The 230,686-nt window shown below is 62.3% G+C and carries 197 protein-coding genes and 1 pseudogene (1 of these 198 cut by a window edge); 95 read left to right on the top strand and 103 right to left on the bottom strand.

What is annotated here, in order from left to right; genetic code table 11:
* Nucleotides 1-1,358, bottom strand: the 5' portion of a protein-coding gene (locus AC1DON_RS07350; RefSeq protein WP_476934124.1) for a caspase family protein. 394 nt of this gene lie to the left of the window's left edge; 1,358 of the gene's 1,752 nt are visible here — the first part of the coding sequence; the start codon lies at nt 1,356-1,358; its stop codon lies beyond the left edge, outside the window.
* A gap of 85 nt (nt 1,359-1,443) precedes the next feature.
* Entirely contained in the window at nt 1,444-1,941 is a 498-nt protein-coding gene (locus AC1DON_RS07345) for a hypothetical protein (RefSeq protein ID WP_476934123.1), read from the bottom strand.
* A gap of 412 nt (nt 1,942-2,353) precedes the next feature.
* On the opposite strand from AC1DON_RS07345, the gene AC1DON_RS07340 reads away from it, so the two are divergent.
* Nucleotides 2,354-2,986 (top strand): hypothetical protein, encoded by a 633-nt coding sequence (locus AC1DON_RS07340; protein ID WP_476934122.1) that lies wholly within the window; start codon nt 2,354-2,356, stop codon nt 2,984-2,986.
* A 51-nt stretch (nt 2,987-3,037) separates the two neighbouring features.
* Here the strand turns inward: AC1DON_RS07340 and AC1DON_RS07335 are convergent, their stop codons facing one another.
* Nucleotides 3,038-3,520, bottom strand: coding sequence for a hypothetical protein (locus AC1DON_RS07335; protein WP_476934121.1), 483 nt, complete (start codon nt 3,518-3,520; stop codon nt 3,038-3,040).
* Between the two features lie 198 nt (nt 3,521-3,718).
* Here AC1DON_RS07335 and AC1DON_RS07330 point away from each other — a divergent pair, with 198 nt between their 5' ends.
* Together AC1DON_RS07330 and AC1DON_RS07325 are read left to right on the top strand one after the other, a co-directional pair.
* Nucleotides 3,719-4,171 (top strand): hypothetical protein, encoded by a 453-nt coding sequence (locus AC1DON_RS07330; RefSeq protein WP_476934120.1) that lies wholly within the window; start codon nt 3,719-3,721, stop codon nt 4,169-4,171.
* Between the two features lie 233 nt (nt 4,172-4,404).
* Nucleotides 4,405-5,055 (top strand): glutathione S-transferase family protein, encoded by a 651-nt coding sequence (locus tag AC1DON_RS07325; protein ID WP_476934119.1) that lies wholly within the window; start codon nt 4,405-4,407, stop codon nt 5,053-5,055.
* 9 nt (nt 5,056-5,064) lie between these two features.
* Here AC1DON_RS07325 and AC1DON_RS07320 read toward each other — a convergent pair whose 3' ends face one another.
* Nucleotides 5,065-5,403, bottom strand: coding sequence for a copper-binding protein (locus tag AC1DON_RS07320; protein WP_476934118.1), 339 nt, complete (start codon nt 5,401-5,403; stop codon nt 5,065-5,067).
* Between the two features lie 11 nt (nt 5,404-5,414).
* Nucleotides 5,415-6,998 carry an MFS transporter gene (locus tag AC1DON_RS07315; protein ID WP_476934117.1) on the bottom strand — a complete coding sequence of 528 codons (1,584 nt, stop codon included), beginning with the start codon at nt 6,996-6,998 and terminating at the stop codon, nt 5,415-5,417.
* A 250-nt stretch (nt 6,999-7,248) separates the two neighbouring features.
* On the opposite strand from AC1DON_RS07315, the gene AC1DON_RS07310 reads away from it, so the two are divergent.
* From AC1DON_RS07310 to AC1DON_RS07300, 3 genes are read left to right on the top strand one after another with little or no spacing between them, the layout of a single operon-like run.
* Entirely contained in the window at nt 7,249-7,449 is a 201-nt protein-coding gene (locus AC1DON_RS07310) for a hypothetical protein (RefSeq protein WP_476934116.1), read from the top strand.
* 46 nt (nt 7,450-7,495) lie between these two features.
* Nucleotides 7,496-7,681, top strand: a complete 186-nt coding sequence (locus AC1DON_RS07305; protein ID WP_476934115.1) for a hypothetical protein — start codon at nt 7,496-7,498, stop codon at nt 7,679-7,681.
* A gap of 32 nt (nt 7,682-7,713) precedes the next feature.
* Nucleotides 7,714-8,136: a hypothetical protein gene (locus tag AC1DON_RS07300; RefSeq protein WP_476934114.1), complete on the top strand. Its 423-nt coding sequence runs from the start codon at nt 7,714-7,716 to the stop codon at nt 8,134-8,136.
* Nucleotides 8,137-8,221: 85 nt separating this feature from the next.
* Here AC1DON_RS07300 and AC1DON_RS07295 read toward each other — a convergent pair whose 3' ends face one another.
* Entirely contained in the window at nt 8,222-8,710 is a 489-nt protein-coding gene (locus AC1DON_RS07295; RefSeq protein ID WP_476934113.1) for a hypothetical protein, read from the bottom strand.
* A gap of 133 nt (nt 8,711-8,843) precedes the next feature.
* The gene (locus tag AC1DON_RS07290) at nt 8,844-9,155 is read right to left on the bottom strand and encodes a putative quinol monooxygenase (protein WP_476934112.1); all 312 of its coding nucleotides are present in this window, start codon (nt 9,153-9,155) and stop codon (nt 8,844-8,846) included.
* A 338-nt stretch (nt 9,156-9,493) separates the two neighbouring features.
* On the opposite strand from AC1DON_RS07290, the gene AC1DON_RS07285 reads away from it, so the two are divergent.
* From AC1DON_RS07285 to AC1DON_RS07275, 3 genes are all read left to right on the top strand, one after another.
* On the top strand, nt 9,494-10,639 hold the full coding sequence (locus tag AC1DON_RS07285; protein WP_476934111.1) for a 2OG-Fe(II) oxygenase: 1,146 nt from the start codon (nt 9,494-9,496) through the stop codon (nt 10,637-10,639).
* 69 nt (nt 10,640-10,708) lie between these two features.
* On the top strand, nt 10,709-11,602 hold the full coding sequence (locus tag AC1DON_RS07280; RefSeq protein ID WP_476934110.1) for a hypothetical protein: 894 nt from the start codon (nt 10,709-10,711) through the stop codon (nt 11,600-11,602).
* A gap of 119 nt (nt 11,603-11,721) precedes the next feature.
* Complete coding sequence (locus AC1DON_RS07275; protein WP_476934109.1) at nt 11,722-12,942, top strand: TadE/TadG family type IV pilus assembly protein; 1,221 nt, start codon at nt 11,722-11,724, stop codon at nt 12,940-12,942.
* A gap of 106 nt (nt 12,943-13,048) precedes the next feature.
* Here AC1DON_RS07275 and AC1DON_RS07270 read toward each other — a convergent pair whose 3' ends face one another.
* The 5 genes from AC1DON_RS07270 to AC1DON_RS07250 form a co-directional block, all read right to left on the bottom strand.
* Nucleotides 13,049-14,176, bottom strand: a complete 1,128-nt coding sequence (locus AC1DON_RS07270) for an RNA ligase (protein WP_476934108.1) — start codon at nt 14,174-14,176, stop codon at nt 13,049-13,051.
* Between the two features lie 87 nt (nt 14,177-14,263).
* Nucleotides 14,264-14,884 carry a hypothetical protein gene (locus AC1DON_RS07265; protein WP_476934107.1) on the bottom strand — a complete coding sequence of 207 codons (621 nt, stop codon included), beginning with the start codon at nt 14,882-14,884 and terminating at the stop codon, nt 14,264-14,266.
* On the bottom strand, nt 14,881-15,501 hold the full coding sequence (locus AC1DON_RS07260; RefSeq protein ID WP_476934106.1) for a hypothetical protein: 621 nt from the start codon (nt 15,499-15,501) through the stop codon (nt 14,881-14,883). Before AC1DON_RS07260 ends, AC1DON_RS07265 begins: the two co-directional genes overlap by 4 nt.
* Before the next feature lie 151 nt (nt 15,502-15,652).
* On the bottom strand, nt 15,653-16,021 hold the full coding sequence (locus AC1DON_RS07255; protein WP_476934105.1) for a response regulator: 369 nt from the start codon (nt 16,019-16,021) through the stop codon (nt 15,653-15,655).
* A gap of 191 nt (nt 16,022-16,212) precedes the next feature.
* Complete coding sequence (locus tag AC1DON_RS07250; RefSeq protein ID WP_476934104.1) at nt 16,213-16,767, bottom strand: hypothetical protein; 555 nt, start codon at nt 16,765-16,767, stop codon at nt 16,213-16,215.
* 389 nt (nt 16,768-17,156) lie between these two features.
* Here AC1DON_RS07250 and AC1DON_RS07245 point away from each other — a divergent pair, with 389 nt between their 5' ends.
* Nucleotides 17,157-17,369 carry a hypothetical protein gene (locus tag AC1DON_RS07245; protein ID WP_476934103.1) on the top strand — a complete coding sequence of 71 codons (213 nt, stop codon included), beginning with the start codon at nt 17,157-17,159 and terminating at the stop codon, nt 17,367-17,369.
* Nucleotides 17,370-17,411: 42 nt separating this feature from the next.
* Here the strand turns inward: AC1DON_RS07245 and AC1DON_RS07240 are convergent, their stop codons facing one another.
* Nucleotides 17,412-18,329, bottom strand: coding sequence for a DMT family transporter (locus AC1DON_RS07240; RefSeq protein ID WP_476934102.1), 918 nt, complete (start codon nt 18,327-18,329; stop codon nt 17,412-17,414).
* A gap of 252 nt (nt 18,330-18,581) precedes the next feature.
* Between AC1DON_RS07240 and AC1DON_RS07235 the strand changes: the two genes are divergently transcribed.
* A complete protein-coding gene (locus tag AC1DON_RS07235) occupies nt 18,582-19,586 on the top strand; it encodes an aspartate-semialdehyde dehydrogenase (protein ID WP_476934101.1) in 1,005 nt (334 codons plus the stop codon).
* Nucleotides 19,587-19,829: 243 nt separating this feature from the next.
* The gene (locus AC1DON_RS07230) at nt 19,830-21,176 is read left to right on the top strand and encodes a S41 family peptidase (RefSeq protein ID WP_476934100.1); all 1,347 of its coding nucleotides are present in this window, start codon (nt 19,830-19,832) and stop codon (nt 21,174-21,176) included.
* Nucleotides 21,177-21,378: 202 nt separating this feature from the next.
* Here the strand turns inward: AC1DON_RS07230 and AC1DON_RS07225 are convergent, their stop codons facing one another.
* Nucleotides 21,379-21,588, bottom strand: a complete 210-nt coding sequence (locus AC1DON_RS07225; RefSeq protein ID WP_476934099.1) for a cold-shock protein — start codon at nt 21,586-21,588, stop codon at nt 21,379-21,381.
* 521 nt (nt 21,589-22,109) lie between these two features.
* Between AC1DON_RS07225 and AC1DON_RS07220 the strand changes: the two genes are divergently transcribed.
* The 4 genes from AC1DON_RS07220 to AC1DON_RS07205 all read left to right on the top strand — a co-directional run bounded on the left by AC1DON_RS07220 (nt 22,110) and on the right by AC1DON_RS07205 (nt 24,102).
* Nucleotides 22,110-22,430 (top strand): hypothetical protein, encoded by a 321-nt coding sequence (locus AC1DON_RS07220; RefSeq protein WP_476934098.1) that lies wholly within the window; start codon nt 22,110-22,112, stop codon nt 22,428-22,430.
* 32 nt (nt 22,431-22,462) lie between these two features.
* Entirely contained in the window at nt 22,463-22,963 is a 501-nt protein-coding gene (locus AC1DON_RS07215; RefSeq protein WP_476934097.1) for a hypothetical protein, read from the top strand.
* A 276-nt stretch (nt 22,964-23,239) separates the two neighbouring features.
* Nucleotides 23,240-23,707: a hypothetical protein gene (locus AC1DON_RS07210; protein ID WP_476934096.1), complete on the top strand. Its 468-nt coding sequence runs from the start codon at nt 23,240-23,242 to the stop codon at nt 23,705-23,707.
* Between the two features lie 80 nt (nt 23,708-23,787).
* A complete protein-coding gene (locus AC1DON_RS07205) occupies nt 23,788-24,102 on the top strand; it encodes a hypothetical protein (RefSeq protein WP_476934095.1) in 315 nt (104 codons plus the stop codon).
* Nucleotides 24,103-24,210: 108 nt separating this feature from the next.
* On the opposite strand, the gene AC1DON_RS07200 is transcribed toward AC1DON_RS07205, so the two are convergent.
* The 6 genes from AC1DON_RS07200 to AC1DON_RS07175 form a co-directional block, all read right to left on the bottom strand.
* Nucleotides 24,211-25,497, bottom strand: coding sequence for an outer membrane protein assembly factor BamB family protein (locus AC1DON_RS07200; RefSeq protein ID WP_476934094.1), 1,287 nt, complete (start codon nt 25,495-25,497; stop codon nt 24,211-24,213).
* Between the two features lie 91 nt (nt 25,498-25,588).
* The gene (locus AC1DON_RS07195) at nt 25,589-27,004 is read right to left on the bottom strand and encodes a winged helix-turn-helix domain-containing protein (protein ID WP_476934093.1); all 1,416 of its coding nucleotides are present in this window, start codon (nt 27,002-27,004) and stop codon (nt 25,589-25,591) included.
* Nucleotides 27,005-27,088: 84 nt separating this feature from the next.
* Nucleotides 27,089-27,733 carry a hypothetical protein gene (locus AC1DON_RS07190; protein ID WP_476934092.1) on the bottom strand — a complete coding sequence of 215 codons (645 nt, stop codon included), beginning with the start codon at nt 27,731-27,733 and terminating at the stop codon, nt 27,089-27,091.
* A 118-nt stretch (nt 27,734-27,851) separates the two neighbouring features.
* The gene (gene katG / locus AC1DON_RS07185) at nt 27,852-30,050 is read right to left on the bottom strand and encodes a catalase/peroxidase HPI (RefSeq protein ID WP_476934091.1); all 2,199 of its coding nucleotides are present in this window, start codon (nt 30,048-30,050) and stop codon (nt 27,852-27,854) included.
* Nucleotides 30,051-30,157: 107 nt separating this feature from the next.
* Nucleotides 30,158-30,466: a DUF2218 domain-containing protein gene (locus AC1DON_RS07180; protein ID WP_476934090.1), complete on the bottom strand. Its 309-nt coding sequence runs from the start codon at nt 30,464-30,466 to the stop codon at nt 30,158-30,160.
* 394 nt (nt 30,467-30,860) lie between these two features.
* Entirely contained in the window at nt 30,861-33,260 is a 2,400-nt protein-coding gene (locus AC1DON_RS07175; protein WP_476934089.1) for a TonB-dependent receptor, read from the bottom strand.
* A gap of 355 nt (nt 33,261-33,615) precedes the next feature.
* Between AC1DON_RS07175 and AC1DON_RS07170 the strand changes: the two genes are divergently transcribed.
* Genes AC1DON_RS07170 through AC1DON_RS07155 form a run of 4 tightly spaced genes read left to right on the top strand, consistent with a single transcriptional unit; the run spans nt 33,616 to nt 40,355 of the window.
* Nucleotides 33,616-34,989, top strand: a complete 1,374-nt coding sequence (locus AC1DON_RS07170; RefSeq protein ID WP_476934088.1) for a hypothetical protein — start codon at nt 33,616-33,618, stop codon at nt 34,987-34,989.
* Nucleotides 34,986-37,166, top strand: a complete 2,181-nt coding sequence (locus AC1DON_RS07165; RefSeq protein WP_476934087.1) for an nSTAND1 domain-containing NTPase — start codon at nt 34,986-34,988, stop codon at nt 37,164-37,166. Before AC1DON_RS07170 ends, AC1DON_RS07165 begins: the two co-directional genes overlap by 4 nt.
* Nucleotides 37,156-39,408, top strand: coding sequence for a hypothetical protein (locus AC1DON_RS07160; RefSeq protein WP_476934086.1), 2,253 nt, complete (start codon nt 37,156-37,158; stop codon nt 39,406-39,408). Before AC1DON_RS07165 ends, AC1DON_RS07160 begins: the two co-directional genes overlap by 11 nt.
* Nucleotides 39,405-40,355: a CBASS cGAMP-activated phospholipase gene (locus tag AC1DON_RS07155; RefSeq protein ID WP_476934085.1), complete on the top strand. Its 951-nt coding sequence runs from the start codon at nt 39,405-39,407 to the stop codon at nt 40,353-40,355. Before AC1DON_RS07160 ends, AC1DON_RS07155 begins: the two co-directional genes overlap by 4 nt.
* A gap of 46 nt (nt 40,356-40,401) precedes the next feature.
* On the opposite strand, the gene AC1DON_RS07150 is transcribed toward AC1DON_RS07155, so the two are convergent.
* On the bottom strand, nt 40,402-40,668 hold the full coding sequence (locus tag AC1DON_RS07150) for a hypothetical protein (protein WP_476934084.1): 267 nt from the start codon (nt 40,666-40,668) through the stop codon (nt 40,402-40,404).
* A 112-nt stretch (nt 40,669-40,780) separates the two neighbouring features.
* On the opposite strand from AC1DON_RS07150, the gene AC1DON_RS07145 reads away from it, so the two are divergent.
* The 3 genes from AC1DON_RS07145 (at nt 40,781) to AC1DON_RS07135 (ending at nt 45,180) form a co-directional block, all read left to right on the top strand.
* A complete protein-coding gene (locus AC1DON_RS07145) occupies nt 40,781-41,467 on the top strand; it encodes an alpha/beta hydrolase (protein WP_476934083.1) in 687 nt (228 codons plus the stop codon).
* A 158-nt stretch (nt 41,468-41,625) separates the two neighbouring features.
* Nucleotides 41,626-44,541 carry a TIM-barrel domain-containing protein gene (locus tag AC1DON_RS07140; RefSeq protein ID WP_476934082.1) on the top strand — a complete coding sequence of 972 codons (2,916 nt, stop codon included), beginning with the start codon at nt 41,626-41,628 and terminating at the stop codon, nt 44,539-44,541.
* A gap of 117 nt (nt 44,542-44,658) precedes the next feature.
* Nucleotides 44,659-45,180 carry a hypothetical protein gene (locus AC1DON_RS07135; RefSeq protein WP_476934081.1) on the top strand — a complete coding sequence of 174 codons (522 nt, stop codon included), beginning with the start codon at nt 44,659-44,661 and terminating at the stop codon, nt 45,178-45,180.
* A 25-nt stretch (nt 45,181-45,205) separates the two neighbouring features.
* On the opposite strand, the gene AC1DON_RS07130 is transcribed toward AC1DON_RS07135, so the two are convergent.
* Both AC1DON_RS07130 and AC1DON_RS07125 read right to left on the bottom strand, forming a co-directional pair.
* On the bottom strand, nt 45,206-45,910 hold the full coding sequence (locus AC1DON_RS07130; RefSeq protein ID WP_476934080.1) for a hypothetical protein: 705 nt from the start codon (nt 45,908-45,910) through the stop codon (nt 45,206-45,208).
* A gap of 68 nt (nt 45,911-45,978) precedes the next feature.
* Nucleotides 45,979-46,614: a class I SAM-dependent methyltransferase gene (locus tag AC1DON_RS07125; RefSeq protein ID WP_476934079.1), complete on the bottom strand. Its 636-nt coding sequence runs from the start codon at nt 46,612-46,614 to the stop codon at nt 45,979-45,981.
* Between the two features lie 84 nt (nt 46,615-46,698).
* On the opposite strand from AC1DON_RS07125, the gene AC1DON_RS07120 reads away from it, so the two are divergent.
* The 3 genes from AC1DON_RS07120 to AC1DON_RS07110 all read left to right on the top strand — a co-directional run bounded on the left by AC1DON_RS07120 (nt 46,699) and on the right by AC1DON_RS07110 (nt 51,429).
* On the top strand, nt 46,699-47,574 hold the full coding sequence (locus tag AC1DON_RS07120) for a LysR family transcriptional regulator (protein ID WP_476934078.1): 876 nt from the start codon (nt 46,699-46,701) through the stop codon (nt 47,572-47,574).
* 65 nt (nt 47,575-47,639) lie between these two features.
* Nucleotides 47,640-48,107 carry a hypothetical protein gene (locus tag AC1DON_RS07115; RefSeq protein WP_476934077.1) on the top strand — a complete coding sequence of 156 codons (468 nt, stop codon included), beginning with the start codon at nt 47,640-47,642 and terminating at the stop codon, nt 48,105-48,107.
* A gap of 115 nt (nt 48,108-48,222) precedes the next feature.
* Nucleotides 48,223-51,429 (top strand): PAS domain S-box protein, encoded by a 3,207-nt coding sequence (locus tag AC1DON_RS07110; RefSeq protein ID WP_476934076.1) that lies wholly within the window; start codon nt 48,223-48,225, stop codon nt 51,427-51,429.
* Here AC1DON_RS07110 and AC1DON_RS07105 read toward each other — a convergent pair.
* Complete coding sequence (locus tag AC1DON_RS07105; RefSeq protein ID WP_476934075.1) at nt 51,424-56,673, bottom strand: beta strand repeat-containing protein; 5,250 nt, start codon at nt 56,671-56,673, stop codon at nt 51,424-51,426. The genes AC1DON_RS07110 and AC1DON_RS07105 overlap by 6 nt on opposite strands.
* Nucleotides 56,674-56,892: 219 nt before the next feature.
* Here AC1DON_RS07105 and AC1DON_RS07100 point away from each other — a divergent pair, with 219 nt between their 5' ends.
* Complete coding sequence (locus AC1DON_RS07100; protein ID WP_476934074.1) at nt 56,893-57,096, top strand: hypothetical protein; 204 nt, start codon at nt 56,893-56,895, stop codon at nt 57,094-57,096.
* 34 nt (nt 57,097-57,130) lie between these two features.
* On the opposite strand, the gene AC1DON_RS07095 is transcribed toward AC1DON_RS07100, so the two are convergent.
* Together AC1DON_RS07095 and AC1DON_RS07090 are read right to left on the bottom strand one after the other, a co-directional pair.
* The gene (locus tag AC1DON_RS07095) at nt 57,131-58,633 is read right to left on the bottom strand and encodes a calcium-binding protein (protein ID WP_476934073.1); all 1,503 of its coding nucleotides are present in this window, start codon (nt 58,631-58,633) and stop codon (nt 57,131-57,133) included.
* A gap of 147 nt (nt 58,634-58,780) precedes the next feature.
* Nucleotides 58,781-61,099: a S9 family peptidase gene (locus AC1DON_RS07090; protein ID WP_476934072.1), complete on the bottom strand. Its 2,319-nt coding sequence runs from the start codon at nt 61,097-61,099 to the stop codon at nt 58,781-58,783.
* Between the two features lie 116 nt (nt 61,100-61,215).
* Between AC1DON_RS07090 and AC1DON_RS07085 the strand changes: the two genes are divergently transcribed.
* The 3 genes from AC1DON_RS07085 (at nt 61,216) to AC1DON_RS07075 (ending at nt 65,031) form a co-directional block, all read left to right on the top strand.
* Nucleotides 61,216-62,922 (top strand): DUF885 domain-containing protein, encoded by a 1,707-nt coding sequence (locus AC1DON_RS07085; protein ID WP_476934071.1) that lies wholly within the window; start codon nt 61,216-61,218, stop codon nt 62,920-62,922.
* Nucleotides 62,923-63,124: 202 nt separating this feature from the next.
* Nucleotides 63,125-63,889: an arylamine N-acetyltransferase family protein gene (locus AC1DON_RS07080; RefSeq protein WP_476934070.1), complete on the top strand. Its 765-nt coding sequence runs from the start codon at nt 63,125-63,127 to the stop codon at nt 63,887-63,889.
* A gap of 206 nt (nt 63,890-64,095) precedes the next feature.
* Nucleotides 64,096-65,031, top strand: a complete 936-nt coding sequence (locus AC1DON_RS07075; protein WP_476934069.1) for a LysR substrate-binding domain-containing protein — start codon at nt 64,096-64,098, stop codon at nt 65,029-65,031.
* A 15-nt stretch (nt 65,032-65,046) separates the two neighbouring features.
* Here AC1DON_RS07075 and AC1DON_RS07070 read toward each other — a convergent pair whose 3' ends face one another.
* Entirely contained in the window at nt 65,047-65,514 is a 468-nt protein-coding gene (locus tag AC1DON_RS07070; protein ID WP_476934068.1) for a hypothetical protein, read from the bottom strand.
* A 10-nt stretch (nt 65,515-65,524) separates the two neighbouring features.
* Nucleotides 65,525-66,100: a hypothetical protein gene (locus tag AC1DON_RS07065; RefSeq protein WP_476934067.1), complete on the bottom strand. Its 576-nt coding sequence runs from the start codon at nt 66,098-66,100 to the stop codon at nt 65,525-65,527.
* Nucleotides 66,101-66,472: 372 nt separating this feature from the next.
* Between AC1DON_RS07065 and greA the strand changes: the two genes are divergently transcribed.
* Nucleotides 66,473-66,952 carry a transcription elongation factor GreA gene (gene greA, locus AC1DON_RS07060; protein ID WP_476934066.1) on the top strand — a complete coding sequence of 160 codons (480 nt, stop codon included), beginning with the start codon at nt 66,473-66,475 and terminating at the stop codon, nt 66,950-66,952.
* 3 nt (nt 66,953-66,955) lie between these two features.
* Here greA and AC1DON_RS07055 read toward each other — a convergent pair whose 3' ends face one another.
* From AC1DON_RS07055 to AC1DON_RS07045, 3 genes are all read right to left on the bottom strand, one after another.
* On the bottom strand, nt 66,956-70,462 hold the full coding sequence (locus AC1DON_RS07055; RefSeq protein ID WP_476934065.1) for a beta strand repeat-containing protein: 3,507 nt from the start codon (nt 70,460-70,462) through the stop codon (nt 66,956-66,958).
* Nucleotides 70,463-70,644: 182 nt separating this feature from the next.
* Entirely contained in the window at nt 70,645-74,787 is a 4,143-nt protein-coding gene (locus tag AC1DON_RS07050) for a hypothetical protein (protein ID WP_476934064.1), read from the bottom strand.
* Between the two features lie 123 nt (nt 74,788-74,910).
* On the bottom strand, nt 74,911-76,299 hold the full coding sequence (locus AC1DON_RS07045) for a calcium-binding protein (RefSeq protein ID WP_476934063.1): 1,389 nt from the start codon (nt 76,297-76,299) through the stop codon (nt 74,911-74,913).
* A 259-nt stretch (nt 76,300-76,558) separates the two neighbouring features.
* Here AC1DON_RS07045 and AC1DON_RS07040 point away from each other — a divergent pair, with 259 nt between their 5' ends.
* The 6 genes from AC1DON_RS07040 to AC1DON_RS07015 all read left to right on the top strand — a co-directional run bounded on the left by AC1DON_RS07040 (nt 76,559) and on the right by AC1DON_RS07015 (nt 79,835).
* The gene (locus AC1DON_RS07040; RefSeq protein ID WP_476934062.1) at nt 76,559-76,840 is read left to right on the top strand and encodes a hypothetical protein; all 282 of its coding nucleotides are present in this window, start codon (nt 76,559-76,561) and stop codon (nt 76,838-76,840) included.
* Entirely contained in the window at nt 76,840-77,082 is a 243-nt protein-coding gene (locus AC1DON_RS07035) for a hypothetical protein (protein ID WP_476934061.1), read from the top strand. Before AC1DON_RS07040 ends, AC1DON_RS07035 begins: the two co-directional genes overlap by 1 nt.
* Nucleotides 77,083-77,351: 269 nt before the next feature.
* Nucleotides 77,352-78,392: a methyl-accepting chemotaxis protein gene (locus AC1DON_RS07030; protein ID WP_476934060.1), complete on the top strand. Its 1,041-nt coding sequence runs from the start codon at nt 77,352-77,354 to the stop codon at nt 78,390-78,392.
* 176 nt (nt 78,393-78,568) lie between these two features.
* Nucleotides 78,569-79,030: a hypothetical protein gene (locus tag AC1DON_RS07025; protein WP_476934059.1), complete on the top strand. Its 462-nt coding sequence runs from the start codon at nt 78,569-78,571 to the stop codon at nt 79,028-79,030.
* Nucleotides 79,031-79,110: 80 nt separating this feature from the next.
* Nucleotides 79,111-79,374 (top strand): hypothetical protein, encoded by a 264-nt coding sequence (locus AC1DON_RS07020; protein WP_476934058.1) that lies wholly within the window; start codon nt 79,111-79,113, stop codon nt 79,372-79,374.
* 89 nt (nt 79,375-79,463) lie between these two features.
* Nucleotides 79,464-79,835, top strand: coding sequence for a hypothetical protein (locus tag AC1DON_RS07015; RefSeq protein ID WP_476934057.1), 372 nt, complete (start codon nt 79,464-79,466; stop codon nt 79,833-79,835).
* A 42-nt stretch (nt 79,836-79,877) separates the two neighbouring features.
* Here AC1DON_RS07015 and AC1DON_RS07010 read toward each other — a convergent pair whose 3' ends face one another.
* Entirely contained in the window at nt 79,878-80,135 is a 258-nt protein-coding gene (locus tag AC1DON_RS07010; protein WP_476934056.1) for a DUF3149 domain-containing protein, read from the bottom strand.
* Nucleotides 80,136-80,430: 295 nt separating this feature from the next.
* Here AC1DON_RS07010 and AC1DON_RS07005 point away from each other — a divergent pair, with 295 nt between their 5' ends.
* Nucleotides 80,431-80,712 carry a hypothetical protein gene (locus AC1DON_RS07005; RefSeq protein WP_476934055.1) on the top strand — a complete coding sequence of 94 codons (282 nt, stop codon included), beginning with the start codon at nt 80,431-80,433 and terminating at the stop codon, nt 80,710-80,712.
* A gap of 73 nt (nt 80,713-80,785) precedes the next feature.
* Here AC1DON_RS07005 and AC1DON_RS07000 read toward each other — a convergent pair whose 3' ends face one another.
* From AC1DON_RS07000 to AC1DON_RS06985, 4 genes are all read right to left on the bottom strand, one after another.
* On the bottom strand, nt 80,786-82,927 hold the full coding sequence (locus tag AC1DON_RS07000; protein WP_476934054.1) for a TonB-dependent receptor: 2,142 nt from the start codon (nt 82,925-82,927) through the stop codon (nt 80,786-80,788).
* Between the two features lie 90 nt (nt 82,928-83,017).
* On the bottom strand, nt 83,018-83,482 hold the full coding sequence (locus tag AC1DON_RS06995; protein ID WP_476934053.1) for a nuclear transport factor 2 family protein: 465 nt from the start codon (nt 83,480-83,482) through the stop codon (nt 83,018-83,020).
* Between the two features lie 5 nt (nt 83,483-83,487).
* Nucleotides 83,488-84,414, bottom strand: coding sequence for a pyridoxamine 5'-phosphate oxidase family protein (locus AC1DON_RS06990; RefSeq protein ID WP_476934052.1), 927 nt, complete (start codon nt 84,412-84,414; stop codon nt 83,488-83,490).
* Nucleotides 84,411-85,022 carry a glutathione S-transferase family protein gene (locus AC1DON_RS06985; RefSeq protein ID WP_476934051.1) on the bottom strand — a complete coding sequence of 204 codons (612 nt, stop codon included), beginning with the start codon at nt 85,020-85,022 and terminating at the stop codon, nt 84,411-84,413. Before AC1DON_RS06985 ends, AC1DON_RS06990 begins: the two co-directional genes overlap by 4 nt.
* A 252-nt stretch (nt 85,023-85,274) precedes the next feature.
* On the opposite strand from AC1DON_RS06985, the gene AC1DON_RS06980 reads away from it, so the two are divergent.
* Nucleotides 85,275-86,168: a LysR family transcriptional regulator gene (locus AC1DON_RS06980; protein WP_476934050.1), complete on the top strand. Its 894-nt coding sequence runs from the start codon at nt 85,275-85,277 to the stop codon at nt 86,166-86,168.
* Between the two features lie 5 nt (nt 86,169-86,173).
* On the opposite strand, the gene AC1DON_RS06975 is transcribed toward AC1DON_RS06980, so the two are convergent.
* The 4 genes from AC1DON_RS06975 to AC1DON_RS06960 all read right to left on the bottom strand — a co-directional run bounded on the left by AC1DON_RS06975 (nt 86,174) and on the right by AC1DON_RS06960 (nt 89,925).
* A complete protein-coding gene (locus AC1DON_RS06975; RefSeq protein ID WP_476934049.1) occupies nt 86,174-86,878 on the bottom strand; it encodes a hypothetical protein in 705 nt (234 codons plus the stop codon).
* 10 nt (nt 86,879-86,888) lie between these two features.
* Nucleotides 86,889-87,284, bottom strand: a complete 396-nt coding sequence (locus tag AC1DON_RS06970) for a hypothetical protein (RefSeq protein ID WP_476934048.1) — start codon at nt 87,282-87,284, stop codon at nt 86,889-86,891.
* A 438-nt stretch (nt 87,285-87,722) separates the two neighbouring features.
* Complete coding sequence (locus AC1DON_RS06965) at nt 87,723-89,546, bottom strand: vWA domain-containing protein (protein WP_476934047.1); 1,824 nt, start codon at nt 89,544-89,546, stop codon at nt 87,723-87,725.
* A gap of 91 nt (nt 89,547-89,637) precedes the next feature.
* Complete coding sequence (locus AC1DON_RS06960) at nt 89,638-89,925, bottom strand: hypothetical protein (RefSeq protein WP_476934046.1); 288 nt, start codon at nt 89,923-89,925, stop codon at nt 89,638-89,640.
* A gap of 155 nt (nt 89,926-90,080) precedes the next feature.
* On the opposite strand from AC1DON_RS06960, the gene AC1DON_RS06955 reads away from it, so the two are divergent.
* The gene (locus AC1DON_RS06955) at nt 90,081-90,422 is read left to right on the top strand and encodes a PadR family transcriptional regulator (RefSeq protein WP_476934045.1); all 342 of its coding nucleotides are present in this window, start codon (nt 90,081-90,083) and stop codon (nt 90,420-90,422) included.
* 2 nt (nt 90,423-90,424) lie between these two features.
* The gene (locus AC1DON_RS06950) at nt 90,425-91,567 is read left to right on the top strand and encodes an HAAS signaling domain-containing protein (RefSeq protein ID WP_476934044.1); all 1,143 of its coding nucleotides are present in this window, start codon (nt 90,425-90,427) and stop codon (nt 91,565-91,567) included.
* A 135-nt stretch (nt 91,568-91,702) separates the two neighbouring features.
* Here AC1DON_RS06950 and AC1DON_RS06945 read toward each other — a convergent pair whose 3' ends face one another.
* Nucleotides 91,703-92,188, bottom strand: a complete 486-nt coding sequence (locus tag AC1DON_RS06945) for a hypothetical protein (RefSeq protein ID WP_476934043.1) — start codon at nt 92,186-92,188, stop codon at nt 91,703-91,705.
* A 133-nt stretch (nt 92,189-92,321) separates the two neighbouring features.
* Between AC1DON_RS06945 and def the strand changes: the two genes are divergently transcribed.
* Both def and AC1DON_RS06935 read left to right on the top strand, forming a co-directional pair.
* Entirely contained in the window at nt 92,322-92,858 is a 537-nt protein-coding gene (gene def, locus AC1DON_RS06940) for a peptide deformylase (RefSeq protein WP_476934042.1), read from the top strand.
* A 2-nt stretch (nt 92,859-92,860) separates the two neighbouring features.
* A complete protein-coding gene (locus AC1DON_RS06935; RefSeq protein WP_476934041.1) occupies nt 92,861-93,511 on the top strand; it encodes a hypothetical protein in 651 nt (216 codons plus the stop codon).
* Between the two features lies 1 nt (nt 93,512).
* Here AC1DON_RS06935 and AC1DON_RS06930 read toward each other — a convergent pair whose 3' ends face one another.
* Together AC1DON_RS06930 and AC1DON_RS06925 are read right to left on the bottom strand one after the other, a co-directional pair.
* Nucleotides 93,513-94,067: an HPP family protein gene (locus AC1DON_RS06930; protein WP_476934040.1), complete on the bottom strand. Its 555-nt coding sequence runs from the start codon at nt 94,065-94,067 to the stop codon at nt 93,513-93,515.
* A 52-nt stretch (nt 94,068-94,119) separates the two neighbouring features.
* Nucleotides 94,120-94,935, bottom strand: a complete 816-nt coding sequence (locus tag AC1DON_RS06925) for a hypothetical protein (protein WP_476934039.1) — start codon at nt 94,933-94,935, stop codon at nt 94,120-94,122.
* Nucleotides 94,936-95,076: 141 nt separating this feature from the next.
* Here AC1DON_RS06925 and AC1DON_RS06920 point away from each other — a divergent pair, with 141 nt between their 5' ends.
* A complete protein-coding gene (locus tag AC1DON_RS06920) occupies nt 95,077-95,436 on the top strand; it encodes a VOC family protein (protein WP_476934038.1) in 360 nt (119 codons plus the stop codon).
* A gap of 54 nt (nt 95,437-95,490) precedes the next feature.
* Here the strand turns inward: AC1DON_RS06920 and AC1DON_RS06915 are convergent, their stop codons facing one another.
* Together AC1DON_RS06915 and AC1DON_RS06910 are read right to left on the bottom strand one after the other, a co-directional pair.
* The gene (locus AC1DON_RS06915; RefSeq protein WP_476934037.1) at nt 95,491-97,128 is read right to left on the bottom strand and encodes an alpha-L-fucosidase; all 1,638 of its coding nucleotides are present in this window, start codon (nt 97,126-97,128) and stop codon (nt 95,491-95,493) included.
* A 71-nt stretch (nt 97,129-97,199) separates the two neighbouring features.
* Nucleotides 97,200-97,877 carry a class I SAM-dependent methyltransferase gene (locus tag AC1DON_RS06910; protein WP_476934036.1) on the bottom strand — a complete coding sequence of 226 codons (678 nt, stop codon included), beginning with the start codon at nt 97,875-97,877 and terminating at the stop codon, nt 97,200-97,202.
* 249 nt (nt 97,878-98,126) lie between these two features.
* On the opposite strand from AC1DON_RS06910, the gene AC1DON_RS06905 reads away from it, so the two are divergent.
* Nucleotides 98,127-99,626, top strand: coding sequence for a serine hydrolase (locus tag AC1DON_RS06905; RefSeq protein WP_476934035.1), 1,500 nt, complete (start codon nt 98,127-98,129; stop codon nt 99,624-99,626).
* Nucleotides 99,627-99,691: 65 nt separating this feature from the next.
* The gene (locus tag AC1DON_RS06900) at nt 99,692-100,600 is read left to right on the top strand and encodes a DMT family transporter (protein ID WP_476934034.1); all 909 of its coding nucleotides are present in this window, start codon (nt 99,692-99,694) and stop codon (nt 100,598-100,600) included.
* Here the strand turns inward: AC1DON_RS06900 and AC1DON_RS06895 are convergent.
* The 6 genes from AC1DON_RS06895 to AC1DON_RS06870 all read right to left on the bottom strand — a co-directional run bounded on the left by AC1DON_RS06895 (nt 100,597) and on the right by AC1DON_RS06870 (nt 110,346).
* On the bottom strand, nt 100,597-100,992 hold the full coding sequence (locus AC1DON_RS06895) for a rhodanese-like domain-containing protein (protein ID WP_476934033.1): 396 nt from the start codon (nt 100,990-100,992) through the stop codon (nt 100,597-100,599). The genes AC1DON_RS06900 and AC1DON_RS06895 overlap by 4 nt on opposite strands.
* Nucleotides 100,993-101,090: 98 nt before the next feature.
* Nucleotides 101,091-104,216 carry an efflux RND transporter permease subunit gene (locus tag AC1DON_RS06890; RefSeq protein ID WP_476934032.1) on the bottom strand — a complete coding sequence of 1,042 codons (3,126 nt, stop codon included), beginning with the start codon at nt 104,214-104,216 and terminating at the stop codon, nt 101,091-101,093.
* An 11-nt stretch (nt 104,217-104,227) separates the two neighbouring features.
* The gene (locus AC1DON_RS06885) at nt 104,228-105,466 is read right to left on the bottom strand and encodes an efflux RND transporter periplasmic adaptor subunit (protein WP_476934031.1); all 1,239 of its coding nucleotides are present in this window, start codon (nt 105,464-105,466) and stop codon (nt 104,228-104,230) included.
* Entirely contained in the window at nt 105,463-106,734 is a 1,272-nt protein-coding gene (locus tag AC1DON_RS06880; protein WP_476934030.1) for a TolC family protein, read from the bottom strand. The genes AC1DON_RS06885 and AC1DON_RS06880 overlap by 4 nt, the downstream gene beginning before the upstream one ends.
* A 60-nt stretch (nt 106,735-106,794) precedes the next feature.
* Entirely contained in the window at nt 106,795-107,199 is a 405-nt protein-coding gene (locus AC1DON_RS06875; RefSeq protein WP_476934029.1) for a hypothetical protein, read from the bottom strand.
* 222 nt (nt 107,200-107,421) lie between these two features.
* Nucleotides 107,422-110,346, bottom strand: coding sequence for a TonB-dependent receptor (locus tag AC1DON_RS06870; RefSeq protein WP_476934028.1), 2,925 nt, complete (start codon nt 110,344-110,346; stop codon nt 107,422-107,424).
* Nucleotides 110,347-111,025: 679 nt separating this feature from the next.
* Between AC1DON_RS06870 and AC1DON_RS06865 the strand changes: the two genes are divergently transcribed.
* From AC1DON_RS06865 to AC1DON_RS06855, 3 genes are all read left to right on the top strand, one after another.
* Entirely contained in the window at nt 111,026-111,421 is a 396-nt protein-coding gene (locus tag AC1DON_RS06865; RefSeq protein ID WP_476934027.1) for a hypothetical protein, read from the top strand.
* Nucleotides 111,422-111,432: 11 nt separating this feature from the next.
* Nucleotides 111,433-112,311, top strand: a complete 879-nt coding sequence (locus AC1DON_RS06860; RefSeq protein ID WP_476934026.1) for an OmpA family protein — start codon at nt 111,433-111,435, stop codon at nt 112,309-112,311.
* A gap of 263 nt (nt 112,312-112,574) precedes the next feature.
* Nucleotides 112,575-113,744: a sensor histidine kinase gene (locus AC1DON_RS06855; protein WP_476934025.1), complete on the top strand. Its 1,170-nt coding sequence runs from the start codon at nt 112,575-112,577 to the stop codon at nt 113,742-113,744.
* A gap of 133 nt (nt 113,745-113,877) precedes the next feature.
* On the opposite strand, the gene AC1DON_RS06850 is transcribed toward AC1DON_RS06855, so the two are convergent.
* Nucleotides 113,878-115,101: a pyridoxal phosphate-dependent aminotransferase gene (locus AC1DON_RS06850; protein WP_476934024.1), complete on the bottom strand. Its 1,224-nt coding sequence runs from the start codon at nt 115,099-115,101 to the stop codon at nt 113,878-113,880.
* Between the two features lie 120 nt (nt 115,102-115,221).
* Between AC1DON_RS06850 and AC1DON_RS06845 the strand changes: the two genes are divergently transcribed.
* Nucleotides 115,222-115,989: a helix-turn-helix domain-containing protein gene (locus tag AC1DON_RS06845; protein ID WP_476934023.1), complete on the top strand. Its 768-nt coding sequence runs from the start codon at nt 115,222-115,224 to the stop codon at nt 115,987-115,989.
* A 464-nt stretch (nt 115,990-116,453) separates the two neighbouring features.
* On the opposite strand, the gene AC1DON_RS06840 is transcribed toward AC1DON_RS06845, so the two are convergent.
* Nucleotides 116,454-120,227, bottom strand: a complete 3,774-nt coding sequence (locus tag AC1DON_RS06840) for an Ig-like domain-containing protein (protein ID WP_476934022.1) — start codon at nt 120,225-120,227, stop codon at nt 116,454-116,456.
* Nucleotides 120,228-120,934: 707 nt separating this feature from the next.
* Nucleotides 120,935-122,911, bottom strand: a complete 1,977-nt coding sequence (locus tag AC1DON_RS06835; protein WP_476934021.1) for an AAA family ATPase — start codon at nt 122,909-122,911, stop codon at nt 120,935-120,937.
* A gap of 438 nt (nt 122,912-123,349) precedes the next feature.
* Between AC1DON_RS06835 and AC1DON_RS06830 the strand changes: the two genes are divergently transcribed.
* The 6 genes from AC1DON_RS06830 (at nt 123,350) to trhA (ending at nt 126,691) form a co-directional block, all read left to right on the top strand.
* The gene (locus AC1DON_RS06830) at nt 123,350-123,676 is read left to right on the top strand and encodes a hypothetical protein (protein ID WP_476934020.1); all 327 of its coding nucleotides are present in this window, start codon (nt 123,350-123,352) and stop codon (nt 123,674-123,676) included.
* A 6-nt stretch (nt 123,677-123,682) separates the two neighbouring features.
* Complete coding sequence (locus AC1DON_RS06825) at nt 123,683-124,024, top strand: ArsR/SmtB family transcription factor (protein WP_476934019.1); 342 nt, start codon at nt 123,683-123,685, stop codon at nt 124,022-124,024.
* A gap of 9 nt (nt 124,025-124,033) precedes the next feature.
* A complete protein-coding gene (locus AC1DON_RS06820) occupies nt 124,034-124,291 on the top strand; it encodes a hypothetical protein (RefSeq protein ID WP_476934018.1) in 258 nt (85 codons plus the stop codon).
* Nucleotides 124,292-124,293: 2 nt separating this feature from the next.
* Nucleotides 124,294-124,707 (top strand): hypothetical protein, encoded by a 414-nt coding sequence (locus AC1DON_RS06815; protein WP_476934017.1) that lies wholly within the window; start codon nt 124,294-124,296, stop codon nt 124,705-124,707.
* A 267-nt stretch (nt 124,708-124,974) separates the two neighbouring features.
* Nucleotides 124,975-125,769: a hypothetical protein gene (locus tag AC1DON_RS06810; RefSeq protein ID WP_476934016.1), complete on the top strand. Its 795-nt coding sequence runs from the start codon at nt 124,975-124,977 to the stop codon at nt 125,767-125,769.
* Nucleotides 125,770-125,950: 181 nt separating this feature from the next.
* Entirely contained in the window at nt 125,951-126,691 is a 741-nt protein-coding gene (trhA, locus tag AC1DON_RS06805) for a PAQR family membrane homeostasis protein TrhA (protein ID WP_476934015.1), read from the top strand.
* A gap of 74 nt (nt 126,692-126,765) precedes the next feature.
* Here the strand turns inward: trhA and AC1DON_RS06800 are convergent, their stop codons facing one another.
* From AC1DON_RS06800 to AC1DON_RS06790, 3 genes are all read right to left on the bottom strand, one after another.
* Entirely contained in the window at nt 126,766-128,367 is a 1,602-nt protein-coding gene (locus tag AC1DON_RS06800; RefSeq protein WP_476934014.1) for a carboxylesterase/lipase family protein, read from the bottom strand.
* A gap of 89 nt (nt 128,368-128,456) precedes the next feature.
* Nucleotides 128,457-130,505 carry a M13 family metallopeptidase gene (locus tag AC1DON_RS06795; protein ID WP_476934013.1) on the bottom strand — a complete coding sequence of 683 codons (2,049 nt, stop codon included), beginning with the start codon at nt 130,503-130,505 and terminating at the stop codon, nt 128,457-128,459.
* Nucleotides 130,506-130,589: 84 nt separating this feature from the next.
* Complete coding sequence (locus AC1DON_RS06790) at nt 130,590-131,768, bottom strand: MFS transporter (protein ID WP_476934012.1); 1,179 nt, start codon at nt 131,766-131,768, stop codon at nt 130,590-130,592.
* A gap of 175 nt (nt 131,769-131,943) precedes the next feature.
* Between AC1DON_RS06790 and AC1DON_RS06785 the strand changes: the two genes are divergently transcribed.
* The gene (locus tag AC1DON_RS06785) at nt 131,944-132,321 is read left to right on the top strand and encodes a hypothetical protein (RefSeq protein ID WP_476934011.1); all 378 of its coding nucleotides are present in this window, start codon (nt 131,944-131,946) and stop codon (nt 132,319-132,321) included.
* On the opposite strand, the gene AC1DON_RS06780 is transcribed toward AC1DON_RS06785, so the two are convergent.
* Together AC1DON_RS06780 and AC1DON_RS06775 are read right to left on the bottom strand one after the other, a co-directional pair.
* Nucleotides 132,318-132,734, bottom strand: a complete 417-nt coding sequence (locus AC1DON_RS06780) for an NUDIX hydrolase (protein WP_476934010.1) — start codon at nt 132,732-132,734, stop codon at nt 132,318-132,320. The genes AC1DON_RS06785 and AC1DON_RS06780 overlap by 4 nt on opposite strands.
* Nucleotides 132,735-132,757: 23 nt before the next feature.
* Entirely contained in the window at nt 132,758-134,377 is a 1,620-nt protein-coding gene (locus tag AC1DON_RS06775) for an inorganic phosphate transporter (RefSeq protein WP_476934009.1), read from the bottom strand.
* Between the two features lie 530 nt (nt 134,378-134,907).
* Between AC1DON_RS06775 and AC1DON_RS06770 the strand changes: the two genes are divergently transcribed.
* A complete protein-coding gene (locus tag AC1DON_RS06770; RefSeq protein WP_476934008.1) occupies nt 134,908-135,300 on the top strand; it encodes an Ig-like domain-containing protein in 393 nt (130 codons plus the stop codon).
* Between the two features lie 213 nt (nt 135,301-135,513).
* Nucleotides 135,514-136,281, top strand: coding sequence for an AIM24 family protein (locus AC1DON_RS06765; RefSeq protein ID WP_476934007.1), 768 nt, complete (start codon nt 135,514-135,516; stop codon nt 136,279-136,281).
* A 16-nt stretch (nt 136,282-136,297) separates the two neighbouring features.
* Here the strand turns inward: AC1DON_RS06765 and AC1DON_RS06760 are convergent, their stop codons facing one another.
* Nucleotides 136,298-138,484 (bottom strand): TonB-dependent receptor, encoded by a 2,187-nt coding sequence (locus tag AC1DON_RS06760; RefSeq protein ID WP_476934006.1) that lies wholly within the window; start codon nt 138,482-138,484, stop codon nt 136,298-136,300.
* A gap of 461 nt (nt 138,485-138,945) precedes the next feature.
* On the opposite strand from AC1DON_RS06760, the gene AC1DON_RS06755 reads away from it, so the two are divergent.
* Both AC1DON_RS06755 and AC1DON_RS06750 read left to right on the top strand, forming a co-directional pair.
* A complete protein-coding gene (locus AC1DON_RS06755) occupies nt 138,946-140,700 on the top strand; it encodes an ABC transporter permease (RefSeq protein WP_476934005.1) in 1,755 nt (584 codons plus the stop codon).
* Nucleotides 140,701-140,714: 14 nt separating this feature from the next.
* On the top strand, nt 140,715-142,025 hold the full coding sequence (locus AC1DON_RS06750) for an ABC transporter ATP-binding protein (protein ID WP_476934004.1): 1,311 nt from the start codon (nt 140,715-140,717) through the stop codon (nt 142,023-142,025).
* Nucleotides 142,026-142,361: 336 nt separating this feature from the next.
* Here AC1DON_RS06750 and AC1DON_RS06745 read toward each other — a convergent pair whose 3' ends face one another.
* A complete protein-coding gene (locus AC1DON_RS06745; RefSeq protein ID WP_476934003.1) occupies nt 142,362-143,159 on the bottom strand; it encodes a helix-turn-helix domain-containing protein in 798 nt (265 codons plus the stop codon).
* 91 nt (nt 143,160-143,250) lie between these two features.
* Between AC1DON_RS06745 and AC1DON_RS06740 the strand changes: the two genes are divergently transcribed.
* The 3 genes from AC1DON_RS06740 to galA all read left to right on the top strand — a co-directional run bounded on the left by AC1DON_RS06740 (nt 143,251) and on the right by galA (nt 148,194).
* Complete coding sequence (locus AC1DON_RS06740) at nt 143,251-143,775, top strand: DUF1579 family protein (RefSeq protein ID WP_476934002.1); 525 nt, start codon at nt 143,251-143,253, stop codon at nt 143,773-143,775.
* A 131-nt stretch (nt 143,776-143,906) separates the two neighbouring features.
* A complete protein-coding gene (locus AC1DON_RS06735; RefSeq protein ID WP_476934001.1) occupies nt 143,907-145,142 on the top strand; it encodes a glycoside hydrolase family 18 protein in 1,236 nt (411 codons plus the stop codon).
* A gap of 160 nt (nt 145,143-145,302) precedes the next feature.
* Nucleotides 145,303-148,194, top strand: coding sequence for a beta-galactosidase GalA (gene galA, locus AC1DON_RS06730; RefSeq protein WP_476934000.1), 2,892 nt, complete (start codon nt 145,303-145,305; stop codon nt 148,192-148,194).
* Nucleotides 148,195-148,225: 31 nt separating this feature from the next.
* Here galA and AC1DON_RS06725 read toward each other — a convergent pair whose 3' ends face one another.
* A complete protein-coding gene (locus AC1DON_RS06725) occupies nt 148,226-150,538 on the bottom strand; it encodes a calcium-binding protein (RefSeq protein ID WP_476933999.1) in 2,313 nt (770 codons plus the stop codon).
* Nucleotides 150,539-150,836: 298 nt separating this feature from the next.
* On the opposite strand from AC1DON_RS06725, the gene AC1DON_RS06720 reads away from it, so the two are divergent.
* A complete protein-coding gene (locus AC1DON_RS06720) occupies nt 150,837-151,517 on the top strand; it encodes a hypothetical protein (protein ID WP_476933998.1) in 681 nt (226 codons plus the stop codon).
* Nucleotides 151,518-151,519: 2 nt separating this feature from the next.
* Complete coding sequence (locus tag AC1DON_RS06715) at nt 151,520-151,873, top strand: nuclear transport factor 2 family protein (protein ID WP_476933997.1); 354 nt, start codon at nt 151,520-151,522, stop codon at nt 151,871-151,873.
* Nucleotides 151,874-151,938: 65 nt separating this feature from the next.
* Here AC1DON_RS06715 and AC1DON_RS06710 read toward each other — a convergent pair whose 3' ends face one another.
* Entirely contained in the window at nt 151,939-152,400 is a 462-nt protein-coding gene (locus AC1DON_RS06710; protein WP_476933996.1) for a response regulator, read from the bottom strand.
* Between the two features lie 190 nt (nt 152,401-152,590).
* Here AC1DON_RS06710 and AC1DON_RS06705 point away from each other — a divergent pair, with 190 nt between their 5' ends.
* The 3 genes from AC1DON_RS06705 to AC1DON_RS06695 all read left to right on the top strand — a co-directional run bounded on the left by AC1DON_RS06705 (nt 152,591) and on the right by AC1DON_RS06695 (nt 155,813).
* Nucleotides 152,591-153,208: a glutathione S-transferase family protein gene (locus AC1DON_RS06705; protein WP_476933995.1), complete on the top strand. Its 618-nt coding sequence runs from the start codon at nt 152,591-152,593 to the stop codon at nt 153,206-153,208.
* A 237-nt stretch (nt 153,209-153,445) separates the two neighbouring features.
* On the top strand, nt 153,446-154,423 hold the full coding sequence (gene galE / locus AC1DON_RS06700; RefSeq protein ID WP_476933994.1) for a UDP-glucose 4-epimerase GalE: 978 nt from the start codon (nt 153,446-153,448) through the stop codon (nt 154,421-154,423).
* Nucleotides 154,424-154,658: 235 nt separating this feature from the next.
* The gene (locus AC1DON_RS06695) at nt 154,659-155,813 is read left to right on the top strand and encodes a glycosyltransferase family 4 protein (protein WP_476933993.1); all 1,155 of its coding nucleotides are present in this window, start codon (nt 154,659-154,661) and stop codon (nt 155,811-155,813) included.
* A 34-nt stretch (nt 155,814-155,847) separates the two neighbouring features.
* Here AC1DON_RS06695 and AC1DON_RS06690 read toward each other — a convergent pair whose 3' ends face one another.
* Nucleotides 155,848-156,381, bottom strand: a complete 534-nt coding sequence (locus tag AC1DON_RS06690) for a hypothetical protein (protein WP_476933992.1) — start codon at nt 156,379-156,381, stop codon at nt 155,848-155,850.
* A gap of 86 nt (nt 156,382-156,467) precedes the next feature.
* Nucleotides 156,468-156,638, bottom strand: a complete 171-nt coding sequence (locus AC1DON_RS06685; RefSeq protein ID WP_476933991.1) for a hypothetical protein — start codon at nt 156,636-156,638, stop codon at nt 156,468-156,470.
* A 136-nt stretch (nt 156,639-156,774) separates the two neighbouring features.
* Between AC1DON_RS06685 and AC1DON_RS06680 the strand changes: the two genes are divergently transcribed.
* Nucleotides 156,775-159,615 (top strand): M16 family metallopeptidase, encoded by a 2,841-nt coding sequence (locus tag AC1DON_RS06680; RefSeq protein ID WP_476933990.1) that lies wholly within the window; start codon nt 156,775-156,777, stop codon nt 159,613-159,615.
* 97 nt (nt 159,616-159,712) lie between these two features.
* Here AC1DON_RS06680 and AC1DON_RS06675 read toward each other — a convergent pair whose 3' ends face one another.
* From AC1DON_RS06675 to AC1DON_RS06655, 5 genes are all read right to left on the bottom strand, one after another.
* A complete protein-coding gene (locus tag AC1DON_RS06675; RefSeq protein WP_476933989.1) occupies nt 159,713-160,540 on the bottom strand; it encodes an alpha/beta hydrolase family protein in 828 nt (275 codons plus the stop codon).
* Between the two features lie 157 nt (nt 160,541-160,697).
* A complete protein-coding gene (locus tag AC1DON_RS06670; RefSeq protein WP_476933988.1) occupies nt 160,698-167,516 on the bottom strand; it encodes a hypothetical protein in 6,819 nt (2,272 codons plus the stop codon).
* Between the two features lie 169 nt (nt 167,517-167,685).
* Nucleotides 167,686-169,005, bottom strand: a complete 1,320-nt coding sequence (locus tag AC1DON_RS06665) for a PQQ-dependent sugar dehydrogenase (protein WP_476933987.1) — start codon at nt 169,003-169,005, stop codon at nt 167,686-167,688.
* Nucleotides 169,006-169,016: 11 nt separating this feature from the next.
* Nucleotides 169,017-169,376 (bottom strand): four-helix bundle copper-binding protein, encoded by a 360-nt coding sequence (locus AC1DON_RS06660; RefSeq protein ID WP_476933986.1) that lies wholly within the window; start codon nt 169,374-169,376, stop codon nt 169,017-169,019.
* A 144-nt stretch (nt 169,377-169,520) separates the two neighbouring features.
* Nucleotides 169,521-171,269 (bottom strand): ATP-binding protein, encoded by a 1,749-nt coding sequence (locus tag AC1DON_RS06655; RefSeq protein WP_476933985.1) that lies wholly within the window; start codon nt 171,267-171,269, stop codon nt 169,521-169,523.
* Between the two features lie 157 nt (nt 171,270-171,426).
* Here AC1DON_RS06655 and AC1DON_RS06650 point away from each other — a divergent pair, with 157 nt between their 5' ends.
* A complete protein-coding gene (locus AC1DON_RS06650) occupies nt 171,427-172,422 on the top strand; it encodes a magnesium transporter CorA family protein (RefSeq protein WP_476933984.1) in 996 nt (331 codons plus the stop codon).
* A 68-nt stretch (nt 172,423-172,490) separates the two neighbouring features.
* Here the strand turns inward: AC1DON_RS06650 and AC1DON_RS06645 are convergent, their stop codons facing one another.
* The 9 genes from AC1DON_RS06645 to AC1DON_RS06605 form a co-directional block, all read right to left on the bottom strand.
* Complete coding sequence (locus AC1DON_RS06645; protein WP_476933983.1) at nt 172,491-172,733, bottom strand: hypothetical protein; 243 nt, start codon at nt 172,731-172,733, stop codon at nt 172,491-172,493.
* A gap of 101 nt (nt 172,734-172,834) precedes the next feature.
* A complete protein-coding gene (locus AC1DON_RS06640; protein ID WP_476933982.1) occupies nt 172,835-173,032 on the bottom strand; it encodes an HIG1 domain-containing protein in 198 nt (65 codons plus the stop codon).
* Nucleotides 173,033-173,301: 269 nt separating this feature from the next.
* On the bottom strand, nt 173,302-173,673 hold the full coding sequence (locus AC1DON_RS06635; protein ID WP_476933981.1) for a DUF4180 domain-containing protein: 372 nt from the start codon (nt 173,671-173,673) through the stop codon (nt 173,302-173,304).
* Nucleotides 173,674-173,717: 44 nt separating this feature from the next.
* Complete coding sequence (locus tag AC1DON_RS06630) at nt 173,718-175,262, bottom strand: cryptochrome/photolyase family protein (protein ID WP_476933980.1); 1,545 nt, start codon at nt 175,260-175,262, stop codon at nt 173,718-173,720.
* A gap of 56 nt (nt 175,263-175,318) precedes the next feature.
* On the bottom strand, nt 175,319-176,269 hold the full coding sequence (locus AC1DON_RS06625) for a glucokinase (protein WP_476933979.1): 951 nt from the start codon (nt 176,267-176,269) through the stop codon (nt 175,319-175,321).
* Nucleotides 176,270-176,434: 165 nt separating this feature from the next.
* Nucleotides 176,435-177,298: an EamA family transporter gene (locus AC1DON_RS06620; protein WP_476933978.1), complete on the bottom strand. Its 864-nt coding sequence runs from the start codon at nt 177,296-177,298 to the stop codon at nt 176,435-176,437.
* A 270-nt stretch (nt 177,299-177,568) separates the two neighbouring features.
* Nucleotides 177,569-179,581 (bottom strand): TonB-dependent receptor plug domain-containing protein, encoded by a 2,013-nt coding sequence (locus AC1DON_RS06615; protein ID WP_476933977.1) that lies wholly within the window; start codon nt 179,579-179,581, stop codon nt 177,569-177,571.
* A 2-nt stretch (nt 179,582-179,583) separates the two neighbouring features.
* A complete protein-coding gene (locus AC1DON_RS06610) occupies nt 179,584-180,114 on the bottom strand; it encodes a hypothetical protein (protein ID WP_476933976.1) in 531 nt (176 codons plus the stop codon).
* A 212-nt stretch (nt 180,115-180,326) separates the two neighbouring features.
* Entirely contained in the window at nt 180,327-181,076 is a 750-nt protein-coding gene (locus AC1DON_RS06605) for a glutaredoxin family protein (RefSeq protein WP_476933975.1), read from the bottom strand.
* A gap of 72 nt (nt 181,077-181,148) precedes the next feature.
* Here AC1DON_RS06605 and AC1DON_RS06600 point away from each other — a divergent pair, with 72 nt between their 5' ends.
* On the top strand, nt 181,149-181,541 hold the full coding sequence (locus tag AC1DON_RS06600; RefSeq protein WP_476933974.1) for a MerR family transcriptional regulator: 393 nt from the start codon (nt 181,149-181,151) through the stop codon (nt 181,539-181,541).
* Between the two features lie 29 nt (nt 181,542-181,570).
* Here AC1DON_RS06600 and AC1DON_RS06595 read toward each other — a convergent pair whose 3' ends face one another.
* Nucleotides 181,571-182,017: an SMI1/KNR4 family protein gene (locus AC1DON_RS06595; RefSeq protein ID WP_476933973.1), complete on the bottom strand. Its 447-nt coding sequence runs from the start codon at nt 182,015-182,017 to the stop codon at nt 181,571-181,573.
* 77 nt (nt 182,018-182,094) lie between these two features.
* Between AC1DON_RS06595 and AC1DON_RS06590 the strand changes: the two genes are divergently transcribed.
* Together AC1DON_RS06590 and AC1DON_RS06585 are read left to right on the top strand one after the other, a co-directional pair.
* The gene (locus AC1DON_RS06590) at nt 182,095-182,595 is read left to right on the top strand and encodes a methylated-DNA--[protein]-cysteine S-methyltransferase (RefSeq protein WP_476933972.1); all 501 of its coding nucleotides are present in this window, start codon (nt 182,095-182,097) and stop codon (nt 182,593-182,595) included.
* A 72-nt stretch (nt 182,596-182,667) separates the two neighbouring features.
* Complete coding sequence (locus tag AC1DON_RS06585) at nt 182,668-183,198, top strand: c-type cytochrome (RefSeq protein ID WP_476933971.1); 531 nt, start codon at nt 182,668-182,670, stop codon at nt 183,196-183,198.
* A 4-nt stretch (nt 183,199-183,202) separates the two neighbouring features.
* Here AC1DON_RS06585 and AC1DON_RS06580 read toward each other — a convergent pair whose 3' ends face one another.
* The 4 genes from AC1DON_RS06580 to AC1DON_RS06565 form a co-directional block, all read right to left on the bottom strand.
* On the bottom strand, nt 183,203-183,481 hold the full coding sequence (locus tag AC1DON_RS06580; RefSeq protein WP_476933970.1) for a hypothetical protein: 279 nt from the start codon (nt 183,479-183,481) through the stop codon (nt 183,203-183,205).
* Nucleotides 183,482-183,545: 64 nt separating this feature from the next.
* Nucleotides 183,546-184,352: a class II aldolase/adducin family protein gene (locus tag AC1DON_RS06575; protein WP_476933969.1), complete on the bottom strand. Its 807-nt coding sequence runs from the start codon at nt 184,350-184,352 to the stop codon at nt 183,546-183,548.
* A gap of 330 nt (nt 184,353-184,682) precedes the next feature.
* Nucleotides 184,683-185,177, bottom strand: coding sequence for an NfeD family protein (locus AC1DON_RS06570; RefSeq protein ID WP_476933968.1), 495 nt, complete (start codon nt 185,175-185,177; stop codon nt 184,683-184,685).
* A 14-nt stretch (nt 185,178-185,191) separates the two neighbouring features.
* Nucleotides 185,192-186,160, bottom strand: a complete 969-nt coding sequence (locus tag AC1DON_RS06565; protein ID WP_476933967.1) for an SPFH domain-containing protein — start codon at nt 186,158-186,160, stop codon at nt 185,192-185,194.
* A gap of 246 nt (nt 186,161-186,406) precedes the next feature.
* Between AC1DON_RS06565 and AC1DON_RS06560 the strand changes: the two genes are divergently transcribed.
* Nucleotides 186,407-186,802: a hypothetical protein gene (locus tag AC1DON_RS06560; RefSeq protein WP_476933966.1), complete on the top strand. Its 396-nt coding sequence runs from the start codon at nt 186,407-186,409 to the stop codon at nt 186,800-186,802.
* 17 nt (nt 186,803-186,819) lie between these two features.
* On the opposite strand, the gene AC1DON_RS06555 is transcribed toward AC1DON_RS06560, so the two are convergent.
* Nucleotides 186,820-189,429, bottom strand: a complete 2,610-nt coding sequence (locus tag AC1DON_RS06555; protein WP_476933965.1) for an ATP-binding protein — start codon at nt 189,427-189,429, stop codon at nt 186,820-186,822.
* A 555-nt stretch (nt 189,430-189,984) separates the two neighbouring features.
* The gene (locus AC1DON_RS06550) at nt 189,985-190,431 is read right to left on the bottom strand and encodes an NUDIX hydrolase (RefSeq protein ID WP_476933964.1); all 447 of its coding nucleotides are present in this window, start codon (nt 190,429-190,431) and stop codon (nt 189,985-189,987) included.
* Between the two features lie 51 nt (nt 190,432-190,482).
* Between AC1DON_RS06550 and AC1DON_RS06545 the strand changes: the two genes are divergently transcribed.
* From AC1DON_RS06545 to AC1DON_RS06535, 3 genes are all read left to right on the top strand, one after another.
* Complete coding sequence (locus AC1DON_RS06545; RefSeq protein WP_476933963.1) at nt 190,483-191,916, top strand: FAD-binding oxidoreductase; 1,434 nt, start codon at nt 190,483-190,485, stop codon at nt 191,914-191,916.
* Nucleotides 191,917-191,921: 5 nt separating this feature from the next.
* Nucleotides 191,922-192,281 (top strand): hypothetical protein, encoded by a 360-nt coding sequence (locus AC1DON_RS06540; RefSeq protein ID WP_476933962.1) that lies wholly within the window; start codon nt 191,922-191,924, stop codon nt 192,279-192,281.
* A gap of 175 nt (nt 192,282-192,456) precedes the next feature.
* Entirely contained in the window at nt 192,457-192,675 is a 219-nt protein-coding gene (locus AC1DON_RS06535; RefSeq protein ID WP_476933961.1) for a flagellar hook protein FlgE, read from the top strand.
* 45 nt (nt 192,676-192,720) lie between these two features.
* Here AC1DON_RS06535 and AC1DON_RS06530 read toward each other — a convergent pair whose 3' ends face one another.
* The 3 genes from AC1DON_RS06530 to AC1DON_RS06520 all read right to left on the bottom strand — a co-directional run bounded on the left by AC1DON_RS06530 (nt 192,721) and on the right by AC1DON_RS06520 (nt 196,306).
* On the bottom strand, nt 192,721-193,812 hold the full coding sequence (locus AC1DON_RS06530) for a glycoside hydrolase family 43 protein (RefSeq protein WP_476933960.1): 1,092 nt from the start codon (nt 193,810-193,812) through the stop codon (nt 192,721-192,723).
* A gap of 221 nt (nt 193,813-194,033) precedes the next feature.
* Nucleotides 194,034-195,485 (bottom strand): family 43 glycosylhydrolase, encoded by a 1,452-nt coding sequence (locus AC1DON_RS06525; RefSeq protein WP_476933959.1) that lies wholly within the window; start codon nt 195,483-195,485, stop codon nt 194,034-194,036.
* A gap of 107 nt (nt 195,486-195,592) precedes the next feature.
* Entirely contained in the window at nt 195,593-196,306 is a 714-nt protein-coding gene (locus AC1DON_RS06520; RefSeq protein WP_476933958.1) for an acetylxylan esterase, read from the bottom strand.
* A 468-nt stretch (nt 196,307-196,774) separates the two neighbouring features.
* Between AC1DON_RS06520 and AC1DON_RS06515 the strand changes: the two genes are divergently transcribed.
* Nucleotides 196,775-199,186, top strand: a complete 2,412-nt coding sequence (locus AC1DON_RS06515; RefSeq protein ID WP_476933957.1) for a beta-galactosidase — start codon at nt 196,775-196,777, stop codon at nt 199,184-199,186.
* Between the two features lies 1 nt (nt 199,187).
* Here AC1DON_RS06515 and AC1DON_RS06510 read toward each other — a convergent pair whose 3' ends face one another.
* Nucleotides 199,188-199,670 (bottom strand): VOC family protein, encoded by a 483-nt coding sequence (locus tag AC1DON_RS06510; RefSeq protein WP_476933956.1) that lies wholly within the window; start codon nt 199,668-199,670, stop codon nt 199,188-199,190.
* A 178-nt stretch (nt 199,671-199,848) separates the two neighbouring features.
* Here AC1DON_RS06510 and AC1DON_RS06505 point away from each other — a divergent pair, with 178 nt between their 5' ends.
* Nucleotides 199,849-200,721, top strand: a complete 873-nt coding sequence (locus AC1DON_RS06505; protein ID WP_476933955.1) for a dihydrodipicolinate synthase family protein — start codon at nt 199,849-199,851, stop codon at nt 200,719-200,721.
* Nucleotides 200,722-200,826: 105 nt separating this feature from the next.
* Here the strand turns inward: AC1DON_RS06505 and AC1DON_RS06500 are convergent, their stop codons facing one another.
* Together AC1DON_RS06500 and AC1DON_RS06495 are read right to left on the bottom strand one after the other, a co-directional pair.
* Complete coding sequence (locus AC1DON_RS06500) at nt 200,827-201,618, bottom strand: hypothetical protein (protein WP_476933954.1); 792 nt, start codon at nt 201,616-201,618, stop codon at nt 200,827-200,829.
* 109 nt (nt 201,619-201,727) lie between these two features.
* Nucleotides 201,728-203,014 (bottom strand): S8 family serine peptidase, encoded by a 1,287-nt coding sequence (locus AC1DON_RS06495; RefSeq protein ID WP_476933953.1) that lies wholly within the window; start codon nt 203,012-203,014, stop codon nt 201,728-201,730.
* A 78-nt stretch (nt 203,015-203,092) separates the two neighbouring features.
* Here AC1DON_RS06495 and AC1DON_RS06490 point away from each other — a divergent pair, with 78 nt between their 5' ends.
* Together AC1DON_RS06490 and AC1DON_RS06485 are read left to right on the top strand one after the other, a co-directional pair.
* A complete protein-coding gene (locus AC1DON_RS06490; RefSeq protein WP_476934293.1) occupies nt 203,093-203,629 on the top strand; it encodes an RNA polymerase sigma factor in 537 nt (178 codons plus the stop codon).
* Entirely contained in the window at nt 203,626-204,351 is a 726-nt protein-coding gene (locus tag AC1DON_RS06485; protein WP_476933952.1) for an anti-sigma factor family protein, read from the top strand. The genes AC1DON_RS06490 and AC1DON_RS06485 overlap by 4 nt, the downstream gene beginning before the upstream one ends.
* Nucleotides 204,352-204,507: 156 nt before the next feature.
* On the opposite strand, the gene AC1DON_RS06480 is transcribed toward AC1DON_RS06485, so the two are convergent.
* The 5 genes from AC1DON_RS06480 to AC1DON_RS06460 all read right to left on the bottom strand — a co-directional run bounded on the left by AC1DON_RS06480 (nt 204,508) and on the right by AC1DON_RS06460 (nt 211,353).
* Nucleotides 204,508-205,599 carry a pectinesterase family protein gene (locus AC1DON_RS06480; protein WP_476933951.1) on the bottom strand — a complete coding sequence of 364 codons (1,092 nt, stop codon included), beginning with the start codon at nt 205,597-205,599 and terminating at the stop codon, nt 204,508-204,510.
* On the bottom strand, nt 205,596-206,534 hold the full coding sequence (locus AC1DON_RS06475) for an alpha/beta hydrolase (RefSeq protein WP_476933950.1): 939 nt from the start codon (nt 206,532-206,534) through the stop codon (nt 205,596-205,598). The genes AC1DON_RS06480 and AC1DON_RS06475 overlap by 4 nt, the downstream gene beginning before the upstream one ends.
* A 212-nt stretch (nt 206,535-206,746) precedes the next feature.
* Nucleotides 206,747-209,740 carry a TonB-dependent receptor gene (locus AC1DON_RS06470; protein ID WP_476933949.1) on the bottom strand — a complete coding sequence of 998 codons (2,994 nt, stop codon included), beginning with the start codon at nt 209,738-209,740 and terminating at the stop codon, nt 206,747-206,749.
* 67 nt (nt 209,741-209,807) lie between these two features.
* Nucleotides 209,808-210,803 (bottom strand): FecR family protein, encoded by a 996-nt coding sequence (locus tag AC1DON_RS06465; RefSeq protein ID WP_476933948.1) that lies wholly within the window; start codon nt 210,801-210,803, stop codon nt 209,808-209,810.
* Nucleotides 210,781-211,353, bottom strand: coding sequence for an RNA polymerase sigma factor (locus tag AC1DON_RS06460; protein ID WP_476933947.1), 573 nt, complete (start codon nt 211,351-211,353; stop codon nt 210,781-210,783). The genes AC1DON_RS06465 and AC1DON_RS06460 overlap by 23 nt, the downstream gene beginning before the upstream one ends.
* 197 nt (nt 211,354-211,550) lie before the next feature.
* On the opposite strand from AC1DON_RS06460, the gene AC1DON_RS06455 reads away from it, so the two are divergent.
* On the top strand, nt 211,551-212,114 hold the full coding sequence (locus AC1DON_RS06455; RefSeq protein ID WP_476933946.1) for an OmpA family protein: 564 nt from the start codon (nt 211,551-211,553) through the stop codon (nt 212,112-212,114).
* Nucleotides 212,115-212,183: 69 nt separating this feature from the next.
* Here the strand turns inward: AC1DON_RS06455 and AC1DON_RS06450 are convergent, their stop codons facing one another.
* Both AC1DON_RS06450 and AC1DON_RS06445 read right to left on the bottom strand, forming a co-directional pair.
* The gene (locus AC1DON_RS06450) at nt 212,184-212,999 is read right to left on the bottom strand and encodes a response regulator (protein ID WP_476933945.1); all 816 of its coding nucleotides are present in this window, start codon (nt 212,997-212,999) and stop codon (nt 212,184-212,186) included.
* A gap of 98 nt (nt 213,000-213,097) precedes the next feature.
* Nucleotides 213,098-213,883 carry a response regulator gene (locus AC1DON_RS06445; RefSeq protein WP_476933944.1) on the bottom strand — a complete coding sequence of 262 codons (786 nt, stop codon included), beginning with the start codon at nt 213,881-213,883 and terminating at the stop codon, nt 213,098-213,100.
* 196 nt (nt 213,884-214,079) lie between these two features.
* Between AC1DON_RS06445 and yaaA the strand changes: the two genes are divergently transcribed.
* The 4 genes from yaaA (at nt 214,080) to AC1DON_RS06425 (ending at nt 217,993) form a co-directional block, all read left to right on the top strand.
* Entirely contained in the window at nt 214,080-214,865 is a 786-nt protein-coding gene (yaaA, locus tag AC1DON_RS06440; protein WP_476933943.1) for a peroxide stress protein YaaA, read from the top strand.
* A 161-nt stretch (nt 214,866-215,026) separates the two neighbouring features.
* Nucleotides 215,027-215,881, top strand: a complete 855-nt coding sequence (locus AC1DON_RS06435; RefSeq protein WP_476934292.1) for an IclR family transcriptional regulator — start codon at nt 215,027-215,029, stop codon at nt 215,879-215,881.
* Between the two features lie 147 nt (nt 215,882-216,028).
* The gene (locus AC1DON_RS06430) at nt 216,029-217,294 is read left to right on the top strand and encodes a right-handed parallel beta-helix repeat-containing protein (protein ID WP_476933942.1); all 1,266 of its coding nucleotides are present in this window, start codon (nt 216,029-216,031) and stop codon (nt 217,292-217,294) included.
* A gap of 72 nt (nt 217,295-217,366) precedes the next feature.
* A complete protein-coding gene (locus AC1DON_RS06425; protein ID WP_476933941.1) occupies nt 217,367-217,993 on the top strand; it encodes a LuxR C-terminal-related transcriptional regulator in 627 nt (208 codons plus the stop codon).
* On the opposite strand, the gene AC1DON_RS06420 is transcribed toward AC1DON_RS06425, so the two are convergent.
* On the bottom strand, nt 217,990-218,775 hold the full coding sequence (locus AC1DON_RS06420) for an IclR family transcriptional regulator (protein WP_476933940.1): 786 nt from the start codon (nt 218,773-218,775) through the stop codon (nt 217,990-217,992). The two genes, AC1DON_RS06425 and AC1DON_RS06420, sit on opposite strands and share 4 nt — an antisense overlap.
* 104 nt (nt 218,776-218,879) lie before the next feature.
* Between AC1DON_RS06420 and AC1DON_RS06415 the strand changes: the two genes are divergently transcribed.
* The 6 genes from AC1DON_RS06415 (at nt 218,880) to AC1DON_RS06390 (ending at nt 225,536) form a co-directional block, all read left to right on the top strand.
* On the top strand, nt 218,880-219,887 hold the full coding sequence (locus tag AC1DON_RS06415) for a zinc-binding alcohol dehydrogenase family protein (protein WP_476933939.1): 1,008 nt from the start codon (nt 218,880-218,882) through the stop codon (nt 219,885-219,887).
* A gap of 77 nt (nt 219,888-219,964) precedes the next feature.
* Nucleotides 219,965-222,370, top strand: a complete 2,406-nt coding sequence (locus AC1DON_RS06410; RefSeq protein WP_476933938.1) for a glycoside hydrolase family 95 protein — start codon at nt 219,965-219,967, stop codon at nt 222,368-222,370.
* A gap of 109 nt (nt 222,371-222,479) precedes the next feature.
* Nucleotides 222,480-223,028 (top strand): peroxiredoxin, encoded by a 549-nt coding sequence (locus tag AC1DON_RS06405; RefSeq protein WP_476933937.1) that lies wholly within the window; start codon nt 222,480-222,482, stop codon nt 223,026-223,028.
* Between the two features lie 17 nt (nt 223,029-223,045).
* The gene (locus AC1DON_RS06400; protein ID WP_476933936.1) at nt 223,046-224,260 is read left to right on the top strand and encodes a protein-disulfide reductase DsbD family protein; all 1,215 of its coding nucleotides are present in this window, start codon (nt 223,046-223,048) and stop codon (nt 224,258-224,260) included.
* Complete coding sequence (locus AC1DON_RS06395) at nt 224,257-224,799, top strand: sigma-70 family RNA polymerase sigma factor (protein WP_476933935.1); 543 nt, start codon at nt 224,257-224,259, stop codon at nt 224,797-224,799. Before AC1DON_RS06400 ends, AC1DON_RS06395 begins: the two co-directional genes overlap by 4 nt.
* A gap of 107 nt (nt 224,800-224,906) precedes the next feature.
* Nucleotides 224,907-225,536 carry a hypothetical protein gene (locus AC1DON_RS06390; protein WP_476933934.1) on the top strand — a complete coding sequence of 210 codons (630 nt, stop codon included), beginning with the start codon at nt 224,907-224,909 and terminating at the stop codon, nt 225,534-225,536.
* Here the strand turns inward: AC1DON_RS06390 and AC1DON_RS06385 are convergent.
* The 3 genes from AC1DON_RS06385 to AC1DON_RS06375 form a co-directional block, all read right to left on the bottom strand.
* Nucleotides 225,533-225,946, bottom strand: coding sequence for a response regulator (locus AC1DON_RS06385; RefSeq protein ID WP_476933933.1), 414 nt, complete (start codon nt 225,944-225,946; stop codon nt 225,533-225,535). The two genes, AC1DON_RS06390 and AC1DON_RS06385, sit on opposite strands and share 4 nt — an antisense overlap.
* A 93-nt stretch (nt 225,947-226,039) precedes the next feature.
* The gene (locus AC1DON_RS06380; protein WP_476933932.1) at nt 226,040-227,020 is read right to left on the bottom strand and encodes an L-threonylcarbamoyladenylate synthase; all 981 of its coding nucleotides are present in this window, start codon (nt 227,018-227,020) and stop codon (nt 226,040-226,042) included.
* On the bottom strand, nt 226,951-228,201 hold the full coding sequence (locus AC1DON_RS06375; protein WP_476933931.1) for a cytochrome b/b6 domain-containing protein: 1,251 nt from the start codon (nt 228,199-228,201) through the stop codon (nt 226,951-226,953). Before AC1DON_RS06375 ends, AC1DON_RS06380 begins: the two co-directional genes overlap by 70 nt.
* A gap of 205 nt (nt 228,202-228,406) precedes the next feature.
* Here AC1DON_RS06375 and AC1DON_RS06370 point away from each other — a divergent pair, with 205 nt between their 5' ends.
* Both AC1DON_RS06370 and AC1DON_RS06365 read left to right on the top strand, forming a co-directional pair.
* Nucleotides 228,407-230,161 (top strand): acyl-CoA dehydrogenase, encoded by a 1,755-nt coding sequence (locus tag AC1DON_RS06370; RefSeq protein WP_476933930.1) that lies wholly within the window; start codon nt 228,407-228,409, stop codon nt 230,159-230,161.
* Nucleotides 230,162-230,526: 365 nt separating this feature from the next.
* Nucleotides 230,527-230,686, top strand: a pseudogene (locus AC1DON_RS06365) (IS481 family transposase); the annotation flags it as partial.

Raw genomic sequence — 230,686 nt, 5'->3', positions numbered from 1 at the left:
CCGGCTTTAACATATTGGCCTCTGGCGCCTTTCCGGTTTGGGCGTATCTGCGTTCCGGTCCTGTATATGTGACCCAGCATCATGGCCGCACAGCAGTTGGCAGGCTTGTCGATCTTCTTCAGCAGGCTGATGGCCTTCTGTTCGTCGTGCATGCCGTACGTAACGCCCGCATGCAGGTTCGCCAGATAGAGGATGCTGTCAGGGTCGTTCAAAGCCTCGCCCCGTTCGTAGTATTTTTTTGCCTTTTCAAAATTGCGGGGCACCCCCGCGCCCGTCTGGAACATCCATCCCAGTTGCGAGTAAGCCTGCCCCTTTCCTGCCACCCCCGCCCTATCGAGCCAGTAAACGGCCAGGGTCGGCTGGCGGCTTATGCCCCGTTCGTAGGCGTAGTCGAGCCCCAGATTCAGCATTCCCTCCGGGTCGTCGCCGTTGGCAAGCTTCTGGTCGGTTGCAAAAGCCTCCTTGAAATCTCCTGCCTCACGTTGCAGCTTCGCCTTGCAGACAAGGCAGTCCTGCGCCTGTGCCGGGGCATCCAGAGCGATCTTCGCATCAAACGCTGCATCGGCCACAATAAGCGGAGACTGTTCGAGCGTTCCGCTTTTGAACGGCCTTCCCACCTCATTGAAAAAAGCCAAAGCCGACCGGTCACTCCGGCCGTATTCAAGCTCCTTAAGGACGCTGGCGGCGAAGGGGCTGTGGCTCCCGGCCGGTCCATCCACCGTAGGAACACCAAGCTGAGACGCGAACACGATCATCTGATTTTTTAGGGTCTTGTGGTACACAAAGCCACTTTGAATATAGGGGTTCAGCCCCTCCGCCAGCGATTTCCGGCAGGCATCCACCATAACAATCGACTTGGCCTGACTATCCTTGCCCGCCGCATCGATGAGCTCCTGCAGGGCCATGACACCAACCAGACTGCCATCCGGACGAAGGTCGGCGTCGACAGCTGAAACATAGTTCTGCGAATTGTGCGAAAAGCCATGACCGGTATAGTAGATCAGCGCAAGATCGCCCGCGTGCAGCGCTTTGACGCTCTGATGAAAAATGCCAATCTTTGACCGCACGTCCTTAAGAGGACGGTTACTTACCAAAATGACTTTGTAGCCCTTTTTTTCCAGCGCCGCCTTGATATCCCGCCCGTCGGAGACCGCATTGGGCAGTGTGGTCCACTGCCTGTAGCCGCCGTTGGCGATTACCAGGGCGACGCCCCTGGGCCGCGCCTCCCGGCTCTTGAAGGGCGTGGCATTGGCCGCCGGCTTCGCCTTTTGCGTGGCAAAAGCCGCCACCTCGTCGCTGTACGCCGTGCCCAAGGCACAGGTCGTCATCAGCCAAAAACAAGCCGCAAGTTTGCGCATGTGTCCCCCGATGTGGTCACAAAACCAATGTGTGAATAATATAAGACGCTGGGCCGGAAGCGGTCGCCCCCCCTTCAGACCCGCCCTATTCGCGGTTGAAGGGCCAGGCTGGTATCCGCTCAAGCTCGCGCTTGGCATGGTGCGCCAGCAGGCGGATCTCGACCCCGAACTTGAGGATATTGCTCACGATCAGGGCACGTTCGTTATCGACGGCCACCGTGTAGTAGTAGCCACCGGGAAACGGCCCGAACTCGACCTTTCCTTCCGGAAATTCCTGATAGAACCGGTTGTCGCGCATCTCGTTGATCAGGTCGGCAACGGTCAGGACGCTGGCCTCGGCAGCGGTTCCGTACCAAAGCAGTTCCTTGACAGCAGTGATAACCCGGGGGTCATCGGTAAAACCGTGATTGCGGATGACATAGGCCGCCAGCGCATACCGGCTTATTACAGCAAGATCAGGCAGCTCTTCGCGGTGCTGAAAATTCTGGACCTTCCAGGTCTCGAGGCCAAGGCTTGTCCGGACGATTTCAACGCCACGGGCATCTCTCAGAGTGGAGTAGATTTGGTTATCAAGGACAGACATAACATAATCCCCGGGTTTGCACGCCGATTACGCAGGATGCGCAATTTACGCACCAAACGTTTTCATACCGAACGCCGTTACGGTCAAGGCCAACATGGTAAACAACTGGTGACCAGCGTGAAACATTTGCGTGAAGATGTCGATTAACACACTGATTAAACAGCGAAATATCCTACGCCCGGCGCGCACGAGGCTGGCGCCGGCGGAAAAGTATGTTATATAACCGACAGATACCAACTTCGGCACTCCGGTGCACTACTCTTGCATTAATCACAAAATGTGCGTAAACCGATTCATTCTAACGTTTCGACGTTTTATTTCTAATCAATGTCAACAGGGTGAGCAGGGCTCGCCCATATGGAGCCTTAAAGTCATGGCTAAGCGTGGAAAGACCGGTCCGGCCAGATCGCATGTGAAATCTACACACACGACCTCCTCCAAGGCTTTCAACACCTCCGCCTGTCTGGCCGTCCTGTCGGCGCCCCCTGGACAACACATGTCTGCCGCCCCTACGGTCCGCGACCTGAGCGGGTTGCGCCGTGTGTCCAGGACACAAGTATCGACGACCCATGCCGTCCGGCAGACAAAACGCGGCTATATGGAGTTGCAACCTTCCGACATACAGGCCATCGAAGTCCCGCACCTGTCGCAACAACTGGTTATCCGCCCCATGGGCGGAAGCCAGTCAGCAGGTTTCAGCATAGGGATGGCCAGCCAGATGCTGGCCCTTCTGGAACTGATGTGGGACAATACCTTCGTGATAGACGACAGACGGTTTCATGAAGTTCTCAGGCTTTTCGCCTCGATACACTACTTCATCGGCGGAGATGGTTACTCCAGATCGCTTTCGGACTCCCTGGGCCTGTCAATCTCGACCGTCAACCGCTGGCTGAACGGCCACTCGTCGCCCATTCCAACAGTGCGACTGCTGGCCTACCAGGAGAGCGACCGACTGGTGCGACGCATCATCGAAGAGCGAAAACTTGGCGCGGAGATAGCGGACTACCAAAGAAACGAAAACACCCATAACAAAAGAGGCGGATAATATCCGCCTCGCCTTCATCGCCTCCTGGCTGAAACCAGGAGGCGGATTACGCTACTGAAGCGCGGTAACCTCTCCAAGCCCCTCATCGCTCAATCGCCGCGATAAAACGCCCTCGACAAGATAGGTCGCGTTTTCAAGGGCAAGCTGTTTGATATCGCTATTTGGGCTTGTATGTCCGTTCAGCCAGCGATTGATGCTCGACTCCGACGATCCGATACGCTCGGACAACGGTCGCGCAAAAACATTTCCACCCAGCAGGAAGTGCACAGATGCATATATCCTCAAGGCATTCTGGAACAGTCGGTCATTCCCGCACAATTCCAGCACCGATCGCGATTGAATGGGCATCAGCAACGCTTTCGCTGACGAGACAGCCAGCGCGTTATCGATGCGCAGGGACGATACAAAGGCCTCATCGCTTTCAATAAGCCGCGCGAGTAGGTTGCCTTTTTCGCCTATTTTAAGGAAGTCCCTGAAAGCGTCCGTGACGCTTCCCTTGTCACCGACCGTGGTGGAACCATTCTGGTTTGCCAATCTCATCTCCTAAGCATTGGCTTTAATGAGACGGCGTACATACCTCAAAGGCGGCGAATGCGCAAGTTTTCGGCGTAAAAATATAATTTCACGCACCATATGCGAAAATCTTGCACCGCGATCCAATAACCATTATTATCCGAACCCAGAGTTTCCAACAAATTTTTCACCGAGCCTGACCACAGCAGGGGGAGAGAGATGACGAACCTGTGCCCTGATTTCGAAGTCGAAATCACCACTTGTCCGTGGACCGTATTGCATCCGCATTCGGTCGAAGTACGTTCGCAGATCGACCAGCCGATCACGCTTGTACGCGCCTACGCCAACTTCCGGTATGGACGCGGCTGGGTCTCCACCATCTCACATATGGATACTCCCTTCCCGTCCGTCCGGCAATCGGCGGAAAACAGCGCCTTCACCCTCCTGGCGGCGGTGATCGCCGCCTATGACTGGCCTTCGGACGAAGGCCTTTCGGCTTCGAATAAGGAGTGGTTTAGCCTGAAGCGGCTGAAAGCCGCGCTCGTGCTTCTGCAGTCCCACGAACTGCAGGTTGTTATCCGCTGCGGCGGCATCGTGCGCCCGATCTCGGTCGTGGCCTCAGATATTGCCTGCCGGATCGCCAACCTGCAGTCGGGAGCCGGTGACAACTAGAGCGATATGGCGAAAATTGCCGAGAAGCGTTTCTGGGGTTTTCGCCTAAAATATCGCGACAAAGCAAAAACTTAGATCGGTATGATTGCTTCTATCTAAAATCATACCGATCTAGACACGCATTCCGGCATTTGAAGACGTCATAGCTTCCCAAAAAAAACTTCCGCCGCCTTATCGATCGCGACAGGCGGCGTTCGTTGTGTTGATATCGCCATAACGGAGAAGACACACCAATGACCGCCACCCTTACGGCTTTTGAAAGCTCGCCCGATCGCGGCCGGGGCCTGGCGCGCGACATGCGTGTGCGCTGGGCCTTCGAAGAGGTCGGCCAGGCCTACGATGTCCGCCTCGTTTCGTTCAAGGCAATGAAGGAACCGGCGCACATGGCGCTGCACCCTTTCGGCCAGATACCGACGCTTGAGGACGGCGGCGTCACCCTGTTCGAAACCGGCGCCATCATCCTGCATATCGCCGAGGCGCACCCTGGCCTGCTGCCGGAAAACGCCACCGCGCGGGCGCGCGCCATCGCCTGGCTGTTCTGCGCGCTCAACACCATCGAGCCGCCGATCGTCGAGCGCACCCAGGCCTTCCTCACCGAAGCCGACAAGCCGTGGTACGGTGAACGGCTGCCGCTGATGGACGACCGCATCCGCACCCGGTTCCGGCAGCTTTCGGCGTGGCTGGGCGACCGTGAATGGCTGGATGGCACCTTCAGCGCCGGTGACCTGATGATGGTCACCGTCCTGCGCCGCGCTGAAAGCTCGGGGCTGGTGGCTGAGTTCCCGAACCTGGCGGCCTACGTGGCGCGCGGCGAGGCGCGGCCGGCCTACCAGCGTGCGTTCGAAGCGCAGAAGGCGGTGTTTCTGGCGGCGTCGGGCGGATAAGGCGACTGCCTACTTCCGGATGGCCGTAATTACCGGCTTGTTGTCCGTCACGGTCACATCGAATGTAACGGTCTGCCCAACCGCGACGCCGTCCAGTGCGGACGCAGGCTTGACCGGAAAGGTCATGGTCATGGCCGGCCAGCCGACGGCCGCGATCGGCCCGTGATCGAGCGTGACCGTGCCCACCTTGAGATCGACCGCCTTGACGACGCCGGTGCCGGTGCCAGACCTGACCGCCGCCGAAGACGCGGACATCTCCATGCCGTCGTGGGATGGGCCGTCAGGTGATGGCGCCGGATTGCACGCGCTTAAACCCACCGCCACAACGGCGAAAAGAACATACCTCATGAAGATTCCCCTCAGTGATCGCGCGGCTTTTCGAGATCGCGCAGGTCCAGCCCGCGCGTCTCCTTGCCGTAGCGGATGATCAGCACCAGAGCCAGGACGATGGGCGCCATGATCATCATCGCCGCCATGCCCAGGACCGGGACCAGCGCCGTGATGCTCAAACTCTGCGCCAGCACGCCGCCGCCCTTGGTGCAGGCGGCCACCCAGCCCGTTGCCCGCCCCCGCACCTTGAGCGGATAGGCTTCGGACGTATAGGGCAGCAGGATGGCCAGAAGCCCGTTGGAACCCACGATCAGCAGCGCCACCGGAAAGACCGGACTGCCGCCGAACATCTCCAGGCCCAGCACCCAGGCCAGACCCGCAAATGTCACCGCGATCGCCGCCGTCAGCGCCCACTTGGTGCTCCAGCGGCTATAGAGGAAGGCACACAGGAAGACGGTCGGAAAGGCAATCAGCGCGGAGCTGGCCAGCAGTTTCGACGACGTGCCCATGTCATAGCCGCGCTCGACCAGATCCGCCGGCAGCCACAGCAGCAGGCCGAAATTGATCAGCCCCCAGGCGATGGCCGCGATTGAGAGCGCCGCTGTCTCCCCAATCAGGCCGGGCGTCCACAGCTTGGGTTGCGGGCCATCGTGGTGGCCGTGAGCGAATGTGTCGGCCTCGTCCTCTTCACCGGCTTCCAGCGTATGGCTCTTGGTGCCGAACCGCGCCATGACCTTCATGGCCTCGTCGCGGCGGCCGCGCGACAGCAGGAATTTGGCCGATTCCGGGATCAGCCCGCCCATCAGGACCAGGACCAGCCCGGTCGGCAGGTTGAGCAGCCACAGGATGCGCCAGCTCCAGTCGGGCACCAGCAGGGCCGAAAACCCGGACGCCGCGAAATAGCCGCCAACGCCGCCCAGACCGCCGACCAGCACCAGCGCCCAGCCACGATGCTTGGACGGCATGGTCTCGGCCAGCAGTGCATAGGTGACAGGCAACATGCCGCCGGCCCCTGCCCCCATCAGGAAGCACATGCCGATGTTCCACGGCAGGGACGGCATGGCGCCGCAGATCGACGTGCCGACGAAGACGACGGCCGACAAGAGGATCGACGCCTTGCGGCCATAGATGTCGGCGATAACGCCCCACAGGATGGAACCCGTCACCGTACCGACCAGGGCAAAGAACGGCACCAGAGACGCCTGCGATTTCGGCACGCCGTATTCGTGCGTCATGCCGGGCATGACGAAGCCGAGGCTGGCCGGCTTCATGACGTCGATGACCAGGGCGACCGTCAGCACCGCCATCAGCCCCCAGTGTGCGGGCCCCAGAGGCGCGTCCTCGGGCGCGTGGACCGAGATGCGTGAGGCGGCCTCGATCTGGTTGCCGACAGCTTTCGGCAGCAGGCCGTAAGCAGCGACGCCAATGCCAGCCACGATCAGGAACATCCCCAGGATCATGTCCCAGCCCATAGCCATGCCGGCCAGGTGGAAGCCCATATCCTTGCCCATCCAGAACATGGGGATGTGCATCAGGACGCCGATAGTGACGAAGGTGCAGCCCAGCGCGAAGGCCCATACGCCCCGGCGGTCCATAAATACTTTTGCGTCCATAAGCTCCCGGCCCTTTATGTTTTCGCGGAGGCTAACGGCTTATGCGCAAAAATAAAGCTTAAATTTCACAGACTTAGAGCATCAAAGTTCGGAAATAATAATTACTACGTAGCAACATATCATGAATTCAACACCTTGATGCGTCCAATGACACTCCAGAGGTCCCCCTATGTCCACTGTTAACACTGTCGATTTACCGGATATTGGCGGCCGTCCGGGTAGACAGGCACGAAATAAACAAGGCAGGCTGATGACCACCTCCCCTCCACAGACCCTGGCGCGTCCCCTGCTCACCGCCGGAGCCGTGTTGGCCGCATGCCTGTTCGTGCCATTGCTCTTCAATGCCGGCGGCGGACTGCTGTGGTACAGGTTCAACGCGATCTCGGCACTCCCGCCACTGCTGGGCCTTGCCGTCTTCTCAGGCGGGATGGCAGCGCTCATGGCTGCCTGAACACTATGGCGTAGTCGCCCGGCTTCTGCGCGGGGCGCTTCTTGGCTTGGCCGTGCTCCTCCTTGCGGTTTCGGCAATCGCGACCCTGCTGACGCTGGAACCCGACCTCAGCGGGTCGTGGGGCCTGTTCGGCGCGATCCTGAGCCTTATGATCGTTGCAATTCACGTACTTCACTTAGTGGCCATAGCCGGGGTACTGCTGTTCCCATCGCGCAAAGAATTGAAGCAATAGACGCAATCAGCCGAACGGACAGGAGAACCATCGTGCGCTGGAAAGCCATCATACTCGCCTGCAGCCTCACCGCCGGATTGGCAACATCCGTGGCGGCCGGTCCTTTGGTACCGCAGCTCGAAGGCCTGAGCGTCATCGAAGCGATCGAAGTCATCGACTCCCTGAAGGCAGCGCAGGCAAAACTCCGCGCCGGCGAAAAGCCGTACTTCATCCTGCTGTCCGGTGCCGCAGCGGCGAATCCAATGGCGGAGGTGTCGCCGCACGATGCCTTTCTCGGCCTGTCTCTCGACCATGTCTTCCGCATCAGGCGGCTGCAGGCCGGCGCCCGCCTGTGGGAGGTCACGGTTACGCCGAACGGCCTGGGTAAGGCAATGTGGGACATCGAAGTCACCACCGGCACGGACGGCAAGATCGAGCGCGTCGAAATGGAATACGGCCCGCCTCCGCCGTTCTAGAACAGGATCCTCTCGTCGAACAACCTTGCCTTCGGATCAGGTTGCCGAACGGCTTTTGTGAATAGCGGACAAGCGTTTGGCGCACCTAATCGCCTACGCAGACACTCACGCCCTTGACGCGAATGGTTTCGTGCATCCCGTCCGCCTTGACCTCCAGCGTGCCTTTGTAATGATCGGTGCCGCCGTCGCTGCCGGCTTTCACGAAGTCCAGCCCAACCCATAGCTTCGGAGCCGACGCAAAATAGGCGGCAACGCCATGCCCCGCCTTTTCGTCGTATTCCATCGCCGTCCGCGTCAACTGGACATAGCGATTATCGAAGCGGATATCGGCCGTTTCATCGCCCGGATCGACGAATATCCATGCCACCTGCCGCTCGGCGGTATGTTCCTGCTCCGGCCGGAAGAAGCCCGAGAAACAGTCGCCGGAATAGCCTTCGCCGGGAACAAGTACGCTGACATGAGATGGCCCCGCCGTTTTCGGCACAACCGTCTGCGATTCGGGCTTCTGAGGAAGCGTCGCGCACGCCGGCAGGAGCACGAGCGGCAGCAGCACCGCCAGGTGTTCTAGTTTCATCATCCCCTCCTCGTCCCGCCGGATTGTGCTTCAGCAGAAAACCAACCGATCCACTGCGACAGGTGGAACGCCCCAGCTCAGTCCTGCCGGAGAGCCTAGGTGACATTACCCCGTTCGGCAAGCGCGGGGACAGCTAGGCCTGCCCCTTGACCCACATTGGCGTCACCGTGCGGAACTCCGACGGCCGGGCGATCAGGCCGGCGGTCTCGGCGGAATAGTCGGCGAACCACGGCTGCTTCGTGAAATCATTGAGCCCGGCCTTGTCGCGGCACAGCTGAAAGGCGACGATGGTGTCGGGGTCGGCGTCGTCATAGCAATAGAAATAGGCAAGCTGGACGTCGGCGCCGGCGATATAGGCCCGCACGTATTTTTCCCACACCTGCCTGAGCGCATCGCGTTGTCCGGGCAGGGCTGTGTGGCGGGCGTAGAATGCGGTCTGGGTCATGATGGTCCTCAAATTTTCAGAATTGAATGTCTCCTGTCCATATGACGACCCGGCCCTGGCCATCGTGACATATCTCGCGCTTTTTTTACAAACGCTCCGCAATAAGGGCGATCAATGTCGCGAATGGCACCAACAGCACCTGGGCCAGCGCCAAACCGACTAGCCTCGCTACGGCCTGGTGGAAAGTGAAAAGTTCCCGACATTGCAGGGCAAACAGGGCACAGCACAGCTTCCGGCCTCAGAGTAAAATAACACCACACAAAGCCGGTAAACATATGGAAACATTGCCATGTTACCCTCTCCTGTCCGGGTAACATTTTTCCAAAGTTTGTCGCGTCATGGATCACGTATCGTCATCGGCCCTTTTGCCGCGTTACCGCAAGCTCGAAGCCGGTGATCCCGCCCCGTGGTTCCGCCAGGTGGCGACCTGCCATGCCAACTTCGATTTCTCGTCGCTGGGCGGCCGTTACATCCTGCTAGGCTTCTTCGGCAGCGCCAGCGATGCGACCGCGCGCAAGCAGCTCGAAATCCTGGAAAACCGCGCCGACGTTTTCGATGACCTCAATGTCTGCTTCTTCGGCGTGTCGGCCGACCCCGCCGACCTGAGCGAGAACCGCCTGGTCGAAGCCGTCCCCGGCCGCCGGCATTTCTGGGACTTCGACCGGACGATCTCCCAGGCCTATGGCGCCTCGGCCGTCAGCGGCCGGGACAATACCTATCGCCGCTTCTGGGTTTTGATCGACCCGACGCTGCGCGTCATGAAGACCTGGCCGATGGTGCCGGACGCCGGCAATCTTGCGGCTATACTCGACATGATCAGCGCCCTGCCCGCCCCCGCCCGCTTCGCCGGTCCCGAGGTGATGGCGCCCGTCCTCTACCTGCCGAACGTCTTCGAACCCGAACTGTGCCAGGAACTCATCAGCGCCTATGAAACCGGCGCGCCTGAGGACAGCGGCTTCATGCGCGAGGAAAACGGCCTGACCAAGGTTGTCCTCGACCACGGCTTCAAACGCCGCAGCGACTTCACTATCGAAGACATGGCAATGACGAACAGGCTCCAGAAGCACGTCCACCGGCGCATCCGGCCGGAAGTTCTGAAGGCCTTCCAGTTCGACGTCACGCGCATGGAGCGCTACATCGTCGCTTGCTACACGGCCGAGGACGGCGGCCACTTCCGGCCGCACCGCGACAACACCACCAAGGGCACGGCCCACCGCAAGTTCGCCGTGTCGATCAATCTCAATGCCGATTTCGACGGCGGCGAACTGACCTTCCCGGAATACGGCCCGCGCAGCTTCAAGCCGCCGGTGGGCGGGGCGGTCGTCTTTTCGTGCAGCCTGCTGCATACGGTCTCCAAGGTGACGCACGGCCGCCGCTACGCCTTCCTGCCCTTCCTGTATGACGATGCCGCGGCAAAGCTGCGCGAGGCCAACAACCAGTTCCTCGACAGTTCGGTCACGCCGTACGAACGCGAACAGGACTAAATTTCCGGTCAAAACCGCTTGTCTTCGTTCTGCGAGTCTTGTCAGATACGCACCAGACAAGGGGGCGTCATGAATTCCGGACAAGCGATCGCTGCCATTTCCAAAGGGCAATGGCAGGCATTGAAGACCTTCGTGGCCCAGGCGTCGCCCGAATCTGCCTACGAACTGATCCGGATGACCTATGAAGCCTGCCCGATGGGGCTGGACGTGAGCGGCGTGGTTGCCGGCCCCGACGATCTGATCGGCCTGACGATCGCGGGGGCTTTTCTTTTCGGCATTGGCAAACGCCATCGTGGCACGGGCGCGGCCTCCGCCGTCGGCGAAAAACAGGCCGGGCGCTACGTGCAGTACCTGTTCGAAGCCAAGAACGCGCTTGACGCGGCCTTAGGCCTGGACCGCCGGTTCGGGCTTGCCGCCGCCTTCAACATGGCCGTGGCCATCGACGAATGGGAAGACGACCAGAAGGACCAGGCCGAAGCCATCCTGCTCGATGCGCGCGACGTGCCACTGTCGGGCTACGTCAATCTCCTCCAGGCGCGGCTGGAAAAATGGGGCGGATCGCACGCCGACATGTTCCGCATCGCCCGGTCGCGGATGCTGGGTGACGCACCGGCGCAAAACATGCTGATCGCCCGCGCCCACTGGGAGCGCTGGCTATTTTACGCAGCCTTTGACGATAGCGGCCAGGGTCCGGAAATGGCGTCAGTCTATTACACCGGCGAGGTGATGGATGATCTCAGAGCCGCGTCCGAAGCCATACTGACCGCGCAGTCAGACCCGGCCGAACTGCGCCTGGCGAACGGCTGGCTGGCCTTTGTGCTGTCCGAAGCCGGGCAGCACAAGCAGGCGGTCCGGCATCTTGACCGCATCAAGGGGCACAATGATCCGTCCGTGTGGTTCTTCAAAAGCACGCCTCCGACCGTGACCAAGGGCCTGATCCGCCTTAAGGCCATGCTGTCCTGAAGCCACCGCGCCATCACCGCGTCGCCCCTGAATGTTCCATGGCCTGACGGCTGCGGACCGAAATTTTCTAAATCTTCACTGTTTCGCGCTTTCCTGTTGGCAACGACAAGAGAGTACAAATGCGTATTTTACAGGGACTTGGAAAAGACAGGACAGGTAACGTCGCCACGGTTGTGGCGCTGTGCGCCGTGCCGCTGTTCTTCGCGGTCTTTGGTGCGCTTGAAGTCGTCAACACCCACGCCGAACACGCCCGGCTCCAGGACGCCGTCGATGCCGGGGCTCTGGCCGGCGCCGGCCGGCTTTCGGTCGCCAGCACCACCGACCAGGGTCCCGTTTCGACCGCCGTCACCGTCACTCAGCGCGGCATTGCCGACGCGCGGATCAAATCCGCCGTCAACGTCGTCGCGACGGTCGCGGCCGACCGCCAGTCGATTACCGTCGATGCCGTGGCCGATCACAAGGCCCTCATCGGCTTCATGGGTTTCGGCAACGCCGATATCAAGGTCACCGCGACCGCCGAGAACCTGGGGTCGATCCCGCTGTGCGTCCTGCAGACCGCCAGCAAGGGCAAGGGCGGGATCAATGTCAACGACCAGGCGCGCGTCCGCGCCACCGGCTGCGCCATCCACGCCAATACCAACGTCGCCGTCAAGGGCGGCGCCATGATCCAGGCCACCCGCACCCAGGCCGTCGGCGAAGTGACCGGACCGGTATCGCCCCAGGGCAATGCCGGCGCCATGACCATCCCCGACCCGTTCGCGTCGATGAACCTCAATCCTTCGACAGAATGCGAGGGCAAGGTGGAAAAGATCAAGCAGGAGAAGGGCACGACCACCTTCCTCCCGCCCGGCGTCCACTGCGAACACTATATCATCGACCAGGACGCGACCCTGGTCCTGCAACCGGGTGACCACTGGTTCATGGACCACCTTGAAGCCAAGAACAACGCCATCATCCGCGGCGACGACGTGACGCTTATCTTCGGCTCGACCAAGAAGATCAACTTCGCCGACCGCGCCGTCGTGCAACTGGCGGCGCGCAAGTCCGGGCCGTTCGCCGGCTTCCTGCTGATGACGACGCGTGACAATACCGAACAGTTCATCATCGCCTCGGACCACGTCTCCAAGCTGCTCGGCACCATCTATATTCCGGGGGCAGAACTGAAGGTCTCGACCTCCGGCAATGTCGCCCAGGACTCGGCATGGAGCATCATCGTCGCCGATACGATCACGGTCGAAAAGAACCCGGTACTGGTGATCAACAGCGGCTATGGCGGCTCAGGCGTACCCGTGCCCGAAGGCGTCGGTCCCAAACGCAACAACGCTACCCTGTCCAGGTAAGCTCTTGCTTGGTCGCGATATTACTGGCGAAAACCGTCGCCCCTTGTCGCCATAACTCTCCAGGAAATACGGACCGCGCCTTGTTTCCTTGGAAACGTAGCACGGCCTAGCCCTCCAGAGCCTCGGCCAGAGCCCCATTGACCAGCGAACGCAGGTCGAAATCGTCTTTCAACCGGGAACGGCGGTAGAATTCCACCAGGTCCATCGGACGGCCCGTGTGCCTCAGCATGAGCAGTTTGAACAAGGGGTGGCCCTGAAACGCGGCGGCAAAGCCCTTCTGATCCAGGCCGGCATGGGGCTCGCGCGCGGCGTCGACCTCGGCCTCCAGCGCCAGCAGGTTTTCCTTCACCCGGCTTTCGATGGCATTGACCTCGCCGAGATCGATACCCAACTCGGTCAACGCGCCCTTCAGATCATCCAGTGTCTGATCGAGCGCCATACTGGCGATATCGCGTTCACGCATCTGGCTGGCGGCGGTGTGCAGGCGCAGGTACCAGGGCGACTTCACTTTGGCCATGTCTCCGTTGGCGAACTGGATAACGTAGCCTTCGCTGCCCGTCAGCCCGGGAAGCGAGGCCAGCATGGTATCGACGGTCAGGTCGGCGCGCGGCATCAGGCGCGGTACGTCATAGCGCGCAATCAGACCGTGGATATCATGGCCCGGATCAAGCAGCACATATGCGCCGGTAAGATTGTCGCGAACGTGCAGCAGCCGCAGTTGCGGCTCAGGATGCTCGACCACGATCCGCGCCTCGGGGTGGGTCAGTTCGAAGATGGCGGTCAGCCCCCTGCCCGCCACCTCGTGCGCAAAGGCGGCAATGCCTACATTTTCCGGCAAAGCGAGGAAGGTCTCCGTCAGCTTCACCACCTGGGAATCGAAAGCCTGGCGCGATCGCCAGATCAGTTTGCCATCCCCCCAGGCGGTCGCCAGCATGCTGCCGTCAATCTTGTCGTAAATGGCGGCGATGTCGGTTCGGGCGCGGATCTGGTCGAGAAGCAAGCCTTCGCGCTCGCCGGCATTGAAGAATTTATGCAACGGCCGCGACACAACCTTGCCCGTCGCGTCGAAGACGATGCCCCGGCACTCCAAAGCCTCGACTGTATCGAACGTCTGCGCGTCCATGAAGACGTAACAGCCGAGCGTCAGACCATTCGGCTGCGCGAAGAAGCGGATTTCCTTGCGGTGGGCGACGGCGTCCCTGATATCATTCAGCGAATGGATGGTCTTGAACATGGCATATCCGGTGTCATGGAACCGCGTCCTGCGGAACGCGGAAAGAACAGCAGATAGAGATCAAAAGCAACCTGCAATCGCAACGCGTCAATTCGCGCCAGGGCGACACGCATATTTCCACAGAAGCGCCAGTGCGGCGACGATGGTCAGGCCCCATGACACCAGGCTGACCTGGTTCAGCACGGCAGCAATGGCTTCTGGCTTCGCGTCCCAGCCGTATTGGGCCTCAGACGGATCCGCCAGGGACAAGGCTTCGGCAACCCGCGCCGCGATGTGGCTGTGAAAGGCCAGGCCGATGACGCCCCACAATCTGAGGCTTATGGCAGCGGCAGCGCTGCACCAGACAAGGCCCATGCCAGACCTCTGCACGTAAACCAGCACGAAGGCCGAGGCCGGATATCCCTGGTAGTCCCACAGAAACATGACGTAGCTCTCCAGCCCCACCAGCACCATCCAGCCCCGCGGCAGGACAGCCGGTGCAAACAGCAGCCAGCCCGGCTTTTCCGCCCGCTGCCGGGACTGCCACCCAAGCCAGACGCTGCCCGCGACGGCGACAAGCACAATCAGGGCGCCAATGAGGATCGATTGAAGGGTCTGCATCGGCAAAGGCGTGTGCAGATCGAGGTCTTCCAGATTGAGGAACTTCCACGCCACGGCCTGGATCGCGAACTGAAAGACGATCAGCGCGGCGATGATCAACCGGATCATGGGCGCACCGCCTTGCGGAACAACTGGCCGTGGCCGACATCCACCGTCTGTTTGCCGGTCGCCATATGCACAGTGACGACTGCCTGGCCGGGTGCGTAGTCACGGGCCGCGACGCCGCTGACCGCAAACCTTTGCCACCCCCTGTCGATAGTGACATAGCGCGCGGCGACGACCTCATAGGGCGCCTTCACGCCCTGGACCAGCAGCCTGACGCGCGCCGTGGCGGGATTGGATTTGCCGGGTGACAACCGCAGCCACACGGCCGTCTGGACGGTCTCGCGTTCGCGCACCGGCCGCAGGTTGGGACTATAGACGCTGACGTCCCAGATATCGTCGCGCTTTTCCGGGACCATCATTCGGAGCGCTTCGCCGCCGGGAATCCCGGCCGCGGGTTTGCGCCCACCGTCTACGCGCGCCACAGGGCCAATGAAGTTGGTGACGCGCCAGGGCTCGAGCTGAGTATCGCCCAGGATATCCGGCGCAAAACTGGCAGGCATATTCGCCACCGCCGGTGACGCGCCGGCGCCCCCGTGCAAACCGCCACCGATCGCCACGATGATGGCAATGACGACAGCCGTTGCCGTACCGTTTTTGACCGCGTCGCTTTCCCAGGCCATGGCTTTCCCCCGCCGCCAAATGCACACATCCAAACTGTACACCTCAGCCGTGCGGCATCAAGATGGCACTGGCAAAATTACTGAGCCGTCGCGGCCAGCGCTTCCGCCAGCACGGCCACCGCCGCCTTCACGAAACGGTTCGATCTGGGGTTCAGGACAGCCGGGCGTGCATGGTCGTGAGCAATGTCATCAGGCTGCGAAAATCGACGCCCTTGACGAAGAAGGCATGGCAGCCAGCCGCCTGGGCTTTCTGGCGCACCGCTGTGTCGGAATAGGCGGTGTGCGCGACGACCGTCGCCTGCGCTGTCTCGGCGCTGTTGCGTACGCTCCGGCAAACATCGGTCCCTTCCATGTCGGGCAGTTCCATGTCCACGACCACCAGGTCGGGCCTGAGGATGTGTGCGGTGGCGATGGCGTCGCGGCCGGTGTAGCAAACACGGGCGTCGTCGCCCTGCTCTTCCGCGACCCACAGCAGGGTCCGTGCCAGGACAGGGTCGTCTTCGACAATCAGTACGCGCACGGCAAAATCCCCTAGGTGACTCGCCCCCGCTGTTTAAATTATCGGCATACCCGTAAGTTTGCACCGCCACTCCGGGTCCGCAATATAGCCAAGGCCTAAGGGCGAAACGCTGCACATTCAGAAATTTTATGAATTGTCTTGCCGAGCATTATTCCAGATAAGAGGAACTATAGACCGGCTATCTTTAGAAGTTACACAATGGCGGCGACAGCACGCACAGCCGTCTGCGGGTCCTTGCCGTCCCATATCAGGTCGATCGTACGCTGCCCTTCCTCACTCCAGAAATAGAGCTGCATAATTCCGGGCATGATCCTGGCACTGGCCCAATGAAAAGGAATACCATCGACCTTCATAGCCCGAACCATAGGCGTGACGAGCCGCTCGGCCGTACGGTTCGCATCCTCCCAACTCAGGTCGGCCTGAGCCGCCGCGATCCATTGGTGATAGCGGCCTGCAGGAAACACATAGTGTCGCCCCATGCCAGTCCATTCGATGGTGTCAGCAGTGACGGCGACCTCGACGGGATAGTCCGCACACCCGGTCACGCCACAGTTGCAACGACCAAGCGTAAGCCATCCACCCTGCAAGAGCTGCGGCTGTTCGAACAGCTCAAGCGGGTCAAGTCCCATATAATCATTGAGACCGTCCAGGACGTCACTGCCATCCACGACGATCCGTGTTTCATGGTCGCACGTTTCCGGCGACGGCCGGGTCAGGAATTGCAGCGAGCGAACTGGATTTGTCATGGCCGATACTTACCAAAATTATGCTTAAGGCGCCATCGCCGCATCGCGTCTTTACGCCGGGACGTCCGATGATGGTGGTGCGTCCATAGCGGCGCTACCTCACTGGCGGTCCGGGTCCTCGTGCCCCCCTCAGCGCCCGGGCCGCCAGGCGAGATGATCTCTTCAAGGAGCTTGACGTGGTCGAGACGCTGACGCCGCAATTGTCCGGATGGCTGGATTGCCTGTACCTCGCCAGCGCAGCGATGCTGGCCGCAGCGAGCAATTTTTCCGAACCGCGAGACTAGAGCATGCTCCGAAAAAGTGGAAACCGGTTTTTCGGGCCAAGCATGCGACCATTAGGAAATCGAGACCGTGCGGCGTTTCCTTCGAAGCGGAGCACGGTCCAGGTCATGGACGACTTCGCCGATACGCCCGAAGCGATTGCCCGGGGCCAGCGTTACCTGGCCTGGTCGGCGGGCGCGATGCTGAGCTTCGTGCTGGCCGCCACGGTTGGCGTTCATGTTGCCCAGGAAAAACACGAACGCGCTGTCTACGCGTCAAACCAGAACGCCCTCACCCTGGCCGTCGGCAGCAATATGTCGCGTCAGCTTCCGATGCCGTGAACGGAAGGCGCACATCGGTTCGAGTTGTGGAAATCGGCGCTATCAGCGCGGCTTTTCCGCCCCGTGCAGAGAGATAAAGGCCGCCGTCAGCATGACCGCCATGCCGATCCAGCTCAACAACGCGATCCGCTCGTTCAGAGCCACGGCGCCGGCAATAACGGCAATGGCGGGCGACACAAAGGCGAAATTGCCCGACTTCGACGCGCCGAGGTCGCGCAGCAGCTGCATGTACAGCGCAAAGGCGATCAGCGAGCCGAACAGCATCAGGTAGAGCCAGCCGATCCAGGCGCGCCCGCCCCAGTCGAGACCGAGCGCCCCGACTGCGCCGGGCTCGAATCCCAGCGACAAGCCAAGCAGGATCGCCCCGCCGATCAGAGTCGTCAGTCCGGACAAAAGCGTGGTCGAATAGGTTTTCAGCAGAGGCTTGGCGACGACCGAGCCGAAAGCGTAGGTAAAGGCCGCCGAGGCCGTAACGATACCGCCGATTACGCGCATCCCTCCGCCGCCCGCCGCCATCAGGCGGGTGAGATCAGGCAGGAACATGATGATGACGCCCGCCACGCCCAGGATAAGGGCGAAAATCTTGCGCGGTGTCGCCTTTTCCTGGCGCATGGCGACCGCGCAGACCAGCAGCGCTACCGGCGTCAGCGACATGTCAATCACCGCCGCCAGGCCCGACTCGATGAACTGCATGGCCCAGAACAACGGGCCATAGCACAGGACGATCATGAACAGGGTCGCCACCAGCAGCCGGCCTACGTCGGCCCGGCGAACCGGAAATCCGCCGCCGCGTGGCCAACTGACGGCGGTCATGATCAGCCCCGCCGCGACAAAGCGCGTCCCGGCCATGAAGAGCGGCGGCATGGTCTCGAGCGCGACCTTGGTCGCCAGCCAGGTCGTCCCCCAGATAAAGCACAGGACAGCGAAAGCTGTCAGGGGGCGATTGTCGAAGAGTTTCATGGGCGGCGGTATAGCGGGGTTGTCGATGCAGCGCCACCTTTGCGGCAAAGCCCCCACCTTGACATCCTCCCCCGCCTCCGCGTAAAGGCCCGCCCCATGACCTTCGTCACGCGCACAACAACACCGATTACAACCAAGGCCCAGGGGCCGGGGATAATCGCGCGCGCGTAAAACAGTCACGCACAGCTCAGTCTCCGTCGTTGCCCCGTCCACCCGGCCGGGGCTTTTTTATTGCCTGAAAGGGACCATACAATGCACAACAAGACCGTCGCCATCGTCGGCGCCACCGGAGCCGTCGGCCGCGAATTCATCGGCTGCTTAGAGCGCCGCGGCATTCCGCTGAAAAGCCTGAAACTCCTAGCCTCGGCGCGTTCGGCCGGCCAGACCGTCGCCCTTCGCGGGCAAGAGCTGACGATCGAGGAAACGACCGAAGCGGCCTTTGACGGCGTCGATATCGCGCTGTTTTCCGCCGGCAGCGGCATTTCCCGGCAGTTCGCGCCCGTCGCCATCAAGGCCGGCGCGGTCGTGGTCGATAACTCGTCGGCCTTCCGCGCCGATCCGCAGGTGCCGCTGGTCGTCCCGGAAATCAACGCCGGCGAAATCAAAAATCATAAGGGCATTATCGCCAATCCGAACTGCTCGGCGATCACCACCCTGGTGCCGCTGTGGCCGATCCATTCCGTCAATCCGGTCAAACGCCTGATCATCTCGACCTATCAGGCGGCATCGGGCGGTGGCGCGGCGCTGATGGAGGAGCTTGAGGAATCAACCCGCGCCTATCTTGACGGCCGCGACTTTTCGCCCAGCGTCATCAAATATCCCTACGCCTTCAACCTGTTCAGCCACAACACAGCGATCGACCCCGAGACCGGCTATAACGACGAAGAAACCAAGGTCATGAAGGAGACGAAGAAGATCTTCAATGACGACACCATCCGCGTCAACGCCACCTGCATCCGCGTGCCGGTCCTGCGCGCCCACTCGATCTCGATCACCTTCGAATGCGAACGCCCGATCTCGCCCGAAGAGGTCCGCGACCTGCTGTCGAAGGCGCCCGGCGTCAGGCTCGTCGACGACTGGGGTAACAACTATTTCCCGATGCCCAAGGACGCCTCGGGCCAGGACGACGTGCTGGCCGGCCGTATCCGCCGCGACCTGTCGGACCCGTCGGGCCGCTCGATCTCGATGTTTGTCGCCGCCGACCAGTTGCTGAAAGGCGCGGCGCTCAACGCGGTGCAGATCGCGGAGTTGCTGTAAGGCCCCTCGCCTCCCTGCACTCCTGTGCAGGGAGGCGAGAGATACGCCCTCTGTTGGTGTCAGCCTGGATTGCGAATTCGACGTACATTAATTCCGCGTAACGCTGTCATTCCGAGTTGCAGGGTAACCTGGATATCCGCTACTGCTGTATCCTCATGATTGCGCTACCATCGCTGAAACGCACTCATAAAGCGCTGAAATCGAAATAGAATCGTAATCATGGCTCGAAACAGGTTACAACGAATGGGTAACATCGGGATCACGGTCGAAACCCTCGATCAGCCGGAGGGCTTTGCCGCTGACGCACCTCCTGGTGAAAAAGGGGTGCCCTGGACAGGCATCGCGCGTGCGGTTGCGGCGGCGCTGATTCTTTTCGTTTTTGGCGGCGCAGCCGCATCGGCGGAAGAGCCGGTGCGCATCGATCTCACGCCGGCACAGTGGCAGGAGGATATTCGCGTCTTCGGGCAAGAGATGGCCCGCCGCCACCGTTCCGCCTTTCATCTCACGACGCAGCCCAGGTTCGAACGCGAAGTCGCAGACCTCATCGCGCGCGCGCCGAAACTGGAAGATTATGAAGTCGTCCAGGGCCTCAATGCGCTCACGGCCAGCGTCGGCGATGGGCACACTTTTCTCGCTGTATCCTCGACCTACCACCGTTACCCTATCGGTTTGTTTTGGTTCGGCGACGAACTCCGGGTGATCCGCGCCAGCGAGCAGTATCGCAACCTGCTGGGCGCCCGCATAATCTCGGTGGAGGGCCGCCCGATCGCCGACGTGCAGCGCGCCTTGCAGCGCTATATCCCGCAGGGTGAGAACCAATGGTACGTGCTTGAGCACAGCGGCGAAGTCTTGGTCACACCGGAATCGATGGCTGCGCTTGGCATCACGCCGCGACTTGGGCCGGCGCGCATCGCCTTCGAAAGCGCCGAGGGATGGCGCTTCACGACGCAGCTCCCTGCGCTTGCGCCCGGAGCACAGATCACGTGGGCGCAGGCTGACCAGATCTCGCCATATCTGCGCCGTCGCGACGACGGCCTCTGGTTCACGTATCTTCCGGAGACCAGGACGGTCTATGCCGACTTTCGCTCCTACCGGCAGCTCGAACAGAATGCCAAGACGCTATGGGCCTTCATTGACGCCAATGACGTGGATCGCCTGATTATCGATCTGCGGCACAACCCTGGGGGCAACTACAGTGAAGGGCGTCGTCTCTTATTGTATCCCGCGATATTCAAGCCGAGGCTCAATCGCTGGGGGCATCTCTATGTGCTGACGGGGCGCGCCACCTTTTCCGCCGCGATGACCAACGCTACCGATTTCCACCGCGAAACAGAGGCGATCCTTGTCGGCGCGCCCACAAGCGGCCGGCCCAACGGGTTCCAGGAAAATGGCTGGTTCTATTTGCCCAATTCGCACATCGGCGTTTCCGCGGCGCAATTGCACTATCGTTTCGGCGATGAAGGCGCGGATGCGGTTTATCCCGATCAGCGCATCGATCCGGATTTTGCATCCTATTGGGCCGGACGCGATCCGGTGATGGAATGGGTATTGCAGCAGCCGCTAACCCAAACGTCCGTTTCCCGCGAATAATGGCCGGCGTCCGTCTGCTTTTGGCGCAGGCGGGCCTATGACTATTCAGAGTACCCTGTTTGGTGAACGGAGCCAGGCGTACCGCCTTTAAAATCAGGGATGGCTTGTCCGAAATCCGGCAGTAACCCAGGCAATATAACAACAAAAAAGGCCGGCCCGGAGGCTCGACCTTTAATCCAGTCTTCTCTGTGAAGAGAAGGGCTTACGCGGCCTGGAGTTGTTCAGCGGACATCTTGCCCGACTTTGCATCACGTTGCAGTTCGTACGTGATTTGCTGGCCTTCGTGGAGGCTGTTCATGCCAGAGCGTTCAACCGCGCTGATATGGACGAAAACGTCCTGGCCGCCGTTTGTCGGCTCGATGAAACCAAAACCTTTTGTGGAATTGAACCACTTAACTGTACCTGCGCTCATAACGAACCCTTTCAATGGTAATGTTATACGTGCCCATGCAAATGCATCGGCACCTCTCGAATAAATTTGAATGGGAGTTTCGTCTGGGCGGCTTAGGCGCAAAAACAAATCATCAGACAATCATAAGTCGATAAAATCTGTATTAGGTTATCTCAGAAATAAAGTCAACTTAATTCTTGCGCCATATATTTATCGCTATCCATTCAAGATCTATTTTTATCAGGCCGTGCGAATTATTATTTTAAATATGATATCCTTATATTTTATGAGCTATACTAGATATTCTTACAAATTGCTTTTTTGATGAGCGATTCGTTTGCCGAATTCGCGGCCCTGGATAGGCTGACCCCGCTGTTAGCCAGTCTGGGCGCGTCCAGGAAATCCCAAACTTGCCATACTCTGTCGGTGCGACATCGTTCGTTAGGTGAGCGCGCTTCTCCGGCCCATCAGACATTGGCCCACGCCACTTAATAACCTCCGAAATCGCTCGGATATTTCACTCGTCTACAATGGAACACCACATGACGGTTCAGACGCCGCATCAGTTTGCCACGCCCGGGGGGGAAGGCCGCGCCATGAAGCACCATGACGCCACCACTTCAAACAATGCCTTCGGCCGCGGCACCGGCCTTGCCATCAGGACCACCGACCTGGCGCCCGGTGACGTTCTGGACATCCGGATGGTGTCCGGTGCGATAGCCCACGCCATGATCCAAAGCTTCGGGGTGGCAGGACTGGAGATCAACATCGACGGCGATCGGTATCAATGCCGCCCATGGCGAGCCGGAGACAGCGCATTGCACACCGACAGAGGCTTCACATCGAACTGGAGCATTATCTAGGTGACCAACTGCCGTTACAATCTGGAGAAGCCATGAGCGACGATAATACTGATCTTGAACGGCGCGTGCTGGCGCATGAGCAAGTCCTTCAGGCATTGATTGCTTATATGGTGGAAACCGATCCAAAAATTCTGGAACGGATGAAGGTGGCGTTCAGCCGCCCGGTCCGCGTCGTGCCCCCCTTTGGACAAACGGACACTGCCGCCTATGCGGCCGCCTTCGTCCGCGAAGTCATACGCCTTGGAACCGAGGACACCGCATCGTCAAGCCCATCTCCCATATCACTATGGGACGACCTTTGGCCCACTGCGGGAGAGGCCAACCTGGCAAACGAAAACCTGGCTGTCCTCTTCGTCGTCCAGCAGCGCGATGACATGTGGGAAGTTCTGCGCGACGGGCGCCTCATTGGCGGGTTCGTATCTCAGAAAGGCGCGCTTGAGGCTGCACATCAAGCGATACAAGAGGTCTTCAGCACCGGCGGCTCGGCAGAACTGGTCGCGCGTCAGCCAAACGGCCCGACGCGCGCAAATTGATGTTCCTTCGCCGGATAGCCACTAGATATAAGAAAGAAAACCAATGGACCACGCAATAATCCACGATCTTGCAATTGCAAGGCCTCAACCGGCGACGACGAAGGCGGCATTCGCGCAGCGGGACTGGCGTTCCCGCCCGATAGCTCCGGTGAGGCCCAGCGGGCTTGAGAGCGTCCTGGCGACTGTCGAACCGAGATATCGACGTGGCGAGTTCTATCTGAAAATCGATGGCCTGACCGGCCCGCGAACAGGCATGTCCGTCAAGATTGAAAACCGATGAATCGTGCGCAGTTAAGCATCGAGGACCGCGTGCACAGGCGCGTGCTTCAGGTCGTGCTCGCAGCGCTTCTGGAGGACAATCCGAGACTGCTGCGCAAGATCGAGGAGGGCTTCGCGAGTGAGGCCGCACTGGCACCCGCGGATGACCATGACGCGGTTCTGGCCTATGGTTCCCAGTTCGTCCACGCAACCTTGTTCGTCGGCGCTTCGGATGCGCAGAGCACATTGTTGTCTTCCGCCCCGGAATGGGTCCGCCTGTGGCTTGAGCCGGAGCTCGGTGGCGGACCGGAGAGCCGGAACTGGATACGCTTCGAAATTCGCGCCGAGGGCGGCATCTGGCATTTGACGCGAGACGGGCGCATGGTCAGCGAATTTCCGACGCATGAGGAAGCGGTGAAGGCCGCTCAGAGGGCGGTTGCTATCATATCCGCAGCCGGTGGCCAGGCGGATTGGGGCGACGCCTAGCCTGGCATGCGTTGTCGCTTTGTTAGCCCCGCACCAAACACAAACCATACATTGGCTTTATTCTTAAGAAGGCAGATTTGATGATTACCGTGGATGAGAACGAACGGGCCAGTATCAGGGCTATAATCGACGACATCATGGTGCGCCACCGTGCCGGAGCGCTGACGGATCCGCGTGGACGCGGTGCCGTTTCGGCGTTTGTCACGTCCTATGCGCCCCTTGGTTATCTGAATGAAAGTGACGCAACGGCCCTGAACATCTATGTCGACGTGACCCTGCAGATGAATAAGCTGTCGCAGGTGGAAGACCCGCGCGTACTCGGCCGCGTTACGACCATCATTCAGGTTGCGCTGGGCGACGAAGATGTGCTCCCGGCCATCCGGCGTCTGCATTAAGCCCTGGCCCTATCTTTAAAAGGCCGTATTCCGAGGTTGGACGTCGGTGCGGTCCGGATCGTTCGACGGTCTGCGCGAGGAAATTTGGCTTGATTATGTTTGCCGCCCTCACCGCCCTTCAAACACCAGCACCTCACCTGTCGCCGTCACTGCGATCAGCCGGCCGTCCGCCCAAATCGGCGAAGCCACGAAGGCGCCCAGGGCCTTGACCTCCTCGACGCCGGCCTGGAGCTGGCGGCCGGGGCCGAACAGGCGCGCCTCACGAAGCCTGCCTGCCTCATCGAGAATATCGTCGGCGTCAGCCACGCTCTCAGGCGTCCGCCACGTCCAGGTCCGCGCGCCGGTCGCCGCGTCGAAGGCATAGAGCGCGCCGTTCATGGTACCGGTGATGACCGATCCCCCTACAAGCACCGGCGAAGCATAGGTCCACGTGCCCGTATCGGCGCGGAAGCGTTCCTTGCCGGTCTGCTTGTCGAGCGCGACCAACAGCCGTGTGTCCGACGTGCCGAACCAGAGGTTGCGATCGTCGATGGCGGCGGTCGCCAGCACCCAGCTTCCGGCCGCATCGTACTTCCATTTCAGCGCGCCGGTAGCGACATCCAGCGCATAGACAAAGCCGTCGCGTGCCCCGGCATAGACGGTGTCGCCGTCAACCGAAGGCGCGGCGGTGATCCCCAGCATGATGCTCAGCTTGCGCTCAGCCCCGCCCTGGAAGGCCCAGTCGAGCGCCCCTGTCTTGGCATCGAGCGCCAGCAGCTTCGTCCCCCACGTGCCGACAACGATCTTCCCGTCTGCCCAGGCCGGAGACGAATGGACCGGATCACCGGCATCGTATGCCCACAAAAGCCTGCCCGTTTCGGCATCGAGCGCCCGGACATGACCGTCGCTGCTGCCGAAATAGACGACGCCGTCCCGTACCAGGGGCGACGACTGATAAAGGTCCCACGGATCAGGCACTGGGCCAAGGCTGGCATCCAGCCCGTAACCGCCGACCGCCGCGAAACGGGGCTCGCCGCCCGTGCGAAACCGCCACAGCAACTGGCCGTCCAGCGACAGCGTATAAAGATAACCGTCGCGGCTGAGGAAATGGATACGCTCCCCGGCCACGGCAGGTGTCGAGGCAATGGCGCCTTCGGTGTGATAATGCCACGCTGTCTTGTGTGTCGTCATGTCGATCGCATGGAGGTTGCCGCTTTCGGTCGCCACGAACAGCCGCCCGCCCGCCACCACCGGCGAGGCGCTGACGCCGGCGTGCAGGGCGCGCGACCACGACAGTTTCAGGCCCTCGGCCCGCCCCGCTCCGGCATGGCCGGTGCGCCCGGGATCATGCATGAACACCGGCCAGTCTTCGGCGTGGGCGCCCAGGGCGATCAAGGACAGGACAAGAACGGTCATAAGGGATTTCATCGGCTTCCACCCGGTTTAAGGAGGATGGGACGATGATGGCGCCGACTTGGAAAGGCCAGTAAAGGCGCCTGAAGAAAGCTTAATTCTGGAGTGTTTTCATCTTCGTCATCCACGTCCTGAACCTTGGATGATCGCGCACAGGCGCATAGGCCGGATCGACCTCAGCCCACAGCAGCGGTATCTGGTTGTGCGCAAACGCCTGTTCCAGATGGATCATCGCCTCGTCGGTCCGTCCGCTCTCAAGGGCATAGCGCGCCCACGACAGGGGTGGTGTGTATTGGCCAAGGTCCTTCGTCTCTTTCCGCGCCAGCAGCCAGCCAAAGACCGCCTTCATCCCGCCGGCTTTCAGCGCCCCCCGTGCCGCCGCGACCTCGGCGTCGCCATAGCCTTGGGCGCGCATCAGCCATTCCAGGTGGGCAAACGCCTCGGCATTGCGCCCGGCTCGGGTGTAGAGCCGCAGCGCCGAAACATGGAACGCCTTGTCGCCTGCCCCGCCGCTTTCGATACGCCGCAACTCATGCCAGGCCAGGTCGTCGCGGCCGTGCATCTGATAGAGCCAGACCGCCATGGTGCCCGAATAGTGGAGCGGATTAAGGCGCCGGGCCTCCTTTAGTTGCGCCAACGACTCGTCGAAGCGTCCCTGCGCCAGCAGAAAGCTGGAATAGCCCAGCGCCGTGTAATCATCGCGCGGACTGACGCGCCGCGCCGTGCGGTAATCCGCCTCGGCGCCCGCCATGTCATGGCGGCACAGGAAGCGTCCGTCGGCGCGCCGCTTGTAGGCCCAATAATGGCGCGGCTCCATACTTATCGCCTTATCGAGCAGGCCAATGACCTCCCGGCAATTGTCGGGCTCGACCAAGGCGTCGCCCAGCAGCCGTATCTTGGCGTCGGCCAGCCTGGCAAAGGCCTCGGCTGAGGGCTCCTGTGCAGCCAGGGCGCGCAAATCGCGTACGACCTCTCTCTGCCGGACAGGGTCGCCAGTGTCCAGCCTTGCCTCGATATCGACGTAGAAGGCGTCCTTGGATTTCGGCATCGTACCCCGGACAGCGAAGCCCACGCACACCAGAGCCACCGCCGCGATGGGCAGGGCGATTTCCCAGCGGACCGGCCAACGGGCCCGCGGCTCTTGCCTATGCTGGGCAGGCGCCGCGATGCGCTCGGCATCGGCAACCAGTTGATAGCCCTTGCCGGGCACCGTCTTGATGTAGGATGGCACACGCGCGTCGTCGCCCAAAGCCTTGCGCAACTGGCTGATGGCCACCATCAGGCTCTCGCTTGTCACAGTCCGTCCGGCCCAGACGGTTTTGAGCAGCCAGTCCTTGTCGAGGGCCTGGCCGGGATGGTCGATCAGCGTCACAAGCAGATGGACCAGCCGGCTTTCCAGCTCGGTCTGCCCGCCCTCGCGCGTCAGGCGGTTGGTCCGGGTGCACAGCGTCCAGTCACCGATCCGGTAGGACGCGCCGGAGGCTTCGGGACTGTAGGACGATTCCACCATAGGCCGTGAATATGGCCGGATATCCCGTGGCGTCAATGGGGCGGAGTGGCGCAGTCAGGTCATAGCATCTCAACGACCATTAACTCATTTACCCGATTTGAAATCGTAGCGCTGCATCTGGCCTAATGTGGTGATATTACCGATGCCGGGTTGTCCACGTTTAATGTAATCATGCCCCTTACCATGCGATACCCAGGGCATGTGCGCAGCCAGCGTCTCAGTAATCGGATCGACCGTCTTTTCGGCAGTTAGGCCAGCAAGACGCGCGCTGTCGCCGAACCTGCCCTGCAGGTTGGCAGGATCGACGAGCTCAACCGTTCGCGGGTCCGACGGGTCGGTAAAGGTCACCATCAAGGGGATCGCGTCACCATAAAGCGCCCATGCCTCGCCAGGTGGGCCGGACTGCGGGAGTATCAAATAAACGTAAGACGTCTGGTCTTCCTTCTTGCCAAGAAAGGGAATGACCAGATTGCCGTGCTGCCTCAGATCGACGTAGACAGCTTCGCCTTTCACGCGGCAGCCGCCGACATCCATGCCGCCGCCGAGCGTGCCGCCTGCCTTGCACTGGAACTCCTGAACCGCCGAGCCAGTATAGAGGGTCTCTCCGATGGCGACCGTGGCAGTTAGCCGGACGCGGGTCTTTTCGGTCGGGCTACAGGCGGAAAGCGCGGCCAACCCCAGTAACAGCCACCCGGCGGTTACACCGAGCTTCAGAGACAACCCAGCCATATTTCCCCCACATCTGCGTACACCGATATATGGCGGGCAATGATTTACATGTTGCAAAGACCGATGGCCGGCCCCCTCCTCCCCATGCCTTTGGCACAGGGAGGAGAAACGCGGCCGTTTACCGGTGCAAGTCGTAGCGGTCGAGCTCCATGACCTTGACCCAGGCGGCGGCAAAGTCCCTGGCGAACTTTTCACCGGCATCGGCCTGGGCATAGACCTCGGCGATCGCCCGTAGTTGTGCATGCGAGCCGAAGATCAGATCGACGCGTGTCGCCGTCCATTTCGGCGCTTTCGTCCGGCGATCGACGCCGGCATAGGCATTATCGCCCGTCGCCTGCCATTCCGTATCCATGGTTAGCAGGTTGACGAAGAAGTCGTTGCTGAGCACGCCCGGGCGGTTGGTGAAGACGCCATTCTTGCTGTCGTCGTAATTCGCGCCCAGCACCCGCAAGCCACCCAGCAGCACCGTCAATTCCGGCGCGTTCAGCCTGAGCAACTGCGCCTTGTCGATCAGCGCCTCTTCCGGCTTCATGAAAGCGCGGCGGCTGTGATAATTGCGGAAAGCATCGGCGCGCGGTTGCAGCGGCGCGAACGACTCGACATCGGTCTGGTCCTGCGAGGCGTCCATGCGGCCAGGCGTAAACGGCACGCTGAGCATCACCCCTGCCTCCTTCGCCGCCCTTTCGACCGCCGCACCGCCCGCCAGCACGATCAGGTCGGCCAGCGACACCGGTTTGCCGAAGCCCGCACGGATTTCTTCGAGCCTGGCCAAAACCGTCTGGAGCTGGGCCGGCTGGTTGACCTCCCAGTCCCTCTGCGGCGCCAGGCGGATGCGCGCACCATTGGCGCCGCCGCGCTTGTCCGAACCGCGGAAGGTCGACGCCGACGCCCAGGCGGTTGAGACCAGTTGCGCCACGCTCAGCCCCGAGGCCCGAACGCGCTCTTTCAACACTGCGATGTCGGCGTCACCAATCAAGGCGTGATCGACGGCCGGGATCGGGTCCTGCCAGATCAGCGTCTCCTTCGGCACCAGCGGCCCGAGATAACGGGCGACAGGCCCCATGTCGCGGTGGGTCAGCTTGAACCACGCCCGCGCGAAGGCGTCGGCGAACTGGTCCGGGTTCTCATGGAACCGGCGCGAGACCTTTTCGTATTCGGGGTCGAAGCGCAACGCCAGGTCCGAGGTCAGCATGGTCGGCAGGTGCTTCCTGGCCGGATTGTGCGCGTCTGGGATGGTGGCTTCGGCGTCCTTCGCCTGCCACTGGTGGACGCCCGCCGGGCTCTTGGTCAATTCCCATTCGAAGCCGAACAGGTTGTTGAAGAAGTGGTTGCTCCAGCGTGTTGGCGTCTGGCTCCAGGTCACTTCCGGGCCGCCGGTGATGGCGTCGGCGCCGAAGCCGGTGCCGAATGTGCTCTTCCAGCCCAGGCCCTGGTCCTCGATGGCGCCGCCTTCGGGGTCCGCGCCGACGAGAGACGGATCGCCCGCGCCGTGCGTCTTGCCGAAGGTGTGGCCGCCGGCGATCAGCGCCACGGTTTCCTCATCGTTCATCGCCATGCGCGCGAAGGTATCTCGGATATCGCGCGCCGAAGCGACAGGATCGGGATTGCCGTTCGGGCCTTCCGGGTTGACGTAGATCAGGCCCATCTGTACGGCGCCCAAGGTCTCATCCAGTTGGCGTTCGCCGCTGTAGCGCTCGTCGCCCAGCCACGTGCCCTCAGGACCCCAGTAAAGTTCTTCCGGCTCCCAGGTGTCGGCGCGGCCGCCGGCAAAGCCGAAGGTTTTGAAGCCCATCGATTCGAGCGCGACATTGCCGGCCAGGACGTAGAGGTCGGCCCACGACAACGCATTGCCGTATTTCTGCTTGATCGGCCACAGCAGGCGGCGCGCCTTGTCGAGATTGGCGTTGTCGGGCCACGAATTGAGCGGGGCAAAGCGCTGCTGGCCGCCCCCTGCCCCACCCCGCCCGTCCGAAGTGCGGTATGTGCCGGCGCTGTGCCACGCCAGGCGGATGAACAGGCCGCCATAGTGGCCGAAATCGGCCGGCCACCAGTCCTGGCTGTCGGTCATCAATGCGGTGAGATCGGTGATCACCGCGTCGAGATCCAGGCCCTGGAAGGACTTGGCGTAGTCGAATCCGTCGCCCAACGGGTCGGACAGTTTCGAATTGGCGTGCAGCACGGAGATGTCGAGCTGTTCGGGCCACCAGTCGCGATTGCGGTGCCCGTGCGTGCCTGTGCTGCGCTGGCGCTCTCTCTGGCCTTGGCCGTGGTCTACCGGGCACTTGCCGGCCGATGCAGTGTCGCGTGGGGTATCCATGGTGTCGCTCCTGTGGCTGATGCCCCAGGTCTACGCCCGTCGCGGCTATAAGTGTAATTGATTTTCTCTGAGATTTTCTCAAGAAAAATTGATAGGCGACGTAAGGCCTATGTGGCCAGGGTCGACCACACCGGCGACACCAGGGCGTTACCGTGGGCAAGTTCGGCCAGGACGTCGAACACCGTGGCCTGGATCGGCGCGACACAGGTAGGGTCCGAGGTGTCGATGCGGACGATAATGCCCTCAGGCGCGGTCTTCAGCGTAATTATGGTCGCGTCGGAAAGGGTTATGATCGTGCCGTTGGCTGTGACCCGCACGTCGAACCTGTCCGCCCAGTGTTCGGCCAGCTGCAGCACGTATACCGCCGATTGCGCCGTCGCGATCAGCGCTTCGCTGGTGATGACGGTATGGGGCATGAACGCACTCCGCAGGCTACAGGTAATCAGGTGCGGATAGCGAGTCAGTTCGTTAAAGCCACCCTGGATTTGCCTGCGTACACGGGTGCACATGGATAACAAGCGGGTGCGGAAAATATCAAGATTTGTGCGCGCAAAACGGCCCGATGTAATTTTCTGCAAATGTCTGCAAGACGCCCGATACGCATTGAAAAACGCCATATCCAACGGCCATGGCGTCGAAGCTTAAGCCTCCCTCCTCTCTATCGATTGCCTGCCGGCGAGGCTGGGGAGGAGGGAGCGTATAAAACAATTCGGCGGCGTGCCCCCGCACGCCGCCGATCCCCCGCCCCCAAAAGGGTTTTATTGCCGTGAAATCATACCGAAAGCCGCAGTGCAGCTTTCGGTATATTCCTTAAAACCGTGTCGTCAGGTTCAGGAACACCATGCGTGGCGATATCGGATAGGTGTTGTATGTGCCCGACGCGGCGCCGACCACCAGTGTGGAGGTCGCCTCGATGTCCGTCAGGTTGGTGACGTTCAGGCTCAAGCGCGCCGACTTGAGCGGCGACGCGGCCGGAAGCACGAACCGATAGCCCGCCTGCAGACCGGCCACGAAGTAGCCGTCAACGCTGAGGTCGTTGGTGTAGGTGGCAAAACGATCGCCAACATAATCGCCCGACAGCTGGAAGTCGAACTGGCCGAACTTGCCCGACAGGACCGACTTGTTCATCCATTCCGGCGAAGCGGGTACATTCTTGCCGGCCGTCTTCACGGTCGTCGCACCCGTCGAATAGTCGTTCTGATAGACAGACTTGTTGTACGACAGGGCATTGTAGAACGACCAGTTCTTGCCGAAGTGGACCGTGCCGGCCAGGTCGATACCGTCCGTCTTCACGTCGCCAACGTTAACGAGCACGGCAGCACCGGCGACCAGCGACAGGATGACCGGGGTCGGGCTGATCGACAGCAGGCGGTTCTCGAAGTCGACGTGATAGGCGCTGACCTGGCCGTCAAAGCCGGTGATCGGGCCATCGAACGTGTGGTGGAAGCGCCAGCCGGCTTCGAGCGTGGTCGACATTTCCGGCCTGGTGTTGGCCTTGAAATAGTCGAACGATGCCTGGTTTGCTTGGCTCCATGCCGAACCACCCGCACCGTAGACGATGAAGTGGCGCAGGTTCTTCTGGGCGTCGGCGAACAGCTGGTCGCTGGCCGTCACGTCCCAGACGACACCGATCTGCGGCAGGAAGCTCTCGGTCGTCTTGATCGTGCCGGTCGGATAGGCGATCGGGTTGGTGTTGGTGGTTAAGTTCTGCTGGTTGACCGGGAACCAGCCCTTGCCGGTCTGCGAGGTCGACTTGAAGCCGTACTGGACCAAAAGGTTCGGTGTCAGGCGCCACTGGTCCTGGACGTACAGGTTCAGGACCGAGATGTTGAAGCGGCCATAGTACTGGTTGAACAGCTTGCCTTCGGGGATATCGTACGGCGACAGGTCGTTATTGGCCTTGGCAAACGGATACCAGGCGCGGTGCTGGGTCGAGAACAGCTTCTCGTACCACAGGCCGGCGTCGATATCGTGGTCGCCGGTGTGCCACTTGACGGTCGACAGCAGGCCCGAACGGTTCTGCAGGTATTCGGTTGTGCGCACCGCCCAGCCCGTGCCGCCGAAGATCTGCTTCAGGCGCGCGACCTGCTGGGCCGAGGTTTCACCCGTCGGGCCCGGATAGTAGACCGAGAACAGCGCCGGCAGGCCGGCCTGGTTGATCGGACCCGCCACGATGCCGCGGCCGTAGTTGTAGTGGTAATAGACCTGGTTCGACCAACTGAGGTTCTCGCTGAAGCGATAGTCGTACCTGGCGTAGGCCAGGGCGTCTTCGCGCTGGGCAGCCGAGTGGTAGTTGGAGAAGTTGCTGCCAGCCGAGGCCGGCGGCGCGCCGGTCACCGGGTTCAGATAGGCGATGGCGGCGTCATAGTCCGGATAGAGGAAGGGACGGATGTACGGCGCCGAGGTTTCACCCGCGACGTGGACGATCGAATCTTCGTTGGGCTCGACCTTGCTCTGATAGTCGAAATAGCCGGTGAAGGTGCCTTTTTCACCGGTGCGGACGTATTTGGCATTCAACTGGTCGCCCTTCTGGTGGCCTTCGAAATCCCACGCCTTGGCGTCGTGGTGGACCAGAGAGACGTAGAGCGCATTGCCGTTGCCGAACTCGCCGGAGTCAAAACGCACAAAGGTGCGCGTCGTGTCGTAGCTGCCAAGGGTCTGGGCCAGGGTCCAGCCCCGCTCAGCCGTCGGATCGTTCGAGAAGGTCTCGATCGCGCCGCCCAGGTTCGAGGTCGAGGCGACGCCGAGGCCAGCGGCGCCCGAGGAGAACAGGACGCGGCCGACATTCTCGGACGTCACGGCGCGCGATACCGACAGGCCGTTCCAGTTGCCGTACTGCTGGTCGCCCAGCGGCACGTTGTCGAAGGTGTAGCCGAGTTGCTGCAGGCTGAAGCCGTGGACGAACAGGGTTTCGTTCTGTTCGTTATTGCCCCACGGGTCGGCGGTTTCGAACAAGACGCCCGGCAGGGTCTGGATGGCCTTCAGCGGGCTGATGCCCGGCAGCAGCTTCTGCATTTCTGAACCGGCCAGCTCGACCGACGAGCGCGTCGTCTTGTTGAGACGAACCACGACCTCTTCCGAAGCGGGCTGCGGCGCGGCATCGGCCTCAGCAGAGGTGTCAGCGGCGACGGCATGGGTGCCGCAAAAAAGGCCGAGGACGGTCGTAGTGAACAGCGCGGCCTTGAACGCGGCGCCCTTTTGGATAGGCATGGTAAACTCCCGGGGAAGACAGGAGCGTCCGCTTAAGGGTACTTCACGACACAAAGTTTGCAGTGCAGGGACAGAAATATGATGTGTTCGCAGCGCAACATAAGCCAGCAGAAGGCGGCCCCTTTACGCACGCACAACCCTGCCGCGTAAATCTCTTGCCAATTTGTAAATATGGTGAATAGATAACAACGCTATGGGGAATCCTGTGCGCCGGGCGGATCGGGTTTACGGTCCACACCGACACAACAGGCTTGGGTAGCTATGTCCGGACATAGACTATTGGGGCAAAATTCTGAAACACGTCATATATTTATACAATTCCCGCAGTGCATTAAGCGTCGAGCTTCTCAATCGTTTGCGCGCGGCGTCGCGAAAACGGGACATTATCGTCTGGTGCGATCTCGAAACACTCGATCCCGGCTTCGACGCCGAACTGGTGCGGGAGCTGCATCAGTCGGACGCCATTGTCCTGGCGGTCGGCAATGAAGGTCTCGGCCGCTACCAGGAAAAGAACGAGCTCGACCGTATCCACGACGCAATGATGGTCAACCCCAGGCGTCGCCTGGTCATTGCCTGCGTCGGCGGCGCGCCGCGACCGCCCGCATTGGAACAGTTCAATGCGTTCAGCGACCGGATGGACACGATCGCTGTCTCCGCCGACGACGCGGCGGAGGATGCGGTCTTCCTGGCCTGCGACCCCGACCTTACGCCGGCAACGCCTGACAGCCCAGAAGACGAACTGGCGCTTGACCTCATGAAGCGGTTCCGGCGGCAGAAATCCCTTGTGATCGTAATCGGTCCCTATGCCTTCGCCGAAGGCGATCGCGACCAGATGACACCGGCTACGGCCGTCAAACGGTTCGTCGATAAAAACCGGCTGGAGGGCGCGCCGCCTTGGATCGACGTCATGGGCTCGGTCGCCCATTCCATGGGTGGCGCCATCGAAGAACGGGTCGACAAGATTCTGGACGCCCTGCGCGGCGACGCGCGGCAGGACAAAAGCGGGCTCGGCGTCTATCTGCGGCTGATCGCCGCCAACTGGCAACGCACGCCCGGACTGGGCAGGCTGTTCATCATCAATACCATGCCAGACGAATGGATCGACCTGGCGCTGAGCAGCCGGAGCCTGCCGGTCGAGCATGTCAAGCTTATCCACAATAGCCAGCGCGAAAAAGGCCGGCGCGACCAGCAGGACAGCGAACGGCTGCAGATACGGCATGTCTATGTCTCACATGGCCTGCCTGCCGAAAGGGAATGCCAGGCCGACGATCCCATCCTGGAAGCGTGCCGTGTGATGCTCATCAAGCCCTTTGGCAGCGTCGCCGACGATGAAGCTGCGAAAAGGGCTGTGCTGTCCGGCGAGGACTGGCGCGGTGGCGTACAGGCCATGCCCATGCCGGCTGCGGCTACCAAGGGCATCACCTCAGCCGTCCTGTTCGTACTCGGCGCCGGCATCTTCACGCCCAACATGCAGATGCTGTTCAACATTCTCCTGCCGGCCCAGCTCGAGCAAAAGGACGAAAATCCCTACCGCTACCTGATCCACAACCCGAAGGCCGATGTCGACGACCCTCTGCATCGGATGGAAGCCTTCCAGATCCGCGACACGTCGAGCGCCAACAACTTCAGCCGGTGGGCCTGGAACACCTACCGGCTGGAAACCCGAATGCTGGACCCGCTGAAGCTGCTGGTATCGGTCGAACACTTTCTCAACAGAGCTGAGCCATGAGCGAACTGAACCCGTTCCTGGGCGCACGTCCTTACGGTCTGGCTCAGTCCGCCATGTTCTTCGGCCGCGACGCAGCGCAGCGCGAGCTGGCGCAGCTCATCCAGCTCCATCCCGTCGTCGCGGTCGTCGCGCCCTCGGGCATAGGCAAGACCTCATTGCTGCGCGCCGCCGTCATCCCGGAACTGGAAATGGATGGCCTGCTGCCGGTCTATCTGAGGCCCGACCCGCGTCCGGAAACCGAAAACGATGGCGCCCTCGCCCTCCTTGATGGCGGGTTGGAACGCGCCATAATCCGGGCGCTGACGCTTGATCCAGCCCTGGAAGCCACCTGCCTGGACCATATAGCCCGCCACTGGGGGACCCGGATATCACTTCAGGAGGCCGCGGGGATATTCAGGGGGGGCCGCCAGGGCGACGAGGGTGGCCGGGCAGAGCTGCGCGAACAGCATGTCCTGCGTGAGGCCCTGCTCGATCCCGGCAACGAGATCGTCGAACGCCTGCCCATCCTGTCGCGCTACCTTAACGGCACGATCGCCGAAGAGGCCCTGTTCGAAATCTGGAACCAGGCGGACCCTGAACTCGGCGCGGCCTTCGCGAAGAAGGCCGGCGTGGGACGATTGTCAAAGCTGCTTCGCAAACGCACGCTCGCTGCACGGCTGAAGGAAGCGCGCGCCCGGCTGGAAACGGCGGGAGGATTGCTTCCGCCTCCGCACCTCGTGAGATCCGGTAACGCCGTCGAAACCCGAGCGGTGCGGTCCGACGACGCTCCGAACCTTAAGCCTCGCGTCGCAGCGGTGCACAGCCGGGTGGAAGGGCCTGAAACACCGGGAATATCGTTTCCCCTGCTGCACGCCCTTATCCATGACAATACCGGGCCAATCCGCCTGGTCCGGCCCGATGGCGACCTGGACCTGAAGCCCCGCATCGTCATGGTAATCGACCAGTTCGAACAGATCTTCACCCTGGCCCGCCAGGAAAACCGCGAACGGCTGCTGGTGGCACTGGCTGAACTGGCGGACGCCGAACTGCCCGTCCACCTGGTTCTGGCCTTGCGCAAGGAATGGTACGCGGAACTGAACCGGCATTTCGTAACCCATCAAAGCCGCATGCCCGGGCGTTCGTTCGAAACCTTCCACCTCGATTCGGTGACGCGCAGCGAGGCCCGGCAGATTATGAAGCGGGCGCCGGAAAGCGTCGGCGCGCCGCCGATTCCCGCCGCCTCCCAGGAACGCGTCTGGGAAAATCTGCAGAATGACGGTTTCCTCGATGCCGTAACTTTGTCGGTCGCCTGCCACGAACTGTTCGAAATGGCCAGGGACCAGACCGCGCACCCCTCTGATACCGACGTCCTGACCGCCTTCGACGTCCAGACGCTCCTTACCAACTATCTCAACCGTTCGCTGCGCAAGATCGATGACGCCGGCGACGTGCTAGAGGCCATCGACATACTGGGGGAGATCGCCGGCAGCGGCATCACGCGCGATTTTGTCACGGAAAGCCGCATCGTGAACGCGCCCCTGCGCAATCCAGCGAAACGACGGCAACTTCTGGAGCGGTTGCAGCAGCTTTTCCTGATCCGGGGGGACAACCCGCGCCCCGGATCAGAGAAATTATTCGACATCATGCACGAACGGCTGATCGGCCCCGTGCGCGCCATCGTCGAGCTCAATCCCGAAGTCACCCAGTTACGCAATGCCGCAGTCCGGATCGAGCAACCCGACGCCACCAAAGCTGGCATGGATTTCGAAGACCTGCGCATCATTCTTCTTTCGTATCATCGCCTTAACCTCAGTGCCCGCGCTGCCTCCGTCGTTCTTGCCGGCCTGCTGCGCCTGGACTGGACAGACCGCGACGAGGGGCGTGTGAAAAAGCTGGCGGAGGAGTGCGGCCGCGACGATGCCGAGACATGGTACCGCGACATGCTCGAGCGCTTCGCCACCGGTGCCGGTGCGCCAGGGGCGGCCGAGATCCGCGCCGACTGGCGCCTCGAGCGCGAATGGTGGCTGACGGACGATGAGTTCCGCGCAGAAATGTTGCGGGTCGAAATGCAGCCGTTCGACGAAAGCCGCTACCTGTTGCTTATCAATACATTGCTGCGCCGAACGCCGGGCGATTTCACACGAGCCCTGGTTCACAAAGTGATTTCAACCCTCAGGAACAGCCAACATGACAGATAATCGTGCGACGGCCGGCAAATTTACGTGGTCAGCTATCAAACCGAAGCTGTCCCGGCTGTTCGACGCCCAGTCTCCGCACGTCCGGGCCAATCTTGCTGTCCTGGCCGCTGCCATGGCCCCTGATCCGGGAGCGATCGAGGAACTGGCCAAGATCGGCGTCGACGCCGTCAACGGGCTGGTCAACAAGCGTGACGGCGCGTCCGAAGTCATCGCCACCGTGCTCAGGGAACGCGAAGCCCTGAGCGTCGAGGATCGGACGGAGTTCGACAGGCTTTTTATCCGCTACCTCAGGCCGGAAGCCGACAAATGGCAAGCGAATGCGCTTGTCACACTTTTCCGGGACGAAGTGCCCATCGAGCTTGTTCCCGTCAAATATGTCGTCCGGGAGATCTTCGAAGTTTGCGGCAACATTCCAATCAATGCCCGCACACCTCAGGAAATTGCCAGCCTGCATCAACAGCGAGAACGTGTACGAGAGGTAGCGGTTGCATTAAGCCTGCCTGAACTGGAGGGGTACAAGCACCAATTGGTATCTATTGCTGCAGACAGGTTACGCGGCGAAGAAAAAGACAGGCGTAATGCCCTGACGTTCGGTCTGCTGGAGCTGTGGCCAGAGATGGCGCGCGACATACACCGCAAATCCACAAAAGACGGTAAAGCCAGCCTCGTGCAAGCCGCGCGCATGGGTCGCACCAACATCTTTCAACACATACTACCAGCCATCGGCATAACGGTTTTAACCGTTATGCTTCTTTTCGTTCTGCCTGGCTTTTGCACAGCGTTTTTACATCCCGAGGCAGAAGGATCCGGCCCGGGCAATCAGGTCGGGGCGGCAATATTCTACGGCTTAATGGTGGCCGGCATCGCCCTGGCGGCAGCTTTACCCGCAATGGTTTTCTATATTCCCACCTCTGCCCTCAGGCTGAAACCATGGATACAGGCCCAGGTCAATATCTGGTCTGTATGCCTCATGGCCATGTTACTTGCAGTGGGATGTTCGCTGGTACTACTCACCATCGATTCCAACGTACTGGCAGTTGAGGCTCTGGTCGTTTCCTTCGGACTGGCGCTGCTCGGCGGTTTTGCAACTGTGATCCTACTTCCCCTTGTTGTCCGCTTCGAGCACAGGTTCAGCCGAAACTGGTATCTCGTGAACCCTTTTACCCTGGCCGCGCCGCAACTGTTTGTATCCCTGGGTCTGCTGGTCAAGTTTCCGCTTGAAGACGGACGTGCGGTGGGAACCATATGGGTGCTGACCGTCGTCAGCGCCGTGGCGTTCTCTTCGGTTGTCTGGCGATCGGAAAAGCGCAGGGCCGGTGGCGAAGACAAAGCCCACAACGTGCCTCCTCACTATCGATATTACGGCGGCGCTATGCTGATCTGTTCGGCACTGGTTGCCGGCATCATGATCGCCCCCGCCGGCCGCCTGCTGTTTTCGGCAATATCGCCCGCCAAGGTAACGCTCGACCAGACGCATCCGGAAGCCCGGATTTCCTCAGGCGTCATTTTTAAAGTCAATTCCGACCGCCCCTTCAGTGTGAATATCGAGCAAGGCCCAGATTATCGTTTCGATCATGTCGTTTCATCCAAAAGCCCAAGTTCGGCAAAATGGGATGACAGCGATTACGTAACATCGCTCCTTCCCTCGAATGAGCATTTCAAGACACATCCAAAATTTGTATCGGCAGTGACCGTTGCCGATGGGAAGGCTGAGGTCTGTTACGACTGCTTCCAGGGAAACGGCAGTATGGGCCAGTTCATGGAAATCGTTTGGCCATTCCGAAACGCCGACCGAACGCTCGTCAAGGTCGTCCGTGGCATCCACGGTGGCGATGTCGTTCAATTCGGCAAATACTTCAGCATGAAATTAAACGCACAAGCCTGCTTGCGTGTCGGCGCCCAGACGCAGGTAAAGTTGTGGAATGTGAGCGAGGAAACTTACAACGATTTCTACGAAGAGTATTCTGTCGAATACAGCTCAGTTTCGAGTGAAACGCCCACCTGCGAAGACAATGAAATCGCCTTGGGGACTGGAAAATATCAGATTTGCTTACACGCGCTCAACGCCGCGCCGGACTGTGCCCGCGGAACCGCCTTCCCCAAGGGGGCAAACGTCAAGGGCAGCGACCGTATCGCGTTGAGAGTCATCGAGACGCCGAAGACGGATGACAATAGCGCATCGTCCAGCAAAACAACGATTGAAGACGCAAAACCCCTCTCAGAAGCGGACCTAAATCCATGACCGAAGTCCAGACTCCCGCCCCCGCGCGGCCATTCCGTATCCTCAGCCTCGACGGCGGTGGCATCAAGGGCGTATTCACCGCGGCTGTCCTGGCCGAGTTCGAAAAACAGACCGGGAAGCGCACCGCCGACTGTTTCGAGCTGATCGCCGGCACTTCCACCGGCGGCATACTGGCCATCGGCCTCGGCCTCGGCTTCAGCGCCCAGACGCTGCTCGATTTCTATCTCAAGCGCGGAGAGGTCATCTTCCCCAGCACCGCCCGCAAGCAGAGACTGGGCCGTCTGCGGCAGATCTTTGCGCCCAAGCACTCGCACACAATCCTCCGCCAGGAGCTGGAAACCATCCTGGAGGACCGGAAGTTCCACGACGCGCTCTGCCCGCTCGTCATTCCGACCTATGACGCCATTAACGGCCGCATCTACATTATGAAGACGGAACACCAGCCGCGCCTTGTCGACGAAAGGGGCGCGTTGGCTGTGGACGTGGCCCTGGCGACATCGGCGGCGCCGACCTATTTCCAGGCCGCCGCCTTTCCCGCGCACAAAAACGCCAGCTATGTCGACGGCGGCGTCTGGGCCAACTGTCCCGCCATGGTCGGACTGACCGAAGCCCTGGCCTTCTTCAACCGCTCACGCGAAGAGGTGGACATACTCAGCATCGGTACGACCGGTAGCCCATTCAATATCGCCGACCAGAGAAATGCTGGTGTCGCTGGCTGGAATGTCGGGATTATCGACCTGATGATGGCGGCGCAGGTGGAACTGGCCATGGCCCAGGCCAAACTGCTGGCCGGCGGCTTTCACCGCATCGACGTGTTGGTTGAGAAAGGCGACTTCAGCCTCGACAAGGCCGACATGGAGACCCTGTCCCGGCTTGAGGTCATGGGCAACGGGGAAGCCAGGAAGAAGGCCAATATGAGCGTGGCAAAGGATAGGTTTTTCAAGTGACGTCAAAATGCCTGCCGGTTATCAGGGCGGTGTGGACGGGGAAAGGCTACACCCGGACATCCACCGTCCGTCCGGGCGCCGTGGCCTGAACCGACGTTGTCGCGGCGGCAGATTGCGCCGCCAGGTCACCCAGCCGGCCACCGAGCGTTACCGCCTGATCGCGCGTCGGATCGCTTTCAGCCGTCACGCCGTAAGGGCCCGACTTCGGATGCGCCGGATCGATATGCTTTTTCGCATAGTCGACATCCGTACAGTTCCGGCAGGTAAAGCCGTTGACCGTCACGGGTTGAGGGTAGTCACCGCTGATCGACATTTTGTCCGCCTGTGATGTGCTTCACGATAATACGTAAGCGTGTACGGATCGGTTACAGCCGTATTGAAAAAAACTGCCAATGCGCCATGTTGGCCCGCCGCAGGAGACGCACATGACTGTTGACACCCGCACGCTTAGCGAAGGCGATGACGCCTTCCGCGTTGATGTGTACCTGCCCCCTCACCCCGCCCGGACCGTCGTCTTCGCGGCCGGGCGCGGCGGCAGTCCCCATCGTCACAGCACCTTGCTCAACCATCTCGCCGCCGGAGGGCTTGGTGTCATTGCGCCGCACTTCGAGATGATCACCTCGCCCATGGCCGGCGAGGACGACCTGAGAACGCGCATAGGCCGCCTCGAACGCGCGATCGCCGCCTTCGCGCCAGTAGGCGTGCCGCTGGTTGGCGCCGGGCATTCGATCGGCGCGAGCCTGCTTCTGGTGCTGGCGGGCGCGACGGCGTGGACGTTTTCACGGCAGGCCGTGTCGGCGCCGGCAAGGACGGAGTTCCGGCATCTTGCCCTGTTTGCGCCGCCGACGCAGTTCTTTCAAAGCCCCAGCGCGCTGGATGGCGTCGACGTGCCCGTCACGGTCTGGGCAGGGATGCGCGACGACATCACCCCGCCCGAACAGGCTCTATTTCTAAAAGACGCCATCGACGCCGAGGTCCGCTTGGTCGAGAATGCCGGCCATTTCACCTTCATGGACGACCTGCCGCCACGCGTCAGTGATTCGCATCCGGACCGTCCGGGATTCCTGGCAGCACTGGCGGAAGATGTCCTGCAACTTGCTACCGACGCTTGATTCCGTCGGCTCTGGGACATCCAAGCGCAATGATAAAGTCAGACAATTGCGCGCCTGCGGCAGACATGTTACCGGTACCTATCAAGCCGAAATAACGGCACAATGATAAGGCGCCTGGCCCCGCCGGGCAGGCGCCACAGGATGCGGAGGAAGCATATATGAAACTGTCCGTCGGTATATCGGCCCTGGCCCTTCTGGCCGCTCTCGCCACGACTGCCGAGGCCAAGACCCCGAGCGGTCTCGACGCCCGCGGTCACCTGGCCGCCGTGGCTTCCGCTTCGACAACGGGCTTTACCTTCGCCAGGATCGAAGGCGGCGTCCAGGTCCATGTCGGCGCGGTTACCAAGAATGTCATCTTCTACGGACCGAAAATTGTCCGGGTTAATACCAATCTGGGCGAGAACTACTGGCGCTACCCCAGCATCGTCATCACGGACAAACCGGACGCCATCGCGTTCGAAACACGCGAAACGGCGGCCACGCTGACGCTGGAAAGCGCATCGCTGCACGTCATCATCGACAAGGCCAGCGGCGCCATCACCTTCAAGGACGCCAAGGGCAAGGTCTATACGCAGGAAAAGCAGGCCGCACCGCAGACCCTTGAGAAGAAAGAAATCTCGAACGCGCCGACCTACGAAGCCAGCAACACCTTTACGCTGAAGCCCGACGAAGCCATCTACGGCTTTGGCTTCGTCGGCCAGGGCGAGGTCAACCGCCGCAACAAGGAGTTGCTGCTGGTCCAGACCAATATCGGCATCGTCATCCCGGTCATGGTATCGTCCGAACGCTACGGCATCCTGTGGGACACCTATTCCAAGATGCGCTTCAAGGATTCGGCCGACGGCGCGACCCTCTGGGCCGAAAGCGCGCCCGGCGGCGTCGACTATTATTTCATGGCCGGCGGTACGGTCGATGAGGTCATCCACGGCTATCGCGAGTTGACCGGCGATGCGCCCATGGTGCCGAAACAGGCGTTCGGCCTGTTCATGAGCAAGGAGCGCTACCAGACGCAGGCGCGGCTGCTGGAGGTGGCCGAGACCTTCCGCAAGGAACAGTTCCCGCTCGATTACATCGTCCAGGACTGGCAGTACTGGGGCGGCGACAAGGACGGCACCTGGAGCGGCATGACCTGGAACCCCGAGCGCTTCCCGGATCCGAAAGGCGCCGTCGACAAGCTGCACGACATGCACCTCAAGCTGATGGTATCGATCTGGCCGTCGATCGGCAACGATACCGAACTGGGTCATGAACTGGACCAGCACAAGCTGCGCTTCGAACCGCTGCACTGGATCTCAAAGAAGGCGCGCATCTACGACGCCTTTAGCCCGCTTGGCCGGCAGATCTATTTCAAGCACGTGAAAAAGGGCCTGCTCGACGTCGGTGTCGACGCCCTGTGGATGGACGGCACCGAGGTCGAGGTCGGCACCGCCGTCCACGACGCCGGGGAAACCGAGCGCGACATCAAGGGCCTCGGCGACAATGCCATGGGTGACTTCACGCGCTATCTCAACCCGTACTCCCTGATTACGACGCAGGGCACCTATGACGGCCAGCGTGCGACCAGCAACAAGCGTGCGCTGACCCTGACGCGGTCGGCCTGGGCCGGCGCACAACGGACGGCGGCGGCGTCCTGGTCGGGCGACACCTCCTCCAGTTGGAAGACCTTTGCCGAGCAGATCAATGGCGGCGTCAACGTCACCATCGCCGGGACACCCTACTGGACGCAGGACACCGGCGGCTTCTTCGTCAGGGGACAGTTTCCCGAGGGCGAGAAGAGCCCGGCCTACCGCGAGCTTTTCGCGCGCTGGACGCAGTACGCCGCCTTCAACCCCTTGATGCGCATCCACGGCACTGACATCGAACGCGAGCCCTATATCTTCAAGGACCTGGACCCGGAGGTTTACAAGTCGCTGCGGACCTCGGTCGACCTGCGCTACCGCCTGATGCCCTACATCTACAGCCAGAGCTGGCAGGTCACGCATAACAGCTACACGATGATGCGCGCCCTTCCGATGGACTTCCCGGACGACCGGGACGTTCACAATATCAACGACGCCTTCATGTTCGGACCGTCCTTCCTGGTCCATCCGGTGACGCGGCCGATGTACCGCTTCCTGCCGCCACCGGCGCAGACCATTCCGGCTTCGGCGCTGCGGACACCCGACGGCAAGCCCGGCCTGGCGGGGCAGTATTACGACGGGATGAACTTCGAAACCGCCAAGGGCAAGACCGTCGACACCACAATCGATATGCTCTGGCCTGGGCCACCGCTGACCGAAATCCCGGCGGGGCTCACCGCGCTCAACGACTTCTCTGCACGTTGGGAAGGCACGGTGATCGCGCCTGAGGACGGTGAGTACGAACTGGGCCTTGAAGGCGATGACGGCTTGCGCCTGTTCGTCGATGGCAAGCTGCTGGTCGAGGACTGGAGCATGGGCGCCGCCCGCTACCGGGGCGGCAAGGTGACGCTCAAAAAGGGCCAGAGCGTGCCGATCAAGCTGGAATACTTCCAGGGCGGCGGCAATCGCAGCCTGAGACTGGCCTGGCGCACGCCCAGCCAGATTGCCGAACTCGCCAACAACAAGGTCGAGATCGATCCCAAGATCGGCACCTACCTGCCCAAGGGCGCGACCTGGTACGATTTCTGGACGCACGAACGTTTTGACGGCGGCGAGACCGTCACAAAGACCGTACCGATGGACATCCTGCCGCTGTATGTCCGCGCCGGTTCGATCGTTCCCATGGGGCCTTTCGTCCAATACGCCACAGAGCAGCCGGGCGCCGATTATGAGGTCCGCGTCTATCCCGGCGCTGACGGCAAGTTCACCGTCTACGAGGACGACAACGAGACCTACAACTACGAAAAGGGGCAGTACGCCACCTACGACATGGTCTGGAACGACAAGTCCCGGACCCTGACCATCGGTGCGCGCAAGGGCAGCTATCCCGGACTGACAAAGACCCGCAAGCTGAACTTCGTCCTCGTGGCGCCAGCCAATGCCACGGCCGTCGCACAGGCGTCCGCGACGCGGTCAGTCGTCTATGACGGCAAGGCGGTCTCGCTGAAATTCTGACCCGCAACCAACAGGCGCGCCTTGCGAAAGGCGCGCCTGTCATATCCGGCATGAATTTTATTTAATTTCCGCTTGCGGACAATCGGGGTTAGCCATGGAGGGCACAGGAGAACACCGATGAAATCGCTATGGCTGGCATCCCTGCTCATGTTTCCCTGCGCCGCCCTGGCCCAGACGCCGCCGCCCGCACCGCCCTCGGGCTGCACCTCGGCCGAAAGCCGCCAGTTCGACTTCTGGGTCGGCCGGTGGGAGGTTTACCCCGTCGCAAAGCCCGACACAAAGATTGCCGACAGCCTGATCGAAAAGCTCTACGACGGCTGCGCCGTGCGTGAAAACTGGATGCCGCTGAAAGGCTCGGGCGGCGGCAGCCTGAACGCCTATGTCGCCGACAAGGGCCAGTGGCGCCAGACCTGGCTCGACGGCTCAGGCGTCTTCGCCGACTTCTCCGGCGGATGGACCGGAACGGCCATGGTCATCGAAGGCACATGGCCCCAGCCCGGCAAGCCGGAGCAGACCACGCGCATGACCTACACGCCGCAACCTGACGGCAGCGTGCGCCAGACCGGCGAGACTTCGGACGACCACGGCAAGACCTGGCAAGCCAGTTTCGATCTGCTGTACCGCAAGGCGAAGACCTAAAGCATTTGCCGCGTCGCCAATAAAACTACAGCGTTTCGGCCAGGTCCCTGAGCCGGCCCGGCGCGTCGTCTTCGATCGGTTCGCCGTGCGACATGATGATCCGCCTGAGGCCGGGCTCACGGGCCCAGGTCAGGAGCTGGCCGCGCAGGACCTCCTTTTCCTTCAGGCTCATCTTGATCGGCACCGGTATGTGGGGTTCGTGTCCGGCAAAGCCTGTGATCCTCAGGACAAAGCCGGAATCGTGCGGCATGTTGCCGATAATGTCATTGACGATCAGCGTTGTCCCCGCTGGCCGGCGTACGATCAGTGCCGCCTCGTGGCCCGACATGCCCTGGACGGTAACGAAACGCACGCTGTCGTCGCCGAAGTCGGGATCCGTGGCATCGACATGGACGACCTTGTCGGCGGCCTTCTGCGCGCCCGACGGCGCCACGACCTTGATGTCGGGATAGCGGTCCTTCCAGATACCGGCATCCATGCGGTGCAGGTCGCCGGGGATGATCAGCCAGGCCGGACGGCCCTCAGCCTCCAGCAGCTTCATCTGTGGTTCGTCGAGCGCGATGGCGCTGTAGATGACCAGGTCGCCGCTGTTCAGCCGCACAACCGTCATACGGCGTTCGAGCGGCGTCAGCGGCATGTGCAGTTCGCCGGTGACGGTCCAGATTCCATCGTCTGCGCGGGTCAGGCGGCCGTGCGGCAGGACGGTCCAGTCTTCGAGTATCTTGGGCATGATAGACCTCCAGGGAGGCTGCCAAGTCTAGCGACGCGCGTGCAAGTTTTCGATGCGGCGGCGCAGCTCTACGCCTTTCGCGCCACGATAAAGGGCCGCGTGTCCTTGCCCTTGGTGCCGTGACGGGCCACCTCGACGATCTCGAAACCTTCCGCTGCTATCGCCGCCTCAAGCTGCCGCGCCGTAAAGAACGACACTTCGGGCGCCTTGCCAAACAGCTTCATGACCGGGATGGCGGCGCGGATCATCGGGCTCATATCGCTCAGGCACGGCGTCTTGGAGATGAACAACCCGCCCGGCCTGAGCAGGCGCCGGGTGCGCCACAGGCTGTCCTTCAGGTTCCGCATGAGATGCAGCGCGTTGAAGGCCAGCACGACATCGAAGGCGTCGTCGGGATAGTCGAGCTGCTCCAGCGCCGCGCGGACGAATTCCAGCCTGCCGTCCGGGGCGCCGCCCTGCTTCTCGCGCGCTATGGCGATCATCTCCGCCGAAATATCGCTGGCGATCATCGATCCCGTGGACGGCGCAAGCCTGAGGGCCGTTGAGCCTGTACCGCAGCCGAATTCCAGCACGGCGTCGGTCGCCTTCAGGTAGTCCTTCGTCCGCGTAAGCGTGCGCTCATAGCCGGCTTGATCTGAGATCGTTTCGGCGGCGTATTTGCGCGCCATGCGGTCCCAGAATCGGGCGTTTTTTTGGATGCTCATCGATATCCCCTCGTCCCGGCACGAATAGCATATGCGCAGAACAAGGAAATTGCGGAAAATCGTACATGCTTTATGCATGTACGCATGAGCGATCTCGACTGGAACCAGCTGCGTGCCTTTTACACCACCGCCGTTGCGGGGTCTCTGTCAGCGGCGGCGCGCGAAATCGGCCTGACGCAGCCGACCCTGTCGCGCCAGATCGCGGCGCTGGAAGACAGCCTCAAGGTGACGCTGTTCGAACGGATCGGCAAGCGGCTGATCCTGACCGAGACGGGTCACAAGCTGATGGAGCATGCACGGGTCATGGGCGACGCAGCGGCGACGACGCGATTGTCGGCCTCGGCCCAGGCCACGACGGTCGAAGGCCCTGTCAGCATTTCGGCGACCGACGGCTATGCGGCGTGGCTGCTGCCCGACATGATCGCGCGCATCCGCGAAACCGCGCCGCAGATTACCGTGACGATCATCTCGTCCAACAAGCTCAGCGACCTCAGGCGGCGCGAAGCCGACATTGCCCTGCGTCACCTCAGGCCGGTAGAGCCGGAACTGATCGGCCGACTGGCGCGGTCGTCGGCGACCGGCCTTTACGCCAGCCGGGGATGGGTAGAGCGCCACGGGATGCCGCGCACCCCCGCAGACGTCGTCCCGCACCTGATCGGCTTTGACGATACCGAAGCCTTCACGGCCCACCTGCGCAGCCTGGGCGTGCCGGTGGAAACCTCTGACATCCGCCTGATCTCGGGCAATTCGGTCGTCGTCTGGGAGATGGTCCGGCGGAACCTGGGTGTCTGCATGATGCTGGAGGAAATCGCCAGCCGGTCACCGGACATGGTCCGCGTCCTGCCCGACCTGCCGCCGTTCGAAGTACCGTTGTGGCTCGTCACCCACCGCGAACTGCGTACCAGCCCGCGTATCCGGCTGGTCTTCGACATCCTGATCGATGAACTGGCGAAGCTGTAAGGCGTCACCACATTAGCGGTTTCGCAAGGAAAACGCGGTTATAAAGCCAGTTGGGGAGTGTGTGTATGCGTCCAGAGTATAACGCCAGACTGACCTTCATGGCCAATGCCGAGCGCAGGATCATCATCCTGCGGCCGATCGGCGACCTGTCGGCACGCGAATTTATCGACCAGGCATTCGAACATTATGCCCGGATCGATGCACCGTGGACCTATAACCGCCTGACCGATGTCCGGCGCTTCACCGGCTATCTCAGCGATAAGGACCTGACCGAAATGGCCGCGCGCTGGCGCGACCTGACGGAAGGCCACGACTACCACGCCCACGTCGCCGTCGTGTCTCTCGATATTGTCGACCGCGTGCGTATCCCGGCCGTCTCGCCAATGTTCCCCAATGAGACCATCTGCATGTTTTCGGACTATCACGAAGCCATGGGCTGGCTCTCCGCCGCCAACCGCACGCAATACCTGTCCGGGCTTGGCCCGCTGGCCGCCAGCCGTCACGGCGACGACGATACCCTGCGCATCGACTAAGGCGGCGCCCGCCTCGATCCTTATTGGAAACTTATGGGCGGCTCACATAATACTACGCTTTTGATGAGTGATTCCAGCGGGTAACCGGTCGCTCATGTGGCCGGGGCGTGAGTTTATGCAGTCAGCAGTATCGGAGGCGGATGCCTATGTCGCCCTGCTTCGCACCAGGGGCGGTGAAACCGGCGCCCTGATCGCCGGGCGCGACTGGACAGGCACCTCGATCGGCCCCATCGATACCTGGCCCCAATCACTGCGCACGGCGCTCAGCCTGCTCCTCATGTCGCCCGTGCCCATGGTCCTGCTGTGGAACGAAGACGGCGTGATGCTCTATAACGACGCCTATTCGGTGTTTGCCGGCGGCCGCCATCCGCAACTGCTGGGCTCAAAGGTGCGCGAGGGCTGGCCCGAAGCCTCGGACTTCAACGACAATGTCATGACCGTCGGGCTGTCGGGCGGGACGCTTCAGTACAAGGACCAGGAGCTGACCCTCTACCGGTCGGGCGCGCCCGAACAGGTGTGGATGAATCTCGACTATTCGCCGGTCTTCGCCGAGGATGGCCAGCCCGCCGGGGTCATCGCCATGGTCGTCGAGACCAGCGATCGCGTCCGCGCCGAACGCCGCGCCGCTGAACAGCACGGGCGTCTTGAAACCATGCTGCAGCAGATGCCGGGCTTCGCAGCCATCATCAACGGCCCGGAGCACGTCTTTTCCTACGTCAACAATGCCTATCGCGAGATCGTCGGTCCGCGCGATTTCGTCGGACGGCCTCTGCGCGATGTCTTGCCGGACCTCGCGGGCCAGGGCTTTTTTGAATTGCTGGATGAGGTCTATGCCACCGGCACCCCCTATGTCGCCCGCGCCGTACCGGTCCAGCTTGATCGTGAAAACGGCGACCGCTACGTCGATCTGCTTTACGAACCCATTCGCGATGCCGATGGCAAGGTCAACGGGATCTTCATCGGCGGCTATGACGTCACCGAAGCCCAGCGTGCGGCCGAGCGCATCGCCCTGGCGCTCGATTCCGGCACCATTGTCGGTACCTGGGTGTGGGATATCACGGACGACCTGTTCACCGCCGACGAACGCTTCGCGCGCACCTTCCGCATCGACGCGGCGAGTCTGCGCAAAGGCATGGCCATCAACGAAGTCAAGCAGGCGATCCACCCGGACGACATACCGAAGGTCGAGTTCCGCCTTGGCGAAGCCATGGCGCGCGGCGGACCCTATGTGGCCCAGTACCGCGTCGGCAATGGCGACAACTGGCTATGGATCGAGGCCAATGGCCGGGTCGAGATGAATGCGCAAGGCATGCCTGTCCGCTTCCCCGGCGTGCTGATCGACATCGACGCGCGCAAACGGACCGAGGTCCTGCTCGAAAACGCTCGCGAACAGCTTGAGCTGGCCCAGATCGCCGGCGGCATCGGCGTCTTCGCCGTCGCCACCGGATCGGACGTCCTGGTCGCCTCGCCCGAATTCTGCAAGATCTTCGGCCACGAGGTCCGCGCCACCATTCCCACAGCCGAACTGGAGGCGCAGGTTTTCGAGGAGGAACGCAGCGTCCATTCAAACGTCGACACCCGCATCGACGGCACCGCGCCGCTCGACGTCACCTATCGCATCGTGCGCAAGGGCGACGGCGTCGTGCGCTGGATCGGCCGCCGCGCCCAGTTCGTCCGCGACGCCGACGGCCACGTTACCCAGATGATCGGGATCGTCCAGGACATCACCGACCGCCGTCGCGCCGAAATCGACCTCATGGAAAGCCAGGCGCACCTGGCGCTGATGGTCGAAAGCGCCCAGGAATACGCCATCATCTCGATCTCGCCCGACGGCGTCATCACCAGCTGGAATTCCGGCGCAGAGCGCGTCTTCGGCGGGACCGCGGCCGAGATGACCGACCAGCCATTCGCGATCCTGTTCACACCCGAGGACCGCGCCGACGGTACGCCCGAACGCGAACTGAAGGCCGCGCGCACCACCGGCCGATCAATCGACCAGCGCTGGCATGTGCGCAGAGACAACGATCGCTTCTACGCCAACGGCATCACCTCGGCCATGTTCGACCATGACGGCCGGCTGACCGGCTTCACCAAGATCGCACGCGACATGACGGCCGAACGGCTGGCGCACGACAACCTGGTCGCCGCCCGTGACGCCGCCGAGGTCGCCAACATCGCCAAGAGCGAGTTCCTGGCCAATATGAGCCACGAGATCCGCACGCCGATGAACGCCATTATCGGCCTGTCGAACCTTCTGGCCATGAGCCAGCCCCTCAGCCCCAAACAGCGCCAGTTTGTCTCAACGCTGCAATCGAGCGCAGATTCGATGTTGGACCTGGTCAATGACCTGCTCGATATCTCCAAGATCGAAGCGCGCAGCGTCGAACTGGAGACCATCCCGTTCAGCCTCACGCGTCTCGTCCAGGAGGTCGTATCGATGATGGCCGTGCGCGTGCGTGAAAAGGGGCTGCAGTTCACCGGCGATGGCGAATGCGTCGAAAACCGCACCTTCATCGGCGACCCGACGCGCATCCGCCAGATCATCGTCAACCTGTGTTCCAATGCCGTCAAGTTCACCGACAAGGGCGGGGTCCACGTCGCCATCACCTGCGCGGCGACCGACGATCCGTCGGTCGAAACCGTCTGCATCCAGGTCAAGGACACCGGCATCGGCATCCCCGCCGACAAGCTGGACAGCATCTTCCAAAAGTTCACCCAGGCCGACTCAAGCGTCACGCGGCGGTTCGGCGGCACGGGCCTGGGGCTGGCCATCACCCGCACCCTGACCGAAATCATGGGCGGCACGATCACGGTCGAAAGCGTCGAGCACTGGGGCTCGGTCTTCACGGTCTGCCTGCCTCTGCGGCTGGCGGAGGACGTGGTGAGCGACGAAGCGCCGCGCCTGCCCATGAGCGTGGCGGACAAGCCGGACACCAAGCCGACCCAACGCGTCCTGCTGGTCGAGGACTATGAGCCCAACGTCCTGGTGGCGCAGACCTTCCTGGAACAAATGGGCTATGGCGTCGATATCGCCGCGACCGGCCTTGAGGCTTTGACCCTGGCCCGCCAGGGCGGATATGCCGCCATCGTCATGGACGTTCAGATGCCGGGTATGAACGGCTTTGAGGCGACGCGCCTGATCCGCGCCTTCGAGACAGAGACAAACACGCCGCGCGTGCCGGTCGTCGGCATGACGGCGCATGCCCTGGCCGGCGACCGCGAACGCTGCCTGGCGGCAGGCATGGACGACTATATCGCCAAGCCGTTCAACCCGACCCAGTTGGAAGACGTCATCCGCACCGCGACGCGCGAGCGGTTATAGGAAGCTTCCGTCGTCGAAGCTCAGCCTGTTTTCATATGCGCCATAGACCAGGTAGTGGGTCAGTGGGTTGATGCCAGCCGCCGCGACATCGGCATAGGCCTTCAGGTAGTCGCTGGTGTCGAAAGCACCTGACGGATCACGCCCCTCTTTCCAGCCAAACCGGTTATAGTGCTCGAACGGATTGACGCCGGCGGCCGCGACGTCGGCATAGGCTTCCAGGTAGCCCCAGGTGTCGAAGAAGGCGTTCGGATCGCGCCCTTCCTTCCAGCCGAACCGGTTGTAGTGCGTCAGCGGATCGACGCCGGCAGCGGCGACATCAGGATTGGCCAGCAGGTAGTATTCACTGTCAAAACCGTTCCGCGCAATATCTTCCCCGATCGCAGCATAGGCTTCGCGGCCTTCGAAGCGGCCGGTTTCCAGATAATGAGCAAACGGGTTGACGCCCGAGGCGGCGACATCGGGGTTGTGCTGCAGGTACAGCCGGGTATCGAAGTCGACAGAGGGATCGCGGCCTTCGCGCCAGCCCACCTTGTCGTAGTGCGTCAGCGGATCGATCCCCGCCTTCCTGGCGTCGGGATTGGCCATCAGGTAGGCCTTGGTCGAGAAGAAGGCATTGGGATCGCGACCTTCGAACCAGCCCAATCCCGTATAGTCGGCGTCCGGATCGCTACCGGTCTTGAACACCTCAGGATACTTTTCCAGGTAAAAGAGGTCATCGACCAGCGCGTTGCTGTCGACGATATCCACCACGCCGTCGGAAAAGACCAGCCGTTCGACACCGCTAAGCGTATCGACACCATCGGGGCCGCTGACCGTCAGCGACGTCGTTGTCCGGTCCAGCAGACTGGCCTGCGCCAGCGTGTAGTTGAAAACGGCCGTATCAATACCAGCGCCGCCGGCAAGAACATCATCACCGTCACCACCGCTCAGGGTATCGGCGCCCGCCATGCCGTCGAGGATGTCGTTTCCGGCATCCCCGGTCAGGCTGTTGTTGAGGCTATTCCCGGTCAGTGTTCCGGGGTTGCCGTAAGCGTTCAGTTCGGCATTCTCGATATTGTCGCCCAGGGTATAGTTGCCGAAGGCCAGGACCTTGTCCGTCCCCTCATTGGCCAGTTCGACAAAGGCCGGTGCCGGGACAAATGACTGCCCGAAGTAATAATAGGTGTCGTTGCCTGTGCCGCCGACAAGACTGTCATAGCCACTCAGCGTATCGTCGCCCGCGCCGCCGTTCAGCGTGCCGTAGCCGGAAATATAGTCATTCCCTGCGCCGCCCGACGCGTCCATACGCGCTGCATAGTAATACGTCGAGATGACATCGTCGCCGTCACCGCCGGAAACGGTCGTGACCACACCGGCCATGTTGCCCAGGGCCGTCAGTTCATCATCGCCGCTTCCGCCATCGATCACCTTGCCGGCGGCCACAACAAAGTCATCGCCCGCGCCACCGTCGATGTGGGTGCTCATGCCGTTGGAATAGATCTCGTCGTCCCCGGCCCCGCCATTCACTGTGTCCGCCTGGTCGGTCAGCCAGCCATAGAGCGTGCCATCGTCTCCGGACAGGGTGTCGTTGCCCGCCCCACCGTCCACATTGTCATTGCCCGCGCCGCCATAAAGCACATCGGCGCCGTCGTCACCGGAGACCGTGTCGTTGCCGCCGTCGCCGTTGATCAGGTCGCCCCCCGCGCTCCCGGCCAGGGCATCATTGCCATTGCCGCCCAGCAGGCTGTCCACGCCGTCACCGCCGTCGAGGCTGTCGTCGCCTGCGTCACCCAAAAGGGTATCGTCCCCGCCACCACCGGACACCGTGTCATTGCCGTCCTGACCGTAGATTAGGTCGCCGTCCGTCTCGCCATACAGTTGGTCGCCACCGCCGCCGCCCTTGACGGTGTCACTGCCGCTGCCGGCCAGGATCGTGTCGTTGCCACCCTTGCCGTCCATGGAGTCGCCATCGGCCGTGCCGGTCAGGCTGTCAGGACCGTCGCCGCCCGTCAGCGCAGACATGATTTTGAGGTCCGACAAGGCGATCGTCTGGTCGTTGAAGCGGACATATTCGATGCCGCTGACCGCAACATTATATGTGCCGCCTGTCACCCACAACGCGCTGTCACCCAATACGCTGACAAAGCCGGCGCGATTTGCCGCGACGACCAGCGTGTCGCTGCCATTCCCGCCGATGGCCGTGCCGCTGGAGCCAGCCGTCAGGACATCATCGCCATCACCACCGTCCAAGGTATCGCTGCTGTTATCGCCGTAGCTTGAGCCGCTGTAGAGGTTGTCATTACCCTCCCTGCCCTGGATATGGTTGTCCGCCCCATTTCCCGTGATGGTGTCGGCCATGGCCGAGCCGACGATGTTCTCGATGCTGTTAACGGAAAGGCCGAGATTAAGTGAGGCGCCATAGCCTGCATCGTGCAGGTCCAGCGTGTCATTGCCGGCGCCGCCATCTATCATGTAGTAGGAAGACGCCCCGTAATAGATCAGGTCGTCGCCATCGCCCCCGATGAGGGTGTCGTCGGACAGTGCGCCCTGGATGGTGTCGTTGCCCGCGCCGCCGTCGAGACGTTCGCGGCCACTGCCGGCTTCGATCAGGTCGTCGCCGTCGCCGCCACTGAGCGAATCGTCACCGTCGCCGCCAAGCAGCGTGTCTCGGCCCGTACCACCGTCGATTTCATCGCCGCCCGCGCCGCCCGTCAGACTGTCATTGCCGGCGCCGCCCAGCAGGATGTCATTGCCGTCGCCGCCCGACACCGTGTCCGCACCGTCACCGGCCACGATGGAATCGTCCCACGCGCCGCCGGACAGGACATCGCCAGCCGCCGTTCCGGTATACACGCTGCCGGTCTGTGCCAGGTCGATGAGGCCGTGGCCCTGCAGAAAGACCTGCTCGACATTCCGGATGATTTCGGTCGTCCGCGCGGCATTGTAGGACCACGGATACCCGCGCGTCACGAAGGCGTAGCCATCCGATCCGCCCAAATTCACGATCGAGGTGCTGCTGCGGTTGTAGGAGGCGTTGGCTGCATTGGCATAGTCATTGCCGTCGCCGCCATCGAGCGTATTATTGCCTTCGCCGCCATAGAGCGTGTCATCGCCCGCGCCCCCCTGCAGCAGGTCGGCCACGGAGTTGCCGCCCAGAGTATCGTTGCCATCACCCCCTCTGAGCGTCCCGGAACCGCCCACCACGTCATTACCGTCGCTGCCATCCAGCGTCACCTGCCAGCTGCCATAGCCACCCGTAACGCTGTCGTCGCCCGCGCCTCCATCGGCGCTGGACGCCGGTGAAGGCTGGGAACTACTGTTCAGCAAGATCGTGTCGTTGCCCAGTCCACCGGAGAGCGACGACCCGGAGCCGTCGATACTGTCATTGCCGTCGCCGCCGTCGATCGTGTTGCGGCCATTGCCGTCCGACAGGCGATCGTTACCCCCGCCGCCGTTGATGCTGTCTGCCCCCATGCCGCCATAGACGACGTCGTCGCCGTTGCCGGCACTAATGGTGTCATTGCCGGCTGCGCCGTCGATATAATCGCTGTAGGCCGTGCCGGTCAGGCTGTCGGCCGCCGCCGTGCCGGTAATGATCTCACCAAACCCCGCCGTCGCCACATCGATGACGGTATCGCTGAACTGGATAGTCTCCACGCCACCGATCGTCACGGCCAGGCTCATATCATAGCCATAGCGAAGGGCCAGGATGTCGCCGCCGCTGCGAACCAGGGTGACGTTGCTGAGCACTTGCTGGAAGATGGCTATATCGTTGCCCAATCCGCCCAGGATCAGCGAAGAGGATTCTGCTGTGATCCTGTCGTCGCCATCGCCGCCATCCAGTGTGCCATGCGCCGACAGGACGTCATTGCCTTCTCCGCCGCTCAGGCTGGAGACATCGTAGTAACCCCAGGTTCCGTCGGCGGAGGTCATCAGCGTGTCATCGCCCGCGCCACCGATGATCGTATCGAAAACTCCACCGGAGTGGACGTAGTCGTTGCCATCGCCGCCGACTATGTAATCACTGTCGCCATTACTGCCGTAAATTCGGTCGTCGCCGTTGCCACCATCAAGCGTATTTGGGCCCAGGTCGACGGGCCAGACGAACCCGCCCGTCAGCGTGTCGTTGCCGTCTTCACCGTAAATGGCGTCCGGTGTCGTCGGGCGGCCGGAAGAATAGCTGTAGGTTTGGCCGCTCAGGACATCGGCGCCATCTCCACCATAAATCGTCCCGGAGCCATAGATGGTATCATTGCCGATGCCGCCGTGGAGGGTGTTGGTCCCCAGGTCGTCATCTATGAAGTCCGCGCCTTCACCGCCTGTAAGCGAATCGTCACCCAGTCCGGCCCGGATCGAGTCATTGCCATCGCCGCCATCGATCGTGTCATTGCCGGCCTTGCCATCGAACCAGTCGGCATAGATCGTGCCGGTCAGGCTGTCACTGCCGGCTGTACCTTCGCTCAGATTACCGACGGTGCTATGGCTAAGGATGATGTCGCCACCGTCGAAACGCACGGCTTCGACGCCGCTGATCGCCGTACGATTGCCGCCGTACGTCATAGCCACATAATCGCTTCCGGCATTGAGCAGCGCGTAGGTGTCCTGCGCGCCGTAGAAGTCGATCGTATCATTGCCGGCGCCACCGATGAGCGTCGCCTCGCCCCACTGCTGGCTGTGGATCAAATCGTTGTCCGCACCCCCATCGACCGTATTGCTGCCGTAGTAGTTCGACGTCAGGACGTCGGCGCCGTCACCCCCGCTCAACAAGCTGCTCGATCCGTAGCCGACGATCGTGTCATTGCCCGCGCCGCCAGACACGTCGCCATAACCGCGCAGGGAGTCGTCACCGTCGCCACCGGTCAGCGTATTCTCGTAGCCATAACTGTTGAGCGTGTCGTTGCCGGCCCCGCCGTCCATCAGCCCCTGGCTGCCGCCCCACGCCTGCAGGTCGTCATTACCGTCGCCGCCCAGCACCGTGGTATAGTTGCCCGAGCTGTAGAGCGTGTCGTTGCCGGTGCCGCCATCGACATAGCCCTTGGCGCGGAGATAGTCGTTGCCATCCTCGCCGTAAACGGCATTGGTTTCGGTGTAGCTGTAAAAGTCGCCGTAGTCGGCCAACGTGTCGTTGCCGTCCCCGCCCCACAGTGTGTCATTGCCCTGCCACGCCGTTACGCTGTCATTGCCGCCCAGCGCGCTGACGCTGTCGTCGCCGGTCGTGTCCGACAGGGTGTCGTTGCCCGGCGTGCCGGTGATGATATTGGCCATGATAGTCCCCCCCAGAAGTCGTAAGCTGTACTCAGCAGTCTGAAACGCGCGGTGTCCGCACTCCTAACCTGACAAGCGTTTCAGCGCAATCTCAAGTCGAGGAGGCAAAGCAAATTTTACCGGGGAAAAGGCCGCGGGAGGCGGCATATCCGCCCCTTGGAACGCGGGCCGGACAGGCGTAGTATCCAAAGCCTTGCCGGGGCCAATGGAGGGCTTGAGATGAAGCAGATGTTCGTCCGCAAACGGATCGGCTGGGGCATCTCGCCGGGAGACTGGCGCGGCTGGAGTCTGACGGGTGTCTATGTCGTGGCCATGGCAGGTATCGGAACGCTTGGGCACGGCGCGGCGACTGCCATAGCCATGGGCGTGCAGGCAGTGACCTTTGTCGCCTTCGCGATCTGGGCCTTCGTGAACAGGATATAGCGGCGGCGCGCCCCCACGCGCCGCCAGGCTTGTCTCAGGCCGTAAAGTACAGGTTGTCCTTCGTCACCGCCGTCCCCGTGACAATGGCCAGCTCGAACGCAGCGCCGGCCCCCGTGCCATCGGCGTCCCACCACAGCTTGTCAGTGGTGCTATCCCAGATGAACTGCGCGCCCGTTCCCACAGCCGACGCGCCGATGGTGAACTCCGCCGCCGTCAGCACATGCCCGGCCGCGAAGCCATAGTCGCTGGCCGTGAACACCAGCCGGTCAAGACCACTCTGGAAGTCGGCGATATGGTCGTGGCCGTTGGTCGCCGTGTCCGCGAAGACGAAGGTATCCGCCCCTGCCCCACCGCCGACCTGGTCGTTGCCACTGCCACCGATCAGCGTGTCATTGCCATTCCCGCCCGACAGCCGGTCGTGATCCGCCCCGCCGTCCAGCCTGTCATTGCCGTCCCAGCCATACAGGCTGTCATTGCCCACTCCGCCCAGGAACCTGTTATCGCTGGAATTGCCGCTCATGGTGTTGGACAGGCTGTTGCCGGTGCTTACGGCCTTGACCGAGCCGGTGAAGACCACGTTTTCGATATTAGCCGTCATGTTCCAGTTGATGGACGAATAGACCAGGTCGTTACCTTCGTTGATCGTGGTCTTTTCATAGACGCGGTCGCCGGAATTATCGACGTAATAGACGTCGTCGCCCAGGCCACCGAACATCTGGTCGTTTTCGCTGCCGCCATCCATCGTGTCATTGCCGTCGCCCCCATATAGCGTGTCGCTGAAGGCGCCGCCCACCAGGCTGTCATTGCCCGCCCCGCCTTCGAGACGGTCGGTTTGCGCGCCGCCCGTCAGCCGGTCGTTGAGCTTCGACCCCAGCAGCGTATTGCCGGCATCGGAGGCGTAGGCGATGACGCCCTGCAGGGCGCGGAAATCCGCCGTGCCGGCATCGGCCACCCGGAACCAGCTGCCGCCCGAGGCGCCGCCGTATTCACCCGTATAGGAGATGCCGGTAAAGCTCTGGAGCTGCGCCGTCGTGGCCTTCAGCTCATAGCCGCCGGCCGTGACGACCAGATATTCGATGGCCCTGACGGCCGCAGCCGACATATCGCCCGAACCTATGATGGTGTCGGCGCCTGTTCCCCCGTCCATGATTTCGCCGGCCTGGAAATCGTTGAAGAAGCGGTCGTTGTTCTCGCCGCCATAGACCGTGTCACGGCCCGTCAGGCTGTAGATGACGTCGTTGCCATCGTCGCCGGTAATGTAGTCCTTGCCCTTTTCGGCGTAGATGGTGTCGTTGCCGGCGCCGCCCAGGACAGTGTTGTCGCCGCTGCCGGCATTAAGAGAGTCGTTGCCCGCGCCGCCGCTGATGCCGTCGCCGCCCAGGCCGGAAGAGACGGTGTCATTACCCTCTTCGCCGAAAATCGTATCGTTGCCCAGATCGTCGACAATGAAGTCATCGCCACCCAGGGCATAGATGCTGTCACTGCCGATACCGCCAATGAGCGTATCGTTTCCCGTAGTCCCGGTAAATTTCGCCATCGCTTCAACTCCCTGTCTTTACGCAAGCTTTATAATCCACACATGTGGATTCGGCACCCCAAAAGGCGAAATAGCGGCTGAAAATAGCCACGATCTCAATCTTCTGGCGTGTTGCAGGGCAGCCTTTATGCGAAGCTTGTGGCAGGGTTATGGCAGCTTTACGATGCCTTTATTCCACTCCGGCGTCGCTTCTCCCCTCAGGTGACGGACGAAAAAGTCGTACTGACGGCGCAAACCGTAGTTCACATCACCTGTTGTCCGCAGCGCGCCGTGCCCCTCATTGGGCGCGACGATCAGGTCGAAATCCTTGCGCGCCTTGATCAGCGCATTGACGACCTGAAGCGTCGAGGCCGGATCGACATTCATATCCAGCTCCCCGACCACCAGCAGGACATGGCCGGTCATCTTGTGGGCATTGTCGACGCCCGACGACCGCGAATAGCTCTCATCGATCGGCCAGCCCATCCAGGCTTCGTTCCAGCCGATCTTGTCCATGCGGTTGTCGAAGCAGCCGGCGTAGGCGACACCCGCCTTGTAGAAGTCCGGATATTCCTCAAGCGCGCTCAGCGTGTTCTGGCCGCCCGCCGAGCCGCCATAGATGCCGACGCGGCTGATGTCGTAGGACGGATATTTCGCCGCAGCCGCCTTGTGCCAGGCAATGCGGTCGGGGAAGCCGGCGTCCTGCAGGTTCTTCCACGCCACGTCGTGGAAGGCCTTGGAGCGGTTGAGCGTCCCCATGCCATCGATCTGGACAACGATAAACCCCATGTCGGCCAGGGACTGCATGCCGATGACCTTGTCGCCGCTGGAATGCGGGCCGAACGGCCAGAAGGTCTTGGGGACAAAAGACGAATGCGGCCCGGCATAGATGTTCTCGATCACCGGGTACTTTTTGTTCGGATCGAAGTTCTGCGGGCGGACGATAACGCCCCAGATATCGGTCTTGCCGTCGCGGCCCTTGGCGGTGAAGACTTCCGGCGGTTTGAACCCGGCCGCCGTCAGGCGACTGATATCGCTTTGCTCAAGCTGTGTGACGAGACCGAGCCCCCTCGTCTTCCGCAGTTCCGCAACGTTCGGCATATCGACGCGCGAGAAGGTATCGACATAGAACTGCATGTCGGTCGAAAACGCCACATCGTGAAACGCCGGCGCTGTCGTGATGGGCGTCAGATTGCGGCCGTCGAAATCGACGCGGTAGACGTGCTGGAAGTACGGATCCTCGCCCTTGCGCTTACCGTTGGCGGCAAACCAGATCTGGCGAGCTTTCTCATCGACCTTGAGCACGCTGCGGACCACGAATTCGCCTTTGGTGATCTGGGTCTTCACCTTCCCGGTCGTGGCATCATAGAGGTAAAGGTGGTTCCAGCCGTCGCGCTCGGACATCCAGATGACCTCCTTGCCCTCACCCGACACATCGTTGGCGAAGCGGCGGCTATAGGCATTGACGAAGGTCTTGCTGCTGTCTTCGGCGACGACGCGCGGCTTGCCCGTGGCGGCATCGACCTCGATCAGGCGATAGAGCTGATGGCCGCGCTGATCGTACTCGAAGCGCACGCCCTTACTGTCCTTGCGCCATTGCAGATCGGTGACGCGCATCGGATTGGGGAAGAGATCGTAAGGGACATTGATCTGCTTTTTCGTCGCGACCTCGAAAAGCACCGGCCGGTCGATATCGACTGCGTCGCCGGGTTTGACATAGAGTTGGGTGTCGACCTTCGGCTGGACCTGATCGGCCGGCGAGGAAATGACGCGCACGACCTGACGCGCATAGCCCGGCTGGACACGATAGGCAGCGATCTTCCTGGAGTCCGGCGACCAGACAATCGACTCAGGATCGTAGAACAGGCCTTCGGAACCGTCGGCCGACAGGCGGACACTGGCACCGCCGCCAGCGGGCCTGACCGCGACATTGTGGTTTTCGACAAAGGCCAGCCACTTGCCGTCCGGCGACGGATGCAGCGTGTTGTCGGCGGGTGATTTCAGGTCACGCACTACACCGCTGAAGCCGCGGTCCTGTTTCGGCGTGATGCTCGGTTTGGCGCAGGTGTACGCGACCAGCGAACAGAGCCATTCGGTCTCATTGGCGCGGATGGTGACCGCATTGCCGCCATCGCCAAACGTCGCCGTCGTAAAGGATGCAGTGAACGGCAGGGCCAGGCCGGTCGTCTTTGCGCCCGTCGCCAGATTATAGGCCGCCGCCAGCCGGTCATGATCGAAGGCCGGGCGTTTCGCCTGCGTGTCGGCATCCAGCAGGATGAAGGCAAAGCCGCCCTCGACCGTCTTGCGATAGATGTAGAGGTGCGTGTCCGGTATCCACTGGCCGGGCTCGGCGATATCGCGCGTCAGCCCCGACCACGCCGCGCGCAGCCCGATGGCGCGGTCGTAATCCTGGGCCGTCGGCGCCGCGATGGCTGTCGCTGTCCACGCCATCATGCCCAGTGCAGCCGCGATCATGATCTGTTTCATAGCGGTCTCTCCCCAACTCTCCGGTTGCCTTTTGAAGCATAATTGTATCAAGTATACAATATACCAAAGTGAACCGGAGGGCTGATATGTCGATGAGATGGATGAGAAGTGCGGCCATGGCTGCGGTAATCCTTGCCTGCGCAGGCCCTGCGTTCACGGACACGCCCGATGCGGCGTTCAAAACCATCCATGAGGCCGAATGGACGTGGCGCCAGTCGCTCAATCCCGGCGGCGAAGACGACAATGCCGTCCCGGACCGCCTGCCCGACGTCTCGCAGGCTGCTCATGATGCACGGCTGAAACGCTGGCAGGCGGTGATGGCGCAACTGGACGGCATTGACGCCAAGACATTGTCTGCGGCGGAGCAGATCAACTACACCGTCTACCGCAACCAGATCGCCACCCAGATCAACGACGAGACCTTCCGCAGCCACGAGATGAACTGGGGCTTCTGGAACCGGCTGGGCTGGGCATCGCAAAAGACCCTGCGTACAGAGCAGGACTATCGCAACCGGATTGCGTGGTTGAACGACGTGCCGCGCTTTTTCGACCAGAACCTGGCCAATATGCAGGCAGGCCTGAAGCGCGGCTTCACCTCATCGCGGGTGTCGATACAGGGGCGCGACTCGTCGATCTCGATCCTCTATGACGGCAAAGCCACCGAGGACACGACCTTCTACGCGCCGTTCAAAACCATGCCGGCCAACATTCCAGCGGCGACGCAAACCGAACTGCGCAAACTGGCGAAGGAAGCCATCGAGACGCGCGTCATCCCGGCGCATAAACGCGTGCTGGCCTTCGTGCAGACGGAATATATGCCTAAGGCGCGCACCTCCATTGCCGCCGAAAGCCTGCCCGATGGCAAGGCCTATTACCGCAACCTGATCCGCGAATATGTGACGCTCGATCTCACGCCCGACCAGATCCACCAGATCGGCCTCGATGAGGTCGCGAAGATCGAAGCCGAGATGCACGCGGTCATGAAAGAGGTCGGCTTCACCGGCACGCTTCAGTCGTTCAACGACAGCCTGCGCACCGATCCGCAATTCTATGTCGATACGCCGCAAAAGTTCCTGGATCGCGGCGCGTGGATATCGAAGGAATTCGACGGCAAGGCTGCGCAGTTCTTCGGCAGGATGCCGCGCCAGCCCTTTGCCGTCATCCCGACGCCCGAAGCCATCGCGCCTTATAATACCGGCGGCAATGGCGGGCCGGGCGTGCTGATCCTCAACACCTATAGTCTGAAGGCGCGCCCGCTCTATACCCTGCCGGCGCTGGTGCTGCACGAAGGGGCGCCGGGTCACGCCTTCCAGATGCCGTTCGCGCTTGAGAACAAGGCCCTGCCCGCGTTCCGGCAATCGACCTATATCTCGGCCTATGGCGAAGGCTGGGCGCTGTACACGGAGCGGCTGGGCGTCGAAATGGGCATGTATCACACGCCCTATGAGCATTTCGGCATGCTGACCTATCAGATGTGGCGCGCCTGCCGCTTGGTGGTCGATACGGGCATGCATGCCAAGGGCTGGTCACGCGAGAAGGCCCTGGCTTACCTGCGCGACCACACGGCGTTGAGCGAGCACGAAGTCACCACCGAGACCGACCGCTACATCAACACACCGGGCCAGGCGCTGAGCTATTATCTCGGCGAGATGGCGATCTGGAAAGCGCGCCATAAGGCCGAGGCGGCGTTAGGCGACAGGTTCGATATCCGCAACTTCCACGATGCGATCCTCGATCTCGGTTCGGTGCCTTTGTCGGTTGTCGAATTGCGCACGGACCAGTTCATCGCTGACGGCGGGAAAAGTCCCTATCAAGGCGACTAGTCTCCCTCCTCCCTATCGAAGATGGGGAGGTGGCATTTGCGCCAGCAAATGACGGAGGGGTACGCCGCCTGCGCAATACCCCTCCGTCACCTTCGCTTCGCTCGCTGACACCTCCCCACTTCGTAGGGAGGAGGGAGTCCGATCTTGCAAAGCCGGGATTTACTACGATATCAGGGCGCCAATACCTGCCCCGGGACGCCCCATGCACGCCGACACCTTCCGCCTCGACGCCTATCTCAAACGTATCGGCTTCATCGGCACGCCCTCCCCCGACTTCGCGACGCTGAAACAGCTGATGCAGCGGCAACTGCGCACCGTGCCGTTCGAAAACCTCGACGTCCGTTCCGGCAAGATCGTGTCGATCGCGCTCGATGATATCGTCGCCAAGATCATCCCCACCCGGCGCGGCGGCTATTGCTACGAGGTCAACAGCCTGTTTGCCATGGCGCTGACTGCCGTCGGCATCCCCTACACGCTGGCAGGCGCCCGGCCGATGACCTTCCCCGAACGTCGGGCACGCACTCACATGGTCGTCATCGCCACAGTCGAAGGCAAACGCTATCTGTGCGACACCGGCTATGGCCGGCTGGCCATCCGCGAGCCCATGGACCTCAGCCTGATCGACACCCCCGTCCCGCAGGACTACGACACCTATCGGCTGATCCTCAAAGACGGCGAATATACCGCCCAGGCGCAGATGCCCGACGGCTGGGACAATCTCTACAGCTTCAACCTCGACCGTTTCGAGCTCTGCGACTTCGTGCCGGCCAACTGGTTCAACTCGACCTCACCGGACTCGATCTTCACACAGAAGACGCTGCTGATGCGCCACACCGACGACGGTCGCATCCTGCTGGTGGACGGCCACCTGCGCGCCTACGCAGGTGGCCAGATAACCGAACGCACCGTGGCACCCGAAGAAATGCCCGCAGTGGTCAAGGACCTGTTCGGCATCACCCTGGCTTAAGAGCGCCAGAACAGCAGGACACGCAGCGCCTTGCGAAAAAACGCCGCCATTCCATCAGTCAGGGTATGGTGATGTGCCGCCCATCCGGCTGAAAGATAATCGTCGCGCATCTTGTGTTCCCATGCATTTGCGGCGATTATTCCCAAATACCGGTGTTCGCGTCCAATCAGGATGGCGCCGCCATTCATAAGCTGGACTGACAGATCATGGACCGCAAGCTTCCGCCGCTTATGGCCGTCCGTGCCTTTGAAGCCGCCGCCCGCCTGCAAAGTTTCACGCGCGCCGCCGAAGAGCTGGCCATGACCCAGTCGGGCATCAGCTATCAGGTCCGCCAACTCGAAGACCTGGTCCAGGGCCCGTTGTTCACCAAGCGCGGCCGGGGCGTCGAACTGACCGCCCTTGGCGAAAAGCTGGCCCCGTCCCTTACCCTGGCGCTCGACGGCATCGCCAAGGCATTTTCGGACTTGAAGACCGAGGATACCCAGGTCCTGACGGTCGCCTGTTCGCAGGTCTTCGGCGCCAACTGGCTGGCCCCGCGTATTGGCCGCTTTCAGCTGAGCCACCCTGGCCTGGCGGTGCGGGTCATGGCGTCCGACGCCCTGGCCGATCTCGAACAGGGCGACGCCGACATCGCCCTCCGCAGCGCGGCGAACGCCTGGCCGGGACTTAGCGCGACGCGGCTGACGCAGGCGTTGATCGTGCCGATGGCAAGCCCTGAGTTTCTCAAGCGCCACGGCCGTCCCGACAGCCCAGACGGCGTGCTGGCCCTGCCCCGCACCAGCGTCAACGACGTATGGTGGTCGGTGTGGCACGAACAGGTGACCGGCGCACCCTATAGTGGCGTAGCAAGGCCTTCCGTGCATTTCGACAGCCAGTTGCTCGACGGCAATGCCACAGTTGCCGGACATGGCGCCGCCATGCTCAACCCGTTCATGTGGCAGACGCAGGTCGAACAGGGCCTGCTTGTGCCCGTTTCCGAACGCCTGGCCGTGTCACCGAACAGCGCCTGGTTCTGCTGCCTGCCGCGCCGCAAGGACGAACGCAAGATTCGCGCCTTCAAGGCGTGGATCGAGCGCGAGGTCGCCGAGACGGTCACCTGGCTGCACCAGCGTTTTGGCGCCCAGGCGGACGGGCTGAAGTAGCAGTGCCCCCTGGCATCAACACTTCTGGATCTTGCTCGGTGATTCCACGAGATAGCTGTAGCCTTCGAGCTTCGTAAGCCCAGGAATGTTCATGTCCAGCGGCGCCTCGCCGTGCGGACTTGCCGCCTGATATGCCCGGATGGCCTCCTTTGTCATGCCGACCAGATTGAACTTCAGCTCGTAGGCCGAGTTATCTCCCACACCGATAACCACCTTGGTGTTCTTGGCATTGCTGCGGATCAGCCGGTCGCTGCGAAATTGCGGCCAGGCGAAACCGAGATTGTCGGTCGCCACCAGGTCGATCCGCTCATAGACCGGCGGCCCCGACTTACCCCAGTCGATTTTGAACTGATAGACAGCCTGTCCGGCATCCGGATCATAGCTCACCAGACAGACGTCGAACGGCTTGGCGACAGCTTCCGAACAAACGGCAGCTCCGCCAAGGACGGCGAGTACAGCCACAATCCCGTAAAATGTTCTCATCTCAGGCTCCCTAGTTCTTTATCGGTGCAATGTGAATATCCAGGTAGTTTCCACCCGAAGGCGCCACGTGCACGACCCTGTACCGCCCCGCGAGGATACAGGTTCCGTTACCCAATTTGTCGTCCGTTTGCCCGTTAAGCTCCACGGTCTGTCCCGGGGTCAATTCCTGTGTCGTGTCGTATTCAAGCGTGTGCCCGATCGAATAGCTGACGAGTTCCATGGCACCGCGCTTGCTTTGATCGACATGACTGACCGCCTGGAAGGCCGAGCACGGGCCGACAGCCAGACGCTCGATTTCCCTCATGGAGTTCCCGACACGTTTGTCGTTTGCAGCATCCCTTTGCGTCTTTCGTTTTTCCCCGGTGAAGACTTTTTCTACGATCGTTTTTTCGGGGGGGCTTGCCGGCTTTGGGGCACGTTTGGGCGGGCATCCCTGCCGCTGGAGACTCCATCCCTTGTTGACGGGATGTGGATCATCGCACGGCGGAACCGACGCGCCCAGTGCGGTCTGCGCGCACAAAGCCGCGATTGCACCTGCCAGGTAGACAAAAACTTTTTTTTTGCCCCAGGCCTTTTTTACCATCATGACAACCCCCTTCTCGGCGTCGCAGACATCTGCGAAGCTTTAAATCTGATTGCCCCCTGCATTCTAAAATGCAGTCCTTTAGCCCCTAACCTAAGCGCCCGCAGAGTATCATGAGAAGCCTATTGCAAACCGGCCTTTTCGCCGGGAATAAGGTTTTGACGCCCGGTGCGACCGGAAGGCCACAGCTATCGACGCCGACATCACCGTCACCCAACTGATGGAAGCAGCTCATTTTTTGAAGTCAGGATTCCAACCGGTTCAATAGATCCGAAACTACCACGAGGTGTGGGGAATTATTCCTGACAACATGGAAATGATTTTCCCCATACGGACATATTCCGGCCCGGCGACGAACCGTGTAAACATATTGCGATGAGCGTAGCCTTTACCAAAGACGAAGACCATGAATCCGCCGCCGCCAACCTGCCGGATCGCCCCCTCTCCCCGCATCCCAACCTGGTGACGCCGCAGGGCCTGGCCCTGCTTGAGGCCGCCTTTGCCGAAGCCAAGGCCGCGTGGACGGCTGCGCAGGCGGCGGGCACGGTCAACGAAGACCGCACCGCCATGGCGCGCGCGACGCGCGACCTGCGCTATTACACGGCACGACTGGCCTCGGCCCAGCGCATCGATCCGGTGGCCTCGCCCGACCGCGTCGTCTTCGGTTGTACCGTGACGATCGAGCGCGCCGATGGCCGCGTCCAGACCTTCCGCATCGTCGGCGAGGACGAGGCCGATCCCGCCGCCGGCAGCGTGTCCTATGTCTCGCCCCTGGCCCGCGCAGTGATGGGCAAGGCTGCGGACGACGACGTCACGCTGGATGGTGCGGACATCGCCGTCGTCTCGGTCGCGTAGCGATCAGGCGAAGACAATATCTTCCTTCGTCAGCGTCGCCCCGTCCTGGAGGATTGCGACCAGGAAGGCGTTGCTGGCCCCGGCTCCGTCGGTATCCCACCACAGTTGGCCGGTGGCGGCATCCCATACGAACTGTTCGTTATAGCCGACAGCCGCCGTACCGTTGGTGAATTCGGCGTTCGACAGCTTATGGCCCTTGGGGATGGTGTAGATGTCGCCATAGACATTGGCGTCGAACACCAGCCGGTCAACGCCATGGACGAAGTCGGTGACGACGTCGGCTGGGTCGTAATAGTGATCCAGCATGAAGTCGTCGCGTCCGGTACCACCCGTGACCGTATCGCTCCAGCCGCCGCCTTGCAGGGTATCGTTGCCATTGCCGCCGAAAAGGATATCGGCGCCCGACGAATTGCCGGTGATGCGGTTGTTAAGGCCGTTGCCCGTGCCCGTCAGGCCGATACCCGTCAGGGTCAGGTTCTCGACATTGTCCCACAGGGCAAAGCTGACCGACGCGTAGACGATGTCTGTGCCTTCATTGACATTTTCGAGCGCGCGGTCACCAGCATGATCGACATGGTAGCTGTCGTTGCCCGCGCCGCCCGACATGCGGTCGTTCTCACCGCCGCCGTCCAGGACGTCGTCGCCATCGCCGCCGGTCAGGGTATCCCAGCGCTGGCCGCCGCGGATCGTGTCATTGCCCGTACCGCCGTCCAGGACATCGCTGTCGATACCGCCGTCGAGGCTGTCATTGCCGCCGCCGCCATTGATCGTATCGTGGCCCAGTCCGCCGACGAGCGTATTGTTGCCGTCATTGCCCGTCATCGTATTGTGGAGGCTGTTGCCCGTGCTGGCGGTATTGGCCGTCCCCGTAAACACGACCGCCTCGACATTGGCCGTCATGTTCCAGTTGATCGACGCATAGACCGTGTCGGAGCCCTCATTGGTGGACGTGCTCTCATTGACCCGGTCGCCGACGTGATCGACATAATAGACGTCGTTGCCCTGACCGCCGGTCATCTGGTCGTTGCCCTCGCCACCGATCAGCGTATCGTTGCCGTCGCCCCCCAGCAAGGTATCCCAGCGTGAACCGCCTTCCAGCCTGTCATCGCCTTCGCCGCCGGTGAGCGAATCCGAACCGTCGCCGCCGATCAGGGTGTCGTTCGCATACGCGCCATACAAGGTGTCGTGGCCCGCGCCGCCCGACAGGGTATGGGCGCCTGACCACGTCCGGATTTCGTCATTGCCGTCGCCGCCCTCGGCGATAGTGGACTGCGTGGCCGAAACATAGATGACGTCATTGCCGGCGTCGCCATAGGCACTGCCCGCCTCTGTCGCCCCCCAGCCCTCGTCCTCGAGGCTGATCGTGTCATTGCCTGCCCCGCCCCACAGGGCGCTGCCGCGGCCGGTGATATAGTCATCGCCGTCGCCGCCCGTCACGACCAGCGCGCCCGGCTCATTCCCCATGACGACCAGGTAGCCGATGGTGTCGTTGCCCGCGCCGCCGTCAACGATAAACGCCGCGCCGATCGAGGACAAATTGTCATCGCCGTCGCCGCCACGCGCTATGCCGCCGGTAACCGCCAGCAGGGTGTCATTGCCCGCACCGCCGTCGCTGAAACCCGCGCCTTCGATATAGTCGTCACCGTCGCCACCCAGCACGCTGTTGTTGCCTGAGCCGTCTATCAGGGTGTCATTGCCATCGCCGCCCAGAATAGTGTCATCGCCGCCCGCACCATCGATATAGTCATCGCCGCCCCTGCCATCGATATGTTCGGCATCATCACCGCCGGTCAGGGTGTCGTCGCCTTCCGTGCCCACTATCATGCCGAAGGTGGCGAGATCGACGGTCTGGTCGCTGAAGACCAGCGTTTCCACGCCCGACACCGTCACGTCGTGATCGTAATAGCTGACGACAAAGTCGCCGCCTGCGCGCGCAATGACGTAATCGGACCCGTAGCCCTCCAGGCGCGCTTCGTCGCTACCTTCGCCGCCGACGATGGTGGCGCTATCGGCACCGTAATAGAATGCGTAGCCGATCGTATCGTTGCCATCGCCGCCATCCGTATAGGAGGCGCCCTGCAAGGCGACCGAGATGTCGTCATTGCCCGCGCCGCCATCGATGTATGCGCTGCCGTTGATGACGTCGCTGCCGAGGCTGGTATCACTGGCGGTGCTGATGCTGTCATCGCCGTCACCGCCCAGAAGCGTCGCGTCATCGCCGCCGACAAGCGTATCATTGCCCACACCGCCGTCGAGCAGGTGAACACCTGGCGCTTCGCCATAGAGACCCATGGGATCGCCAAGGCTGTCATTGCCCGCCCCGCCCAGCAGGGTGTCGCTGCCCCAACCACCATAGAGACTGTCATCGCCGTCGCCGCCCTCAAGGCTGTCGTCGCCGTCTCCGCCGTCAAGATTGTCATTGCCACCCAGGCCCAGGATCATCTCGTCAATGCCTGTGCCTGCCAGGACGTCGCCGTCCTCCGTGCCGGTGATGACGGCGCCGCTGAAGGTCAGGGTCTGATCGTCAAACACCAGATTTTCGACATTGGTGAAGCTGACCGTGCCGCCCATATACTGGAAGGTAAAGCGATTGTCGCCCGCGTCCACGATATCGTAGTCGGTACTCTCGCCCGACAGCCGGACCGTGTCATTGCCCCAGCCGCCGTTGAAGTCGAGCGTGCTGACCATCAGGCCCGGCGCCATCCGGCTGAACGTCATCAGGTCATCGCCCAGACCGCCGGTCACCACGTCTTCGGAGCCGGTGGCTGTGAGGCTGTCGTCACCGGTGCCGCCGTTAAGCCACCCGCCGCCGGTCACCGTGTCCTGGCCGGCCCCACCGTCATAGCGGCCGTATTTTCCGTAAAGGCTGTCGTCACCATTGCCGCCTGAGAGCGTATTCGTCCCGCCGTCGTCGGCCAGGATGTCATCGCCCTCCCCGCCATAAAGCGCGTCATTGCCGACGCCACCGTCGATATCGTCGTCACCACCCAGGCCCATCAGGGTTTCGTCGTCGCGCCCGCCGCGAAGAGTGTCGCTCCCTTCCGTCGCTTCGGTCGCGACCGGAACGATATCGGCCAGGTCGATCACGTCGTCGTCAAAGACGATATATTCGACGCCCGACAGGGTCGCCTGATTGCCAAAACGACTGATGACGAATGTATCGCTGCCCGTCCGTTCGATATCGTAGAAGTTGGCAAGACCGCTGACAAGCATGACATCAAAGCCTTCGCCGCCGGTAACCGTCGAATTGTCCGCATTATAGCCCTGCGCAAAGTCGAGGAAGTCGTCGCCCGCGCCACCGTCCACCGCGATCCCGGAGCCGTAGGCATGGATGCCGTCATCACCGCTTCCGCCAAACGCCATGCCGCCGGAAATGGAGATATTGTCGTCGCCGTCGCCGCCATCGAGTTCACTCGTGCCGGACAGCGCGTCATCGCCATCAAGGCCGAAGACCGTGTCGCCGTCGCCCACAAGTGTGTCATTGCCGGATGTGCCATTGATGATAGCCATGAAAAATACCCCCTGATCCATGTCGGGAAACTGGAATGAAGCTGTGCGGAAAAGCGTACGCGCAGCCGGAATCGGCGCTACCGCCAAGATTGCAAATCAGGGTTAACAGTATGTGACCGATACGGTAAAAAAAGGCCGCTGAAAATCCAGCGGCCCTTTGTTTCATCAGTATCAGCACGATCTTAACCGAAGTACAGATCGTCCTTCGTCACGGTTGCGCCATTGTCGATCAGCGCCAGTTCGATGATCACCCCCGCACCGTCGCCATCGGCGTCAAACCAGAGGTGATGGCCGGCGGCGTCCCAGACGAACTGCGCCGCTGCGCCCACGGCCGCCACCCCCACGGTGAACTCGGCGTTCGTCAGGCTATGACCCGCCGCGAAACCATAGTCCGCGCCCTTGAAGACCAGCCGGTCGACGCCGTGGACGAAGTCAACAAGGTGGTCGTGTCCGTTGAGCGTCAGCGACGAAAAGACGAAGCTGTCCGCGCCCGCTCCGCCGCCCAACTGGTCGTTGCCGTGGCCGCCCGTGAGGGTATCGGAACCGTTGCCGCCTGACAGGCGGTCGTGGTCGTTGCCGCCCGACAGGCTGTCGTCGCCGTCCCAGCCATAAAGACTGTCATTGCCAAGCCCGCCGCTAAGCGCGTTATTGCCGCTGTTGCCGTTGAGGCTGTTGATCAGGCCGTTACCCGTCCCGCTGATGTCGCCGGTGCCGGTCAGGTTCAGTATCTCGACATCGGCAGTCAGGCTGTAGGAAATCGACGCCTTCACCGTGTCGGTGCCTTCGCCGAAGTTTTCATAGACCCGGTCGCCGGCGTGATCGACGACATAGGTGTCATTGCCGGTGCCGCCATACATCTGGTCATTGTCGGCGCCACCGTCCAGAATGTCGTCGCCCTCGCCGCCCCGCAGCGTATCCCAGCGCGATCCGCCGTTCAGATTGTCATTGCCCGTCCCGCCATCCAGGCCGTCCGAACCGTCACCGCCCAGCAGGTTGTCGTTGCCCGCGCCGCCCGACAGGCTGTCGTGGTCGGCCCCGCCGTCCAGCTTGTCATTGCCGTCGCCGCCCGACAGGGTGTCATTGCCCTCGGCCCCCGTCAGGGTGTTGTTGCCGCTGTTGCCGGTCAGCGCATTGGCCAGCGTGCCGCCGTAGGCCGCAATATTGGCCGCGCCGGTCAGGATAACCGTCTCGACGTGATCCGGCGCCTTCCAGCTGGCGGCAGCATAGACCGTGTCATTGCCCTGCCCGGCCAGTTCGATGACCTTGTCCCCGATCTCTCCGATATAATAGGTGTCGTTACCGTCGCCGCCGTACAGGCTATCATTGCCTGTGCCGCCGTCGAGCGTGTCGTTGCCGGCATTGCCCTTCAGGACGTCGTCGCCGTCTCGGCCATAGATGCCGTCCTGGCCGGCGCCACCGTCAAAGCTGTCCCGGCCCGCGCCGCCGATCAGCGTGTCGTCGCCGCCCCCGCCGGAAACGATCCCGTAGGTGGCATTGCCCGAGAACTGCAACGCCTCGATGCCGTCGAAATACAGGGTAATATTGTTGGCGTGATCCACCAGCCCGCTTGCGGCGTTGCCCGAAAAGGCCGCCGTCGTCAGGGCGTAGGCATCGATATAGGCAAGGTCGCTGCCGTCGCCGCCGTCGAACCAGCTGACCGTATTGGCCTGTAAGTCCTCGGCGTGCAGCGTGTCATTGCCGGCCTCGCCAGCCAGCGTGTCATTGCCCGGTCCAGCGCTGAGATAGTCCGCGCCACCACCGCCGGCCAGGCTGTCGTCGCCGTGATAGCCGAAGAGGAAGTTGCCGTCGTCATTGCCGGTGAGCGTGTCATTGCCGTCGCTGCCGCGCACGTGCTCGACGCCGTACAGGCTATCCTGGCCCGAGGCGGCGCCCGTCGCAGTGCCTGCCGCCAGGCTGACATTGACCGCGCCGGTGGCCGTAAAGTCGGCGATATCCAGGCCAATGCCACCTGTCAGCGTATCGTTGCCCGCGCCGCCCGCCAGCACGTCATCGCCCTCGCCGCCGTCCAGCAGGTCGTTACCCGCCGCGCCGCTCAGCTCGTCATTGCCGGCCAGGCCATTGACCGTATCGTGCCCGGCGCCGCCGGCCAGTGTGTCGTCACCGGCCGTGCCGCTGAAGACCGCAGCCGTCTCGGCGACCCTGGGCTTGTACCCGTAGAAGGTGTCCGCCGTCAGCGCCGTGGCCTGTACGTTCTGCAGGATCAGCAGCGTCCGGAAGGCGGCGTCCGTTCCCGTGCCGTCGGTGTCGATCTGGAACAGCGTATCGGCGCCATCCTGCAGCAGACGCAGATAGCCGGTATCGAAAGGATTGGTGCCGGTCACATAATTTTTCAGGCTGCTGAACAGGGTGGGCAGCGAAATATGGTCGTTGATCGCGCCTGTCGTGAAGTCGGTGAACACGTAACGGCCGGTCGCACGGTCGGCATGGACGAACCTGACAAGGTCACCATGCGCGCCACCGGTCATGGTGACATTCGAAGGGTCGGTTTCGGCGATGTCGATTTCAAAGATGTCGGCCCCGACGCCGCCATCGGCAAACTGTTCTCCACCCGAAATCAGCGCCATCCGGATGGTGTCATTGCCCGCGCCGCCATAGAACAGGTTCGACCCGTAATCGTCATACAGGTCGTCGCTGTCGTCCTCGCCATACAGGGTGTCATTGCCAAAGCCGCCGACCAGGTAGTCATAGCCTTCGCCGGCTTCGATCAAGTCAGATCCGTTGCCGCCGTCCAGCTTGTCGCTGCCGCCGAACCCTTTCAGCGTATCGTTCCCCCAGTCACCCGTCATGGCATCGCCGCCCGAGAAATCGTTCCTCAGCCATGTCTGTACGGGCGCGCCATCGGACGACAGTCCCATCAGGTTCGCCATGTTGAGCGCGCTGGCCTGGACATTCTGCAGCACCAACACGGTCTTGAAAGCCGCCGCACTGCCCGTACCGTCGCGGTCGATCTGCAGGAGTGCATTCGCACCACTCTGCACCAGTCGGACGTGGCCGGTGGCAAAGGGGTTGCCATCGACAAAGCCGATGAAGCTTTTCACCGCATTATGCAAATCGATGGTGTCGCCATCGATGCCGGCCAGGAAGTCCGTAACCAGGAACTGTCCGTCTGCCGCGCCGGCATTGCTCAGGTCGATGGTGTCGCTGCCCAGGCCGCCGCTAATGGTGACATTGGCGCCATCTGCCATGCCCATGTCGATCAACAGTAGGTCGTGCCCCGCTCCACCGTCGATGACCTGGTTACCGGCGGCCGGGCCGGCGGTGATCCTGTCATTGCCGGTACCGGCGTAGAAGGAATTCGCGCCGTCCGGGTCATAGAGGAAGTCGTCGCCATCGCCGCCATAGAGGGTATCGTTGCCCAGGCCGCCGGCGATGTAGTCGAGGCCCGCGCCACCATCGACGAGGTCATCGCCGAGATCGGCTTCAATCTCGTCCGCGCCGCCAAAACCACTGATCGTGTCATTGCCCCACGTGCCGATATGGGTTTCTTCCGACGCCGACGTGCCGGTAATCAGCTTGCCGGCTATCGACGAGCCGTCCGGCGCCGCGCCGGCGAAGTTGTCGCCGGTCAACGCTGTCGCCTCGACATTCTGCAGCACCACCAGGGTCCGGAAGGCAGCGCCGGTCGCCGCGCCGTCGAAATCGACCTGGAAAAGCGTGTCAGCGCCGTTTTGCAGCAGACGCCAGTGCCCGGTGCCGAAGGGATTGGCGCCGTTGTAATTCCTGAGCAACCCGGTTACGCCGGTCATGTTGAGCATGTCGCCGGCGGCACCAGCGGCAAAATCCGTAATCAGGTACTGCCCGTAACCGATGACGGTTTCGAACGACATGGTGATGGTGTCGCGGCCCGTGCCGCCGGTGATGGTGACATTGGCGCCGTCATTCTGGCTGCGATAGATCCACAGCCGGTCCGCACCGTCGCCGCCATCGACAATCTGGTTTCCTACCGCCAGGCGGCTTTCGATCGTGTCGTCGCCGCCATCGCCATAAAGGCTGTTGAGTCCGGTCCTGCCGATGAGCTGATCATTGCCTTCGCCGCCCCGGAAGGTGTCGTTGCCAGCGTCCAGGTCGGGATAGTCGTCCAGGACGTCGTTGCCATCGCCGCCTTCGATACTGTCCGAGCCATCACCGCCGACGAGCGTATCGTTGCCGGTGCCACCCTTGATATAGTCGTCACCCTCGTGGCCTTCGATGCGGTCGGCACCTTCCTTGCCGTCGATCGTGTCATTGCCGCCATAGCCCAGGATCGTATCGGCGGTCGCACTGCCCGACAGGTTGTCGGCCCAAGAATTTCCGTAAATCTGCATAATCCCCCCATGGCATGGACTGGCGCCAAGCAAACGCACATGCGTAAAGCTTTACCGCCAATTACGTCCGGCGGTACAGGCATTTTGTTAACCATCGCCAAAAATATCGCCATAATGGCACCGCTACACGAAGGCCAGGTCGTCCTTCGTAACCGTCGCCCCGTTGCTGATCAGGGCCAGTTCGAATGCGGTATCGGCGCCCGAACCATCGGCGTCCCACCACAGCTTGCCCGCTGCAGCATCCCACACGAACTGAGCCGTTGAACCTACAGCCGCCGTACCCGCCGTGAATTGCGCGTCGGTAAGCAGATGGCCACCGGCAAAGCCGTAGTCGCTGCCGGTAAAGACCAGCCGGTCGATGCCGTGGACGAAATCGACCACGTGGTCGTGACCATTGACCGCGACGCTTGAGAAGACAAAATCATCGGCGCCGGCGCCGCCACCCACCACGTCATTGCCGTGGCCGCCGGTCAGGACGTCAGCCCCCTCGCCGCCCGACAGCCGGTCGTGGTCGTTGCCGCCCGACAGGGTGTCGTTGCCGTCCCAGCCCCACAGGCTGTCATTGCCAAGCCCGCCCGAGATCGCGTTCGCGCCGCTGGTGCCTTCGATATGATTGCTGAGGCCGTTGCCGGTGCCGCCGATATCGGCTTCACCGGTCAGGTACAGGTCCTCGACATTGGCGCTAAGGGCCAGGGTGATCCACGACCAGACCAGATCATTGCCTTCGCCCGCGCCTTCGAAGACGCGGTCGCCGACGTGGTCGATATAGTAGATATCGTTGCCCGAACCGCCGAACATGGCGTCATTGCCAGAGCCGCCATCCAGGAAGTCATTGCCGTCGCCGCCCGCCAGCGTATCCCAGCGGTCGCCACCGGCCAGAATATCGTCGGCCGCGCCGCCGTCCAGCACGTCCGAACCGTCGTCACCGGCCAGGACATCGCGGCCGTTACCGCCGATCAGGCTATCCTGCCCCGCGCCGCCTGTCAGGTTGTCATCGCTGTCGCTGCCGTTAAGCGTGTCGTTGCCGCCACCGCCGGCCAGCACGCCCCCGACGGTGCCGAGGTACATGTCGTTGTCGAGACTGTTGCCGAAGCCGACCCGGGCCGTGCCGGTCAGGTACAGCCGCTCGACATTGTCGCGCATGACGAAGTCGATGCTGCTGCGGATGATGTCGAAGCCCTCGCCGGCGTTTTCATAGACGCGGTCGCCTTCGTGATCGACACTATAGATGTCGTCACCGTCGCCGCCCCACATGCGGTCATTGCCCACGCCGCCGTCGAGCCAGTCATTGCCGAGGCCGCCTTCCAACGTGTCCCAGCGCGTCCCGCCATTCAGCGAATCCGCGCCTGCGCCGCCGGACAGGGTATCGCTGCCGTCATAGCCGAAAAGGGTATCGTTGCCGCCCAGCCCGTCGATGCTGTCGTGACCGTCTCCGCCTTCGATCAGGTCATTGCCGTCGCCCGGGGGTGACATGGACGGCGTGCGGCCGCCTGTCTGGACTTCATAAGCCATGGGAATATCGCCTCGGAAAAAAAGAAATGAAATGCAGATGGCGGACGCGCAAGGCCTCAGGCCTGCCCGCCGGAATACGCCGCATCATACCGACCTTTTGAGTCCGCAGATTTTGGAAACGATAGCATCACGCGAATGTTTGGCGAGGGGAGCTTGAACAAGAATGCGGATAAATCCGTCATAATGCGGAAATATACGCTATTTCCGCTTGACGGCGGAAACTTCCGCCAATATCCTCATCTCAACACGGAGATGATCGATGAACGCCATCACTACCGCCTTTTACAGAACGGCCTCGCCCATCCGGCGTGGCCACGAAAGCAGCTGGGTCAATATCGACGGCGGGACCATGTCCGGCCGCGTCACCAAGGTGATCGGCATCGAGGCATATTTCGCCAGCATGTACGACAGCGCCGCCCAATGCCGCTTCCGCCTGGGTACCGATCCCCATGGCCGCCACGGCTTTGCCACAGCTACACAGGCCCAGGACGCGCTCGACGCCTTCCTGCTCGACACGGTCCGCATGCGGGGTGTGAAGTGATGGCTTTCGACACGCCCCATCCCTATCCGCTCCATCCGGGAAGCTATCTGACGCGCAACGGGGCGCGCGCCGAGGTCTTCGTGATCCGCGTCAATTATGAGGACCGGCGCATCGCCATCGGCTGCACCTATAATCCGGCAGGCGACGTGCAATTCACCTGCGACTGGGACGCCGCCACGGGCCTGAGCCGCATTCACAGCGGCCCCTGTTCCGACGACATCGTGGCCATGTCGATCGGTTAGGGGGCGTCGGACCTTACCACCTGTGCATTCTGAATTGGTTCTACTGGCAAAAACAACTCCATGCGTATAGTTTCAAATGATACTTTGAAAGTATCATGCGCAATAAGTCTTTTCTGAGCTATCAGTGGAATGTGTCAATCATGCCGCACTGCACATTTGCAATACCAATTCCCACATAAAATATCGTACGCAAAAGAAACGGTTTACGTTTCATTAAGCACCCGGATTGTCATCTGACCGCCTTTTTGCAGTGCACAAAAGGTACACAGATGCCCGCCTCCTCCTTGCTTGCCAGTGCCGTGTCGCTTTCCGATATCCTTTCCCAGACTACCAAGGCTAAGACCGTCACCAGCCAGAAGGTGCGCGACATCCGTCAGGTGACGTCCAAGCTGCGTATCCTCGCCCTCAATGCCCTGATCGAGGCCAAGCACGCCGGCGACAAGGGCGCCGGCTTTTCCGTCGTCGCCGACGAGGTGCGCAACATCTCCGCCGAGGTCGAAGGCCTCGCTAAGGACCTGGGCAACGAGATTGTCACCCTCGAAGACCTGACGCAGAAGATGGCCCAGCAGTCGCAGGGCGCGCGCCTGACCGACCTGGCGCTCAATGCTGTCGAAATCATCGACCGCAACCTTTATGAACGGACCTGCGACGTCCGCTGGTGGGCGACCGACTCCGCCGTCGTCGACCACGCCGCCGCACCGACACCCGAGCGCCAGGCCCATGCCGCCCATCGCCTGGGTGTCATCCTCGATAGCTACACCGTCTATGTCGATCTGTGGCTATGCGACCTCGACGGCAATGTCATCGCCAATGGCCGCCCGGACAGGCACTTTGTCGCCGGGCGCAACGTCCATGACGCGCTCTGGTTCCAGCGCGCCCTGCATCTGCGCAGCGGAACGGAGTTCGCGGTTGCAGACATCGCCACCGAGCCATTATTGCGTAATGCCCAGGTCGCCACCTACGCCACGGGCGTGCGCGCCGGCGGCAGCGTGCGCGGCGAACTGATCGGCGTGCTGGGCATCCATTTCGACTGGCAGCCCCAGGCCAAAAGTGTCGTCGAAGGCGTGCGCATCAATGACGACGAAAAGGACACGACGCGCGTCCTTTTGACCGACGCCAACGGACTGGTCATCGCCGCTTCGGATGGCAAGGGCATATTGAGCGAGCACTTTCGCCTGCGCACCGAAGGCAAGTCATCGGGCAACTATGTCGATGCCTCAGGCCAGATGGTCGCCTTCCACCGCACGCCCGGCTACGAAACCTATGACGGGCTCGGCTGGTACGGCGTGATTGTGCAGAAAACTGGATAAAGACCCGGATTAAAAGGCGACGGGCGCCGCTTGAGGGGGACAGCGCCCGTCTTCGTCACCGGGGGGTGAGGTGGCGATGCCCAGATAGATAGAAACCGATCGTGGCGTTTCCAAAGCCCTCCTCTGTCAGGAACGTCACAAAGCTAAAAAACCCGCCTCTCATCGCGAGTTATCCCATGTTCTGTCCGACCTTCCGCTTAACCTTCATGGCCAATCCTGAAAAGCGCGTCATCGTCGTGCGCCCGATCGGTGACATGCCGGCAGACCTGTTCATGGAGCGCCTGTTCGAATCCTACGCCACGGTCGCGATGCCGTGGACCTATAACCGCCTGCTCGACCTGCGCCGTTTCGACGGCCATCTGCGCAAGGCTGACTACGACGCCATCGCCGCGCGCTGGCAGGCGATGACCGCCGGGCGCGACTATGAAGCCTATGTTGCGATTGTTGGCTTCGATGCCATGGAAGACCTCAGAACCCCGCACGCCGCGCCTCACCTGCCGAACGAAGTCATCTGCCATTTTTCCGATTTCCACGAGGCGATGGGCTGGCTGACGGCCACCGATCGAGCGGGTTTCCTGGCCCGTTTACGGCCGGCGCAACGCGTCCGCCGCGACGACGGCCGCATCCGCGTGGAGTGAGGTTTCGAGGACTTCGGCATCGACTTCTTATGGCCCGGCCGGTCATCTTCAGGACACCCTCACCGACAGGATACCTGAACATGGCCGATTTTGCCTTTCACCTCATCGACAACAATACGGGCGAGGAGGTCTATGCTTCCGATGCCTTCGACTTCACGGCCATACCGGTGCCGGAACACCGCATCAACGATCCTGAGCTGATAGAACGCTACGGCGGCCCGGCGGTGGTCAACCGCGTCGAACAGAGCGAAGGCGCTGATGGCGTCGAGGTCAACATCTATATCGACGGTGTCGAGGAACGGTTGAATGGCCAGGAGCTCGACCAGAATTACCGCCGGTCCTGACCGCGCCGCGAAACGTGTGATCACATATCTTTTTTATGCCGGCCGGCCTATCGTCGGACGACACCATTAGCGGCAAAAGCAGCTGGGCCATGTACGGCAAAACGCTTAAAAGTAACGACGCACTGCGGCTGGAATTCATCCGGTCGGTCATCCGGGATGTGCCGGGGACCGACCTGTCCGGCGAACGCGAAAGCGCCTACGTCCGCACCATCCTGCTCACCTTCATAAAAGACAGCGCCAGAACCCGGCTGGCGCCCGGCGACGAATCTGCCCTCAACGCCTATCTTCGTGACGTCATCGTCGCCTGCCGCCGCGCCGATGCCGACTGGGAGGTGCTCACCTGTGAGGTCGCGGCGCTTGCCAAACACGTCGCCGATAATGAGACCGTGTCGGTCGCGACCTTGCTGCAATCGCTGTGCGAAGAGGCAGCCGACAAGACCTGGCGGCAAAACCGGTCATGAGCCCACAAAAATGCCGCTGGAGGGTCCGGCGGCTTTTGAATTTTACTCGACTGTGATCGTCTTCTTGACGGTGCCGGCTGCATCGCCTGCCGCGTCGCCGACCTGCTCGACCGTTTGGCCTACGGCGTCGGCCGGGCGCGGCCGCGTCTGCGCCATGAAGAAGGCGCCGATCAGCAGAGCGACCAGGATGACAGCCAGAATGATCAGGCCGGCATTGTTGCCGCTGTTGTCGACCACAGGTCCGCGGATAACCTCGCGTTCCACGACCGGAGTGTTGTTCTCGATTTTGACGTCTGCCATGGGGGAACTCCCTTAAGGATTGAACGCCGGCAACCTAGTCCTGCCCGCACAAAAATGCGGCGCAGAAGCGAAGCCAATGGTATAGTCCCGTGGTCAAGATATTGACTTGCGGCTTGTTTCCACAAATGCACGCAGAATTTTGTCGCAAACTTACTTAATCCCGCGCCACCGTTGCTTTCCTGCCGGATCCGACGCGGTTTCGCCTGTTTGGCGAACCGTATTACATTTTTATAAGTTTTTGATCATGGTCCGCCCAGCGCTTAGCCGATAAAAATGAAAAAAAACAGGTATTGGGATGAATTTTAATCCAACTGGAGCCTCCGGCAGGCATACGCGTGCCCGGGCAGTAAAACGCACATTTAGACGTCTTAAATCTCAGCTTTTCCGCGGCCTCGATATTATTGTTTCGGCGGTCGTGATTTGTTTTCTTGCGCCCGTCTTCGCCGTCCTTGCCATCGTTTCGTGGAGCCAGGGCCGCGATGCCGCCGCCATGGATGGATGGATGGCGCGGTTTGGGCTGGGACAATTGCCGCAGCTGTTTCAGGTGTTCGCCGGCCGCATGAGCTTGTTTGATTGAGCTAAGGCGACCCGCCTTACGCCCTCATGCCGTAGGGAGGAGAGGCTGTATAGCCCCCTCCAACTGACACCGATTACTGACTGCCATTGCCGAACTTGCGCGCGATGCCGACCATCAGCGCCGGGCGTTCCGTGCGGCTCAGCGTGCGCGATTCACCCTGCGGCGTCGTGAACACCGTCTCCTGCTTCGACGAATTGAGCAGGTCAAGCGCGCGCACCGACGCCGTCCACTTCGGCGTCAGCTTGTGGCGCCAGGTCACATCCAGCCGGTAGAATCCGGTTTTGTAGCCCTGGAGCATTACGCCGCGCCCCTCGCCGTTCAGGCTGAACTGCCACCAGTCGCGGTCGTTGGGCTTGTATTCGACGACCGTATTGCCCGACCAGGTGACGTACTGGCGCTTCAGCGCCTTTCCGCCCAGCAGCCCCGTTACCTCGCTGTCGAAAACGTTGAGGTTCACCGAATAGTCGATCGTCCGGATTATCTTGCCCTTGGCGGTCCATTCCAGCCCCGCCGCGCGTGACTGATCGGCATTGATCACCGACAGGACGACGACCTGATCCGCCGTCACGCTGCGCGTTTCGGTCATCGGATCGTAATTCACCCGGTAATAGAGGCTGCCGTTCGTGCTGAATTCCTTGCCCGTGAACTCATAGCCGGCTTCGAACGAATCCGTGTCCTGCCACGCCAGTTGCGGATTGCCCTCGTAGCGCAGGTAGCGCGACCAGTAGACCGGGCGCGGATTGAGCTGATAGAGGGTGGGCGCCTGGGTGCGGTGGCTGTAGCTGGCGACAAGCTTGGTGGTGTCCGACAGGACGCGGTTGACATTGAGCGACGGCAGCAGCCGCAGCTCGTTGCGCGTGAACGCCCCGGCCTCGCGGTGCTCGTCCTCGACACGCAGCCCCGGCATGACAACAAAGCGTCCCAGCGGCGCCTGCCAGGTCACATAGGCGGCCGCGATCCGGCGCGCATAGTCGAACGGCGTGACGAAGTCGGGCGCGCCGGGCACGATAGCGGCGAGGTTGTCGGACCGGCCTACAAGATGACTTTCCGTTGTCTCATAAAGGAAGCCCGTCGTCAGGCGCGACTTGCCGAAGGGCCGCTCATAATCACCCTTGAAGGATCCGCCGTGATCAGAGGAATCGTTGATATAGGCGTAGGCGCGCTCAGGCCCGGCGGGCACGGCATAGGCCAGGCCGTGCGCTGACGCGTCCGTCGACCGGCCGCTGTCGTGCGAAACCGTAAGGTCGAAGTGCTCGCCCTCGCGCTTGCCCTTGTGCGTATAATGGAGCTTGAGTTCGTCAGTGACGCCGCGCTCGGTGCCGACGACGGCTTCGGCGTGATCCTCGATCACCTGTCCCGCCGCATTGGCGACCCTGACCGTGCCGTTATCGGTCGTGGTCTGACGCCAGCGATAATAGCCGTAATTCAGCTCGATCGTGTCCTGCTCGGTCGGCGCATAGGTCACACTGACGTTTTCATAGGCCTGGCGCCGGCTGGTGGCCGACAGGTCGAAGCCGTTTGTCGTCTGCGCCCCCGATGCGGTCATCCAGTCTTGCTGGCCGTCGAAACGCGTCTCATCGCCGGTGCGGCTGAAACTGCCGAACATCGCCACGGTCCATCGCCCTGCCTTGCGGCTGAGCGCGGCATTGACATTGTAGCGGCCGTCGGCGTCGGCGCGTGCGCTGGCTATGCCATTGACGCCGTCCTTGCGCTTCTTCTTCAGGATGATGTTGATGATGCCACCCGAACCGTCCGACTCGAACTGGCTCGACGGATTGGTCATGACCTCGATGCGCTCGATGTCCGACGCCTGAAGGCTGGCCAGCGCGCCGACACGGGCTTCGACGCCATCGATCAGGATCTTGACCTGGCTGTCGCCGCGCAGGGCGATGCGACCGCGCGGATCGACCGTGACTGAAGGAATGCGCGTCAGGACATCCGTCACGGTTGAAAAGGCGGCGTCGGGGCTGGCGGAGACGTCGTAGACGCGGCGGTCAATCTTGTTGGTCACCGACGGCTTGCGGGCAGTGACAACGATGGGCGGCCCATCCTTGCTTTTTTGGCTGCCCTTGCCCTCGCCTTTTGCCTCACCCTGAGAGGCTTCTGCCGGCTTCGCTTCGGTCGTCTGCTCAACCGTCTGGGCGCGCGAAAGCGCCGGAGCAATCCCGGGTAAACAGGCCACAACGGCTACGAAAACAGGCAGCGGTCTGACCATTGTTCCCCTTGCAACTATCAACGTTATGCTGGACCACGGCAAGGGGACAGGGTCAAGCGGTTTTACCGCAAAAATCAGCAAAAAAGGCCGTTAAAGTCCCAAGTCCTCAAGTGCCGGATGGTCGTCCGGCCGTCTGCCCGCCGGCCACAGGAACTTGCGTGCATCCTCAGGGATCGGATGTTCATTGATGCTGGCGATGCGGCGCATCATCAGGCCATCGGCGTCGAACTGCCAGTTCTCGTTACCATAGGCACGGAACCACTGGCCGCTGTCGTCGCGGTACTCATAGGCAAAGCGCACGGCGATGCGGTCGTCGGTGAATGCCCAGAGCTGCTTGATCAGCCGGTAGTCGAGTTCCCGGTTCCACTTGCGGGTCAGGAAGGCCTCGATCTCGGCGCGGCCGCTAAGGAATTCGGCGCGGTTTCGCCACTGGCTGTCGGGCGTATAGGCCAGGGCGACACGGGCCGGGTCACGGCCGTTCCACGCGTCTTCGGCCAGCCGGACCTTCTGCGTGGCGGTGTCGAAATCGAAAGGTGGCAAAGGCGGTCGTGACATAGGGATCAACTCCAGGTTCCGGTTCTGAGATTATTGGGCGAGATACCATCCCGAACGGCGTCCAGACGCAGGGACAGCGCGCCGGGGCGCACGATCACACGCTCGGGCCTGAAACGCCAGAAGCGTTCGGCGCCGTCGAAGGCATGAGCGTCGGCCGACAGCTCGAGTTCCACCCGGCCCGTCATCTGCAGAAGATCACCCGTGGCATCGTCGAAAAAGACCAGTCCGGCCTTGGGGTTGACGGCGAAATTGCCGAGCGTGTTGAACATGCGGTTGCCGGAAAAATCCGGCACGGTCAGCCAGCCGTCGTCGCCTGCGCGGGCAAAGCCCGGCCGGCCGCCACGGTGCGAGACATCGACCTGCCGGCCCGTCGCGACGTCGGCAAACGACGCCACGAAAAAGGTGTCGGCGGCTGTGATGATCGCCCGCGCGCGTTCCGTCAGATCGTCACTGATATGCGGCCCACCTTTGATGGCATTCGCGCGCGGCCCGGCGTGGCGCACCTGGATATATTTCGGGCAGTTGCCAAAGGCGTGCTCGACCGCGACGACAAAGCCGTCCGGCCTCCGGTGCACCGTTCCGTTCACCCGGTTGCGGCGGCGCGTATGCAACTCGATGCCGAGGAGCCCGATCGCCTGGCCGTCGCCGAGGCCGGCTTCTGCGGGGTCATTGCCATCGACCGGCAGACGGACGCTCAGACTCTGCGGGTCGGGCGACCACAGAAAACCTGGCGCACCCGTGCGTATCGTCGCCCACGGCCGCCCCTCACCATCGACCGCGCCGATGACGATGAAGGGCAGCAGCGGATAGAAGTCGCGATGCTGTTCCGGCATGTAGTCGCGGATGACGACAGCGTTGAAGGCGCGCGTCTTCTCCAGGACGCCCGCGCTGTCCTGAAGCCGCACCTCGCCCGCGTGGAACGGAGAAATCACGCGGCCAGGCCCGCTGCGGTCTTCGGGAACGGTACAAACCCCGGCAGGGCCTCGACGCGCTTCAGCCAGGCGCGGATGTTGGCGTAAGGGCCGAGATCGACATTCCCTTCCGGCGCGGCGCTGATGTAGGAATAGAGCGCGACATCGGCGATGGTCGGGGTGGTGGCGGCGATCCAGTCTGTGCCTTCTAGTTCATTGTCGATAATGTTGAGGACGGCGTGGGCGCGGGCAATGGTTGTCTGGGCATCGAGGCCTGCGCCGAACACGGTGATCAGCCGCGCTGCCGCCGGGCCATAGGCGATCTGGCCGGCCGCGACCGACAGCCATCTCTGGACGCGCGCCGCCTCGGCCGCGCCCTGCGGCAACCAGTCGTGGCGTTGGAACCGGGTCGCCAGATAGACCAGGATGGCGTTGGAATCGGCCACGGTGACATCGCCGTCCTTCAGCACCGGCACCTGGCCGAAGCTGTTCATGGCCAGGAAATCGGGCGCCTTATGCGCGCCGCCCTTGAGGTCGACCGTGACCATTTCGGCCGGGACACCTATCAGCGACAGGAATAATCTTGCCCGGTGGCAATGGCCCGACAGGGGAAAGTCATAGAGCTTCATGGTTGGTCTCCGTTTGGTTAACTGGCTTCTGAGCAGGATGCGAAAGCAAGAGGCCCCGCCCACCATCTGCTCCGCAGATGGTCCCCCCTCCCCATTTATGGGGAGGGGGGACCGCCGAAGGCGGTGGGCGGGGCCTTCACTGTCAGCAAAGAACACCTTCCCGTCCGCTTTTCGCGCAAACCGGCCACAAAGAGAACGGGCGACGTACGCAAAGGACTATTGCGTAAACTGCAATAATGCTATGACGCGCCCATGGACCGCCTCCACGCCATGCAGGTATTCACCAACGTCGCTGAAACGGGCAGCTTTTCGCGCGCGGCCAAGGCCCTGCACCTCAGCGCGCCGGCGGCAACGCGCGCCGTCGCAGGCCTGGAAAGCGTCGTCGGCACGCGGCTGTTTACGCGCACGACGCGGTCGGTGGTGCTGACCGAAGCCGGGCGGCGTTATTACGAGGACTGCAAGCGCATCCTGGCCGAACTGGCCGAGGCCGAAGCGGCGGCGGCCGGGTCCTACAGCCTGCCCCAGGGCGAGTTGAGCGTCACCGCGCCCGTGCTGTTCGGCGAGATGTATGTCCTGCCAGTGGTGACGGCGTTTCTCGACCTGCACCCGCGCGTCACGGCACGTACCGTCTTCGTCGATCGTGTGACCAATCTTGTTGACGAAGGCCTGGACGTGGCGATCCGTATCGGCGAGCTGCCGGATTCGAGCCAGTCGGCGATCCGTGTCGGCGAGGTCAGGCGGATGATCTGCGCCGCCCCATCCTATCTCGACGCCCACGGCGAGCCTCGCGTGCCCGAGGACCTGCTGCATCACCGCCTCGTCGTCTCGACGGGCAGTTCGATGCCGGTCGAATGGAAGTTCGGCGGCCGGGCGCCGGTGACGGTCCGCCCGGTGTTGTCGTGCACGACGACGCGGGCGACGGTGCTGGCGGCGGTTGATGGTTTCGGCATTACGCGGCGGCTGTCCTATCAGGTGGCGCCTGATGTCGCCGAAGGGCGGCTGAAAATCATCCTTTCCGATTTTCAGGAACCTTCATGGCCGGTGCACGTCATCCACACCGAAGGCCGCCGCGCCGCCGCCAAGGTCCGGGCCTTCGTCGATTTTGCCGTCGAACAGTTACGGCGCAATCCGGCCATCAGGGGCTAACCCGCTCAATCCGTCGCCGACCCGGTAATCACCGTCATCTGGCCCGTCGCCGGGATATGGACGGTGTAGAGAAACACGCCCCACCATTCGAGGCCCGCTTTGAAATAGGGTGACAGCGTGTCGAGCCTGGCATGGCTCCAGTCGTAGATGCGGCTCTCCTGGCCACTCGGCAGAATAAAAGCCCGTATTGCATCGAAGGCTTTTTGAACTTCGAGGGGACCACCGGACAAGCCATAGGGCGTAAACTGAAAGGCATAGGCAAGGCCATTGCCTAGCGGGCTGCCGCCCGAAACGATCTCGACACCCGCCAGGCTCCTGAGCCTCGGATCGGTCAGTTCGCGGCCATCGCGGGTCTTGTGTATGCCCTTCCGGATCAGGTCGCCGCTGTTGGGGTCGTACCAGTCCCCCATCAAGGCCTGTTCGGTGATGCGGCGGCCCGGCAGTTCGCGCAGCGCCTTGTCGTCAACGGGGCTCATCTGCGCCAGGGTCATCCCGATGGCGTCGCGATAGCCGGCCTCTCCGGCAGTTTTAGAGCTGAAGACCTCGAAATACAGCACACCGCCCATGTCGTAATAGGGCGCGAAGACGGGATTGGCGGGCTGTTTGATCAACATTGTCTTGTTGGATTTTTCGCGCGGGGAGCGGTTGCAGCCGCCAAGCAGTAACGGCACGGAAGCCATTCCTGCAACCACCAGGTCCCTTCGCTTCATACCGGCCTCCCTATTGCGGCTTGTCGATCCGGGCCGTTTCTGCGGCCACGCACGCCTTGGCCATGGCGATCAGTTCGCCGGGCTTCTTGGCCTTGACCTCGTCGCGAATGGCCTGGGGGACTTCGACCTTGGAATAGTAGATGACGACTTCGACCGACGCCTGGGCCATCTTGTCGAGGAAGGCCGCCATCCCGTCCAGCCGCTTGGCTTCGTCCGGATTAGGATTGGCGTTATAGGCGGCATTGCGCTTGTTATAGACTTCTGTCGCCCGGTCATGCTGCAGGGCCAGTTCCTCGGAGACGGCAAAGCAGCGAGCGCTTGCCGCTGCATCCGTCAACTGGGCTGACGCCGGAAGGGCTGAGACTGCGCCAAACAGTACGGGCAAAATGAATACCAGTTTACGCATGTTGACACCCCCGATGAGCGTAGATCGCCATTATGTCTCAGGCCTTCGGCGGAATGGCAAGGGCGATGTATGGTCGGCGGCAATACCCCTCCACCGCATCGCGTAGGGCGGAGGGAGACATGACCCCGCCTCAGGACGCCCTCCTCCCCATGTGAATGGCAGGGTTATCGCATATAGCTTGCAACATATTGAATTCACTTCTCTTCTCCCCACTTGAGGGGAGAAGGTGGCCCATTAGGGCCGGATGAGGGGTTATACTGTCGTTTCAGCGCGCGTATCTTCTGACGCTTTACCCCTCACCTTGGCGCTGCGCGCCTTTCCTCTCCCCTTTACATGGGGAGAGGAGAAATAGAACCAGCACGTCAAAGTCATATGCGATAGCCCTGATGTGAATGGGGAGGTGTCAGCAAACGTAGTGAAGCTGACGGAGGGATATCCCTACCTCGGCACGTCCGCGCTTTCTGCCAGTTTTGTCAGCTCGACGAATTCCGAACGGACATAGCCGTTCTGGTCGCCAGCCAGGGCCCGCGTGTCCTTCAGCGTGAAATCACCCATATTGGTATCGCCGCGCAGCAGCTGGCCATAGGCCGCCACCGAAGCCACGAACGCCATGTCGCCCTTGGGTGCGCTCGCCGTCTTAATCAGCGAAGCCGGCAGGGACTGTTCGATCAGCTGAGACTGGTCCTGCCCGGGCAGCTTGTAGCGCAGCTTGAGATAGACCATCTCATCGCCATGCCCGTCCGTCGCGGGCGTTTTATTGCCGGCAAAGCGGCGATCGGGCATCCAGCCTTCGGCGCCGGCCGGAATGATCTCATACAGCGCCGTGACCTGGTGGCCGGCGCCAATATCGCCGGCGTCGACCTTGTCGTTGCTGAAGTCCTCTTCGGCCAACGCCCGATTCTCATAGCCGATGAGACGATACTGCGACACCTGGGCGGGGTTGAACTCGACCTGGATCTTGACGTCCTTGGCGACCGTGTAGAGTGTCGATTGCAGTTCGTCGTCCAGCACCTTGCGGGCTTCGAGCAGCGAGTCGATATAGGCGTAGTTGCCGTTACCGCTGTCGGCGATCTTCTCCATCATCGAGTCGTTGTAATTGCCGGTGCCGAAGCCCAGCGCCGTCAGTGTAATGCCGCCTTCCATCTCCTTTTTCACCAGTTCGACCAAAGGCTGGTCGCGCGTCGTGCCGACATTGAAGTCGCCGTCGGTCGCCAGGATAACCCGGTTGATGCCGTTCTTGATGAAGCTGGCCTTGGCCGTCGCATAGGCGAGCGCAATCCCCTGCCCGCCTGCTGTCGAACCGCCCGCCGACAGGCATTCCATCGCCTGTTTGACGTATTTGCCGTCCGAGGTCGGCTTGAGGACCAGGCCCGCCTGCCCGGCATAGACGACGATCGAGACGCGGTCATCCGGCCGGAGATTGTCAGCGACCATCCCCAGCGCCTGCTTGACCAGAGGCAGCTTGTCCGGCGAACTCATCGATCCGGACACGTCGACCAGGAAGACCAGATTGGCCGCGGGACGGCTGGTGTTCGGCACGTCGTAGGCGCGCAGGCCGATGCGTAGTAGGCGCGATTGCGGGTTCCACGGCGTCGCCGACACGTCGGTGGTGATCGAGAACGGCTTGGTCCTATCCTGCGGCAGCGGATAGTCGTAGCGGAAATAGTTGATCAGTTCCTCGGTGCGCACGGCAGCTTCGGGCGGCTTGTGGCCGTCCTTGAGCATACGGCGGACGTTGGCGTAGGTGGCGGTATCGACGTCGACAGCGAAGGTCGACACCGGCGTTTCCACGACACGCTTGACGCCAGACACCTCCTTGCCGTCATAGCGTTCATTGTTGGATTCAGCGGACGGCGGGGCAAAGCGCATCACCGATACACCAGGTACACGCTGCAGCCCTCCGACGACACCGCCGTTCAGCTGGCGCGGCGGTTCCTTGTATTCCTGCCGGGACTGCTTGGGCGCCGGCGACACGGGAATCGGTGGCGGGGGTGCGGCGTTCGACGGCGGCGTCACGCGCGGCTGGACATTGGGCGGCGGCGGCGCGCCCTGGTCACGCGTGCGCTTGCTGGATTGGGAGTATTGCGTGGCGGCGCGTACACCGGTCACGACGACCTGGCCGGCGGCATAGTCGGCGTCAGGTTGCGACGTCGTGCACAACACCGGTGACTCTGCCTCCGGCGTAGCGGCGGACGCGTAGCCCGCCGGTAAGGACGTAACGAAAACGGTCGCGGCAACGCCCAGGAACAACAGACTGCGCATGAAAACCCCCTTGTAGCGGGCGTCGAGATACGCCCGTTTGGATAACGGTGATCCTGCATTGTGAATTAAATATGGCGGACCGTGAGCGGCCTCAGGCTTCCCAGCTGAGCCAGCTGGCGGGAACGGTCTCCGCGCCCATATGCTTGACGAACAAACGGCGCAGATCATTCCAGTGCGGATGGCGCTTCGGCTGAGCGAGTGCCGCGTCAACGCCTTCAGCACGCAGGACCCACTCAACAAACTGGTCCGCCGTGACCTCGCCGCTGGTGGGAATGAAGTGGGTGACGTGCGCAGGCTTGTCGTCCGCGACGCCGCCGCAATAGCCCATGCCGTCACATACGGCCGTCATCAAGGCGTCAAAATTGCCGCTGTCGGCCATGCGCGTCGCCTTGTGCTCAAAGGCCCCCGCCTGTGATTCACTGTTTCACACCCCTTGAGGCTCCGCAAGTGTTTCCGCCCTCTTGACTCCGGATACCTCTTCTCATACACTGTATATCACACAGTATGCAGCATACAGTGTACGAGACGAGGCATATGAGCGACGAAGACGATCTTTTTGAAAGCCTGAGGCAAGAATTGCGGCGCGGGTCGCTGGGCTTGGCCGTGCTGGCCCGGCTGCGGGTCGAGCGCTACGGCTACACCCTGCGCCAGGCATTGGCCGATGACGGTCTGGAGATGGAGGAAAGCACCCTCTATCCGCTGCTGCGCCGGCTGGAATCCAAGGGACTGCTCATCAGCGAATGGCGCGAGGAAGAAAAGCGCAAGAAGCGCTTTTATGTCCTCTCCGCCGCCGGTGAGGAGATGCTGCGCCGCCTGGTGCAAGAATGGCGGATGATCAACGCGTCGCTGGAACGCATAATGGAACAGGGGAGCTGAACATGGATTTGCTAGAAGACTACCTGCGCGCCGTGTCGCGCCTCTTGCCCGCCGCCAAGCGCGACGACATCATCGCCGAACTGCGCGACGAAATCCTGACGCGCATCGAGACAAAAGAAGAAGAGCTGGGCCGCGCACTGACGCCGGATGAAACCGAGCAGTTGCTGCGCGACATCGGCCACCCCATCGTCGTGGCGGCGCGTTATCGCGACGAGCCGCAATACGCTGTCGGCCCGGCCCTTTACCCCTTCTGGGGCTTTGCCATCCGGCTGGCCATCCTGATCCAGTTGGTCATTTCGGCCCTGGTCCTTTTTGGCCGCATCGTCGGCGGCGGCGATATCGGTCAGGCTATTGGCGCCGCTATCGGCACGGGCGTGACCGGCGTCATGATGCTGATCGGTTTTGCGACGGTCGCTGCCTGGCTGATCGAACGCAAGAGCGTCAAGATCGACTACCTCACAAACTGGCGGGTCCGCGACCTGCGTTTCCTCGATTTCACAGCATGGGATTGGAATGACATGCGCGACTGGTTCAATGCCGGCGGCTACCCCGCCACCTCACCCGCCGCCAAGGAATACGCGGCTACGCTTAACCGGGACATCGGCGACGCCATGGAATGGCGCCTGCGCCGCTCGGCCGCCAGCCGCGCCATCGGCTATATCGTCGGCGCGACCATTACGCTGCTGTGGTGGACGGGTGTGATCCGCTTCGGCCTGACGGCGTTCGATCCGGCCCTGGTTCCGGTGCTGAATTTCGGCCCCCTGGCCGATATCGACTGGCCGGCGCTGAAGGCTGCGGTCTTCGCCCCGGTCGTCGTCTACCTGGCCGGCGTCATCGTCTTCGGTGGGTTGATGCTGGCCTGGCCGCGCTCCATCCGCCTGCACGGCCTGACCGACATCGTCCGCGGCGCAGCCCTGCTGGGCTTTACGGCCTGGCTGTGGTTCGCCTCGCCGCTTTCGCCCATCGTCAGCATCGCCTCGACGCCGGAACTGAACGCGAAGATCGAAGCCATCCTGCGCGGGCTGCCACTGGATGTCCCGGCGATCGTGACCTTCGCCGTCATCTTTTCGAGCTTCGGCGCGGTTTTCCGCATCCTGGCCGGCGTCTGGGCGGTTGTGACGGGCTATCGCCACGAGGAAGCATGACTATACAAGATGGCGGCCTAACAGCCGCCAACAAAGGCAACTGTTCATTTCAGACTGCGCCGAACTTGAGAAATGATCGCGGGCCAGATCGCAACAAACGAAAACATCCAGTCGCAATGCGCGTGTGTTGGGCGGTCAGATCCAACTACCGCTGGTCGCCATAATGCATAGCAGCCCGCCAACCAAGCTAAGCCAAAAGTTCAGGATGCCCGCATAGAGCATTTCCCAACGCGCGCCCTTGGCTTTGTAAATTGAGAATCCGACAACGATAACCGTGGCAGCGATGGCAACGATCGCGACGCCAGCATCAATCGGGTTTTCGCGAGGTTCCTCGCCCTTGTGCCACCGCATGGAGGTCCAATAGGAAAGCAAGACCCAAGGCAAGCTTTGGGATAGCATGACCAAGATGCGCAGTTTGATGTCGGTGCGCCACCGCAGAATCGGCACAACGATTAGTGGAAGCAAAGCGAGCCACAGCCAGATGCCGAATGATGCCTGTCCGAACGTAAAGGCAGGGGCAAGGAGATGGTTCACATCGCGATCCGGGTAGAAATGTCTCGAACCGTCGTAGAGAGCCTTAGTGAAGATTTCTATCACTTCTGACAGAAGTGCGACAACCACCGCGTCCACACAGGGGGTGGGCAGGCCTTTGTTACGACTCCCTCGAACTCTTGTGGATGGCGTGCGTGAGGGGTTCAAACCGAAACCATCCTCCTCTAGATTGCCTTCAGGTCAAACCGCGAGAGCCCCCCAGATGATCCGCGAAATCCTCAAGATGGGCGATCCGCGCCTCCTCAGTGTCGCCCAGCCCGTCGCGGACATTAACGCGCCCGAGCTGAAGGCTATCATCTCTGACATGTACGAGACCATGTATGCCGCCAATGGCGTCGGCCTGGCGGCGCCGCAGCTCGGCATCGACCTGCGGCTGATGATCTTCGGCTTCGACGCCAATCCGCGCTATCCCGACGCGGAACCTGTGCCGGTAACGACCCTGATCAATCCGTGGCTGGAAATCCTGACCGAAGAAACCGAGGACGGCTGGGAAGGCTGTTTGTCGGTGCCGGGAATGCGCGGCATGGTGCCCCGCGCCACGCGCATTCGCTATGGCGGGACGCTTGAGGACGGTACGACGATTGAACGTGAGGCCGACGGCTTTCACGCCCGCGTCTTCCAGCACGAGTTCGACCATCTCGACGGCGTGCTGTACCCGATGCGCATCAGGGACATGACGCAGTTCGGATTTATCGAGGCCCTGTTCCCCGACAGCCCGCTGGCGACGCTGGAGGAGTAGCAGTGTCCAAATCCTCACAACCTTCTGATGCAGAATGGCCAGAAGGCGTTCGCGCATCCATCCCGCCCAACGACGTCCAGTCGGACGGGTTCGATCGGGACCTCGCGCTTGCCATGCTCCTGCTGAACCATGTCTGCTCGGTGGATAGCGGCTGTGATCCGCAATCCGCTCCGCTGCCGGAGACCAGGGGCTTTCCTGTTTGGGTAAATTGCAGCGATATCTTCGTATGGGGCTCATCCGATGCTGAAATCCTTCCCTACGACCAACTGGAACCGCTCTATACCCTGTGGCGCCATGGTCCGCACTGGAGCGGCGCGATCTGGTGTATGATCGCCCGCAAGGAAATGCCGCAAAGGCCGGTCGAAGATGTCATCCGAAGCGAAGGGATTTGGGACCTCGATGCCCTAAAAGCCGAACACGGGTTGAGGGCCAACTACGACGATGGACTGGCTATGGTTGAGGCCAGGCAGAAATATACAATCTACTGTCAATGGGAAAACGCTAATGGACGAACACCGATGAAGTTCGATCCATCATGGTGGGAAGGTTGGCAAAGGTTCGCCGACCAAAATTCCGGCTGGGAAACCGACGAGTGGAAAGCAACCATTAAGACGTTAAAAGAGCGGTTCGAGTCCGAAAACGGTTACAAGTAAGCTACTGCGATACGTCGGCCTTGCGGAAAAATCGCGCCTGCATCCAGTCAGAGATCCAATGCCAGACAAAGGCAAAGGCCACCAGCAGGAGCGCGCCGGCCAGGACGACGGTGAAGAGAAACTCGATCCCCAGCCCCTGCTTGACGACCAGGAAGGCATCGACCGCCGCCGGCGGATGGAAGACTTTCAGGCGCATCATCAGGACGATGGCCAGGCCGACGCCGAACGCCGACGCCCATTCCGACGATCCAAACAGCCAGAAGACGATATAACCCGCCAGGGCCGACACCAGATGCCCGCCGATCAGCGCCATAGGCCGAGCGGCTTCGGAAGACGGCGCGCCCATGATCAGGGCGATCGAGGTAATGAAGGGCAGTTGCCAGAACGGCTTGTGGCTGATGATGGCGGCGAACTCCAGCGCGCCAACACAGATCGCGCCGCCCATGCCTGCCAGTACCGCGATGGCCAGCGCACGCCATCCGCCTTCGCCCTTCAGGCCAAGCGAAGGTGCGGCAGCCTTGAGGCGCGACAGGACGAAGGACGGTATATGTGCCATTATGCCCAAAAACCTTGATGTGATTGGGCTTAACGGCAAGTTAAAACAACCGTCAGCCTACGCGCACCCAGATGGCCGTGGCATCGTCGCTGACCTTGAAGCGGGGGTGGATCAGACACTGGGCATCACCCCGCTCGATCCGGCGCAGCTCAGCAGCCAGAATCTCAAGGCCGCCGTCCAGCAAGGCCTTCATCAGGCTGTCCTTGTCGTAGGCGCCGTAGGTCTCGATCAGCGCCGCGAAACCATCGGTCATCAGCAGGATGTCGTCGCCGGGCGCCACCGCAACCTTGGCGTATCGGACCGCCGCCCTGGTCTTGTCCGGATCGACGCCTAAGACCTGACGCGGCCTTTCCCGCGCCGCGCGCCGGTCGGTCAGCACGGCTTCGGATCTCAGGTCGGTGGCGGTTGCCCCCGGTCCCAGCGCCTCGGCCGCGGCGCGTTCGCCCACCCGGTCGGGCGGGGGTGTCAGGTACGACACGCCGTGAGCGCCGCGATGGATGACCGTGCAGTCCTCAAGCCAGGCACAGGCCAGCCGCCCGTCTTCAAGCGCTACGGCGGCCAGCGAGGCGGTCGGCAATTCCCACCCGCCCACGGCATCGCGCCGCTGGTCGCGAAGAAAACGCTCCGCCACCGTATCGAATACGCGTGCGCAGATATCGGCCAATGGCCCCGAGGCCGACTGAAACGCCTGATGCGCCGCTGCCGCCAGCCAGGCCGCGCCGCCGCGATCGCCCAGCAGGCCCGGCGGGCCGAGATCGGTCGCGCCGTCGATCACCCAGGCGTGCGCGTCGCCGCAGCCCATGCGATCGTCATTGGGCACGCTGCGCTTGCCATTGAGGCTTATCGATTGAATCAGGTCGAGATGCATGGCCCCTTCACTAGCCCATGCCCTGTCCCCTCGCCCCTCAACAAAGGCAACGGTTCGTTTCAGGGCGCGTACAATCTTCCTGAGACGGACGGGTGCGGCGACTCATGTTATATCGGCCTGGAAGTCATAAGGAGGCGGAAAATGGGTGTCACCGGCGTCGGCGGCTTTTTCTTTCGCGCAAAGGATCCTGACGGTTTGCGCACCTGGTATGCCGAGCACCTGGGGGTCGGCACAGGCCCTTATGGCATGTGGGACCAGCAGGCCGGCGCGACTGTCTTTTCGCCCTTCGCAGCCGACACTGACTATTTCCCAGCCGACCGCCAGTATATGCTGAACCTTAGAGTCGACGGCCTCGATGAACTCACTGCCACATTGCGCAATGCCGGGATCGAGGTTGTCACCAAGCCCGAGTGGGACATGCCTGGCGTTGGCCGCTTCGCCCGCATCCACGATCCGGAAGGCAACCCGATCGAGCTGTGGGAACCCGACACGGGCGAGTAAGCCGTATGCCGAAAGCGCGAAACGGCTTTCGGCATACCCCGGCGAAGCGATGTCTCAGATCACGCCCGTGATTTTCAGCGCCACGCCGATGTCGTGGTGCGCGCCCTCTGGCAGGGTTACGTGCAGCCCCTTGGCGTCCTGGTGGAATGTCAGCGGCTGGGTGCTACCAACGGCCTCGACGCGGCGGACGTGGCCCGCCTTGCCCTTGGCCAGCGACGCGACCGTAACAGAGCCATCCGGCCGTCCCAGGGTAATCGCGTAGAGCGTCTTGCCCTTGGTGGTAAAGCGGATATCGGCGGCAGTGAATGGCTTCTGCCGGCCTTCGCCGAACATGCCGGCGCCGACCTCCGTCGGGCCTTCGCCGAAGGCGCGCCACGGCCGCGTGCCGTAGATGGCTTCGGAAAAGCGCCCCATCCAGTCGCCGATGCCTTCGACGATGCGGCGTTCCTCGCTGTCGATCGAGCCGTCGCCGCGCACCGGAATGCTCAGCAGCAGGTTACCGTTCTTGGAGACGATATCGCACAGGCGGTGGACGACCGCTGCCGCCGGCAGATAGCGCTTTTCGTCGTAGAGCCTGCGGTTGTAGTGCCAGTCTCCGATGCAGGTGTCGGTCTGCCACGGCGCGTCGCTGATGCCCGCACGGAAGCCGCGTTCAACGTCAGCAACATAGCCGCCTGGCGGCGTCCCCTGCGGCTTGACATTGATGACGCCGTCCAGCTTGCCGTGGCGCTTGATCGAGGCGTTGTAGTAGTGCGCCGCAATATCAAGCCCCGCCTGACCCAGCGGCAGGTCGAAATTGTCGAAATAGACCAGGTCCGGATCATAGCTGTCGATCAGGTCCTTGCAGCGCAGGTACCATTGGCGCGTGAAGGCCGGATTGTTAAGCGGTGCAGCCTCGTTCCAGATGCGGTCGTTGTTTTCGTGCCAGTCGCTGGCTTCGGCGATCGTCTTTATCCCCGCTGGCAGCGGCATGGTGGCGCCGGTATAGAGTTCCTGCGGGTCCAGCCCTTCCCACCACTGGCCCTTGCCATCGACCTTCTGGCGGCGCCAGGCGTCGTAGCGTTGCCCCATTCGTGCGCCTTCGGCGTCATAGCTATAGGCGACCTGGTACCAGTGCCAGGCGTGGGCAGAATGGTTCGACACGCCGAACTTGAGGCCATGCTTGCGCGCCGCCTTCGCCCAGCCGCCGATGATATCCGTCTTCGGCCCAATGCGCGTTGAATTCCAGTCATGGAACTTCGAAGCGTACATGTCGAAATTATCGTGGTGGTTGGCCATGGCGACAAAGTATTTCGCCCCGGCCCTGGCATAGAGATCGACCAGGCCGTCCGGATCCCAGTTTTCCGCCTTCCAGCGCGGATAGAAGTCCATGAAGCCGAATTCCGTCGGGTGACCATAGGTCTTGACGTGGTGGTCGTAGACGCGGTTGCCCTGCTGGTACATCTGGCGGGCATACCAGTCGCCGTATTCCGGGACGCAACCAGGCCCCCAGTGCGCCCACAGGCCGAACTTCGCGTCGCGGAACCAGTCGGGGGTGCGGTAATTGGCGATCAGCGATGCCCACTCCGGCTTGAACGGCCCCTCGGCAATGCGGTCGAAGCCGGGCTCAGCCAGTTCGGCGGCGTTGGCGGATGCGGCGGCGGCCATGGTCAGGCCCGCCGTCGCCTGCAAGAGGTGGCGTTTGGTCAGCATAGATTCCGTTCCTGTTGGCAGATTGTTGTGCCCATATTTGAAAGCATGTTTCCTATATGAAAAGATCACTGTCAAGCACGGTCCGGCTTCTCAAACGTCCAGATGCGGATCATGGCCCGGCCGATATGGCGGGTCCAGTCGGGGTTCAGCCGCACCAGGGCTTCACCCCCAAAGATATCGGTGTGGCTTAAGATTCGCAGTCCCGCCCTGTCCGCTGCCGCGCGGATATCGGCCTCGCTGTGCGCAAAGCTTTGCAGCTTAACGGCCTGGCCGTCGCCATCGATAAAGTTGGCTTGCGTTCCACCAGCAATCCGGTCGGGGTGGATTTCCGAGATGTAGAAGCCGCCGCCGGGTACCAGCAGCTCCGCGACGCGCGCAAAAAAGGCGGCGGGATCATGGATATGCTCCAGCACAAGCGCCGTCACAACGGCATCATAGAGGCCTGGCGGTGGTGCCGTCAGGACATCGTCTTCGATCAGCTCGACGTCCCGTCCGGCCAGCTTTTCGCGCGCTACCGCCAGCATGCCGGGCGACAGGTCTATGCCGGTAACGCGGTTGCCCGCCTTCGCCAGCCGGATCGTATGACGGCCGGTACCGCAGCCGATCTCACAGACGCGCTGGTCTTTGAGGTGGGCGTAGACCGGCGGGAAATACAGGTCGTCGATGGCGACGGTCGAGTTGACATAACCGTCGTAGAGTTCTGCCCAGCGGTCATAGCCGGAACGGTTTTCGGAAGGGGATTGCGTCATGTGCGCGGCTCCATGGTACAGGCCGGGCTTACCCGCCGGCCGGTCTGGAGCGTGAATTATGTGACGGAAAAACCGACCGCAGCGCCACTGCACGGTGGTTATTTAGCCCTGGACACGGCCTCTGTCCAGAATATCTGTCTTGTCCCCCGCCACACTGGCCAACCCGCTATGCCACCCTCTGCATGACAGAGCCGTAACTTGACTGCGGCCGCGACACGTACGAAAACTTTCGTACAAATGGAGGCCAACATGACCCTGATCACCCGCCGCAGCCTGATCGGCTGGACCGCAGCGGCAGCCGCCCTGCCCGCCGCGATTACCCGGGCGGATCCCGTCTCGACCATGGAGACGGCTATGGCCGAGCTGACACTCAGCGACGGCACGACCTTGCGCTACAGCCTGGCCGAAATCATGGCGGCAGCCGGCATTCCGGCCATCAGCTTCGCCGCCATATCGCGTTTCGGCCTGGCCGAGGCCCGGGCCTATGGCGTGACCGGCAAGGGCGAGACCGCCCGGGTCACGACACGCAGCCTGTTCCAGGCGGCCTCGGTGTCCAAACCCGTCACGGCTACCGGCGCCCTGGCCCTCGTCCAGCGCGGCAAGGTCAGCCTGGACGGCAATGTCAACGACCACCTGAAAAGCTGGCGCGTGCCGGACAATGCCTTTACCGCCAGGGAAAAGGTGACCCTGCGCCGGCTGGCCTCGCATACGGCGGGCCTGGGCGTCCATGGTTTTCCCGGCTATTCGGTCGATGCAGCGCTTCCCACTGTGCCGCAGATCCTGGACGGTGTCGCCCCGGCCAATACAGCGCCGGTGCGCGTCGTCTTCGAACCCGGCAGCCGTCTGGAATATTCCGGCGGCGGCACGACAATCGCACAATTGATGATGAGCGACGTCACGGGCCAAGCGTTCGAGAGGTTGATGCACGACACCGTCCTTGGGCCCATGGGCATGAGCGACTCCAGCTTTGCCCAGCCTCCGGTTGGCGACCTCGCGGCGCGGACGACGGCCGGCACGACCTTCGACGGCAATATCGTGCAGGGCCGCTGGCACGTCTATCCCGAAATGGCCGCGGCCGGCCTGTGGACCACGCCGACCGACCTGGCGCGCTTCGCCATCACGACGGCGAGGGCGCGGCTGGGCAAGGCCAATCCGGTGCTGAACGTCGCCACGATGGCGCAGATGTTCCAGAAGGTGCCCAACGGCGAGTGGCTTGGCTTTTTCAGCGACAGCAAAAATCCCGGCGTGTTTATGCACAACGGCGGCAATGCGGGCTTCCGCTCCCTGCTCATCATGAATGGAACAACCGGCAACGGCATCGTAACCATGACCAATGCCGACGGCGGCTGGGGGATAATGGAATTGCTGATCCGGCGCATCGGCACACTCAGCGGCTGGACGCACGATTTCGGCGGACCGGCGCGGGCGGTGTGGCTGGTCGCCCTCACGCATGGCGTCGACGCCGCGCTCAGCCATTTCGACGCGGTCAGGGCGACGGCGCAGGAAGGCGATCTCAACCAGGCCGGCCAGATCCTTCTGGCCAGGGGCCGGACCGAAGACGCGATCCGACTTTACCGCCGCAATGTCGAAGCCTGGCCGCAGTCGGGCAATGTCTATGACAGCCTGGCCTGGGCGTGGGAAGTCGCAGGCGACAAGGCCCAGGCGATCACCAATTACCGCCTGTCGCTGGAGCGCGACCCGGGCAACGACAATGCCCGTCAGCGGCTAAAGGTGCTTGCACCGGAATAGGCCGCTTTCTGCCTTGCTGCGACACGGCATTGGGCCTATGCGGGTCATCCCGCAGAGAGTCCATCTTGTCCACCCAGCCGCCCGCCCAAGCTTCCGACAATTCCGCAGCCTTTACCCTGCTTGTCGCCATGTCGGGCTTCATGGTCCTGTCGGTCGGCGACAGCTTCGTCAAGTCGCTGGCCGGACAATGGCCGGCGACCGCCATCGCGGCCCTGCGCTATCTGGTGGCCGCCATCGGGCTCGGTGCGTTTCTGGCCGCCCGCCACGGCCCGGCTGTCTTCAAGGTCCCCCGCCCCGGCCTGCAACTGGCGCGCGGCGCCGCCGTGGCGGCGGCCACGCTCGGCAGCTTCTTCGCCGTGCAGTCGATCCCGCTGGCCGACGCCGTCTCGATCGCCTTCGTCAGCCCGGTGATCACCGCCCTCATCTCGACGCTGATCCTGAAAGAGCCTGCCCACTGGACGGTCTGGGTGTCGATCGCCCTGGCCTTCTGCGGGGTTTTGATCGTGCTCAAGCCCGGCCTGGCCTTCGATGCTGCAAGGCTGTTTCCGCTCACGGCGGCCTTTGCCCTGGCGATCCTGGTGATCCTCAACCGCAAGGCCGCCGGCCTGGCCCCGCCCCTGGTCATGCAGTTCTACGTCACCGTGGCGGGCCTGCCATTCCTCATCCCGGCAGCGATCATCGGTCATTTCAGCGGCCTGCTCGCCGTCCACGTACCGGTGCCGTCGCTGCACGTCCTGCTGGTCGTCGCCCTGGTGGCGGTGATCGCCACGACCGGTCACCTGCTGGTCTTTATCGGCACGACACGTTCGTCAGCCAGCGTTGTCGCGCCCCTGACCTATGTCCAGTTGCTGACGGCCGGGGCCATCGGCTGGATATTCTTCGACAATCCGCCGACGCTCAGTACCTGGATCGGCGCGGCCTTCATCGTCGGCGGCGGCCTTGTCCTCTTCCAGCACCAGCGGAAAAGGGCCTAGGTGCCCGTTTCCAGTTCGAAGCCCTCGTCGATCCAGCCGGTGACGCCGCCGGCCATGATCTTGACCGGCCGGCCAAGTTCCGCCAGCCTGAGCGCCCCGCGTGCCGCGCCGTTGCAGTGCGGCCCGGCACAGTAGGTGACGAACAGGGTATCCTCCGGCCACTCGTTCATTTTCGACGCGATGATCTTGCCGTGCGGCAGGTTGATCGCGCCCTTGACATGTCCTTTCGCAAAGAGCGCCGGCCCCCGTACATCGAGCAGGATAAAGTCCGCGCCCTTGCTCAGAGCATCATTCACGTCCCAGCAATCGGTCTCGAAAGTGAACTCCTGGGCAAAGTGCTGGCGGGCAAGATCAGAGGCGGCGGCGGGAATGGCGCTGACGGCGGTTTTCATGGAAGCTCCTGTTTGCATTGATTTCCCAAGGCTACAGCAAAGCCGCCATGGCGCGTTTGACATAGTTCGTAAATATTACGCCAATCGCGCTTTCAATGTCAGGCGTCTTCCCTCTTCCGGCCATGGACCAGCGCGTACAACACAGGCAGGACCAGCAGGGTCAGCAGGGTCGAGGACACGATGCCGCCGATGACGACGGTCGCCAGAGGCCGCTGTACTTCCGACCCCGCGCCGACATTGAACGCCATCGGCACGAAGCCCAGGCTGGCCACCAGAGCCGTCATCAGCACCGGCCGCAACCGCGTAAGCGCCCCTTCGCGGATGGCGGCATCCAGCGGCATACCCTGCGCCCGCAGCGCCTTGATGAAGGTCAGCATGACGACGCCATTGAGCACCGCCACGCCCGACAGGGCGATAAAGCCGACCCCTGCCGAGATCGACAGCGGTATGCCACGCAGCGCCAAAGCCGCCACCCCGCCGGTCAGGGCCAGGGGCACGCCCGAAAAGACGATCAGGGCGTCTTTCAGATTGCCGAACAGCATGACCAGCAGGCCGATGATCAGCAGCAGCGCCAGAGGCACGACCAGTTGCAGGCGCTGGGCCGCCGAGGTCAGTTGCTCGAACGTGCCGCCATAGGCGACCCAATAGCCTTCGGGCAGCCTGACCTCGGCTGAGACCTTGCGCCGGACCTCGGTGACGAATGCGCCCAGGTCGCGGCCGCGCACATTGGCGGTGACGACGACGCGGCGCTTGCCGTCCTCACGGCTGATCTGGTTCGGTCCCTTGACGACGCCGATACGCGCGACATCGGCCAGAGGCACAAAGCCCAGGGCGTCGCCGTGGCGGACCGGCACACGCAGTCGCCCGACGGCTTCCAGATCGGCGCGCTGGCTTTCCGGCAGTCGAACGATGACGTCAAAGCGCCGGTCGCCTTCGAAGACCTGGCCGGCTTCGGTGCCACCCAGCGCCGTCGCGACCACGTCCTGGACGTCCGCGACATTCAGACCCAGCCGCGCCATGGCGGCGCGGTCGGGCGTGATCTGAAGCATAGGCAGGCCGGTGATCTGCTCGACCTTGACGTCCGCGGCGCCCGGCACCGAGGCGACGACTTTCTCGACCGCCTGGGCGCTTTTGAGCAACTGGTCGAGATCGTCGCCGTGGATCTTGACCGCCACGTCCGAACGTACCCCCGATATCAGCTCGTTGAAACGCATCTGGATCGGCTGGGTGAACTCGTAATTATTGCCGGGGATTTGCTCGACAGCGGTCTGCATCCGTGCCACCAGCTCGGCCTTGGGCTCATGGGGATTGGGCCAGGCCTTGCGATCCTTCAGCATGACAAAGGTGTCAGCAACGCTGGGCGGCATGGGGTCGGTCGCCACCTCCGCCGTGCCGATCTTGGCGAAGACACGTTCGACTTCCGGGAACCGTTTGAGCCGGGCTTCGAGCGCCGCCTGCATGTGCACCGACTGGGTCAGGCTGGTGCCCGGGATACGCAGGGCGTGCAGGGCGATGTCGCCTTCGTCGAGCTGGGGGATGAACTCGGCCCCCAGACGCGTGACCAGCACGCCCGACAGCAGGGTCAGGACGACGGCGCCGGCCACCACCGTCACCTTCGACCGCATCGCCAGCGCAAGCGCCGGTTCATACAGGTTGCGGGCGCCGCGCATGACGAAGCTTTCCTTTTCCTGTACGCGGCCCGTGACAAAGACGGCGATCGCCGCGGGCACAAAGGCCAGCGACAGGATCAAAGCCGCCGTCAATGCCATCACCACGGTCGCGGCCATCGGGTGGAACATCTTGCCCTCGACGCCGCTCAGGGCAAAGATCGGCACATAGACGATGGTGATGATCACTATGCCGAACAGGCTGGGGCGAATGACCTCGGCGCTGGCGGTCGCGGCCAGTCCGAAGCGTTCGTCGCGCGTCAGCAACCGCCCGAGACTTTGCTGGGTTTCAGCAAACCGGCGCAGACAGTTTTCGGCGATAATGACCGCGCCGTCGACGATCAAGCCGAAATCCAATGCCCCCAGCGACATCAGGTTGCCTGAGACCTTCGTTTCGACCATGCCGGTGATGGTCATTAGCATGGTGACCGGGATGACCGCCGCCGTGATCAGCGCCGCGCGGATATTGCCGAGCAGCAGGAACAGGACGACGATGACCAGCAAAGCGCCTTCGGCCAGGTTCTTTTCGACTGTGTGGATGGTGCGTTCGACCAAGGTCGTCCGGTCGTAGATGGCCACGGCCTCGACGCCCGGCGGCAGGGCCTTGGCCGCCACCTTCAACCGTTCAGCGGCAGCTTTCGCGACCGTGCGGCTGTTCTCGCCGACCAGCATGAAGACGGTCCCCAGCACGACCTCCTTGCCGTCGCGCGTGGCCGCCCCGGTGCGCAGTTCTTCGCCCAGGATGACGTCGGCGACATCGGCGACACGGACCGGAATGCCCGACCGCGTCTCGATCAGGATCGCACTCAGGTCCGCTATGGTCTCGGCCTGACCGGGCACGCGTATAAGGTACTGCTCGCCGGCGCGTTCGATAAAGCCCGCGCCGCGATTGCTGTTATTGCGCTCCAGAGCCGCAACCACGTCGGTCATGGTCAGCCCATAGGCCGACAGACGTTCGGGCAGAGGCGTGACGTGATACTGCCGCTCATAGCCGCCAATGGTGTTGACCTCGGTGACGCCCGGTGTATTGCGAAGCTGCGGCCGGATGACCCAGTCCTGCAGCGTGCGCAGGTCTTCGGCCGTATAGCGCGTGCCGTCGCCCTTGACCGCACCGGATTTGGCCTGGACGGTGTACATGAAGATTTCGCCGAGGCCGGTCGAGATCGGCCCAAGCTGCGGTTCCAGCCCCGGCGGCAATTGGGTTTTCGCCGCCTGGACGCGTTCATTGACCAGCTGGCGGGCGAAATAGATGTCCGTGCCGTCCCTGAAGACGACCGTGACCTGGCTCAGCCCATAGCGCGACAGCGAGCGCGTGTGGTCCAGCCCCGGCAGGCCGGCGATCGCGGTCTCGATCGGATAGGTCAGGCGCTGTTCGGCCTCCAGCGGCGAATAGCCGGGGGCCTGCATATTGATCTGGACCTGGACATTGGTGATGTCGGGCACGGCATCGACCGGCAGGCGCTGGAAGTTCCAGACGCCTAAAGCCGACAAGGCGAGCACGATCAGAAGGACGATCCAGCGGTGCCGGATCGACAGGGTAATGGTCTTTTCCAACATGGCGCCTGTCCTCAATGATCGTGCGCGGCGCCGGACTTTTCGATGTCCGCGCGGATGAGAAAAGACCCCTTGGTGACATAGGTCTCGCCGGGATCGAGCCCGCCCAAAACCTCGGTCCATTCGGGCGTGCGCCGCCCGAGTGTCAGCATGCGCACCTCATAGGTGTTGCCGACCTTGGCGAAGACGACGGTAAAGTCGCGAAAGGTCTGAAGCGCTTCGGTGCGGACCGCCAAAGGCACAGCCTGTTCGCCGGTCATGAAGCTGCCTTCGATGCCGAGGCCGGGACGTAAAACACCGCCGGCATTGCCCGGCAGGTGGACGTGGGCCATCACCGTCTGGGTGGCCGGATCGGCCGCCGGGATGATGGCCTCGACCTTCGCGCTGATTTTGGTGGCGCCATCCAGGCTGCGGACCTCGACCCCCTGACCGGCGCGGACCTTTTCGGCATCGCGCGGGAACAGGAAGAATTCGGCGTGCAGCGCATCGGGATCGGCGATGACATAGAGCGGGCTGTCATAGGCGACCCCGCCGACCCCGGCGTTCTTTTCGACGATGACGCCGGAAATCGGCGCCGGGATGGCGTAGGTCTGCAGGCTCTCGCTCGACTCGACGCGCGCCAGCAGCTGCCCCTTGCGCACAGCCTGGCCCAGCTCGGCCGTCATGGCCATGATGCGGCCGGGATACCAGGCGCGGACCTCGCTGCGGCCTTCGGGCGTGGTCTCGACTCGGCCCGACAGGTCGATGCGGTCGATCAAGATGGCAGGCCCGGCGGCTTCGGTCAGGATGCCGGCGGCAGTGGCTGCATCCGGCGCGATGGTGGTGCGGCCTTCGTAGGACGCGTAGCTCCAACCATAGGCCTTGCCCTGATAACGGGCGTCGATGCGGACATCGAAGGAATGCGGTTCGCGCACCGCGCCCTGGCCCTTGAGCGCGTCGCCAAAGGGCACAAAAGCAAAGGTGTCGGTCTTGCCGCCCAGCCGGGTCAGGCGCGTGGTGACATTGACCGCCTTCGGGTCGAGCGGCTTCTTTTTCCAATAGGGATAGAAGCGGAATTCGGGTTCGACGCCGTCTTCGAACAGGGTGACCTCGATGGCGAAGTCGCCCGAGGTCAGCAGGCGGCCGTTGTGCGGCCCGCGTGCGAATTCGTCTTCGCCGTGTTCGCTTTCGGTCTTCGGTTGGCTGCAACCGGCCAGAGCCAGCGCGGCCGCGCCGGTGAGCCAGGCGCGTCGAGAAAGTATGACCTGTCTCATTGCGCCACCTCCGGGATCAGCGGGGCGTATTGCCCGGACAGGCGCTCGCGCCCTGCCCGCTCAAGCTGGAAGTTTCTGAGCGCCTCAAGCCGCCGCGTCCGGGCGGTCATCAGCACCTCCTGCGCCCCCAGCACGTCGCGATAGGTGAAGCCGCCGCGCGCAAAGCCTTCGCGGACCTGCACGACGGCGCGTTCGGCCTGCGGGATGACTTCCGTTCCAATGCGCTGCGCCTCGCTGGCCAGGTTCCTCAGCCTGTGCGTGCTTGCGGCGATGTCGCGGGCGCGGATGCGATCGGCGGCTTCGATGTCGGTTGCCGCCGCCAGGGCTTCGGCGCGCGACCGTTCGATCGCGGCCTGATTGGTGTCGTAGCGCCCCAGCGGCACGGAACCGCCGACCACGAAGGCAAAGGCGTCGTCGGCCTTGTAGTGACGGACCCCGGCCTGGAGCGTCGGGTTCTGGACGCGGCGCGCGGTTTCGACGTCGATCTCTGCCGCCGCGAAACGCTGACGCGCCCGCAGCAGCGCAATGTCAGGCGTCTCCATCAGAACCGGCGTGGCCAGGGTCGTGTCTTCAAGCCACTTGGGATCGAGGTCGAAGTCGCCCTCACCGTCCCAATAGCCGGCCAGTTGCGTCTTCAGGGCCTGCGCCTTCGCGGTCGCCTGATCGTGGGCGATGCGGGCACTGGCGACGTCGGCGTCGGCCAGCGATCCGGCAAACAAGGGATCGCGTGCCGCGCCGACGCGGCGGGCGATCTCGGCCTGGGCCTGGGTCGCCATCTTCAACCGCTCATCGGTCAGCGCCATTTCGGCCTGCGCAAAGGTCGCTTCGATCCACAATGTGTGGACCTCGGCCATCACCGCCCAGACGCGGGCGCGCCCTTCGGCCCGGACGACGTCGCGCTGGGCGGACGCCGCACCGATACGCGCCTGACGCTTGCCGCCGCGCTCGATCTGCTGCTGGTACGAAAGCGTCGTCTCGGCGCGGTCAAGACCGCCATATGGCCCGGAACCCAGGGCGTTTTCGACCTCAAGACCCAGGCTGGGATTAGGCCGGGCGCCCGCCTGACGGATATTGGCCGTGGCGGCGGCAACGCGCTGAGCCGTGGCGGTCGTGGCCGGATCGGCGGCGGCGGCCCGGTTCAGCGCGACTGAAAGCGGCAGCGGCGCGGCCATGGCAGATGTGCCAAGCCATGCGCTCAGCAGAACAGGAGCGGCCATGTACAGGCCGCCGGCTTTTGCGCTTTTCGGGCGCAGATAGGGGGAAATCATAGAACCTCACGAATGTCTGAAACGCGCCGCTATGGGCGCACCACGTCGGATGGGACGGGGTCAGACGCGCGGAGGCTGGTCCAGTGTGCCGGGTGAACGACCGTCGAGTGCGGCGGCGCGGCCGGGCTTCAGGTCTTCACGGAGGGTAAGGACAGCGGCCGAAAAGCGGCTGCCCTGCGCCGGCAGGGCCGACGGGGCTTCATTGCCGTGGTGGTGATGGTGCGGCCCCATGCCGTCGTCGTGGACGGGAACCGCTTCGATATGGCCGTCGCAGTCATCGAGCGCACCAGTGCAGGCCTTGACCCAGCCGCCGTCGGCCAGCTTGATATCGCCGCTGGCCTGGTGCTGGAGGTTGAGGACGCTGTTCCGGACAGATGAGAAACCGGCGCACAGGGTCGCTGCCATGCACAGCATCGCGCATAGGGCCATCAGGCGGGACAGGACTGTGCCGGGTATTGGCGTCATGGTTTTCCACGGGTCGGAATCGCAGCAGACCATAATCAGGTTTCGAAGGAATGAAAGGCGTTATCTTGTACGGAGCGCGAGTTGAGCGTCTTACTTCCGGATCAAGGGCGTTTGCAGAACTGCCAGCCGCGCTACACCAAATAAAAAATGGGCCCGCGCCATCTCTGACGCGGGCCAAGTCATCGCTTAGACAATCCGTTTTTGTTTGTCGCGCTGTTCAAGCTAGAACTTGTACTGCAGACCGACATTCCACTGCGCGCCCAGGTGGTTGTACACAAAGGTCGAGTTGCGCGTTGAGTCGATATACTGGCGGTTGAAGCGATCGAAAATGTTCAGCCCTTCAACCGTCAGGCGCAGCTTCGGCGTGAACTGGTACGAAGCCGACAGGTCGAACACCAGGTTCTCGTCGACGCCTTCCAGGTCCTGAAGCGGATTGTTGGCCGGAAGCGCAATGATGAACTTCGACCGGTAAGACGACGACAGGCGGACGCTGACCTTTTCGTCCTCGTAGTAGGCCGTCGCGTTATAGGCGTTCTTGGACAAGCCGATCAGGCTTTGTTCGGTGGTGCCGCCGCCCGCCAGGTTATAAGTGATGTCCGAGTCGACGTAGGTATAGTTGACCAGGACGCCCGTGTGGCTCAGCCAGCCCGGCAGGAAGCTGAACGCCTGCTGGTAGTTCAGCTCGAAGCCCTTGAGCGGACCGCCTTCGGTATTGACCGGCTGGGTGACGGTGATCGGCGTATTGTTCGGATCGACGCCTGAGCTGCCGATCAGCGACAGCGGCAGGCCAGTCTCGACGAAGGACATCTGGCGCGAGGCGTTCTGCACGTAGGACTTGATGTCCTTGTAGAAAATGCCGGCCGACAACAGCGAGCCCTTCGAGAAGTACCATTCGGCCGACAGGTCGAGATTGTCGGCGCGGATCGGCTCCAGGAACGGGTTGCCCGACGACAGCGACGGCGTACCCGTCAAGGCCAGGTTGCCGCCTGGCGTCAGGAAGCCCAGTTCCGGCCGCGTTACGACGCGCGCCGCCGAACCCCGGAGGTAGAAGTCCGGCGTGACTTCCAGGGTGGCGTTGATCGACGGCAGGAGGTCGTCATACTCGTGCTCGACGAAGACCGGGTTGGTCTGGCCGACGATGATACCGCGTGCATTCAGGTGCGTCTTGGCGTAACGGATGCCGCCTTCGGTGCGCAGGGTCATGTCGCCCAACTGGCTGACCAGCTCGGCCTGGACATAGACGCTGTCGACCTTTTCCTCGACGCCGCGCGTATTGCCGTTGTTGACGACCAGCTGATACGGCGCCGTGCCGCTGTAGATGTTCTGCGCCGCCACGAACTTGTCGTAGTCGATCGTCGCCCACGCCTTCGGGAAGACGCCCGAATCCAGGCCTTCGCCGGGGAATTCGACCGTGCGCGTCACGTCACGCAGTTGCTGGGCGGTCAGGTTCGGCACCAGGAAGGTGTTCGGACGCTGCCACGCCTTGATGTCGAAGGTAAAGGTGTTGTGGTGCAAGCCGGTCTTGACGGTCAGGTTTTCATTGGCGCGCCAGACCAGGTTGGCTTCGATCGTTTTGTACTCATTGGTGACCATCGACGGGTTGAGGCGGATTTCGGCATTGGCGGTATTGGCCGTGCCGTCCGGCGCCCCGAACGTATAGTTATCCGGGTTGGTCACGTCGAAATTGTGCGTGATGACCGGCTGGTCGCGGTTGTTGCGGAAATCGACCGTCATGCCGGCATTCTGGCGCTGGAACATCAGGGTCGTCTGCGCCTTCTGGTCGAATTCCGACTTCGACACGCCGATCAGGCCGTTGATCGACAGGCTGTCCGAGAAATCGTGGCTGCCCGACAGGGTGAACTGCGTGAAGTTGTTTTCGAACTCGTCGTGCTGGGTGTCGGAGCGGACATCGACGCCGTCGAAGCGGGCGTATGCGACGTCGGACACCGCCTTGTTGAAGTTGACGCCGGCCGTCTGGCTGGTGCCCGCCGGGAACAGGATCAGCTCACGGACCGCCGTTTGCGGCTTGCCGTTCTGGCTGATGGCGCGGGCAAACGAAAAGCCTTCCAGCCAGCTTTCCTCGCGCGTTACGTCGTAGTTCGAATAGAGGGCATCGAAATTGATCGTCGTGCCGGTTTGCGGGCGCCATTGCAGCGACAGGCTGGCGCCTGTGCGCTCCTGGTCGTGCTCGAAGCGGCCATAGCGCGGCAGGCGCGGGAAGAAGGTCGTCGAAGCGCTGGCCTGGGCGTAGAGCGGGTCGCCGGCTGCCGGACGCGCGACGCCGGTGGCGCAGTTGAGCGCATCCGTGCCCTTTGACGCGTCATTGGCCGGGACCTGGGGCGTCACGCCGACCGGCGTACAAAATCCGCCATCGACCGAGCCCGGGTTCCAGCCGCCCGAACCGAACTGGTCCTCATAGTAATGACGCTTGGTGTAGGCCAGCGAGGCCAGGACGCCGATCTGGCCGATCGACGTGTCCCAGCGGTTGGAAACGACGCCCGAAAACTTGCGGTCCTCGGCTTCCTTGGACAGGGTGTTGTAGCCGAGCTGGCCGCTGACAACCGCCGTGAAGCCCTTATAGTCGAACGGACGCGCGGTGTGCAGGTCGACGGTGGCGCCGAGTGAGCCTTCGATCGTTTCCGGCGAGGCGGTCTTGCGCACCGTCAGATTCGAGAACAGGTCCGACGAGAAGGTGTTGAAGTCGAAGCCCCGGCCGGTGCCGATGCCGCGGTCGGACGTCGTCGCGCCTGAGACCGACTGGGCCTCCATGCCGTTGATGCGGACGCGCGTGAACGAAGGCGGCAGGCCGCGCACGGTGATCGAGCGGCCTTCGCCGGCGACGCGCGAAATCGACACGCCCGGGACGCGCTGCAGCGACTCGGCCAGGTTGGCGTCGGGGAATTTGGCGATGTCTTCGGCGCGGATGACGTCGATGACGCCATTGCTCTTCTTCTTGTCCTGCAAGGCGGTCTGAAGGCTGTTGCGGAAGCCGGTCACGACCACGACACCGGTATCATCGGCAGGCGCAGCAGCGGGTGCAGCGGCGTCCTGGGCAAAGGCCGTGGTGGAGATGAGCATTGCCGCGCCCATGAGCGCAGACGTGCAGAGAAGCGTCGCCTTTGCAGGCGATTGTTTCGGGCTGATCATGTGTTCCTCTTTTTTTCGTCCCGGTGGAGGGGAGCGCATCCTGTTTATGTCGAGCGGCCGTGGTTTCTCATCGCGTCGCTATACCGAAATGCGCGAAATTGACCATTTTGGGCGCGATCGCCTTCAAATTAAGCGAGTAACCCGCTATGTCAACCGCAAATGTATGATAAATCGCCAAAATCGGTCATAAATACGACTTAATATACATAAGGCGTGATCACAAATGATCCTTTATGACTTGTCCACGCTCCTCCCCTTGCCAAATTCCCTGTTCCGCAACGCGTGACCTGGCCACTTGTAATATACAGCCGGTTAATTCCAGCGATGATTACCAATGCCAGGGCAAGCGGGATTTAAAGCTTTCATTTCACTTTTCCTTTGATGAACAGCGGTAAGATTTGCAATGCCCTCAACAAATTAAGCTCCTTTGGTTTGCGAAAATAAATAAAAATGCAATTTTCAAAATATTGTATTTTTAAATCGGCATTTTTCGAATGTAAATTTCGCTGTATGTTTTGAATATGAGAATTGAAAATTGTAATGATATAATATTTATCTGCTTTTGCGCTACATTTTGACTTGCTTTATTTTACATATGCCCCATGTATGACTTTGCAAACGCTTCTGCCGAAGTGCGCACGGTTTCCGTGTCCCGGCATGAGGCGGAAAGGGATCTTAAATGACCCAGGCTAACCGAAATTTTCCCCGTCATTCGTCACATTTAAAGACTGTGCTCGGCCTGGCCATTGTTGGCGTGTCAGCCTTCGCATTGCCTGCGATGGCGGATGAGGCAACCGCCAGGCTAGCCATCGGCCGCGCCGACGCCAAGATCGAAATGGTCACGCGTCAGGCCGGACAGGCCGGCAACAGCGGCGATCAAAGTTTCAACATGGCGCGACAACGACTGACCGCTGCGCGCACCGCGATCGAGGCAAGCCATTACGACAAGGCCGAACGGCTGGCCGAACAGTCTGCACTTCTGGCGTCACTGGCCAGCGAACGCGCGACCCTGGCTGCGCTCAGGATCAGCAACAACAACCTGCTAGCGTCGGCCATGGCCGCGCCCGCCCAATAGGACACGCCCATATGACCAAGATCACTTCAACACGCCTGGCGCGCACACTCCTCCTCGGCACGGCGTTTGTCATGCTCGGCGCCTGTACGTCGATGGGACCCAATGCCCGGGTCAGCGACGCGCAAAACCGCCTGTCTGCCGACCTCAACGATAAGCACACCGCCGATCGCGGTCAGGGCGACCTGTCGAATGCCAAGCTGGCGCTGAATTCCGCGCAGATGGAATGGACGCGCGGCGACAAGGAAAAGGCCGAGCATCAGTTGATGATCGGACAGACCTATCTCGATCTCGCCGAAACGCGCGGCCAGCAGGCCAGGTTCGAAGCCGATAACGCCCGCCTGACCGGGCTTGCCCAAATGGCAGACAAGGACCGGCAACTGGCTGCCAAGGACCTGCAGCTGCAGGGCAAGGATGCACGCATCGCCGGCCAGGACAGGGTGATCGACGGCAAGAACGACCAACTGGCCGGAAAGAACGCGGAACTGGCTCGCGCCCGCGAACAGCTGCGCGACTACGACATGACCAACAGCAGCATGGGGTCGACCATGGTGCTTCAGGATGTCAGTTTCGAGACGGGCAAGACCCAGCTTCTGGCAGGCGGCGTCAATCGCCTCCAGCCTTTGATCAACTACCTGCGCCTGAGTCCGGGGACCAAGGTGCGCATCGAAGGCTATACCGATAATGTCGGCGGGGCGGACTATAACCAGACCCTGTCGCTGGCCCGCGCCAATTCCGTCAAGTCGATCCTGTCGGCCGGCGGTGTCAGCAGCGAACGCATCCTGACAGCCGGCTCAGGCGTCGAAAAGCCCGTGGCGACCAATGCCACCGTGGCGGGACGTCAATCCAACCGGCGCGTCGAAATTACCTTGCTCAACCAGCCCGGCCTGTAACGCTGGCGGCGCGGACGATGATATCGCCCGCGCCTCATCCCCAACATCCAAAAGTTGTCACAACCCAAAGGGCCGCGCGCTTATAGTAAATTATTTACCACTATCTAATTATTCAGATAGTTGTATTACATATTATGACGAAAATTACCTGAATTTTGCGTCAAATTCTTTCTCTTTTCAAAGAGATATTTATAATTGTTTGAGATTTGGACTTGAAGTCTTAGGGCCGGACTTGCCGGTGTATTCAGGTAATGGAATACATTATGCGTCTTGCCGATTTCATTCGTGACAATCCGGCTCCGATTATTCTGGAATGGGAAAATTTTGCCGAAGACTTCGTGCCGGCGCCAGGCGCTATGAGTCCACTGGCCCTGCGCGACCATATCACGCAAATCCTTGGCTTCATCGTCCATGACATGGAGGCCGCGCAGTCCGGCCCGGAACAGCTGCTGAAGTCCCACGGCGGGAAAAAGCACGGCAAATCCCCCAGCGCGGCCGAGGCCCATGCGTCCCTGCGTCATGACGACGGCTTTAACCTCGATCAGATGGTCTCCGAATATCGCGCGCTTCGCGCCAGCATCATCAAAAACTGGGAAGCCTCCCGACCCGCCTTTTGTGAGCAGGATATGCGCGACCTGACCCGGTTCCATGAAGCCGTCGACCAGGTCATGACGGAGTCGATCCATAATTATTCGACAAAACTGGAAGCATCGCGCAACCTCTTTCTCGATATATTGAGCCACGACCTGCGCAATCCGCTGGGCGCTATTTCCAATTCGGCCCAGTTGACCGTGCGCCTGGGCGGCATCAGCCAACGGCAGGCGATGCTGCAGTCGCAGATTGGCGACAGCGCCGACCGCGCGCTCGATATCGTCGCGACCCTGCTGGACCTGACCCGCTCGCGGCTTGGCACGGGCTTCCCGATTATCAGGGAGGTCTGCGATTTACGCTTCGTCTGCAAGCAACTGGTCAATGAGATGAAGACCCTGCATCCCGGTCGTGAGTTCGGTCTGGAGATGTCTGGCGATCTTGACGGCTCGTGGGACAAGGCGCGCCTGGGGCAGGTCCTGTCCAACCTGTTTGGCAATGCGGTCCAGTACGGTTTTTATAACTCCCCCATCTCCCTCAACGTCGAAGGGCTGCCTCAGAAAGTGGTGCTGTCGGTGCACAATGAGGGCAGCCCGATCAACCCGCGTATGCTGGGCACGTTGTTCGAAGCGCTTACCCGGGGAGAGTCAGGCAAGCCCGGCAAGGACGCGCCCGTACCCGTCAATCTTGGTCTTGGACTCTACATATCGAAGGAGATCGTCGTCGCGCACGGTGGCAAGATCGACGTTACCTCCACCGAACGTGACGGAACGACCTTCACCGTCCGGCTGCCAAGGCTGGCGTCGAACGACAGTCAGATTGATCCAGCCATTGCCAGGCCTTGAAACCCGGCACTTTCTTCCCGAAGTCGCCTCAGGCGGCGCGTCCAGAGCGATATGGCGAAAAGTGTAGGCGGCTTTCTCCTTAAATATCGCGACAAAACAATAGCTTAGGTCGGCACAATGTTTCCACTTAACATCATACCGATCTGGCCCGGTAATCCGCCAGGAACCTGGCAACGCGACCGATGGCTTCGCGCAGGTCGGGCTCGTGCGGCAGGAAGACGATGCGGAAGTGGTCCGGCGACGGCCAGTTGAACCCCGTCCCCTGCACCAGCATGACCCGCGTCGCCTCAAGCAGTTCCAGGAAGAACTGGCGATCGTCCTTGATCGGATAAACTTCCGGATCGAGCCTCGGGAACATATACAGAGCCGCCTGCGGCTTGACGCAGGTCACGCCAGGAATGGCGGTGATCAGCTCATAGGCCAGGTCGCGCTGCTGACGTAAACGCCCGCCTTCCCGCACCAGGTCGTTGATGCTCTGATAGCCGCCGAGCGCCGTCTGGATGGCCCACTGGCCGGGCACATTGGCGCACAGCTTCATGTTGGCCAGCATGTCCAGGCCTTCGATATAGTCGCGAGCCGATGCCTTGTCGCCCGACACCACCATCCAGCCCGCCCGGTAACCGCAGGCGCGATAGCTCTTCGATAGCGAGTTGAAGGTCAGGGTCACGACGTCGGTCGACAGGCTGCCAAGCGCCGTATGCTTTACGTCGTCATACAGGACCTTGTCGTAGACCTCGTCGGCAAACAGGACCAGGTTATGCGCGCGCGCGATGGCGACCAGCTCCAGCAGCACGGCTTCCGGATAGACGACGCCGGTCGGGTTGTTCGGATTGATGACGACGATGCCCTTGGTGCGCGGCGTAATCTTGGCGCGGATATCGTCGAGGTCGGGTATCCAGCCCTGGCTCTCGTCGCACAGGTAATGGACCGGCTTGCCGCCCGACAGGCTGGCGACCGCCGTCCACAGCGGATAGTCCGGAGCCGGCAGCAACAGTTCATCGCCGTCGTCCAGCAGCGCATTGGTCGCCATGGCGATCAGGTCCGACGCGCCATTGCCGAGATAGATGTCTTCGAGGGTGACGCCCTGCACGCCCTGCGACTGGGTGTAGTGCATGATGGCCTTGCGCGCGGCGAATATGCCCTTGCTGTCCGAATAGCCTGCCGAATTGGGCAGGTTGCGGATCATGTCGAGCTGGACTTCCTCGGGCGCATCGAAACCGAACGCCGCCAGGTTGCCTATATTGAGCTTGATCAGCTTATGGCCCTCGTCCTCCATCTGGCGGGCACGCGCCATGATGGGGCCGCGGATGTCATAGAGGACGTGGGCGAGCTTGCTGGATTTGCTTATCGGTTTCATGGGTAATCGGACTGATACGGCGCGAATATGCGGGAACAGGCCAATCCCTCATTGATGCACCAAAGTCAACCGGCCGTTCCACGGCTTGTCAAAACCGGCGCATCAGCGCATTTTCGCGCCATGAAGCTCAAGGGCACGGGACGGATCATCTTCTGGCCAGGCGGCAGCCTGTGGATGGGGCTGGCGCGCGGCGGATCAGAGCTGCACGCCCATCACGCCATTCAGGTCGCCTTCGGTATCTCGGCACCGATCCAACTGCGAACAGCCCTGGATGCCGAATGGAGCGACCATGCCGGCGCCATCATCGGCCCGGATGTGCCGCACGAATATATGGCGTCTGGCGCCCTGGTCGCCAATCTGTTCATCGAGCCGGAATCCCATGCGGGGCGGTTGCTTCTTGAAAGGCATGGTGGTGATGCGATCACACCGCTCACGCCGGACCTCGCCACGCGCCTGATCACGCCTTTGGCCGGGCTCTATGCCGCCGATGCCGAGGATGGCGCGCTCATGCAGGCGGCGATCGCCATTTTCGGCGAACTGGCCGGACTGGAAACGCCGGCCAAACCGGCCGATCCGCGTGTGCTGCGCGTCATCGACTGGGTCCACGCGCATATTGACGAGCCATTGACCCTGGGCGCCGCTGCCGGTCTCGCCTGTCTGAGTGAAAGCCGTTTCCGCCATCTGTTCGTCGCGGAAACCGGCGTCGCCTTCCGGCCCTATGTACTGTGGGCCCGCGTCAAGCGCGCCGTCGAGATCGGCTTTGGCGGAACGTCGTGGACCGACGCCGCCATGGGCGCCAACTTCGCCGACCAGGCGCACCTGACGCGGACCTGCCGGCGGATGTTCGGCCTTTCGCCGTCCGCCTTGACGCCAGCCGCCCGAGATTAGCCCTTACGTTCAATTCAGTCGGCCGGCAGCGGCGTATTGATGCGCCGTCCCCCGATATTGCGGGGTGCTTTTTGAAACCCGAGGAGGTTCCCGTGACGGCTCAAACCCACGCCAACTGTAAATGTAATCCCTGCAAGTGCGGCCCGAACTGCACCTGTGGCCAGAAGCCCGCCTGCGGCTGCGGCCAGGCGGGCTGCCCTTGCGGCTGCGGCGGCAACTAAGCGACCAACGGCCGCGTTTGGGCACCACCAGCGCGGCCGAATGCCATTTGCCGGGGGCCGAAAGGTCTAACCACGAACCACACGAACAGGCACGAACGTCGCGTCTAATCGTCTAAGCCGCGGTATCCGATCAATTTGGATAAGGACAACGCCCTGCGCTGTCGCTCGATCGGTTAGCCACAATACGTCTTCAACATACAGGTGCTAAGTTCGTGTGGTTCGTGGTTAATCCTCTTTCTTCCTCTACAACAGGAAGTCGGATGTCCCCACCACCGCCAGCGGCGCGGTCAGCAGGATTTCCGCGTCAGTGCCCAGGTTATTATCGACATTCAGCTCGATCAGCACACCGCCATCGACGACGGTGAACCGTATCTGCCCCGCCGCTGAAAACGCCGCGCTGCCGATAAAGCTGAAGGCCTGGTCGCCCGCCACAGCCGTATTGGCATCCACCAGCCGCACGTCGAAAATATCCTGGCTGTCGAAGTCGGCGACGACGTCGCGGCCCACGCCCCGTCCCATATCGGCCAGGCTTTCGAACACGAATATATCCGCGCTGTGTTTACTGCCATCCCCGGTCAGCGTGTCCGCCCCCAGTCCGCCGATCAGCGTATCGCCGCCATCGCCGCCCAAAAGCACGTCATTATCCAGCCCGCCCCGAAGCGTGTCATTGCCCGCCATTCCCATGACGGTGTCGCTGCCGCCCGCACCATCCAGCAGGTTGGAGCCGGCATTGCCGCTTATGGTATTTGCGCCGGCCGATCCGGTTGCGTTGAGCGAACTCTTGCCACCGAGCTGGATCGCCTCGACGTCTTCGGGCAGGGTGAAGGCGACCTGCGAAATGACCGTGTCATATCCGCCCGCCCCGGCTTCCGAGACCGTGTCGCCCGCCTCGACATAGTAGATGTCGTCGCCATTGCCGCCGAACATCAGGTCCGCGCCTGAACCGCCCGACAGGGTGTCGCCGCCGTCGCCGCCGAGCAGGGTGTCACTGCCTGGCCCACCCGACAGGCTGTCATCCCCCGCCATGCCCGACAGGATATTGGCGCCATTGCCGCCGGTCAGCATATTCGCCAGTGCATTGCCGGTGGCGTTGATCGCCTCGACACTGTCGATGATCAGGTTCTCGACGAAGGCCGCCAATGTGTAGCTGATACGGCCATAGACGGTGTCGGTGCCACCATCCGCCGCTTCAACCACCACATCGGCGATATTGTCGACGACGTAGAGATCGTCGCCCGCCTGCCCGGAAAGGGTGTCGGCGCCGGTGCCGCCATCCAGCCGGTCACCGCCTGCCCCGCCCGTCAGCACATCACCGCCGCCGTCGCCGAAGACGTCGTCATTGCCCGCGCCGCCGTCGATCGTGTCATTATCGAGCCCGCCGGACAGGGCGTCATGCCCCTCGCCGCCCACGATCAGGTCGCCGCCGGCTTCGCCACGGACGATGTCGTCGCCGTCGCCGCCATTCAGCGTGTCGTTGCCGCCGCCGCCTTGCAGGATGTCGGTCAAGAGGCCGCCGATCAGCATGTCGATGCCTGCGCCGCCCGACTGCCTGCCGATGCCGGGCGGCGCAGTGCCCTCAGCTGCCAACACAGCGAGGGCGGCCTCGGTGCCCTGGAGAATACGGGCGGGCACGGTGAGGTGTGTTTCATCCGTGGTCTCGATGGCCGCGCTGGTCGGCACATAGAGGATGTGGCCGTCGGCCGTGGCGACGCTGGCCTGGGCTATGCGCAGCGCGTCGGCATTGCCGCGTGTAAAGGCCAGGCCGCTGATGACGATTCGGTCGGGCGCGATCTCGGCATCGAAGCGCGCGAACAGGGTCTTCATGCCGTCGGCATAGAGCAATGGATCGACGCGCGAAGCACTGTCGGCCTCACCCTGGTTCCACAGCAGCAGCGCCGCCCGGCCGTGGCTGGCCTCAAGCAACTGGTCGATCGTGTCCTGATAGAGGCTGCCATCACCCGTCTTCAGCCAGTATTCGACATTGGTCGCGGGCAAAAGCTTGGTGCCGCCGACAGCCCCAGTGACGAAGGCAACCGGCACATCTGGCGCAGCCAGCCGCAGGGTCTCGGCAAAGGCCAGGGCGCCGGCGCCGGTCGCGGGGACCCAGTGGCCGGGCACGCCCTCATGCGTCGCCACCCAAATATAGATGCCGTCCTTGGAGCTGCGCGACTGGCCCGCGGCCGTGAACCAGCCCTCCATATTCGACTGCCCGGCAGCGGCGACAACGTCGCCTATGGCCAGGGGCCGGGATGCGACGACGCCGCCGGTCATGGTTTCCAAGGTATAGCCGTCGCCCTGGGGAACACCCAGGATCACGCCACCATCCGTCCAGTCGGCAACGGTCACGCCGCCCTTCACGACGCGCGCCATGTCGGCGGCAAAATAGAAGGAGCCGCTTGCGCCATCGCGCTGGACAAAAACCGCGCCATTCCCGGCCTGGGTATCGCGCCAGGGCTCCGCGTCCTTGTCCGACGACTGGATAATGATCGACACAATCGTCTCGGTCATACCGCCGCGCCGGTCGTCGAGCACCATGCGAAAGGCGTCGCCGCCGGCATAACCGACTTCGGGCGCATAAAGATAGCTGCCGTCGGCCTCCAGCTTCAGCGTGCCGTGCGCCGGGCCCGCCGATACGCTGAAGCCGACGGCGTCGCCATCGACATCCGAGGCCGGCAGCTTGCCGGAGACAATCGCATTGGTGCGCGTCTCAATCGATATGGCCCCGGCGATCGGTGCGTGGTTGAGCGGGGCCGACGGCACCGTGAAGACATAGTCGCCGGCAGCAAGGCGGGCCGCGCCATCATAGGCGAGCTTGAGTTGGGCCGTGAAGCCGTCGTCGCGGATTTCGTAGATATGGTCGCGGCCGCTCTGGCGAACGAAGGTCAGGGTCGCGGCCGCACTGAAGCCTGTGAACTGGATGAGGTCGCCGCCGGGAAGACCGCCGTCGCCAGCGCCTTCGAAATCGGTGATGCTTTCGCTGCCGCCATTGAGGTCGGTCCTGGCGATGACAAACATGTCGGCGCCGGTGCCGCCGGTAAAGGTGTCCGCCCCGGCGCCGCCGATAAGCACATCGCTGCCGTCATTGCCCTGAAGCTTGTCGTTGCCACTGCCGCCAATGACCGTGTCGTCTCCCGCCCGCCCCTGGACCTGCTGGGCCAGGGTAGCGGTAGAGGCATCGAGCCGGTCATTGCCGCCGGTGCCGTTGACATAGGTGATGACCGGCGGCGTGGTCGGCGGCAGGACCGTCACATTGACCGTGCCGGTGACGCTGACCGTGCCGTCACTTAAAACGTAGGTAAAGGCGTCGCTGCCGGTATATCCGGCTGTCGGGACATAGGTGATGATGTCGTCATTGAGCCTGTTGGGCGTGCCGTTGGCATTGACGCTGAGTGTCCCATGCGCCGCCGTGCCGAAGCCAGTGATGCGCAAGGCGTTGCCATCGGCATCGCTGTCGTTGGCCAAAAGCGTCGCCGCGGTTATGATGACCGACCGCGCGCCAGTCGCTGCGACCGTGGCTGCGTCGCCAGCCGCGACCGGCGCGCGGTTGCCGCCCGGTGTTGCGCCTTCGAAGACGTAGTCGCCAGCGACCAGCCGGGCGCTGCTGTACTGGCGGACCAGGACCTCGCCGGACACGTCGCCGTCGCGGATCAGGTAGGTGAAGTCGTTGCCGCTCTGGCGGACAAAGGTCAGGGTGGCGGCCGCGCTGAATCCGGTCAGGCGTATGACATCGCCACCCGCCGCCCCCGCGCCTTCGAAATAGAGGAGGCTGTCCTTGCCGCTGCCGAGATCGGTGCGCTTGATGACATAGATGTCGTCGCCCGCCCCGCCTTCCAGCGTGTCGGCGCCCACCCCGCCCGCCAGCACGTCATTGCCTTCATTGCCGTAAAGCTTGTCGGCGCCCGCACCGCCACGGATCGTATCGTCACCGGCACGGCCCTGAATCTGGACGGGGCCAGTATTGCCCGTTTCGTCGAGCAGGTCGTTGCCGTTACCGCCATTCCGGTATGAAATCGCCATGGCGATGACTCCTCATTGCCGTCACAACGGCGCACAGGTTTGCTCACATTCCCGGCGGGACCGCCGCGGAAATGCAATGTCGATCAGGAATTATGGGTGATCGCGAATTCGTTTCGCGTATCTGCTTTGATTAGTCAGAAGAAATTTACTTCCAGCCTCGAAATACAAGACCAGAAACAGGCAAATTCAACGCGCGTCCGGCGCAGGACAGTATCCGCACCCGACTGTACAATAATTGTGATTTCAGGCAGAGCCTTCGCCGCAGATGCAGCCGGCACGAAGCATCGCAGGCCGTAGCGTTAATGCTGCGCTGCCGCCCGCCTTATGTCAATGGAGATTTCGCACTTGCGATATAATTTTTTAACCATAGAGGCGAGTTTGCTACGGTGACGGGATGCCGCCGCCTCACTAAAGGGTACGAAGTATAGATGCACCATCCGCTCTATCTGGCAGGCATGAATGCTTAAAAATACACCCAATCTATTGATGATAAGGCGCTTTTTTCGTCCATCCCAGCACGAAATCACCGCCTGCCGCGTCGGCAGAGGGCGCAGCAACAGGATTTCCGCCTATACGCCGGATAGGCCGGTACAAGCCGCGGGGCCTGGACAGTCGACATCGCTGCGCCATGATGGCTCTTGCGGAACAGGCCTGTACGTACGTCACTGAATTTAGATGAAAATGAGCTGCACCACCCCTTACGGGGATCAGAATCCGATCCTGATCCCCGTGTCGGGCTTGACGCGGCTTTCGGCGCGCAGGGCCTCAAGCGCTGACTCTGCGTCCTTTGACGGCGCGTGACGCAGCTGACGCGCCACGACGGCGAAGTCGCCGGGCGTCAGGTTGCGTAAGTCCGTCAGACCGGCGGGCGCGTCCATCCCGAAGAAGCGCTCGAAAGCACGCTTCAGGCGATCGTCGCCAAGCGGCCGCAGGTCCAGCTTGAACACGAAACGCCGGAGCGTCGCGGGATCGAGCTGTTGGGGATGGTTGGTCGCCGCCACCACCGGCAGGGGGTGACGATCGAGCCAGGTCAGCATCTCGTTGACCTGACCGACCTCCCACGAGGTACGGGCGCGCGTCCGGTCGAACAGCAGCGAATCCGCTTCGTCGAACAGCAACACGCCTTCCTGCCGGCGCGCATCCTCGAAGGCGTGGGCGATATTCTGCTCGGTCTCACCGACCCACTTGGACAACAGGTCCGATGCCCGGCGCACCAGCAAGGGCCGGTCAAGGACCCGCGCCAGGTGGTGCGCCAATGCCGTCTTGCCGGTGCCGGGCGGGCCGGTCAGCAGCAGGGAGACATCCAAAGCCCCAAGGGTCCGGATCCGGTCGAACAGATCGCCCAGCGGCCGGTCGGCTTCGTAAAGCCCGAAATCAAGTTCGCCGAAGCCATCGTGTGGCAGGTCGCCACCACGCAGGGCGCGGACCAGTGAGGTCGCTGCCTGCGCGCCGCAGTCGTCTTCGCCCGCCAGCCTGGCCGCTCGCACCGCGACGCGCAGCACGGAGGAAGTCTGCGGCACGGCGTCGATCAGCTTGCCGATGGCCGGACCTGTTGCCCCGCCCTCGTCCGCCACGATCCGGTCAAGGATACGATGAGCGGCACGGCGCGGCGGCAGGTCCAGCTTCAGGATGAAGCTCATCCGGCGCAGGATGGCGTCGTCGATGTTGCCGACGGCGTTGGTCACCCAGATGACCGGCGCGGCATTGGTTTCCAGCAAGCGGTTGACGAAGACCTTCGAGCCTTCGCGCTGGTTGAACCAGTCGCCGCCGGTGCGGTGCGCCGCCCCGATCAGGTCCTCCATTTCGTCGAACAGAAGGACCGCGCCCGCCCGGTCACCAAGGACGCGCTGGGCCAGTTGCAGGGCCGTGACGCGGTCGTGGCGGCTCGGCTCTTCGCCGTCGTCATCGATCTCACCTACGCCATGCAGCGGGCAGCCCGCGGCCGACGCCAGGATGCGTGCCAGCTCGGTCTTGCCGCTGCCGGGCGGGCCGTGGATCAGGATGTTAACGCCGTGGGCGCGCGCCCTGGCCGCACCCGCCAGCAGCCGCACCAGGAACCCGGCCTCGGCCACGTGGGCAAAGTCGTCGAGGCCGAGGTGCGAGGTCTGGCGCTTGCCGGCCAGGGCTTCACCCAGCGCTTCGGGCGCCGGGTCGCGATCGAGGATGCGCGACAGTGTCCAGGCGATGTCGATCGGCGCGTCGTGGCGCGACCGGATGCCGAAGCTGATCAGGTTCAGCCGCAGCACTTCGGAACGGCGCACGCGCGCACCGGCGTCAATAGCGTCGGCACCGGCCACCTCGCCCAGAACAGCGGGCAAGTCGCGGATGCCGTCGGCCGTGCCTGCCAAAAGGTCGGCCACGCGTGGCACCCGGTCGCACGCGATCATCAGGGTCAGCAGCCGCGCTTCGAAGGCTTCGAAATGCAGCAGCCGGCCCAGCGCATCGGCCAGGTCGAGCACGCGCGGACGCGGCTCTTGAGGTGCCGGCGCAACTTCCAGCGCGGCCAGAAATGCCGCCATCTCGGGGGGCTTCTTGCCGGTCTTCAGCTCGGTCCATGCCTTGCCGGTCAGCCACGCAGCGTTGGCTTCGGCCCAGGCGCGCAGGCGCTCGGCGGCAGGGGATTTCGGCGCGATGTCGCGCGCGATCCGGAGCACGAGGCTCCGGGCGATATGATGTTCGTCCATTGTCTTATTCTTCGTGTTTTCGGGAAATGGATACGTCACTGCGTATCGCATTCGCGATGGTTCATTTCTAATTTTCAGGAACCAGATTCGGCGGCGGCATCCCTGCCCCGCCCGGCGCAGTGCGCCTTAGACGAATGGCAGGATCGCAGCGGGATTCTGACCCCAACAGCTATTCGATCCAAACAATCCATACTCTCCATGGCCGCAATGTGCGGCTCAGGCGGTGGCTATAGTTAATTTTGCAACGAGTGACAACAGGCCTTGTGCACACACCGCACAACCGTGGCAGGTATGTCACAGGCCCCCTATTCAGCGTCCGCATATTGACAGACTTTCATATGTAAGATATTTCTTACGCATGGCATATTTTTATATCCCATGGCGAAGCTGGCCACAGAGCGGCACGTCCAAAGAATATCGTCACGCACAAGGAGTCACATGAACCGTCCCGTCCTACTCGCCGCCGTCCTGACCCTGGCCTGCGCACCCGTTATCCTGCCGCCCCCCCAGGCCGTTGCCGCTGCGGCCACCACCACATCGTGGTCGGTCGAGACGACAAAGATCGGGCAACTGCTCGACGATCCCGCCGCCAGGGCGATCTTCGTCAGGCACCTGCCGTACGTGGCCAACGGCAAGACCCTGTGGGTGGCGCGCGGCATGACACTGCGCCAGATCCAGAAGCACTCGCAAGGCTACATCACCAACGAAAAGCTGGCGGCCATGGACGTCGAGCTGAAAGCCCTGCCGCTACGAAAGGGCAAGTAGCCGTCCGTGCCGGTCGATAAGCAAAACACAACGGATACGGAGGGCGACCGCCTGCTGGCGGCGCTGTCAGCGCTGGCCAATCCGCACCGGCTGCGCATTGTGGCGGCGCTGGTTTCCGGCGGACGCAACTATGTCAGCCAGTTGGCGCGCGATGCCGGCATCAGCCGGCCGCTGATGCACCTCCATCTCCAGAAACTCGAAGCCGCCGGCCTGATCCGCAGTCAGCTTGAGCTGTCGGCCGACGGCAAGGCGCTGAACTATTACGAAGTGACCGATTTCGCGCTTGTCCTGACACCCGGCGCGATCGCCGAAGCGGTGCGGTCACTGTCCTCCACGCTTGAAACCTAAGGGGTTCCCATGTCCGAAAACGTCTTCTACGCCGCCTTCTTCTTTCCCGCCGCGGCGGCGGTGCTGATCTTCTTCATGAAGTACATCTCTGAAATCCTGCAGGCGCGCGTACGCCTGGCGCAGGACGAGGCCTATCGCGCGCTGGCGGCCCAGGCGATCACCGCCCAGACCGAGGCCGCAAGGACGCTGTCGGTGCAGGGCGAGACCCTGTCGGCCGTCCAGTCGCGCCTGGCCGAGGTCGAGCGCATCCTCAAGGACGTCGAATAGCCATGACCACTGTATCGACCTTTCGTCTCTACTTTTTGCGGGCAGTCTACCTGCTCATCGCCGTCGCCCAGGGGCTGAACACCTGGCCGGCCATCGTCAATCACCACGGCGCGTGGGCGTTCGACGAAGGCGTCATGATGTGCATGCTGGGGGCGCTGACGGCCCTGGCCGCCTTGGGCGTGCGCTATCCGCTGCAGATGCTGCCGCTGCTGTTCTGGGAGATCGCCTGGAAGACCATCTGGCTGGTCGTCGTCGCCCTGCCCTTGTGGCGCGAAGGCCATATGGATGCGGGCATGGCCAAGGCTGCCTTTGCCTGTGGGCTTGTGGTCATCGTCTATGCCGCCGTGCCTTGGCGCTATGTCTTCGCCAACTATGTGGCGCGCACCGGCGATCCGTGGCGCCGCGCACGCGCCTGACTTGGGGGCAAGGTTCGGCTGCAACGGTATGGCGCGGCTGGCTGAGATCACCGGTTTGAATAACTCAGCCACATCCATGCAAGCGATTGCCGGAGCCGCTTGACAGGCCCACCCGTTTGCTATCAAGTATGCAATTATACCTTGCGTAGCCTGAAATTTCCCCTTTATTTCGCGTCCGCGTTGTCCCCTTCATTGTTATTCCAGACGTCACCGCGTGCAGCCGCACGCGATACGGTTCCCTGACGTCTTTTCCGCGAAAGCATCGACATGTCAGCACCTCCTCCGGGCTTTTATGCCAAGGGCATAAAGATCACCTGCGGCTTTGAAACTTCCGGCGATCCCTATCAGGGCGTCAGCGGCAATTTCGACAAGATGGGTATTTCCTGCGGCTGCCTGCAGTGGAACATCGGCTCCAATTCGCTGCAGCCCCTCGTCAGGCAGATGCCGCCGTCGCTGGTCCGTTCGACCATGCCGACCTATGGCAATGGCCTGCTCGACGCCTGCAACGCGCCGGTCGCCAAAGGCCTTTCGATCGTCAATGGCTGGCAGCCCAATAACCGCCTGCCGAACACGGCGGTCCAGGAACTGCGCGCCATGCTGGGGACGACCGAAATGCGCGCCATCCAGGACGGCAAGATCGCCAGGGCGGCCGAACAGGCCTTCACAGCGGCAACGGCATGGGCCAAGGCGCGCGGCGATGCGGCGGCGACCGAAACGCTCTATTGCTGGTTCTTCGACATCGTCACGCAGAACGGCAGCCTGTCGCCGGTGACCTATGAGCAGGTGCGCGATTTCGTGGTGGCGAACTCACCCGGGCGCGCCGACGACATCGTCTGCGACTACCAGAAAAACGCCACGGGAACCTCCGGCTTCATCAAGGACGCCCACAAGAACGCCGAACTCTGGCGGAACAAGCCGCAGGACCTGGCGCTGGAGCTGTTGTGCGCCTCCTACCTGCGTGCCCAGACATCACGCCTGCAATACCGGCCGCTGGTCATCAACCGCAAGGGAGCGATTGCCATGGGGACGGGCTGGGTCAACGGCACGCTGTATAAATTCTAAGCCTTGAGGCGATGCCGCGCGCGGCATAAAGCCCTCATAAATATACCTTTTTGTAATGCCGGGCCGACCGTCGGGCAATCGCTTTCTTACGCCGTCTGCCATACCCATTAAGGAAACGCTTCGCTGCTTTCGCGCCCTCGGGCTGAAAGCGGGCAAGGCCAGAACCTGAGTGGCATTGCATATGACGACCGAATTGAAAACCGCTACCGGCTGGATGCCGGTCCTGCCAAAAGCACCCGCGTCCGGCCTTTTCGTCACGCCCAAGGATTGCGCGGCCATCGATGGTCCGCACTATGCCGACCCCGCCGAGCGCACCGCCGACCTGATTGTTCACGTCGTCGGGCTGTTATTTGCCGTTATCGGCGGTGGTGCAGCCGTCGCGCTATCCGTCAATCATGGCGTAATGTCGCTGTCAGCCGCCATCGCGGTCTATGCCCTGGGTTTCGTGGCCATGCTGTCCTTTTCGACGGCTTATAATTTTGCCCACCCGCGCTGGCAGCCCTTCCTGTTCCGCCTCGACCACGCCGGCATCTTCCTGATGATCGCCGCCAGCTATACGCCGTTCACGACGCAGATGCTGCACGGCGCCTGGGCCTGGGGCATGACTACTGCCGTGTGGGCGATGGCCTTCATCGGCGTCCTGATCAAGCTGTGCCTGCCGCGACTTGGGGAGACTGTATCAACGGCATTTTACCTGGCCATGGGCTGGCTGGTCGTCGTCGCCGTCAAGCCGCTGGTCGAGCAGGTGCCGCTGGTGCCGTTGCTCCTTCTGGCGGCCGGTGGTGTGGTCTATTCGGTCGGCGCCGTCCTGTTCGTGTTCAACCGCTGCCGTTTCCGCCGGGCCATCTGGCATGGCCATGTGCTGGCCGGCGCCATGACGCACTATGTTGCGATCGTCCTGGGCGTCGGCCTGATGGCCTGATTTTTATATCTCCCCGTCACGACAGGGAGAGGACGAGAGCCGGACCTTGTGACGGTGAAAGATCAACGGGCCTGTCAGTGCAGAATAGTGGTCACTACCCTTACTTTCGCTGGCGCCTTGGCCACCGCAGCCGTGACATCCAGCCGCGCCTTCCACGGATCAGGCTTGGCCACCGCCGTACCCTCTGCGGTAATATCCATAATCTGATCCGCCGCGTCATACACCGGCCACTCTGGCAAAGGCTTGCCATCCACGCCGTTGCCATTCGGATTGCCCGTCTTCGCGAAGTTCAGCCAATAGGCATGCGTGATCTTCGCCACGGCCAGGTCTTCAGCGGTCGCCTCTGCACCGTAACGGTCCGTGACCGTATCCATGACAAACGGAATCTCGGTCGCATGCGGCGCGCCGAACGGCGATGTCGCCCTGCGCGGCGTCGCCGTCCACGAAAAGCGGTAGTGGTAAGCCTTTAGTCCCTGCCCCGCCCAGTTGGCCGCGACAAACCGCGCGGGTTCGATCTGGCCGCGATCCATGCCGACCTCGGCGTTAAGTCGCCTCAGGTCCTTCGTACCGTCGGGATCGTAGGCTGTGCGCGCTGCGTCCGCACGATCGCCGAACTGCGCGAACAGCTCGTCCTTCGACTTCGCCCCCGCGTCGCCGCTGTCGGCGCTGTTGGCCCCGACCATCAGCGGCACCCTGGTCTGACGCCCGGCCAGGTAGGCCAGGCCCGGCTCTTCGGTCACCAGTTGCCCGTCGATCATCGGCCCGCCGGCGTCTTCCGACCGGTTGGCGAGGTTCAGCCCGTCGGTCACCTGGGCAGCCGGTAACGCGCGCAGGGCCGCCAGGGCGTCGGGGCCAGTAGCGGTGATGCCCATGCGCTGGGCAAAGCGCCCACCCAGGGTCTCGGAAGACGGCATGTCCGGGCGGTCTGCGCTCAGGAGACGCGGCCCCTTCGCCCCGCCACGCCCGCCGCCCGACTGAACGATGGCGCGGTGAAACAAGCCTTTGGCCTGTGGCGAATGCAGCAGGAAATGCACGGAAGACCCACCGGCCGATTCACCGAAAATCGTCACCTGGCCAGGGTCGCCGCCAAAAGCCGCGATATTGGCCTGCACCCATTTCAACGCGGCGACCTGGTCCATATAGGCGTAGTTGCCGAGCAGTCCGTGATCGGCATCGGCCTTGGTCAGCGCCGGATGGCCGAAGAAGCCGAACCGCCCGAGGCGATAGTTGAAGCTGACATAGATGACGCCGCCTTTCGCGAACGCGGAACCGTCATAGATTTTCGGCGAGCTGCCGCCATTGACGAAGCCGCCGCCATAGATCCACACCATGACGGGCAAGGGTTTCGCTACACCCGACGGACGCCAGACATTGACGTAGAGACAGTCTTCGGCAGGCGTGGTCGTCAGCGGCGCGTCGTCGCGCGGAAACGGTTCCTGCATGCAGTCGGCGCCAAAGGCCGTCGCGGGCCTGACCCCTGTCCAGGTTTTGACCGGCTGCGGCGCGCGCCAGCGCAGATCGCCCGTCGGCGGCGCTGCGAATGGAATGCCTTTGAATACCTCGACGCCATCTTTTGCGACGCCTTCGACCTTGCCCGTGTTGGTCTTGACGACCGGACCGGCCAGCGCCAGCCCCGGCAGGACACACATGGCCGCCACGAGGACAAATCCCTTCATCGCATCTCTCCCGGATCGTCGCGCGATCATTTCGCCACGCGTGTAATCGATTACCAAGGGCTAGCAGAGATCAGGGAGGAGGGAAAGGCCTACCAGATACGCACCCTCCGATCCGGCGGCAGGTACAGCGCGTCGCCCGGCTGCACGCCGAAGGCTGCGTACCAGGCATCGAGATTGCGCACCACGCCATTGACGCGGTACGGCGTCGGCGCGTGATAGCCATATTTGATGACGTGGCGGATGGCGCTTTCCGGCGCCCGGTAGCGCCAAGCCTGCGCCCAGGCCAGGAAGAAGCGCTGGTCGCCACTCAGGCCATCGCGCGACGGGTCCTTGCACGGGTGATCGGCGGCATACATCCGCCACGCCCGGTAACCCAGCGACACACCCGACAGGTCGGCGATGTTTTCGCCGATCGTCTGGCGGCCATTGACGTGCACGCCGTCATAGGGGCTGAAGGCGTCGTACTGCCCGACCAGGGCATCGGCGCGGTCGTGAAACGCCGTAAACGCCGCCTCGGACCAGCCATTGCGCAAGCGTCCCTGGCTGTCATAGATGATGCCCTGGTCGTCGAAGCCATGGCCCATCTCATGGCCGATGATCGCCCCGATGGCGCCGAAATTGACCGCCGGATCGGCCGCAGCGTCGAAGTAAGGTGGCTGGAGGTAGCCCGCCGGCAGCTCGATGGCATTCATCAGCACGCTGTAGCTGGCGTCAACCGTCTGCGGCGCTTGATACCACAGCTCGCCCCCTGCCCCCCGTTCAAGCCGCCGGCGCTGGACCTCCCAGTCCGACCGGCGCAGGCGTTGCAGATTGCCGACGGCGTCATCGCTGCGGATATCCACACCCGAATAGTCACGCCATACGGCTGGATAGCCGACCTTGACGCTGAGCGCCGCCAGCTTGGCGCGGGCCTCGGTGCGCGTGGCTTCGTCCATCCATTCCGCCTGGACCAGCCGCTCATCGAATGCCTTGCGCAGGTAGGCGACCATTTCAGTCGCCGCCGCCCGCGTTTCCGGCGTCACATAGCGTTCGGCATAGAGCCGCCCGATTTGATGCCCAAGCGCTTCATTGACCAGCCGCAACGCCACAGCATCGCGCGGCGGCGGAGCGGCGGCATTCGACAGGGTCTTGCCGTAAAACGCCCAGTTGCTGTCGCGAAAGACCTGCGGCAAGACGTCGATCTGATTTTGAAGCCAGTGAAAGGCCAGGTAGGACCGCCAGTCGTCCAGCGCTACGTCCCTGAACAGCCTTGCCTGTGCCTGGACCGCCGTATCGGTCCCGAGCACGACGTCCCGGACTCCGCCGACGCCGCGCGCCGTCAGATAGGCCCGCCACGGAAAGCCCGGTGCGTAGGTTTCGAGTTCCGCGACCGTCATCGGATGATAGTTGGCCTTGCGATCGCGCAGGCGTTCGAAGTCCCACTGGTTGGCGGCGATCCGCCCTTCCAGCGCCACCACCCTTGCCGCGCGGGCGTTCGCGTCATCGACACCCGCCGCGCCAAGGACCGTGGCGATATGAGCCGCGTAGGCGGTGCGGTTGCCGGCCGAGGCCGCGTCGGTATAGGCCTCGGCATTGGGCAGGCCCAGCATCGGCTGGCTCTGGTTCTGCTGGTCGAGATGAACGCGCCAGCGCCGCTCGGCCGGGAAGACATTGATGGCGAACAGCGTGCTCGACGACGGATCGGCCATCTGTTTGGCTACCGCTTCGGCGGTCGCAGCGGTCATGATGCGTTTGAGCCCCGCCCGGATCGCTTTCATCCCTTGCCGGTCAATGGCGGCGGTATCGGCAAAACTAGCATAGGCGTCACCGACCTGGCGGCGAGCGCTGCCGCGCGGCGCATCGCCCGGCCCTTCGGTGATCAGGCCCCGGATGCGCGTCTCGACCGTCGTCATCAACAGGTTGGTCTGGCCGTAGTCCCAATAGCCGGCCGGAATCGGTGTGCGGTCGATCCAGCCCTGATTGGTGTAGGCAAAGAAGTCGTCGCCCGGTTTTGTGGTGGGGGTTATCGACGAGAGGTCGATGCCCTGGGGTGCGAATTCGCCCGTAACACCGGCCGGGCAGACCGGAACCGCCCCAGCCGATGACGCGATCAGCGCCAGTAATGCGATGACGGCAAAAGCCTGTTTTCCAGACGGCATCCGGACCTCTCCAGTTCGACCCGGAGAGACTTACGATAACCTTCGTAGATAATCAACGAAAACTTTCGTAGATCGATGCCCCCTTCAGGCCTTCGCCTTGCGCATCGCGAACCACGACAGCACGATGAGCGCGACCGCCAGCCACGGCAGCAGGACAAGGTTCAGCATCTGCCAGCCAAGCGTCTGCAGAAGGACGCCCGAACCCAGCGAACCGGCAAATCCGACCACGAATATGGTCATGTCGTTGGTGGCCTGAGCCCGGCTTTTCTCGGCCGGGGTATAGGCCTGCGTCAGCAGGGTCGTGCCGCCGACATAGAGGAAGTTCCACCCGATGCCGAGCAGGATCAGGGCAATCGAGAAGGATCCGACGCCGACCCCGGACAGGCTGATGAAGATATCGGCCGCCAGGACCAGCACGCCGGCGATCATGACCTTAAGCACGCCGAAGCGCGCGATCAGGGCGCCCGTGAAGAAGGACGGCACGAACATGCCAAGGATATGGAGCTGGATGACCATGGCCGAAGCGTCGAGCGAATGGTGGTGATGCGCCATGGCGATCGGCGTCGCGGTCATGGCCAGCATCATGACGCCTGCGCCGGTGGCTGCGCCGAACAGGGCGACGAGATAGACCGGCTGCGTGACCATGACCAGCCACGATCGGCCTTCTTCGGCCTTTGCGCCGCCCGCGGCAGGCGCCGGTATGCGCAGGCACAGCAAGAGAGCCATCGCGGCCAGGCAGATCGCGGACAGGACGAGGAAGGAGCCGGTATAGAGCGGCCCAAGCCATGCGCTGCCGGCGCGCGCCAGCGTCGGCCCCAGAAAGGCGGCGACGATGCCGCCGGCCAGGACCAGCGAGATAGCGCGCGGCCGGAACGCGTCGTCGCTGACTTCGCTGGCGGCAAACCGGTAAAACTGGGCGAAGCCCTGATAGGCGCCGACCAGGCAGGTGCCGCCGCACAGCATCAGCAAGGAGTGAAACCAGACGCCACCTGCCGCCAGCAGACCACCGACGACGCCAAGGCCGGCGCCCAGGATAAAGCCGGACCGCCGGCCGATCCTGGCCATCACGGCCGATGCAGGAAACGTCGCGATCGCCGTGCCCAGCAGCATGGCCGCGATCGGTGCGGTCAAAAGCCCGGCCTCGCGGGTGATGTGGCTGGCGGCCAGCGAGCCGATGGTCAGGACCAGCACGGAGGTCGTCTGGAACAGCGCCTGCGCCGCCGCCAGGATCATGACCTGCAGGCGGCTGTCTATTCGGGTCATGGGCACGTCCTGGCGTTCACTGTGCGCGGGCTCCAATCGCCGCGCGGCCGGGCACCCGGCAGGGTGAGGTTTGCGCATATTCGCACCGCAACGGCAACCCCGTTGGCCTGTCGCCCCTTGCGGCCGGAAGGTCGATATCGCATGACAGGCCCACACATCACACGAGGCCACGACCATGACCGATACCACAGCCACTTATCAAACGCGCGTCGCCGGCTGGATGCAGACCTGCTTCGGCCCGGAAATTTCAGGCGACATATCTGAACGCTGCCTGCGTTTTCTCGAAGAGGCCGGTGAGCTGTGCCAGGCCCTGGGCATGACCGAAGAGGCCGCCCACGCCCTGGTCGCCTACACCTGGGGACGGCCGGCGGGCGAACCCGAACAGGAGGTCGGCGGCGTCGTGGTCACCCTGGCCGCCCTGTGCGAAGCATCGGGGCTGGACATGATGCGCGATGGCGAAATTGAACTGGCGCGGATCGAAGACCCCGAGGTGACTGTCCGCATCCGCGAAAAGCACGCTCTGAAGCCGCTCAGAAGCCGGCTTAACGATTAAACGGGAAAGCTTACGCGCGCGATAAGTTCAGCCAGGCTTGCATTGCCGATCATGGTCAGAGCCTGCGCGGGCGCCACCCAGGCAATGCTGCGCTGGCTGGCTTCAGGCCAGTAGGCCAGTTGGCGGTCGACCTTCAGCAGATAGACCTCGACCGAAAACGGCGAGACGCTGTCCTCGCCCTTGCGCGCCTTCTCATAGGCGAAATGGCCGATTATGGCTTCATCGGCGTCGCCGATGATCCCCGCCTCTTCATAGGCTTCGCGCGCGGCGGATTCGGCATTGCTCAGCCCGTCAATCGGCCAGCCCTTGGGGATGATCCATTGTCGCGTCCCGCGTGAGGTGACGAGCAGGATTTCGACCGCCCCGTCCGTCATGACGCGGTACGGCAGCGCCCCGACCTGGACGTGCGCCATGGCGCTTCCCGGCTCCACGGCGCTCAGAACAGGTGGCGGAACACGAAGTACAGCGTTCCGGAGATGAGAATGGTCGCCGGCAGGGTCAGGACCCAGGCCAGCGCAATGCCGCGGATCGTGCCCCATTGCAGCCCGGCGCGGTTGGCCGTCATAGTCCCCGCCACGCCGCTCGACAGAATGTGCGTTGTCGAGACCGGCAGGCCCAGGCGTTCGGCGGCGAAGATGGTGACCGCCGAGACCAGGCCCGCGACGGCGCCCTGGCCGTAGGTCATCTTCGAATTGCCGATCTTTTCGCCGACCGTGACGACGATGCGCCGCCAGCCGACCATGGTCCCCAGCCCGAGCGCCAGGGCCGTCGCTACCTTGACCCAGTTGGGGATGTAGCGCGTCATGTCGTTCAGCGTGCTATGAAGTCCGCCGAACGCCTTGATCTCGCTGTCGGAATAGGCGCCCTTGGCGGGCTTGAGGATGCCGAGCGCGCTCGAGATCAGGTACATGTCATTGCGCAGCTGCGGCATGTCGGCCGCCGGGACGCGCGACAGCGCACCATTCCTGCGCAACTGGCCGCCGACCTCACCGGTCATCATGGCCAGTGCGGCGAACAGGTCGGGCGTGTCGATCCGGCGGTTGCGCACGGCGGCATTGACGGCGCTGCGGGCGATGTCGAGATTGGCGACCCCAGTGCCGCCGGCATGGGCCGCAAAGGTCGCCGCACCGGTCTCGAGCGTTGCCACATAGGCCGGCTGGGCCGCATCCGGCAGCGTCCGGTTCAGCGCATAGGTCGCCGGGGCCACACCGATCAGGATGATCATGATCAAGCCCATGCCCTTCTGGCCGTCATTGCCGCCATGGGCAAAGGACACGCCGGTGCACGCCGCGATCAGGGCGGCGCGGATCCAGAACGGCGGCGGCGTTTCGCCGACGGGGGCTTCGTACAGTTTGGGATTGCGGATCAGCGCCTTCATGACCAGCAGCAGCGCGGCCGCCGCGACAAAGCCGATCAGCGGCGAAAAGACCAGCGCCTTGCCGATCTTGGCGGCCTGGCTCCAGTCGATGCCCGAGGTCGCATTGACCACAGACGTCATCAACTGGTTGGCGATGCCGACCCCCATGATCGAGCCGATCAATGCGTGCGACGACGAATTGGGGATGCCCAGCGCCCAGGTGCCGAGGTTCCAGATAATGGCCGAGATCAGCAGGGCGAAGATCATCGCATAGCCAGCCGACGTGCCGACCGCCAGGATCAGCTCGACCGGCAGCAGCAGCACCAACCCGTAGGCGACAGCGCCGGTCGAGGCCAGCACACCCAGGAAGTTGAAAACGCCCGACCAGACGACGGCGGTCAAAGGCTTCATCGAATGGGTGTAGATGACGGTCGCGACCGCATTGGCCGTGTCGTGGAAGCCGTTGACGAACTCAAAGCCGAAGGCGATCAGCAGGGCCAGGCCCAGGAAGAGAAACGCGCCGACGGTAATCGCCTGGCCGGTTGCCAGCGCATCGACGTGCACGCTCCAGCCGACATAGAGAAGCCCCGCGATGATGGGCAACAGGAAGATCAGCGCCGTCACCAAAGGCCGCGACTTGCCGCCTGTGGCGGGCGCGACGGATTGCGGCTTTGGGCTTTCAACAGACGAGTCGAACATGGAGCGTCCCTCGGATCGCGGTGGCGATCGCGGCAGATTCGGGCCTCTTTGACAGGTCAGGCCGCAAGAGTCGATCCGTTTATGACAGTTTTATGACAATCCACGCGCCGGCCGGCACCGGCGATGAAGCCACGCCGAAGTGCCCGGCTTTTATCCGGCCTGTCCGGCCGTCCGCTTCCGGACAGGGCGATCAATCTCAGCGGACACCCTGGAACGATGGTGGCGCAATTCGTTGCCGCATCACACCCTGGCAGATCCGCGCATCCTGAGGTAGATTAGGGCGGGACAGGACGCAAACCCCACAGACTCCGGGCTCCCGGCGGATCACCAGAAATGAAATTACGATACCTGCCAATTTCAAAAGTAAAAAATAATATACGTATTGCAATTTTCAAATAATTATAAATATAAAACACTGTTATGATTAACGCTTGTAAATAATGATTCCGGGTTGACGGGAATTTATACTTTGCCATAGGTTGCGCGCGCCTCCATTAAGGGAGGCTGTTGTAATATAGGGAGATCCATACATGCGTATCATTTCAGCCCTGATTGCTCTTACACTAAGCGCGACCTTCGCTAGCGCCGCGACCGCGGAAATTCGCAGCGACGCGCCGGTACTGCGCGCCGTCGAGCGGGCCGACCAGCCCGCCCAGCTGCTGCGCGTCCAGGATGTGAACCACGCGCCGGTTTGCCAGAACTGGTCGATCAAGCTCAATGCCCCGTCCTACGCGACGGCTTCGGGGACGGTCGGATTCCTGCACAAATGCACGGACGCCGATGGCGATGCGCTGACGATCACCAACCCGGGAAACACCTATAACTTCGTCATGCAGCCGGGCGTGTGGACCCTGACCATTCCGTTCACGGCGTCGGATGGCCATGGCGGCACGGGCTCGGCGGTGCTGACGATCAACCGCTAGAGCGATATGCCAAAAAGTGCGCAGCGGTTTTTTGGCTAAATATCGCGAAAAAACAAAAATCTAGAGCATGATGATGGTTCGAATTAAACGCATCATGCTCTAGCCAAAAGACCGGGCGCGGTCATCGCGCCCGGTAACCACGCGTGCCGAGCCCCCTTCCCGACTGGATGCTTTCTTGTTACACGCAACCGGACAGCGAAACCGGAGATGCAGATGCGCGCACCTATCGAGACCGTAACCGCCGATGGCGTGACCATCACCTCGTATCGTTTCCTCGAAAAGCGCCAGGTCGCGCGCATCATTCCGGCCGGTGGCACGGGACCCAACGGGACGCCCCTGACCCACGTCATCGCCGAAGCCACCCAGATCCACCAGCTCGGCGTCGAACTGAGCGGCGGCGCGCTGCTGCTGGAGCCCGGCGCGCTGCAATACCACCACGGCCGCATCCAGTCCGAAATTCAGAGGCACGAACCAGGCAAGGGCTTCCTGTCGCGCGCCGTCGCCTCGGCCGGAACGGGCGAATCCGCCTTCGCCACCCGCTTCAGCGGCACCGGCACGCTGTGGGCCGAACCAACGCGCAAGCACTTCATCCTCGGAAATATGGATGCCGGCGACGACCTGCTGCTCGACGACCGCGCCTTCTACGCCTGCACTGGCGGGATATCGCTGTCAACGCACCGCCACACCTCCGTCAGCGGCATCTTGTCGGGTAACGGCTTCCTGCAACCGAAACTGTCGGGCCGCGGCGCCTTCGTCGTCGAAAGCCCGGTGCCCGTCGAGGAGATCGACGTCATCGAATTGAGCAATGGAGAAGCGGTCGTCGATGGCGACTTCGTACTGATGTTCTCGGCAAGCCTGAGCGTATCGATCGGGCCACTGGTCTCGGGCCTGCGCAATGCCCTGCGTTCGGGCGAAGGCCTGGTCTACAAGTTCTCTGGCACCGGCAGCATCTGGGTCATGCCCACCGCACGCACGGCGTGAGGCGGGGCATGAAGTGCTACTTCTTCACCGGCGTCTTCGGGCCACCGATACGGCGGCTCAGGCCCACACAGAAGGTCGGTGCGGCGCGGTCATTGACCGAGCGGCTCTTGACCAGCGGCATGTCGGTGACCGTGATCATCCGTGTCGTCCGCAGCGGGTCCTGGACGGTGATATTCAGCGCCAGCGTCTTCGTGAGGTCCCGGCGGTAGCTGACAGAACCCTGCGCGTAGCTCTCCGAATAGCCCTGGCCGGTAAAGCGCCGGCCGATCAGGCGGTAATTGACCGACACCACACTGGTGTCCTTGAAGGTATAGCTGGCCGTAACGCTGCCGCTTGGCACCGTCGCCGTCCGCGCCTCGGCGTACTGCGGGCTTAACAGCTCGACGAGGGTCACGGTGGCCTCGGCGTTGATGTTGTACTTTTTGTCGATGCGCCTGGACCAGCTCAGCGTCACGCCGCTGTTGGTCTGGTGGCCGAAGTTCAGCCGCGAGCTTTCTGTCACCAGGTTGCCAAGGTTAAGCGGGTCGGCGACAATCCGGCTGGAGGACACGATCGTGTCGTCGTCAAAGCGGTAGAAACCGCGCAAGCCATAGTTGGTCGTCTTGCCCGTGACCTCGTAAGAGACTTCGAAGTTGTCGCTTTCTTGAGGTTGCAGATCGTCATTGCCGACCGTGATATAGCTCGCCGAGCGATAGATCAGGCCGGGATTGAGATCGGCCGCCGCCGGGCGCTGCTGCTTATGCGTATAGCTGAAGCGGACCTTCTTCGCCTTCGACAGGGCGTAGGTGGCGAACAGGCTCGGGTTCAGACGTATATAGTCGATCTTCGCGCTGCTGCCATTGCGCGCCTCTTCGGTCTCAAGCTCAAGCGCCTCTGCGCGCAGGCCCGCCAGGACCGTCCATTTCGGGCCGAACTCCTTCTGCACCGTGCCATAGACGGCGGTGACCGTCTGATGGTAGCGGAAATCGTTGCCGAGCAAGGCCTGGAGCGCCAGATTACCGGCGTCGGCGCCCGGACCGAACGACATGTTCGTGGCGTGGCTGTCTTCGACATTCAGCTGCGCACCGGTTGCGACCTGAACACGGCCAAAGCTGGTGTTGTAATCGGCCTGAAGCAGCAGGTTCTGCGTCGAGGTGCCGCCTTCGGTGCGGCTGTGACGCGTACCCAGATTGGCGGGTACGGACGACAGGCTGTAGGTCGCGGCGTTGCGCGACAGGTTTTCCGTGTCATTCGAAGACACGCTGGCGTCCAGCTTCAGCGACTGGTCGGGCTTGCTGCCGTAATGAACATAGCCGACACCCAGCGTCGCCTGGCTGTTGTCGTTGTCGTAGGCGCTGACGTTCGCGAAATTGTCGGTGGCGGCGCCCCCTGCCCCAAGCTGCGACGCCTGGCCGGTCGACGTACCCGATGACACGCCGTCGCGCAGGCTGAGATTGCCCGTCAATATGTCATTGTCGCCAAGGTCATACTGCATATTGCTCATCAGCGAGGCGGCGCTGAATCGCGAGTCCATCGCGCTTTCGAAGCGCGAGGCACGCGTTGGATTGCCCGCCGCATCGAAGGCCTGGGTATCGCTTCGGCTCGTCATGTCGTTGCGAGAGTCGAAATAGCCGCCCGAGCTGGTCATGCTGAACTTGCCGTGGGTGTACGACGCGAAACCGAAGGCCGTGCCGCCGCCTGGCGACGCCGCCTGGACATTGAGGCTGCCGAACAGGCCGGGCGGCATGTTGCGCTTGGTGACGATGTTGACGACGGGGCCCGAGCTGTCCGAGGAATATTGCGAACCCGGATTGGAGATGACCTCGACCGACGAAATATTGGCCGACGGCATCGACCGCAGTGCCATGCCACGATTGTCACCGGAAAACATCAGCGACGGCCGGCCATTGAGCAGGACCTTCGCGGCCTGGCCGCGCACGGTGACATTGCCATCATCGTCGACATTGACACCCGGCACCTTGTTGAGCGCATCGGCGGCGGTACCGGTAGCAGCGTCGGCATTCTTGGTGACGTCATAGACCTCCTTGCCGGCGGCCTCGCTCTTCTTGGCGGTGATGGTGACAGGGCCTTGCGCCTCGGCGGGCTTGTCTTTTGAAGCCTCCGCTTTCGGCTTTTCAGACGCGTCCTGCGCGGTCGCGGCCATCGGCAGCGCCGCCGCCGCGACAGCCATCAGAATCCCATATTTTGGAAGTGTTTGCGCCATGTCATCCCCCGGTATGCACTGCCCGTTTCCACCAGACACCGGTGTTCCAATTGTGGCGATTCTGGACGCGCAAGCATTAAATGTCTGACATGTTGACCTGCGCCATGCGGGCGACCACCACCTACGCGGGTTCGGGCCGGGAGAGGCTTAAAGCACCACATCGCTGAATCTTTCAGTATCGGCCAATCCCCCACTCTTCGCCTCGCCTTTCGAAGGATTGATTTGCATCTGAGAGTCAAAATTCGAGCATCGATCCATGTCCCTATTGACAGGCCATCGGCCCGGACATATGAGCGATTCAATTCCAATGCTGCACTGCAACGGAACCCTCAACGGACTAAAAAACCCATGCCCACCGACAGTAGTCGATTTAAACAGCCGTAGCGGTTAGCGCGCGTTTCCGGGTTTCGACCTGGTTTACCCGAGGTGACTGATACGGCCATCAGATACCAAGGAAAACCATGGTCTTCTTTTTCGAAGATAGCAAAGGTGCGCGCCCGTTTGCGCGCCTCACCGTCCAGAGCCTCAAACTGGCCTGGGCCGATCTCGCCGCATTCATTCTGCTGGCGGGCACAGCGATCCTCGCCTTTCACGGCGTCGAACAAATGGACCTGCCCCTGTCGCAGCTCCGCGTGACGCCGGTTACGCTGGATCCCGTCCATCTGCCGGAATACGCCCTGCGTACCACGCTGCGCATGTTCCTGGCTCTCGGCGCCTCCCTGCTCTTCACCTTCGTCGTGGCAAGCCTGGCGGCGCGCAGCCGCAAGGCCGAGATGATCATCATCCCGGCGCTTGACATCCTGCAGTCCGTACCGGTGCTCGGCTTTCTGACCTTTACCGTAACAATGTTCATGAACCTGTTCCCGGGCAGCCAGATGGGCGTGGAATGCGCAGCCATTTTCGCCATCTTCACCAGCCAGGCCTGGAACATGGCGTTCAGCTTTTACCAATCCCTACGGACGGTTCACTCGGATCTTGATGAAGTGACGCGCAATTTTGGCTTTTCTCCGTGGCGCCGGTTCGTCCGGCTGGAATTGCCGTATGCCACGCCCAGCCTCGTCTGGAACATGATGATGTCCATGTCAGGCGGCTGGTTCTTTGTCGTCGCCTCCGAAGCTATCACGGTCGGCCACACGTCAATCGCCCTGCCTGGGATCGGGTCGTGGCTGGCGCTGGCGATACAGCGCCAGGACGTCCGGGCCGTGACCTGGGGCGTTGCGGCCATGGCCGTCGTTATCCTCATCTATGACCAGTTCTTCTTCCGCCCGATTGTCGCCTGGGCCGACAAGTTTCGCTTCGAGCAAACGGCATCTCAGGAAAGGCCCCGGTCGTGGCTTTACGATCTCGTTCGTCGCACGCGCGCCCTGCGCAAGGCCTTCGGCCTGCTCACCCTTCCGATGAAAAAGCTGGCGGCGATCAAGTGGACGAAGCTGCCGACGGCGCCCCCGGCCATGATTTCGCCACGGGCCAACAAGGCACTGGGTCTCCTGTGGATCGTCGTCGTTACCTGGGCGTGTCTTGCGTCATTGTGGAGGCTTCTCACCTATCTCTCGGCCAGCCTGACCTGGGACGACTTCGGCCTTATCATCGCAATGGCATGCGCGACGCTTCTGCGTGTTGTCGCGTTGATCGGGATCGCCAGTCTGATCTGGGTGCCTGTCGGTGTGTGGATCGGCCTGCGGCCGGCCTGGTCGGATCGCCTTCAACCGATCGCGCAGTTTCTGGCGGCGTTTCCGGCCAATGTGCTGTTTCCCGTCGTGGCCATGCTTGTCGTCGGATTCCGCCTGAACCCCGACGTCTGGTTGTCACCGCTGATGATCCTGGGCACGCAATGGTACATCCTGTTCAACGTCATTGCCGGCGCCAGCGCCATACCGGGCGACATGAAGGAAGTGTCGCGCATGTTCGGCATCACCGGATGGCAATGGTGGCGCCGCGTGGCCCTGCCTGCCGTGTTTCCCTACTACGTCACCGGGGCGCTGACGGCGTCCGGCGGTTCATGGAATGCTTCGATCGTCGCCGAGGCGATCGACTGGGGAAAGACACACCTCGAAGCCTTTGGTCTCGGCGCCTACATCGCCAAAGCAACCGCTCAGGGCAACTATCCGCGCGTCGCGCTTGGCATCGCGGTGATGAGCCTCTTCGTTATCGGTTTTAACCGCGCTGTCTGGCGGCCGATGTATCGGTTCGCCGAACGCCGCCTGCGTATCAACTAAGGGAGATTGCCACCATGCTTCTCGATATTTCCCCCCCTCGCGCCCTAGTCAACGTCGATAAGGTACGCCATATCTATGGCAAATCAGGCGGCAAAGACCTGCTCGTTCTGGACAACGTCAATCTGACACTTCATGATAACGAAATTGTCGGGCTGCTCGGCCGGTCGGGTTCGGGAAAGTCGACCCTCCTGCGTTCGATCGCCGGATTGATCCAGCCCAGCGAAGGCGTGATCACCTTCCCTCACCCTGCCGACGAAAAGCCGGCAAGCGTGTCGATGGTCTTCCAGACCTTCGCGCTGTTTCCGTGGTTGACCGTACTCGAGAATGTCGAAGTCGGTCTGGAAGCGCGCAGGGTCGAGCCCGAAACCCGCCGTAAAAGAGCCTTGGCAGCCATCGACCTGATCGGGCTCGATGGCTTTGAGAACGCCTATCCAAAGGAATTGTCCGGCGGTATGCGGCAGCGCGTCGGCCTGGCACGCGCCCTGGTCGTCGATCCGTCCATTCTGCTCATGGACGAGCCGTTTTCAGCACTCGATGTGTTGACGGCTGAAACCCTGCGTACCGACCTTCTCGACCTGTGGTACGAAGGCCGGATGCCGATCAGGTCGGTCTTGATCGTCACTCACAACATCGAGGAAGCGGTCCTGATGTGCGACCGCATCCTGGTCTTCTCCTCCAATCCCGGCCGGATCGTCGCCGAGATCGGGGTCGATATGCCTCAACCGCGTAACCGTCAGTCGCCGGCTTTCCGCGCGATGGTCGATGATATCTACACACGTATGACGCAAAAGCAGACAGATGGTCAGCCAAAGGAGGGCCTGTTCCCAGGCATGGGAACAGGCATGGCCTTACCGCGGGTATCGACCAATACCCTGGCTGGCCTGATGGAGGCCGTCGCCGGCGCGCCATATAACGGCAAGGCGGACCTGGCCGGACTGGCACATGAAACCCGGTACGCGGCCGACGAACTTTTTCCGATCGCGGAAGTCCTGCAACTCTTCCGGTTCGCCGAACTGGAAGGCGGCTCCCTGACTTTGAGTCCCGAAGCGAGGCGCTTTGTCGACGCGACCGTCGATGACCGCAAGCGCTTGTTCGCCGAGCATCTTTTGAACTATGTCCCTTTGGCCGCCCATATCCGCCACATCCTCGATGACCGCCCCGCAAGGTCAGCGCCCGCGCGGTGCTTTCGCGACGAACTCAAAGATCTCATGTCGGAGGATTATGCGGAACAGACACTTAAGGTGGTCATTCAATGGGGCCGTTACGGTGAGGTCTTCGCCTACGATGAGGCGGCCGATCAGTTCAGTTTGGAAAACCCGGAATAATGACCGGCAAGTAACCGGCCTGGAGCGATATGGTGAAAGGCGTGAGGACGCGTTTCTAGTGTTTTCACCAACAATATCGTGACAAAGCAAAAGTATAGATTGGAATGATGTTTCCATTTAAAATCATTCCAATCTAACGCCTGGACCACGGCCCGATGTAGGTGCGGCGGACATAGACTTCCGACGCCTCGTGCAAGGCGTTCAGCAGGCTTTGAAAGATGCGCAGGATCGAAGTGAACATGGGGAGTATCCTTCTGGTTTTGGACAGTCCCTCACCTTACCTCATATTCGCATTGGCATGATTGACATAGTTCGTAAATATAACGCCAAACGTGTCTACCCTGCCAGTTCCTTGCAAACGGCGGCGGTGTGGTCATCGACCGGATAGGTGCAGTCGATGCGCAGCTCATCCAGCGACGTCGTAAGCGGCGCGGCAAAGGTCGTGATCGTCTCGAAGAAGCGCAACGTGCCCCTGGGCGACAGGAAATCGATGGTCAGGACGGGCTGGGCTTCCAAGCCGATCACCGGCTTGCGCCATTCGGTCGGCACGTCGGGATACGCCATGATCTCGTCCAGCAGCGCCCGCGCCGTGGGACTGCCGACCGTCACAGTCATTTCGTCACGCAGGCGCCGCAAGAACCAGGCGGCGACGTCCCGCCAGTTGGCGATAAAAGGGCGCAGGTCGTCCGGGTCGAAGACCTGGCGCAGCAGGTTTGTGTGTTTGGGCGGCTTCCCGCCGGAGATCAGCCCGCCTATGGCAACGGCGGCTGCGTTCATATCCAGGATATCGAAATTGCGGTTGAGCACGAAGGCCGGATACGGGTTCTGATGCCGCAGGATCAGGGCGACCACGTCGCGCATCCGTTCCAGGGCGGGCGACGCCAGGTCGCCATCTGCGTGCTGGGGCGCGAACCCTGCTGCCAGCAGAAGCGCATTGCGTTCGCGCAGACTCACCCGAAGCGCGTCGGCCAGCCGCCCGACCGTGTCGCGCGACGCACTGGCCTTGCCGATCTCGATAAAGCCCAGGTGCCGCGCCGAAATCCCGCACTCGAGCGCCAGGTCGAGCTGGCTCATGCGCCGGGCAGCGCGCCAGTCGCGCAACAACAGGCCGATGGGCGGGTAGGACAGGGTCATGGCGTCGGCTTAGCACATAAACGACCTGTCAGGTAGTTGAAGCAACGACCTGAGGATGGGACATCTCCCAGCCTTGACAGGAGAACTGAGCATGAAACGCATGATATGGCTGGCACTGACGGTCCTTTTACCGGCAGCAGCGGCGGCGGAGACGCCTGATCCGCAGCACGCCTGGCTGTCCGGGCTGGCCGGGACGTGGCGCGTCGAACAGTCGCTGTGGCTGGATGGTGCGAAAACGCCGAAGGTCGATGCGGGAACCGCCGACTTCGCCATGGTGCTCAGGGGCCGCCACTTGAAACAAAGCCTGCGCATTGATGACGGCACCGGCTTCGAAGGCCTTGGTTATATTGGCTATGACGGCGGCGACGGCCGGTTTTTCAGCACCTGGATGGATGTAAACTTCCCCGGCATGGTGCTGGCCAAAGGCAGTTGCGACCTGACGGCGGGAGTCTGCACCTTTACCGGTGAAATGGCCGCCTCTCCGGGTCACCCGGCCGTGCCGGTGCGCGAGATCCTGACCGTCACCGGCCGCGACCATATGCGCTATGAGTTCCATGAGACGCGCGGCGGCGTCGAGGCCCTGGCCGTGCGGCTGGATTACACGCGAGGGCATTAGCGGCGCTACGCCGGGACAACGCAGCCCGCAGAGGTATTACACTGGACTTGCAGAGGTCTGAAATTGGCGCTATCTGTTTGACGGCCTTACGGGACCAGCGACAATCAACGACCACTGCAGGGACACACCTTATGAGTGCGCGCACAGCCTTCCTTTCCGCCCTGGTCCTTACAGCCGCCGCGGCGTTTCCGGCCTGCGCCGAACCTGTTGTCGCCGCCTATTACTTCCCCAATGGCAGCGGTCACGAAGCGCTTGAGCGGCCATCGACAACCAGGCTGACCCACCTTGTCTACGCCTTCGTGCCGGTATGCGGCGACAGCCCCGCTTTCGACGCAGCCGAAAAGAAAGAGCGCGCGCCGCTGTGCACGGGCAAGGCCGATTACGCCATCACCCTCCCCGCCACCGACAAGACGCGCGCCGACCTCAAGGCGATCGCCGCGCTCAAACAGCGCGATCCGGGGCTGAAGGTCATAGCCTCGGTCGGCGGCTGGGGCATGCCGATGTTCCCCGAAGTCGTGGTAAGTGCCGAACGCCGCAAGGTGTTCACCCAGTCCGCCGTCGCCCTGCTCAAGGAAAATCCGGTCTTCGACGGCGTCGATATCGACTGGGAATATCCGGGCGGCGGCGACGAAGCCCGCGCGCCGCTCAGCGAGACTGGCCGCGTCCAGGAAGCCGCCGACCATCGCGCCCTGGTCGAGGCCCTGCGCACGGCCTTCGATGCCATGAAAGCGAAGGACGGCCACGCCCGTCTCCTGACCACCGCCGTCGCCGGTTATCCGCGTTCTGTCGCCGGTATAGACTGGAAAGGCGTGCAGGACGATTTCGACCTGGTCTTCGTCATGACCTACGACTTCACGCCGGAAAAGGCCTTCCAGAGGAACGGCGACTATTCGGGCGGCGGTGGGCTTCCCGGCCACCACAGCAACCTGGTCGCGGGACCTTCGACTGACGGCTATGGCTCCGACGCCATGATCCGCAACCTGGAAGCCGCCGGTGTTCCCGCCGCCAAGATGGTTCTGGGCGCGGGCTTTTACGGCCGCGAATGGACCAAGGCCAGTTTCGCCGCAGACCGCTTCCCGGCCAGCGGTTCAGGCGGCGAATTCGTCGGCATGGCATCGTGGACCCAGATCAAGGCACGTGGTCTGGAGGCCAAGGGCTGGACGAGCGGCTACGACGAGACGGCGCAGGCGGCCTATTGGCACGACGCCAAGTCCGGCGGCTTCATCTCGCTCGACACGCCACAAAGCCTGGACGCCAAGGGCCGCTATGCCCGCAATGAAGGCTTGGCCGGGCTGTTCGCTTGGGAACTGAGCCAGGACGACGGCACACTGGTCGATGCCATGGCGACGGCGGCCGAGGGGCAGTAGCCGCCTCTGCACGCGTGTAGCAGGCCTTCCCGGTCCGGCGCCATTTCTGGCCCTGTTCAACGCCTCCACTAAAAAAAGCACCCTGGGCGCAACTATTGTATGACATTTGCACTCTGTTTGATAGGTTGCCGGCACAATACTGACCTGCAGGGAACCGGACATGAAACAGGGTATGAAAATCGGCCTTCTGGCACTCGCCATGGCGATGCCCATGAGCGCCCCCGTCATGGCCTTTGCGGCAGAAGCCTCCCAGGCCGTCCCCGCAGCCCAGCGTGAGCGGATCAATATCGACAAGGACTGGCGCTTTGCCTACGGCCACGCCGACGACGCCGAGCAGGATTTCCGCTACGGCCTGAGACCCTTCTTCTTCGCCAAGGCGGGATATGGCGACGGACCGGCCAATGCCGATTTCAGCGACACCGCCTGGCGCCAGGTGGACCTGCCGCACGACTGGGCGGTCGAGCTTCCGTTCGATGCCAGGGGCAACACCAATCACGGCTCAAAGGCCATTGGCCAGAACTTCCCGGCGAACAGCGTCGGCTGGTACCGCAAGGCAATCGACATTCCCGCATCCGACCAGGGGCGCCGCATAGCGCTTGAGTTCGACGGCGTTTATCGCGACAGCGTCGTATGGGTGAACGGCCACTATATCGGCCGTGAGCCAAGTGGATATTCCGGGTTTCGCTACGACATCACGGACTATATCAACTTTGGCGGCCGCAACGTGATCGCCGTTCGCGCCGACGCCACGCAGGAAGAGGGCTGGTTCTACGAAGGCGCGGGGATCTACCGCCATGTCTGGCTGACCAAGACCGACCCACTTCACGTCGCGCAATGGGGCACATTCGTCAAAACCACGGTCGAGGGCGGCCAGGCCCGCGTCGACGTCGATGTGACGGTGGCAAACGACGCCAAGTCTGACCAGGCCTTCTCAATCCGCCAGGAGGTTTTCGACGCTAGCGGCAAGATGGTCGCCAGCGGCGAAGCCGGCAATCTGAACGCCCGGGCCGTCTCCTCAGGCGATTTCGCGACGGCGCTGACGATAACTGAACCGCACCTGTGGTCGCTTGAAGACCCTTATCTCTACCGCCTGCGCACGACGATCCGGCGCGGGAGTGAGACCGCCGATACCTATGACACGTCCTTTGGCGTCCGCACGGTCACCTGGGACGCGGACAAGGGCTTCTTCCTGAACGGCAAGAGCATCAAGCTGCAAGGCACCAACAATCACCAGGACCACGCCGGTGTCGGCGTGGCAATGCCGGACGGCCTGCAAACCTGGCGGCTGAAGCAACTGAAGTCATTTGGCGCGAATGCCTACCGGGCGTCGCACAATCCACCGACGCCCGAGTTTCTGGATGAGGCCGACCGTCTCGGCATGCTGGTCATAGACGAGCACCGGATGATGGGCACGACGCCTGAGATTCGTGGCCAGCTGGAGCGCATGGTCAGGCGCGATCGCAACCACCCCAGCGTCGTCATCTGGTCTGTCGGCAATGAGGAATGGGCGCTGGAATGGGCGCCGCTGGGGACGCACCTGGCGATAGAGATGCAGGATATCGTCAAGCGTCTGGACCCGACGCGGCGCACCACGCTGGCGGCCAGTGGCTCCGGCAAAGGCACCTCGATCGGGGCGGATGTCATCGGCTTCAACTATGGCGCCCAGCACGATGTCGACGCCTTCCACAAGGCGCATCCCGAAAAACCGGCGCTGATGTCCGAAGAAGGCTCGACCCTGACGACGCGCGGGGTCTATTTCGACGACCCCAGCGCATCCCATCTGAACGCCTATGATCGCCAGGGCCGGCCGGGAAGCTCCCTGAGCATCGAGGAAGGCTGGCGCCGTGTCCAGGAACGGCCGTGGATGTCGGGCATGTTTATCTGGACGGGCTTCGATTACCGCGGTGAGACCACGCCATTTGGCTGGCCCGCCATCTCGTCGCAGTTCGGGATGGTCGACACGACCGGCGCCTGGAAAGATACCGCCTATTATCTGAAGTCGGTGTGGACGAAGGAACCAAGCGTTCACATCCTGCCGCACTGGAACTGGCAAGGCAAAGAGGGCCAGCCGATCGACGTGCGGGTCTACAGCAACGGCGACGCCGTTGAGCTGTTCCAGGATGGAAAGTCCCTCGGCCGCCAGTCGATGGTCAAGGATTCGCACCTGAAGTGGAGCGTGCCCTATAAGTCCGGGAGATTGTCGGCGAAGGCGTATCTGAATGGCAAGCTGGTGGCTTCGAGTGAAGTCGTCACGACGGGTGATCCGGAAAATATAGCCCTTACTCCCGACAAGACCGTTCTGAAGGCGGACGGGACGGATATCTCCGTCGTCTGGGTCAATGCCACGGACAAGGCCGGGCGGATCGTTCCGACGGCTGGCGATAATATTGCTTTTGCGACGACGGGCCCCATCCGGATCATCGGGGTCGGCAACGGAGACCCGGGCTCGCATGAGGCCGACCGTCCGGCGGAACGCCACGCCTTTCATGCGGTGGCGAACTGGCGGTCGCTGGCCATCGACAGCCTCGATGGCGGTGTGGCCGTCGCTGAAAACGTAGATACCTCGACCTGGCGGGATCCGACCCAATGGCTGCCGCCGGAAGCCCAGCCGCCTCTGACCGCCGGGCTTGTCCTGCGCGGACAGTTCGCGCGGCCGGCCATGGCGCCGGGCGACGTGGCAACCCTGTTTGTCGGCAAGCTGGATGCCGGGCAGAAGGTCTATGTGAATGGACGCCTGGTTGCGCCCGCCGAGATCGATGGCGCCCTCACCGTCGCCCTTGATCCCGCCGACCTGAAGGACATGAACAGCCTGACCTACGTCATCGCGACTCCTGAAGGCGGCACCCAGGGCATGTTCGACCGTTCGGTCGGGACAACCAAATGGGGCAATCTGCGCACGACGACACCGGCCGCATCCTGGCAACGCCGCGTCTTCAATGGCTGGGCGCAAGTCATCGTCCAGTCCACAGGCGAGCCGGGGGCCGCGACGCTCAAGGCCACCGCGCAGGGCCTCAAGCCGGTCGTCGTGAAGTTTCAGGCGAACGGCAAATAGCCGCCTTGTAGGCTCGGAAGGACTTCCTGCTCTATACGAAGAACAGGTCGTCCTTCGTCACGGTCGCGCCGGTGTCGATCAGGGCCAGCTCGAAAGCCGCGCCGGCGCCATTGCCGTCCGCATCCCACCACAGCTTGTGCGCCGCTGCGTCCCAGACGAACTGCGCGCCCGAACCCACGGCCGCCGCGCCTTCGGTGAACTCGGCCGCCGTCAGCCCATGGCCCGATGCGAAGCCATAGTCTGCGCCTGAGAAGACCAGGCGGTCGACGGCATGGACGAAGTCAACGATGTGGTCGTGGCCGTTGGTGGCCACCGAGCCGAAGATGAAGTCGTCGGCGCCCGTACCACCGCCCAGCACGTCATTGCCCGAGCCGCCGATGAGCGTATCCGAACCATTGCCGCCCGACAGGCGGTCGTGGTCGGCTCCGCCCGACAGGCTGTCATTGCCTTCCCAGCCGTAGAGGCTGTCATTGCCAAGGCCACCCGACAGGATGTTGTTGCCGCTGGTGCCTTCGATGGAATTGTTGAGACCGTTACCGGTGCCAGAAATCGCGCCATGCGTCAAAAGCAGGTTTTCAACGTCGGGCGTCAAGGCGTACGAGATGGACGACTTCACCGTGTCGATGCCCTGGCCGAACAGCTCGTTGACCCGGTCACCGTCATGGTCGACGTAGTACAGGTCATTGCCCGCGCCGCCAGTCATCTGGTCGTTTTCGGTGCCACCGTCCAGCGTATCATTACCTTCGCCGCCCTGCAGCGTGTCCCAGCGCGAGCCGCCCAGCAGCAGATCGTCGCCGCCACGGCCGTACAGCACGTCCGAACCATCCAGGCCCGTGAGGGCGTTGTTACCTTCATTGCCGATGATCTCATTGTTGAGCGCATTGCCCGTACCGTTCAGGTTCGGAGCGGGCGAGCCGTCCGAAGGCGCCAGCAGCACGAGATCTTCGACGTTGGCGCCCAGCGTGTAGCTGACATAGGACTTGACTTGGTCGCGATCGAGCACCGAGGTTTCGACAACGACTTCGGCGCCGGTGTAGACGATGTAGATATCCTTGCCCGAGCCGCCTTCCATATAAGCGCCGCCGTCGAGACGGTCGTGGCCGTTGCCGCCATACAGCGCCGCGCCGCCGTACAGCGAGTCATTGCCGTCCATGCCCCAGATCGTGCCGGTGCCGGAATTGTCCCAGATCGAATTGTCAGTCGCTGTACCATGGCTGGAGCCGTTGACGTGGGCATTTTCGATATTGGCGCCCAGGTCGTAGCTGCCGGTCGCCCAGACGGTGTCATTGCCGCCACCGGCCAGTTCGCTGAGCGTGTCATCGCTGGAAATGCCGAAATATTCGTCATTGCCCGCGCCGCCCGCCAGCGTATCCGTGCCCGACCCGGCGTAGAGGGCGTCGTCGCCAGCGCCGCCGGCCAGGCTGTCATTGCCTTCATTGCCTTCGATATAGTCGTTGCCGTCGCCGCCCAGGATGGTGTCATTGCCTTCGCGGCCGCGCAGGGTGTCGTCACCGTCCATGCCGCTGATGTAATTGTCTCCGACATTGCCCTTGATGGTGTTAGCCTCGGCATTACCGTTGCTGTTGACGTCAGCGGTGCCGATGAAGTCGAGGACTTCGACATTGGTGACCGCGTCATAGGACACCGTGGCGTAGATCACGTCGGACTTCTTGTTGTGGACATTGTCGACCGGGGCAGAGCCGGTGTCGACAACGACGTCGCCGATATTGTCGACATAGTAGGTCGTCACGCCTTCGCCGCCCTGCATGGTGTCGGCGCCCTCGCCACCATCCATGACGTCGCGGCCATCGCCGCTCGTCAGGCTGTCGTCACCTGTGCCGCCATACAGCGTGTCCTGCGTACCGTCGTGGCCGATCAGGGTGTCGTTGCCGCCATTGCCGATCAGCACCGCTTCTGAAAAGCGCGTCGGCGCGACGATATAGTCGTTGGTGGCCTTGCCGTACTGCTTGGAGGCCTGGACCAGGTCATCGACATTGTAGACGACGCCGTTGAATGAGACCTTTTCGACGCCGATCAGGCGGTCGGTGCCTTCGCCGACGTTCGGGTTCAGACCGGTGCCGACGATCAGGCCGGGATCACCCGTAGAGACATAGTAGTTGCCGAGCCAGTCCTGGATGACGGTATAGTCCCAGACATTGCCGGAATAGACGGCGGTATCAATGCCGTCGCCGCCGTTGATGACATCATTGCCCTGCCCGCCGGTAATGGTGTCGTTACCCGCGCCGGCCAGGATCTCATCCTTGCCGTCCAGGCCGAAGATTTCGTCGGCGCCGGCCGTGCCGGCTAGCTTTTCGGGCGAATTGGTTCCGCTAATGACAGCCATGAGGAATTCCCCTGCGAGTTATGAATTCAAAAAGAAAGAAATGAATGCACTGAAAGGCGTAAGCGACGCACGCGCCTGAAGCCGGTAATAGGTGCCCGGATTCGCGCGGTATGACTTAGGCAACGCAATTAAGCTTTTGGCAACCGTGTTCAACTGTCAGACGAGCGGGCGACATGTCAAGTGACAAGCCGGTCATGGTGCGCCTGTGACGACGGGCATGGTAATTTGAGCCTTTTCGCAATCTTTCGCCGGATCACCGCCTCTGCTAACCTGCCTTGACTGTCGAGGGGAACCATCCATGCGCCTTTTTCTGGCTACCGTCGCGTTGGCCGTCTTCGGGCTTCCGGCGCATGCCGCCACGCCTGCACAGCAGGCGGAGCTGAAGCGGCTTGAACGGCGCGCGCAAAGCCTGGCGATAGCGTTTTCGGCGGCAACGACCAAAGACAATGTGCTGCACACGCTTGGCGCGCGGTACTGGGCGGTGAGCCAGCCGTGCTCCAGCGACTGTACCCAGAGCTTTTTCATCGACGGTGGCAAGACAACGCCATACGTGGCCCACCTCTACCGTTATTCCAGCCGCATGAACTCGGACAACTACCATTACGACAGGCCATTCGAAGCCGAGAGCGGCTTTGTAGAGGTATGGCTTGTCGACAAGAATCCGCCCGACATGTGCTTCTCGGTCGATGGCTGGAACACCGTGCTGAAGGCTGCGGGCTGGCCGCCCCTGACCCGCGGCACGCGGACCCGCATCGTGCGTGTTTCCGCGGACCCGCGGGCGGTGGAGGACGGTGACTTCGAGGCCGCCGAAAAGCGCGAGGTGACGGTGACGGTGTGGGAAAGCCGTCTCGGCAACAAACAGATTGGCCTGTCGACTGCGCCGGATATCTACGACAGGTCGTTTATCACGACCAAAACGCTTGAAGCCGCGCAAGCCTTGGGCGACTGCGCGCGGCTTGTGACGACGGAGGTGGAATAGTTGTGCTGACGATAGACCCAAAAGCCTTTGCCGAAAGCTGGTGTGCGGCCTGGAACGCGCGCGATATCGAGGCCGTCCTGGCGCACTTTCATGACGACGCGACCTTTACCTCGCCGTTCGCGAAGCGCGTCTGGCCGAACAGTTCCGGTGTCTTCGTGGGCAAGACCGCCATCCGCGCATACTGGAGCGAAGGATTGAATCTTGTACCGGACCTGCATTTCCGCATCGAAACGGTGTTTGCCGGCATCGACACGATCGTCATCCACTATGTCAACCAGTCGGGCCGTCAGGTCGCAGAGGTCCTGACCTTCCGGGGAGACAAGGTGATCTCCGGCCACGGAACCTACGCGGGATAGGGTTCATGCGTCATCGCATTGCTAAGCAAAGTTAGCCACAAACTGCTGCAGTGGAGGCTAGCCTTTCACGACAGCGTCGCGCTGACCGCCATGTTGCGCGCCACGGCGCCAGCCGCCGGCAGTTCCATCATGCCCAGCCAGCAACTGGTGAAACAGCAGGCCAGGCGTTCATAGCCCTCCCCGCTCAGCGGTTTGGCGATATAGCCGCTGGCGAAGGCGTCGTAACAGCGCGCCACTTCATTCTCGTCGCGGGAACTCGACAGCATCAGCACCGGCAGGCTGCGCGTGCCGGCGTCAGAGCGGATGCGCCGCAAAAGGTCGATACCGGAAATGCCGGGCAGGTTGATGTCGCACACAGCCATGCTGAACCCTGCGCCACTGCCCTCGCCCAGCATCTTCCATGCGGCTTCGGCGGTCGGCGCCACCGTGACCGCAACCTCTTCATTTGCGCGTTTCAGGGCGCGTTTGAACAGGATGGCGTCGCCGGTATTGTCTTCAATCAGCAGGATATGGTGCGCGTCAGACATTTTGCTTCCTCGTTTAATAAACTTAGGAACGCCTCATTCAACCTTCGATGTGGAGACGGGTCTTCAAAAATAACCACGTCATAAGTATACCCTATTCATGATTACCACCGCAACGGGTTGTGGTAAAATCACGGCATCGCGACCGAAGGCGGAATCACGGGACAAGCCTTGAAGAACCGGAGGCAAGTCCATGACCCTGAAGCTCCTCGGCCGGATCAGCTCGATCAATGTCCGCAAGGTCGCGTGGGCCTGCGATGAACTGGGCCTGCCCTATTCGCGCGAAGACTGGGGCACGGGATTTGCCGACGTCCATGCCCCGGCCTTCCTGACGCTCAATCCCAATGCCCAGGTCCCGGTCCTGATCGACACAGATGTGACGCTGTGGGAATCCCACACTATCCTGCGCTACCTTGCCAACCGCTACCATGGTGAAACCCTCTATCCGAGCGATCCGGTGGCACGCGCCCGCGTCGACCAGTGGCTCGACTGGCAGGCCTCGGACCTCAACCCGGCCTGGAGCTACGCCTTCCTGGCCCTGGCGCGCGGCTCCGAAGCCCACAAAATCCCGTTGATGGTCGAACGCTCGATCGCGCGCTGGACGCAGATGATGAAGGTGCTGGACGGGCACCTGGCCACGCGGCCCTACGTGGCGGGTGAGGTCTTTTCGCTGGCCGATATCGTCATCGGCCTGTCGGTCAATCGCTGGCTGGCGACGCCGTTCGACAAGCCGGAACTGCTGGCGGTCAGCGCCTATTACAGCCGCCTCGGCCAGCGTCCGGCCTTTGCCGCATATTCGGCTGTCGCATAGGCGAGCCGGCGTCCTCCGTCTTACTCAGGTTAGCGGTAATTTATGCCGCAGACTTGCGGGAGAGACCACCCCACGGTGTCAGTCCATTGAAATCGCCAAGGTATGGGCGACGGACAGCACCTTGTTGAAAGGATTGCAAATTTTGGCGCCTCGCCTTATAGAGTCGCTTTTGCACACGCATTTAAAGTCACGATTGCATAATTTGCATAGTTTTCTGGTAACGATTCCGGGGGGAAGATGAGTACGGTATTGGTTGCAGGCGGCGCGGGTTTTATCGGCGCCCAGGTCTGCAAGGCGCTTGCGGGTGCGGGCTACCTGCCTGTGACACTCGACAATTTGTCAACGGGGTACGCGGAAGCGGTCAAATGGGGCCCGCTGATCGAAGCCGACCTGCGCGATCGCGACGCCATACTCGACGCCATCAAGGGCTACGGCATCAGCTCGGCCATCCACCTGGCCGCCTCGAATCTGGTCGGCGAGAGCATGCGCGACCCGGCGGGCTATTATGACAACAATGTCGGTGCGGCGACGGCCTTTGCCTCGGCACTGGTCGAGGGCGGCGTCCAAGCCATCGTCTTTTCGTCGACAGCCGCGGCCTATGGCGTGCCCGAAACCCCGCTGATCCCCGAAGACCACCCGCTTAATCCGATCAACCCCTATGGCGGCAGTAAGGTCGCTTTCGAGCAGGTCCTGCACTGGATGAGCCAGGCGCACCCGCTGCGCTATACCATCCTGCGCTATTTCAACGCCGCCGGCGCGGACCTGGACGGCGAGATCGGCGAAAGCCACGAGCCCGAAACTCACCTCATCCCGCTGATCTGCCAGGCCGCCCTGGCCGGCGACCGGCCGCTGACCGTCTTCGGCACCGACTATGCGACACCCGACGGCACGGCGGTGCGCGACTATGTCCACGTCACCGACCTGGCCGAAGCCCATGTCGCCGCCCTGGCCCGGCTGCTGGACGGCGGTGACAGCCGCGTCTTCAATGTCGGCACCGGCGAAGGCGTGACTGTGCTGGAAACGCTGAAGGCCGCCGAACGCGTCACGGGGCGCCCGGTCCCGCACAGCTTCGGGCCGCGTCGCGACGGCGACCCCGAAACCCTTGTCGCCGACGTCAGCCGCATCCAGCGCGAACTGGGCTGGTCGGCGCGCCACAGCGATATCGACACCATGATCCGGACGGCCATGGCGTGGCAGTCGAACCGTCTCTACTGAAACATGGCCATCGACTATAGGCGTCCTGAACGAAGACACGCTTTGTAAATTCGCCACACCCGGTTTGAATATCCGCGCGCTGCGGTAACGGGATAGGGGTTTAATATTGCGAGTCACCGAAGTGTCGTGATACGGCGGGCGCTTCCGGTGATCACTATACTTGCCGGTTACCGGGCTGGGGCGCCCGATATGTAATGATTATAAGGGCTGGGACAATTTTTACAGTGAGTTTGGCATGAGGGTGGCAGTCCTGGGGCTGCGCGCCCTGTTCGGTGCGCAAGGCGGCATCGAGACTCATGTGCGCGACATCGTCTGTCACGCCGCGCGGACACCACACACGAAGATCGCCTTCGAAATCATCGAACGCGCACCCTATGCCTCGCCCGATGGCGCCATGCCGTCCGACATGCGTGGCGTGACCCTGACGCCGCTGTGGGCGCCGCGCTCAAGCCATTTCGAAGCCATCATGCACTCCACCCTGGCGGTCGTGTGGTGCGCTTTGCGCCGTCCAGACGTCGTCCATATCCACGCCATAGGCCCGTCGCTGGTCGCGCCCCTGGCCAGGCTGTTCGGCTTACGTGTCGTCACCACCCACCACGGCACCGACTATGACCGCGCCAAATGGAGCACGTTCGCCAAGCGCATGCTCAGGCTCGGCGAATGGAGCGGCGCGCGCTTTTCCGATGCGCGTATCGTGATCGCTCCCGGGCTGGATGAACGGCTGAAAAAGGCGTACGGCGTCGACTACACCTACATCCCCAATGCCGTTCCGCCAGCCCCGAGCCCCGAGGGCGATCTCCTGGCGCGTTACGGGCTGACGAAAGGACGCTATATCGTCAATGTGGCGCGCATCGTGCCCGAAAAGCGCCAGCTCGACCTGATCGACGCCTTTATCGCCGCAGGCAACGCCGGTGCAAAGCTGGTCCTGGTCGGCGGCGCCGACCACGGCAGCGCCTACGCCCAGACGGTCACCGACCGTGCGGCGACCGATCCGCGTATCGTCATGACCGGCGCCCTGCCCAAGGCAGAGGTCAATGCCCTTTATGCCGGGGCCTCCGCCTTTGTCCTGCCTTCGAGCCACGAAGGCCTGCCGATCTCGCTACTGGAAGCCATGTCGTTCGGCCTGCCCGTAGCGGTCAGCCGCCTGCCGACCCTCGCCGAACTGAAGCTGCCGGGGGACTGCTATGTCGACGACGCCCAAAGCCTTGAGCGCACGGTGGCCCGGCTGTCGCGCGGCGTGGCAAAGATCAACTGGACACCGTTCCTTGAGCGTTATTCAATCGACAGCGTGACCCGCCGGACGCTTGAGGTCTACCACGCGGTGGCCGGCAAAAGCGTCGCACCTGTCGAGACGACGGACACCGCCGACACCGAAGCGGTATTGCAGTAGGCAAAAGCCCTGTAATCCCCGTCAGTTCCGGCATTTAAGTGTCAGGCCGCAGTTCTGCCAGTATGCGCTCCAGCACCTTGATCGCCTCAGTCTGTTTCAACCTGTGATCAGCCGACGCAGCCGCTTTGATTTCCGCCCGGCGCAACAGTTCGGCGACAAGGCCGTCCAGTTTGTTCCGGATGCTGCTGCCGAGATGCAGATCGGCACGCAATTCGGCATTGCGTGCGTCAAGTTGCTTAACCCGCTCGGCATAGTCCTGAATGTCATAGGCCCTGTGGACGGCAGTCAATCGCGTGCCGCTTATAGTCCGTGAGAGCAAGCCCTCACATACCTCTTCGATTACGACGAAGCGTGAAAAAACCGAGACTTCGATGTCCCCGGACATGAAGACTTGCAACTCAGCCTCTGTGACGTCAGCCCCCTCGATGACGACTTCAAGTACGGGATCCAACCGATCTTCCTCGCGTTCAAAAACGAACGGATAGAATCTCAATGTCGCCACGCCCTCCGCGATCTGTACTCGGCCAAGGCATCCATAATATTCCGCTATGGGCATTTCATCGGTCATAGCATTATCTGACATCGGCTAGCAGTAACTGCAAGACATGGTGTAGCCGTCAGGCGTCCGGGCATCGCCAACGCGCTGACAAAACCTCAGGCGTGCCGACCCATCATGCGCAGGTGGAGCATCTTGTTGCGCGCGGAGATTTCAGCATCGGCAACCAGTGAATGGAGCAGCAGATTTCCCTGCTCGGCGGAGACGCGGCCCTGGGCGATTTGCTGGAGGATCGCCGTGACGTTTTCAGATCGCTTGGTGAACATCATTTCCTCTTTTTCACGACTATGCGCACAGAGGCGTTAAGGTTCAATTATGCGCGCTACGGCCGGCATGCGCCAAAGTCTTCATGACGGTTTACGGCGCGGCACAACCGGCGTTATATATCCGGGACTCGGGGGGAATATGAAAACCGGACATCTGCGCGCAGCCATCATCGCCCTCGCCCTGGCGTTCGCGCCCGTCACGGCGGCCGCAGAGCCGGTGAAGCCCATTGCCTTCCCGCACGAGCAGTCGGACCGCAAGCCCGATCCGGACGCCCGTTATGGCCGCCTGCCCAATGGCTTAACCTATGTCGTCCAGGCCAACGCCACCCCCAAGGGCACGGCCGCCATCTATATGCGCGTCGCCGCCGGCTCACTGGTCGAAACCGAAACGCAGAAGGGCCTGGCGCACTTCGTTGAGCACATGGCGTTCAACGGTACCACCAATATCCCCGAAGGCGAACTGCGCCGCCGCCTTGAGCGGCACGGCTTTACCTTTGGCGCCGACAGCAACGCCTTCACCTTCGACGCCAAGACGCTCTACATGCTGAACGCGCCCAAGAGCGATGATGAGACGGTGAAGGAGGCCTTGTTCATCCTGCGCGAAATGGCCGGCAATGTCCGCTTCGAAGCCGCCGCCGTCGACCGCGAACGCGGCGTCGTCCTGGCCGAGGAACGTCTGCGCAGCGACCCCATGAGCCGCCGCACCGAGGCCTGGAACCGCCGGGTTCACGCCGGGGCGCGCTATGCCGAATTCTACAACCCCATCGGATTGACCGGCATCATCCGCACCGCCCCACCGGCTGAACTCAAGGCCTTCTACGATGCCTGGTATCGGCCGGAATTGACGACGATCATCGCCGTCGGCGATTTCGACGCTTTCGAAGTCGAGGCGATGATCAAGGAAAGGTTTTCCGACTGGCAGGGTCGCGGTCCAGTGCCACAGGAACCGGACTGGGGCGCGCGTACGCCGTCGGGCGTTCAGACCTTCGCTTACGAGGACAAGGGGCTGGTCGAGGAGATGAGCCTCAATTGGATCGCGCCCGAAGACCGGCGGGACGACACGCCCGCGCGCATGGACGACACCTTCCTGGACAACTACCTGTTCCAGATCGTCAACACCCGCCTTTCGGAGCGCGCCCTGGCGGCAGATTCGGCCTTTTTCCAGGCCAGCATGGGGGCCTACCCGGTGCCGCACACGGCGCGTGTCACCTTCCTGTCGGTGCTGCCCAAGCCTGGCCGGGCGCGCGACGCCCTGGCCCAGGCCTATGGCATCATCCATACCCTGCGGGCGGAAGGCCTGACCAAAGCCGAGGTTCAGAAGGCGCAGCAGACAGTCGACTCCAACTTCCGCTTCCTGCAGGGCGCAAGTGCGACACGCGACTCCGCCGGCCTGGCCGCAACCATCGTCGCCGGCCTGGACCAGAACGCCGTCGCCGAAGGTCCGGAAGATTCGGTGAAGCTGTACAAGTCCTACAAGAGCAAGGTCGGCCGGAAGGATCTTATGGACGGACGCCTGCGCGCCTGGTTCTCTGGCGACGGTCCCATTCTGTCGCACTCAGGCGAGAGCATAGGCGGTTATGACGAAGCGGCCATGCGCGCCGACTACGAGGCCTTGTCCGGCAGCGAAGCGGCGGCCTATGCCGCAGCCAAGACCAAGGCGTGGCCATACGGCCGCCTCTTCACCCCTAAGGTCGCGCCCGCCAGCCAGACGGTCGACCCGGACTACGGTTTCAGCCGCTATGTCTGGCCGAATGGCGTCACCCTGCACATCAAGCCGACGCAACTGGTCGCCAGCCAGATCCGCGTCCAGGTGGATTTCGGTGGTGGCCAGCTCCTGTTCGACCCGAAAACCCACCCGCCCCTGTTCCTGGCCTCCGGTGACTTTCTCTACTGGGGCGGCCTGAACAAGCTGACCATGCCGCAGCTCAGCGACGCCCTGCGCAATTACCAGGTCAGTGTCGGTTATCTGCTTGGGGCCGATCAGGCGACGCTCAGCGGCACGACCAATCCGTCCAGCCTGAGCCACCAAGTCGAGACGCTCTTCGCCTATGCCACCGACGCCGCCTATCGCCCCGATCCCTATGACCGTTACTTGGCCTGGCTGCCGGAATATCTGCGCACGCTCAAGGCCGCGCCGGAAAGCGTCCGCGTCCACCACTGGGGCCGGATCATGCACAGTGGCGATCCGCGCTTCGACGAGACGCGGCTGGACCGGATGGACGATATCGCCTTTGGCGATATCCGCGACATCCTGCGCCGCAGCCTGAGCGACACGCCGGTCCACATCACCATTGTCGGCGATGTCGATGAGCGCAAGGCGGTGACCGAGATCGGCAAGACCTTCGGCACCCTGGCCCCGCGCCCGGCCAAACCCGCCGAAGCCGATGGCGCCCGCCGGATTTCGTTCCCGCCTAAGGCGCGCGACGTCACCCTGTACCACGAAGGCCGCAATGACCAGGCGATGAGCATCGCGCTGTGGCCGACCGACGACTTCGTTTCGGACCCCAGGACGGCACGCGTGACGACCATGCTGGCCGCCGTCCTCTCCAGCCGGCTGCAGGATGAACTGCGTGAATCTCAGGGCGCGGACTACGCCCCCCAGGCCTACGCCTATAATGACGAAACCTATCCGCACCTCGGCTCGATCGGCGTCGTGTCCGCCGTCAAGGCCGGCGCCGACGGCGATTTCCGCAAGGCGCTTACCGCCATCGTCGCGGACCTGAAGACCAAACCCATCAGCGACGACGAACTGGACCGCGCGCGCAAGCCGGTGCTGGCGGGCATGGACAATGACGTCAATGACATCAGCTACTGGACGTTCGTGCTGGCGCGCCTGGGCACGCACCCGGAGCTGCGCGCCGACTGGCTGGCCCGCCGCAAGCAGTATGAAGAGATGACGCCGATGGATCTGATGACGGTGGCGCAGCGCTACCTGAAGGACGACACGGTCGTCGCCGTCCGCGTCGTGCCGAAGTCCTAGACCGTGCCGCGTTTTAAAGGAAACGTAGCACGGTCTAGCTTCCTTAGCGGTCACATACTCGTACGGAAAACGGGTTTCCACTTTTTCGGAGCATGCTCTAAGGTTTTAAAGCGTCGTTGAGAAAGGCATCTATTTCAGACGCCCTGACCTTGACCGGGATGTCGTGACCATAGTCCGAATAGATGTGCGCGCTGGCGTGGCCACCATGGGCGTTGATCGCCGCCGCGAGCTGCCGGGCCTGGTCTGGATCGGTGCGATCATCCTTTGCGCCGTTGATGATCAAGGTATGCGCCCGGATTGTCACGGCAGTGCTGAGTACGGAGCGGGTTCGCAGCGCCTCAGCGGTTCTGCCGCCGGTCTGTGCTTCAAAGGCCGACCTGACCTTCCTGGCTGCGTCCGATCTTGCGCGCGCAAAAAAGGGTTGGAGGTCGTAAAGGCCCGAGATGAGAACAAGGCCGCGCACTTTCGGGTCGTGCTCGGCGACGAGCGCCCCCGTTACGGCGCCAAGACTTACCCCTTCGATCGCGATCCGGTCGGGCGCCACACGCGGATCACTGCGTACCTTCGCAAGGACAGCTTCCACGGCGTCCTGGGTAAAAGGTCCGGCAAAGTCCTCAGGCCCGCTGGATCCGCCGTATCCTGGCAGGGAGATCGAGACGGCCAGAACGCCGCGCCTGGCATAGTCATGGAGGACGCCCCAATCGACATAGGTCTTGCCGCCGGGGCGAAAAAGGCCGTCCTGATGACCGTGGAGAAAGACGACCACCGGCCATGGGCCTGTTGTCTCAGGCGCTTCTGAAAAATACTCCACGACCTTATCCGGGGCGTCCGGGTGCGGAATCGTCGCGGCATTTCCTTTTGTCTGGCTCGTGCAGCTCAGCATCAGCAGACACGCGACAAGTGAAATCCACCCTGGCCACTTCATGATTTTATCCCGTCATCAGCCACTGCGTCTTAACGTACCGAAAATAGGCCTGGCTATGTGATAGCCAGGTTCATCTAACAACGGTATGGCATTGTTGCGGCAAGACCTTGCACCTTGAGTACCGGACCATTGGGTCATGGCCCGCCGCTCAATCTATCTAGACGAAGTAGAGGTCGTCCTTGGTGACGGTCCCGACGATCAGCGCCAGGTCGATGGCCGCGCCCGAGCCCGTGCCGTCGGCATCCCAGTAGAGTTGACCTGTCGTGTCGTCCCAGACGAACTGGGCATCCGTCCCAACCGCTGACGTCCCGACCGTGAACTCCGATGCCGACAGGTTATGGCTGGCCGCGAAGCCGTAGTCCGCCCCCGTGAAAACCAACCGGTCCACGCCCTGTTCGAAGTCACTGATCGTGTCGGTGCCGTTCGACGCCGCGTCGGCGAAGACGAAGTCGTCGCTGTCTGCGCCGCCGGTTAGGCTATCGTCGCCCGCTGCGCCGGTCAGGACGTTGGCATCGGCCGTTCCGGTGATGGCGTTGCTGAGCGCATTGCCCGTGCCGATCGCTGCTGAACCGGTCAGGATCAGGTTTTCGACCTCAGCCGTCAGGGTGTAGTCCACCGCAGCGGAGACGGTGTCCGTCCCTTCGCCCGAGGCTTCGACCACCACGTCACCCGCGTCATCGACAACATAGCTGTCGTCGCCGTCGCCGCCCGTGAGCGTATCCGCGCCCAAGCCGCCATCGAGCGCATTATTGCCGCTGGTGCCGGTAATGGCGTTGTCGAGGCCGTTGCCGGTGCCGTTTGTCGCCGCGCCCGTCAGAACCAAGGTTTCGACATTGGCCGTCAGGGCGTAGCTGATCGCAGCCGTGACCGTATCCGAGCCTTCGCCCGACGCTTCGGTGACGACATCGCCCGCGTCATCGACAACGTAACCGTCGTCGCCATTGCCGCCTGTCAGCGTGTCCGCCCCTGCCCCACCATCGAGCACATTGTTGCCACTGGTGCCGGTGAGGACGTTATTGAGGCCATTGCCGGTGCCGGTCAAAGCCGCACCGATGAGGACCAGGTTTTCCACTTCGGCCGACAGGGCATAGCTCACCGAAGCGGTGATTGTGTCGGTCCCTTCGCTGGCGGCTTCGGTCACGACATCGCCGGCAGTATCGACGACGTAGCTGTCACTGCCCACCCCACCGGTCAGGCTGTCCGCGCCTGTGCCACCATCGAGCGTGTCGTTACCATCGCCGCCCGACAGGCTGTTGCCGCTTGCATTGCCGGTGATGGCATTGGCCAGGCTGTTGCCCGTGCCCGCCGTCGCCGAACCCGTCAGGATGAGGTGTTCGACCTCGGCCGTCAGCGCATAGTCGATGCCTGCCGAGACCGTATCCGTGCCTTGTCCAGCCGTTTCCACGACCACGTCACCGGCATCGTCAACGACGTAAGCATCGTTGCCGGCGCCGCCGGTCAGGCTGTCCGCACCCAGCCCGCCGTCGAGACTGTCCTGGCCGTTACCGCCCGACAGGGTGTCCGCGCCGTCGCCGCCCGACAGGCTGTTATTGCCACTGTTGCCGGTCACCGTGTTGTCGAGGTTGTTGCCGGTCGCCGAAATATTGCCCGATCCTGACAGGACGATGGCTTCGACATTGCCCGCCGCGGTATAGCTGATCGACGACGACACCGTGTCATTACCCTCGGCCGCCGCTTCGACAACGGCGTCCGAAGCGCTGTCAACGTAGTAGAGGTCGTCGCCAAGCCCGCCGGTCATGCTGTCGCTGCTTCCGCCGCCGTTCAGCGTGTCATTGCCGTCACCGCCGATCAGCGTGTCGTTGCCGCCTGCACCCGACAGGCTGTTGTCGCCGATGTTGCCGGTCAGCGTGTTGGCCTGGCTGTTGCCGCTCGAAGACGTATTGCCCGACCCCGTCAGCACGACGTTTTCGACGTTCGCCGCCGCATTGAAGCTGATGGAGGCCTGGATCGTGTCGGTGCCTTCGCCCGAGTTCTCGATCACGACATCGCCCGCATCATCGACGACATAGACGTCGTTGCCCGCGCCGCCAGTGAGCGTATCCGCGCCTGCCGCGCCATCCAGCGTATTGGCGCTGGCATTGCCGGTGACGGCATTGGCGCCCGCATTGCCGGTACCGTTGCTAGCCGTTCCCAGCAGGGTCAGGTGCTCGAAATCGGCCGCCAGCGTGTGGCTGAGGTACGAACGGACCGTGTCGGTGCCGGCCCCCGAGGCTTCGATCAGGACGTCGCCTGCATTGTCGATGACATAGGTGTCGTTGCCAATCCCGCCGGTCAGGCTGTCCGCGCCAGTTCCGCCGTCGAGCGTATCATTGCCGTCGCCGCCGCTGAGCGTATTGTCGCCGGTATTGCCGGTAATAGCATTGTCGGCGCTGTTGCCCGTGCCGGTCAGCGCCGCTGTTCCCGTCAGGGTCAGGTTCTCGAAATTCGCCGACAGGGTATGCGAGGCGTTGATGACGACCGTGTCGGTACCCGCATTGGCGGCTTCTGTGAAGACATCGCCGGCGTCGTCGATGATATAGGTGTCGTCGCCGAGTCCGCCGGTAAGCGTATCCGCCCCCGCGCCACCGTCCAGGATATTGTTGCCGCTGTTGCCATTGAGCACATTGCCGTTGGCATTGCCGGTGACATTGATATTGCCGGAGCCCACCAGGGTCAGGGCTTCGATATTGTCGACGCCGACCAGCGAATAGGAGGCGGTCGCTTCGATGGTGTCCACGCCTTCGCCCGACAGTTCGGTGACGATATCGGCCGAATTGTCGACGCGGTAAAGATCGTTGCCCAGGCCGCCGACCAGGGTGTCTACGCCACCGCCGCCATCGACGGTGTCGTTGCCGTCATAGCTGGTCAACAGGTTGGCAGCGACATTGCCGACCATGTCATTGGCGACGCTGTTGCCCGTGCCGTTTATGGTATCGGTGCCGGTCAGGGTCAGATTCTCGAACTCCGCCGCCAGCGTCCAGGTGACATAGGACCGCACCCGGTCAGTACCTTCGCCGGCCAACTCGCCGATCACGTCGGAGAGGTTGTCGACCACATAGGTATCGTTGCCCTTCATACCGCCCAGGCTGTCGACCCCACTGCCGCCATCCAGCCAGTCATTGCCGTCGTACCCGTACAGCGAGCTGCTGCCGGAATTGCCGATCATGATGTTGTCGAGTGCATTGCCGTTCGCCCACATGGCGGCGGTGCCCGTCTGGGTCAGGTTCTCGACATTGGCGGTCATACCATAGTTCAGCGTGACATAGACCAGGTCGGTACCTTCGTTCAGGTTCTCGATGACGATATCGACGCCGCTGCCACCGGTGCCGACATAGTAGATGTCGTCCCCCGTGGAACCGTACATGGTGTCCGTCTGGAGGCCGCCGTCCAGTGTGTCGTTGCCGGCCCCGCCGCGCAGGGTATCCTTGCCGTCGTCACCGAACAGGTAGTTATTGCCGTTATTGCCGGTGATATCGTTCAGTACGCCGTTGCCGATACCGGTCAGATCGCCATAATCATTGGCCAGGATCAGGTGGTCATTGCCGTTGATCAGGGTGTAGTCGATGTAGGAATAGATCGTGTCACTGCCGTCGATCAGGTTTTCCCAGACATGGTCGCCCGGATTGTCGACAATATAGTAATCACCACCCGTGCCGCCATACATGGTATCGGCGCCTGCGCCACCGTCGATGGTGTCGTTGCCCCCATTGCCGTAGATGCCGTTATTGCCAGAATTGCCGCGCATGAGGTTGTTGCCCTCGTTGGCATGGCCGTCAATATTGGCCGTCCCGGTCAGGTTCAGCTCCTCGATATAGTCACCCAGGTCGAAAGTCGCCGATGCGTAGACGATGTCATAACCATGCGCCGCAAGGGTCTCCTGGGCGACGTCGCCGGTCGAGTCGACGTAATAGACATCGTCCTGTGACAGGCCGATCATGGTGTCGTCACCACCTTCGCCATACAGGGTGTCCGCGCCGATATAGCCATGCAGCACGTCGTTGCCGTCGCCGCCATACATGACATTGGCGCCCGAATTGGCAACGATCGTATTGCCGCCATCATTGCCCCAGAAAGTGTCGTTGCTCGTGTCGGTCGGCGTTACCGTCAGGTTTTCGAAATGGACCAGCGATCTCAGGTCGAGTGCGAACGTCGCGTAAATGGTATCGATGCCTTCGCCCGCCGCCTCCACCAGAACATCGCCAAGGTCATCCACGTAGTAGGCATCATTGCCTGTGCCGCCAGTGAGCGTGTCCGCGCCGCCGCCGCCGTCTAGCGTGTCATTGCCGGTGTTGCCGGCCAGCGTATCCAGGCCGGCGCCGCCATACAGCGCATCCGCGCCCCAGCCGCCGGTCAGGCTGTCGTCGCCGTTGACGCCATATAGCGTGTCGTTGTCTCCTCCGCCGTCGACAATATCGTCACCGTTGTCTCCGCTCATGGAATCGTGGCCGGCCGAGCCCCACAGAGTATCGTTGCCGCCGCCGCCAAGGACGGTGTCCTCGCCTATGCCGCCGTCAATCGTTTCCGCGCTGGCTGTACCGTAATAACTCTCGAAGCCGGCGGTGTTGGCGAACACCTGCTGGTAAACATCGACGCTAGTCGACTGGATGTGTACCCAGGTCGTCACGATATTGCCGTTGTCCAGCTCGGCGACAACGGGATGAACCTGACTTTCGGCCGTGGTCTGGTTGATCCGGGTCTCGCCACCGACCGCATTGCCGCTGGCGTCGTAGCGCTGCATGTAGGCGCCGTGCGGGTAGGTGCCGCCGGCGTCCTGGTTCTTGCTGGTCCAGGCGATGATAAAGCCGCCGTCAGCGAGCGCGGTGATGCGCGGGTAATTCTGATCGTTGGTGGTGAAGGTATTGACGCGGAACTCCGAGCCCAGCGCCGTTCCCGACGCGTCGTAACGCTGGGCATAGACGCCAAGACCCGACCCATCCTGGCCGGTGCTGTACCAGCTGATAACGTAGCTGTCGTCGGCCAGCACCGCCACGGACGGCATGACCTGGTCGCTTGTGGTGTAGGTATTGACGCGCGTCTCGGAGCCGACAGCCGCGCCGCTGGCATCGAAACGCTGGGCGTATATGCCAAGCCCAGAGCCGTCTTGGGCCGCGCTGGTCCAGGAGATGACATAGCTGCCATCGCTGAAGCCATCGACAGCCGGAACCGTCTGGTCACCGGTGGTGGTGGTGTTGACACGGACCTCGCCGCCGACGGCAGCGCCCGACATATCATAACGCTGGGCGAAGATGCCTATGGTATCGGCCTGGCCAGACTGCGTACCTACACCCTGCCAGGTGACGATAAAGCCGTTCGTGCCCAGGTCGGCAATCGCCACACCACTCAACGGCTCGGCCGTCGCCCATCCCTGATTGCTGGTTGTCGTCGTATTGACACGGAATTCTGCGCCATTCATCGTGCCGTCAGCGTTGAAGCGCTGGGCATAGATGCCTGCGCCCGAACCGTCCTGGCCATTGCTGACCCAGGTGACGACATAACCGTCGTCGCTGAGGCGGGTCACGGCCGGTGCATTCTGGTCGCCGGTCGTATATGTGTTGACGCGGGTTTCGCCGCCAAGTTTTGTACCGCTGGCGTCGTAGCGTTGGGACGCAATTGCGATACCCGAGCCATCCTGGCCGTTGCTTTGCCAGATGACGCTGTATTCGCCATCGGGATGAGTGACGATCTTGGCGTCCAGCTGGGAATTGTTCGTATAGCTGTTGACACGGGTAACCGCACCCGCGCCCAATACGGCATTGCCGCCATAGCCGGCCGTATGATGCTCATACACCTGCTGATGGATATCACCGTAACTCGACGCATAATTCACCCAGGCCGTAACAACATTGCCGTCGTCAAGCTCAGCGGTGATCGGATGCACCTGGCTGCCGACAACCGTCTCATTCACAAGCGTCTCGAACCCTACGGTATTGCCGCCGGAATCGTAGCGCTGCGAATAGGCGCCGTGCGGCAAGGTGGCGTTGGCGAAATCCTGGTTCTTGCTGGTCCAGCCGATAACAAACCCGCCGTCCGACATGGCCGTGACACGCGGATAGTTCTGGTCGCTGGTGGTGTAGGTGTTAACCCGGAATTCCGCCCCGATCGCTGTCCCCGACGAATCGTAGCGTTGGGCGTAGACGCCGAGGCCGTCGCCGTCCTGGCCATTGCTGTACCAGGCAATGACATAGCTGTCGTCGGCCAGCACCGCCACGGAGGGCATCAACTGGTCGCCGGTCGCATAGGTATTGACGCGGGTTTCGGAGCCGACCGCCACACCGCTCGAATTAAAGCGCTGGGCATAGACACCATAGCCCGAACCGTCCTGCGCCAGGCTGGTCCATGAGACGACATAGCTGCCATCGCTGAAGGCATCCACGGCCGGCACGGTCTGGTCGTTGGTGGTCGTGGTATTGACCCGGACCTCGCCGCCGACGGCTGCACCTGACAGGTCGTAGCGCTGGGCGAAGATACCCATTGTATCCACCTGGCCGGTCTGGGCGCCGTTGCCCTGCCAGGTCACAACAAAGCCATTCGCGCCCAGGTCGGTGACCGCCAGACCGCTCAGCGGCTCCAGCGTGGTCCAGCCCTGGTTGCCGGCGGTGGTCGTATTGACGCGGAACTCTGATCCTTGTGTCGTACCGTCCGGATTAAAGCGCTGGGCGTATATCCCAGCTCCCGCCCCGTCCTGGCCGTTGCTGGCCCAGGCGACGACATAGTCGCCATCGCTGAGGCGCGTGACGACCGGCGCGTTCTGGTCGCTCGTCGTATAGGTGTTGACCCGGATCTCGGAGCCGACCTTGGCGCCTGTGCTGTCGAAACGCTGGGAATAGATGCCGAAGCCCGAACCGTCCTGGCCATTGCTTTGCCAGACGATTGTATAGCCTCCGCCCGGATGCGTGACGATCTTGGCGTCAAGCTGCGTACCTGTGGTATAGGTATTGGCGACTGTGACCGCACCGGCGGTATAAATGCTGACCATCTGGACTTCCCCCATAAGAGTAGGCGAGAGATTCATTTTCTCGCGCAATTGGGGAAGACGGTAACACCGGTTTGCGACGCTTACTTGCTGAAAATCGCGTTAAGGACGAAGTTTCCACAAGTAAGTCATTAAAATTGATAACGTGCGTTACGCGGAAAATGGGACGGCTCTACTTTACCCGCAGCTGCGTGTCCGGCGTGACGCGCCAGACCGTATTTCCGGCGTCGTCGGCCACAAGCAGCGCGCCATCAATATCCTCGGCGACGCCGACGGGGCGGCCACGCGCCTTGCCGTCTTCGCCCAGGAATCCCGTCAGCACGTCCTGCGGCATGCCCGACGGCTGGCCGCCCTTGAATGGCACGAAGACGACCTTATAGCCCGACGGCGGGTTGCGGTTCCACGAGCCATGCTGGCCGACAAACGCGCCATTCTTGTAGCCTTCCGACAAGAGCCCGCCGGTATAGAAGGTCAGGCCCAGCGACGCCGTATGCGGCCCCAGCGCAAAGTCGGGCTTGATGGCGGACGCGACCTTGGCCGGGTCCTGCGGCTTGACGCGTTCATCGACGGTCTGGCCGTAATAGCTGTAGGGCCAGCCGTAAAATGCGCCAGGCTTCACGGACGTCATATAGTCGGGCACCAGGTCCGAACCGATCTCGTCGCGCTCATTGACGACGGTCCACAGCGCGCCCGTCTCCGGGTTCCACGCCATGCCGACCGGATTGCGCAGCCCTGAGGCAAACAGCCGTGTCGCGCCCGTCGCGGCATCGATTTCCAGGATCGCCGCACGGTTGGTTTCGGCCGCCATGCCGTTTTCCGCGACGTTGGAGTTGGAGCCCACCGAGACATAGAGCTTGCTGCCGTCCTTCGACGCGATCAGGTTCTTGGTCCAGTGGTGGTTGATCGGCCCGCCCGGCAGGTCGGCGACCTTGGTGGCCGGGCCGGTAATCGCCGTGTCGCCTTCATGATAGGTATAACGGACCACCGCGTCGGTATTGGCGACGTAAAGCTGGTCGCCGATCAGCGCCATGCCGATCGGCGAGTTGAGGTTCTGCAGGAAGACGACCTGAAGCTCGGCGGCGCCATCGTGATTGGCATCGCGCAACAGCATGAGCCGGTTGGGGCTGCCCCGGTTGGAGCCCGCCTTCTTCATCAGCATCTTCATGAAGAAGCCACGAATGCCCTTTCCGTCGTCAGGCTTGGGCGGCGCATCGCTTTCGGCGACCAGGACATCGCCATTGGGCAGGACATAGAGCCAGCGCGGATGGGTCAGGTTACGCGCAAACGCTTCGACCTGAAGGCCGGGCGCAGGCGTCGGCGCCTGGTCGACCGTCCAGCCGGCGACCTCGGCGATCTTGACAGTCGGCACCAGGGTTTTGACGGGGCTAGGCAGTTTTGGATTGACGCCCATGCCGTCTTCCGGGCGCAGTCGGGCGGTTTCGCCGCAGCCCGTCAGAGCCAATGCAACACCGAGCAGCAGGGCCTTTTTCATGGTGTGATCTTTCAGGCGTGCGCGGCTGTGTGCGCGTGGCTCATCTCACGGCATACGTGGCCGCAGCGCTGGCAGATCTCCGCGCAGGCCAGCATTTCCGGACCGCCGACGGTTTCGCAGGAGATGGCGCAGGCGTCGCAGACATCGGCGCAGGCCAGGCACGTCGCCATATGCAGCTCAGAGCCGCGCGTCATGAAGTCGGCGCAGGTCTGGCACATCTCGATGCAGTCGGCCATGATGCGGACGTGGGCCGGTGCTGTGTGCCGCCCGCCCATCGGAAGGCAATGATTATAAAGGGTTGCCTGGCAGGTATCGCGGCATTGCCAGCACAGTTCGATACAGGCCCTGAAGCTGTTGGCGTCGTGGTGCATGGCGGGCCCTCTCACCGGCGGTGTTACCACCGCGTAACGCGATCCGCCATGAGGATACAGTCACGATTGCGCGTTGGGGTGTAAGAAGCGCGTAAGGACTTTTTTCTGCCGCACCAAATCCAATAGATTTGGGGAGGCAGAATATCACGCCACCCTGAGCAACCGCGCCGCCGGGCCCTGGTCGTGCCAGCGCAAGGCCGGCACCGCATCCAGCATCGGCCTGAGTTGCGCCAGCGACGCCGGCTTGACCATATAGCCCACGGCCCCAAGCTTGCGCGCCTGTTCCTGGTCGGTGTCCTGGGTCGAGCCAGTGCACATCACCACCGTCATATCGGCGAAGTCGCCCTCACGGCGCAGCGCCTCAAGCGTCTCGAAACCGTCCATGCCGGGCATGTTGATATCGAGCAGGATCAGGTCGAAGCGCTCACCGCTCACCCGCGCCTTGCGCAGGGTCTCCAGCGCCTCGCGGCCCGACCGCGCCACGGTCAGGTCGAACTCGGCCTTGTCGCGGTCGCGCAGCAGGATGCGCGTCAGTTCGATATCGGCTTCGCGGTCGTCGACCAGCAGCACATGCGCCAGGCCGAGGGGCTTGCCGACAGGGACATCCTTAGCGCCACGCGCCTCTACGACACGCGCCGCTTCGGTCGCCTTGGGCAGGGTAAAGTGGAACTCCGCCCCCTGCCCTTCGCGGCTTTCGCACCAGATGCGGCCGCCGTGCATGGCGACGATCTTGGCGCAGATGGCCAGTCCCAGCCCCGCGCCCTCCTCATTGAGCCTCAGGCGCTTGAACGGCTGGAAAATGCGTTGCAGGTCGCTCTCGGCGATCCCAGGACCATTGTCGGCGACGGTGAAATGCCAGTGCGCGCCGTCGTCCTGGGCGTCGATGCGGATATGCGCCGGGCCGCCTGCATGCTTGATGGCGTTGGCGATCAGGTTCTGGAAGACCTGGAGCAGTTGCGCCGCATTGGCGTCGACCGTCGGCAGCCTGGTGGCCTTGATCGTCGCACCCGACGCCTGGATCAGCTGGCGCAGGCTGTCCTCGGCGCCGCTTAGGGAATCACCGGCGTCGATGGCTGATTTGACGGCGCGCGACGGGTCGTGCAGCCGCGTATAGGAATAGACGGTCTCGACCAGCATCCCCATCCGGTCGGCGGCCTTGCGGATAAAGTCGAAATAGAGCGGCCCGCTCTCGCCGACATCGCCCTCGGCGATCAGTTGGGAAAAAGCGCGCACCGTGCGCACCGGCTCCTTCAGGTCGTGGGCCAGGGCGTGGGTGAAGACCTCAAGCGATTCATGCTGCTGCTGGATGCGCGCGCTCTGCGTCTCCAGCATCCCGACCTTCTGGCGCAGCTCCTCGATCAACCGGACATTTTCCAGCGCCACCGAGGTCGTATTGGCCAGGGCCTGGAGCACACGCAACTGCTCATCGGTCGGGCGGTAGTTGGTCGCCCAGTAATTGCCGATGGCGCCGACGGGCGCTTCGGTGCGGATCGGCACCATGGCCAGCGATTTGACAAAGGTCGGGCGATAGGCCTCGGCCGGCACGCGCGGGTCGTCATAGATGTCTTCGATGACGGCGGCCTGGGCGTTGTTCATCACCCAGCCCGAGACGCACATCTCCATCGGGAAGCGCTTGCCCTTCCACAGCGGCGCGATCGCATTCTCGTCGGCATAATAGCACTGGTCGCCGTCCCTGAGCACGAAGGTCGCCCCGTCGGCGCCGGTCAGCTCACGCGCGGCATCGCGGGTGATTCGCGTTATGGTGGCAACGTCGCGCGCCTGGGACAGCGCCTGAACGACGCTGACAAGACGCTCCATGGCCTCCATATGCGTGGGAAAGCGTTGTTTTTCCTTGGTCACGTCGTCGATCTGGCCCGTATTCGGCTTGGTCATGCGTGGAATCCCTGACTGGCCGCAGAAAAACGCCAGCGGCCCGTTGCAAACGTACTATGGATTGAGTGAACGAAAATCTAATAACATTTGTGTGCCTTAAAGCTTTGGTCACACGGCCTTCCTACACTTCCGGAAAACAGGGTTCCGGGGGCGCGGCATGATCACGGTCTTCCATACAACAGGCGCCGGCAATATCGCCGAAATCCAGCTCGACCCGACGCATAACGTACCGGACGAGCCGGTGTGGATCGACCTGCTCAGCCCGACCGACGACGAATTGCGCCTCCTGCCCCAGACGCTCAACCTGGCCCTGCCCAGCCGTGAGGAGATCTGGCGCAACCACGCGCTTAACCGCATGTATACGCGCGACGGCACCTCCTACATGACCGCGGCGCTGACCGTCGGCGCCGAAAGCGAAAAAGCCGGCGGCCAGCCGCAGACATCGACCATCACCTTCATCCTGACGCCGGACTTCCTGATCACCATCCGCGACATCGATCCGGAACCCTTCCTCAGCTTCCAGCAGGACCTGCTGCTCAACGGCAAGCGGTTCCGCACCAGCGCCGATGTCCTGGAAGGCCTGCTTGAAGAAGTCATCCTGCGCGTCGCCGCCGACCATGCCCACGTCATGCAGACGCTGGACGGCCTGTCGCGGCGCATCTTCGCCGACCACGCGTTCGACGGCCGCAAAGGCAATCCGTCGCTGATCATGGGCGGTGTGCTGAAGGAACTTGGCTTCGTCGCCGACCTCAATTCCAAGATCAACGAAAGCACGCACAGCCTGATAAGGCTGCTGACCTATTTCCGCGAAGACCACAGCCCGGACAATGCCGCCATCTGCCACGATGCGGGCCGGCTGATCAAGGACGCCAGGTCGCTGGCCGACCAGTCGGCGTTCCTGAACGACAAGATCAATTTCCAGCTGGAGAGCACGCTGGGCATGATCAATGTCGAACAGAACCTGATCGCGAAAATCTTCTCGGTGGTAGCGCTGATCTTCCTGCCGCCGACGCTTGTGGCGGGGTTCTACGGCATGAACTTCGCCCATATGCCCGAACTGACTTGGCAGTACGGCTATCCGATGGCGATTGTGCTGATGCTTTTGTTCGCCGTCCTGCCCTACGTCTATTTCCGGCATAAGCGCTGGCTGTGACATCCACACAGACGAACTCCCGCAGGCGAACCTGCGGGAGCCAAAGCTATCAACGATAGCGCGCGGTGTCAGATCGTCGCGGCCGGGATAGCCGTGTCGCCGCCCGTCGCGGCGCTTTCGTCCTCATCCTCTTCGAGGTCGTCATCCTCGGCTATGCCGTCTTCTGCCGGAATATCGAGATCGTCGTCGGTCTCGTCTATCGTCTGTTCGTTGGTGGGGACCTGTCCATTTTCATCGGACAGCGCGCCGTCCTGCTGCTGGTTGTCCTGGCCGGTCTGCGCGAACAGACCCTCGTCGTCCTGGGGTTCCATGATGTATCTCCTTGGGGGAAGACCGATCATAACCCGGACGGCTGAAAGGTTGCGCCGCCTGACCGGCCTTGCAATGTAAGGATGTCGTGCCGGCAGGGTGCTCAGGCCCCGGCGGACTTCGCCCACAGGCTCAGGGCCAGGATGGCAATCGCGACGAACTGGGTCTTGACGCGCCACGCCATTGCCCGGTTCAGCGCCTTGCCGGCGGCTTCGCCATTGCGCGAAAACGCGACCATGCCCACCACGAAGGTGGCAACCACCGCCAGCAGCGACAGGCCAATCAGGATATTGAGAAACATATCAGGGCTCCTTGAAGAGCCCTGATATGGTGCCAGCACCCGCGACCGGAAACGGCTTGCGGCGCTCTGCCACACCTTGTGACCCGCTTGGCTTCTGACACCGTTTTGCCCTTAGCGCCGAGCGCCCCGTGCCCTGCAAAGCGGCGCAGGCGCCGTCCTCATTCCCCTGCCCCTTCATCATCGCGCGCCGGAGATATCGCTGAGCATTTCAGTTTTACGCCCGTCGAAATTTGCGAGATTTTTTCGAAACTTCTTACATACGACGCACATTAAACTCTTCCTTCCAACCGTGCCGTCAAATCCTCAAACGACGCAACAAACCAGATATTCGCGCCCTGATTGGCTTCGCGGATATAGTCCTGCAAAGCCTGGCTCAGGAGCAACGCCTCCGGGATATCGCCGACAATCGCCAGGCCCAGCCGGTAGTTGACGAACTTCTGGGTGATCTCCCCCAGGATACGGGTCTTCAGTTGGAAGACCTCAGGCGCGAAGCCGTCCACAGGCACAGCCACCCACGACGCGTCATGAGCCCACGCTTCGCCGATAAGATCGTTGGCTTGCGCCGCCGTTTCGATCCTGGGGCCGGAGACCGGCCATTGCACAATGCGCGTATCTCCCGCAACGACGGTCAGAGTGTCCATGGTCTAGCTCCTTCGAGTGCGGGTTTAGTCCATCACCGCCCGCCTCACAACTCACCCTTCCGCATCGCCTCCAAATGCCGCGCCGCCTGGCCGCGTAAGCCCGTCTGCTTGTCGTCGTCCATCCGGTCCCAGTTGGCATAGACATAGCCCATGCGCGGATTGCGGCCAAAGCGGTCGCGGTGGCGCGCCACAAAATCCCAGTAGAGCGCATTGAACGGACAGGCGCCCTCGCCCACGCTGATCTCCGGATCGTAGGCGCAGCCCTGGCAGAAATTACTCATGCGTTTGATATATTTGCCGCTGGCCGCATAGGGCTTGGAGCCGAGCAGGCCGCCGTCGGCGTGCAGCGCCATGCCGAGCGTATTGGGCGCTTCGACCCATTCATAGGCGTCGGCATAAACGGCCAGGTACCATTCGTGCACTGCCTTGGGATCGATGCCGGCCAGCAGCGCGAAATTGCCCGTCACCATCAGGCGCTGGATATGGTGCGAGTAGGCGTGGTCGATCGTGTGCTTGATCGCCTGTGTCATGCAGGTCATGCGCGTCTCGCCCGACCAGTAGAACCACGGCAGCCTCTCATGAGCGTCCAGGGCATTGCGTTCGATATAGTCCGGCATGAAGCGCCAGTAGACGCCGCGGATATATTCGCGCCAGCCAAGGATCTGGCGGATAAAGCCCTCAACAGCGTTGAGCGGCGCAGTCCCTTTACGAAAGGCGGCTTCGGCGGCCTGGCAGACCTCAAGCGGATAGAGCAGCCCGGCATTGATATAGGCCGACAGCAGCGAGTGGTTGAGATAGGGCTCATCCGTCATCATGGCGTCCTGATGGTCGCCAAAGCGCGGCAGGATGTGGGCGATGAAGTGGTCAAGCTCGCGCCGCGCCTGTTTGCGCGTCACGGCGAAATGGAAGGGCTCAAGCCGGCCGAACCCATCGGGAAAGCGTCTCGCCACAAGGTCGAGCACTTCGCGCGTAATGGCGTCCTTGCGAAAGCTGATCCGTGCGGGGGCGTGCATGTCCTTGGGCGGCGGCTTGCGGTTTTCCGTATCGAAATTCCAGCGGCCGCCGGTCGGTTTGCCGTCTTGCTCCATGAGGATGGCGTGGTGGCGGCGCATCTCGCGGTAGAAAAACTCCATGCGCAGTTCGCGGCGGCCTTCCGCCCAGGCGTTGAAGTCGGCGTGGTCGCATAGGAAGCGCGTATCGGGCAGGATGTCGAACGGCACCGCCAGCGCCAGTTTCAGCGCTTCGAACCCCTCAAGAAGCCGCCATTCGCCGGGCTCGGTCACCACCACGCGGGCGGGCGAAAGATCGGCGACCGCGCGCAGGATTTCGCCCTCCAGGCTGTGGCTGTTGTCGGGATCGTCGAGCGTGACATAGCGGACGCGAAACCCCGCCTGGCGCAGGGCCTCGGCGTAGTGGCGCATGGCCGAAAACAGGAAGGCGATCTTTTTGACGTGGTGGCGGACGTAGCTGGCCTCCGTCATCACCTCGGCCATCAGGATGGTGTCGGCGGCCTTGTCGGCCTCGGCGATGACCGCCAGCCGGGTCGACAACTGGTCGCCTAGCACCACGCGCAGAACACCCTTGGTCATTGCTCCGCCTTATGCCGCTTCATGGCTTCGGTATACGGCGGGCGTCGTGCGGTGGATTAGCGATCCATAAACAGCGTGCTCAGCCCGATCATTTCCGGTTCGGCGGCGGCTACCAGGAAGACCGGCACGGCCGACAGCATGTCGCTCAGGCGGCCCTTGTCGGTAAAGCGCGCGGCAAAGGCGTCCACGTCGAACAGGTCGCCCATCAGGGTAAAGAACGACCCCGCCAGGTACACCCCGCCCCGTGCGCCGACCGCCAGCACCGTGTCAGACGCCGTCGCCGCCAGCCAGCCCAGCACCAGCGCGACCGTTTCCCGGGCGCGCGCCTCGCCGTCACGCGCGCGGGCGACGACGTCCTGCGGCTTGGGCGACGATACGGCCTCGCCCGCCAGGTCGGTCAGGGCGTCATAGACATTGACCAGCCCCTGGCTCGACAGGGCGCGGACGCGCGACGCCCGACCAAACTGGCGCAACAGATAGCGCACCACCGCGAATTCGCGCTCGGTCGTCGCCGCCAGGTCGCAGTGCCCGCCGGCCGACGGCGTCGCCATGGCCGCGCCGAATTCATCGGCCGTCAGGGTCGTGGTGCCTAAGCTACGGCCCAGCCCCACCATGGCCCTGGGGTGGTTGGGATCACCTTCGGCGGCGTAGATGGGAACCCGTTCGGACGCCTTCAGCAGGTCGATGGACAGGGCGGCCGCGACGATGTCGTTGACCAGATGGACGCGGCTAACGTTCAGGCGGGCGCGTATCCAGTCGCGGTCGATGCTGTAGGAATGGTTCGGCATTTCGAACACCCCGTCCTTTTCCCAGCCGCACACCGACAGCGCCGCGCCCATCAGTTGGGGATTACCGCTGGCGGCCAGGAAGGTCCCGATTTCCCCGTCCAGTTCCTCGCGGTTTTTGCAGATGCATACATAGGGGGCCGGCGGACGTTGCCGGGGGGCGGCGATGGTCATGCGAACGCTGTTGTCGGCACTGAAATCGACATAAAAAACCTGGGACACACGAACTCCGCCTACTGGTTACATATGTTCCCATCGGCAGGTGATTCTTCCGGCTTTGGTAGACCGGGCGTGCACCAAACTTAGAAAAAATAAGGGATCACAGTGCATCTGACGCTAACGACCGCAGTGCAACCGTTTGCGAGCTGTTTGGTCGCCGGATGTGGTTCAGCCGCTGGCCTGCAAGGTCACCACGCCCGCCACCACGGCGGCGACGCCAAGCCAGCCTTTCCAGCCGGGCTTGTCCTTCAGGAAGGCGAAGGCGAGGACGACCGTAATCGCGGTGGCGGCCGAGCTGAGCGCCGTCGCAACCGCCACGTCGCCGCCGCTCTGGGCCACCATCATGGCGGCAAAGCCCCCGCCGCTTAAAGCTGCCGTGGCGAGCAGCTGGCCGATATCCTTCGGACCATCAAAGGTCAGCAGCGGCGTGCGCCGGACCAGGGCGGCAGCGCCGAACAGCATCGTTGACGTGACGTAGAAGAGCCACAGGGTCGCCATTGGCCCGAAGGCGGGAATGACGTGGTTGCCCTGCAGCCAGTAGCCGACGCCGAAACAGAGCGCCGAGCCGAGGGCGAACGCTATGCCGGATGTCCTGGCCTTGGCGCCGGACTGGGACGATTTGGACGGCAGGGCCGACAGGATGGCGCCGCCTATCGTCAGGGCCAGTCCCGCCATCATCATCACTGAGGCACGTTCACCGGTCGCCAGCGACAGGACCGCCGTGACGGCGCCATAGCTGGCCATGACCGGCGCGACGACCGACAACCGCCCCTTGGCCAGGCCGCCATAGAGACAGGCCGTGCCCAGCACGATCATCAGGTTAGACCCGGCCAGCACCGCCCATTCCGACACCTGCGCGTCCGGCAGCCGGCCGATGACGGCAAAGACCACCGAGGCGCAGACCAGCAGGAAAAGCTGGCTCCACAGCAGGGTCGCCAGAACGCCCAGCGACTTGCCGGAAAAGCGGGCAACGCAGTTCGCCGTGCCGTAGGCTATGGCGGCGACGATGCCGAAAACGATGGCGGATGACACGGAGGGCTTACGTACAGGAGGAGAGGGAAGCGGCGGAGAACCGGCACAACCTTACCAGCGGCGCGATAAGTTCATCGCGCGGGCGGCGGCATCAAAAATAAAACCTGCGCAAATCAGTATTTTCCGCCCGATTATCCCGGCGGCTGACCGCACGTCGCACGCACCTGGGTGCTGACGTGCGGCCCTCCAACCTCGGGTGGTTTTTGCTTTGTCGCGATATTATGCCAAAAACCGCTGCACACTTTTTGGCAGATCGCTCCAGCCCTCTACCTACCAGGACTTGCCGATCTGGACGATCACCCGGCGCTGGGCCAGGAGCCCGCTGGCGGCCTTGGCCTGCATCTGACGGTCTTCGAGCAGGTTCTGGCCGTTGAGCGACAGTTCAAGCCCCTTGTCGTTCTTCCACGCCACACGCCCGCCGAAGCTGGTATAGGCGGGCACGGGCTCAAGACCCGTCGTGATGTACGAATTGAAGCGGCTGACGCTGTGGAGATAGCCGTCGGCCGACCAGATGCCGTCGCTCCAGCCCAGGGACAGGTTGCTGCGCCATTGCGGGGCTGTCTTGCCATAGGCGACCAGGCGCACGACCGGATCGTAACCGGGCAGCGGCGTGTCCTCGATGTCGACATGGGTGGTGTCGGCGCTCCAGCGGAAGCCTTCGCCGAAGCGGCCCGACGCCGAGACCTCGGCGCCGACCATGTCGGACTCGCCCATATTGACGTAGGAGAAGACGCCCCAGGTGGTGGACGTGGCCGGGATGTCGATCTGCCTGCGCGACGTGCCGCTCTTGACGTCGTCGGTGTGCTGCAGGAACAGCTTGATCGCCGCGCGCGCCCGCCATTGCGGTAGGGCGCGGTCGTAGGTCGCTTCGTAGTTGGTGACGATGGCCGGCTTCAGGTTCGGATTGCCGAGATTGGCCAGGCCCGTGGGCGCCGGCGTCGTCGGCAGGACCTGGCGCGATCCCAGCTCGACCAGGGTCGGCGCCTGAAGGCCGCGCGCCGCGGTCAGCCTGAGCGTGTCCTTGTCGGTGACGGCATAGACCGCGCCCAGATTGAAGCTGAAGTCCTTGATCGTCTTGTCCCACAGGGCGTTATTCGCATTGGGCACGCCCGCCGGGAAAACGCCTGTGCGGTGCAGGTCCAGGCTGTCGTAACGCACGGCCGTCGTCAGGCTGAGGTTCGAGGCCGCCGCCCAGTTCCACATGAATGAGGGCGCATAGACGATATAACCGATCTCACCGCCGCCGGTGGAGGTGGTGTTGACCTTGTTGGCGCGGTATTCCAGGGCGACGCGGACCGTGTGGTTGGCGCCGATCTTGAACAGGTCCTGGACACTGCCGACCGTGATCGTGTTGTAGTAGTGCAGCGGCAGGGCCGACGAATCGAGCTTGTTGATATAGCCCTGGGCCTGGATATTGCCGTATGGCGTGTCCGAGTTCAGCGTGGCCTTGATCGACTTCGACTTCACGCGGCTGGCCACATAAGAATAGCCCGACAGCATCTCCGTCAGGCTCGAATTGGTGTAAGAGCCTTCGACGCGCAGGTCGGTCTTCTCCCCCAGAGCCACAGAGGTATCGATGCCGGCGCGCACCGACTGCGGGTCGCGCAGTTGCGCCGCCGTGATGGCCGAATTGGTGTTCAGCCACTCGTCCTGGCTTTCGGAGGCCAGCGACAGGCGCGTGCTGACCGGGCCGATGCGGAAGGTGCTGATGATATTGGCTGCGCCATAGCTCAGCGAGCCCCCCGATACCGAGGCCGCGTCAACGTCGTCGAACTTGGGGTTATAGGTGATAATGTTGATCACGCCCGACACGGCGTTGAAGCCGAACAGCGCGCTGTTGGGGCCGCGCACCAGCTCGATCTGGCGGATTTCACCCAATGCGACCGGCAGGGTATACCAATCCGTATAGCCGAAGTGGTCGAGATAGACCTGGCGGCCATTGATCAGCACCAGCATGCGCGGGGAGCGCGACTGGTTATAGCCGCGCACGCTGACTTCGGAGGCGCCGGCCGAGAACGGCAGGATGTCGACACCGGCGACGCGCGACAAAAGCGTCGGCATGTCGGTAGCGCCCGATCGCTTGATGTCCTCGGCCGAGATGATCGTCATGTCGACCGGCACTTCGGTCGAACGTTGCGGCGATCCGGTCGCCGAGGTAGTGACGGGCTCGCCAAACAGCTGCTCCAGCGAGCCGTAGTCGATCGATTGGGCGTGGGCGGCAGACGCGGCCAGGGTTGCCAGCAGAGCTGCGCCGGCGACCGTTGATAATGTCCGGGCTTTCATGCTCAGATTTCCTTGATCATCATTTTGAAGGCGGCCTTGAACTTGGCGCCGATAGCGGCGGCCGTGGCCGAGTTGACGACGATTTCGACCTTGGGCGTGGCGGCCACGCCCATGACGCAGGCGCCGGATTTGACGCACGCCATGTCCGAGCTGATGCTCAGGGTCTTCTTGCTCTTGGCGACAGCGCCGGCCGCCGCGTAGTTGACGCCGCGCGTCAGGTAAAATGCCCCGACATCGCCGGCTGAGCCGATGGCCCCGGCTTCGACGGGCTTGCCGGCCACGGTCGCACCGCCTGCCGCCATACCTGAGCCGAGCGCGGCCATGATCTCATCCTTTTCGGCGACCGAGGCCGGTTTGGACGCGTCATAGACGATGGCAAAGACGACCTTGCCGGTGGGGCCGCCGTCGAGGAAGGTCAGGGTTCGCCCCGCAACCTGGATTTCCCGTGCACCGTCTGCCTGGACCGGACTGGCTATCGCCAATACCGCTGCCATCACGATGCCCGCCCCCCGAACGCTACGCCACCTGTCCATGATTTGTCCTCCCAGTCCCAGATTTGGGAGAACACGGTGATCCTTGCTGGTTAACGCTGAATGAACGCCGCAAACGATTGCGTGATTGCACGCCAGGGTAGCGGTAACAGTAGGCCGCTAAACACGTAATTGTGTTCAGAAAGCTTCAGTTTGTCGGCGGTCTCGGTATCTCTTCCCGATATTCACACGTAGGCAATCGACCATTGGCCCGCTCAGACGCCGTGACGGACCAGCATCCACGCCGCCATGGCGACCATCATAAGGTTCTCGGTCAGCGATACGAAGCCCAGCGGGACATTGCTGTCGCCACCGACGCAGGCGCACTTCAGGTCACGCCTGTCGATATAGACAGCCTTATAGACGGAAACCGCGCCGATCCCGCCGATCACCAGCGCCACCGGTATGGACACGATGTTCAGCACACCCGCGATCATCAGCACACCCGCACCCAGTTCCGCGAACGGATAAATGTAGCCGTAGGGTACCCAGCGTTTGGCCAGCAGGTCGTAATTCAGGAACATGGTCGAGAACTTTTCGACGTTCTGCAGCTTCAGGACGGCCAGAACCACCATGCTGAAGGCGATGAATAGCTCTGCGGCATGGAGCGTTAGAGGGGCTCCGCTCAGCGGGTAGCTGACGGCCATGGCCATCAGCGCCGTGCCGGCGAAGACCGCCAGCACCGGCGTATAGCTGGGCGCCTTCGGGTCAGCCACGCCTTGGCCGAAATGGCGACGCAAGTCATCAAATCCGCCGATGCGCTGGTCATCTATAAAAACCTGTGGAGTGGTTTTTACGTCGTGTTTGGCCTTGAATGCGTCGGTCTCTTCGCGCGTCGTCAGCCAGTGGTCCTGGACGGTAAAGCCTTTGGATTTCAGCAGATGCAGGGCCTTGAGGCCATAGGGACAGGTGTGGGTGGCCATCACCATGCGATAGATTTCAGCGGTTTTTGCGGGGTTGGTCATGGGTGCAATCCTTCGGTTGCTCCCTATATGGGGTCCGTACCATGGTACGGAGTCAAGCCTGTGGATCACAATATGACGATCGGCGCCCTGGCCCGCGAAGGCGGCGTGGGGGTCGAGACCGTGCGCTACTATCAGCGGCGCGGCTTGCTTGCGACGCCCGAACGCCACGGCGGCAACGACCTGTCGGGCGGAATGCGGCGATATGGGCCGGACGACCTGCGTCGCCTGCGCTTTATCCGCCAGGCGCAAGCCTCTGGTTTTACGCTTGAGGAAATCGGCGAATTGATGGCGCTGGACGCCAGCCATGACCGGCCGCGCGCACAGGCCCTGGCAGGTGCGCGTATCAAGGCGCTGGATACGAAGATCGCGGAGTTGCAGGCGGCCAGGGCAGCGCTGCAAAGGCTGGCTCACGACTGCGCGCATTCCGATGGCCCCTGCCCGATCATTTCAGCGTTCGACTCGTGAGCCTGTTGCCGTTTCCAGGCAACGGGGGCTCAGCAGACCGACGCCCAGTCCACGACGTAGCGTTCCGCAAACTCGGTAAAGGACGCGGCGACGAACCGATCGGGAAGACCGCCGACAAGCGCGACCTTGCCCCGGTTGTGATCGTCGGTGCAGGCGATGGCCCAGGCCCAGGACCAGAAACTAAAGTCCATGAAGAGCAGATATTGCGGCGCCCGGCCGTTCACCCCCGCGAGGATAACCTGGTGCTCATACCCTTCGGAAATATTGGTAATCGAATTCAGCCCCCACCAAGTGCCGAGGTCATCATCCAACTGGTCTTCGACGGGACACAATGTCAGCAGGTAATTGCGGAAATCATCAGGCAAAATCACATCATATCGCTCTTCCAGCCGCGCCACATCGGCCTCGCGGTCCTCTCCAACGAGTGCCGGCCAGCCTTGCTTCGCCATATATCCAGGTAGGATGAGATTGCTCACACGGCCGTCCTTTGCTTGCCTATGACAATATAGCACCTGCTGCCGCTTTCCGGCGACTCAGGGCACAGACTATCTGCATGGACCTCTATTACGCCCATATCGATACGCCCTTGGGCCAGGCCGCCCTCACCGCCGACCGTGACGGCGCGCTGGTCGAGTTCTACTTCCTGAACGAAGATAGCCTGAAGCCCAAGCTGGGCCTGCCGGGCGTAGCAACGCTGGCGCCCGAACGGTTGCGCGAGGCCGAAACTCAGATCGGCGAGTACTTTGCCGGGGCGCGCAAGACCTTTGATGTGCCGGTGAGACCGGCGGGCACGCCGTTCCAGCAGAAGGTCTGGCGAGCCCTGCTCGATATCCCTTATGGCGAAACGATTTCCTATCAGCAATTGGCGATCACCGTTGGCGATATCAACGCCATGCGCGCGGTCGGTGCGGCCAATGGCAAGAACCCGGTCTCGCTGGTCATTCCGTGCCACCGCGTCATCGGCAAGAACGGCAGCCTGACCGGCTATGGTGGTGGATTGCCGCTCAAGAAATGGCTGCTGGAATTTGAATCGCCTCAACCATCCTTGCTGTAGCTGCGGCAATTTAGCCGTCGTCAAACATCTTCGCCTGGCCTAAACATGGCACATTCACATCAGGGGCCTATCATGCTGAAACTCTGGAAAGCCACTTGTTTCCTGCCGGTTCTGGTACTCGCCGCCTGCGGGCCGCGCGGCGCCGACAACGACGGCGGCACCGACATCGCCCTGGCCGAACCCATCGTCTACACCGATGCCGAAAAAGCCGAGATCCAGAAGACGTTTCCGGCGCCGTACAACACCGCCGATCTCGCGGCCGGTGAAAAGCAGTTCAACAAGTGCCGCGCCTGCCACACCATCACGCCCGACGGCATGAACCTGACCGGTCCACACCTGTTCGGCGTGATTGGCCGCAAGGCCGGGACCTCGGCGGGCTATCCCTATTCGGAAGCCATGCAAAAGCACGGCGTTATGTGGGATTATGAGGCTTTGGACACCTTCATCAAGGCGCCGCAAGCCACCGTCAAGGGTACCAAGATGGGCTATCCGGGTGTGCAGGACGACACCGACCGCCGCAACCTGATCGCCTATATCGAGTTAATGTCGAGGCCGAAGGCGAGTGTTGCGGCGGGAAATGAGAGTACGTCGGCGGCGCAATAGGGTTTCACAGGTTGTCCATGGATCTGATAACCGCGAGAGCTTCATCACAGGTTTGCGCGGTTGGCAGCCCACACCAATCTGACAAGAAGATGCCATAGTCTTCGGCGGCACGGGTTTGAGCGTCGGCTGCGCTGTCGTGCCAGCTATCGCCATTGAACACATTATCTGCGTAAACCACCAGATGTACGCCATCATGCTCGGGCTGGATAATCAGATACGTCTGCTCTGCACCATCCGGCATGAGGAAAGCCGAGCGGGCGACTGCTGCCATATAGTCCGCCATGTGAAACTCCATGCTGCAAGGTGTCGGCGCTGAAAAGCGATCTCCTCGCCGAGCCCGTGCACCCCTAAACCGCGTAGCCAGGCATTTCGCGGTCCAGCCGCCGCACTAGCCCCGGCCAGACCAGCACGCCGACAAAGCCGACACCCGCGGCCAATGGCGCGACCTTGTCCTGCACCTCTTGCCCGACCTCAAGCACCAAATCGCGTCCGGCACTCAAGGCGGCAATTTGCTGGCGGCAGGCCTGTTCCAGGAAATAGATGGCGGTGAACGCCTCACCCGCCGTGCCGCCCCAGGCCAGCGCCCCGTGGTTGCGCAGCATCAGGAAGCGATTCGTGCCGATATCCGCCACCAGCCGTTCGCGCTCATCCAGTTCCAGCGCCACGCCTTCATAGTCGTGATAGGCCAGTTGCGGCCGGATCAGCAGCGCATTCTGCGTCAGCGGCAACAAGCCTTCGCGCTGTGCCGACACGCCCGTCATGGCGTCGGTATGCAGGTGGATGACGCAGTGCGCGTCTTTGATTGCACCGTGAATGGCGCTGTGGATCGTGAAGCCCGCCGGATTGACCATGCCGCCCGAGCCATCGACCACGCGGCCGTCGACATCGATCTTGACCAGGCTTGAGGCCGTGATCTCGGCGAAGAAGACACCATACGGATTGATCAGGAAATGGTCGGTTTCGGACGGTGCAAACCCGCCGTCTGCCTGCTTGATCAAAGAGTCCTTCGCCGGCACACGCGACGAAATATGGGTGAAGATCAGGTCGTCCCAGCCATAGAGCGCCACCGCCCGGTAAAGCGCCGCCAGGTCGCAACGCAGCTTCCATTCGGCTTCGGACATGCCGGGGCGCAGGGTGGTTTGGCTATCGGGCATGGCAGGCTTCCTCTTGTTTTGAGGACATATGGCGCGCGATTCACCCCCTTCGCAAATGAAATCTGCGCGCGGAAACCGTGCTTACGTAACGGAAATTGCGCCCCTTCTCCTCCCTGGCGCGAAGCGGTGGGGAGGCGGCGCGGCGTAGTCCGCGACGGAGGGGTATATCTCAGGCAAAATCGCACACACCAGTGCCAGTCAAACTTCCGGCGCTTTACCCCTCCACCGCTGCACCGCCGCTTCGCGCCCCTCCTTGCGCTTGCCGGGACTATATCCCGGCTACGCTCACCCGACCTCCCCATGCTACGCATAGGGAGGAGAAAAGCGCTCTCACACCACCGGCGTCACAAACAACCGGCCTTCGTGGGCGTGGGAAATCACGACCTTGTCGGTCGCGCCAATCTTGGTGCCCGCCGGATCGTTGGTCAGAACAGCCGGCCATTCGACACCCTCAAAGCTGACGCGGCCCGTGCGTTCCCCGCCCGCGACGAACTCAAAACCGCTCAGGACCTCGGCCTGCTTGCCGATCAGCCGCGCGTTCGGCTCATTAACATCGGGGCCGCCATCGGGAACCTTCAGGAACTTGCGCGTCAGCAGCGACATGGCGAGGCTCAGGCTCGCGAAGGTAATGACCTGGGCGACGATGCCGAATGGCAGGCCGGTCAAGCAGACCACCGCCACGACACCCGCCGACGCCGCCGACCACAAAAGCCATTGCGTCCCCAAAAAGACCTCGACGCCCAGCAGCAGGATGCCCAGGGTCAGCCAGATCCAGAAAGCCTGGGTGCCCATCGGCCCCATCAGGAAGATCGAGACCATATCCATCGTATATTCTCCGGTCAGGTCGTGGGCACGCTGGTCTTGCGTGGCGGAGACGCCGGCGGCGGTGATTTCGGCACATCCCTGCCCGCCGACTGGATCAGCTCGGTAACGCCGGTGATGGCGCCGGCCAGCGACGACAGGTCGGCCGGAACGATCAGCGTCTTGGTGTTGTTCGACTCGGCGAATTTGCCAAACGCCTCGACATATTTCTGCGCCACGAAGTAGTTGATGGCGTTGACGTCGCCCTTGGCGATGGCCTGCGAGACCAGGTCGGTCGCGGTCGCTTCGGCCTGGGCGGAGCGTTCGCGCGCCTCGGCGTCGCGGAATGCGGCCTCGCGGCGGCCTTCGGCTTCCAGCACGGCAGCCTGCTTCATGCCTTCGGCGCGGGCGATCGCCGCCTGCTTTTCTCCGTCCGCTTCAATGATCAGGGCGCGGCGCTCGCGCTCGGCCTTCATCTGGCGCGCCATCGAGTCGGTGATATCCGCCGGCGGCTTGAGGTCCTTGATCTCGATGCGGTTGACCTTGATGCCCCACGGCGAGGTCGCGTGGTCGATGACGGTCAGCAGGCGCGTATTGATCGAGTCGCGCTGCGACAGCACTTCGTCCAGTTCCATCGAACCTACGACGGTGCGCAGGTTGGTCATGGCCAGCTGGGTGATGGCGTTGTCGAGATTGTCGACGCGATAGGCGGCTTCGGCGGCGTTCATGACCTGGACGAAGACGATGCCGTCGACGCGGACATTGACGTTGTCCTTGGTGATCACGTCCTGCTGCGGCACGTCGAAGACGCGCTCCATCATGTTGACGCGGCGGCCGATGGTTTCGATGAAGGGCGTGAGAAAGCTGATGCCGGGCTTGAGCGTACGCATGTAGCGCCCGAACTGCTCGACGGTGAACTCATAACCCTGGGGCACGATCTTGACGATCGAAAAGACGATAAAGATCGCCAGGATGAAAAGGATACCGATGAATACGCTGACAATCATTGTTTAGCCCCCGTATGCGGATACGGGTCTTATGTCCACCCGTATCCGGATTATAACGGGAATCAGCGAAGGCCGCTAACGGAAAAGGCCAAGCGTCGCGTGCATCATCTCCAGGACGGAACACCTTTGCGAAACAACAAAATTGCCCTGGCCTCGCACACTGACTTATAACCGCAAGGCTTACTCATCAACCGTCCAGATCCGCAGTCAGAGATGCATAACTCTTATCCAGACAGGCAGGGTTGGGTGACCGGCCCATTGACGGATTTGCCTGCCGAAGGCCCGTTTCCTGGACTTACGGATCTTGAGGCACAGGTCCTGCACGAGATTGCCCTCCTTTTCGGAGCGAGCGAGGCCCTGTTCCGCCAGCAGGTCAAAAACTGCCAGGTCACCGACCGCATCAATACCGGTGCCGGGTTTTATACGCGCCTGAATCTGGATCGCTTATCGTGCCAACCCGTGCCCTATAGTCGTCAGGGTGGCCATTTTCACGTCGGCTCCATCGCACACGGGCTTGGGATAGTCCTTTGGGATAAGGATGGTTATCTCGAAACTATCGAAGGCTACACGATTGGTAACGAGTCTCTGACGGACAGAGCGCTATCCAGCTTGCATTACATGGGGATAGACCAACTGGGCTGACTTAAGCCTGTCAAGTCTTACGCCGTCTTGGCCATCGGAGCCGCCGCAGTCCCCTGATCGGTATTGATGTGCAGCAACGACGTCACTGTGTCGATCAGCCTGTCCATGATGATCGGCTTGGAGATATGCGCGTCCATGCCGGCCGCCAGACACGCCTCGATCTGTTCCGGCATGGCGTCGGCCGTCAGCGCGACGATCGGCACGTGATGGCCGGCGGCTTCGGTTTCGCGGAACAGGCGCGTCGCGTCGATCCCGCCCAGGCGCGGCATGTTGATGTCCATCAGCACCAGGTCGAAGGTTTCCATGTGGGCGTCCAGCGCCTCCTGGCCATCGACCGCCTCCGTGATCTCGAAGCCGAACGGTTCCAGGAACAGGCGCGCGACCTTGCGGTTGACTGGATGGTCGTCGACCAGCAGGATGCGGTAGCCGCGGGCATGCGCGGTATCGGCTTCTTCCTCGGGCTCAGGGACCCGTCCCTGGGCCTGGACGACCTCACCGGCATGGAAGGTCATGACGAAGACTGAGCCCACGCCCTCCTCGCTGGTGACGCTGAGCGTGCCCTGCATCAGCTCGGTCAGGCGGCGGCTGATGCTCAGGCCAAGACCCGAACCGCCATATTTGCGCGCCGTGCCCGCATCCGCCTGGGCGTAGGCTTCGAACAGCTTGTCGACCGTGGCGCGGCTCATGCCGATGCCGGTGTCGCGGACCTCGACGCGGACCAGATGTCCCGGACGATCCTCATAAGGTGTAGCCGAAGCGACGACGCGGATCGTGCCGCGTTCGGTGAATTTCGTGGCGTTGGACACCAGGTTCGACAGACACTGATAGACGCGCAGCACGTCGAACATCATCGGGCCCTGGACGCTGTCGTCGATATCATAACGCAGCGCCACCGGCTTATCCTCGATCGTCGGGACATAGGTGTTGATGACGCGTTCAATCATGTCCTTCATCGAGGCCGCTGTCGGCGCCAGTTCGACCTTGCCGGCTTCGATGCGCGACATGTCGAGAACGTCGTTGAGCAGGACCATCAGGGTCTCGCCGGACTCGATCAGGATATCGACCTGGTCGTGCTGCTGCTCGCTGAGCTTGCCCTTGCGCAAGGCCTGGGCCATGCCCAGCACGCCGTTGAGCGGCGTCCGCAGTTCGTGGCTCATCACCGCCAGGAAGCGCGACTTGGCGGCATTGGCGGCCTGGGCGTGTTCGTGGGCGTCCTTGAGCTGCCACTGCATGCGGCGCATGCGCAGGACCCAGACGACGCTGATCGCGGCCAGCGACATCAGCAGCAGGCCGATGGCGACCGCCAGGCCCAGCATGATGTTCTGCATCTCGACCTGCTTGTTGAGCAGGCGGCTTTCAGCGGTCTTGCTGTCGAGCTGCTTGCGCAGCGTGCGGTACATGTCCTGAATGGCGGCGATGCGGCGCTGATCGGCCCGGACATTCATTGGCGTAATCAGATCGCCAAGGTCCTGGAAGGCTGCGTCGGACTGCCCTTCGGCGGCCTTCAGATAGGCTTCGACATACCTGGTGAACAAGGGATCGGCCGGACGCACGGTGGGCGGCAAGGCGTTGAGGCGCGCCAGCGCCTGACGGGCCTGTGCAACGCGCCCTTCACGGGCGTAGGCATTGGTCAGAAGTCTCAGTTGCGCGGCGTCATGGCCGGTGACGACCTGGCCACGTGCGACGGCAGTGCCACTCAGGCAATCGATGACGGCACGATAGTGCCCCGCCGTGTCCTCGACGACGGCGCATAACTGCTGGCTCCACGGTTTCAGATCGCTGATATCGTGTTTCGCCACCTCGGCGGCATAGAGTTTTTGCAGCGACGATGCCAGGACGGCATTATTGTCCCGCGCGGCAAAGTAGGACAGATCGTAAACCAGGTCCATCTTCTGGCGGTAGAAGGCATTACGCTGGGCCAGCCGCACCGCCGTCAGCATATGGGAGGCGTAGGCGGTATTGTCCCCGACCTTCAGCATGTTGTAGGCCAGCGCCTGGTGCGCCGCCATCATCAGCCCCTGGGCCTTGTCGCCCTCGCCCTGGAGCCGCACAACCAGCGCATCACCGACGTCGATGGCCTCAGCCCAGTTCCCCTGGTACTGAAACATCCGCTCGCGCTCGAGCATGACAATGTTCTGCAGGGCGACACTGGACGCCGACTGATAAGCCCGCCAGTCGGCATTGCTCAGCAGCGTGTAGCCACCAACCTCATCCTGATAGGCCTGGTACATGAACCGCGCCAGCAAATCCAGGCGGCTGTCACGCTCGCTTTGCGCCAGGGTCAGGATGCGGTTGTGCCAAGCCTGCATCCGGGCTTCGTTCTGGTCGCTCTTATAGGCATGAAGAATGCGCCAAAGGGCGTAGACGCGTTCGTCGCCCGACAGCCGGATGGCTTGGTCGCCATAACTTTCGATTTCGTTTTCGCTGTAGACCAGGGGCAGGGCCCCAACCTGCGTACGGATGTCGTTCAGGCTGCGTGCATAGTCAGGATCAACGGCGGCCTTCACTGGCGGGACGGTGCCTGCCATAGCCGGCGCGGCCTGTACCGCGCACAATGCCACTGCCAACGGCAGTATAAAACCGCGCAAGCCCGTCACCCAACCACCGTCTTTACATGAGCGACTCATGTCGCCTCCTGACACCATCAGGGGCGTTTTTAATCACAAAGACATTAGGATTGGCTTAAACCGCGTCGGGATTTCCGGATTTCCGGAGATAAAAGACGGGTAAGAGCGGATGCGTCTTACCCGTTTCCACCTTGGTAGCTTAGCAACCACCAATTTGGCATTCAGCCGGCGGCTTGGCGAGGGCCTGGCTGGTGGCAGTGGCCATGCCCATGACGGAAAGCAGAGCGGCGACCGTGATAACGAACTTCTTCATGACTGTACTCCTGAAAACTAATGACTCACTAAAACCCGGAGGTACAACTTGCTGTTGCCCTCCTTCTCTCTTTTGCGGACGCCAATTCCGAAACGCCGGCCGAGGCCATTAGTCGCAAAATTAACCCCGAACGGTAAGGTTACGCAAAGGTTTGCATATATAGTTACCGTTAACGAAACTTTAACCACAAAATAAAAAATCCATCAAGACGAGAATCTAAATTGTTGTAAAAATTTGCGTGACACGAGGCAGGACACGAATTCTGTTGCAGAATGAACCACTCGTCCGGCCGAAAATTGCCGTCACGGAATATCGCGTGTTCGGCGAATTATGGTCTGCGATTTGCGCAAAACATCAATGATATCATCGCGTGTTACCTGTACCAGGGCGTCGTCGATGGGGACGAAGCAAGCGTCGTCAGCATCGTCGCCGGCGCGTGGCTCGCCCGAAACCCAATGCGCGGCATAGTCGATCAACACATAATGGTATTTGGGCTCAATGATTTCGTAGACTTCGACAAGTCCGGCCATTTCCGCCGTCACACCGGTCTCTTCCAGAAGCTCACGCATGGCTGCCGTCTCCAGCGATTCACCCAGTTCGACCTTGCCGCCGGGAATCGACCATTCGCCCAGGCGCGGCGCCCTGCCCCGCTTGATCAGCAGCACTTCGTCGCCGCGCCAGCACACGACACCGACGCAGGGTATGGGATACCGGCGCTGAGCGCCTTCATTAGGTTTTGTGGCTTGCAAAGGACGACTCGCTGATTTAACGCGACGTCACTGTTAATGGAGAGCCCCCGGATGTCCACCGTCACCGCCTTTGCCGAAACGCCTGCCGTCGCCGAAGACGTCATTGCGCAGATCAAGGCCGTCGTGGGCGATGCCGGCTGGAGCCAGGACGCTGGACGCCTCGATCCCAAGCTGACCGAATGGCGCGGCAAATGGAAAGGCCACACCCCTCTCCTCGTCCTGCCGAAGTCGACGGAAGAAGTCTCCAAGGTCGTCAAGATCTGTTACGAAAACAATGTCGCCGTCACGCCCCAGGGCGGCAATACCGGCCTGGTCGGCGGCCAGATTCCGTTCGGCGAAATCCTGATCTCGCTTGAGCGCATGAAGGCTATCCGTGACGTGGCCCCGACCGACGACACCATGGTGCTGGAAAGCGGCCTGACCCTGCTGGAAGCGCAACAGATTGCCGAGGGCGCCAACCGCTACTTCCCGCTGTCGCTCGCGGCCGAAGGCACGGCCACGGTCGGTGGCGTCATCTCGACCAATGCCGGCGGCACGGCCGTGCTGCGCTATGGCGTGACGCGCGACCTGGTCTCGGGCCTCGAAGTCGTCCTGCCCACCGGGGAAATCTTCAATGGTCTGAAGCGCCTGCGCAAGGACAATACCGGCTATGACCTCAAGCAGATGTTCATCGGCGCCGAAGGCACGCTGGGCATCATCACCGCGGCGTCGCTGAAGCTGTTCCCGATCATGAATTCGCGCAGCGTGGCGATCGTCGGTTTTGAGTCCTCGCAAAAGGCGATCGACCTGCTGGTCCGCGCCAAGCAGGAAACCGGCGGCACGGTCGAGGCGTTCGAGCTGATGGGCCGCTACGGCCTGTCGCTGGTCCTCAAGCACATCCCCGATACGCGTGAACCCTTGAGCGCCGAATATCCGTGGTACGCCCTGATCGAAGTCGCATCGGGCGATCCGGAAGGCGCGTCCGCGTCGATGGAACGCCTGCTGGAAGCCGCCTTCGAGGAAGAGCTGGTTCTCGACGCCGCCATCGCTCAGAACGAAACCCAGGCCGCCGAATTCTGGCGCCTGCGCGAAGACCACTCCGCCGCCGAAAAAGCCGAAGGCGCGGCGTGGAAGCACGACGTGTCGGTGCCTTTGTCGCGCATGGCTGAGTACATGGAAGAAGGCGACAAGGCGATCCAGGCATTCCTGCCGGGCGCCCGCCTGGTGGCGTTCGGCCACGTCGGCGACGGCAATGTCCACTTCAATGTCATTCTGCCGGAAGGCATGGACCCCGCCGAATTCAACGCCATGCGCGATGCCGGCTCAAAGGTCGTCCACGACCTGGCGCACGCCTATGAAGGCTCGATCTCGGCGGAACACGGCCTTGGCCGCATGAAGACGCAGGAAGCCTTGCAGTACAAGGACCCGGTCGCGGTCGCCGCCATGCAGGCGGTCCGCCAGGCGCTCGATCCGAAGCGCATCATGAACCCGCACGTGTTGTTCTGAGACCAGTGACCGCCCTCCCCGAAGACAGGCTTTGGGACCATATCAATGACGGTCGCGACCGCATGAACGGCTCTCTGCGCCGGTTCTGGGACGCGATCTGCGTGCCGCCAGAGGAATGGCGGCTGGATGGTTACGGCACGATGTGGGTTGTGGCGCTGATCGGCCGCAGGGTGGTTTATTACAACCACTTTGAGCACGGCTTCAATGCGTCGCCGTGGACGGCCTACGGTGTGATCGATCACTATCAGTCGCTGCAATCCGAGTTGGATGAAGCTATTCAACGCCAATACGAAATCATCCGCACCGGTTACGACATCGGCCCATCGAGCAGCCCGCCGATAGCGGGGAAGTTCTCAGACGCGTGAAGCGACACGATACCGATTACGTAATCGAGAAAACGGCTTCCGTCACTTCGCCGACTATAGCGCAGTAGATCGCCTGTCACTGACCGTTAACCGCGCCTCTCAGCACCCCGTTAAGCAGACTGGCGCATTATCCACAGGTCGGGGGCGCAAATACCGACCAGTACAGGTGCTTACCATGAACGCTTTAAGTTCCGCCACCGCAGGCGTTACAAACGCCATGCAGATGTTCGACCGCTCAGCCGTAAAGGTCGCCCAAAGCGCCACGACTGACGTTGGCGACGTGGCCGAGGCCATGGTTGCACAGAAGCAGGCCGAAGTCGCGGTGGCCGCCAATGTCGCCGTCATGAAAAGCGTCAAGGAAACGACCGGCCAACTGCTCGACCTGTTGGTATAACTGGCTGCGCGACAGCCCTCAGGCCGTCGCGCGAACGCCAGCGGTTTAGTTGGTAAACGGGTCGATTTGCTTGATTGTGCCGTCAGGATTGAAGGTCAACGGGGTCACCTTGACGCTGCGCAGGTGGTTCTTGTCCGACAGTTGGGTGTCGGCATAGAACAGCCACCACTTGTCGTCGGCCTTGACGATCGAATGGTGGGTCGTCCAGCCCTGAACCGGGAGCAGGATATGTCCCTTGTAGGTGAATGGGCCATAGGGGGTGTTGCCGATGGCGTAGGCGAGGAAGTGCGTGTCGCCGGTCGAATAGGTGAAGTAGTACTTGCCATCGCGCTTGAACATCCACGACGCCTCGAAGAAGCGGCGGTCATGGTCGCCGGCCAGGATCGGCTTGCCGGCGTCATCGACGATTACCACGTCACGCGGCGCTTCAGCGAATGCCTTCATATCGGCGGACATCTTGGCGACCTTGGCACTGAGGGCCGGCTGGTCATCCTTTTTCAGGTCGGTGTCGGAGCCGTTTGGATCGAAGCTTCCCGTCGCCCAGCGCTGCAGCTGGCCGCCCCAGATGCCGCCGAAGTACATGTAGCTTTCACCGTCGTCATCGCTGAAAACGGCCGGATCGATGCTGTACGCGCCCTTGATTGGCTGCGGCTCGGCCTTGAACGGGCCGGTCGGCGACTTCGACGTCGCAACGCCGATGCGGAAGACGTTCTGCGGATCGCGGGCCGGGAAATAGAGATAATAGGTGCCGTTCTTGTAGGCGGCGTCGGGCGCCCACATCTGCTTGCTGGCCCACGGCACGTCCTTGACGTCCAGGGCGACGGGACCGATGGTCACCGGCCCGCCGACCTTGTCCATCGACAGGACGCGGTAGTCGCGCATGGCGTACTGGCTGCCCAGGTCATCGTCGGGGATTTCGGTCGGGATGTCATGGCTGGGATAGACGTAGATCTTGCCATTGAAGACGTGCGCCGACGGGTCAGCGGTGTAGATCTCCTTGACAAGAGGCTGCGACAGGTATTGGCGTCCGTTGGGTGCGACCGGCGCCTTGTCCTTGGTCTCGGCGGAGACAGACAGAGGGGCAATAGCGGCGACAAGGCTCAAGGCCACGGCGCAGGCGAGTGTGTGTTTCGGCATTTGGCATTCCTGGGGCTGGCGCCTCGCCACGAAGGGCGGGACATTCTCGTTAAGTTCTTCAGGTAATCACGTCTTTTACGCGTGCGCAAGTTAAAATGGTAGCGCTATCAATCCTTACATTTTCAGTGTGTCGGCCTTAGGGACAGGCGCCGTCAGGGCGACGCCGCCCAGCGCCTTCAGGCGTTGGCTCAGCATGTCCAACGCCCCAGGCCTGAATGGGATCAGGGTGTCCGGAAACGCCAGCGCCCGGTGTCGCTTTTCGGATCGAACTTGACTAGGGCGGGCGTGCTGGCGCCGATAGCCACCAGCGCCACAGGCGCGTTTGCGCCCGGCGCTGCCCTAGGGATGATGCGGTAGGTGCCGTCGGTCAGCTGATCGATCATCCACAACTGCTCCGGCGCGCCGGTAAAGGCGGGCACAGCCTCGACCTTGCCATTTGCCGCTGCAGCCAGGGTGCGTTCGGTACCGGCCAGGACGATCTTGTAATACGGCGTTCCCATGAAACCGCCCGCCTCCGGCACAGGCGTGACCGTCCACTGCTGATGGGCGCGGATCATGTAGGCGCCCAGATCGACATCGACACGGCCCGCCGGCCAAGCCGCCGAGTCCTGCGCCAGGGTCTGGTTGGGGATGGGAGCGACCGGATCGGTGGACTTGGCCATGAAGCTGCCCCGGCGATCGAAGTCCATTCGCACGAAGTCGGTGGCCAGTTGCAAGGCGAAGCCGCTGCGCTCAGATTCGATCTCATAGGTGCCGGCCTTGATATTCTCGCCCTCGATCGGCCAGCCGTCCTTCCACAGCAGGGGCGCGATGGCCAGTACGCTGCGGCCGCTGCGGTCGAGATCGGCCTCAAAGTGCATTGAGAATTTCTCGACGCCGTCACCCAGTTCGATCAGGCCAAAATGTCCCGGTCCATATTGCCGCCCACGGCCGTTCGAGACCAGCTTGCCGCCGCCGCGAAGCAGTGGCATGCCCATATTGTCCAGGTAAGGCCCCTGAACGCTTTTCGACCGGCCGACCCGGATATTGTAGGACGAGTTGGGTCCATCGCAGCAGGTGCCTTGTGTCCCCAGCAGATAATACCACCCGTCGCGGTGCATCATCGCGGTCGCTTCCAAGTCGATGGCGATCGCGACTGGCTCATTGCCTGGAATTCTCTGCCCGGTCTTCGGATCCAGTTCGACGAGCTGGATATAGCCGAAATAGGTGCCGTAGCTCAGCCACAGCCGGCCGTCGGTATAGAGAAAGGCAGGGTCGATGGCGTCGGTGGCTTCGACGCCATCGCTGGTCGCGACGGTGCCAACCTCCTCGAAGCCGTAAGCCGGCGACTTTGGATCGAGCGACTTCGTCCGCAACATCTTGATCGCACCGGCGTGACCGCCGTTCATCCCCCCGCCGCCAGCGGCATAGGCCACATAGTACCAATCGCCAATCTTGATGGTGTCGGGCGCCAGGCCGCGGCCGGGCCGTTCGGCGCCGGCTTGCCACGTCCAGCCGTCCTCGGACACCAGGCTGCCGGTACCGGTGCCGTAGGTGTAATACTTGCCGTCCGAAGCTGTAATCGTTGCTGGATCGTGGATAAAGGGCGCGCCGGCAAGCTGCGCAGAAGCCGGCAGGGATGTCAGGCATGACAGGACAGTGAGGGCGGCCACCGCCCGGGCTGTTGGTTTCATTGAGCGTCTCCTGTTATTTATAAGCAGGACCTCGGCGGGCTACGCCGCCGGACAGGCCTGCATTCTGAACTCGTGAGGATCGAAGACCACCTGGGCGGCCTTCCGGTTTAATCCAGGCGGGTCGTGATATCGCGGACCGGCTGACCGTTTTCGTCGATGAAGCGAACGCAGAAATCGCTCAGCCCCGGGCCGTTGATGACAGCGCCACGGATGACATTGCGCCCTTTGCGCAGGGTAATCGGCGCGGACACTACGTCGTCCATCACCATGCGGCGGTCACCGAACAGGCCCGCGGCCTCCTCGCCATTCACCCACCACATCGAGGCCGAGTTCGAACCGGCAGCCAGGCGGACGTTTTTCATCTCGCGCGGGCTGTCGACGATGGTCTCTGCCCAGAAAATCACGCCATAGACCGGCTTTTTCAGGCCTTGGGCAAAATAGAACAGCTTGACGTCGAACAGCTTGGCGTCAAGCGCATGCCATTGCAGCATCTCGGCGCCGACCTTGACCGTGCTGCCCGCCTTGGGCTTCGCTGCCACGCCGCCGGGAAAGGTCTTGAGTGCCAGCGCATCGCGCACATAGGTGCCGGTAAAGCCGGTATTGCTGGTATTGGGCTTGGTGATCGGTTCCAGAAGCAGCCAGCGCTGCAGGAAGCCCTGATCGTCCACAGCCTTGGGGCCGGCCGTTGCCGGTTCGAAAAAGGGTGTCATGCCGCGTGTGTCGACGGGTGGCGCGTCCCGGGATTCGGCGCCCCATGCCAGGCCGGCGCCCCCAAGCTGCCAGGCGAGTAGCGCCAGGGCCAGCTTTGAAATCGTCCTCATATCCTGCTCCTATTGTCCTTGTTAAACGTCAATCCTTGATGCGGTCGTAAACGGCGGAACGCTGCCGGCTTTCGGTCACCGATTGATGGTGTTTTGTGTCGTAAGCCTGCAGTTGTGCGTCGCGAAGCTGCCCTCCCGGAAGGCCGCAAAAACGCTCAGCAGTATTCGTAACTGGAACAGACGGCGTGGCGCATCTGTGCCCACGCTTTCGTTCCATTACGAAAGCTCGCCAATACCTTCTCCCTGATCCCAATTCTCTTTTTGGGCTTTTTTGTTAGCGCTACCATTTAGAGGCATTTCGATTAGTCTGTCAATTGATTGCGCTGAGGAGACATGCAGTTTTGGTTTTATCGATGATCGACGACCAAAGCCTGCCCGAAAATGTCATACAATTGACTTGACCTGTGCCGCTGCCCCTCCGATAACTGCCGAAAAGCCCGGACAACAGGGCCACGCAGGGATAGCCACATGGTTCACTCTTTCCGTTTTTCGGCCTCGGTGCTGGCGATCGCCCTCGCCTGTCCCGCACTGTCCGGCACCGTCACGCTCGACGCCAGCAAGGCCCCGCCTGCGCCGCGCGACGGCCTGCTGAAAATGGGCACGGCCAATGGGCCAAACGGCACGCTGCTGGCCAATGACCAGTACCTGACCATCGACGGCAAGCCCGTCATGCCGATCATGGGCGAGTTCCACTATACGCGCTTTCCCAATGCCTACTGGGAAGAACAGCTGCTCAAGATGAAGGCCGCCGGCGTCACCGTCGTCGCCACCTACGTCATCTGGCAGCACCATGAAGAACACCCCGGCCAGTTCGACTGGAGCGGCGACCGCGACCTCAGGCGCTTTATCCAGCTGGCGCACAAGCACGGTCTCAAGGTCTATCTGCGCCCCGGCCCGTGGGCCCACGCCGAGGTCCGGTTCGGCGGCATCCCCGACTGGGTGGTCGACAGCACACCGACCCGCAGCAACGACCCGGTCTATCTGGCTTATGTCGACGCCTTTTACAAACAGGTCTTCGCCCAGGCGCGCGGGCTGTTGTGGAAGGATGGCGGCCCGGTCATCGGCTTCCAGCTCGAGAACGAATATAACCGCACGGGCCCAATGCAAGGCCGCGATCACATCGCCAGACTGAAAGAGATGGCGATTGCGACCGGCTTCGACGTGCCGCTCTATTCGGCGACGGGCTGGGACAATGCCGTCTTCCCGCGCGGCGAGGTCATCCCTGTCTTCGGCTCCTACGTCGATGAGCCGTGGTCGGCGTCCGACAAAATCCTGCCGCCCAAGACCAGCTATCTCTTCCAGTTCGGCGTCCGCAACGAACAGGGGCTGGGCGCGCAAGGCCGGACCTCGACCCAGGACGACGGCGCGCGCGACACAGACATCACGCCCTTCTTCGGCGCCGAATATGGCAGCGGCGTCCCGCCCATGTACCGCCGCCGGCCGCTGATACAGCCCGAAGACATTTCCGACATGGTGATCACCAAGATCGGTTCGGGTGTCAACCTGCTCGGCTACTACATGTTCCAGGGCGGCCAAAACCCGGCCGGCCAGCCGTCGCGCGACGAAAGCATGGCGATCGGCGGCTATAACGACGTGCCGAAGTTCGGCTACGATTTCCAGGCGCCGCTCGGGCAATACGGCTACGCCCAGCCGGTGCTGAACAAGCTCAAGCCGCTGCACAGCTTTGTCGACGGGTTCGGTGATCGCCTGGCGCCGATGGCGGTCTATGCCCCTGCCGTCCAACCGGCCGACGCCAAGGATCTCAAGACCCTGCGCTGGGCGTTTCGTGGCGACGGCAAGTCGGGCTTTGTCTTCGTTAACAACCACGTTCGCCAATATGAAACGCCCGCCCATTCGGACACGCGGTTCCAGGTGCAGTTGGGGACGGAAAAAGTCACCTTCCCGGCGGTCACGGTGGCCCAAGGCGACGCCTTCATCTGGCCGGTACGCATGGACCTGTCGGGTGTGTCCCTGGCCTACGCGACCGCGCAACCGGTGACGACGATCGATGACGGCCAGGGCGCGCTCTACGTCTTTGCCACGACGGCCAGGATCGCACCGGTATTCGTTTTCGATGACGTCAAATCGGTGAAGGGCGCGACGCGTAAAGCCGTAGATGGCAAGGTTAGCATCACGCCGCACCCCGGCCAGATCGCCACTGTCACCGATGCGTCCGGCAAGACCGCGCGCATCCTTTTGATCAGCATGGCGCAAGCCGAGCATTTGAGCGTCTTCGATATTCAGAGTCGCAAGCATCTGGTCATCAGCGACGCGGACGTGTTTTCAGGCAAGGACGGCGGCATCGAACTGCGCCAGACCCGGCCGGATTTCACCCTCTCCATCTATCCTAAACTCACCATGCCCGAGGCTAACCTGAAGCTTGGCGCAGCCAAAATGAATGGCATCTTCCAGACCCTGACTGCCTCAGCGCCTGCCGTCAGCCTGCAGGCGAAGCTCAACGTGTTACGCCCGGCCGGCAAGGCGCCAAAACTGAACCTGACGGGTCCGCGCAATACACCGCTGATCCCCGCGCCGGAAAGATTCGGGGCATCGGCGGGCTGGACGATCGACGTGCCGAAAAACGCGCTCGAGGGTGTGGCCGACGTCTACATGGACATCGCCTACGAAGGCGACGTGGCGCGGCTGTTTTCGGGCCCGCAGATGCTCGACGACACCTATTACGACGGCCGCGTCTGGCGCGTCGGCCTGAAGCGCTATGCGCAGAAGCTAGACACGCCATTGACGGTGCAGGTCATGCCGCTGCGCGAGGATTCGCCCGTCTATTTCGATGCTTCGGTCAAGCCGCGCTTCGAGGACGGCCAGGTGGCGCGCATCGATAGCGTGAAGCTGATTCCGGAATACCGGCTGACCGTCAGGTAACTCAGCCTTTTACGGCGGCTTCGATCTTTGCGACGTCGATCTTGTGCATCGTCATCATGGCCTCGAAGGCACGCTTGGCGACGTCGCCGCCCTGGGCCATCGCTTCGGTCAGGACGCGCGGCGTGATCTGCCACGACAGGCCCCATTTGTCCTTGCACCAGCCGCAGGCGCTTTCCCTGCCGCCATTGCCGACGATAGCGTTCCAGTAGCGGTCGGTCTCTTCCTGGTCTTCGGTGGAGATCATGAAGGAAAAGGCTTCGCTGTGGTGGAAGGTGTCGCCGCCATTAAGCCCGAAACACGGTATGCCGCAAACTGTGAAGTCGACCGTCAGCACCTGGCCGGCCTTGCCCCCCGGAAAATCGGCCGGGGCGCGATACACAGACGTGACCTGGCTGTCCGGAAAGGTCTGCGCATAGAAGTTGGCAGCCTCTTCGGCATCATGATCGTACCACAGGCAGATCGTGTTCTTGTTCATGGGGTTCATGGCGGCGCTCCTGTGGTTTTGCTTTGTCGCGATATTTTAGTCGAAAGCCGCTGGGCACTTTTCGACATATCGCGCCTCTGTAGGGTTTCGGCGGGATAGACCAGGCTGGCATAAAAACCCAATGCGTGCCACTGCGTGTCAGCAACTTTGCCCCGGACGTACTGACGTGAGGCGTTCAATGATCGTTCCCAATGGCCTGTCCGCCTTTCCCATTACGCCCTGTACGCCCGACGGCCAGGTCATCGAGAGGGATCTGCGCCGCATCATCGCCCGGCTGACGACGGCGAAGGTGCATTCGATCGGCCTGCTCGGGAGTACTGGCACCTACATGTACCTGACGCCGCAGAAACGCAGGCGCGTACTCGATATCGGCCTGGACGCGGCGGGCAGTACACCGGTCGTGGTTGGCATCGGCGCGCTCAGGACCGACAACGTCGTCGGCTATGCCAGGGACGCGAAGGCAGCGGGCGCAAAAGCCGGTTTGCTGGCGGCCGTCTCCTATGCGCCTTTGACCGAAGATGAAGTGTTCGAACACTTTGCGACGGTGGCGCGCGACAGCCAACTGCCCATCGTTATCTATGACAACCCGGCCGCCAGCCATTTTCGCTTTTCGCCGGAACTGATCGCGCGGCTCGCGGCGGTGCCGGGGATCATCGCCATCAAGAACCCTGGCAGCGATGCGATCGCGCCGCACCTGGCCGCGCAGCGCGCCAGCCTGCCCAGGGACTTTTCCATTGGTTATAGCGGCGACTGGTTCTGCGCCGAAGCGATGATTGCAGGCGCGGATACCTGGTTCAGCGTCCTCGGCGGGATTTTGCCGGAGCTGTGCCTGAATATCGCCGCCGCCAAGACCGATCCGGCCGAAGCGCGCCGGCTGAATACGGCGCTGGAGCCTTTGTGGATGCTGTTCCGCAAACACGGTGGATTGCGGGTGGTTTACGCCATCGCAAATCAGCTTGGCCTCACGAATGCCGCACCGCCTCGCCCGATCCTGCCGATATCAGGACCTGACCGCGAAACACTCGCGGCAGTCCTCAAAGGGCTTGCATAAAAATACGCCGGCGGATGGGGCGTCCGCCGGCGCTTGAGTTGGGTTTTAGTGGTCCTGAGTGCATCCCGAAACGGACAAAGCGGTTTCGATAAGATGCGCATCAAGTTAGTTCGTCTTGCCGGCCTTGGCATTGCCTTGGGCATTGCCGCTGGCCGAGCCCGACGCAGTCGCCGTCACGGGTGAAGTCGGGACGGAAACACTGTTGCGGGCGCTGTCGGCCAGGCCACGAGCGCGGCCGGCGGCGTTGCGCGCTGCGCCCTTCGCCGAACCCACCACGTTTTCCGTACCCGTCACGCCCAGATTGCCGCTGCCCTGGCCGGAGCCACTAAGCCCCTTGTCGACCGAAGCCGAGCCATTGCCCGAAAGATCGCCCGCCGCCTCGACGCCCTTGGCAGCACCGGCGATGCCGCGCGCATCCGAACCCGTTGCGTCAAGCACGCCACGCGCCTGACCGGCCGTATTGCCTACATTGGCAGCGGTGGATTTCAGCGCACCCGTCGTGCCCGAGCTGTCGAGCGTGGCATTCCCGGCGGCATTCCCTGCCGCGTTGCCGGCGACGTCCTGCCCCAGCAGGCCGCCCGTCAGACCGCCATTGGCACCGGCCTGGCCACCGGCACTGACCGGTTGCTGGGCCTTGCGGGCGGTGTCGCGTACCGTGTCCTTGGCGCGGTCAGCGTGCTGGCGGGCTTCGCGGGTGGTGCGATCGACCGTGCCGGTAACGTCGCCGCCGACATTGCCCTGGCCAGCGATCGAGCCACCGAGGCTGCCTGCACCGCCGCCGAGACCGCCAGTCAAACCGCCACCGAGTCCACCGGAACCGCCCAACAGTTGGGCATGCGCCGAAACGGCCATCAGCGAAGCCACAGCAGCCGTCGTAAAGAGTGTCTTGAGGTTCATCTTCGTATCTCCTGTTGTTCTGGCCGTCTCTCACCGGCTCCACATCAGGATCAACGCCTGGCCACCGGAGTTTTCTCCATGCTGGGCGAAATTTTTTGAAGAAAAATTATTACTTCTTCTTTTTCAACAACTTGATGTCCGGACGAATATCGCCACCGACCAGTCCCGCACCGTAAATCGTGTCGCGTCCCTTGGCTCCGAGGTCGATTGCGTGCGCCGCCAAGTCCGCCGTTACGGAGGCGGCGCGCGCCGGATCGGGACTGCCAAAGCTCTTGGCCAGCAGCCCTGCGGCGATTGGTGCCGCGAACGACGTCCCGCGCACGCCGGCAAAACCGCCACCGGGAGCGGCGGCCGCAATGTCCGAACCCGGCGCCGACAGATCGACCTGCGCGCCCCTGCCCGCCTCCAGCAGCACCTTGTTGCGGCGATCGACGCCGGTGACGCCGATAACGCCATCGAATGACGCCGGATAGAGCGGTTTCGCCGCCGGTCCTTCATTGCCGACGGCGGCGACAATCAGGTGGCCGCGTTTGACCATCGCGCCGACCGCCGCCTTCAAAGGCGCGTTCGACGGCCCGGTCAGGCTGATATTGATAACGCCCACGCGTTCCTTCGACAGCCAGTCGAGCGCCTGGATGATGGCCGAGGTCGAGCCGCCCGTAGGCTGATTGCAATAGACGTCGGCGACGATCAGCTCCGCGCCTGGGGCGGCGCCCGCAAAGCCGTCCGAGCGCCCGACCAGCAGCGATCCCGTCGCCGTGCCGTGCGGGCTTGGGGCCGCCGTCCCGGCAAAGCCCTTCTGGATCACCTTCGCACCGCGAAAAGCCGGATGACTGGAATCGACACCGCCATCGATCAGTCCGACCCGGCCGCCGCCTGCGCCTGAGGGCTGATCGCCCCCGCCACTCCCAGATTGCGAGCCTAGATAGATGTCATTGAAATCGTAGGTGCCGTCGGCATCGAGCTTCTGCAGCGCCTGCAAGGCCTTCTTCGTCGACATCCCGCGCGGCGCAGTCAACACCACCATGCGCGTGTCGAGCCCTTCCAGCACCTGTTCGCCGCTGACTGTGAACCCGGCTTTTTCCGCTGCCGCCAGGGCTTCAGCTGTCGGCGCATAGGCCACAACCTGGTTGCGGACGATCAGGTCGCCATCAGGATCGAGTTCCAGCACGTCACGGTGGCGGCGTAACAGGTCCTGGACCTGCTGGGCGCGCGGCAGGATCGCGCCGTCCAACACGCCTCGCGTCGTATCAGTCACACCGTCCAGCGTCCGGTCCACCGTACCCGGCAGATTGCGTACGACCGGCAGCGAGGGCGACGGCAAGCCGCCGCCAAGAAGCTGCGCTGAGGCAGATGTGGCGGCGAACAAGGGCAATAAGATCAGGGCAACGCGCATGGAAATCTCCATTCCTTGCCAGTGTAACGCCTGAAGCCGCGATCTTGCTGCAAAAAAATTTCGGGCGTACGGAGAAAAATCACCCTAGGCTGCGTTGAACCCACAGGGAGCCAGATCATAGGCGTCAATGACACCCGCTCTGAGATCGTCGCGCTGCTGCCGCGCCTGCGGCGGTTCGCGCGTGCCTTGACCGGCAATGTCAGCGACGCCGACGATGTGGTGCAGATCGCCATCGAGCGCAGCCTGCGCAATCTTTCACAGTACCAGCCGGGCACCCGGCTCGACAGCTGGCTGTTCAAGGTGGTGAAGAATGCCTGGATCGACGAGGTCCGCTCCCGCCAGCGCCGCGACCGGATATTCGCCCCGGCCGAGGACGGCGACCACGTGGGCGATGACGCGGCCGGCGCCATGGATCAGCGCCGCCAACTGGCAGAAGTGGAGGCCGCCATGCTTGAACTACCCGAAGACCAGAGGCTGGCCATCGCGCTGATCTGCGTCGAAGGCCTGTCCTACACGGAGGCGTCCGAAGTGCTGGATGTGCCGGTGGGCACCCTGTCGAGCCGGCTAACGCGCGGCCGCGAGACGCTTATGGCCAGACTCGGAGGCCGCGCATGATCAGTCAGGAGCAGATTGTCGCCTATGTCGATGGCGAACTGGATGACGCAGATCGTGCTGAGGTCGAAGCCGCCGCTAAGGCCGATCCCGTCGTGGCCGCTGACATCGCCGCGCACCGGTCTTTGCGGGCGCAGCTGGCCGCGGCGTTCGGGCCGATTGCCGATGAGCCAGTGCCCGAAGCCCTGCTTCGAGCCGCCGATCCCTCCCTCCTCCCTACATCGTGGGGAGGAGGCAGCGCCGCGCGCGGCGCTGACGGAGGGGTACGCCGCTTGCGCCTTACCCGTCCGCTCATTACCCAGATCGCGGCCATGGCGGCGTGCCTGGCCGCAGGTGTTCTGCTGACCTTTGCCGTTACCGCGCCGCGCGGCGACTTTACCACGGGATCAAGCGGGCTGGTTGCGCGCGGCGCCCTCAAGCAGGCGCTGAACACGCAATTGGCCGCTGATACAAGCACAGGCCCGCATATCGGTATGACCTTCCACGATGGCGCAGGCGCAGTCTGCCGGACCTTTACGACAAGCGCCAATGAAGGCCTGGCCTGCCGCGATGGTGCAGACTGGCGCATCGATGTCGCGGCCCGCGCAGAGAAAAGGCCTGAGTTCTCCCAGGCCTCGTCTTCTCTGATTACCCAGGCCGTCGAAGCGCGCATCAACGGCGATGTCTTCGATGCCGATGCCGAGCAGAAAGCCCGCAGTGGCGGTTGGGGTTCCAGTCGGCGATAGGTCTCGCCCACCGAGGTGCTTGCGCGCCTTCCGGGACCGGCGCGCAAGGAAACCGCTACTTTTCGACATATCGAAAAAAAGGACTGCCCGGGCGAACCCAGGCAGTCCAGTTGCGAGCTCATCCACGGGGAGCGGAGGCGCTTAGGGAGTGTCAGATCAGCGCCAACCGGCGAAGAAGGTTTTGCGCACGGCGTCGATACCCGTACCGCCGGCCCAGGCGATGCCGATATCGTTGTGACGTGCGCCCGGCCCGGACGAGGCTGCCTCATAGAACCGCGAGTCCTGCGGCTTGAAGACGGCGGTCTTGGTGCCATCGCGCGCCGTGCCGTTCATCGTCGTCCAGTGGTCGGGATGGATGTGTTTATCCATGAAACAGTCGATGAAGCTCACCTGCCCCACGGCGTTCGGATCGGCGTAGCGGCCATCGGCAAAGGTCGTCGTCGGGTGCCACGGCCGCCCCAGCGCCACCGAAGCATCGGGCACGCCCGCCTCGCGCGTCAGCTTTGAGCGATAGATGACGATACCGACCGGCTGCGAGAGCTGCGTCGACGGTGCGGTGATAAACGAATGGAACTCGCCGGGCGCCAAAGGGGCAGCGCGATTGCGCGTGATGATTTCGCTGTCTTCGATCAGCACCTGGCCGTTGCCGAAGATGAAGTCGATATTGCCCGAAATGGTGCTGTCGGCGATGAAGACGCGCTTGCAGTTGGCAAACAGGGTGTCCTGATTGCCGGCCAGCACGGACTTCAGCACCTTGACGCGGTCGCTGTGGATATCGAGCAAAAGCGTTACGCCCTGGCTGTTGCCGATCTTCTTCGGGTCGCCATCAGGCAGTGCGTCGTTGGCCAAATAGTCGAAGGTGTTTTCAACCGTCAGCCCTTCGACCGTGACGTCTTCGGCATCGATGGTCAGAGTGGCTGAACCGGGCGTGCCCCAGTTATTGCGATGGTACTTGCCGGCGGTCTGTGCCACGGCATCGAAATGCAGCCGCGTCCTTGCCGCGCCCTGGCCGCGCAAGGTCAGTTTGGGGCGGGTGACTGTGACCTTTTCATAGTAGTTGCCTGCCGCGACATCGATGGTGAGCCATTGACCCGACATATCTTTACCTGCGGCGTTGACGGCCTGCTGGATGGTGGCGAAGCAACGGGTCTGGCCCCCACAGTCGCTTTTGACGGCGTAGTGCGTGCCTGAGTCCGGCAACGACGCGCAGCCGGTCATGGCCAGCAGGGCAAGGAGATAAAGCTTCATTTTACGGCCTTAAGAAAGCTGTCCATCTTGTCGACGATCTGCGTCTGCCAGGGATCGAACAGCCAAACATCGTGCGGCGCATTAGCAAATTCGAGATAGTCATGGGCGATGCCGAAGCGATCGAGCGCGGCTTCGACCTTCTTGCGCCCGACCGTAAAGCGCATCAGGCCGCTGGAGATGACCAGGGTCGGCGGGGATTTCGCGCTGACGTGGCTGGCAGCGCTGGCTTCATGCCAGGTGTCGCCGGCTTTTTCGAAGGATCCGCCCAGCCACAGCCCGGCCGCCGAGGCGTCGCCCTTGGCATTTTCGAATTTCAATGCCTCGGGGTCGGTGAAATCGAGCACGCCGTCGAGGTCGATCACGGCATTGACGCTTGTGTCGCTTCCGGGTTGCTTGAACAGGCCGGTGTCGGCCGTATAGGCCAGCAGTACCGCCATCTGTCCGCCCGACGACGCGCCACCGAGCGCCAGTTTGCCGATGCCGAAGTCTTTGGCGTGGCCCTTGGCCCACGCGATGGCGTCGTTGACGTCGATCAGGCCTTTTGGATAGGCGCCTTCAGCCGACAAACGGAATTCCGGCAGGATGACGGTGTAACCGCGCTGGGTCAGGCGGTTGGCTAAGGCGTAGAAGTGCGACTTGTCACCGGAGCGCCAGCCGCCGCCGTGGACGAGGACAATCCCCTGGCCGTTGGGCTTTGCCGGCAGGAAGACATCGGCGTGCAGTTCGCGCTCCGCGTCCTTCTTGTAGCGCTGGTCGAAGAGGATTTTCTGGCCGGTTTGCGGTTCGACTGCGGGCCATGCAATGCCGGGGTATTTGTCCTTATAGCCGTCGAAGCGCTGGGAGATGGTGTAGCCGTCGTCGATCTGGCGCAGGTCGGCGGCGAAGGTAGGGCCTGCGGCCAACATCAAGGCGGCTGTCAAAATGAGCTTATACATTAAGTCCGTGCTCCCAACGTAATCCCCTCTCCCCGCTTAAAACCCCCTCTCCCCACCTGAGGGGAGAGGGTTGGGGTGAGGGGTAACTGGCAGTTCAGCGCGCTCGGGGCGTCAAAAGACCCCTCACCCGATCGCCTTCGCCTCGCTCGGCTCTCGTCCTCTCCCCTTAAAAGGGGAGAGGTGAAGAACGTGCGCCTTCGTATTCTTTCAGCCTAGTACCTGTACCTGACACCCACAACCCACTGGCTGCCGGTATGGGTGTATTCGCGGGTCAGGTCCATCATCCCCGTATCGCCGGTGCCGTAGATGCGCTCGACTTCATCGGTGATGTTGATCCCTTCCAGCGTCAGAGTCAGGTTGTCGTTGATCTTGTAGAAGGACGCGAAGTCGACGTGGGTCGGGCCGTACTTGCGCTCCTGGATGTGGCCGTTGCCGCCGGGCTCACTGATGAGGTAGTCGTCGCGCTTGTTGACCGACACCCGCGCGCCCAGTTGCTCCGTGTCATAGTAGAGCGTGAAGTTGTACGAGTTGGGCGACAGTCCGGTCGAGTCCTTCGCTTCGACGTGCGTGTAGTTCGACGCGACACCCAGGTTCGACCACAGGCCCGGCAGGAAGGTCAGCGGCTGGTTATAGGTCAGCTCGAAGCCCTTGACGCTGTTGCCGTCGTCGCTATTGACCGGGATGGTAAAGGTATAGGGCACTTTCGACGGGTCGGAATTGTACGACACATCGTATTGCGGGTCGGCATAGATGGCCGGCCAGAAGGACGGGTCGATCATCTTGGTGACGACATCGGTCTTCAGCGACCGGACGATGTCCTTGTTGAACACCGCAAGCGACAGCAGGCCTTCCTTGCCGAAATACCATTCAACGCTCAGATCGACGTCGTTCGACTCGTACGGCTTCAGTTCCGGATTGCCGACATTACCGACCGTCCGTGTCGTATAGCCAAACACCGGCCCGGCGATATTCAGTGTCGAGAGGCCCGGGCGCGTCATGCTGCGGCCATAGGCGGCGCGCACGACCAGGTCGGAACGGACATCGAGTGCCAGGTTGATCGACGGCAGGTAGTTGTCGTACGACACCTTCGTTTCGACCGGTGTGCCTGAAATCACCGCCGCCGACGTCACATTGGTGCGGACGAAGCGCAGGCCGGTATTAGTCCTCAGGCGCATGCCGACAATGTCGTATTCGCCATTCATTTCAGCATAGGCACCGATCGTCTCTTCCCCGACCTTCCAGCCGGCGCCGGGAGTGTTGGTATAGCCCGGCGTCACTATGCCGGCAGCCGCGATCGCGTCGAAATCGGCAACGCGGAACTTTTGCAGGGTGCCATCCAGTCCCTTGCCGAAATTATCGATCGGGAAGGCCATCGTATAGGCCGACGGATTGAAGCTGGGGGCCGCGCCCTGGCCTTCGGAATACTGCACCGTGCGGTCGTTATAGTTCAGACCGGCGCGGATATCGAAGCCGTCAGCCTCATAAACGGCGTCGAACTTCGACGTCAGATTCTCCTTCTTGACGTTATTGATGCGGTTGGCCGCCGTCAGCGCATTGACGTAATTGGCGGCGACATTCGGATCATAGCTGCCGAAAGAGACCTCCGGAACATATGCGTTGCCGCGGTAGTCATACGCATAGGCATGCGGCACCGAGCGGTAATAGAAGCGCAGTTCCGTACGGTCGGCGTCGTCCGTCGCCTGGCCGATCATGGCGTCAAGCGCCAGGCGGTCAGTGACCTGGAACTTGCCCGACAGCACAACCTGGTCGAAGGCCGACTTCGACTCCTGATGGCGGCTTTCGTACCACGACGTCACGTCGTTGAAGCTTGCGGCCACAAGCGTCTTGCCATCGGCGCCGACCGTGAATGACACCGGCGTCTGGCCGGTATAGTTGCCGGCCGTGCCGTGGGTCAGCAGCCACTCCATGGAGTTATAGCTGAAGCGGTCATTGGTCAGCTCCGAATGCAGCAGGTCGAGCGTAATGACCGCATTGTCCGAAGGCTTGTACTGGAAGGATCCCGTCAGGCCGACGCGCTTCTGGTCGTTGCCGAAGAAGTCGGCGCGCGGCAGGCGCGGCGCCCACAGGCAATCGAGCGGATCGGTGGCGCCGCACGCATTCGACGGCGTGCCGGTGACGGTCGGGTTGGTGTCGGCCCACGAGTCGCCATTGGCAAAGGGCGACGTCCAGCGCACGCTGGAATAGCCTTCCTGATGGACGGTCCGGTTGGACACCGCCGCCGAGAACAAAGCCCCCAGCTTGCCGTCCATGAACTTCTTGCTGACAAGAAAGGCGAAACGCGGATCGGCCTTTTCGGTCAGCGAATTGTAATTGGCCTGGGCCGAGGCCGTCAGCGTAAAGTCATCGCGAAAGTCGAACGGACGCGCCGAATAGAGACCGACCGTACCGGCGATGCCGCCCTCCTCGGTCGAGGCCTTCTGCGTCTTTTCGATGTCGATGCGGTTGAACAGTTCGGATGCAAACAGGTGGAAGTCGAAGGCGCGCCCGGCATTCAGCGTCACGCCGCCGGTGTCGAGACCGTCGGAACTGGCCGGAACCTCCATGCCGTTCAAAGTGGTGCGGGTAAAGTCGGGCCCGAAGCCGCGCAGGGTGATGTTGCGCCCCTCCCCGCCTTCGCGCGTCATGGCGACGCCCGGCACGCGCTGGATGGATTCGGCCAGGTTGAGGTCCGGCATCTTGCCGATGTCTTCAGCGACGATGCTTTCGATCGTGTTGGCGGCCTTGCGCTTGATGGAACGCGCCTTGTTGAGCGAGCCGCGAATGCCCTTTACGACGACCTCTTCGGACTCGACGGGTGCGGCGGCAGCGGTGTCACCGGTCGGCAGGGCCGCGCTGGTCGGGATGATCTGAGCGGCCTGCGCACCTTGCACGGAGGCCAGGACGACGACGCCGTTCGACTGGGTGACCGGTGTCATATTGGTGCCGTTCAGCAGGCGTGACAAGCCTTCGCGCACCGGCATGGTGCCCTGCACCGCCGAGGTGCGCTGGCCCGCGACCAGCTTTTCGGGCGCGACCAGTTGCAGGTCGGCCTGGTCGGCGAACTGCTGGATGCCCTTCTGGGCAGCCTGGGCCGGGACATTGAACGTCTTGACCTGAGCTTGCGCAAAGGTCGGCATGGCGGAGACCATCAGCAGGGTGGTTCCTGCCAACAAAAGATGTCCGGAAAGCATGCGTGCGTTCGTCATGAAGTTCCTCCTGTTTGTGCTGGCGCCTTTTTGGGCGCCTTATTATTGAGGGCGTTATTCGCCTCTCTTAGTGTTGGATGCCCGAGGTCGCGGCTTCCGTAGACACATCGTTAATTTTTTTGACACCGATGTAGATTGTCGTGTCCGTGCGCGTCACTTCCGCATTGAAAGCCTGCGCCACGGCGTTCGAAAAGCCTTCCGGATCATCCGTGCTGAAACGCCCGAACAGGCGTTCGCCACTTAAGCTCGCATCCTTGATGACGATCTGCGTCCGGTTATAGCGGTTATAATCGGAGGCCACGTCTGCCAGGGTCTTGCCGGCCAGGGCGATCTTGCCTTCACGCCACGCCAGTGCGTTGTCGATGACGTCAGGCGCGTGATCGACGGCAGGTTCCGACGCACCGATAAAGGTCCGGTCACCGGCCTTGAGGATGACGGCCGGGCGGTCAGCGCCATTGAGCCACGCCTTGACCGTGCCTTCGGTGACCAGGACTTCGGCGCCATCGTCGCGGCGGCGAACCGAAAAAGCCGTGCCGACAGCCTGGACGCGTGCATCGCCCGCCGCCACCACAAATGGCCGCTCAGGGTTCTTGGCGACCTTGAACCAGACCTCGCCCTTGACCAGTTCGACATTGCGCTGGGTCTCGGTCATGGCGACGCGGATGGCGCTTTGGGTGTTGATGGCCGCGATCGAGCCGTCACTCATCGGCAGGCGGCGGATTTCGCCGGTCCGGGTCGCGGTCTCTTCGCCACGCAGGGCGACGAACATCCCTGCCGCAGACGCCGCCATCAGTCCGGCCGCTATGCCGCCGCCGGTCAGAACCTTGCGGCGCGACAGGGTGCTCAGTTGGATACCTTGCCAGCTCCGCGACGGGCCAAGCGCCTTGGCGCGCGACAGCGATGACCACCCTGCCTGGGCGCGCAACAGCGCCCCGCGCCGGCGTGGATCGCCGGCCAGCCAGTCGCGCAGACGCGCCTCGTCCTCGGCGCTCAAGGGGCGATCCCGGACAGCCCAAAGGCTGGCGGCCACCTCTATCTCTTCACTGGTTTCGGGCGGCGTCACGCTTCAACTCCTTTTGCGACCTGTGCCCCTGATCTTCGGAGGCCATGGACCGCATGATCAGCCGCAGACCTTTCGCGGCTTCATTTTCAACTGTGGTTTCGCTCAGGCCCAGCACCCGTGCGATTTCCTTCTGCGGCAGCCCCTGGACCTTGCGCATCTCGAACACCTGGCGGCACCGCGACGGCAAGGCTGCGATCAGCCGCATGACGCGCGCCAGTTCGTAGCGGGCCGCGGTTTCGCGTTCCGGCGACGGCGCGTCGCTCATGACATCGAGGCGGTCGATCTCGTCCACCGTATCGATGCGGACGATGCGGGCGCGGCGGATGCGCATGAAGGCGATATTCTTGGCGACCGTGAAGAAATAGGCGCGCGGCGACAGGATATGATCGACGCTGCTCAGCTCCGCGACCTTGCAATAGGCTTCCTGAACAATGTCCTCGACGTCCTCACGCCCCAGCCGTGCGCGCCGCAACCAGACGCGCAGATCCGCTTCGTGCGGCAGGATGTTTGCTCCCACCCAGCGGATAATATGGTCCGGCGCCGATTCCATAGACATGCTCCTGATCTATTAGATGCCTGAGGATCGCGCTTCCGTAAAACGACATCAGAAATTTATGTATTTGCCACTTTTGTGCGCCGAAACCGGCCGCTTCGCGGCGCAAAGCGCCATTTTTCGGACCTTATTTGCCGATTACAGTGAATCAACAAGGCTAGGTAATGGGCGACTCCTTGTTGAAAAGGCTCTCGATGAAAACGTTTAAAACCGGTGCTCTGCTGCTCGCGCTTCCCCTGATGCTCACGGTTTCGGCTTGCGCCAGCCACAAATATGTCGATGAAAAGGTCGGTGTCGTGAACGGCCGCGTCGATCAGCACGACCAGCATCTGACCCAGCTCGACCAGACAACGCAGGAAGCGCTCAATCGCGCCACCGCCGCCGGCAAGCTGGCCGAAGGCAAGTTCGTCTATTCGGTTGTGCTCAGCGATGACAGCATCAAGTTCGACACCGAAAAGGCCACCCTGTCCGAACAGGGCAAGGCAACGCTGGCCGAGCTGGCCACCCGCCTCAAGAACGACAACCGCAACGTCTATCTCGAAATCCAGGGCTATACGGACTCGACCGGCACCGATGCCGTCAATTACCGCCTGGGCGCCGAACGGGCCGACAGCGTCCGCCGCTTCCTCAACAGCCAGGGCGTGGCGCTGAACCGCATGGCGTCGATCTCGTATGGTTCCGAACAGCCAGTCGCCAGCAACAGTAATTCTACCGGCCGCGCCGCCAACCGCCGCGTCGTCATCGTGGTGCTGTCGTAAGGTCTTTTCTCCTCCCCACAATGTGGGGAGGAGGACCATCTGCGAGCAGATGATGGTGGGGTCTCTTCTTTATCCCGCCTTCACGGCTGCCGGTGCGTCTTCCACCGGAACTTCCGCCTTCCCCAGCACCTTGGCGACCAGGTGGATCAGTTCCATCATGTCGAACGGCTTGGGCAACTGCTCGACCGCGCCGACGTGCTTCGACGCCGCCAGGACCTGCCGGGGATCGACCTTGTTTTCGATCCCGGCCGACATGGCGATGATGTTGATGTGCGGCCACTCGCCGCGGATCTTCATGATGCCTTCGATCCCGCCCATGCCTGGCATGAAGATGTCGGCGATCACCACATCGACCATATCCAGATTGGTCTTGGCAAAGGCCTGCTCCATCGTCTCGGCGACCGAGATCTGATAACCCATCTCACCCAGCACGGTCGAGATCAGGGTCCGCAGGTTGGCATTGTCCTCGACGACCAGCAGGTGCTTCTTGCCCTTGCGATCGCGGTGATACTTGTTGGTGTCGTTAAGCAGGGTCTTCAGCCGCTCGGGCGAAAACGGCTTGGGCATGATGAATTCCGCGCCCATGGCACGCGCCTGGTCAAAGGTCTGCTGCACGCCCTGGCGGCCATACTGACTGTCGGCCATGATGGCCAGCGGCGTCGCCGGTGCGCGTTCGCGGATCTGATCCATGATCTTGAACGTCGAGTCCGCGCCGATATAGGCCTCGAACATCAACAGATGGAACTTCGTGGCGCGCATCATCGACAGCGCCATCTTCTGGTCGAAGGCGAGAATGGCGGACCATTTTTCCTTCTCCAGCATCTTTGAAATGTATTGCGCCTGGCCGCCATGGGCATCCAGGACAAGTACGCTACCCCTACTCATCAATGCTCTCCCGAGGCCGGTTGCCAGAGCTATTTTGACATAAGTGTAAATTGGGAGTGATTAACAAGGCGGAAACGGCGTTATGTGGACTTGTACACCTACGCCGCCAGCGACTTTTCGCTCAGCACAGCCTCAACGAGATAGGTCAGGTCCGTTGCGGTGAATGGCTTAGGCAGCAAGGCATGCGCGCCGATATGCCTGGCAGCCGACAGGACCTGCGTGCTTTCGACCCGGTGTTCAGAGCCGGCCGACATGGCGACGATCGACACTTCGGGCCAGGTCGCCTTGATGATGGCGATGCCTTCGATCCCGCCCATGCCGGGCATGAAGATATCGGTGATGACGACGTCGACGTGAGCGATGTCGATCCGTTCGAACGCCTCTTCCATCGAGCGCGCCTCGGAAATACGGTAGCCCTTTTCCGCCAGGGCCATGGTCGTCAGCTTGCGCACGACGCGGCAGTCATCGACGACCAGGATATGTTTCGGCGGCACCGGCGCGCGTCGCATCTTGGCGGCTTCGTCGAGGATGACGCCCAGTTGCTCCGGCGAAAACGGCTTGGGCAAAACGAAGTCTGCCTGAGCCTGGCGGGCGGCATTAAGCGTGTCGTTGAGCGCATACCCCCCTGCCCCGCCGGCGGTCATGATGGCGATAGGCACATTGCGCGCCAGTTCCCGGACCTCAGGCAAATGCATCAGGGTATTGCCGCCTTCGACATAGACGTCCAGCAGCATGAGGTCGACGCGGTTGACCTTGAGCTGGGCAAAGGCGGTCTTGTGGTCAAAGCTCAACACGGCCGACCAGTCGTGGCTGGTCAGCATGCGTGAAATCAATTGGGCCTGAACGCGGCTGTCCTCGAGTACCAGAACCGTGCCTTTAGACATCGTGTCCCCCTAAATGACAGTGCGGGTAATTTAGCATAAAGCTGTTATGCCAAGGTAAACAGAACTGTCACAATCGCAAAAAGTCATGAAAGTTGAAAAGCTTACAGATGTTACAAGTGTCCGGGTTGCGCTGCGCCTCCAAACTCCCTTATGAGGAAGGCAATCAACCCTCCCCGAAAAATACCTGAGACACCCTATGCTTGCCCTGATCTCGCCCGCCAAGTCGCTAGACCTCACCGTTCCGGACATCGAAACGAGCGCGACCGAGCCGCGCTTCCCGGCCGAGACCGAAAAGCTCGTCAAGGCGCTCAAGAAGCTGAAGCCCAGGGCCATCGCCGAACTGATGGACATTTCAAAGGCCTTGAGTGAACTGAACCACGGCCGCTTCCAGGGCTTTGAGGACCAGGCGCCGATGTCCGCCGTCTTCATGTTCGACGGCGACGTCTATACCGGCCTTCAGGCGCGCACCCTGGACGCGGACGGCATCGCCTGGGCGCAGGATCATTTGCGCATCCTGTCCGGGCTTTATGGCGTGCTGAAGCCGCTCGACGCCATCCGCCCCTATCGCCTCGAAATGGGCTCAAGCCTCAAGGTCGGCCGCGCCAATTCACTTTATCAGTTCTGGGGCGATGCGATCGCCAAAAGCCTTGTGATTGAGGCCAGGGACGCCGCCACCGACACCCTGGTCAACCTGGCCAGCACCGAATATTCACGCGCGGCCCTGACGCCCGCCCTGAAACTCAAGATCGTCAGCCCGCGCTTCCTCGAGATCAAGGGCAACGAAGCCAAAATCGTCTCCTTCTTCGCCAAGAAGGCACGCGGCCTGATGGCGCGCTACATGATCGACCATCGCATCGATCGCGCCGACGGCCTGAAGGACTTCAACACCGAAGGCTACAGCTTCCGCGCCGACCTGTCGAAAGACGGCGACTGGGTCTTCACCCGTCCCCAGCCCGAGCCCGTGTCCGCCAAGAAGCGCTGAGCACAGGGCAAAAAAGCGTCCGATTCCGGTCAGATCGAACAGGTTTGCGGACACTGCACGCGCGCAACCGCCACTTTCCTTCGAATTGTCAGACAGTTAGGCCGCCCTCACAAACCGCCGTACAATACCCCGTAAAAGCAAACGTCTGAAACCGCCGGGGAATTGGTACGCTGACGAACTACACTGCACCCGCCCTCCAGAAGGGACTGGATATCCTTGAGCATCTGGCAGCAAGCGCCACGCCCCTTTCCACCGTGCAACTTGCGGAGCAAATGGACCGGACCGTGTCGCAGATCTACCGCATGGTCCTCGTCCTTAGCGGACGCGGCTATGTGCAGATGCAAGACAAGGGCTACGTGATGACGCCCAAGGCGTTTGGCCTCGCGCTTGATCGCCCTGAGCTGCGCGGCCTGCTGGCGGTTACCGCGCCGGAAATGGAACGTCTGGCCCGGGTGACCCGGCGGACCTGTTATCTGAGCGCCGCCGACGACACCGTCGTCGTCGTGATCGCCGTCCAGCCATGGTTGGGGGAGTTCGGACTGGATGTGCGCATCGGCATGCGTCAGCCGCTTATCGACACGGCTGCCGGCCAGGTCCATTTCGGCTTTCAGCCTAAAGCGGGCAAGGACGGCTGGCTGAACCGGCTCACGGAAACCGAAGACCAGCCAAAGCTTGCGCAATTCGTGAAGGACGCCAACCGGGCAGGCCTTTTGGGTCAAGCCGAGCGCAGGCACCGCCATATGGACTGCCTGACCGAAATATCCAGCCCCGTGACACTGCCAACGGACAAGGTGTTCGCGCTTTCGCTGTTGTACCTGCACCACCCCGGCAGCGACGATCTCATGGCCTGCCGCGCCGAACTTTCACAATCGGCCTGGCAGATTACGCAGGCCCTGCGCGGTCAGCACGCTTCGCCAGAGCGTAACAGCCAACGGAGCCAGTCTGTGCATACAGCAGAGGCGGCGGACAGGCTGCGCATCAATTCATATCGTGAGGCGCGCTTCAACTGCGGTTAGGAGTCAGCTTTGACGAAGCTGATCAAAAAGAAACTATAACAATTTTCCTTGGGCCGGCGCAAATATGAATTCAATCCAAAGTTGACGGCATATCACATCTCGAGGATGCTAGATTCAGCGAATCTGAACTGCCCAAGGAAATATGAAATGGCATTACCTACGATCACCGTTGCCTACACTCCGTCCTGGGCAGGCGCCATCACACGAAATTTGGAAGCGCGCCTGGAAGACACTCTCCATGCGGCTGACTTTGGCGTCAACACAACGAACACCCCTGCAGACAACAACACCCGTCTACAAAATGCAATTGACGCAGCTGTCAGCTTGGGAGCGGAGTTAATCCTGCCTCCTGGTGATTTACCTTTTATGAACCTGACCATTGGCGGATCGAATGTCATTATCCGTGGTGCAGGCTCGACGAGGCTTGTCAGTTCAGACACTGGCAAGAACCTCATCACCATCGGAAATGGCGTAACTCAGTTCCAAAATGTGCACCTGCGCGACTTTTCTATCTACGCGACTGCCAACGTCGGTTCAGGCTTTGCGATTGTTTGGAAAAGGGCTGCCCGATGCTCCATGCAGAATATCAAGGCCGGACGTCCTGAAGATGACATTGTCAGGCTGGCAGGCGGTGTTCACTTTGATGGTTTCAATGAGTGCGTAATTCGTGACTGTCTGTTTTTCCACAATTCCGGCGAGGGTATCCTTATTAACGGGAGCGGTGATTGGAAGGCGGAACTCGTTATTGATGGACATACTCTCGTTAGTGATTCTGGATCGAACGGCATCCATATCGCCGGAGACGCGGGAGGCGTCTACTTGGTCTCAGGCGGCGCACAGGCGTCGGCTGCAAATGGGGTAATCGTAAACACCTCGGCAAATTCGATCATCAATCGTGAAATATTCAGCTACACCGGGTTTTGTGTCGACAGTAATTCTGGAAATGGATACTTATTTGAGGCAAACTCATGCTCGACCTTTAACGGAACTGGCGGCTGGTCCAACGGGAACGGAAACGTGGGCATCCATATCAAATCAGGTCAACATCCTGGTGCCAAATTTCTGTTAAACGGCTTCATAGCAAGTGACAATTTAAGTCACGGTGTGTACCACCAAGGCGGACATCTGTCTGCCGTTGGGTGCCAATTCGCCCGAAACGGTATCCGCTATAGCTCTGCCACCGCTCCTTGGGGGATGGTAACTGGCCAAGGTGATGATCTTACACTCGTATTGGTAGCCTGCGACATTACGAACAATGGCAACACTTCTGGAGGAGGAGGATTACTGCTACAAACGCCCCTTCCCGCCTTCAACATTACGGGGAATATGATAATCTCTAACAGTAATTCTAATATTACCAGCCAAATCACCCCCACCCCTACTGCACAAGTGATGGCGAACAACTCGTATTAGACCAAAGACGTCATCACTAAAGCTGCCTAAACGGGTAGGGAAAATCGCCCCTCCCCGTGATAGCCTCCCCGAATGACCACTCCCAAACCCCGGGGCAGGCCCGCCGATCCAGACATTCTGACGCCGGCCGAATGGCAGGTCGTGGAGGCCGTGCGCCACGGGCTGACCAATCGCGATATTGCCGAACGGCGCGGCATCAGCCTCGACGCCGTCAAGTACCACGTCAGCAATGCGCTCACCAAGCTGGGCCTCAGCCGCCGCACACAGCTCAGGCGCTGGGACGGCACGGCGCAGAAAAGCGCCATCCACAGCCGCAAGACGGAGACAGACATGACTTTAGGCCCCGTCGGACAGATCGCCCGCACCGTCAGGGATATAGCCGCTGCCCGGACATGGTATGCCGACGTGCTGGGGCTTACCCACCTCTACTCCTTCGGCGACATGGCTTTTTTCGATTGCGGCGGCACGCGGCTTCTGCTGTCGCCGGCCGAGGACAAGGGCCAGTCCCTCCTCTACATCACCGTGACCGATATCCATGCCACGCAGAAGGAGCTCGAAAGCCGGGGCGTCATCTTCATCAATGCGGCGCACATGATCCATCGCCACGACAATGGCGTCGAGGAATGGATGGCCTTTTTCAACGACAATGAAGGCCGGCCGCTGGCCCTGATGGAACAGGTCGCGCCCGCGGCCTCCTAGGCCGGGTTCCGGTGCCCGCCTATGCCTTGCGAAATGCGCCCGGCAAAGTCCTGGAGAATTCCCAGCGCCTCTTCCGCCGAGACCTTTTGCGTGCCGTCGATCAGTTCGAGGAACGGCACGGTCAGGACGCCGACCGCGTAGCCATCCAGACCGAAAAGCGGACACGACATGTCCGTCACGCCGTGGGTGCGGATGCTGGGCATCATCTCATAGCCCTGGGCGCGGACCTGGTCGATGCGCCTGGCCTCGTCCTTTTTCAGTGTACCGTGCGCCTTCAGCACGCGCGTCACGACATCCGGGTGTGAAAAGGCCATCAGGGTGTGGCCCGAAGCGGTATGGACGGCGTCGATTTCCACGCCGCGCTTGACGGCAAAGCCCGTTGGCCCCGGGCTTTCCTGCCGTGAGATGACCAGGCCCTTGTTGCCGTTCAGCACGACCAGGTGGCAGGCCTGTTCGATCGCCTGGGTCAGTTCCAGCATCAGCGGCGTCGCCACCAGCATCAGGTCGTGCGACGGAATGGCCCGGATGACGATCTCAAGTACATGGTGGGTGACCGTGTAGCGGTCGGTGCCGGGGTCCTTGTAGAGCCAGCCGCGCCGCTCCATGACGACGACCACGCGGAAGATCTCGCTCATCGACTTGTAGCCGAGGCGCGTGGCGATTTCCGACAGGGTCAGACCGCCCGGCGCCGTCGCCAGAAGCTCGATAACATTGAAGCCCTTTTCGAGCGCGGGAGCGGCGTAGGCCGCTTTGGAATCGGGGGACGTGTCGCTGTCTGCCATATCCTTTCTGTAGGCGTTGAACGGCAAAATGAAAAGAGCATGAAAAATTGCTTGCTGTTTTTAAATAAGAAAGTAATTTCCGCATACAAAAACAGGAGTGCAGAATGAAGGCTTTGGTCTGTGAAGCGCCGCATAATCTGGGCGTAGTCGTCCGGGAGATACCAAAGCGCCAACCGGGCGAGGTGATGGTTCACATCCGCCGCGTCGGTTTTTGCGGCACGGACTATCATATCTTCACGGGCACCCAGCCCTTCCTCACCTATCCGCGCGTCATGGGCCACGAGCTGGCCGGCACGGTGGTCGAAGCCGATGCAGATTCGGAGTTTGCGACGGGTCAGCTGGTAACGCTCAACCCCTATCTGCCATGCGGGACGTGTATCGCCTGCCGGAAAGCCAAGCCCAATTGCTGCGTCGATATCCGCGTCCTGGGCGTTCATGCCGACGGCGGCATGACCGAATTCCTGTGCGTGCCCGCCGCTGCCGTTATCGCTGTCGACGGCCTCAGCCCCGACCAGGCGGCCATGGTCGAGTTCCTGTCGATCGGCGCGCACGCCGTACGCCGGGCGGCCCTGACCAGGGGTGAGCGCGTGCTGGTCACCGGCGCGGGGCCGATCGGGATCGCCGTGGCGCTGTTCGCCGCAGCAGACGGCGCCGAGGTGACGCTGATCGACACCAGCGACGAACGGCTCGATCATGCGCGGGCTACGGTCACGGCCGCGCTCGTGCGCGTCGATGAGACCTTACGCGATGCGCTGTCGGCGCGGACGGACGGCGAATTCTTCGACGCGGTCTTCGACTGCACGGGCAGCGCCAAGGCCATCGAAGGCGGCTTTGCCTTCGTGGCGCACGGTGGCCGCTATGTGCTGGTCAGCGTGGTCAAGGACACGATCAGCTTTGCCGACCCGGAATTCCACAAGCGCGAAATGCAGCTGATCGGCAGCCGCAACGCCACGCGTGAGGATTTCGAGCGCGTCATCGCCGCCATTCGCTCAGGCGACATCCCGACGGCCGCCCTGCACACCCACAGCTTCGATCTGTGGGACGCGCCGGCCCACCTCCCCGTCCTGATGGCCGAACGCGGCAAGGTGCTGAAGGCCATCGCCACGCTTTAGACTTTTGTTTTGACGCGATATCTTGCCAAAAACCGCTACACACTTTTTGGCACATCGCTCTGGAACGGATCTACACCATGACACACCTGAACCGCCGCGATGTAATGGCCGCCGCCGCGGCCCTGGTGGCTGCCTCCGGCCTGCCCTTGGAGGCGCGCGCCGCGTCCGGCAAGACTGAGCGCCTGTGGTACATGCGTCCCGCCGCAATGTGGGACGAAGCCCTGCCCGTCGGCAATGGCCGGCTGGGGGCCATGGTGTTCGGCCGTGTCGCCCAGGAGCGGTTGCAACTCAACGAAGACACGCTGTGGGCCGGCGGGCCATATGATCCCGTAAATCCGGACGCCAGGGCCGCCATCCCCGAAGTTCGCCGCCTGCTTGAGGCTGGAAAATTCAAGGAAGCGACCGAGCTGGCCAGCGCCAGGGTCATGGCAAAGCCGCTGTGGCAGATGTCCTATGGGACGCTCGGCGACCTGCTGCTGAGCTTCGATGGTGCGGAGACGCCATCAGCCTACACGCGCGAACTGGATCTCAGGACCGCGATCACGGCGACGCGCTTCAAGACGGCGCGCGGGCCGGCGTTGCGCGAAGCCTTCGTGTCAGCGCCAGCCCAGGTTACGGTCCTGCGGCTGGAAGCGCCAAAGGGCGGGCTCGATTTCGGGCTCGACTGGCGGGCGCCGCGACAGGCGGAATATACCTCGCCGGCCTATACGGGCTCGGCGACCAAGCTGGTCGAAAACAGCGCGATCGACTGGCTTCATACGGAAGCCGTCGAAGGTCGCGCAGGCGTCGCAGACGGCGACGGCGCCATCCTGTTCACCGGCCGCAACGAGGACGGGCCGGATACGCCAGGCAAGCTGACCTATGCCATGCGCGTCAAGGCAGTGTCGGACGGCCAGGTGACGATCGAAAACGGCCGGATGAGGGTCAACGGCGCCACCCAGATCACGCTGCTGATCGCGGCGGCGACAAGCTTTGTCCGCTATGACGATGTCTCGGGCGATCCCATCGCCAGGGTGCGCGCCCAGAGCAATGCAGCCGCCTTTGAACCTTATGCCGCGCTGAAACGCGCCCATATTGCCGACCATCAGAAGCTTTATGGTGCGATGTCGCTCGATCTCGGCGGCCAAGGCGCTGGCAGCAAGACCACCGACAGCCGCATCGCCGCAGCCGAGACCTCGGCCGATCCGGCGCTGGCGGCGCTCTATTTCGCCTATGCGCGCTATCTGCTGATCGCCTGTTCGCGGCCGGGAACGCAGCCCGCCAACCTCCAGGGTATTTGGAACGAAGGCACCAATCCGCCGTGGCAGAGCAAGTACACGGTCAATATCAATACCGAGATGAACTACTGGCCGGCTGATCCGGCGGGCCTGAGCGCCTGCGTCGAGCCCTTGCTGCGCATGGTCGAGGAGCTGTCGGTCACGGGCATCCGGACGGCCCAGGTCATGTACGGCGCGCGCGGGTGGGTGACGCACCACAATACCGACCTGTGGCGGGCGACCGCCCCGATCGACGGGCCGATGTGGGGACTTTGGCCATGCGGCGGCGCGTGGCTGTGCAACACCCTGTGGGACCACTACGACTATACGCGCGATGAAAAGGTGCTGGCGCGTCTTTATCCTGCGATGAAGGGGGCATCGCTGTTCTTCCTCGATACCCTGGTCGAGGACGTCAAGGGGCGCGGCCTGGTCACGTCGCCGTCGGTCTCACCGGAAAACCAGCATCCGTTCGGCTCGTCCGTCGCCATCGGCCCGGCCATGGACCGCCAGATCGTCCGCGACCTGTTCGATCACACAGTGGCGGCTGGGAAGCTTATGGGACAGGACGCGGAACTGCTGGCGCAAATCGCCGCGACACGCGCCCGGATCGCGCCCGATCGCATCGGCGAAGGCGGCCAGTTCCAGGAGTGGCTGGAAGACTGGGACGCGCAGGCGCCCGAACAGCACCACCGCCATGTCTCGCATCTTTACGCAATCTACCCCAGTTCGCAGGCCAATGTCCGCGACACGCCGGAACTGATCAAGGCGGCAAGAGTTACGCTCGACAATCGCGGCGACCTGGCGACCGGCTGGGGGACAGCGTGGCGGCTGTGCCTGTGGGCGCGCATGGGCGACGCCGAACGCGCCCACGGTATCCTCAAGGCGCTTCTGGGACCGCAACGCACCTATCCCAACATGTTCGACGCCCACCCGCCATTCCAGATCGACGGCAATTTCGGTGGCGCCGCCGGCATTCTGGAGATGATCGTCCAGTCGTGGGGCGGCGAAGTCCGCCTGCTGCCTGCCCTGCCCTCGGCCTGGCCGTCGGGCGAGATCAGGGGCGTGCGGGCGCGCGGCGCCTTAAGCCTCGACATGGCGTGGCGCGACGGACGCGTCCGCGCGCTTAAGGTCACCGGCCCGGCCAACACGGCGGTGCGCCTGCGCATCAAAGGAGACCTCAAGGACGTGGTGCTCGATGCGCGTGGCCACTACAGCCTGAAAATCTGACGCACGAAAAAATTTTACCTGCGAGCGAAACCTTTGTACGCCTGTCAGCGAACCCAGGATCAAGACCGCAATCCAGCGGCCCGATTCCTGAAGCCGACGGAGCCAAACCATGATGAGCGTCAAGCATACCCTGACCACCCTGATAGCCGCCGCATTCGTAGTTGCCGCAGGTTCGGCCTCGGCCGGCCTGCCTCAAGGCGCCAAGGCGCCCAATTTTACGCTGCAGGCGGCTCTGGCCGGCAAGCCGACGACCTTCACGCTGAAGTCCGCGCTGAAAAAGGGTCCGGTCGTGCTCTACTTCTTCCCGGCCGCCTTTACCGCAGGCTGCACGGTCGAGTCGCACGCTTTCGCCGAGGCCAATGACGACTTCAACAAGCTGGGCGCGACGGTCGTCGGCGTGACCGCGGGCAATGTCGAGCGCGTCGCCGAATTCTCTAAGACCGAGTGCCGAGACAAGTTCGCCGTCGCCGCCGATCCGGGCGCCAAGGTCGCCGCGCAGTATCAGTCGACCATGGAAGGCAAGCAGATCTCCGACCGCACCTCGTACGTCATCGCGCCATCGGGTAAGATCCTGCTGAGCTATACCGACCGCAACCCGGAAGCCCACATCACCAAGACCATGGAAGCCGTGCGCGCCTATAAAGCCAAAAAAGGCTAACAAAGAAGGGCTGATCCATGCTTGCCGCCATGTTCGCTGCCTTTGTGGGCGGCGTGATCCTCAACCTGATGCCGTGCGTCTTTCCGGTGATTTCGCTTAAGGCGCTCAGCCTTTTGCGGCACGGTGACAGCCCTGCGGCGGCGCGGGCGGATGGTGCGGCCTTTGCCGCCGGGGTCGTCGCGACCATGCTCGCGCTCGCGGGTGTGCTGATCGCGGCGCGCGCCGGCGGGGCGGCCATCGGCTGGGGCTTTCAGCTCCAGTCGCCGGTCGTCATCGCCATCCTGTGTCTGGTTATGCTGGGGTCTGCGCTCAACCTGACCGGCCTGTTCGAGGTCGGCGCGTCTGTCCAGTCCCTGGGTGGCAGCGTGTCGGTCAAGAGCGGCCCGGTCGGTTCGGCATTGACGGGGGCCTTGGCCATCGTCGTCGCCACGCCGTGCACCGCGCCCTTCATGGCTGGGGCGGTCGGTTACGCTTTGGTCCAGCCGCCTTTGGTCGCGCTCAGTGTCTTTCTGGCTTTGGCCGTGGGCTTTGCCACGCCGTTTACGCTTATCGCCTTTGTTCCGGCCCTGGCGCGGCGCATGCCCAAGCCCGGTGCGTGGATGGAGACGCTCAAGAAAGGCCTCGCCTTTCCGATGTTTGGCGCGGCGGCGTGGCTGGCCTGGGTGCTGGCGCAACAGGCAGGCCCCGACGCGCTGGCGGCCTTGTTCGTCTCGGCCGTGGTCCTGGCCATGGCCGGCTGGCTCTATGGCATGGCGCAGCACCGCCGGCTGATGGGCCAGACGTCAGTCGCCTTGTTCGCCCTCACAACCGTCCTGGCCGCCGTCGTGGTTGTGCCGGTGGTCCGTATCGCCGGCGCGGCACCGGCTGAGGCCAAGGCGCCGAAGATCACCGAGACTATTGCCTGGTCGCCGCAAGCCATGAAAGACCATCAGGGCAAGGGCCGGGTAATCTTCGTGAACTTTACCGCGTCGTGGTGTATTACCTGCCAGGTCAATGAGCGCACCACGCTGTCGACCCCGGCGGTTAAGGCAGCCATGGCGCGCACCGGAAGCCTGTACATGATCGCCGATTCCACCAACTACAATCCGGATATCGAAGACATCCTGGCCACCTACGGGCGGGGCGGCATGCCGGTCTACGCGGTCTATCCGGCCGATGGCGGCGCACCGCAACTGCTGCCCGAAGTCCTGACGCCGGATATTGTGATTAAAGCTCTTGAAGAGGCGTCTTGACGGGACAGAGGGCCAACACCGCCGAATGGCCGGCATGGATGCAGCGTGCGCAGGACGGCGATCAGGCGACCTATAACCGCCTGCTCAAGGCCATGGTGCCACTGATCCGCGTGGTCGTGCGGCGTAGGGTGGACGATCCTGTGCTGGTCGAAGATGTGGTGCAGGATACGCTTTTGACCATCCACCGCGTCCGGGCGACCTACGATCCGGCGCGGCCCATTCTGCCGTGGGTGTCGGCAATTGCGTCGTCGCGTGCGATCGATGCCTTACGCCGGAGGGGGCGCAACCGGTCGCGTGAGGTTCACGACGACGACGCCTTCAACGCCTATGCCGACGACGCGACGCCCTTGGACGACAGCGGAACAGCCCAGGAGATCAGGGAACGCCTGAGCCGCCTTCCCGACCGCCAGCGCGAAATGGTCGAGATGGTCCATTTGCGTGAAATGACCCTAAGCGATGCGGCCGCCAAAAGCCGCATGACCGTCGGCGCGGTCAAGTCTCTGCTGCACCGCGCCCTCACCCGCCTTAGATCGGAATGATTTAGTGGACACATCAATCCGATCTAAGTTTTTGCTTTGTCGCGATATTTTAGCCAAAAACCGCTTACACTTTTTGGCATATCGCTCTGGAACCGGAGCCGGCGATCATGGATGATCACGATGCGCTCATCGATAGCCTAAGTCAGACGGCTAACCCTGTGAAGCGCCCGCCCGCGCCTGTGGTCCGGCTGGCCTGGTGGATTGCCCTGGCCCTGCCGGCCGGTGCCGTGATTGGCCTGTGGCTGAGTCGGAAATTCGCCAACTGGACGGTGCCTGACGCCGCGTGGGCTCTGGCCGGGCTGATAGCGGCGTTTATGCTGGGGGCGATGGGGATGCTGTCCGCGTTCAACCTGACGATCGCCGGTCGCAAACCGGTCGCCTGGCCGTGGTTCGTGGCCGCCGGCGTCGTCTGGCTGGTCTCAAACCTGCTCGGCGTGGCCAATGCCGCCGATCCGTGGGGCCACCTCGGCAGTGGACGGGGCTGCTATATTTTCATGGTGGCGGTGAGCGTGCCTATGATCGTAGTGACAATCCTGAGCCTCAGGCAGACGCCTACACTCTATCCGATACGAACACTCGGCGTTGCGGGGCTTGGCATGGCATGCGCGACCGCGGGACTGCTGGCGCTGTGCCATCCGCCGACAGGCGACCTGCCGGACCTGATCATGCATGGACTGGCGGGCCTGACCATCGTCGCAGCCACGATCCTGCTGGGCCGCCCCTGGGTAAAGATCTAGGACGCGATCGCGGTAAGCGGATGCGACTGCCAGTACGCCTCGACGTCTTCGCAGATCTGCTTGACGTCGTCGAAGTAGAAGGGCTTGGGCAGCAGAAAGGTGACGCGGCCACGGCGGGCCTTGTTGAGCGCGTCGGCGCCCGATTCCGGATCATTGATACGGCCGGCGGTCATGATGGCAATCGGCGCGCCGCGCGAAAGCTCACGATAGATCGGCAGTTCGTCCAGCGTGTTATGGCCTTCCATGAAGACGTCCAGAACCAGCACGTCGAACCGTGCGGCCCTCAGGGCTTCGTGGGCGGCCGCAGGGGTCTCAACCCACACGGCATCGTAGCCCGCCTTCTGGAACATCTTCGAGATGATGGTCCCTTGAGTGCGGCTATCTTCCAGGACGAGGGCACGTTTGGCCATTGGTCGGTTCCCAGTTTTTTATGGGAACCGACGATATATCCACAGGCGCTAAAATAAGGTTACCTGCGCTATCGTACCGCCAAATTATATGAGTCAGCCGACATAACCTGCGGCGCGGCGGATGCGGTCATTGATCGCCTCGCCGATGCCGTCTTGGGGAATGGGCGCGATTTCGATAGCCGTCGGGGTGTAACGGTCGGCTTCGCGCAAGGCGCTGAACAGCCGGACGGCGGCTTCTGCCAGGTTGCGGTCGAAGCTCAACTGCACCACCGGACCGTCGTGCGCGACGGGACCGAAGGCCAGATAAGCCGCCCCCGGCGATGGCGTGGCGACATTGATTTTAACCGGGGCATCGGGAGCATAATGAAGGCTCAGGCGCCCTGGCGAGCGATGGCCTTCGGACGCATCGGCGGCCAGTGCCCCAATGACGGCTTCGAGGTCAGAGCGCGTGACCGCCCCTGCCCTTAGGTAGCGCGGCTCTTTAAGCAGGCTGACGACACTTGATTCCACGCCGACGGTGCAATTCCCGCCCTCGGGCGATGCTGCAACGAAAGCCCCGGTTTCATCGAATGCGTCGGCCTGCGTCGTCGGGCTTGGGCGGCCGGAACGATTAGCCGACGGCGCCACGACGCCGAAATCCACACCCTTCAGGATGTCCAGTGCCGCCGAATGGTCGGGCATGCGGATGGCGACGCTATCGAGCCCGGCGCGCGCCAGGTCGCAAGCCGCCGCACCGTCGCGCACCGGCACTACGAGAGTCAAAGGTCCCGGCCAGAACCTGGCGGCCAAAGCTTCGGCACGGTCATCGAAGACGCCGATCCTGCGCGCCAGATCAATCGTGCCGACATGGACAATCAACGGATTGAAGCGCGGCCGCCCCTTGGCTTCGAAGACTTTGACGACCGCCGCAGGGTCATCCGCCCGCGCGCCGAGACCATAGACGGTCTCGGTCGGCAGGTGGATCAGATTGCCGTCAATCAACGCCTGGATGGCGGCCGCAATGCTCACTTCAATTTGGCCTTCAGCGTGATATCGACCTTGATCTTCGCCGGGAGTTCGTCGGTCGAAGCCCATTCACCCGAACCGACACCATGGGCTATGCGGTCTACGTTCGTGCTGCCCTTCATCTGCGCTGTGCTGTCTTTTATCGTCAGCGTAAACGGCAGATCGACGGCCTTGGTGACGCCGTGCAGGGTCAGGCGGCCATGGGCGATATATTTGTCAGCGCCGGTCTTTTCGAACTTGCGGGCGTCGAACACGGCCTTGGCGAAGTTGGCGGTATCGAAGAAGGATGCGCCCTTCAGGCTGTCGGCATAGTCGTTATTGCTGGCTGTGACAGCGGCCAGGTCGATGGCAACCTTGACGCGGGACTTGTCCAGTTGCTCCGGATCGAAGGCGATATCGGCGGTGTAGGATGGGAATGCGCCCGTGACGGTTTCTCCCTGGAACGCGGTGGAAAAGCCGATCTTTGTCGCCGATTTATCGACGGTCCATTGCGGCACCGGCACGGCCGAATTGCTTTCGGACATAGACGCCGACGCTTCAACAATGGGTTCGGCGGCGATGGCTTCGGCCGATACGCTGGCCTCCGCCACCGCGACCGGCGGAGCGGCGACTTTCGGTTTTCCACTATAGGCGCCATAGCCGACGCCGAGCGCCAACAGGATCACGCCCGCCGGCACGATCCAGCGCCAGTTGGCGACGGGCCGTGACTTCAAGCCCGGCACCATGTGCTCCAGCAGATTATCCTTGTCGACCAGCTGGTGCTTCAACGCCGCAAGCACATGCAGCGGGATCATGCCGTAGATCAACAGCTTGGCGACCAGATGGTGGATAGCTTCAAAGGTTTCATGGACCGCCTTGGCATTCGGCGCGCTGTCCTGCGGCACAGGCAGGTGAAACCACTCCATGAAGAAGAACGGGATGGGCCGCGAGCTGGTCGATACCATCAGCCAGCCGGTGAGCGGCATGCCGATCATCACGACGTAAAAGCCAAGATGAAGCGCTTTTGCGGCCAGGGCCTGCCACTTCGGCATCGGCGGTTCGGGCGGCGCCTTATAGGCCAGGCGGACGATAATACGCACCACCGTCAGCAGCAGGATCGATATGCCGATCGACTTATGCAGGTTGATGATCGAGCGGAACCACGGCGATTCCGGAATGATCCGCCAGCCCAGGAAGACATTGAGCAGGATCAGGAAAGCGATCAGCCAGTGCAGCCAGCGGCTGTAGCGATTATAGGACGTGGTTTCCATAAGCCCTCTCCGACCTTGGTATTTACGCACATACACCTGTTTCCCGGCGATCACCATGCGGCAATATATATGTAACCGATACTATTCCATATCAAGAGGCAATAAGATTTTGCGGCGCGCAAAAAGTTGACGTTCACGTAAAATCAACTTGCCTGCCCCAAGGTCAAGGCGAATAATAAAAACAAAAGCTCAGGGACCATCGGACATGACCTATCGCCCTTCTGTCAAGGACATCGCCTTCTGCCTCGACCACGTCTTCGGCATGGAGCGACATTACGGCAGCGCGGCCTTCCCCGAATTCGACGAGAGCTTGCGCGATGCGGTGCTTGAGGCCGCAGGGCAATTGGCCGGCGATGTGCTGGCGCCGTTGAACCGCGTCGGCGATCTCAACCCGTCTAAGCTGGACGGCGACCGCGTCGTTGTCGCCCCCGGGTTTCTCGATGCCATCAAGGCCTATGCCGATGGCGGCTGGTACGGCGTCGCCGCCGATCCGGCCTATGGGGGCCAGGGCCTGCCCAAGATGGTTGAACAGGCGTGTTTTGACATGTTCAACGCCGCCAACATGGCCTTTACACTCCTGCCGACGCTCAGCCAGGGCGCCATCGAGGCCATCCACGCCCACGGCACGCAAGCTCAGCGCGACCTGTTCCTGCCCAGGCTGATCTCCGGCCAGTGGTCGGGGACGATGAACCTGACCGAGCCGCAAGCCGGCTCTGATCTGGCCGCCCTGACGACCAAGGCCGAGCCCAATGACGACGGCACCTACAGCATTACAGGCCAGAAGATCTTCATCACCTGGGGTGAGCATGACGGTGCGGAAAACATCGTCCACCTCGTGCTGGCCCGCCTACCCGACGCCCCGAAGGGCACGCGCGGTATTTCGCTGTTCCTGTGTCCGAAATACCTGCTCGACAGCGACGGCAATCCGGGCGCGCGCAACAGCGCCAAATGCGTTGGCCTCGAACACAAGTTGGGTATCCACGCCTCGCCGACCTGCGTCATGGCGTTCGAAGGTGCCACGGCCGAGTTGATCGGCGCGCCGCATGGCGGGCTGACGGCCATGTTCACCATGATGAACGCCGCGCGTCTGGCCGTCGGCTTCCAAGGTGTCGGTGTTGCCGATGCCGCCTGGCAAAAGGCACGCGCCTACGCTGCCGAACGCCGCCAGGGCCGGTCTTTGATCACAGGTCAAGACAATGCGTTTATCTACGACCACCCCGATGTGCGGCTGATGCTGGCTGTGTCGAAGGCCAAGATCGAGGCGGCACGCGCCATCTGCATGGCGACCGCCGCGGCCATCGACGAAGGCCAATTGGGCGGCGGAGACCGCGCCAAGCGTCGCGAAGACTTCCTGGTGCCTATTGCCAAGGCCTGGGCGACCGACGTCGCCTGCGAAGTGGCGTCGAAGGGCGTGCAGGTCCACGGCGGTATGGGTTTTATCGAGGAAACGGGCGCGGCGCAATTTTATCGCGACGCGCGCATTGCGCCGATTTACGAAGGCACCAATGGTATCCAGGCGGCCGACCTCGTCGGTCGCAAGCTCGGCAACGATGGCACGGCAGCGAGCGAGCTTGCAGCCGAGATCGAAAGCTTTATCGCGGGTATATCGGCGTCTTTCACCGCCGAAAGCGTTGCTTTGACCCAAACCCTCACCGCATTCCGTCAAGCGAGCGACTTCCTTGTAACGCAAAAGACCACCGTCCCTTTGGACGTAGCATCAGGTGCATCGAGCTACCTGACGCTCATTGGCGACCTGATCGGTGGCTGGCTGCTGTTGAAGGGGGGCCTGGCGGCCGAAAAGCTTCTGGCTGACAGCCAGGGCGATGCCGCTTGGCTGAAAGACCGCGTACTGCTGACCCGCCTCTACTTCACGCAGGTCCTGCCCCATGCCCCCGCGCATCTGGCAGCGATCAAGGCTGGTTTTTGTGCTCTAGATGGCCTGGAACTGAGCCTGGACTGACCCGCGCTTTAACCACGGAAATCACTGAAAGGCGCTGCGCGCCGACACGGAAAAGGCACGGAAATACGAGTATCAATTGATATCGAGTTCTACGCCCTCCCCATTCATGGGGAGGGGGGACCATCTTCGGAGAAGATGGTGGGCGGGGCCATTACCGTAGCAGCCACACGCCCTCATAACCCTCAATATAATTGCCTTCGATTATTTCGCCTAAACTGCAAACAACGGCTCTGTGGAAACGCCATTAGGCCCCGCCCACCGCCTTCGGCGGTCCCCCCTCCCCATTGTTTAGTCCGGGGACATAGGTGACATGTGTTCGGAGACATGGGTGACACTTTAGGCATGGAATAGCTGAGGAGCTTGCCATGCCTTGGAATGAGGTGTCGGTCATGGATCGCAGGCGGGAGTTTTTGAGTTTTGCCAGTCAGGCAAATGCGAACATTGCGTCGCTTTGCCGGTCTTTCGGGATTAGCCGGAAGACGGGTTACAAATGGGTGGAGCGGGCGTTGTCAGGGCTTGGCGAGG

The sequence above is a fragment of the Asticcacaulis sp. P4_H10 genome (genome assembly GCF_056400965.1).
Note: the sequence above shows the minus strand (reverse complement) of the source record. Positions and strands in the feature narration are given on the sequence as shown.

What these genes read in the sequence shown, in the direction of transcription:
- AC1DON_RS07345 (WP_476934123.1), bottom strand. Translation starts at nt 1,941, where the DNA reads ATGTCTGTCCTTGATAACCAAATCTACTCCACTCTGAGAGATGCCCGT.
- AC1DON_RS07330 (WP_476934120.1), top strand. Translation starts at nt 3,719, where the DNA reads ATGACGAACCTGTGCCCTGATTTCGAAGTCGAAATCACCACTTGTCCG.
- AC1DON_RS07325 (WP_476934119.1), top strand. Translation starts at nt 4,405, where the DNA reads ATGACCGCCACCCTTACGGCTTTTGAAAGCTCGCCCGATCGCGGCCGG.
- AC1DON_RS07320 (WP_476934118.1), bottom strand. Translation starts at nt 5,403, where the DNA reads ATGAGGTATGTTCTTTTCGCCGTTGTGGCGGTGGGTTTAAGCGCGTGC.
- AC1DON_RS07315 (WP_476934117.1), bottom strand. Translation starts at nt 6,998, where the DNA reads ATGGACGCAAAAGTATTTATGGACCGCCGGGGCGTATGGGCCTTCGCG.
- AC1DON_RS07310 (WP_476934116.1), top strand. Translation starts at nt 7,249, where the DNA reads ATGACCACCTCCCCTCCACAGACCCTGGCGCGTCCCCTGCTCACCGCC.
- AC1DON_RS07295 (WP_476934113.1), bottom strand. Translation starts at nt 8,710, where the DNA reads ATGAAACTAGAACACCTGGCGGTGCTGCTGCCGCTCGTGCTCCTGCCG.
- AC1DON_RS07290 (WP_476934112.1), bottom strand. Translation starts at nt 9,155, where the DNA reads ATGACCCAGACCGCATTCTACGCCCGCCACACAGCCCTGCCCGGACAA.
- AC1DON_RS07285 (WP_476934111.1), top strand. Translation starts at nt 9,494, where the DNA reads ATGGATCACGTATCGTCATCGGCCCTTTTGCCGCGTTACCGCAAGCTC.
- AC1DON_RS07280 (WP_476934110.1), top strand. Translation starts at nt 10,709, where the DNA reads ATGAATTCCGGACAAGCGATCGCTGCCATTTCCAAAGGGCAATGGCAG.
- AC1DON_RS07275 (WP_476934109.1), top strand. Translation starts at nt 11,722, where the DNA reads ATGCGTATTTTACAGGGACTTGGAAAAGACAGGACAGGTAACGTCGCC.
- AC1DON_RS07270 (WP_476934108.1), bottom strand. Translation starts at nt 14,176, where the DNA reads ATGTTCAAGACCATCCATTCGCTGAATGATATCAGGGACGCCGTCGCC.
- AC1DON_RS07265 (WP_476934107.1), bottom strand. Translation starts at nt 14,884, where the DNA reads ATGATCCGGTTGATCATCGCCGCGCTGATCGTCTTTCAGTTCGCGATC.
- AC1DON_RS07260 (WP_476934106.1), bottom strand. Translation starts at nt 15,501, where the DNA reads ATGGCCTGGGAAAGCGACGCGGTCAAAAACGGTACGGCAACGGCTGTC.
- AC1DON_RS07250 (WP_476934104.1), bottom strand. Translation starts at nt 16,767, where the DNA reads ATGACAAATCCAGTTCGCTCGCTGCAATTCCTGACCCGGCCGTCGCCG.
- AC1DON_RS07245 (WP_476934103.1), top strand. Translation starts at nt 17,157, where the DNA reads ATGGACGACTTCGCCGATACGCCCGAAGCGATTGCCCGGGGCCAGCGT.
- AC1DON_RS07240 (WP_476934102.1), bottom strand. Translation starts at nt 18,329, where the DNA reads ATGAAACTCTTCGACAATCGCCCCCTGACAGCTTTCGCTGTCCTGTGC.
- AC1DON_RS07235 (WP_476934101.1), top strand. Translation starts at nt 18,582, where the DNA reads ATGCACAACAAGACCGTCGCCATCGTCGGCGCCACCGGAGCCGTCGGC.
- AC1DON_RS07230 (WP_476934100.1), top strand. Translation starts at nt 19,830, where the DNA reads ATGGGTAACATCGGGATCACGGTCGAAACCCTCGATCAGCCGGAGGGC.
- AC1DON_RS07225 (WP_476934099.1), bottom strand. Translation starts at nt 21,588, where the DNA reads ATGAGCGCAGGTACAGTTAAGTGGTTCAATTCCACAAAAGGTTTTGGT.
- AC1DON_RS07220 (WP_476934098.1), top strand. Translation starts at nt 22,110, where the DNA reads ATGACGGTTCAGACGCCGCATCAGTTTGCCACGCCCGGGGGGGAAGGC.
- AC1DON_RS07215 (WP_476934097.1), top strand. Translation starts at nt 22,463, where the DNA reads ATGAGCGACGATAATACTGATCTTGAACGGCGCGTGCTGGCGCATGAG.
- AC1DON_RS07210 (WP_476934096.1), top strand. Translation starts at nt 23,240, where the DNA reads ATGAATCGTGCGCAGTTAAGCATCGAGGACCGCGTGCACAGGCGCGTG.
- AC1DON_RS07205 (WP_476934095.1), top strand. Translation starts at nt 23,788, where the DNA reads ATGATTACCGTGGATGAGAACGAACGGGCCAGTATCAGGGCTATAATC.
- AC1DON_RS07200 (WP_476934094.1), bottom strand. Translation starts at nt 25,497, where the DNA reads ATGACCGTTCTTGTCCTGTCCTTGATCGCCCTGGGCGCCCACGCCGAA.
- AC1DON_RS07195 (WP_476934093.1), bottom strand. Translation starts at nt 27,004, where the DNA reads ATGGTGGAATCGTCCTACAGTCCCGAAGCCTCCGGCGCGTCCTACCGG.
- AC1DON_RS07190 (WP_476934092.1), bottom strand. Translation starts at nt 27,733, where the DNA reads ATGGCTGGGTTGTCTCTGAAGCTCGGTGTAACCGCCGGGTGGCTGTTA.
- katG (WP_476934091.1), bottom strand. Translation starts at nt 30,050, where the DNA reads ATGGATACCCCACGCGACACTGCATCGGCCGGCAAGTGCCCGGTAGAC.
- AC1DON_RS07180 (WP_476934090.1), bottom strand. Translation starts at nt 30,466, where the DNA reads ATGCCCCATACCGTCATCACCAGCGAAGCGCTGATCGCGACGGCGCAA.
- AC1DON_RS07175 (WP_476934089.1), bottom strand. Translation starts at nt 33,260, where the DNA reads ATGCCTATCCAAAAGGGCGCCGCGTTCAAGGCCGCGCTGTTCACTACG.
- AC1DON_RS07165 (WP_476934087.1), top strand. Translation starts at nt 34,986, where the DNA reads ATGAGCGAACTGAACCCGTTCCTGGGCGCACGTCCTTACGGTCTGGCT.
- AC1DON_RS07160 (WP_476934086.1), top strand. Translation starts at nt 37,156, where the DNA reads ATGACAGATAATCGTGCGACGGCCGGCAAATTTACGTGGTCAGCTATC.
- AC1DON_RS07155 (WP_476934085.1), top strand. Translation starts at nt 39,405, where the DNA reads ATGACCGAAGTCCAGACTCCCGCCCCCGCGCGGCCATTCCGTATCCTC.
- AC1DON_RS07150 (WP_476934084.1), bottom strand. Translation starts at nt 40,668, where the DNA reads ATGTCGATCAGCGGTGACTACCCTCAACCCGTGACGGTCAACGGCTTT.
- AC1DON_RS07145 (WP_476934083.1), top strand. Translation starts at nt 40,781, where the DNA reads ATGACTGTTGACACCCGCACGCTTAGCGAAGGCGATGACGCCTTCCGC.
- AC1DON_RS07140 (WP_476934082.1), top strand. Translation starts at nt 41,626, where the DNA reads ATGAAACTGTCCGTCGGTATATCGGCCCTGGCCCTTCTGGCCGCTCTC.
- AC1DON_RS07135 (WP_476934081.1), top strand. Translation starts at nt 44,659, where the DNA reads ATGAAATCGCTATGGCTGGCATCCCTGCTCATGTTTCCCTGCGCCGCC.
- AC1DON_RS07130 (WP_476934080.1), bottom strand. Translation starts at nt 45,910, where the DNA reads ATGCCCAAGATACTCGAAGACTGGACCGTCCTGCCGCACGGCCGCCTG.
- AC1DON_RS07125 (WP_476934079.1), bottom strand. Translation starts at nt 46,614, where the DNA reads ATGAGCATCCAAAAAAACGCCCGATTCTGGGACCGCATGGCGCGCAAA.
- AC1DON_RS07120 (WP_476934078.1), top strand. Translation starts at nt 46,699, where the DNA reads ATGAGCGATCTCGACTGGAACCAGCTGCGTGCCTTTTACACCACCGCC.
- AC1DON_RS07115 (WP_476934077.1), top strand. Translation starts at nt 47,640, where the DNA reads ATGCGTCCAGAGTATAACGCCAGACTGACCTTCATGGCCAATGCCGAG.
- AC1DON_RS07110 (WP_476934076.1), top strand. Translation starts at nt 48,223, where the DNA reads ATGCAGTCAGCAGTATCGGAGGCGGATGCCTATGTCGCCCTGCTTCGC.
- AC1DON_RS07105 (WP_476934075.1), bottom strand. Translation starts at nt 56,673, where the DNA reads ATGGCCAATATCATCACCGGCACGCCGGGCAACGACACCCTGTCGGAC.
- AC1DON_RS07100 (WP_476934074.1), top strand. Translation starts at nt 56,893, where the DNA reads ATGAAGCAGATGTTCGTCCGCAAACGGATCGGCTGGGGCATCTCGCCG.
- AC1DON_RS07095 (WP_476934073.1), bottom strand. Translation starts at nt 58,633, where the DNA reads ATGGCGAAATTTACCGGGACTACGGGAAACGATACGCTCATTGGCGGT.
- AC1DON_RS07090 (WP_476934072.1), bottom strand. Translation starts at nt 61,099, where the DNA reads ATGAAACAGATCATGATCGCGGCTGCACTGGGCATGATGGCGTGGACA.
- AC1DON_RS07085 (WP_476934071.1), top strand. Translation starts at nt 61,216, where the DNA reads ATGGCTGCGGTAATCCTTGCCTGCGCAGGCCCTGCGTTCACGGACACG.
- AC1DON_RS07080 (WP_476934070.1), top strand. Translation starts at nt 63,125, where the DNA reads ATGCACGCCGACACCTTCCGCCTCGACGCCTATCTCAAACGTATCGGC.
- AC1DON_RS07075 (WP_476934069.1), top strand. Translation starts at nt 64,096, where the DNA reads ATGGACCGCAAGCTTCCGCCGCTTATGGCCGTCCGTGCCTTTGAAGCC.
- AC1DON_RS07070 (WP_476934068.1), bottom strand. Translation starts at nt 65,514, where the DNA reads ATGAGAACATTTTACGGGATTGTGGCTGTACTCGCCGTCCTTGGCGGA.
- AC1DON_RS07065 (WP_476934067.1), bottom strand. Translation starts at nt 66,100, where the DNA reads ATGATGGTAAAAAAGGCCTGGGGCAAAAAAAAAGTTTTTGTCTACCTG.
- greA (WP_476934066.1), top strand. Translation starts at nt 66,473, where the DNA reads ATGAGCGTAGCCTTTACCAAAGACGAAGACCATGAATCCGCCGCCGCC.
- AC1DON_RS07055 (WP_476934065.1), bottom strand. Translation starts at nt 70,462, where the DNA reads ATGGCTATCATCAATGGCACATCCGGCAATGACACACTTGTGGGCGAC.
- AC1DON_RS07050 (WP_476934064.1), bottom strand. Translation starts at nt 74,787, where the DNA reads ATGCAGATTTACGGAAATTCTTGGGCCGACAACCTGTCGGGCAGTGCG.
- AC1DON_RS07045 (WP_476934063.1), bottom strand. Translation starts at nt 76,299, where the DNA reads ATGGCTTATGAAGTCCAGACAGGCGGCCGCACGCCGTCCATGTCACCC.
- AC1DON_RS07040 (WP_476934062.1), top strand. Translation starts at nt 76,559, where the DNA reads ATGAACGCCATCACTACCGCCTTTTACAGAACGGCCTCGCCCATCCGG.
- AC1DON_RS07035 (WP_476934061.1), top strand. Translation starts at nt 76,840, where the DNA reads ATGGCTTTCGACACGCCCCATCCCTATCCGCTCCATCCGGGAAGCTAT.
- AC1DON_RS07030 (WP_476934060.1), top strand. Translation starts at nt 77,352, where the DNA reads ATGCCCGCCTCCTCCTTGCTTGCCAGTGCCGTGTCGCTTTCCGATATC.
- AC1DON_RS07025 (WP_476934059.1), top strand. Translation starts at nt 78,569, where the DNA reads ATGTTCTGTCCGACCTTCCGCTTAACCTTCATGGCCAATCCTGAAAAG.
- AC1DON_RS07020 (WP_476934058.1), top strand. Translation starts at nt 79,111, where the DNA reads ATGGCCGATTTTGCCTTTCACCTCATCGACAACAATACGGGCGAGGAG.
- AC1DON_RS07015 (WP_476934057.1), top strand. Translation starts at nt 79,464, where the DNA reads ATGTACGGCAAAACGCTTAAAAGTAACGACGCACTGCGGCTGGAATTC.
- AC1DON_RS07010 (WP_476934056.1), bottom strand. Translation starts at nt 80,135, where the DNA reads ATGGCAGACGTCAAAATCGAGAACAACACTCCGGTCGTGGAACGCGAG.
- AC1DON_RS07005 (WP_476934055.1), top strand. Translation starts at nt 80,431, where the DNA reads ATGAATTTTAATCCAACTGGAGCCTCCGGCAGGCATACGCGTGCCCGG.
- AC1DON_RS07000 (WP_476934054.1), bottom strand. Translation starts at nt 82,927, where the DNA reads ATGGTCAGACCGCTGCCTGTTTTCGTAGCCGTTGTGGCCTGTTTACCC.
- AC1DON_RS06995 (WP_476934053.1), bottom strand. Translation starts at nt 83,482, where the DNA reads ATGTCACGACCGCCTTTGCCACCTTTCGATTTCGACACCGCCACGCAG.
- AC1DON_RS06985 (WP_476934051.1), bottom strand. Translation starts at nt 85,022, where the DNA reads ATGAAGCTCTATGACTTTCCCCTGTCGGGCCATTGCCACCGGGCAAGA.
- AC1DON_RS06980 (WP_476934050.1), top strand. Translation starts at nt 85,275, where the DNA reads ATGGACCGCCTCCACGCCATGCAGGTATTCACCAACGTCGCTGAAACG.
- AC1DON_RS06975 (WP_476934049.1), bottom strand. Translation starts at nt 86,878, where the DNA reads ATGAAGCGAAGGGACCTGGTGGTTGCAGGAATGGCTTCCGTGCCGTTA.
- AC1DON_RS06970 (WP_476934048.1), bottom strand. Translation starts at nt 87,284, where the DNA reads ATGCGTAAACTGGTATTCATTTTGCCCGTACTGTTTGGCGCAGTCTCA.
- AC1DON_RS06965 (WP_476934047.1), bottom strand. Translation starts at nt 89,546, where the DNA reads ATGCGCAGTCTGTTGTTCCTGGGCGTTGCCGCGACCGTTTTCGTTACG.
- AC1DON_RS06960 (WP_476934046.1), bottom strand. Translation starts at nt 89,925, where the DNA reads ATGGCCGACAGCGGCAATTTTGACGCCTTGATGACGGCCGTATGTGAC.
- AC1DON_RS06955 (WP_476934045.1), top strand. Translation starts at nt 90,081, where the DNA reads ATGAGCGACGAAGACGATCTTTTTGAAAGCCTGAGGCAAGAATTGCGG.
- AC1DON_RS06950 (WP_476934044.1), top strand. Translation starts at nt 90,425, where the DNA reads ATGGATTTGCTAGAAGACTACCTGCGCGCCGTGTCGCGCCTCTTGCCC.
- def (WP_476934042.1), top strand. Translation starts at nt 92,322, where the DNA reads ATGATCCGCGAAATCCTCAAGATGGGCGATCCGCGCCTCCTCAGTGTC.
- AC1DON_RS06930 (WP_476934040.1), bottom strand. Translation starts at nt 94,067, where the DNA reads ATGGCACATATACCGTCCTTCGTCCTGTCGCGCCTCAAGGCTGCCGCA.
- AC1DON_RS06925 (WP_476934039.1), bottom strand. Translation starts at nt 94,935, where the DNA reads ATGCATCTCGACCTGATTCAATCGATAAGCCTCAATGGCAAGCGCAGC.
- AC1DON_RS06920 (WP_476934038.1), top strand. Translation starts at nt 95,077, where the DNA reads ATGGGTGTCACCGGCGTCGGCGGCTTTTTCTTTCGCGCAAAGGATCCT.
- AC1DON_RS06915 (WP_476934037.1), bottom strand. Translation starts at nt 97,128, where the DNA reads ATGCTGACCAAACGCCACCTCTTGCAGGCGACGGCGGGCCTGACCATG.
- AC1DON_RS06910 (WP_476934036.1), bottom strand. Translation starts at nt 97,877, where the DNA reads ATGACGCAATCCCCTTCCGAAAACCGTTCCGGCTATGACCGCTGGGCA.
- AC1DON_RS06905 (WP_476934035.1), top strand. Translation starts at nt 98,127, where the DNA reads ATGACCCTGATCACCCGCCGCAGCCTGATCGGCTGGACCGCAGCGGCA.
- AC1DON_RS06895 (WP_476934033.1), bottom strand. Translation starts at nt 100,992, where the DNA reads ATGAAAACCGCCGTCAGCGCCATTCCCGCCGCCGCCTCTGATCTTGCC.
- AC1DON_RS06890 (WP_476934032.1), bottom strand. Translation starts at nt 104,216, where the DNA reads ATGTTGGAAAAGACCATTACCCTGTCGATCCGGCACCGCTGGATCGTC.
- AC1DON_RS06885 (WP_476934031.1), bottom strand. Translation starts at nt 105,466, where the DNA reads ATGAGACAGGTCATACTTTCTCGACGCGCCTGGCTCACCGGCGCGGCC.
- AC1DON_RS06880 (WP_476934030.1), bottom strand. Translation starts at nt 106,734, where the DNA reads ATGATTTCCCCCTATCTGCGCCCGAAAAGCGCAAAAGCCGGCGGCCTG.
- AC1DON_RS06875 (WP_476934029.1), bottom strand. Translation starts at nt 107,199, where the DNA reads ATGACGCCAATACCCGGCACAGTCCTGTCCCGCCTGATGGCCCTATGC.
- AC1DON_RS06870 (WP_476934028.1), bottom strand. Translation starts at nt 110,346, where the DNA reads ATGATCAGCCCGAAACAATCGCCTGCAAAGGCGACGCTTCTCTGCACG.
- AC1DON_RS06865 (WP_476934027.1), top strand. Translation starts at nt 111,026, where the DNA reads ATGACCCAGGCTAACCGAAATTTTCCCCGTCATTCGTCACATTTAAAG.
- AC1DON_RS06860 (WP_476934026.1), top strand. Translation starts at nt 111,433, where the DNA reads ATGACCAAGATCACTTCAACACGCCTGGCGCGCACACTCCTCCTCGGC.
- AC1DON_RS06855 (WP_476934025.1), top strand. Translation starts at nt 112,575, where the DNA reads ATGCGTCTTGCCGATTTCATTCGTGACAATCCGGCTCCGATTATTCTG.
- AC1DON_RS06850 (WP_476934024.1), bottom strand. Translation starts at nt 115,101, where the DNA reads ATGAAACCGATAAGCAAATCCAGCAAGCTCGCCCACGTCCTCTATGAC.
- AC1DON_RS06845 (WP_476934023.1), top strand. Translation starts at nt 115,222, where the DNA reads ATGAAGCTCAAGGGCACGGGACGGATCATCTTCTGGCCAGGCGGCAGC.
- AC1DON_RS06840 (WP_476934022.1), bottom strand. Translation starts at nt 120,227, where the DNA reads ATGGCGATTTCATACCGGAATGGCGGTAACGGCAACGACCTGCTCGAC.
- AC1DON_RS06835 (WP_476934021.1), bottom strand. Translation starts at nt 122,911, where the DNA reads ATGGACGAACATCATATCGCCCGGAGCCTCGTGCTCCGGATCGCGCGC.
- AC1DON_RS06830 (WP_476934020.1), top strand. Translation starts at nt 123,350, where the DNA reads ATGAACCGTCCCGTCCTACTCGCCGCCGTCCTGACCCTGGCCTGCGCA.
- AC1DON_RS06820 (WP_476934018.1), top strand. Translation starts at nt 124,034, where the DNA reads ATGTCCGAAAACGTCTTCTACGCCGCCTTCTTCTTTCCCGCCGCGGCG.
- AC1DON_RS06815 (WP_476934017.1), top strand. Translation starts at nt 124,294, where the DNA reads ATGACCACTGTATCGACCTTTCGTCTCTACTTTTTGCGGGCAGTCTAC.
- AC1DON_RS06810 (WP_476934016.1), top strand. Translation starts at nt 124,975, where the DNA reads ATGTCAGCACCTCCTCCGGGCTTTTATGCCAAGGGCATAAAGATCACC.
- trhA (WP_476934015.1), top strand. Translation starts at nt 125,951, where the DNA reads ATGACGACCGAATTGAAAACCGCTACCGGCTGGATGCCGGTCCTGCCA.
- AC1DON_RS06800 (WP_476934014.1), bottom strand. Translation starts at nt 128,367, where the DNA reads ATGAAGGGATTTGTCCTCGTGGCGGCCATGTGTGTCCTGCCGGGGCTG.
- AC1DON_RS06795 (WP_476934013.1), bottom strand. Translation starts at nt 130,505, where the DNA reads ATGCCGTCTGGAAAACAGGCTTTTGCCGTCATCGCATTACTGGCGCTG.
- AC1DON_RS06790 (WP_476934012.1), bottom strand. Translation starts at nt 131,768, where the DNA reads ATGACCCGAATAGACAGCCGCCTGCAGGTCATGATCCTGGCGGCGGCG.
- AC1DON_RS06785 (WP_476934011.1), top strand. Translation starts at nt 131,944, where the DNA reads ATGACCGATACCACAGCCACTTATCAAACGCGCGTCGCCGGCTGGATG.
- AC1DON_RS06780 (WP_476934010.1), bottom strand. Translation starts at nt 132,734, where the DNA reads ATGGCGCACGTCCAGGTCGGGGCGCTGCCGTACCGCGTCATGACGGAC.
- AC1DON_RS06775 (WP_476934009.1), bottom strand. Translation starts at nt 134,377, where the DNA reads ATGTTCGACTCGTCTGTTGAAAGCCCAAAGCCGCAATCCGTCGCGCCC.
- AC1DON_RS06770 (WP_476934008.1), top strand. Translation starts at nt 134,908, where the DNA reads ATGCGTATCATTTCAGCCCTGATTGCTCTTACACTAAGCGCGACCTTC.
- AC1DON_RS06765 (WP_476934007.1), top strand. Translation starts at nt 135,514, where the DNA reads ATGCGCGCACCTATCGAGACCGTAACCGCCGATGGCGTGACCATCACC.
- AC1DON_RS06760 (WP_476934006.1), bottom strand. Translation starts at nt 138,484, where the DNA reads ATGGCGCAAACACTTCCAAAATATGGGATTCTGATGGCTGTCGCGGCG.
- AC1DON_RS06755 (WP_476934005.1), top strand. Translation starts at nt 138,946, where the DNA reads ATGGTCTTCTTTTTCGAAGATAGCAAAGGTGCGCGCCCGTTTGCGCGC.
- AC1DON_RS06750 (WP_476934004.1), top strand. Translation starts at nt 140,715, where the DNA reads ATGCTTCTCGATATTTCCCCCCCTCGCGCCCTAGTCAACGTCGATAAG.
- AC1DON_RS06745 (WP_476934003.1), bottom strand. Translation starts at nt 143,159, where the DNA reads ATGACCCTGTCCTACCCGCCCATCGGCCTGTTGTTGCGCGACTGGCGC.
- AC1DON_RS06740 (WP_476934002.1), top strand. Translation starts at nt 143,251, where the DNA reads ATGAAACGCATGATATGGCTGGCACTGACGGTCCTTTTACCGGCAGCA.
- AC1DON_RS06735 (WP_476934001.1), top strand. Translation starts at nt 143,907, where the DNA reads ATGAGTGCGCGCACAGCCTTCCTTTCCGCCCTGGTCCTTACAGCCGCC.
- galA (WP_476934000.1), top strand. Translation starts at nt 145,303, where the DNA reads ATGAAACAGGGTATGAAAATCGGCCTTCTGGCACTCGCCATGGCGATG.
- AC1DON_RS06725 (WP_476933999.1), bottom strand. Translation starts at nt 150,538, where the DNA reads ATGGCTGTCATTAGCGGAACCAATTCGCCCGAAAAGCTAGCCGGCACG.
- AC1DON_RS06720 (WP_476933998.1), top strand. Translation starts at nt 150,837, where the DNA reads ATGCGCCTTTTTCTGGCTACCGTCGCGTTGGCCGTCTTCGGGCTTCCG.
- AC1DON_RS06710 (WP_476933996.1), bottom strand. Translation starts at nt 152,400, where the DNA reads ATGTCTGACGCGCACCATATCCTGCTGATTGAAGACAATACCGGCGAC.
- AC1DON_RS06705 (WP_476933995.1), top strand. Translation starts at nt 152,591, where the DNA reads ATGACCCTGAAGCTCCTCGGCCGGATCAGCTCGATCAATGTCCGCAAG.
- galE (WP_476933994.1), top strand. Translation starts at nt 153,446, where the DNA reads ATGAGTACGGTATTGGTTGCAGGCGGCGCGGGTTTTATCGGCGCCCAG.
- AC1DON_RS06695 (WP_476933993.1), top strand. Translation starts at nt 154,659, where the DNA reads ATGAGGGTGGCAGTCCTGGGGCTGCGCGCCCTGTTCGGTGCGCAAGGC.
- AC1DON_RS06690 (WP_476933992.1), bottom strand. Translation starts at nt 156,381, where the DNA reads ATGACCGATGAAATGCCCATAGCGGAATATTATGGATGCCTTGGCCGA.
- AC1DON_RS06685 (WP_476933991.1), bottom strand. Translation starts at nt 156,638, where the DNA reads ATGATGTTCACCAAGCGATCTGAAAACGTCACGGCGATCCTCCAGCAA.
- AC1DON_RS06680 (WP_476933990.1), top strand. Translation starts at nt 156,775, where the DNA reads ATGAAAACCGGACATCTGCGCGCAGCCATCATCGCCCTCGCCCTGGCG.
- AC1DON_RS06675 (WP_476933989.1), bottom strand. Translation starts at nt 160,540, where the DNA reads ATGAAGTGGCCAGGGTGGATTTCACTTGTCGCGTGTCTGCTGATGCTG.
- AC1DON_RS06670 (WP_476933988.1), bottom strand. Translation starts at nt 167,516, where the DNA reads ATGGTCAGCATTTATACCGCCGGTGCGGTCACAGTCGCCAATACCTAT.
- AC1DON_RS06665 (WP_476933987.1), bottom strand. Translation starts at nt 169,005, where the DNA reads ATGAAAAAGGCCCTGCTGCTCGGTGTTGCATTGGCTCTGACGGGCTGC.
- AC1DON_RS06660 (WP_476933986.1), bottom strand. Translation starts at nt 169,376, where the DNA reads ATGCACCACGACGCCAACAGCTTCAGGGCCTGTATCGAACTGTGCTGG.
- AC1DON_RS06655 (WP_476933985.1), bottom strand. Translation starts at nt 171,269, where the DNA reads ATGACCAAGCCGAATACGGGCCAGATCGACGACGTGACCAAGGAAAAA.
- AC1DON_RS06650 (WP_476933984.1), top strand. Translation starts at nt 171,427, where the DNA reads ATGATCACGGTCTTCCATACAACAGGCGCCGGCAATATCGCCGAAATC.
- AC1DON_RS06645 (WP_476933983.1), bottom strand. Translation starts at nt 172,733, where the DNA reads ATGGAACCCCAGGACGACGAGGGTCTGTTCGCGCAGACCGGCCAGGAC.
- AC1DON_RS06640 (WP_476933982.1), bottom strand. Translation starts at nt 173,032, where the DNA reads ATGTTTCTCAATATCCTGATTGGCCTGTCGCTGCTGGCGGTGGTTGCC.
- AC1DON_RS06635 (WP_476933981.1), bottom strand. Translation starts at nt 173,673, where the DNA reads ATGGACACTCTGACCGTCGTTGCGGGAGATACGCGCATTGTGCAATGG.
- AC1DON_RS06630 (WP_476933980.1), bottom strand. Translation starts at nt 175,262, where the DNA reads ATGACCAAGGGTGTTCTGCGCGTGGTGCTAGGCGACCAGTTGTCGACC.
- AC1DON_RS06615 (WP_476933977.1), bottom strand. Translation starts at nt 179,581, where the DNA reads ATGAAAGCCCGGACATTATCAACGGTCGCCGGCGCAGCTCTGCTGGCA.
- AC1DON_RS06610 (WP_476933976.1), bottom strand. Translation starts at nt 180,114, where the DNA reads ATGGACAGGTGGCGTAGCGTTCGGGGGGCGGGCATCGTGATGGCAGCG.
- AC1DON_RS06605 (WP_476933975.1), bottom strand. Translation starts at nt 181,076, where the DNA reads ATGACCAACCCCGCAAAAACCGCTGAAATCTATCGCATGGTGATGGCC.
- AC1DON_RS06600 (WP_476933974.1), top strand. Translation starts at nt 181,149, where the DNA reads ATGACGATCGGCGCCCTGGCCCGCGAAGGCGGCGTGGGGGTCGAGACC.
- AC1DON_RS06590 (WP_476933972.1), top strand. Translation starts at nt 182,095, where the DNA reads ATGGACCTCTATTACGCCCATATCGATACGCCCTTGGGCCAGGCCGCC.
- AC1DON_RS06585 (WP_476933971.1), top strand. Translation starts at nt 182,668, where the DNA reads ATGCTGAAACTCTGGAAAGCCACTTGTTTCCTGCCGGTTCTGGTACTC.
- AC1DON_RS06580 (WP_476933970.1), bottom strand. Translation starts at nt 183,481, where the DNA reads ATGGCGGACTATATGGCAGCAGTCGCCCGCTCGGCTTTCCTCATGCCG.
- AC1DON_RS06575 (WP_476933969.1), bottom strand. Translation starts at nt 184,352, where the DNA reads ATGCCCGATAGCCAAACCACCCTGCGCCCCGGCATGTCCGAAGCCGAA.
- AC1DON_RS06570 (WP_476933968.1), bottom strand. Translation starts at nt 185,177, where the DNA reads ATGGATATGGTCTCGATCTTCCTGATGGGGCCGATGGGCACCCAGGCT.
- AC1DON_RS06565 (WP_476933967.1), bottom strand. Translation starts at nt 186,160, where the DNA reads ATGATTGTCAGCGTATTCATCGGTATCCTTTTCATCCTGGCGATCTTT.
- AC1DON_RS06555 (WP_476933965.1), bottom strand. Translation starts at nt 189,429, where the DNA reads ATGAGTCGCTCATGTAAAGACGGTGGTTGGGTGACGGGCTTGCGCGGT.
- AC1DON_RS06545 (WP_476933963.1), top strand. Translation starts at nt 190,483, where the DNA reads ATGTCCACCGTCACCGCCTTTGCCGAAACGCCTGCCGTCGCCGAAGAC.
- AC1DON_RS06535 (WP_476933961.1), top strand. Translation starts at nt 192,457, where the DNA reads ATGAACGCTTTAAGTTCCGCCACCGCAGGCGTTACAAACGCCATGCAG.
- AC1DON_RS06530 (WP_476933960.1), bottom strand. Translation starts at nt 193,812, where the DNA reads ATGCCGAAACACACACTCGCCTGCGCCGTGGCCTTGAGCCTTGTCGCC.
- AC1DON_RS06525 (WP_476933959.1), bottom strand. Translation starts at nt 195,485, where the DNA reads ATGAAACCAACAGCCCGGGCGGTGGCCGCCCTCACTGTCCTGTCATGC.
- AC1DON_RS06520 (WP_476933958.1), bottom strand. Translation starts at nt 196,306, where the DNA reads ATGAGGACGATTTCAAAGCTGGCCCTGGCGCTACTCGCCTGGCAGCTT.
- AC1DON_RS06515 (WP_476933957.1), top strand. Translation starts at nt 196,775, where the DNA reads ATGGTTCACTCTTTCCGTTTTTCGGCCTCGGTGCTGGCGATCGCCCTC.
- AC1DON_RS06510 (WP_476933956.1), bottom strand. Translation starts at nt 199,670, where the DNA reads ATGAACCCCATGAACAAGAACACGATCTGCCTGTGGTACGATCATGAT.
- AC1DON_RS06505 (WP_476933955.1), top strand. Translation starts at nt 199,849, where the DNA reads ATGATCGTTCCCAATGGCCTGTCCGCCTTTCCCATTACGCCCTGTACG.
- AC1DON_RS06500 (WP_476933954.1), bottom strand. Translation starts at nt 201,618, where the DNA reads ATGAACCTCAAGACACTCTTTACGACGGCTGCTGTGGCTTCGCTGATG.
- AC1DON_RS06495 (WP_476933953.1), bottom strand. Translation starts at nt 203,014, where the DNA reads ATGCGCGTTGCCCTGATCTTATTGCCCTTGTTCGCCGCCACATCTGCC.
- AC1DON_RS06485 (WP_476933952.1), top strand. Translation starts at nt 203,626, where the DNA reads ATGATCAGTCAGGAGCAGATTGTCGCCTATGTCGATGGCGAACTGGAT.
- AC1DON_RS06480 (WP_476933951.1), bottom strand. Translation starts at nt 205,599, where the DNA reads ATGAAGCTTTATCTCCTTGCCCTGCTGGCCATGACCGGCTGCGCGTCG.
- AC1DON_RS06475 (WP_476933950.1), bottom strand. Translation starts at nt 206,534, where the DNA reads ATGTATAAGCTCATTTTGACAGCCGCCTTGATGTTGGCCGCAGGCCCT.
- AC1DON_RS06470 (WP_476933949.1), bottom strand. Translation starts at nt 209,740, where the DNA reads ATGACGAACGCACGCATGCTTTCCGGACATCTTTTGTTGGCAGGAACC.
- AC1DON_RS06460 (WP_476933947.1), bottom strand. Translation starts at nt 211,353, where the DNA reads ATGGAATCGGCGCCGGACCATATTATCCGCTGGGTGGGAGCAAACATC.
- AC1DON_RS06455 (WP_476933946.1), top strand. Translation starts at nt 211,551, where the DNA reads ATGAAAACGTTTAAAACCGGTGCTCTGCTGCTCGCGCTTCCCCTGATG.
- AC1DON_RS06450 (WP_476933945.1), bottom strand. Translation starts at nt 212,999, where the DNA reads ATGAGTAGGGGTAGCGTACTTGTCCTGGATGCCCATGGCGGCCAGGCG.
- AC1DON_RS06445 (WP_476933944.1), bottom strand. Translation starts at nt 213,883, where the DNA reads ATGTCTAAAGGCACGGTTCTGGTACTCGAGGACAGCCGCGTTCAGGCC.
- yaaA (WP_476933943.1), top strand. Translation starts at nt 214,080, where the DNA reads ATGCTTGCCCTGATCTCGCCCGCCAAGTCGCTAGACCTCACCGTTCCG.
- AC1DON_RS06430 (WP_476933942.1), top strand. Translation starts at nt 216,029, where the DNA reads ATGGCATTACCTACGATCACCGTTGCCTACACTCCGTCCTGGGCAGGC.
- AC1DON_RS06425 (WP_476933941.1), top strand. Translation starts at nt 217,367, where the DNA reads ATGACCACTCCCAAACCCCGGGGCAGGCCCGCCGATCCAGACATTCTG.
- AC1DON_RS06420 (WP_476933940.1), bottom strand. Translation starts at nt 218,775, where the DNA reads ATGGCAGACAGCGACACGTCCCCCGATTCCAAAGCGGCCTACGCCGCT.
- AC1DON_RS06415 (WP_476933939.1), top strand. Translation starts at nt 218,880, where the DNA reads ATGAAGGCTTTGGTCTGTGAAGCGCCGCATAATCTGGGCGTAGTCGTC.
- AC1DON_RS06410 (WP_476933938.1), top strand. Translation starts at nt 219,965, where the DNA reads ATGACACACCTGAACCGCCGCGATGTAATGGCCGCCGCCGCGGCCCTG.
- AC1DON_RS06405 (WP_476933937.1), top strand. Translation starts at nt 222,480, where the DNA reads ATGATGAGCGTCAAGCATACCCTGACCACCCTGATAGCCGCCGCATTC.
- AC1DON_RS06400 (WP_476933936.1), top strand. Translation starts at nt 223,046, where the DNA reads ATGCTTGCCGCCATGTTCGCTGCCTTTGTGGGCGGCGTGATCCTCAAC.
- AC1DON_RS06390 (WP_476933934.1), top strand. Translation starts at nt 224,907, where the DNA reads ATGGATGATCACGATGCGCTCATCGATAGCCTAAGTCAGACGGCTAAC.
- AC1DON_RS06385 (WP_476933933.1), bottom strand. Translation starts at nt 225,946, where the DNA reads ATGGCCAAACGTGCCCTCGTCCTGGAAGATAGCCGCACTCAAGGGACC.
- AC1DON_RS06380 (WP_476933932.1), bottom strand. Translation starts at nt 227,020, where the DNA reads ATGGGCTTCGACCGACGAACTCCCGGCGAAGATCAAGGTCGATATCAC.
- AC1DON_RS06375 (WP_476933931.1), bottom strand. Translation starts at nt 228,201, where the DNA reads ATGGAAACCACGTCCTATAATCGCTACAGCCGCTGGCTGCACTGGCTG.
- AC1DON_RS06370 (WP_476933930.1), top strand. Translation starts at nt 228,407, where the DNA reads ATGACCTATCGCCCTTCTGTCAAGGACATCGCCTTCTGCCTCGACCAC.